General features: G+C 34.0%; 158 protein-coding genes and 1 pseudogene. 63 read left to right on the top strand and 96 right to left on the bottom strand.

The window, feature by feature from the left end; genetic code table 11:
* Positions 1 to 718 precede the first annotated feature (718 nt).
* Positions 719 to 1,399, bottom strand: a complete 681-nt coding sequence (locus EV145_RS18205) for a DUF4294 domain-containing protein (RefSeq protein ID WP_133526617.1) — start codon at positions 1,397 to 1,399, stop codon at positions 719 to 721.
* Between the two features lie 81 nt (positions 1,400 to 1,480).
* Here EV145_RS18205 and EV145_RS18200 point away from each other — a divergent pair, with 81 nt between their 5' ends.
* The 7 genes from EV145_RS18200 (at position 1,481) to EV145_RS18170 (ending at position 10,920) form a co-directional block, all read left to right on the top strand.
* Entirely contained in the window at positions 1,481 to 2,569 is a 1,089-nt protein-coding gene (locus EV145_RS18200) for a M42 family metallopeptidase (RefSeq protein WP_133526616.1), read from the top strand.
* 70 nt (positions 2,570 to 2,639) lie between these two features.
* On the top strand, positions 2,640 to 3,320 hold the full coding sequence (locus tag EV145_RS18195; protein ID WP_133526615.1) for a response regulator transcription factor: 681 nt from the start codon (positions 2,640 to 2,642) through the stop codon (positions 3,318 to 3,320).
* Positions 3,317 to 4,675 carry a sensor histidine kinase gene (locus tag EV145_RS18190; protein WP_133526614.1) on the top strand — a complete coding sequence of 453 codons (1,359 nt, stop codon included), beginning with the start codon at positions 3,317 to 3,319 and terminating at the stop codon, positions 4,673 to 4,675. Before EV145_RS18195 ends, EV145_RS18190 begins: the two co-directional genes overlap by 4 nt.
* An 86-nt stretch (positions 4,676 to 4,761) precedes the next feature.
* On the top strand, positions 4,762 to 6,009 hold the full coding sequence (locus EV145_RS18185) for a TolC family protein (protein ID WP_133526613.1): 1,248 nt from the start codon (positions 4,762 to 4,764) through the stop codon (positions 6,007 to 6,009).
* Positions 6,010 to 6,021: 12 nt separating this feature from the next.
* Entirely contained in the window at positions 6,022 to 7,107 is a 1,086-nt protein-coding gene (locus tag EV145_RS18180; protein ID WP_133526612.1) for an efflux RND transporter periplasmic adaptor subunit, read from the top strand.
* 4 nt (positions 7,108 to 7,111) lie between these two features.
* A complete protein-coding gene (locus EV145_RS18175; protein ID WP_133526611.1) occupies positions 7,112 to 10,210 on the top strand; it encodes an efflux RND transporter permease subunit in 3,099 nt (1,032 codons plus the stop codon).
* Between the two features lie 107 nt (positions 10,211 to 10,317).
* Entirely contained in the window at positions 10,318 to 10,920 is a 603-nt protein-coding gene (locus EV145_RS18170; protein WP_133526610.1) for a DUF2238 domain-containing protein, read from the top strand.
* 82 nt (positions 10,921 to 11,002) lie between these two features.
* On the opposite strand, the gene EV145_RS18165 is transcribed toward EV145_RS18170, so the two are convergent.
* Positions 11,003 to 11,386, bottom strand: a complete 384-nt coding sequence (locus tag EV145_RS18165) for an ankyrin repeat domain-containing protein (RefSeq protein ID WP_133526609.1) — start codon at positions 11,384 to 11,386, stop codon at positions 11,003 to 11,005.
* 371 nt (positions 11,387 to 11,757) lie between these two features.
* On the opposite strand from EV145_RS18165, the gene EV145_RS18160 reads away from it, so the two are divergent.
* Positions 11,758 to 12,294: an SRPBCC family protein gene (locus EV145_RS18160; protein WP_133526608.1), complete on the top strand. Its 537-nt coding sequence runs from the start codon at positions 11,758 to 11,760 to the stop codon at positions 12,292 to 12,294.
* A gap of 126 nt (positions 12,295 to 12,420) precedes the next feature.
* Here the strand turns inward: EV145_RS18160 and EV145_RS18155 are convergent, their stop codons facing one another.
* The 8 genes from EV145_RS18155 to EV145_RS18120 form a co-directional block, all read right to left on the bottom strand.
* A complete protein-coding gene (locus EV145_RS18155) occupies positions 12,421 to 13,554 on the bottom strand; it encodes a glycoside hydrolase family 26 protein (protein ID WP_133526607.1) in 1,134 nt (377 codons plus the stop codon).
* 33 nt (positions 13,555 to 13,587) lie between these two features.
* Entirely contained in the window at positions 13,588 to 14,541 is a 954-nt protein-coding gene (locus EV145_RS18150; protein ID WP_133526606.1) for a phosphoribosylaminoimidazolesuccinocarboxamide synthase, read from the bottom strand.
* 125 nt (positions 14,542 to 14,666) lie between these two features.
* Complete coding sequence (locus EV145_RS18145) at positions 14,667 to 17,015, bottom strand: S9 family peptidase (RefSeq protein ID WP_133526605.1); 2,349 nt, start codon at positions 17,013 to 17,015, stop codon at positions 14,667 to 14,669.
* A gap of 156 nt (positions 17,016 to 17,171) precedes the next feature.
* Complete coding sequence (locus EV145_RS18140; protein ID WP_133526604.1) at positions 17,172 to 17,759, bottom strand: hypothetical protein; 588 nt, start codon at positions 17,757 to 17,759, stop codon at positions 17,172 to 17,174.
* Between the two features lie 119 nt (positions 17,760 to 17,878).
* On the bottom strand, positions 17,879 to 18,709 hold the full coding sequence (locus EV145_RS18135; RefSeq protein ID WP_133526603.1) for a Cof-type HAD-IIB family hydrolase: 831 nt from the start codon (positions 18,707 to 18,709) through the stop codon (positions 17,879 to 17,881).
* A gap of 125 nt (positions 18,710 to 18,834) precedes the next feature.
* Positions 18,835 to 19,197: a DUF1801 domain-containing protein gene (locus EV145_RS18130; RefSeq protein ID WP_133526602.1), complete on the bottom strand. Its 363-nt coding sequence runs from the start codon at positions 19,195 to 19,197 to the stop codon at positions 18,835 to 18,837.
* Positions 19,194 to 19,673 carry a hypothetical protein gene (locus tag EV145_RS18125; RefSeq protein ID WP_133526601.1) on the bottom strand — a complete coding sequence of 160 codons (480 nt, stop codon included), beginning with the start codon at positions 19,671 to 19,673 and terminating at the stop codon, positions 19,194 to 19,196. Before EV145_RS18125 ends, EV145_RS18130 begins: the two co-directional genes overlap by 4 nt.
* 138 nt (positions 19,674 to 19,811) lie before the next feature.
* Complete coding sequence (locus EV145_RS18120) at positions 19,812 to 20,762, bottom strand: PhoH family protein (protein WP_133526600.1); 951 nt, start codon at positions 20,760 to 20,762, stop codon at positions 19,812 to 19,814.
* A gap of 240 nt (positions 20,763 to 21,002) precedes the next feature.
* Here EV145_RS18120 and EV145_RS18115 point away from each other — a divergent pair, with 240 nt between their 5' ends.
* The 8 genes from EV145_RS18115 (at position 21,003) to EV145_RS18080 (ending at position 29,453) form a co-directional block, all read left to right on the top strand.
* The gene (locus EV145_RS18115) at positions 21,003 to 21,830 is read left to right on the top strand and encodes an S-adenosyl-l-methionine hydroxide adenosyltransferase family protein (protein WP_133526625.1); all 828 of its coding nucleotides are present in this window, start codon (positions 21,003 to 21,005) and stop codon (positions 21,828 to 21,830) included.
* Between the two features lie 221 nt (positions 21,831 to 22,051).
* A complete protein-coding gene (locus tag EV145_RS18110) occupies positions 22,052 to 22,348 on the top strand; it encodes a putative quinol monooxygenase (RefSeq protein WP_133526599.1) in 297 nt (98 codons plus the stop codon).
* 178 nt (positions 22,349 to 22,526) lie between these two features.
* Positions 22,527 to 23,252, top strand: a complete 726-nt coding sequence (gene gldF, locus EV145_RS18105; RefSeq protein ID WP_133526598.1) for a gliding motility-associated ABC transporter permease subunit GldF — start codon at positions 22,527 to 22,529, stop codon at positions 23,250 to 23,252.
* Complete coding sequence (gene gldG / locus EV145_RS18100) at positions 23,252 to 24,937, top strand: gliding motility-associated ABC transporter substrate-binding protein GldG (RefSeq protein WP_133526597.1); 1,686 nt, start codon at positions 23,252 to 23,254, stop codon at positions 24,935 to 24,937. Before gldF ends, gldG begins: the two co-directional genes overlap by 1 nt.
* A gap of 106 nt (positions 24,938 to 25,043) precedes the next feature.
* Complete coding sequence (dnaN, locus tag EV145_RS18095) at positions 25,044 to 26,162, top strand: DNA polymerase III subunit beta (protein WP_133526596.1); 1,119 nt, start codon at positions 25,044 to 25,046, stop codon at positions 26,160 to 26,162.
* A gap of 355 nt (positions 26,163 to 26,517) precedes the next feature.
* Positions 26,518 to 27,147: a DsbA family protein gene (locus EV145_RS18090; protein WP_133526595.1), complete on the top strand. Its 630-nt coding sequence runs from the start codon at positions 26,518 to 26,520 to the stop codon at positions 27,145 to 27,147.
* 27 nt (positions 27,148 to 27,174) lie between these two features.
* On the top strand, positions 27,175 to 28,035 hold the full coding sequence (locus EV145_RS18085; protein ID WP_133526594.1) for an AraC family transcriptional regulator: 861 nt from the start codon (positions 27,175 to 27,177) through the stop codon (positions 28,033 to 28,035).
* A 77-nt stretch (positions 28,036 to 28,112) separates the two neighbouring features.
* Positions 28,113 to 29,453 (top strand): amidohydrolase, encoded by a 1,341-nt coding sequence (locus EV145_RS18080; protein ID WP_133526593.1) that lies wholly within the window; start codon positions 28,113 to 28,115, stop codon positions 29,451 to 29,453.
* Positions 29,454 to 29,500: 47 nt separating this feature from the next.
* On the opposite strand, the gene EV145_RS18075 is transcribed toward EV145_RS18080, so the two are convergent.
* Together EV145_RS18075 and EV145_RS18070 are read right to left on the bottom strand one after the other, a co-directional pair.
* Complete coding sequence (locus EV145_RS18075) at positions 29,501 to 31,273, bottom strand: MutS-related protein (protein WP_133526592.1); 1,773 nt, start codon at positions 31,271 to 31,273, stop codon at positions 29,501 to 29,503.
* A 70-nt stretch (positions 31,274 to 31,343) separates the two neighbouring features.
* Entirely contained in the window at positions 31,344 to 32,180 is an 837-nt protein-coding gene (locus tag EV145_RS18070) for a universal stress protein (protein WP_133526591.1), read from the bottom strand.
* 184 nt (positions 32,181 to 32,364) lie between these two features.
* On the opposite strand from EV145_RS18070, the gene mnmE reads away from it, so the two are divergent.
* From mnmE to EV145_RS18055, 3 genes are all read left to right on the top strand, one after another.
* Positions 32,365 to 33,765 (top strand): tRNA uridine-5-carboxymethylaminomethyl(34) synthesis GTPase MnmE, encoded by a 1,401-nt coding sequence (gene mnmE / locus EV145_RS18065; protein ID WP_133526590.1) that lies wholly within the window; start codon positions 32,365 to 32,367, stop codon positions 33,763 to 33,765.
* Between the two features lie 232 nt (positions 33,766 to 33,997).
* Entirely contained in the window at positions 33,998 to 34,561 is a 564-nt protein-coding gene (locus EV145_RS18060) for a helix-turn-helix domain-containing protein (protein ID WP_133526589.1), read from the top strand.
* The gene (locus EV145_RS18055) at positions 34,558 to 35,700 is read left to right on the top strand and encodes a site-specific integrase (RefSeq protein ID WP_133526588.1); all 1,143 of its coding nucleotides are present in this window, start codon (positions 34,558 to 34,560) and stop codon (positions 35,698 to 35,700) included. The genes EV145_RS18060 and EV145_RS18055 overlap by 4 nt, the downstream gene beginning before the upstream one ends.
* A gap of 48 nt (positions 35,701 to 35,748) precedes the next feature.
* Here the strand turns inward: EV145_RS18055 and EV145_RS18050 are convergent, their stop codons facing one another.
* The 3 genes from EV145_RS18050 to EV145_RS18040 form a co-directional block, all read right to left on the bottom strand.
* Entirely contained in the window at positions 35,749 to 36,090 is a 342-nt protein-coding gene (locus tag EV145_RS18050) for a helix-turn-helix domain-containing protein (RefSeq protein ID WP_166638483.1), read from the bottom strand.
* Between the two features lie 406 nt (positions 36,091 to 36,496).
* The gene (locus EV145_RS18045; RefSeq protein ID WP_133526587.1) at positions 36,497 to 36,661 is read right to left on the bottom strand and encodes a PTS sugar transporter subunit IIBC; all 165 of its coding nucleotides are present in this window, start codon (positions 36,659 to 36,661) and stop codon (positions 36,497 to 36,499) included.
* The gene (locus EV145_RS18040) at positions 36,648 to 38,138 is read right to left on the bottom strand and encodes a recombinase family protein (RefSeq protein WP_133526586.1); all 1,491 of its coding nucleotides are present in this window, start codon (positions 38,136 to 38,138) and stop codon (positions 36,648 to 36,650) included. The genes EV145_RS18045 and EV145_RS18040 overlap by 14 nt, the downstream gene beginning before the upstream one ends.
* A gap of 225 nt (positions 38,139 to 38,363) precedes the next feature.
* Here EV145_RS18040 and EV145_RS18035 point away from each other — a divergent pair, with 225 nt between their 5' ends.
* A complete protein-coding gene (locus tag EV145_RS18035) occupies positions 38,364 to 39,485 on the top strand; it encodes a DUF4238 domain-containing protein (RefSeq protein WP_133526585.1) in 1,122 nt (373 codons plus the stop codon).
* 17 nt (positions 39,486 to 39,502) lie between these two features.
* Here EV145_RS18035 and EV145_RS18030 read toward each other — a convergent pair whose 3' ends face one another.
* The 5 genes from EV145_RS18030 to EV145_RS18010 form a co-directional block, all read right to left on the bottom strand.
* On the bottom strand, positions 39,503 to 39,973 hold the full coding sequence (locus EV145_RS18030; protein WP_133526584.1) for a hypothetical protein: 471 nt from the start codon (positions 39,971 to 39,973) through the stop codon (positions 39,503 to 39,505).
* A gap of 3 nt (positions 39,974 to 39,976) precedes the next feature.
* Positions 39,977 to 40,831 (bottom strand): hypothetical protein, encoded by an 855-nt coding sequence (locus EV145_RS18025; RefSeq protein ID WP_133526583.1) that lies wholly within the window; start codon positions 40,829 to 40,831, stop codon positions 39,977 to 39,979.
* Positions 40,832 to 40,876: 45 nt separating this feature from the next.
* Positions 40,877 to 43,066: a CHAT domain-containing protein gene (locus tag EV145_RS18020; protein WP_133526582.1), complete on the bottom strand. Its 2,190-nt coding sequence runs from the start codon at positions 43,064 to 43,066 to the stop codon at positions 40,877 to 40,879.
* A gap of 83 nt (positions 43,067 to 43,149) precedes the next feature.
* Positions 43,150 to 47,070: a DUF3883 domain-containing protein gene (locus EV145_RS18015; RefSeq protein WP_133526581.1), complete on the bottom strand. Its 3,921-nt coding sequence runs from the start codon at positions 47,068 to 47,070 to the stop codon at positions 43,150 to 43,152.
* Positions 47,071 to 47,096: 26 nt separating this feature from the next.
* Positions 47,097 to 47,762, bottom strand: a complete 666-nt coding sequence (locus tag EV145_RS18010) for an IS6 family transposase (RefSeq protein ID WP_133526580.1) — start codon at positions 47,760 to 47,762, stop codon at positions 47,097 to 47,099.
* A 517-nt stretch (positions 47,763 to 48,279) separates the two neighbouring features.
* Here EV145_RS18010 and EV145_RS18005 point away from each other — a divergent pair.
* The gene (locus tag EV145_RS18005) at positions 48,280 to 48,687 is read left to right on the top strand and encodes a hypothetical protein (protein ID WP_133526579.1); all 408 of its coding nucleotides are present in this window, start codon (positions 48,280 to 48,282) and stop codon (positions 48,685 to 48,687) included.
* A gap of 157 nt (positions 48,688 to 48,844) precedes the next feature.
* Here EV145_RS18005 and EV145_RS18000 read toward each other — a convergent pair whose 3' ends face one another.
* Together EV145_RS18000 and EV145_RS17995 are read right to left on the bottom strand one after the other, a co-directional pair.
* The gene (locus EV145_RS18000) at positions 48,845 to 49,267 is read right to left on the bottom strand and encodes a helix-turn-helix domain-containing protein (RefSeq protein ID WP_133526578.1); all 423 of its coding nucleotides are present in this window, start codon (positions 49,265 to 49,267) and stop codon (positions 48,845 to 48,847) included.
* Positions 49,268 to 49,534: 267 nt separating this feature from the next.
* Positions 49,535 to 51,142 carry an arylsulfatase gene (locus EV145_RS17995; protein WP_133526577.1) on the bottom strand — a complete coding sequence of 536 codons (1,608 nt, stop codon included), beginning with the start codon at positions 51,140 to 51,142 and terminating at the stop codon, positions 49,535 to 49,537.
* 487 nt (positions 51,143 to 51,629) lie between these two features.
* Here EV145_RS17995 and EV145_RS17990 point away from each other — a divergent pair, with 487 nt between their 5' ends.
* The 16 genes from EV145_RS17990 (at position 51,630) to nagB (EV145_RS17915) (ending at position 81,705) form a co-directional block, all read left to right on the top strand.
* A complete protein-coding gene (locus EV145_RS17990) occupies positions 51,630 to 52,805 on the top strand; it encodes an IS3 family transposase (protein WP_133526576.1) in 1,176 nt (391 codons plus the stop codon).
* A 112-nt stretch (positions 52,806 to 52,917) separates the two neighbouring features.
* Positions 52,918 to 53,517: an IS3 family transposase gene (locus EV145_RS17985; protein ID WP_133526575.1), complete on the top strand. Its 600-nt coding sequence runs from the start codon at positions 52,918 to 52,920 to the stop codon at positions 53,515 to 53,517.
* A gap of 176 nt (positions 53,518 to 53,693) precedes the next feature.
* Positions 53,694 to 54,227, top strand: a complete 534-nt coding sequence (locus tag EV145_RS17980; protein WP_166638482.1) for a DUF4375 domain-containing protein — start codon at positions 53,694 to 53,696, stop codon at positions 54,225 to 54,227.
* 469 nt (positions 54,228 to 54,696) lie between these two features.
* Positions 54,697 to 55,899: a glycoside hydrolase family 88 protein gene (locus EV145_RS17975; protein ID WP_133526573.1), complete on the top strand. Its 1,203-nt coding sequence runs from the start codon at positions 54,697 to 54,699 to the stop codon at positions 55,897 to 55,899.
* Positions 55,900 to 56,048: 149 nt separating this feature from the next.
* Positions 56,049 to 59,672, top strand: a complete 3,624-nt coding sequence (locus EV145_RS17970; RefSeq protein WP_133526572.1) for a heparin lyase I family protein — start codon at positions 56,049 to 56,051, stop codon at positions 59,670 to 59,672.
* A gap of 113 nt (positions 59,673 to 59,785) precedes the next feature.
* Complete coding sequence (gene hepC / locus EV145_RS17965; RefSeq protein ID WP_133526571.1) at positions 59,786 to 61,765, top strand: heparin-sulfate lyase HepC; 1,980 nt, start codon at positions 59,786 to 59,788, stop codon at positions 61,763 to 61,765.
* Between the two features lie 810 nt (positions 61,766 to 62,575).
* Complete coding sequence (locus EV145_RS17960) at positions 62,576 to 65,731, top strand: SusC/RagA family TonB-linked outer membrane protein (protein ID WP_166638481.1); 3,156 nt, start codon at positions 62,576 to 62,578, stop codon at positions 65,729 to 65,731.
* Between the two features lie 17 nt (positions 65,732 to 65,748).
* A complete protein-coding gene (locus EV145_RS17955; RefSeq protein ID WP_133526570.1) occupies positions 65,749 to 67,635 on the top strand; it encodes a RagB/SusD family nutrient uptake outer membrane protein in 1,887 nt (628 codons plus the stop codon).
* Positions 67,636 to 67,668: 33 nt separating this feature from the next.
* Positions 67,669 to 68,004, top strand: a complete 336-nt coding sequence (locus EV145_RS17950) for a hypothetical protein (RefSeq protein ID WP_133526569.1) — start codon at positions 67,669 to 67,671, stop codon at positions 68,002 to 68,004.
* 138 nt (positions 68,005 to 68,142) lie between these two features.
* A complete protein-coding gene (locus tag EV145_RS17945) occupies positions 68,143 to 69,090 on the top strand; it encodes an ROK family protein (RefSeq protein ID WP_133526568.1) in 948 nt (315 codons plus the stop codon).
* A 224-nt stretch (positions 69,091 to 69,314) separates the two neighbouring features.
* A complete protein-coding gene (locus EV145_RS17940) occupies positions 69,315 to 70,697 on the top strand; it encodes a sulfatase (protein WP_133526567.1) in 1,383 nt (460 codons plus the stop codon).
* Positions 70,669 to 73,404: a DUF4962 domain-containing protein gene (locus EV145_RS17935; RefSeq protein ID WP_243739284.1), complete on the top strand. Its 2,736-nt coding sequence runs from the start codon at positions 70,669 to 70,671 to the stop codon at positions 73,402 to 73,404. Before EV145_RS17940 ends, EV145_RS17935 begins: the two co-directional genes overlap by 29 nt.
* Before the next feature lie 95 nt (positions 73,405 to 73,499).
* Positions 73,500 to 77,543: a two-component regulator propeller domain-containing protein gene (locus EV145_RS17930; protein WP_133526566.1), complete on the top strand. Its 4,044-nt coding sequence runs from the start codon at positions 73,500 to 73,502 to the stop codon at positions 77,541 to 77,543.
* Positions 77,544 to 77,795: 252 nt separating this feature from the next.
* On the top strand, positions 77,796 to 78,926 hold the full coding sequence (locus EV145_RS17925) for a DUF4861 family protein (RefSeq protein ID WP_133526565.1): 1,131 nt from the start codon (positions 77,796 to 77,798) through the stop codon (positions 78,924 to 78,926).
* A 32-nt stretch (positions 78,927 to 78,958) separates the two neighbouring features.
* Entirely contained in the window at positions 78,959 to 79,753 is a 795-nt protein-coding gene (locus tag EV145_RS17920) for a gluconate 5-dehydrogenase (RefSeq protein WP_133526564.1), read from the top strand.
* Positions 79,754 to 79,776: 23 nt separating this feature from the next.
* Positions 79,777 to 81,705 (top strand): glucosamine-6-phosphate deaminase, encoded by a 1,929-nt coding sequence (nagB, locus tag EV145_RS17915; protein ID WP_133526563.1) that lies wholly within the window; start codon positions 79,777 to 79,779, stop codon positions 81,703 to 81,705.
* Between the two features lie 697 nt (positions 81,706 to 82,402).
* On the opposite strand, the gene EV145_RS17910 is transcribed toward nagB (EV145_RS17915), so the two are convergent.
* The 29 genes from EV145_RS17910 to EV145_RS17770 form a co-directional block, all read right to left on the bottom strand.
* Positions 82,403 to 82,852 carry a hypothetical protein gene (locus EV145_RS17910; RefSeq protein WP_133526562.1) on the bottom strand — a complete coding sequence of 150 codons (450 nt, stop codon included), beginning with the start codon at positions 82,850 to 82,852 and terminating at the stop codon, positions 82,403 to 82,405.
* Positions 82,853 to 83,290: 438 nt separating this feature from the next.
* Positions 83,291 to 83,494: a hypothetical protein gene (locus EV145_RS17905; RefSeq protein ID WP_133526561.1), complete on the bottom strand. Its 204-nt coding sequence runs from the start codon at positions 83,492 to 83,494 to the stop codon at positions 83,291 to 83,293.
* 18 nt (positions 83,495 to 83,512) lie between these two features.
* Entirely contained in the window at positions 83,513 to 84,913 is a 1,401-nt protein-coding gene (locus EV145_RS17900; RefSeq protein ID WP_133526560.1) for an exopolysaccharide biosynthesis polyprenyl glycosylphosphotransferase, read from the bottom strand.
* Complete coding sequence (locus EV145_RS17895) at positions 84,883 to 85,314, bottom strand: VanZ family protein (protein WP_133526559.1); 432 nt, start codon at positions 85,312 to 85,314, stop codon at positions 84,883 to 84,885. Before EV145_RS17895 ends, EV145_RS17900 begins: the two co-directional genes overlap by 31 nt.
* Positions 85,315 to 85,381: 67 nt before the next feature.
* On the bottom strand, positions 85,382 to 87,703 hold the full coding sequence (locus tag EV145_RS17890; protein WP_133526558.1) for a GumC family protein: 2,322 nt from the start codon (positions 87,701 to 87,703) through the stop codon (positions 85,382 to 85,384).
* A gap of 83 nt (positions 87,704 to 87,786) precedes the next feature.
* Entirely contained in the window at positions 87,787 to 88,554 is a 768-nt protein-coding gene (locus EV145_RS17885) for a polysaccharide biosynthesis/export family protein (RefSeq protein ID WP_133526557.1), read from the bottom strand.
* Positions 88,555 to 88,732: 178 nt separating this feature from the next.
* The gene (locus tag EV145_RS17880) at positions 88,733 to 89,482 is read right to left on the bottom strand and encodes a glycosyltransferase family 2 protein (protein WP_133526556.1); all 750 of its coding nucleotides are present in this window, start codon (positions 89,480 to 89,482) and stop codon (positions 88,733 to 88,735) included.
* Positions 89,483 to 89,694: 212 nt separating this feature from the next.
* Positions 89,695 to 90,639 (bottom strand): UDP-glucuronic acid decarboxylase family protein, encoded by a 945-nt coding sequence (locus tag EV145_RS17875; RefSeq protein WP_208110916.1) that lies wholly within the window; start codon positions 90,637 to 90,639, stop codon positions 89,695 to 89,697.
* The gene (locus tag EV145_RS17870; RefSeq protein ID WP_133526554.1) at positions 90,636 to 91,466 is read right to left on the bottom strand and encodes a glycosyltransferase family 2 protein; all 831 of its coding nucleotides are present in this window, start codon (positions 91,464 to 91,466) and stop codon (positions 90,636 to 90,638) included. The genes EV145_RS17875 and EV145_RS17870 overlap by 4 nt, the downstream gene beginning before the upstream one ends.
* Before the next feature lie 106 nt (positions 91,467 to 91,572).
* Complete coding sequence (locus tag EV145_RS22685; protein WP_410501078.1) at positions 91,573 to 91,899, bottom strand: DapH/DapD/GlmU-related protein; 327 nt, start codon at positions 91,897 to 91,899, stop codon at positions 91,573 to 91,575.
* 226 nt (positions 91,900 to 92,125) lie between these two features.
* Positions 92,126 to 93,229 carry a glycosyltransferase family 4 protein gene (locus EV145_RS17860; protein WP_133526552.1) on the bottom strand — a complete coding sequence of 368 codons (1,104 nt, stop codon included), beginning with the start codon at positions 93,227 to 93,229 and terminating at the stop codon, positions 92,126 to 92,128.
* Positions 93,230 to 93,232: 3 nt separating this feature from the next.
* The gene (locus EV145_RS17855; protein ID WP_133526551.1) at positions 93,233 to 94,306 is read right to left on the bottom strand and encodes a glycosyltransferase; all 1,074 of its coding nucleotides are present in this window, start codon (positions 94,304 to 94,306) and stop codon (positions 93,233 to 93,235) included.
* A gap of 28 nt (positions 94,307 to 94,334) precedes the next feature.
* On the bottom strand, positions 94,335 to 94,865 hold the full coding sequence (locus tag EV145_RS17850) for an acyltransferase (RefSeq protein ID WP_243739283.1): 531 nt from the start codon (positions 94,863 to 94,865) through the stop codon (positions 94,335 to 94,337).
* A 137-nt stretch (positions 94,866 to 95,002) separates the two neighbouring features.
* Entirely contained in the window at positions 95,003 to 96,142 is a 1,140-nt protein-coding gene (locus EV145_RS17845; RefSeq protein WP_133526549.1) for a glycosyltransferase family 4 protein, read from the bottom strand.
* Positions 96,139 to 97,464 carry a hypothetical protein gene (locus tag EV145_RS17840; RefSeq protein WP_133526548.1) on the bottom strand — a complete coding sequence of 442 codons (1,326 nt, stop codon included), beginning with the start codon at positions 97,462 to 97,464 and terminating at the stop codon, positions 96,139 to 96,141. The genes EV145_RS17845 and EV145_RS17840 overlap by 4 nt, the downstream gene beginning before the upstream one ends.
* A 13-nt stretch (positions 97,465 to 97,477) precedes the next feature.
* Complete coding sequence (locus tag EV145_RS17835) at positions 97,478 to 98,722, bottom strand: glycosyltransferase family 4 protein (protein WP_133526547.1); 1,245 nt, start codon at positions 98,720 to 98,722, stop codon at positions 97,478 to 97,480.
* On the bottom strand, positions 98,719 to 99,801 hold the full coding sequence (locus EV145_RS17830; protein ID WP_133526546.1) for a glycosyltransferase: 1,083 nt from the start codon (positions 99,799 to 99,801) through the stop codon (positions 98,719 to 98,721). Before EV145_RS17830 ends, EV145_RS17835 begins: the two co-directional genes overlap by 4 nt.
* A 44-nt stretch (positions 99,802 to 99,845) precedes the next feature.
* Positions 99,846 to 100,748, bottom strand: a complete 903-nt coding sequence (locus EV145_RS17825; protein ID WP_133526545.1) for a hypothetical protein — start codon at positions 100,746 to 100,748, stop codon at positions 99,846 to 99,848.
* A 24-nt stretch (positions 100,749 to 100,772) separates the two neighbouring features.
* Positions 100,773 to 101,795 (bottom strand): glycosyltransferase, encoded by a 1,023-nt coding sequence (locus EV145_RS17820; RefSeq protein WP_133526544.1) that lies wholly within the window; start codon positions 101,793 to 101,795, stop codon positions 100,773 to 100,775.
* A complete protein-coding gene (locus tag EV145_RS17815) occupies positions 101,792 to 102,442 on the bottom strand; it encodes a DUF1919 domain-containing protein (RefSeq protein ID WP_133526543.1) in 651 nt (216 codons plus the stop codon). Before EV145_RS17815 ends, EV145_RS17820 begins: the two co-directional genes overlap by 4 nt.
* Before the next feature lie 3 nt (positions 102,443 to 102,445).
* Positions 102,446 to 102,880 (bottom strand): acyltransferase, encoded by a 435-nt coding sequence (locus EV145_RS17810; RefSeq protein WP_208110915.1) that lies wholly within the window; start codon positions 102,878 to 102,880, stop codon positions 102,446 to 102,448.
* Between the two features lie 109 nt (positions 102,881 to 102,989).
* The gene (locus EV145_RS17805; RefSeq protein ID WP_133526541.1) at positions 102,990 to 103,844 is read right to left on the bottom strand and encodes a glycosyltransferase family 2 protein; all 855 of its coding nucleotides are present in this window, start codon (positions 103,842 to 103,844) and stop codon (positions 102,990 to 102,992) included.
* Between the two features lie 25 nt (positions 103,845 to 103,869).
* Positions 103,870 to 105,156, bottom strand: a complete 1,287-nt coding sequence (locus EV145_RS17800; protein ID WP_133526540.1) for a polysaccharide biosynthesis protein — start codon at positions 105,154 to 105,156, stop codon at positions 103,870 to 103,872.
* A 44-nt stretch (positions 105,157 to 105,200) separates the two neighbouring features.
* A complete protein-coding gene (locus tag EV145_RS17795; protein WP_133526539.1) occupies positions 105,201 to 106,202 on the bottom strand; it encodes an acyltransferase family protein in 1,002 nt (333 codons plus the stop codon).
* 119 nt (positions 106,203 to 106,321) lie between these two features.
* On the bottom strand, positions 106,322 to 107,734 hold the full coding sequence (locus tag EV145_RS17790; RefSeq protein ID WP_133526538.1) for a nucleotide sugar dehydrogenase: 1,413 nt from the start codon (positions 107,732 to 107,734) through the stop codon (positions 106,322 to 106,324).
* Between the two features lie 55 nt (positions 107,735 to 107,789).
* Positions 107,790 to 108,914 carry a GDP-mannose 4,6-dehydratase gene (gmd, locus tag EV145_RS17785; RefSeq protein WP_133526537.1) on the bottom strand — a complete coding sequence of 375 codons (1,125 nt, stop codon included), beginning with the start codon at positions 108,912 to 108,914 and terminating at the stop codon, positions 107,790 to 107,792.
* A 98-nt stretch (positions 108,915 to 109,012) separates the two neighbouring features.
* Entirely contained in the window at positions 109,013 to 109,966 is a 954-nt protein-coding gene (locus EV145_RS17780) for a GDP-L-fucose synthase family protein (RefSeq protein WP_133526536.1), read from the bottom strand.
* Positions 109,967 to 110,006: 40 nt separating this feature from the next.
* Positions 110,007 to 111,008 (bottom strand): mannose-1-phosphate guanylyltransferase, encoded by a 1,002-nt coding sequence (locus tag EV145_RS17775; protein WP_133526535.1) that lies wholly within the window; start codon positions 111,006 to 111,008, stop codon positions 110,007 to 110,009.
* Positions 110,998 to 111,432, bottom strand: a complete 435-nt coding sequence (locus EV145_RS17770; RefSeq protein ID WP_133526534.1) for an adenylyltransferase/cytidyltransferase family protein — start codon at positions 111,430 to 111,432, stop codon at positions 110,998 to 111,000. Before EV145_RS17770 ends, EV145_RS17775 begins: the two co-directional genes overlap by 11 nt.
* A gap of 583 nt (positions 111,433 to 112,015) precedes the next feature.
* Here EV145_RS17770 and EV145_RS17765 point away from each other — a divergent pair.
* On the top strand, positions 112,016 to 112,483 hold the full coding sequence (locus EV145_RS17765) for a UpxY family transcription antiterminator (protein ID WP_133526533.1): 468 nt from the start codon (positions 112,016 to 112,018) through the stop codon (positions 112,481 to 112,483).
* 88 nt (positions 112,484 to 112,571) lie between these two features.
* On the opposite strand, the gene EV145_RS17760 is transcribed toward EV145_RS17765, so the two are convergent.
* The 5 genes from EV145_RS17760 to EV145_RS17740 all read right to left on the bottom strand — a co-directional run bounded on the left by EV145_RS17760 (position 112,572) and on the right by EV145_RS17740 (position 117,018).
* A complete protein-coding gene (locus EV145_RS17760; protein WP_133526532.1) occupies positions 112,572 to 112,775 on the bottom strand; it encodes a helix-turn-helix domain-containing protein in 204 nt (67 codons plus the stop codon).
* Between the two features lie 36 nt (positions 112,776 to 112,811).
* Positions 112,812 to 113,042 (bottom strand): helix-turn-helix domain-containing protein, encoded by a 231-nt coding sequence (locus EV145_RS17755; protein WP_133526531.1) that lies wholly within the window; start codon positions 113,040 to 113,042, stop codon positions 112,812 to 112,814.
* 607 nt (positions 113,043 to 113,649) lie between these two features.
* Positions 113,650 to 115,851 (bottom strand): hypothetical protein, encoded by a 2,202-nt coding sequence (locus EV145_RS17750; RefSeq protein WP_133526530.1) that lies wholly within the window; start codon positions 115,849 to 115,851, stop codon positions 113,650 to 113,652.
* Positions 115,848 to 116,591: a hypothetical protein gene (locus tag EV145_RS17745; protein ID WP_133526529.1), complete on the bottom strand. Its 744-nt coding sequence runs from the start codon at positions 116,589 to 116,591 to the stop codon at positions 115,848 to 115,850. The genes EV145_RS17750 and EV145_RS17745 overlap by 4 nt, the downstream gene beginning before the upstream one ends.
* A gap of 4 nt (positions 116,592 to 116,595) precedes the next feature.
* Positions 116,596 to 117,018 (bottom strand): T9SS type A sorting domain-containing protein, encoded by a 423-nt coding sequence (locus tag EV145_RS17740; RefSeq protein WP_166638480.1) that lies wholly within the window; start codon positions 117,016 to 117,018, stop codon positions 116,596 to 116,598.
* Positions 117,019 to 118,134: 1,116 nt separating this feature from the next.
* Here EV145_RS17740 and EV145_RS17735 point away from each other — a divergent pair.
* Genes EV145_RS17735 through EV145_RS17720 form a run of 4 tightly spaced genes read left to right on the top strand, consistent with a single transcriptional unit; the run spans position 118,135 to position 130,509 of the window.
* Positions 118,135 to 124,809, top strand: coding sequence for a polyketide synthase (locus tag EV145_RS17735; RefSeq protein WP_208110914.1), 6,675 nt, complete (start codon positions 118,135 to 118,137; stop codon positions 124,807 to 124,809).
* 17 nt (positions 124,810 to 124,826) lie between these two features.
* On the top strand, positions 124,827 to 125,735 hold the full coding sequence (locus EV145_RS17730; RefSeq protein WP_133526527.1) for a cupin-like domain-containing protein: 909 nt from the start codon (positions 124,827 to 124,829) through the stop codon (positions 125,733 to 125,735).
* 33 nt (positions 125,736 to 125,768) lie between these two features.
* The gene (locus EV145_RS17725) at positions 125,769 to 129,734 is read left to right on the top strand and encodes a non-ribosomal peptide synthetase (protein ID WP_133526526.1); all 3,966 of its coding nucleotides are present in this window, start codon (positions 125,769 to 125,771) and stop codon (positions 129,732 to 129,734) included.
* Positions 129,721 to 130,509 carry a 4'-phosphopantetheinyl transferase family protein gene (locus tag EV145_RS17720; RefSeq protein ID WP_133526525.1) on the top strand — a complete coding sequence of 263 codons (789 nt, stop codon included), beginning with the start codon at positions 129,721 to 129,723 and terminating at the stop codon, positions 130,507 to 130,509. Before EV145_RS17725 ends, EV145_RS17720 begins: the two co-directional genes overlap by 14 nt.
* A 172-nt stretch (positions 130,510 to 130,681) precedes the next feature.
* On the opposite strand, the gene EV145_RS17715 is transcribed toward EV145_RS17720, so the two are convergent.
* Positions 130,682 to 132,520, bottom strand: a complete 1,839-nt coding sequence (locus EV145_RS17715; protein ID WP_133526524.1) for a hypothetical protein — start codon at positions 132,518 to 132,520, stop codon at positions 130,682 to 130,684.
* A 799-nt stretch (positions 132,521 to 133,319) separates the two neighbouring features.
* Here EV145_RS17715 and EV145_RS17710 point away from each other — a divergent pair.
* The 3 genes from EV145_RS17710 to EV145_RS17700 all read left to right on the top strand — a co-directional run bounded on the left by EV145_RS17710 (position 133,320) and on the right by EV145_RS17700 (position 136,591).
* A complete protein-coding gene (locus EV145_RS17710) occupies positions 133,320 to 135,461 on the top strand; it encodes a catalase (protein ID WP_133526523.1) in 2,142 nt (713 codons plus the stop codon).
* Positions 135,462 to 135,480: 19 nt separating this feature from the next.
* Positions 135,481 to 136,047: a ferritin-like domain-containing protein gene (locus EV145_RS17705; protein ID WP_133526522.1), complete on the top strand. Its 567-nt coding sequence runs from the start codon at positions 135,481 to 135,483 to the stop codon at positions 136,045 to 136,047.
* Positions 136,048 to 136,144: 97 nt separating this feature from the next.
* Positions 136,145 to 136,591 (top strand): hypothetical protein, encoded by a 447-nt coding sequence (locus tag EV145_RS17700; RefSeq protein ID WP_133526521.1) that lies wholly within the window; start codon positions 136,145 to 136,147, stop codon positions 136,589 to 136,591.
* Positions 136,592 to 136,735: 144 nt separating this feature from the next.
* On the opposite strand, the gene EV145_RS17695 is transcribed toward EV145_RS17700, so the two are convergent.
* The 4 genes from EV145_RS17695 to EV145_RS17680 form a co-directional block, all read right to left on the bottom strand.
* Positions 136,736 to 137,692 (bottom strand): aldo/keto reductase, encoded by a 957-nt coding sequence (locus EV145_RS17695; RefSeq protein ID WP_133526520.1) that lies wholly within the window; start codon positions 137,690 to 137,692, stop codon positions 136,736 to 136,738.
* Positions 137,693 to 137,996: 304 nt separating this feature from the next.
* Complete coding sequence (locus tag EV145_RS17690) at positions 137,997 to 138,545, bottom strand: hypothetical protein (protein ID WP_133526519.1); 549 nt, start codon at positions 138,543 to 138,545, stop codon at positions 137,997 to 137,999.
* 110 nt (positions 138,546 to 138,655) lie between these two features.
* The gene (locus EV145_RS17685) at positions 138,656 to 139,114 is read right to left on the bottom strand and encodes an RNA methyltransferase (protein WP_133526620.1); all 459 of its coding nucleotides are present in this window, start codon (positions 139,112 to 139,114) and stop codon (positions 138,656 to 138,658) included.
* Between the two features lie 174 nt (positions 139,115 to 139,288).
* Entirely contained in the window at positions 139,289 to 139,906 is a 618-nt protein-coding gene (locus EV145_RS17680; protein WP_133526518.1) for a hypothetical protein, read from the bottom strand.
* Positions 139,907 to 140,216: 310 nt separating this feature from the next.
* On the opposite strand from EV145_RS17680, the gene hmpA reads away from it, so the two are divergent.
* Positions 140,217 to 141,428 (top strand): NO-inducible flavohemoprotein, encoded by a 1,212-nt coding sequence (gene hmpA, locus EV145_RS17675; RefSeq protein WP_133526517.1) that lies wholly within the window; start codon positions 140,217 to 140,219, stop codon positions 141,426 to 141,428.
* Positions 141,429 to 141,734: 306 nt separating this feature from the next.
* Here hmpA and EV145_RS17670 read toward each other — a convergent pair whose 3' ends face one another.
* Together EV145_RS17670 and EV145_RS17665 are read right to left on the bottom strand one after the other, a co-directional pair.
* Positions 141,735 to 145,238 carry an N-acetylmuramoyl-L-alanine amidase gene (locus tag EV145_RS17670; protein WP_133526516.1) on the bottom strand — a complete coding sequence of 1,168 codons (3,504 nt, stop codon included), beginning with the start codon at positions 145,236 to 145,238 and terminating at the stop codon, positions 141,735 to 141,737.
* Between the two features lie 128 nt (positions 145,239 to 145,366).
* Entirely contained in the window at positions 145,367 to 149,071 is a 3,705-nt protein-coding gene (locus EV145_RS17665) for a family 10 glycosylhydrolase (protein ID WP_133526515.1), read from the bottom strand.
* A gap of 670 nt (positions 149,072 to 149,741) precedes the next feature.
* Here EV145_RS17665 and EV145_RS17660 point away from each other — a divergent pair.
* From EV145_RS17660 to EV145_RS17650, 3 genes are all read left to right on the top strand, one after another.
* Positions 149,742 to 150,536: a polysaccharide lyase gene (locus EV145_RS17660; RefSeq protein WP_133526514.1), complete on the top strand. Its 795-nt coding sequence runs from the start codon at positions 149,742 to 149,744 to the stop codon at positions 150,534 to 150,536.
* A gap of 783 nt (positions 150,537 to 151,319) precedes the next feature.
* Complete coding sequence (locus EV145_RS17655) at positions 151,320 to 151,697, top strand: hypothetical protein (protein WP_133526513.1); 378 nt, start codon at positions 151,320 to 151,322, stop codon at positions 151,695 to 151,697.
* Between the two features lie 74 nt (positions 151,698 to 151,771).
* Positions 151,772 to 153,052: a hypothetical protein gene (locus tag EV145_RS17650; protein ID WP_133526512.1), complete on the top strand. Its 1,281-nt coding sequence runs from the start codon at positions 151,772 to 151,774 to the stop codon at positions 153,050 to 153,052.
* 177 nt (positions 153,053 to 153,229) lie between these two features.
* Here EV145_RS17650 and EV145_RS17645 read toward each other — a convergent pair whose 3' ends face one another.
* The 3 genes from EV145_RS17645 to EV145_RS17635 form a co-directional block, all read right to left on the bottom strand.
* Positions 153,230 to 154,306 carry an exopolyphosphatase gene (locus tag EV145_RS17645; protein WP_133526511.1) on the bottom strand — a complete coding sequence of 359 codons (1,077 nt, stop codon included), beginning with the start codon at positions 154,304 to 154,306 and terminating at the stop codon, positions 153,230 to 153,232.
* A 90-nt stretch (positions 154,307 to 154,396) separates the two neighbouring features.
* Complete coding sequence (locus EV145_RS17640; RefSeq protein WP_133526510.1) at positions 154,397 to 155,668, bottom strand: MFS transporter; 1,272 nt, start codon at positions 155,666 to 155,668, stop codon at positions 154,397 to 154,399.
* A 190-nt stretch (positions 155,669 to 155,858) separates the two neighbouring features.
* Positions 155,859 to 156,842 carry a BstXI family restriction endonuclease gene (locus EV145_RS17635; protein WP_133526509.1) on the bottom strand — a complete coding sequence of 328 codons (984 nt, stop codon included), beginning with the start codon at positions 156,840 to 156,842 and terminating at the stop codon, positions 155,859 to 155,861.
* A 759-nt stretch (positions 156,843 to 157,601) separates the two neighbouring features.
* Here EV145_RS17635 and EV145_RS17630 point away from each other — a divergent pair.
* Positions 157,602 to 158,504, top strand: coding sequence for an AraC family transcriptional regulator (locus tag EV145_RS17630; RefSeq protein ID WP_133526508.1), 903 nt, complete (start codon positions 157,602 to 157,604; stop codon positions 158,502 to 158,504).
* Positions 158,505 to 159,115: 611 nt separating this feature from the next.
* Positions 159,116 to 160,315, top strand: coding sequence for a porin (locus EV145_RS17625; RefSeq protein ID WP_133526507.1), 1,200 nt, complete (start codon positions 159,116 to 159,118; stop codon positions 160,313 to 160,315).
* A gap of 118 nt (positions 160,316 to 160,433) precedes the next feature.
* Here the strand turns inward: EV145_RS17625 and EV145_RS17620 are convergent, their stop codons facing one another.
* The 22 genes from EV145_RS17620 to EV145_RS17515 all read right to left on the bottom strand — a co-directional run bounded on the left by EV145_RS17620 (position 160,434) and on the right by EV145_RS17515 (position 193,886).
* Positions 160,434 to 160,682, bottom strand: coding sequence for a hypothetical protein (locus EV145_RS17620; protein WP_133526506.1), 249 nt, complete (start codon positions 160,680 to 160,682; stop codon positions 160,434 to 160,436).
* Positions 160,683 to 160,944: 262 nt separating this feature from the next.
* Positions 160,945 to 161,976, bottom strand: a complete 1,032-nt coding sequence (locus tag EV145_RS17615) for an LLM class flavin-dependent oxidoreductase (RefSeq protein ID WP_243739282.1) — start codon at positions 161,974 to 161,976, stop codon at positions 160,945 to 160,947.
* 167 nt (positions 161,977 to 162,143) lie between these two features.
* On the bottom strand, positions 162,144 to 163,193 hold the full coding sequence (locus tag EV145_RS17610; RefSeq protein WP_133526505.1) for a LacI family DNA-binding transcriptional regulator: 1,050 nt from the start codon (positions 163,191 to 163,193) through the stop codon (positions 162,144 to 162,146).
* A gap of 241 nt (positions 163,194 to 163,434) precedes the next feature.
* Positions 163,435 to 165,363, bottom strand: a complete 1,929-nt coding sequence (gene nagB, locus EV145_RS17605; protein WP_133526504.1) for a glucosamine-6-phosphate deaminase — start codon at positions 165,361 to 165,363, stop codon at positions 163,435 to 163,437.
* Positions 165,364 to 165,606: 243 nt separating this feature from the next.
* Positions 165,607 to 166,869: an MFS transporter gene (locus EV145_RS17600; protein WP_133526503.1), complete on the bottom strand. Its 1,263-nt coding sequence runs from the start codon at positions 166,867 to 166,869 to the stop codon at positions 165,607 to 165,609.
* Between the two features lie 45 nt (positions 166,870 to 166,914).
* Complete coding sequence (locus tag EV145_RS17595; RefSeq protein ID WP_133526502.1) at positions 166,915 to 168,300, bottom strand: sugar porter family MFS transporter; 1,386 nt, start codon at positions 168,298 to 168,300, stop codon at positions 166,915 to 166,917.
* 32 nt (positions 168,301 to 168,332) lie between these two features.
* Positions 168,333 to 169,430 carry a DUF4434 domain-containing protein gene (locus EV145_RS17590; protein WP_133526501.1) on the bottom strand — a complete coding sequence of 366 codons (1,098 nt, stop codon included), beginning with the start codon at positions 169,428 to 169,430 and terminating at the stop codon, positions 168,333 to 168,335.
* 165 nt (positions 169,431 to 169,595) lie between these two features.
* On the bottom strand, positions 169,596 to 170,480 hold the full coding sequence (locus EV145_RS17585) for a hypothetical protein (protein ID WP_208110913.1): 885 nt from the start codon (positions 170,478 to 170,480) through the stop codon (positions 169,596 to 169,598).
* 11 nt (positions 170,481 to 170,491) lie between these two features.
* Positions 170,492 to 172,813, bottom strand: a complete 2,322-nt coding sequence (locus EV145_RS17580) for a family 20 glycosylhydrolase (RefSeq protein ID WP_133526500.1) — start codon at positions 172,811 to 172,813, stop codon at positions 170,492 to 170,494.
* Between the two features lie 36 nt (positions 172,814 to 172,849).
* The gene (locus EV145_RS17575; RefSeq protein WP_133526499.1) at positions 172,850 to 175,087 is read right to left on the bottom strand and encodes a GH92 family glycosyl hydrolase; all 2,238 of its coding nucleotides are present in this window, start codon (positions 175,085 to 175,087) and stop codon (positions 172,850 to 172,852) included.
* A 99-nt stretch (positions 175,088 to 175,186) separates the two neighbouring features.
* Positions 175,187 to 176,086: a hypothetical protein gene (locus EV145_RS17570; protein WP_133526498.1), complete on the bottom strand. Its 900-nt coding sequence runs from the start codon at positions 176,084 to 176,086 to the stop codon at positions 175,187 to 175,189.
* A 6-nt stretch (positions 176,087 to 176,092) separates the two neighbouring features.
* Complete coding sequence (locus EV145_RS17565) at positions 176,093 to 177,220, bottom strand: glycoside hydrolase family 10 protein (protein ID WP_133526497.1); 1,128 nt, start codon at positions 177,218 to 177,220, stop codon at positions 176,093 to 176,095.
* A 169-nt stretch (positions 177,221 to 177,389) separates the two neighbouring features.
* Entirely contained in the window at positions 177,390 to 179,240 is a 1,851-nt protein-coding gene (locus EV145_RS17560; protein WP_133526496.1) for a hypothetical protein, read from the bottom strand.
* Between the two features lie 22 nt (positions 179,241 to 179,262).
* The gene (locus tag EV145_RS17555; RefSeq protein ID WP_133526495.1) at positions 179,263 to 181,206 is read right to left on the bottom strand and encodes a family 10 glycosylhydrolase; all 1,944 of its coding nucleotides are present in this window, start codon (positions 181,204 to 181,206) and stop codon (positions 179,263 to 179,265) included.
* Positions 181,196 to 183,040: a RagB/SusD family nutrient uptake outer membrane protein gene (locus EV145_RS17550; protein ID WP_133526494.1), complete on the bottom strand. Its 1,845-nt coding sequence runs from the start codon at positions 183,038 to 183,040 to the stop codon at positions 181,196 to 181,198. The genes EV145_RS17555 and EV145_RS17550 overlap by 11 nt, the downstream gene beginning before the upstream one ends.
* A gap of 4 nt (positions 183,041 to 183,044) precedes the next feature.
* Positions 183,045 to 186,065: a SusC/RagA family TonB-linked outer membrane protein gene (locus tag EV145_RS17545; RefSeq protein WP_133526493.1), complete on the bottom strand. Its 3,021-nt coding sequence runs from the start codon at positions 186,063 to 186,065 to the stop codon at positions 183,045 to 183,047.
* A 35-nt stretch (positions 186,066 to 186,100) separates the two neighbouring features.
* Positions 186,101 to 187,303, bottom strand: a complete 1,203-nt coding sequence (locus EV145_RS17540) for an AGE family epimerase/isomerase (RefSeq protein WP_133526492.1) — start codon at positions 187,301 to 187,303, stop codon at positions 186,101 to 186,103.
* Between the two features lie 35 nt (positions 187,304 to 187,338).
* Positions 187,339 to 187,998, bottom strand: coding sequence for a GDSL-type esterase/lipase family protein (locus EV145_RS17535; protein WP_133526491.1), 660 nt, complete (start codon positions 187,996 to 187,998; stop codon positions 187,339 to 187,341).
* Positions 187,999 to 188,021: 23 nt separating this feature from the next.
* Positions 188,022 to 189,815 carry an FAD-dependent oxidoreductase gene (locus EV145_RS17530; protein ID WP_133526490.1) on the bottom strand — a complete coding sequence of 598 codons (1,794 nt, stop codon included), beginning with the start codon at positions 189,813 to 189,815 and terminating at the stop codon, positions 188,022 to 188,024.
* 34 nt (positions 189,816 to 189,849) lie between these two features.
* Positions 189,850 to 191,256 carry a DUF5009 domain-containing protein gene (locus EV145_RS17525; protein WP_133526489.1) on the bottom strand — a complete coding sequence of 469 codons (1,407 nt, stop codon included), beginning with the start codon at positions 191,254 to 191,256 and terminating at the stop codon, positions 189,850 to 189,852.
* 56 nt (positions 191,257 to 191,312) lie between these two features.
* Complete coding sequence (locus EV145_RS17520) at positions 191,313 to 192,440, bottom strand: glycoside hydrolase family 10 protein (protein WP_133526488.1); 1,128 nt, start codon at positions 192,438 to 192,440, stop codon at positions 191,313 to 191,315.
* 216 nt (positions 192,441 to 192,656) lie between these two features.
* Positions 192,657 to 193,886 carry an ROK family protein gene (locus tag EV145_RS17515; protein WP_133526487.1) on the bottom strand — a complete coding sequence of 410 codons (1,230 nt, stop codon included), beginning with the start codon at positions 193,884 to 193,886 and terminating at the stop codon, positions 192,657 to 192,659.
* A gap of 201 nt (positions 193,887 to 194,087) precedes the next feature.
* Between EV145_RS17515 and EV145_RS17510 the strand changes: the two genes are divergently transcribed.
* Together EV145_RS17510 and ligD are read left to right on the top strand one after the other, a co-directional pair.
* Positions 194,088 to 195,344, top strand: a complete 1,257-nt coding sequence (locus tag EV145_RS17510) for a DUF3370 family protein (protein WP_133526486.1) — start codon at positions 194,088 to 194,090, stop codon at positions 195,342 to 195,344.
* Between the two features lie 235 nt (positions 195,345 to 195,579).
* Positions 195,580 to 198,111, top strand: a complete 2,532-nt coding sequence (gene ligD, locus EV145_RS17505) for a DNA ligase D (protein ID WP_133526485.1) — start codon at positions 195,580 to 195,582, stop codon at positions 198,109 to 198,111.
* Between the two features lie 9 nt (positions 198,112 to 198,120).
* Here ligD and EV145_RS17500 read toward each other — a convergent pair whose 3' ends face one another.
* The 6 genes from EV145_RS17500 to EV145_RS17475 form a co-directional block, all read right to left on the bottom strand.
* Positions 198,121 to 198,900, bottom strand: a complete 780-nt coding sequence (locus tag EV145_RS17500) for a Ku protein (protein ID WP_133526484.1) — start codon at positions 198,898 to 198,900, stop codon at positions 198,121 to 198,123.
* Between the two features lie 246 nt (positions 198,901 to 199,146).
* Positions 199,147 to 201,150: a RagB/SusD family nutrient uptake outer membrane protein gene (locus EV145_RS17495; protein WP_133526483.1), complete on the bottom strand. Its 2,004-nt coding sequence runs from the start codon at positions 201,148 to 201,150 to the stop codon at positions 199,147 to 199,149.
* A 13-nt stretch (positions 201,151 to 201,163) separates the two neighbouring features.
* Positions 201,164 to 204,532, bottom strand: coding sequence for a SusC/RagA family TonB-linked outer membrane protein (locus tag EV145_RS17490; protein WP_133526482.1), 3,369 nt, complete (start codon positions 204,530 to 204,532; stop codon positions 201,164 to 201,166).
* Positions 204,533 to 205,011: 479 nt separating this feature from the next.
* Positions 205,012 to 206,436 carry a SusD/RagB family nutrient-binding outer membrane lipoprotein gene (locus EV145_RS17485; RefSeq protein ID WP_133526481.1) on the bottom strand — a complete coding sequence of 475 codons (1,425 nt, stop codon included), beginning with the start codon at positions 206,434 to 206,436 and terminating at the stop codon, positions 205,012 to 205,014.
* Between the two features lie 11 nt (positions 206,437 to 206,447).
* A complete protein-coding gene (locus EV145_RS17480; protein ID WP_133526480.1) occupies positions 206,448 to 209,627 on the bottom strand; it encodes a SusC/RagA family TonB-linked outer membrane protein in 3,180 nt (1,059 codons plus the stop codon).
* A gap of 762 nt (positions 209,628 to 210,389) precedes the next feature.
* Positions 210,390 to 213,080 carry a glycoside hydrolase family 2 TIM barrel-domain containing protein gene (locus EV145_RS17475; RefSeq protein WP_133526479.1) on the bottom strand — a complete coding sequence of 897 codons (2,691 nt, stop codon included), beginning with the start codon at positions 213,078 to 213,080 and terminating at the stop codon, positions 210,390 to 210,392.
* 535 nt (positions 213,081 to 213,615) lie between these two features.
* On the opposite strand from EV145_RS17475, the gene EV145_RS17470 reads away from it, so the two are divergent.
* On the top strand, positions 213,616 to 214,401 hold the full coding sequence (locus EV145_RS17470; RefSeq protein ID WP_243739281.1) for an alpha/beta fold hydrolase: 786 nt from the start codon (positions 213,616 to 213,618) through the stop codon (positions 214,399 to 214,401).
* Here EV145_RS17470 and EV145_RS17465 read toward each other — a convergent pair whose 3' ends face one another.
* On the bottom strand, positions 214,402 to 216,369 hold the full coding sequence (locus EV145_RS17465) for a sigma 54-interacting transcriptional regulator (RefSeq protein ID WP_243739280.1): 1,968 nt from the start codon (positions 216,367 to 216,369) through the stop codon (positions 214,402 to 214,404).
* Between the two features lie 203 nt (positions 216,370 to 216,572).
* Between EV145_RS17465 and EV145_RS17460 the strand changes: the two genes are divergently transcribed.
* The 9 genes and pseudogenes from EV145_RS17460 (at position 216,573) to EV145_RS17425 (ending at position 223,561) form a co-directional block, all read left to right on the top strand.
* Positions 216,573 to 216,836 (top strand): hypothetical protein, encoded by a 264-nt coding sequence (locus tag EV145_RS17460; protein WP_133526477.1) that lies wholly within the window; start codon positions 216,573 to 216,575, stop codon positions 216,834 to 216,836.
* 177 nt (positions 216,837 to 217,013) lie between these two features.
* Complete coding sequence (locus tag EV145_RS17455; RefSeq protein WP_133526476.1) at positions 217,014 to 219,008, top strand: sensor histidine kinase; 1,995 nt, start codon at positions 217,014 to 217,016, stop codon at positions 219,006 to 219,008.
* Between the two features lie 185 nt (positions 219,009 to 219,193).
* On the top strand, positions 219,194 to 219,937 hold the full coding sequence (locus EV145_RS17450; protein WP_133526475.1) for a hypothetical protein: 744 nt from the start codon (positions 219,194 to 219,196) through the stop codon (positions 219,935 to 219,937).
* Positions 219,938 to 219,958: 21 nt separating this feature from the next.
* A complete protein-coding gene (locus EV145_RS22620) occupies positions 219,959 to 220,399 on the top strand; it encodes an alpha/beta hydrolase (RefSeq protein WP_243739279.1) in 441 nt (146 codons plus the stop codon).
* A gap of 15 nt (positions 220,400 to 220,414) precedes the next feature.
* Positions 220,415 to 220,996 (top strand): annotated as a pseudogene (locus EV145_RS22615) (alpha/beta hydrolase); the annotation flags it as partial.
* A 22-nt stretch (positions 220,997 to 221,018) separates the two neighbouring features.
* Positions 221,019 to 221,633 (top strand): cysteine hydrolase family protein, encoded by a 615-nt coding sequence (locus EV145_RS17440; protein WP_133526474.1) that lies wholly within the window; start codon positions 221,019 to 221,021, stop codon positions 221,631 to 221,633.
* Complete coding sequence (locus EV145_RS17435) at positions 221,630 to 222,160, top strand: hypothetical protein (protein WP_133526473.1); 531 nt, start codon at positions 221,630 to 221,632, stop codon at positions 222,158 to 222,160. The genes EV145_RS17440 and EV145_RS17435 overlap by 4 nt, the downstream gene beginning before the upstream one ends.
* An 83-nt stretch (positions 222,161 to 222,243) precedes the next feature.
* Positions 222,244 to 222,783: a hydrolase gene (locus tag EV145_RS17430; RefSeq protein WP_133526472.1), complete on the top strand. Its 540-nt coding sequence runs from the start codon at positions 222,244 to 222,246 to the stop codon at positions 222,781 to 222,783.
* Between the two features lie 7 nt (positions 222,784 to 222,790).
* Positions 222,791 to 223,561 carry an alpha/beta hydrolase gene (locus tag EV145_RS17425; protein WP_133526471.1) on the top strand — a complete coding sequence of 257 codons (771 nt, stop codon included), beginning with the start codon at positions 222,791 to 222,793 and terminating at the stop codon, positions 223,559 to 223,561.
* 195 nt (positions 223,562 to 223,756) lie between these two features.
* Here the strand turns inward: EV145_RS17425 and EV145_RS22550 are convergent.
* On the bottom strand, positions 223,757 to 223,950 hold a 194-nt coding region (locus EV145_RS22550; RefSeq protein WP_208110912.1), incomplete at its 5' end, for a hypothetical protein.

Here is a 223,950-nt window from a genome sequence, read left to right as displayed (position 1 = left end):
AGCGGGTGCAAAACTAAAACTTCTTTTTGTTTCTCGCAAGAAAAACTTGAAATATTTTGAAACTTTTCTTTCGTCTCATTTTTCTCGTTTTTCTTCCAATCTCTCAAGGAACTTTCCGTGTTTTGCGGGGTGCAAATGTAACATCCGTTTTCAAATCCCACAAGCTTTTTTTGAATTATTTTTCAAAACTTTCGTTTCCCTTAATTCGTTTGCTTGCCAGTGTTTCAGTGAACGTTTGTCGTTGTTGCGGGTGCAAAAGTAGCACCTTTATTTGCATTTCCAAGCCTTTTTATCATATAATTTCAATATTTTTTATAAGTCGCTGGTATGGGGGTTTTTATAACGCAAAGTTTTTTGGCCTTTTCTGGAACTTGGTCTTTTAGGTGGTTTTACCGCAAAGACACAAGAGTGTTTTCTCTTTGGGCCTGTATCCGCAAAGGGAGCAAAACTGGATTTTCCCTTGTTATCTGGGGTTTCTCGCAAAGACGCCAAGGCGCAAAGTCTTCCTTTTTCTTGACGGAAAATGATCATCCCTTATGGAAAAACAATAATTTTCTTCTGGAAGCAGTTCCTTATTAAAAACTCCCGCCCCCGATCAGATGTACTAAATACTTACTTTTATATATTATAAGAATGATCCTCTACTTATATATGTATAAAAAAAACAAACCCGACAGGTATTAATAAACTGTCGGGTTAATACATTATATATGTCCCGTTATTGCTCTTTGGGTTCTTTTGCTTTTTCTTCCCAATGATTCATCAGATCATTATAATTTACGGGGTTTGCTGCTTTCTGATTTACCAATCGGCCAGATTCGAATGCTCTTTGTAGAATTGTTTCTATTAAATAGTCTTCATTGACTTCGTATGGTTTATATTCCTTCTTTAAACTAATATCGAATAAATTGGCTGTAGTATTTGATACGAAAGCTTTGAAACCGCTTTTTAAAGTTCTAATTAATTCATAGGTCGTTATTCCTGTTTGTCTATGAACCAACTTTACTAGAATCTGGCCTTGTTTACGCGAAAGCTTTTTTAGTCTTGCTTCAAATTCATTATTAAGGTAGTCTTCTACAATTTTAAAATACTTCTTTTTTTCACGATTTGAATTTAAACGAGCCATTCCTTTATTTAATGCCGTCAATCTATCTGCTGCTAATTTTGCATAAGGATACACTTTATAAACTCTATTCTGAAGAATCAAAAATTGCTTTTGAGCTTCAGGGTCAAGTTTTTCTTTCGTAATAATAATCTCAGGCAACTCTATAGTATCGCCTAAAATAGAATCTTTTTCTGTTAGTACATAGCCCATTTGCTGATTCTCTTTCGGGGTAACCTGAGCATGGCTTGAAAATGAAAACAATATAAAGAATAAAAGAATACTGGTAAATCTCATCGAGTCATAATTTAAATGTAAAATTATATATTTATATACAACTCTAATACCAAATTTATAATTTAGCAAAAAAATATTTTTATGAGTTCAAATTCTATCTTAAAAGATACTTCAATTGCTTTCTTGGAAAGCTACCTAAATAACGCCTCTCCCACTGGATATGAAAGTGCAGGACAAAAACTTTGGATGCAATATTTAAAACCATATGTTGATACTTTTATAACTGATACTTACGGAACAGCCGTTGGTGTTATTAATCCAGATGCTCCTTTTAAAGTTGTAATTGAAGGACATGCAGATGAAATTTCGTGGTACGTAAACTATATTACGGATGATGGATTAATTTATGTAATAAGAAATGGTGGTTCTGATCATCAAATCGCACCTTCAAAAAGAGTAGATATTCACACTAAAAAAGGAATTGTAAAAGGTGTTTTTGGCTGGCCAGCGATTCATACACGTTTGCGAGACAAAGAAGAAACACCGAAATTAAGCAATATATTTATCGATTTAGGTTGTGAAACTAAAGAACAAGTCGAAGCTCTTGGTGTTCATGTGGGATGTGTGATTACTTATCCTGATGAATTTATGATTTTGAATGAAAATAAATTCGTGTGCCGAGCTATAGACAATAGAATGGGCGGATTTATGATTGCAGAAGTTGCAAGACTGCTTCACGAAAATAAAAAAACACTTCCGTTTGGATTATATATTGTAAACTCAGTTCAAGAAGAAATTGGTTTGCGCGGTGCAGAAATGATTGCTCACTCTATAAAACCAAATGTTGCTATTATCACTGACGTATGCCACGATACAAACACGCCAATGATTGACAAAAAAATTGAGGGTGACTTAAAAATGGGGAAAGGCCCTGTCATTGCTTATTCACCAGCAGTTCAAAATAAACTTCGTGATTTAATTGTTGATACAGCCGAAGAAAATAAGATTCCGTTTCAGCGTAATGCTACTTCAAGCGCTACAGGAACAGATACTGATGCTTTTGCTTACAGCAATGGCGGTGTCGCATCGGCATTGATTTCGTTGCCTTTGCGTTATATGCATACTACTGTTGAAATGGTTCATAAAGAAGATGTTGAAAATGTGATTCAATTGATTTACGAGACGCTTTTGAAAATTGAGAACAATCAAACTTTTTCTTATTTTAAATAAGAAAATAATTTAAATGTTAGTTCGGCTACCTATTATACAATAGTTAGCTGAATTGACTAATAAAAATAACATGAAAATAGTACTACTCGAAGACGATTTTACTTTATCTAAAGAAATCGCAGCATTTTTTACTTCGAAATGCTTCGAGTGCATTCCTTATTATGATGGATCATTATTATTAAAGAAATATGTTCCTGAGGAATACGATTTAATCATTCTTGATATCAACGTTCCGGGTACAAATGGCATTGATGTTTGTAAAGGTATACGAGCAATAGATAAAAAAACACCAATCATTATGCTGACGGCTTTCAGTGAAATTGAAGACAAATTAGCTTCTTTTGATAATGGTGCCGACGATTATTTAGTCAAACCTTTTCACTTTGAAGAATTGTTTGCCCGAATTTCCTCTTTACTAAGAAGAAAAGAAATTCCGCAAAAAATAGAGGAAAAGATTATCATTGAAGATTTGGAAATTTTTGAAGAAGAAATGAAGGTTTTCCGCGCAGGCGAAGAAATCAAACTTACTCCAAAAGAATTTAAATTGATTATGATTTTGGCACATGCCAAAGGAAAAGTCTTGTCTAAACAATTTATTGCCGAAAAACTCTGGGATTATCATATTGAAACCAATCAAAATACGATTGAAGTATATATTAACTTTCTTCGAAAAAAAATCGACAAAGAGCACGAAACAAAATTAATACGAACTAAAGTTGGCTACGGTTATTACTTAAGCAATCAAGAATGACATTAAAAAACAGAATATCACTTTTAGTCAGTTTGCTGTTTACAATCCTTTTTGGGCTGGCTTCTACCGTGATATTTGTTTTGTATTCTAATTTCAGAAAAGAAGAATTTCGAGATCGTCTAGAAATAAAAGCACTTTCAAACATCAAACTTCTTGTTAATGTAAAAGAAGTTGATGACCAGCTTTTAAAAATAATCGATCAAAACTCCATCAATAAATTATATGATGAAAAGACATTAGTTTTCGATTCTCATTATAAATTAATCTATAGCAGTATTGATGATGCAAAAATAAATTGGTCTATTGAAGATTTAAAATATCTTAAAAAACATAAAACCTTTTTTAAACAACAAGGTGATTATGAAGTTTATGGTGTTTTTTATGACACAAAAGATAAAGATTTTTATGCCTTAATATCGGCTACAGATGATTATGGAAAACGAAAATTACTTTTCCTGCGTTACACCTTAATTATATCGTATATCTTTTTCACCTGTATTTGCTGGGTTTTAACTTCGTTCATGGTCAAAAAGGCAATGAATCCGTTAAGTGTTTTTCATCAAAAAATAAAAAATATAAACGAGAATAATCTCGACACGCGCGTAGAATCCAAAAGCAATAAAAATGAAATTGACTTGATTGCAAATGAGTTCAATTTTATGATGGACCGAATTGAGATTTCTTATCAAAAGCAAAAAGAATTCACTGCACATGCGTCGCACGAGCTACGAACTCCGTTATCGCGAATTACTTCGCAGATTGAAAATGTCGTTATTGATCCTTCGACATCAGAAAAAGGCAAATCGTTTTTAAAAGTTATTTTATCTGATGTAAATCAACTAACAGAATTAATTAACTCTTTATTGATTCTTTCGAAAATTGACAATAAAAACCACGAAAATACTGAAGTTCATAGAATCGATGAAATTCTATTTTCGGCTATTGAAAATATAAACAAAAGCTTTCCTGATTTCGTAATTCTTTTTGAAATGGAAGAAAGCGACAATCTAGATACTGTTTTAGAAGTAAAAGGAAACAAAAATCTTCTCGAAATTGCACTTGGCAATGTTTTAAAAAATGCCTGTGTATATTCTGATGACAAGCAAGCTCAAGTAAAAATTAGTGACCAGCAAAATCATCTTGTTATATCTATTTCTAATAACGGAAAAACATTAAGCGAAGAGGAGCAAAAGAATCTTTTTCAACCTTTTATGCGAGGCAAAAATGCAAAAGGAACCACAGGTTTCGGACTAGGATTGCGCATTGTGCAGCGCATACTCTCTTTGCACAACTCCACCATAACTTACAGTGTACCAGAAGAAAATGTAAATTTATTTCTTCTATTTTTTCATTAATATCTTTTTTAAGGTCTTTTTAAGGTCGATTTTAAGGCTTCTTAAAGTCTGTCGATAGCATATTTGTACAACTTAAAATTGATACAATGAAAAATGTCTATGCAATACTTCTGCTTGTGTTCTTGAATCAGGCAGTAATGGCTCAAAAAACAGTCACACTTCAAGATTGTGAGAGTCAGTTTCTGAAAAAAAATCTTTTTTTGCTTGCCTCTCAATATAATATTGATGCTTCAAAAGCACTGACAATTCAAGCAAAAATTTGGGACAATCCGTCGTTAACAGCAGAATTAAATGCTTATAATCCTGAAGCCAATCGCTATTTTGACATTGGAAAAGATGGACAAAAAGCATTTGGCATTGAACAGTTAATTTATTTAGGCGGAAAAAAACGCAATGAAGTTAAACTCGCGCAAACCAATGAACAATTGGCAGAACTACAGTTTAATGATCTTTTAAGAACTTTAAAACTTCAATTACGAAAAAGCTTTTACACAGTTTACTATAATACAAAAAGCTTAGAAACAACAGATCAACAGCTTGCTCATATTGAAGATCTGATCACCTCTTATTCTATTCAGGCACAAAAAGGAAATGTTCCCTTAAAAGATGTCGTTCGTTTACAATCATTGTATCTTAATTTTAAAAATGAACGAATGGAAGTTGTAAATGATAATATTGAAGAACAAGGCAATTTAAGATTACTCCTGAATTCAACAGAAAATATAGTTCCAGAAGTTTCAAAAGAAGAATTCAGCAAATATTTAAAAACACTGCCTTTCGATTTAAAATCTTTAGAAGATCAAGCTATTGCTAACAGACCAGATTATATGGCCAAACAAAAAGAAATTGATGCAAATGAACTTAATGTAAAATGGCAAAAATCACTTTCGGTTCCTGATCTTACTTTAGGAGCAAATTACGATCAGCGAAGCGGTGCTTTTAATAAAGAAGCAAATTTGACATTAGGAATTCCGCTGCCACTTTGGAACAAAAACAAAGGGAATATCAAATATGCCCAAACTATACTAGAACAGTCTAAAATTGAAAAACAAAACTTCGATCTGCAGCTACAGACAGAAATAACATCGGCATGGAATAAATGGGATGAATCACGTAAAAACTATTCAGTAATAAAACCAACTGTAAATGCTGATTTTGAAGCCGTTTACAATGGAATGTTAACCAATTTTCAAAAACGAAACGTGAGCTTATTAGAATTTACTGATTTTATGGAAAGTTATAATCAAGCAACAATATTAGTAAATGAATTAAAGAAAAAACTCGCGCTTTCTGGAGAAGAACTAAACAGTACAATCAATAAAGACTTATTCTAAAAATATACAAAGATGAAACATAAATTAATTATAGGAATTGCAGTCGTAAGTTTATCTCTTGCCAGCTGTAAAAAAGAAGTCGAAAATCCGCAGACCAATTCGTCTTTTGCATTAAGTGATTCAATGCTAAAAACAACTACAACAGCCGTTGCAAAAACACAGCCTGTAACAAATGAATTAAATTTTTACGGAAAAATTACGGCTGACAACAATAAAATGATTGATGTTTATCCGCTTGTTGGCGGCAACGTAATCAAGGTCAATGTTGAACTTGGAGATTATGTTCGTAAAGGGCAAGTTCTAGCCACAATTAGAAGTACAGATATTGCCGATTTTGAAAAACAATCTCTTGATGCGAAAAGCGATTTATTAGTAGCAAAAAATAATTTAAAAGTAGCTCAGGAATTATTTGACGGGAAATTAAATTCTGAAAGTGATGTCCTTCAGGCAAAAGCTGAAGTAAATAAAGCGCAGTCGCAATTAAGCAAAATTCAGGAAACATACAAAATCTATAATATTAAAGCTGGTTCAATATATGAAGTTACGGCGCCAATAAGCGGATTTATTATTCAAAAAAGCATTAATCAAGATATGCTTTTACGAAACGACCGCTCTGAAAACATCTTTGATATAGCAGAAATAAGTGAGGTTTGGGCAATGGCAAACATTAATGAAATGGATATTAATAAAGTAAAACTAGGAATTGATGCCGATGTAACTACGTTAAGTTATCCAGATAAAGTTTTTAAAGGAAAGGTTGATAAAATTTTTAATGTAATTGATCCAGAAACTAAGGCAATGCAGGCCCGTATTAAACTGCAGAATTCTGATTATTTATTGAAACCAGATATGAACGCTAACATAAAATTATTTCTAAAAGAAAATAATTCAATGATTGCAATTCCGAGCGACGCTATTGTTTTTGACAAAAGCAAAAATTTTGTGATGATTTTTAAAGATCGCCACAACATCGAAACCAGACAAGTTGATGTTTTCAGAGTTGTTGGCAAAACCACTTATATCTCAAATGGCTTAAAAGAAAATGAAAAAGTCATTACCAATAATCAGTTATTTATTTACCGCGCCTTAAACGAATAAAAAAATGAACAAATTCATTAGAAATATTATTGCTTTTTCGCTTAAGAATAAAGCTTTCACCTTTTTTTGGGTGGGAATACTGGCTGTTGCAGGATTTATTTCTTTCAAAAATATGCCAATTGATGCATTTCCAGATGTAACAAATACGCAGATTATCATCATTACGCAATGGAATGGCAAAAGTGCCGAAGAAGTTGAACGCTTTGTAACTTCTCCTATTGAGATCTCAATGAACTCCGTTCAGAAAAAAACCAGTGTCCGTAGTATTACGATGTTTGGTTTATCTGTAATCAAAATTATTTTTGATGATGGTGTCGATGATACTTTTGCACGTTTACAGGTAAATAATTTATTAAAAAACGTTTCACTGCCTGATGATGTAGAACCAGATGTTCAGCCTCCATATGGTCCAACTGGCGAAATATTTAGATATATTGTAAAGAGCAACAGCAGAGACAGCCGCGAATTATTGACCTATCAAAACTGGGTAATTGATAAACAATTGCGCGCAGTTCCAGGTGTTGCTGATTTGAATGTTTTTGGAGGTCAGACTAAAACGTACGAAGTTGGAGTTGATCCAATTAAATTAGCTAAATATAACATTACACCTTTACAGGTTTACAATGCAGTAAATGCAGGAAACTTAAATGTTGGTGGTGATATTATTGAGAAAAACGGGCAGGCATTTGTGGTTCGCGGTGTCGGGCTTTTAAAATCGATTCCTGATATTGAAAATATTATTGTCGATGATGCAGGCGGCAATCCAATCTTGGTGAAAAATGTAGCAAATGTTTATGAAAGCGCCATGCCGAGAGTTGGTCAAACCGGAATTGGTAAAAATGATGATGCAGTCGAAGGAATCGTCGTAATGAGAAAAGGCGAAAATGCCCAGGAAACGTTGGCTTTGATTAAAGACAAAATCAAAGATCTAAATGACAATATTCTTCCTAAAGACATAAAAATAGAAACGTTTTACGATCGGGATAATTTAATGAACTTCACGACCGAAACGGTAATGCATAATTTATTTGAAGGAATAATTTTAGTTACTGTTGTCGTTTTCTTATTCATGGCCGATTGGCGAACTACATTTACCGTTTCTATTGTAATTCCGTTGTCCTTACTATTTGCCTTTTTGTGTCTAAAAATGATGGGAATGAGTGCCAACTTACTGAGTTTGGGAGCAGTCGACTTCGGAATTATTATAGACGGTGCAGTAGTTATGGTTGAAGGGTTGTTTGTTGTATTAGACCATCGAGCGCATCAGCTTGGAATGACCGCGTACAATAAAATTGCTAAAGGAAGCTTGATCAAAAAAACAGGAACTGAAATGGGTAAAGCCATCTTCTTTTCTAAATTAATTATCATTACGGCCTTATTACCAATTTTTTCATTCCAAAAAGTAGAAGGAAAAATGTTCTCTCCTCTAGCCTACACATTAGGTTTTGCGTTAATGGGAGCATTGCTTTTTACTTTGACTTTGGTTCCGGTTTTATCTCATATTCTTTTAAATAAAAACGTAAAAGAGAAACATAATCCGTTTGTGAATTTCTGGGATCGAATTGTTGGAAAAGGATTTGCTTGGACATTTAAGCATAAGGTCCAAACTCTAGTTGCTTCTTTAGCAATATTGGTTACTGTTTTCTTTTCGGCTACTTTTTTAGGAACTGAATTTTTGCCACAATTAAACGAAGGTGCTTTATGGGTAACGGCAGAATTACCAATGAGTTCCTCACTTCCAGAAAGTGTTCAGACGGCTGCAATGATCAGAAAAGATCTTGAAAGTTTTCCAGAAGTAAAAAATGTGTTGTCGCAAACGGGTCGAAGCAATGATGGAACTGATCCAAATGGTTTTGGATTTATTCAGCTGCAGGTTGATTTAAAGCCAAAATCGGATTGGAAACGCAAAATTTCTATGGATGATTTGATTAACGAAATGGATAAAAAACTGAAAGTTCATCAAGGTATAACTTATAATTATTCACAGCCGGTAATCGATAACGTAGCCGAATCTGTCGCGGGATTCAAAGCCTCGAATGCAGTAAAAATTTATGGCGATGACTTAGATAAACTTGATGAATTGTCAAATGAAGTATTAGACAAAATCAAAAATATTCCTGGAATTAAAGACGTTGGAATTCTGCGAAATGTTGGACAGCCTGAAATCAGTGTTATTTTAGACCGAGAAAAAATGGCCGCATATGGAGTAACATTAAGTGATGCACAAGCCGTTTTAGAATTAGCTTTTGGAGGAAAAACAGCCACTCAAAAATATGAAGATGAAAAGAAATTTGATGTCAGAGTCCGTTTTTCAAAAGAATATAGAAAAGATGAAGAAGATTTGGCCGAACTTAAGGTTCCGACAATAAGCGGTGTTAAAATCCCACTAAAAGAAATCTGCGACATTAAAACCATAACTGGCCCTGCATTTATTTATAGAGATAATACAAAACGTTTCATTGGCGTAAAATTCTCTGTTCGTGACCGAGATTTGGGAAGCACGATTGCTGAAGCGCAGAAAAAAGTAGCCGAATTAAAAATGCCAAACGGTTATACAACTGGATGGACTGGAGAATTTGAAAATCAGGTTCGTGCAAGTGCGCGTTTGGCTCAAGTGGTGCCAATCAGTTTAATTGGAATATTTGTACTGCTTTTTATTTTGTTTGGAAATATCAAAGATTCACTGCTAGTTTTGGCCAATGTTCCGTTTGCAGTTATTGGTGGAATTATGGCTTTACATATAACTGGAATGAATTTTGGAATCTCGGCTGGTGTTGGTTTCATTGCCTTACTGGGAATATGTATTCAAAATGGAGTGATACTTATATCCGAATTCCATCATAATTTGAAGGCCAAATTTAGTCTTGAAGAATCCATTTTTATGGGAGTAAAAGCAAGGACGAGAGCAGTAGTAATGACAGCGCTTATGGCTTCAATAGGTTTAATGCCGGCGGCAATTTCAACTGGAATTGGTTCTGAATCACAAAAACCTCTTGCAATTGTCATTATTGGCGGTTTAGTAACAGCAACCATCCTGACTTTATTGGTTTTTCCAATTATTTTCTGGGTTTTTAATCGCAAAAAAAATATTCCTATCGAATAATAAAGATTTTTATTTAAAGAGAAAGCATCATTAATTTTAATGGTGCTTTTTTTATTTTTATTAAACTTTACTTTAATATCTTGCATTAGATCTAAAAAAGACGATTTATGAAATACATCCATTTTCTAATAACCATTTTTTCAATTTCTTTAGTAGCTTCAATTATAAATCCTAAAGAAGGCTTTACCTGTTTTCTTGAAATTATTCCGGCAATTATTGGTTTTCTGATTTTAGCATTCACCTTCAAAAAATTTCGTTTTACCAATTTTACTTACACTTTGATTTTAATACATTGTATAATTCTTTTCATTGGCGGTCATTATACTTATGCCGAAGTTCCATTTTTTGATTTTATAAAAGAAATTTTTCATCAAAGCCGAAATAATTACGACAAAGTAGGCCATTTTGCGCAAGGTTTTGTTCCTGCTATGATTATTCGAGAATTATTTATCCGCAAAGAAGTCATCAATAATAAAAGCTTTTTCAATTTTATTATTGTCAGTATTTGTTTGGCTATAAGTGCCACATATGAATTTATAGAATGGTTTGTTTCGCTGGCAACCGGAGATGGCGGTGATGCTTTTTTAGGAACGCAGGGTTATGTTTGGGATACGCAGTCTGATATGCTGTTTGCCACTATTGGTGCAATTACTGCTTTAGTATTATTTTCCAGACTTCAGGATAAGAAAATTCAAGAAATTCATTCTTAAAATTCTTGATAGTTTAAAATAAAAAACGGCCCTCTGCTCAAGGAAGGCCGTTAACTATACTAACTCAAACTAGATTAAACTGTTATTTTACATCTTTCAAAATTGCAATTGCTTCAGTTGCATTTGACAATTGTGCATATTTCAATGCTGTAAAACCCTGTTCGTTTTTGTCTTCAGGACGTGCTCCATTTTCTAATAGAACTTTGATAATCTCAACTTTATTGTATCGTGCTGCGATCATCAAAGGCGTCATATCCTCAGACTGTTCGTTTACATTGGCTCCATAAGCAATAAATTTTTTCACTATTTCTAAATCTCCTTTGCTAACTGCTACGTGCAATGGTGCTGAGAAATTTCTTGAAACTTCAATTTTTGGATTTACTGCTGATGCTGTGTGATTTGCTGCCATTGAAACATTGGCAAAAGCTACTAAAGCTACTCCTAAAATAATTACTGACTTTTTCATGTTGATTGATTGTTAAATTGATTGATTATTGATGATTTTTAATTTCTATGTAAATGTAATTCAATTTTATCTATTATGTATTACAAAGTACCTTGTTTTAACTAATTCTTAACATTCAATTAATATAAGCGCTGATAATCAAACTGAAGGTTAATAATTTGCTTTCTTAATAGACGCTGAAAAACTCAATATGTTACAGTTCAAATCAAAAAAAATGTAAAAAATCTTATGAAAAATTTTCATTTTCACAAAAGGCCCTTTAAACATAGGCCTTTTACTTCGTTCAAAATCAACAGAAAAGGATTATTATTTTATGATTTTATGTATATTTAATAAACCAAAAAGCAATAAAAACTTAAAAACAAAAAACTATGGGAATTATCAAAAAAATTTTGATTGCATTGATTCTAATCATTGCTATAGTATTAATTGCAGCTGCGATTATGCCAAAAGATTATGCTGTAGAAAGAGAAATAACCATTAACAAACCCGTTGATTCTGTATTTAATTATGTACGATCGCTAAAAAACCAAAACGAATTTAGTGTATGGGCAAACCTTGATCCTAAAATGAAATCAACTTACACAGGTACCGATGGAACTGTTGGGTCAATTTCGGCATGGGAAAGTGAAGTCAAAGAGGTGGGTATTGGTGAACAAGAAATTACAAAAATAACGGAAGGAAAACGAATTGACTTCGCGCTTCGTTTTAAAGAGCCAATGAATGACACTGCTGTAGGTTTTATGTCTACTGAAAGTATTTCTGGAAACCAAACAAAAGTAAAATGGGGAATCAGCGGCGTAATGCCATATCCTATGAACATCATGTTGCCTATGATGAAAATGGATCAAATGATTGGAAATGATCTTCAGAAAGGTTTGGAAAATTTAAAAAACAAATTAGAATAATATCTCCTAAATAATAAAGCAAAAGTGCAATTCAAATTAAATCTGAATTGCACTTTTTTTTTGCTTTATAAAAAAAGCGCACTCCAGTTTTATCTGAATTGCGCCTTTAATTATTTAATAAACAAACTAGATTTTAAATTTACTGCTGTAAATATTTTTCAAGTCCTTCTCAAACAAAGTAAATGGATCTTCATAAAATTTGATAAAATCTGGCACACTGACTTGCCCGGGAAATGGCGCATAATAATGAGTTGGGCTAGTAGTGTCGTTTCTCCAAACCAAAACATAAGCCAATTCTATATTTTCAGATTTTAAAGTTTTTAATAAACTTTCTGTCCACCATGTTTTGTTTGGTATAGATTCTAAGCCAGTTTCAGTAAAAGCAGCTAATTTTTGTTTTTTGATTGCCAAATCTGATATTATTTTGAGCCTCTTCACTCCTGCTTCGAGATTATATTTATCGTCACGGCCAAAATCTGCATAGTCATCCATACCAAACATATCTACAAAACCATCTCCGGGATAACGCTCCAAGTATTCTTCTTCAGAATTAAATTTTACATCTGGCGAAAAAGCATATATAAAATTATGAACGCCTAAAAAATCTCTCAAATAAGAAACTGTAAATTGCCAGACCGCTATAAAATCTTCTCGAGAAGTAAATTTTTTCCCCCACCAAAACCAATCACCATCAAATTCATGAAAAGGCCTGAAAATCATTGGTGCCAAAGTCCCATCATTCGCTCTAGCCGAATTTGCAAAATCGGCAATAGTTTTTAAAATTTCTTTGTATTTTTCATGATGGGAACCGCCGGGTTTAATTAATGAAATGGCAGGGGAAGACACAGAATCTTTCCAATAAAATCCATTTTCAGAAACGGGATTATTAAAATGCCAAGAAACAGTCGTAATACCACCACGTTCATAAGTTGCAATAACATTTTTTCTGAGGGTTTCTTTTGCCTTTTCAATTACATCTTTTGGCCGTCCAGAGAAATCACTTAAATCAATTCCAATAACTGCGGGATGCGAGCCTGTAACCGATTTTACATCAGAACGATTGGGTCCATTTTTCCAGCCATGTCCATATTCCAATGCGTGCTGATGTCCAAAAAGAATATGTTTTTTTGAAATTAATTTTAGATTTTGATATAAAGCTTTCGTTTCCTTCGTTGCGTTTTTATCAATTTGAGCAAAAAGAAAATGCCCAGCTGTTAATAAGAGAAACAGATAGGCATTTTTTATTTTTATTAATTTCATGGTTTAAATAATTTAGTTTAAACCTGAAAATTACTATTTAGATGCAAGGTAATCTAATACGTTTTTTTCAATACGTTGATCAATATTGTCAATATCAGCTTTTACGAATTTTTCTCCTAAGATATTCTCGTACAATTCAATATATCTTTCAGAAACAGATTCGATGTAAGTATCTGACATATCTGGAATTTGTTGTCCTTCCTGCCCCTGAAAACCATTTTCAATCAACCAACGACGTACAAATTCTTTTGATAATTGCTTTTGCTCCTCGCCTTTTTCTTGTCTTTCTGCATATCCGTCAGCATAAAAATAACGAGATGAATCTGGTGTATGAATTTCGTCAATTAAAACAATAACACCGTCTTTTGTTTTTCCAAATTCATATTTAGTATCCACTAAAATTAAACCGCGTGAAGCCGCAATTTCAGTTCCTCTTTGAAACAAAGCGCGAGTATATTTTTCTAAAACCAAATAATCTTCTTCAGAAACAATTCCTTTTGACAAAATGTCTTCACGAGAAATATCTTCATCATGTGAACCATTATCTGCTTTTGTAGTTGGCGTAATAATTGGTTCAGGAAATTTGTCGTTTTCTTTTAAGCCTTCAGCCATTGTTACACCGCAAATTTGTCTTTTTCCTGCTGCATATTCACGTGCTGCATGACCCGAAACATAACCACGAATAACCATTTCAACTTTAAAAGGCTCGCATAAATGCCCAACAGCAACGTTTGGATCTGGAGTTGCAATTAACCAGTTTGGAACAATATCCTGAGTCAATTCCATGAATTTTGTTGCAATCTGATTCAAAATCTGTCCTTTGTAGGGAATTCCCTTTGGCAAAACCACATCAAAAGCCGAAAGTCTGTCAGTTGCTACCATTACTAAAAGCTCGTCGTTAATATTATAAACTTCTCTAACTTTTCCGCGGTAAACTGATTTTTGATTCGGAAAATTAAAATTTGTAGTTGTGATTGTATTGCTCATTATTTGTTGTGTTGTTTTTTATGAATGCAAATTTAAAACTAATTAAAAGAGCAAACAAGAAAGTATTCAGTTTTCAGTCGCAGTTTTCAGTTTTCAGTTTTGAGACTGAAAACTGCAACTGCATACTATTTTTTTAGAAGCGTCGAATTAAATAAATTCAGAATTCGGCTGTATTCATCAATCCAAGAATACGTTTCTTTAAATCCGTGTGATTCAACAGGAAAAGAAGCCAAGCTCCAGTTCTTTTTCTCTAATTCAATAAAACGCTGTGACAAACGCACAATATCTTTATACTCAACATTATCATCAACCATTCCGTGCAGCATAACTAAATTTCCTTTTAAATTATCTGCAAAATAAATTGGCGAACTTTTTTTGTATGCTTGGGGATCTGTTTCTGGGAAATTTAAAATATTTCCAGTATATCCATGATTATAATGTGCCCAATCCGTAACCGAACGCAACGCAGCGCCCGAAGCAAACTCGCCCGGAGTTGTAAGCATTCCCATCAAAGTAATGAAACCTCCATAAGAACCTCCATAAATACCCACTCTATCAGCATCGATTCCGTATTTTTCAACCAGTAATTTTTTACCGTCTAAATGATCTGATAAATCTTTTCCGCCCATAAAACGATAAATTCCAGTTCTAAAATCACGTCCATAACCGTCACTTCCTCTATAATCAATATCTAAAACAGTGTAGCCTAAATCTGTCAACATATTATGAAACATATATTCTCTATAATAATTACTCCAGAAATTATGTGCATTTTGCAGGTATCCCGCACCATGAACAAATATTACGGCTGCTTTATTTTTAGTTTCAGCAGTTGGCGTATATAATCTTGCATTTACCGGAGTTCCGTCCTGAGCTTTAAACGTAATTACTTCTGGAGTTCTCCATTGGTATTTTTTGAAATCTTCAGTAACCGAAGAAGAAATTTGCTGTAAAGATGTATTCTTTTTATTTTCAGCAATATAAAAATCCCATGGAATATTTTTATACGAATAACGAACTAAAAGTGATTTTTCGTCTGGCGAAAGAACTACTTCATGTGCTCCATCTTTCGTTAAAATTGGCTGTAAAATTCCATCGGCTGGAACTAATTTATAGAATTCTCTATTTCCTGGATGTGTCGAGTTTGTGCTCAAATAAAGTACTTTTTTATCCTTAGATAAAGTCACATCACGAACTTCCCAATTTCCTTTTGTCAGCTGTGTTTTCTTTTTCGTTTTTACATTATAAGTATATAAATGCGAATATCCTGTAGCTTCAGACTGGAAATAAATGGTTTCATTATCTGCTAAAAATTCTAAATTTCCTGATGCAAATGAATACGATGGAATTCCAGGACCACCAATCCAAGCTTCATCATGCTGGTATTCAATCTCTTCAAAAGTTCCTTTGTCCAGATTTAAATTTACAAGCCATCTGTCTTTATTGTCTTGGCTTCTGATTTCAACAATTGCCAATGATCCATTTTCATTATAAACAGGAGATTGGGCTACAATCAGTTTATCTTCTTTTGGCTTGTTTTTTAGATTATCATATTCTTGGAAATACTTTGGTGTATCTTGAATATGACTTAAAGTCGAAAAATTCACGTAGTAAACAGAATCTTTTGCAACCGAATAAATTCCGAATTTCGTTTTTACAAAATTATTTACTGAAACTTTTTCTTTCGTTTCTGGATTTTGATTATAACCGTCAGAAGTAATAAAAACCTCCATTTTTTCTTGTTTCGCTTCGTTGTCTTCAACTAATCTAAAAGTTGCAAAATTTCCATTTGGATTTACTTTAAGACTTGTAAATCTGTCTTTTCCGTAAAAGTATTCTTTTGCAAAATCAGATTTAACAGCTTTTGATTTAGCAAGGTTCCATTGTTTTTTAGCCTCTTTGTCTCTTATAAACTGAAACAATTCTTTTTGCTGCGTATTTAAAAAAGTTTCTTTTTCTGGTTTTGTTTCTTTTTTAGCACCTTTATTAAAATTGGTAATCTGTAAAACAGTACCTTCTTTCGTATTATACTTGAAAATATTATCGTTTTGAGAAAAAAACAATACGCCTGCTTCAGATCCTAATTGTAGATTAGATATTGAAACCGACTGCTGAATAAGCTTTTTGCTGATTTTTGACTTAATTGAATAAGAGTACAAACTTCCCTTATCAAGATAGTAAACAATATCAGAATCAGGTTTGCTTTTAAAATCCATTTGAGAAAAAACAGCTTCTTTTGGCTGAACAATTTCTGGTTTTGTCATCCCTTTTTGCCAGTAATAAGTACTAGTTCCTAGTTCATCCTTCGGATTCCATTCAAAATAAACCTTTTTTCCGTCTAAAGACCAGCGTCCGTTAGTGGGTTGATTTCCAATGAAAGATTCTCCTTTCATTATTTCTTCTAATTTTAATTTCTGAGAATTTCCTGTTATGGAAAGCAATAGAAAGGCAAGAATAAAACTGTTTTTTATCATGGTAGTAGTATTTGAAAAAACAAAAATACACTTTGAAAACTATTAAAAAAATTGTTTTTATCTAACCAAACATACAGTATTAATTTTCAGTCTATTACAAAAAAAAATCCTCAAAATATTTAATTTTGAGGATTATGAATATCATGAATGAAATAGTTATTTAAAATCTAAAATTCCTTTTCCTAATGATTTTATCGATTCATTCAAGGTTCCTAATGTAGTATCTGGCAATTTTTTAATATTAGATATATTTACAACATAAATTTGTCCATGATCTTTAGAGGGCGCTGCCGGTACAAACACCACAGCCTTTCCATCTGCATTTTCTTCAATTAAATGTGCAGGTTGCCAATATTCTCCAGACTTTAATAAAATTGGTAAATCTGTAATTGGTTTTCCCATTTCTGCTGCTAATTTTTCTTCTGCCAATTTTTTATTTTTTTCATAGCCTGGCAAGAAAACCATTAATTTATTATCAATCCATTCAGTAAATCTTTTCAGGAAAGAGAATTGCATTAAGTAACCACTAAAATAAATCAATACCAATAAAAAGATACCTCCCATAACATCGCTTGCAATTGGTCCGAAGACTTTATCTAAACGCAAGAACTGAGAAAATTTATCTCCATATTTTTGAAAAAATCCCCAAACTTTCTCAAGGATCATAAAAAAAACAACTAAAGGCAATAAAAGGATAATTCCAGAAATACAATTTTTCTGAACCTGAAGTAAAAATTTGTTCATAATACTGACGATTAAGTTACTATTTCATAAATAGACTTTACCTAAATCTGGTAAATTTCCTATAAATTTATAACTTTAGCTTTAATCGGCAATATTTTATATTGGTAAATATATAAAAATTAACCAATTGCAAATTCCTTATCTAATATTTTTGAAGCAATATATCTTGCTACTCCGTCTTCTGCATTTGTTTTAATAACCTCCAAGTCTGGCAAAGTTTCTTTTAATAAGGCTGGTGCATTTCCCATGATTAATCCTTTTCCGGCCACCGCCAACATTTGCACATCATTAAAACCGTCTCCAAAAGAAACCGCTTCAGGTAATGTAAAACCTTCTTTTTCAAGGACTTTCTCAATAGCAACTGCTTTATCTACAGATTTATCCATAAATTCCAGACAAGTTGGCAAACTGAAAGCGTGATGCAAATGTTCTGAAGAATTGGCCAAAATAGCATCTTTTAATTTTACCAATTTTTCATGATCATCGCATGAAAAGAATATTTTGATTGATCCAAAATCTTCCAATGTATTATAATCAACCAATTCTGGGCGGTATTTTAAATCTGCCTGAAAAGAATTCAGTCTTTCATTCCATTTATTGGTCTGCCAAACATTTTCTTTGAATAAAACCACAGTGATTTCAGGATCAATTTCAACATTTAAAGCATTTTTTACAACCTCGCTATCTAAATTGAATGAAAAAAGTTCTTCTTTATTTGGTGAATGAATTCTCGCTCCGTTTGAACTCACTAAATAAACCGGAACTTCAAGCGTATCAATAATAGCCATTGCATCAAGATGATGACGGCCTGTAGCTACAACGATAAGATAATTTTGATTGTGAAGTTCCTGAAAAATGGATTTTGTATATTCTGAAATTCTATGTTGAGGGTTAAGTAAAGTTCCGTCAAGATCACTTACTACAACTTTTATATTTTTAAGTTTTGTCATATTAATTGTCAACTATTTTGATGTGCAAATTTACAGTTTTAAGATGGGAAGACCAAAGTTTAAAAGGTATTGGATAATAAAATACAGCAAGTTTATTATTTTTTTAACTATTTCGTTAAATAAATTCAAAGCTTTACGATTCCCGATTTATATAAATTCAAAGCTTTTATTAAAACCTCTTTTATTTGTTCCAAAGGTAAATCTTCATTAGGATTAAGCAACATAATTTTCATTCTCGAACGCGCTTCCTGAAGCAAAAATGGCTCATCAAAATATTTTCCTTCCACTATAGCTAAATAAGGCTGCTTAAATTTTTTATGAATCCATAAGTAGCAGAACATTTTCCCTTTATAACAAAAAAATGGCATTCCGTATTTTAGAACATGTGTAATGTCTTTGTCTTGTTTTAAGATAATATCACGCAATGCAAGAAATGTTCCTTTAATAGGTTCTTCTTGATTTTCGTAGAAATCATCTAGTTGTTTCATTTTCTTATTTTTTGAGTTCTTGCAAATACTATTTTTAAAGTATCAGGACATTTAGAACTTTTTTTTAATTTATAAACTAAAGAATCATTTTTGACATAAAACCTTTCTTTGTCGAAAATTAAAAAATCACTACGCTGTTCAGGGCTACAATTTGGTATTGTGAGCAAATCTTTCCTTTTTTCAAATGGATTGCAATCAACAAAGGGAAGCATTCTGTAACAAGTATCACTTTTTGTACTATTTAATTCTATAGAGTCTCCAACTATTTTCCATTTTCCTTGCGAAAAACCTTGCCAAGTACAAGCACCACTAATACATGAAAAGGTGCTATCTTTCTTTATTGTTATTCTCGTTAAACTTGGAACTACGTATTCTGTATCATACCATGTTCCAATAAATCTATTTGGAGGACTTTCTGCTTTTTTACATGAAATCAAAGCAAGAAATAATACTAAAATCGATATTTTAATTTTCATTTAAAAGTTCCTAATTTATCTTCAATTCAAAAAAATATTCGTTTTGCACCTTTCAAAAAGAAATTAGTACAAAACGAATATTAATAAATGTTAAAACACATTTTACGATTTACATTTAACATTTCACTAAAATAAAACTTAGTCGTGATTTTCTATTTGTTTGTAAGCGTCGATTACCTTTTTCACTAATCTGTGGCGAACGATATCTTTATCATCAAGATAAATTATTCCGATTCCGTCAATATCTTTCAGAACCAAAATTGCTTCTTTAAGTCCAGAAATAGTTCTGCGTGGCAAATCGACCTGACCAGGATCACCCGTAATCATAAACTTGGCGTTTTTTCCCATACGGGTCAAAAACATCTTCATTTGCGAATGCGTGGTGTTTTGTGCTTCATCCAGAATTACAAAGGCGTTATCAAGCGTTCGTCCGCGCATAAATGCCAAGGGCGCAATCTGAATAATTCCTTTTAAAATGTAATCTTCGAGTTTTTCATTTGGCAGCATATCGCGCAAAGCATCATAAAGAGGCTGCATATAAGGATCCAGTTTTTCTTTCATATCGCCGGGCAAAAATCCGAGGTTCTCCCCTGCTTCTACCGCCGGACGCGTTAATATGATCCTTTTAACTTCCTTATCTTTTAGCGCTTTAACAGCCATTGCAACGCCTGTATAAGTTTTTCCTGTTCCCGCTGGGCCAATGGCAAAAACCATGTCGTTTTTTTTGATAGTATCAACCAGCAATTGCTGATTAGGCGTCATGGCTTTAATAATTTTACCGCCAACTCCGTGAACTAAAATTTTGTCGTGATCGTAAGCTTTTTTATCTTCCTGGCCATCACTCATAATTACACGCTCAATTACATTATCATCAATGTTGTTGTATCTGGTAAAATGAAGCATCAGCCTCTGAAATCTCTTTTCGAATTCATCTAAAACATCTTTTTCGCCAAATGCTTTCAAAGTGGTCCCTCGCGCTACGATTTTAAGCTTTGGGTAGTACTTTTTAATTATTTCAAGATGAGAATCCTGCGCGCCCCAAAAGTCTTTTGGAGCGATGTCTATAAGCTCTATAATTCTTTCGTTCAAATGAGATAAATTTAAATTAAAAATAAATTTGTTTTGTAAATCTATATTGTTGTCGGGTATCTTTTTTTAGTCGCAATCTCAGTGCCAGTTTTTCAGTTACTGCGACTGAGACTGTAAACTTAGACATTTTCATAAATTGTCTTTTCTTTCTTTCAATTTGCAATTACTATTATTAGATTTGCATTTCTCAAATTTAATGAAAATTAGATTTAAATACTACCAATAGTTATAAACAAAATGATGTCAATAATTACCCTTACTACTGATTACGGCTTAAAAGACCACTTTGTTGGTTCGCTGAAGGGTAAAATTCTTTCGGAGATTTCGAATGCAAAAATTATTGACATTTCACACGACATTGATCCATTTAACACTGCCGAAGCGAGTTACGTTGTAGGAGCCTCTTATTTGAGTTTCCCAAAAGGAACTGTACACTTAATTGGAGTCGATATTGAACGCAATAAAGAAAATCAGCATATTGCCATGCAATGGAACGATCATTTTTTTATTTGTGCCGATAACGGAATTTTAAGTATGCTGACGCAGAAAATTGTTCCTCAGAAAATTGTTGCCATTAATATTCACGATCGTTTCCCAGCGGAATATTCTGATTTAGATGTCTTTATTCAAGTTGCCTGCCATATTGCAAAAGGAGGTTTATTAAATGTTATTGGCAAAGAAATCACTGCTGTTAAAGAAGTTACAGAACTTCAGGCGGTTGTTGCTGCTGACGGAAATTCACTAAAAGGGTACGTTATTTATATCGATCATTTTGGAAATGTCGTATCTAATATTTCAAAAAAACAATTTTTAGAAGTTTCCCGCGGGCGTCCGTACGAAATTGTAATGAAGCCAAAGAGCATCAAAACGATTCTTCCTAATTATTCGGCAATTGCTACTTCTGAAAAATATCCAATTAAAACCTATGAGGGAGAAAAACTGGCCATTTTTAATGAAGCCGGCTTTCTCGAAATCGCCATTTTTAGAAGCAATCCTTCTAAAGTTGGTTCTGCTAATAGTTTGTTGGGATTGAATTATCGTGATGTGATTACGGTTCAGTTTTCTTAAAAATTTAAATTTTAGAGTTTATATTTTTGATATGCTGAATTCGTCTTTTTGTCATTTCGAGTCTCCTTCGTCGAAATGACAACATTGTAGAATGCATCATGATATAAGCTTTTTATAATATTTTATTTTTTTTCTAAAACAACAATCAATTTTGGTATTTTTGCGCACCTGTAAGCGATTTTTAATCTAAAATCTAATATCAGAAATCTAAAATTGAATATATGTTCGTAAGAATAGTAAAAATGAGTTTTCACGAAGAAAAAATCCCTGATTTTTTGGAGAATTTTGAATCTGTGAAAGATAAAATACGAAATGCAGACGGAAATCGTTTTTTAGAATTGTATCAGGATAAAAATGACAAATGCATCTTTTTTACTTACAGTTACTGGGAAACTGAGGCTGATTTAGAGAATTACAGACAATCTGACTTGTTTAATTCGGTTTGGGATTTTACAAAAAAGCTTTTTAACGCAAAACCAGAAGCTTGGAGTGTGGATAAATTAGTTTCTTTAGTTTAAAATTGTTTCAAGTTTCAGGTTACACACTGAATTTGAATATTGGAGCGATTTAACCGCAAAGAACGCAAAGATTATATTTTAAGGTTTTAGAAAACACAAAGTTCGCAAAGCTGTGTGAATGTTCAATCTGAAACAAACGATTAAACAAATTAACGATTAAACGAATAAACGTTTTTACATGAAATCAATCATTTTACGAGAAATAAAATCCTTTTTTGGCTCTCCTATTGGCTATTTGGTCATTGCGATTTTCTTAATCAGCAACGGACTATTTTTATGGGTATTTGAAGGAGATTACAATATTCTGAATACAGGTTATGCCGATTTAACTCCGTTTTTCACATTGGCGCCATGGATTTTAATTTTCCTGATTCCGGCCGTTACCATGAGAAGTTTCTCTGACGAAAAAAAACAAGGAACTCTTGAGTTGCTTTTAACAAAACCTCTTTCTGTTTGGGAAATTGTAAACGGAAAATTTTTCGGATCCTTTTTGCTTATTATTTTAGCAATTATTCCAACATTCATTTATGTAAAAGTGGTTTCTAATTTAGGTTTGCCAGAAGGAAATATTGATATGGGAAGTACAATTGGTTCTTACTTCGGATTATTATTTCTGATAGCTTCTTATTCAGCAATTGGCATCTTCACTTCTACTCTATCAGAAAATCAAATCGTTGCCTTTATTCTTGCGGTTTTTCTTTGCTTTATATTTTATTTTGGATTTGAAGGAATTGCGGCATTGATTCCGGGGCAATCAAATATTATTTCGGCATTCGGAATGCAGAATCATTTTAAAAGTATGAGCCGAGGCGTTATTGATACTCGAGATATTATTTATTTTTTGAGCGTTACTGTACTGTTTTTATCTTTTACCGTTTATCAATTAAAATCTTTTAAAGCGTAATGAAAGCATCTAATAAATTAAATTTAAAGACATTATGCATTACAATTTTCGTTTTAATTGTTTTAAATGTTCTTGGAAGCTTGTTTTTCCACCGTTTTGATTTAACAAAAGACAAAAGATATACTTTATCTGAAACTTCTTTGCAAATTATAAAACAAGTTAAGAATCCGTTATCGATAAAAATCTATATGCAGGGCGATCTTCCTGCAGATTTTAGACGTTTACAACAAGAGACCAAACAACTACTAGAAGAATTCCAAGCTTACAACAGTAATATCGTTTTCGAATTCGTTAATCCAATGGAAAACGAAGACGAAAGCATGGAAATGGTAAAATCACTTTACCAAAAAGGACTTACACCAATAAACATTACTGTTGACGACAGAGGAAAACAATCTCAGGCAATGGTTTTTCCTTGGGCAATTGCAGTTTATGACAATAAGGAAGTTAATATTCCGCTTTTGAAAAATATCATGGGAACTTCAACTACTCAAAAAGTAATTGGTTCTATTCAGCACTTAGAATATTCAATTGCCGACGCGATCAATAAAATCACCAAAGCCAAACAAAAGAAAGTTGCTATTATAAAAGGAAATGGTGAATTGCACGAAGTTCATATTGCCAAAATGTTAAAGCAAATTAAAGAAAGCTATTATATTGGGCCCTTTACATTGGATTCTGTTGCCAAAGATCCAAACGGAACTTTAGATGCGCTAAAAAAATATGATTTAGCCATTATTTCAAAACCAACTGAAACTTTTTCTGATGAAGAAAAACAGGTTTTAGATCAGTTTATCATGAATGGCGGCAAAACAATTTGGCTGATTGACCAAGTTGCTGCCGATATGGACAGTTTGTACAATCAGGCTGGAGCGACTTTGGCCTATCCAAGAGATTTAAATTTGAACGATATGTTCTTTAAATACGGATTCAGAATTAATCCTGATTTGGTAAAAGATGAATACGGAAGTCCAATAAAATTAGCAACCGGCGAACAAGGAAGCGCGACACAATATCAAGAGTTTAAATGGAAATATGCACCAGTTGTAAAACCTCAAAGCCAGCATCCAATTGTGAAAAATTTAGGCGAAATTAAATTTGATTTTGCCAACCCAATTGACACTTTGAAAAACGGAATCAAAAAGACAGTTTTATTACAATCGTCTCAATATTCGAAGAAAATCGGAACCCCATCAGAAATCAATCTGAATATTGTAACAGAGCAGACATCTCCTCAGGATTATTTAAATAAAGGAAATTTAAATCTTTCAGTTTTACTAGAAGGAAATTTCCATTCAGCTTTTGAAAATCGTGTTTTGCCTTTCAAAGAAAATGGATTTCAATCAAAAGGAAAACCAACAAAAATGATTGTCATTGCCGATGGTGATTTAGCTCGAAATCAATTAGACAAAAATATGATGCCCGTTGAATTAGGCTACGATCAGCGCACAGGAAACCTTTATGACAACAAAGATTTCATGATGAACTGCATCAATTATTTGCTTGATGATACCGGACTTATTAACATTAGAAGCAAAGATGTAGAATTGCCTATGCTGGACAGAAATAAGGTTTCTGAAAATTATACTGTAACCCAATTCATAACTATCGGACTTCCAATTCTAATTTTATTGATTTTTGGACTTGCATTTACTTTCCTTAGAAAAAGAAAATACAGCAAATAGATGTTAATAAAAAAATTGCGAAACTAAGATAGTTTACGATATATTTGTAATCCGTATCATCAGCGCCTAAATGCTGATAAATACTTCAAAAAATAAAACAAAAGAGATGAAATTTATAGTATCGAGTTCGTACTTATTAAAACAATTACAAGTTTTAGGTAGTGTAATTAACAGTAACAACACGTTGCCTATTTTAGACAACTTTTTATTTGAACTAGACAATGATGCGTTGACAGTTTCGGCTTCAGATCTTGAAACTACGATGTCGGCTACATTATCGATCGATTCTAAAAGTAAAGGAAGTGTAGCTGTGCCTGCAAAACTTTTACTTGAAATTTTAAAAACATTTCCAGAACAGCCTTTAACTTTTACAGTTGAAGACAACAATACAGTTGAAATTAGCTCTAACTCAGGTAAATATGCATTAGCATATGCTGCAGGAGAAGAATTTCCTAAATCTGTTCATCTTGAAGATCCATCTGTGACTCTTGTTCCTGCTGATGTTTTGGCAACTGCTGTCAGCAAAACTATTTTTGCTGCCGGAAATGACGACTTGCGTCCAGTAATGTCTGGAGTGTTTTTCCAGTTTTCGCCAGAAGGATTAACTTTTGTTGCTACAGATGCTCACAAATTGGTAAAATATGCACGTACAGATGTAAAAGCATCTCAAGTTGCTGATTTTATTATGCCAAAGAAACCTTTGAATATCTTAAAAAGTATTTTAGGAAGTTCTGATGCTGAAGTAAAAATTGAATACAACGATTCAAATGCGACTTTCTCATTTGACAATTATATCTTGATGTGTCGTTTGATCGACGGAAAATACCCAAATTATGAAGCGGTTATTCCAAAAGAAAATCCAAACAAATTAATGATTGACCGTTCTTTATTTTTAAGTTCTGTTCGTCGTGTTGCTATTTTCTCAAACAAAACTACACACCAAATTCGTTTAAAAATCGCTGGAGCTGAATTAAATGTTTCTGCTGAAGATATTGACTACTCAAACAAAGCAGAAGAAAGATTGACTTGTGATTATCAAGGAGATGATCTTCAAATTGGTTTCAACTCAAGATTTTTAACTGAGATGCTTACTAACTTGCAATCTGACATGATTATGTTAGAAATGTCATTGCCAAACAGAGCTGGAATCCTTACGCCAGTTGATGGTCTAGAAGAAGGTGAAACTGTAACAATGCTGGTAATGCCTGTAATGTTAAATAGTTAACATCAAAACTTCTTTTTGTTACAGGGATTTTTTTTAGTTTCGAATTAAAGACATATCATTGTAAAAAAAAAATATCGCTATTAACCAACCATTTTTTATACCTAGAAACCGCAATTCTTTTTTTAAGATTTGCGGTTTTTTATTTGAGGTGAATTTTGTTTCAGGTTTCAGGTTTGCGAGTTTAACCGCAAAGGGCGCTAAGGATTACGCAAAGTTCGCAAAGTTTTAGATAAAGCTTTGCGAACTTTGCGTTTGAAGCACAATCTTAATGAAAAAACTTTGCGTGCTTTGCGGTTAAATCTCACCGGAAACCTGAAACTTTAAACCTGAAACAAATTTTCTTTAACTTTGTAATATGAAAATAGAAATTTGGTCGGACATTATGTGTCCGTTTTGTTATATCGGAAAAAGACAATTGGAAACTGCTTTAGCAAAATTTCCAGAAAATCAATTTGAAATCGAATGGAAAAGCTTTCAGCTTGATCCAACAATTACACCACAATCAGGGAAAGATGTTTATACGTTTTTAGCCGAAAGAAAAGGCATGTCGCTTGAACAATCTAAGGAAATGCATAAAGGCGTCGCAGAACGCGCAAAAAGCGTTGGTTTAGACTATAACTTTGACAAAGCTGTTATTTCAAATTCTTTAGAAGCACATCGAATTATTCAATTGGCTAAGACAAAAAAATTAGGCGATGAAATGGAAGAAATTTTCTTCAAAGCTTATTTTACCGAAGGACGTGATTTGAATGACGGCCCAACATTAATAGAATTAGGAGAAAAAGCTGGTTTAGATAAAAATGAAATTTTAGAAGTACTGCAAAACGAGAATTTATTTTTGAAAGATGTGGAGCGCGATATTACAGAAGCACAAGAAATAGGAGTTCAAGGCGTTCCGTTTTTTGTTTTTGACCGAAAATATGCTATCTCTGGCGCTCAACCTGTTGAAGCTTTTGTAAATACTCTAAATGAGGTGCTGAAATAATTTTGAGCCTTGTCCTAAACAAATATAATGTCAGCTAAAAAAACAGATCAAAATATTCCGCTTCTTGGTCTTAGGGAATTCAGAACAAATCAAGACAGAGATTCTGATCAGCTTATATTTAATGAATTGCATGGAGAGCGCCATATTCACAAACCGCATCAGCATGATTTTTTTATTATCGTGCTTTTTGATCAAGCAAAAGGCGTTCATAATATTGACTTTATCGATTACAAAATAAGTAATAAGCAAATTCATTTACTTTTTCCAGGACAAGTTCATAAATGGAATATCGAGCCAGACACGACCGGTTATCAATTAATGATTGACAGAGATTTTTTTGAAAGCTTTTCATCGAGTTTCCGATTTTCATTTGCCCAATACCACAATCATCCCGTTATACCGCTCAATCAGGAATCGTACAACCTTTTGCAGTACGAATTTTTGGCAATTAAAAACGAATTAGAAAGCACAGACTTCCTTCAGAAATTAATTAGCTACCGTACCGCAGTAATCGCTTCAATTATAAGCAAAGAAGCGGCAAAAATATTTGCTGATCATGATATATACCAGTCAGAGCCCCGAATTGCAAAGTTTCAAGAACTGATCGATATTTATTTTAAAGAAGAAAAACTGGTTTCTTTTTATGCTTCAAAACTCCATGTTTCAGCAAATTATCTAAATATCCTCTGTCGAAAATATTTAAAAATTTCGGCCACACAATTAATTCAGCAACGAATTATTCTGGAATCTAAACGACATCTTAAAGCGACAACGCTTTCTGTTAAAGAAATTGCCTTTGAATTAGGTTTTGTAGATCATGCCTATTTTTCGAACTTCTTTAAAAACCAAACCGGAAATACGCCAACTAATTTTCGCGAGCAGTTATAAATCTTTCAAGCCTTGGGATAAATTTTTCACGTTTGTTAAATATGTGAATTCTATTTTTGTACAAACAATTAATCTGTATGAAAAACTCAAATATAACCCGCAAAGATTTTTTAAGAAATTCAGTATTTGGAGTTGCTGGACTGGCAGTTGGTTCAAGTTTCCTAAATACGGCAACAGCTTCTACAAAAACTGAAACCGATTCGGAAATAAAAACTCTAATCGGAAAAAATTATACTTTAAAAAATGTCAGGTTAGAAACTGGTTTTGAATATGACGAAGGAGAAGTTGTTCGCACTAAAACAGAATTGTTTTGCATTGAAATAAGCGACGGAAAAATAAAAGCTATTTCGCCCAACAAACCCAACGCTTCAGTTATTGACGCAAAAGGCTTTTTGATGCTTCCAGCATTTCGCGATATGCATATTCATTTAGATAAAACTTTTTATGACGATTGGCATGCGGTAAAAAAGAGAACAGGCGGCGTAAAAGGAATGATTGCGCTGGAACAGCAAATTTTACCTGAAATGCTGAAAACGTCAACACAAAAAGCCGAAAAATTAATTGCGCTTTTACAATCTCATGGAACTTCATTTGCGCGCAGTCACGTAAACATTGAACCAACTTCAAAACTTCAGTCTTTAAAAAATCTTCAAAAAGCTTTAGAAAACAAGAAAAATACTTTTGGCGCAGAATTAGTTGCTTTTCCTCAGCATGGTGTTTTCTATACCGATTCTGTTCCCTATTTAAAAGAAGCAGCCAAAATGGATATTGATTTTATTGGTGGCCTTGACCCTTTTTCTATTGATGGCGCCATCGAAAAAACGATTGATTTTACGGTACAATTAGCATTAGACAATAATAAAGGAATTGATATTCATTTGCATGAATCTGGAGAATCTGGAGTAAAAACTATAGATTATTTAATTGCAAAAGTAAATGAAAATACTAATTTAAAAGGGAAAACATTTCTAAGTCATTGTTTCGCTCTCGGAAAATTAGATAAAACCAGACAGGAAGAAATGGCAGAAAAACTAAGCAATGCTCAAATAGGAATTGTTTCGACGGTACCTTTTGGAAACTTAATTATGCCAATTCCTACTTTAATGAAATATGGCGTAAATGTCATGACCGGCAACGACAGCATTATAGATCATTGGAATACATTTGGAACAGGAAGTGTTTTGCAGAAAGCAAATCTTGCTGCACAATTATATGGACAAGCTACTGAATTTGGATTATCCAGAATGTTGAAATTAGCAACAGCAGGCCCAATTCCGCTAGACGATAAAGGTACACAGCAATGGCCAAAAACAGGAGACAAAGCCGATTTGGTTTTTATAGACGCAACTTGCTCTGCTGAAGCTGTTTCAAGAATGTCACCTATACGAATGCTTATACATAACGGAAATATTGTTTAGCAAAAAAAAAAGCCTAAAAAAAAATAATATTTCTTTAGGCTTTTTTCTTAAATAACTCCCATTTTCTGCATTAAGAAAGTGGCGCTTTTATTTTTACAAATTCCGTTTCTCAATTTATAATCAAAATGAAGTTCGTTATTTTGAATTTCGACTTCAAAACATTGATTCGTCAAAATATCAGGAAATTCATTTGTTGTAAGGCAGACTTCAATATCATGAGTTGCAATTGCTCCAATCGCATTTTTTCCAATAATCTTTTTTACGACTTCGATAGTTCCATTGCGTTTGTCATCAGAATTTGTCCCTCTTAAAATTTCATCTAATAAAACAAAAGCTGGTTTATCTTCTAATGCATCCATAATTTGTTTTAGACGCTTAATTTCTGCAAAAAAGTAGGATTCGCTATCCGCTAAAGAATCCGATAATCGCATTGAAACTAAAACTGGAAGTGGATGAATATTAGCTTTTGAAGCACAAACAACTGAGCCAATTCCGCCTAAAACCATATTAATTCCTAAACTTCTTAAAAAAGTACTTTTTCCGGACATATTAGAACCCGTTAAAATCATAAAAGATTCTGGATAAAAATGAGTGTCATTCCCTACCCTAGTAGCCGGACTTAACAACGGATGACTTAGATCTGAAAAACCAATTTTATATTCAGAATTGATTTCTGGGAAAACAAAATCAGGATTATTATATGCCAAATTTGCCAAACTATTTAAAGTCTCAAATTCTCCAATAATAGCAATCCATTTTTCCAGCTCTTCAGAGTAATCTTCTTTCCATTTTAAAAGTGCTCTCAAAACGTGAAGATTAAACAAAAAAGTTCCGTTAAAAACTAAAGCAGTAACCAAGTTACTAATGGTATCCATTCGTGAAAATAACTCCGAAAGCTGTTTTAAATGTACGCTTGCAGTTGCATTCTTAAATACAAGCTGTTGCTGCAAATCAGTTAATTTTTTAGAAGTAAAATTCTCGGTTTCAATTTTTTGAACTAATAAACTGTACTGTTTTATTATTTTATCAATATTATCTGCTTTTGCAATTTCTGACTGAATTCTTTTAAATGACTTTCCCAAAACGATCATATTCGCAATAAAAACATAAGTAAGATAAGATAATAAAATCGTCTTTGAAGTAATAAAATAAGCGAGTAACATTCCAAAAAACAAAGAAGGTATTACAAATGAAAGCAAAACTAAAACTTTAGGTAATGAGTTGTTTTTAAATGAATTCCAATGAATTATAGAATCATATGAAGATTTACTGTCAGAACTGACAGTAGCTAATGCTAGGAAATCCTGACGCCAATCTATTTTAGTTTTAAGTTCGTCAATAGCTTTTTGATTTTCTACAATAACATCATTTGGAAAAAGATGCAGCAATTGATTTGCTAATGTTTTTTTGCCTATAAATGTGGCAGTTCGATTTAAATTTTGGAATAACGAATGATCGCCAAAAATATCCAGATCGTATGCATACGGATGATGGAAATCGTTGAATTCTATTCCGTTTTCAAAAGGTGTTTTTTCTCTTTTCAAATACGAAATTTCATTTTCGTTGATTTTTAAAAGTGCTGTAGTAAGCTGTTTTTGAAAAGATAATTTAGTGTGGATTCTCATCAAAAAAATAAAACCAACAAAAGACAAAAAAGCCAGTATAACGTAGAGTGAATCATTGGTTTTGATGTAATAAAACAGCATAAACAAACAAAGAAAAACCGCTAACAAACGTAAAATACTGATACTGTTGTATCTTTTGTTGATTTTATTATAAACACCTGAAAAGTGTGTGACTTTATTTTGATATACTTCCATTTTAAAATTTTATTGAAGTACAAATATAGATTTTACACTTTCAAAACTGCTATTTAAATAAGTTAACTTTTTAATCCTTTTCATGCATGACTAAAACAGGCACAGAAACTTCTTTAGTGATTTTTTTTGAAAAACTTGATTCAAAAATACTTTCAAAGAAAGATCTTTTATGCGTTATAGTAGTCAGAATATCAATGTCTTTATAAAGAATAAAATCAAGAATGGTCTCTTTTACTTCATCACTCGGCAGAACCAAAAATTCAACATTTTCAGCAGCAAATTCTTGCTCCCATTCTTTAATTGTCATTTCTGAAACATCAGAATTTGAAGTTTTTACATATAAACTTTTAACTTTCGCATCAGTCTTTTTTGCAATTTTTAGAATTCTGCGAAGTACACTTTTATCTTTTTCGCGATATCTCGTTGTAAAACCGATGATTTTGACTTTTTTATACTTGGCATCAACAGGAACACATAAAACAGGGACATTAACCTCAGAAATTATCGAATTTGTATTGGATCCAGTAAAAAATTTCGTCCAGTCAGACGCTCCTGTGGTACCCATAATTACAAAATCTATATGATCCTCTTCAACAGCATTTTTCAAATTAAAAACCAAATCACCATCCATCAAACGATGTTTAATGATAATATCTTCTAATTTTCTCTCTGCTGCAATAGCTCTCAATTTCGGAATTTCATCTTTAAACATTTCGAACTTAGCTAATTCAATAGAACTGTAAATCGACGCATAATTTTCTGGGAAAAATTGGCTGTCATACACCGGAATCTCAAAAGTATGAAGTAAAACAAGTTCGGCGTTGACAATTTTAGCAAATTCTAACGCATGAACAAACGCATTTGTAGCTGCTTCAGAAAAATCTGTGGGAAATAATATCTTTTTCATTTTGTATAGGATTAGTGTATTGTTCTCTCAAATTTAATCATTATAAAAACAAAACAACCTGATAATTATCAGTATTTTAACATTTGAAAAAATCTAAAAACAACCAATTTAAACAAGAGAATATTTCAAATTTCGGCTTTAGTTAGGTAACGCAATTTTATTGCATTTTTTATACCTTTGCATTATGATAAATCAAGATTCTATAGTTGCATTAGCTACGCCATCAGGCGCTGGAGCTATTGCTGTCATTCGTATTTCAGGCACTGAAGCAATTACAATTGGAAATTCCGTTTTTAAATCCATTAAAAATAAAGATTTAACGAAACAGAAAACTCATACACTGCACTTAGGGCATATTATAGATAATGAAAAAACACTTGATGAAGTTTTAGTTTCTATTTTTAAAGGACCAAATTCATATACAGGCGAAAATACTATTGAGATTTCTTGTCACGGTTCTACTTATATTCAACAGCAGATTATTCAATTATTATTGAGAAAAGGCTGCAGAATGGCTGATCCTGGTGAATTTACACTACGTGCTTTTCTTAACGGAAAATTAGATTTATCTCAAGCCGAAGCTGTTGCCGATTTGATTTCGTCAGATAATGAAGCATCTCACCAAATTGCGATGCAGCAAATGCGAGGTGGTTTCAGTAATGAAATTGCTAAACTTCGTGAAGAACTTTTAAATTTTGCCTCGTTAATTGAATTAGAATTAGATTTTGCAGAAGAAGACGTAGAATTTGCCGACCGCACACAATTTCATGAATTATTAAACCGAATTGAGTTTGTTTTAAAACGATTAATAGACTCTTTTGCAGTAGGAAACGTAATCAAAAATGGTATTCCAGTTGCTATTGTTGGCGAACCAAATGTTGGAAAATCGACTTTATTAAATGCTTTATTGAATGAAGAACGTGCCATTGTTTCTGACATTGCAGGAACAACACGTGATACAATTGAAGATGAATTGGTAATTGGTGGCATTGGTTTCAGATTTATCGATACTGCAGGAATCCGTGAAACAAAAGATGTTGTAGAAAGCATCGGAATCAAAAAAACTTTCGAAAAAATCGATCAGGCACAAGTTGTCATTTATTTGTTTGATGGCTTAAAGTTTCAAATCTCAAGTTCTGAGTTTGTTTCTGAAATTGAACAAATAAAAAATAAATATCCACTAAAACCTTTATTAATTGTTGTAAACAAAAAAGATATATTGTCTGCTGATGAAGTCTCAAACATTACATCTAAACTTGAAAATCTGAATGCAAAACTGCTTTTAATTTCAGCTAAAGAGAAAATTGGAGTCGATGATTTAAAGAATGAATTACTTTCTTTTGTAAATACAGGAGCTTTGCGTAATAACGAAACAATTGTAACGAATACAAGACATTATGATTCATTATTAAAAGCTTTAGATGAAATACAAAAAGTAAAATTTGGCCTTGAAACCAATCTTTCAAGCGATTTAATGGCACTGGATATCCGCGAAGCTTTATATCAATTCGGGTTGATCACTGGTCAAGTCAGCAATGACGAATTGTTAGGGAATATTTTTGCTAATTTCTGCATCGGAAAATAGCAGGACAAAATAACGCAAAACAACAATAAACAAACGAGTTAAAGTATTAATAAACAATACTTTAACTCGTTTTTTAATTCCTTTTTCTTTTGGATATTATGTGATGTTTTGATTAAATTTGTACCTTATTTGTACCTCGAGAATGTGAGGTACAAATAATATTTTTTTTTGGCCAAATTATGGCACGCGTAGACACACATAGTCACAGTGGGACACTTAAAGTCACATTTCTATGAGTACAAACATTAAGATTACCCGCATCTGTGAATTCTGCCAAAATGAGTTCGTAGCCAAGACAACAAAAACACAGTATTGCTCGCTGAAATGCAGTAGCAGAGCCTACAAAGCAAGGACAAGAAAGTCGAAAATTGATGAAAGCAACCGGCAGACAGAAATTGCACGACAACCACATCTTGAAGCTGTAAAAACAAAAGATTTTCTGAGCGTTAATCAGGCCAGCCTTTTGTTTGGAATTAGCAGAAGGACAATTTACAGAATCATTTCCAGGGGAGAGCTTGATATAGCAAAATTTGGAGCCAGAACAGTTATTCGCAAATGCGATATGGATACTTTCTTTTCCATGCCGCTAGAGCAATCTTTGCTTCGACCGGTACAGGAATTCCCTGGATTAGAGAACTGTTACACTATTACCCAGATACAGCAGAAATTTGGTATATCGCCGGGAGCTCTGTATATGCTTATTCAGCGTCAGGGAATAGCCAAATATTCCGTAGGAAAGTTTAATTATGTTGCGAAGAAAGATATTGATATTATTTTTAATGTAAGAGAAAAATGAAAAAGGGAAATGTAAGATTGAGAAAAAAACTTTTGGCAAATGGAATGATATCACTATATCTAGATTTTTATCCGCCAATACTAAATACAGAAACTAATAAGTACACCAGACGTGAATTCTTAAAGCTGTATTTATATGAACGTCCAAAAAATCAAATTCAAAAAATTTCAAATATTGAAAACCTGCACACAGCTGAGCTTATTCAAATTCGAAGACAAAACGAAATGCGAAAGCACGATGTATATAGTGAGTTTGAAAAAGAACAACTGGAAATTCAGAGAATTGCACGTGGTTCTTTTTTAGATTATTTTAAAAATTTGGCAGATAAAAAAGTGGGGAAGAATCATCAAATTTGGTGTAGCGCTATAATTCATTTTGAAAACTTTCTTTCAGGAGGAGATGTTTGTTTTAAAGATATAACAGTGACTTTGATGGAAGATTACAAAGAATATTTATTAAAGGCCAAAAACAGAAGAGAAACCGGAAATACTCTGGCACGAAATACAGCCCTCTCCTATCACAATAAACTAAAAACTACACTCAAAAGAGCATATAAAGAAGGGAAACTTCGAACTGATATTAATGCTGGAATAGATTCTATCAAAGAGCAGGAGTCACAGCGAAATTTTCTAACTTTAAATGAAGCTAAAAAATTATTTGCAACACCTTGTTCTAAAAATATTGTCTATAAAATTTCAATGTTTTCGACCCTTACAGGAATTAGATATTCAGATATAGCTAAATTAACGTGGTCAGAACTTCAATATAGAGAAGATGATGGACATTATATCAGGTTTAAACAAAAGAAAACTGAAGGCTTGCAGACTATGCCAATATCAGACGAGGCATATGAAGTACTTGGTGAAAGAACAAATGATAATGACCAAGTCTTCGGGGGTCTGAAAAAATGGGATGTCGATAGAGTTTTGCCAGTCTGGGTTGCCCAGGCCGGAATTACAAAACACATAACTTTTCATTGTTTTCGGCACACTTATGCTACATTGCAAATTTTCTCTGGAACAGACATTTTTACCATTTCAAAAATGCTTGGTCATAAAAGTGTGAAAACTACCCAAATTTACACGAAAATAATTGATGAGAAGAAAAGAGAAGCATCGCTGAAAATAAGCTTGAAATAGAATATTGTTAAACAAGAAAGACATCTTTTTGGAAGACGTCTTTCTTGTTTATTTAAATGGTTTACTCGAATTAAATTTCAATTCGGTTTCCTTCTGTATCTCGGAAATAGTTTTAATTCGACCCGATTTTATCCAATTTAGTAGCTCTCCACGATAGAAATAGAGACGCTTGCCCTGTTTATTGGCTGGAATCTCATTTTTACAAACTTTAGTATAAATTGTAGCCACAGACAATTTTAACAATATTGCTGCTTCAGAAATAGTAAGTAATTCATCATTAGCTGCTACCGCATTTAATTTATTTTCTTGTAAAAGTTTTTCAATACTGTCAATTCTTGTAAGTAGCTCACCAATAATATCAGGTAAATCTTCAAATTTATATGGTTTCATAGCGTGCATTTATTTTATAGATGAAAAATTTCTTTTTACATCATATTAATTTCTTAATTTTTGTGAATATCATTTGTTTTATAAATGAAAGTAATAAATTAAGCAGCTACACTTAAAGTACTGTATTCAAATACATTATAATTCGGTGTATTCACACTTAAAATTCGTTTTAAGTCCTCCAAAAATAGGTGGTTTGGAATTTGTATCGTAGCGTCACTTAAGGAGACAACTATATAATAGTTGTCTCTTTTTTTATACACAAATTTGTAGATTTTTCAAGCCTTTACGACCTGATATTTTATGGTTCGAATTTTTTACAAGGAATCTTTAGTCTGTTTGAAATAAACAGTCTAAAAGTGGCTTTATTACAGATTTAATCGAAGCTGAACGATGGTTCGAAGTCCCGTTAAGGATATAGGATTTTTTTCTCTTTTGTTTTATCGTAATTTTTTGATACTAAATATAGTAATTCCAAAATAATTTTGGCCTCCTTCTCATCTACCTGAATACCGTTTTTGGAAAGAATAATAACGGCTTTTTCTACTGAAACATTCTTCTCAATGAAGTTCATTTTTTTTATTGGTTTTTCGGTTACTTTTTTTTGATAGTATTTTTAAAAAAGCTTGATTTACATTTAAAGAAAGTGCACCTGTTTTAAAATCAATATCAGTCGGTGGAATAAGATTTACAAGATGCCTTTTGTCTGAGACATCAAACTCAGAAAATCTTTGAAAGATTTCGACTAACGCTTTCTCTTCTACTTGATTTTTTTTATCAATAGCTTTTAATTTAACAACAATATCACATGCTTCCTTTTTAAGATTTTTGGTACTGACTTGATTCTCTTTTTTTAATTCATTGTAGTCATCAATTTTTAATATTCCGGCTATAAATAATTTTCTGCCTCGAGAAAGGGTCACTCCCTCCTCTTTTATTTTCCTCTCTAATACTTTTTGAGCGTATAAATAACTTGCTTTCTGTGTCTTTATATTCTGGTCTTCTAAAATGTTCTTAAATAATTCAATTGTATTATTTGAGAGTATTAATTGTTGAAGTTTATTTTGATAACAATCATTAAGAAAGACCGCATCTATCCTTGTTTTACAACCATAATGACAATGATAATATGGATATTTTTTTGATCTTCCTTTTGAAACACTACCGCTAAGTTTTCGATCACAAACAGGACATGTTAAAAAACCTCTAAGAAAAAATAATGATTGTAAATCATTTCTTTTAGCAGTAGTTCTTCTCTTTGTATTAATAACAGACTGAACCTGATTAAATAAAGACTCTGCGATTAAAGGTTCGTGTAATCCTTTTACCATCTGCTCTTCACTAGAGTCAAGTTTGACTGGTATAAGCCCACAATAAACTGGGTTGTGCAAAATCCTGAAAAAGTGTGACCTTGAACATATTAAACCTTTATCATTAGCTATTTTGATGATTTCAGTTATTTTATGATCATTTTTTGCAACTTGATAAAAAGCCCATTTTATAATTTCGGCTTCAGGCTCTTTAGGAGCGATACCTTTTTTACCATCCATTGATGTCAAATTGATAAATCCTAATGGTGCCTTACTAGGATATCTACCCATCAACTTCGCTCGACGAATGCCGTTTGAAGTGTTTTGAGCTCTCCGGGTATTTTCTGCTTCCGGTACAGCTAAATATACAGCTAGCATAACTGTACTTTCCGGTACAGAGAAATCGATTGGCTGATCAATAGCCTTCGCTGTTGTTTTATATCTCCGAAGCTTACCAATCATTTCGTACGCATATTCAATATTACGACTGAATCGATCCCATTTAATAAATAGTATATTTTTGTCTTCTCCTGATGATTTCTTTTTGATTTCTGAAAATAATCGGTTCCATTCTGGCCTATTGAAATTCTTTGCAGAGAAATCTTCGCGATAAATTCCCTTAACTTCGATATCGTAATATTTACAATACTTCAATAGTCTGTCCTCCTGTTCTGGCAAGGAGTAACCTTTTCTTTTTTGTTCGTCCGTACTTACACGAACGTATAAATAGGCTGACTTCATATAATAATGTATTGGTTAGATTCACTACTGAATATTTTTAATACATGAACTTATTAATAAAAAAGTACTCATGTTCTTCTAGTAAAACGCTATACATAATAAAAATATATACAACCCATTAAAAATCAATAGCATTTTTTTAATGATATTGTATTCACGGCTTTTAATTACTAAATTTAAGCAAAACATGACAATAGTTATTCTGTTTTATAAAGAGAATGCAAAATGGCACAAAAAAAACAAATTCCGAAAATACAGCACTTCGTACCACAATTTTTCCAGCGTTTCTTCTCCTTTGAAAATAATGGAAAAACCATCGGCATGTTCGAGACTAATAGGAATGTTTTTAAAAGTCATGTAAAAATATCCTCGCATCTAGGCAGAAAACATTTTTATGGGAGCGATGGCGAGCTTGAAGAGTGGCTTGCAAAGCTCGAATCAGATTCTGCCCCAATCTTTAGAGAAATGTGGGAAGGAGAAAAACTGCCTATTCCACAAAGTCTTAATCATTCTAAAATGCTGCATTTCCTGATTATTTTGGATCTACGAAACCCTATTCATTTCAAAATTCTAAAAAAATTTGAGCAAAGACTTCCAAATACTAAGTCTAAAATCAGCGAAGGTAATATCTCTACCGATATGATTCCTGGATTACAGGGACAACAATCAGACAGGGGAAAACTGAATTCGCTAAAATCTGCAGAACTGCTGGTACCTGATCTTTTAAACCTAAAATATAAGCTCATTAAAAATAAAACCTCAAATCCTTTTATTATTTCGGATAATCCGCTTGTCATGTATAATCAGTTTTTAGAAAAAAGAAACTGGAAATTTGGCAGCCAGAGAGATTTTGGATTAAAAGGACTGCAGCTGTTCTTGCCGCTAAATGATTCGTATATGTTAGCTGTATATGATTCCGATATCTATAAACTCGGAAATAAAAAAGAGCATATAGTATTGATAGATGATAAAAAGAGTATTGATCAGCTTAATCTCTTGCAATTTCTCAATTCCGAGTCTACTGTTAATTTCAATCACAAAGCTTCTGAGCATTATATCAGAACTCTTCAAGAAAAATCGAAAAAGTATAAAAAAGCCAATGATGACTTTATCAATGTGCATGAAATCAAAGTTCCGAAAGGTATCGATAACCTTACAGCGCAAATGATTGAAATGGGAGTGTCAGACTTGAATATTAAACTGTCGCTTCAGAAATTAAATTTTATCTCAAAATCTTGTACAGTTAAACTACATACCATTTCAGATCAGTATAGAAAAAATGTAAAATACAAGGCATACACTTATAATATCTATACCGTTACACCGATTGAGAAAAATTTTAAATAAGCATAAAATTAAAAACCTTATTCCAGTTCAACCTTAAAACCACGTAATTCCCAATATTCGATTACCGCATCTTCATGTTCAATCGTTTCGGCACCGTATCTTCCCGAACGGAAATTTAGTACAATAGAATCAGGATTTAAAAACCAAAGTTCACCTCCCTGTAGAGCAGCTCCCCCGCCAGTCATATTACTATGACAAACACATTTTCTTTCCGCAATTGGGTTAGGCGTACTTTCAATGATTATATACAACGTTCCTTCAGTATCTATAATCCACAAATAACGAGTCTCTTTACTTAAATTATCTAAAGTGGCAGTAAAAACTGAAGTAAGTCCTGGACTGTGTACAGGAATCAGTTCTGCTTTAAAGAGTATATCTTCTCCAACTGCAACTGTTTTTGGAATATTGGGGTTATTTTTATTGTATCTTTCAAAGGGTAATACAGCAGGGCCAAGTCTATCTAATAAACTTCTAGTTGGTTCACTCATAGACTAATATTTTCTATCCCCTTTTTCCAAAACCTCTTCGACCATATTAATATCGGCATTATCTAATTCCAGCACTGAAATCAGTGAGATCTTCTCCAGATCATCATTTCGGTATTTAATCCTTTCATTTGACGTTGCAAAAACTTTCCTGTTTTTCGGACTGAAATAAAAGACCTGACCCGAGCGGGTAAATGAATCAACTACAAACCTTTCATTTACTAAATTGTGATTGACTGCCAACTGTTCGGTAAAAAAAATTTCACCTAAGATAACGACCAGTTTCCATAAGTCTTTTTCCTCCTCTAAATAGCGGCTCGGCTGGAAAAGAATCGAAAATTTTGTATCGCTGTAGGGTGATTTAAAATCCAAAAATTTATAAACTAAATCAGATTCCAGTAATATGTTAAGTTTTTTATTACTGATATAAGGAATTCTGGTATTGAGATGGTAGCTGCCTTGCAGGAATATTTCTTCAAACTCTGCATTAACTACGCCCTTTATGCCGACATTTTCATTGTATATTGATTTGGAATATTCAATTAAACTCCTTTTGGGATATACTTTGACAGAAGGTCCCAGCTTCAAAGATCGGGAAACCCTCCCCAGCAGACGATTTTTCGTATCTTTGGCTAATTCACCTTTAATAGGCACGCTGTAACCACTCTTGAATTTTACCTGAATACTTGCCGGACGCTTAACGGTCTTAACCTTTTCCTCATTGCGTTCTACTACCCATATTTTTGAGATATGTACACCTGCAGGCTGTAAATAAACATAGTTTTCCATTAATTCTCCAATCGCCGCAAAACCTTTAGAATTAATCGTTTCGGATTTTATTTTTTCTCTGACGCTCATCATAATTCTTTTTTACTAAGATAATACATTCTTGCTATATTATTAATTTCAACCTGCTGAAAATTTACTGGAAAGAGCCCTTTCGCCTGAGACATTATTTGATTTTTCAAAATCCTCAACATGCTTTTTAAAAAGCACTAGGTCACCTCGTCCTATATTGGTGTAATACAAAAATTCATAGGCTTTAGGTTTTAAAATGTTGGCCTTTCTTGTAGGCAGTGATTTCAATAATCTTTCCGCAGCTTTGAAAACATGTTTTCTTCTAGAAAAGACCAAGATATCCTGTGCCAGCTTAAAATACTCTTTTTTAGTCTCTTTATCAATTTGTTCATCCAACAAAATAGGACCATATATCCTATGCAGAAAAGTCGAACGGTTACTGTAACAGATATATTCAAGCCAGTTTTTAAACCTTCCTTCCCTGGCCACTTTATCTAAATTGTTCAGTATAGCTAAGTAGGCCATTGTGGCATTGTCAGCTTCAACCGGCAGATAGGTGGAAGTAACCGATCTTGAGCCACACTGCAGAAAGGCATTTGCAATAGAATTAAAGGTACCGTATATCGGTGCTGTCCCACAGGCAGACAAAAACACAAGCGGCACCACTATATTATTGGCAGTAATAAACTCATAGGTAAGATCATCACTGCCCATGTGGAGAAAGGTCTCTTTGGTTTCCTTATTTACGCCCCCATGTGTATCTATAATCAAAAAATCAGGATTGTGCTTTCTAAGCACCTCCAAAAACTCATCATTGGATGCGCACGTAACAACAATGAAATTATGTTTTTCTGACATCTCGTACAGTATGGAATGCCACTTTATAAATTCATCGTCATCCGTTCCAAGCACCACCAATGTCTTAGAAATGATGTTTTCAGAAATCTTAAAGTCCATCATCGAATTAACCGCAAAGGATATAATCTGGTTATTAAAACTGGTTTCGGGAATCCGGGTAATGTCATGGGTAAAAGATAAAGGAATATTATCGATCCTAAGCCATTCAAACGGCAGATCGGTCACAGAGATAATCTGCGAGTTCCTGCCGGCTAAATAAGTTCTAAATTCATCGCTTAACACAGATTCTGAAATGCTGTCCCCTATTTTGCCCAAAGTATCACTTATTTTAAGCTTTTCCTTTAAAATTGTAAACTTATCAAAGTGTTTAGGACTTATAAAAGATAAGTCGCTGTACAAAGATTTTCCTTTTATAGGCAGGCGGATATAGGGCATTAAATTGAAGCTGGCCAAAAGAAAACACGTACTGTCCAAAAATATTAGGCGTTCTTGAAGCAATTTACCTCCAGTACCGTAAAACACTTGGTTTTCCTCAATATCATTAACTGTTATAACATAATTAGATGACTGTTCAACCTGAAGAGCCTCCATAATCTTTCCAAATATCGGACTGCTTTTATCTGTGTAAAAGTCTGCAACATCAGGATTATGAAAAGGAAGACAGAAAAAAATTGGATTGAGCTGCCCGCGCTGCTGTTCGAAATTTTCAAATAATTTAAGCTTTGAAAATAGCTTGTCAAACTCCTTGCTCTGATCGATAAATAAATTTAGCCGATTAAATGAATCCCGCTCTTTCGCTGCTTTGATCCTGATGTTGGTCAATTGCTTATCTGTCACTTCATCGGGAGAGCCGAAATTCCCTAAATAATTGTTATACGTAAGGAAGTTGGTTTTGGTCGGAAGGAAATTAGTATGGTATTTTAATTCATTCTCCTGATAAACAGTAGACAAATACAGCCTCGGTTCTTCATGTATTATATTGAAATGCTTGTAAATCTCTTCATCTTGCGTAAGTTCGCTAAGCAAGTCAAAAATGCATGAAGTACCAGAAAAATCCTTATCATGGTCCAAATTTAAAAAATAAACAAATTTAGATCCCAACTCTTTAACAATCTCCTTTAATTGCTGGTCTTCTGCCCTGTTTTCCTCTATCAGGACTACAGCTACCTGCCGGGTTTCCTCTAGTAGTTTTATGACCAACTCCCGATCAGACCTTTTATAAAATGCAACGGTGTAAGGATTATAGTTTAAATAATTAACCTCCGAAACGGCATAAAATATTGGATCATACAACTGATAAAGGTTCTTGGGAAGAAATTTTAAAAAATCAAGCGACTTAAAGTTTACATTGGCTGGCGGTACAAAGGGCAGCTCCATCTCATACTCGTCAATTAATACAATGTAAAGAATGTTGGTACGCTCTATATTTCTTATTCTCATTACTGTAGTGCTTTATTAAAAATATTTCCTAAACAATCCTAGACAAATCCTCTGGAAATGAAATAGATCTGTGGTCAATGATTCTACTGTTGCAATGATACTTCAAGCACTGCGGGCTTTTGGGTCCTGAAGACAATCTTAAATCCGGTCAGTTCCGGGTAGAACTTACTGTTATGGAAAAAATCTTCTCCTGCTTTAAAATCTATAAACATATTTTTTAAATCCATATACTGCCTTTTTTGAATATCAAAGAGATTAGTGATCCAAATCACATGATATTGTGCCCCATATTTTCGAGCCGCCCTGATCTCATTTATTGAAATATGGAATTCAGGCTCTTCTCCAGTACTGGTTTTTACCTCTACATAATGTGTTTGGTTGTGTTCATCTATATACCGCATGTCGTAACCTACAGCTTCCTTGTCCGGTACAAAACCAAGGCAAGGCGCATTCTCCGAAACCCATGTGACATTACTGTTATAAGCGGCCGATAATTTCAAAAATAACAGCTTTTCGCCCTGTTCCCCTATGTAATTAAGGTAATTCTGGTCCACAAGGTTGGTACGACCTTGCCCCCATCCGCCTCTTGATCCCCTATATGTATTGATCTTATACATGGCATGGCTCAGTACATCATACCCGTCCTGTGGTTTTTCTTCAATAATGCAGTCCGCTATTTCCAAATGATCTTCTGCCACAACTGGAAAATGCGGTTTTTTAAAATTCTCTTCTGTCGCACTCTGCTGATGAGGTTTTCCATACAAACCGCCGTAAAAATTCTTTAAGGCCTCGAACTCTTCAAAATAAAGCAAGCTGTTATAATGCTCTTGGGTCATAAACATTTCCAGCTGTGCAAGGCTAAAACCTTCCGCTTTCAGCATGGCTCTCAGCTGCCTCTTTTTACCGGCCAGTGACCCCAAGAGTTCTTTCCAGAGCACACCATGCTGCGCCTCATTCAGCTCTTCAGCGGTCAGGCTCAATTTTGGGTATTTGTGATTAAGTGTACGCAACAGTTCAATGCTCGCTTCAAATTCAAAAATGCCGCCCTCACTGCTCTCAAGTTCTAACTTTTCAGTCTCCATCAGTGCATTACAAAACTTTGATCTGCTTTCAATTCCCTGATTTTTAAAATATTGGAACAGCATCCATTTTAAAGAAGGTAAATTTTTATTCCTGTATGCAGTAAACTCCTGAGATCTTAAATAACCAAAGTTGATTGGTTTTGGAAGTCTCAGGTTAATATCCTCAAAAGAAATCCCCTCAATGCGGATGATTTCTTTAAGCAGTTCAAAATTTTCGGCAGTGTTTAAGTTCAGATAGTTCATCCTTTCAAACCATTTTGAAATAACCTCCGAATCCGCTGAGAGGTTTTCTTCCAAAACGCTGCAATTTTCCGTAGACAGCAGCAGTGACTTTTCATTACATTCTTCCACCCCTTTAGCAAATAATACCGCAGACCAGAATTCCTGTTCAGCTGTTTTTTCATTGTCTTCCAGGATTAGTTCAATTTCATGCACCCGTTCATTATCATATTCAATATCTTCGAGTGCCTCTTCAAATGTTTTGCTCTTTTTGGAATGGAACAGGTCCTTTATGAGCCTGTTAATTCCAAGATCCTTCTCGAGATATTCCGAGAGCACACTGTTCAAAATTTCACCCAAAAGACTTTTATGATCCGCAATGGGCAGGTATTTCTTTGAAATATAAATGGAATTTACATCAGTATCAAAATAGAACTTCATTTCCAGAAAAGTTTTAAATTCTGGTACAGAATTCAGGCCGATTTCTTTGGTTAAATCCTCCTGGCAGATTCGCAGTTTTAAATCTTTGAGCAGTGAAAAGGTCTCATTTTTAAGATGTCCTTCGATCTTGTCTTCCGCCGCAATAATAACATAAGCCGCATTAGGTACTTTTTCAAAAAGGACGCACTCCTGCTGATGCTCCGGTATGTGAACTGATTCGGCTATTTCAGCAGATGTCCTTCTGCCAATTCTGCTGAAAATCCTGCCTATTTCATTTCGGTCGCTTTTGGTAAAATAATATTCTAGCATCTCTTTTGCCTCAATTGGAAGATTATCAAATTTCAGGCGGTCATCAACATGATAAATATTCTCCGGTTTCTGCCAGGAAATCAATTCGCTACCCTCACAAGTCTTCCTGCATAAAAAGCTGGTGCCTTTGAGCTCTCTGAATAAAAGTTCTCTCTGCGAATTATCAATCTGTGTGTACGTATTGAAAAGATATTTTAAAATGACATGGTAAAAACGTTTAAAATCCGCATCCAGAGGCTCGTCTTCCTTTTGCTGGTATTTTGATGCAGTAAGATTTAAAATCGAAATGATACTGCTTCTGCTGTAAGTGTTAAAGTGGTTGATTTCGAGTATTTCAATAAAACTCCTGTATTTGTCAAAATCCCCAACAAGAATATCCAGCCTATTTGCCAGATGTTTTTCATTCAATGCATCAAGCCGGTTGAGTCCCACTATATCTCTAACTAGTAATGGAGCCTGCTGATCCTGGCTCAGAAAAATCCACGACTTTTCCTGAAGAGTCTTTGTAAATGAGGTCAGGGACATAAATTGTTTGACCGAATCCGTACTCGAAGCGAGTGTAGATTGCACTTTAAAATCCAGTACATCTATAGTGGAAATTTTGGCCTCGTAGCGAGACCAGCTGGAATAAATAGAATTGAAAAAGAAAAAATTAGGCTTTGACGGAAAATCCAGCATCCTGTCATTTGAAATGCGAAAACCATAAGCACTCCTGCCTGTCTTCATGTTAATTTTCCTTGTCCTTTTTGAATCCGACGTGGTGTCGATGGCTTCTTTAGAAAAGTAAACGGCCGGTATATCCCAGACACCGCATTCGGCAAAGAAACTCAATAATTTTTCCCCGCTCTGCCCTTGCATTTTCTCCAAACAGTTCTCTATATCGACGTACGAGGCCTCAGGATAGATCTCCATTAGCGATTCAGATTCAAAGTAAACAGGGCTGTAAACCGGCATTACCCATTCCATTTTATTTTTGACCGGAAGATAAATTTTACGGGAGATAGAATCTTTGGTACTCTGCTGAAGCGATTCAAGTCCTATTAAAAACCTGAGAATAGAGTAGTTTTCAACAAGCTCGTTATCAAATAAGGTAAGGGCCTTCTCCACCAGATCGGCACGACTGTATTCCTTAAGCCCAATATAGCGCACGCTTTTAAGCACATCTTCCGTCTTAATCTGTATCTCTGGATGCAGCAAGATCAGCTGACCTGAAATATCCTCAGGAATGTTTATCGCGTTTTTACCCCCCGCACTGAATATGTCATCTTTCTTACTATAAAGTTCGTTGTTACCGCCTAAAAGAATTTTCCTCTCATAACTGTTTATATTGTTGCGGATTAAAAATGAATAAAGCTTTTCAAAAAAAGCAGGATTGTGTACTTCTTTCTGTGCAACATTCTCTATATATTTTAAAACGTCTGCATTGGACAATGTTTTGATATTGAAATTATCTACCAAAAACTTTTTGATTTTTTCTTCACAGGTAAATACATGTCTGCCCTCGATAGTATGACCTTTCAGGAAAACATAAATTTCTTTTGAACAGTAAATAATTTCTTTTGGTTCCACATAATATTGAGCTGCATCAATCCAGATGAATTTCCTTTTTCTGAGTTTAGTAGTGTAGACCCTGTAAAAGTATTCCAGCTTATCACTGCTCCTTTCAAAATACACATAGTCTATCAGTTTGAGCTTATAGTCCTGCTCCAGCAGGTAATCCAGCAGCTGGCCAGTCTGCATGGTTGAGATTTCGTCAAAAATAAACTTGTTTAGCCTTGTGTCTCGTATGGAGGTCCTCTCGGGATTGCAACTGAAATTACTATGGATAATGTAGGGAAAGCCCGTGATAATCTCCAATGGATAAAACAGAAATAGTTTGGAATTCATTCTAGGAACAACCTTCAGGTCTTCACTGCATTCAAATACCGGTTCTGTCGCATCTTTCAGAATCAAATATAACACTTTAAGTAATTTAAAATTTAGGCCGCCAATTTACAGAATGATTTAAACATAGTTTTCCCTGGTTCAATCATCTGATTCTTTCTCAACATATGCACAACTTCAATTCCGCTCAATGTTCGTCTGGCCGATTCAAAACTTTTAAAACCTAATCCATTTTGTATTCGCCACTTGATAAAACGATGATCCTGTTCAATAATATTATTGAGATATTTACACTGTCGGATTTTAATCTTTGAGAACGAACGGTTATTATATACTTTGATCGCTGCGGTATTAGAACCGCTTTTATCAATGTTTATTACTCTTGGCCGGTAGTTATTACTAATGGCTTTAATTAGAAATGACTGGGCACTCATCCTCTGCCTTCTCTTAGTTAATAAGAAATCAACTGTATTGCCTAGTTTATCTACTGCTCTATATAAATAACACCAAATACCTTTTACTTTGATATAGGTCTCATCCAATCTCCAACTTGTACCGACTTTACCTTTTCTTTTCTTCATCTCTGCCTCAAGCAAAGGTGCAAACTTATAAACCCAACGCTGAATCGTGGAATGATCCACAATGACTCCTCTAATCTTCATTATTTCTTCAACATCTCGATAACTTAAAGTAAACCTAAGCTTAAAATATACTGCCTGCAGAATGATAGACTTTGGATAGCAATGACCTTTCGTATTCATTTTTTGATGGGTTTAAAATTATAAAGATAAAAGTTATTCCCAGATGCGACAGAACCAAGCACTCATGTCATACTAAATAAAACGTCATAGACAACAAAAAAGATATACAAACCTTAAAAAATCAATAATATTTTTTTAAAAATGATATTGAAACATAACCCACAATAATTATGTTCTAAATGAAACAATCTTTAAGATTTAAAGTTGCGATAACACTAGCCCCGATAGTAGTGGAAATCCTTTTGTGCCACCGTTCGACACAAAAGATTGGAACGTATAGCGGGAATAACTCCTGAAAAAAACATTAAACCTAAAATAATATAACGTACAAGCCTGGATACCTGATAGCTATTTTATAAATGCAAAGTATTATTCTGTAAAAAAAAGCGTTGCGATTCTTTTTACATTTGATAAAAGACAAAGCACAAACGAAAGACAAGCAATAGAATACCGGCAGCCTTGCTGAAGAACACTCCTTTTAAAAAAACGACACCAATAATTTAATTTAAAAAATAAAATGACAAATTCAGAAACACCACATAATTACGATCAGGAGGACCGTAATTTTCAAAACGCAAACACAGCCCCACAACGCAGCGATGAGAACAGCAACCCTTATGATTCAGAAAATCTTGACCATGAATCCGGCAGCGCGTCCAAAGATATAACCGAGAAGGACATTGAGAAGGATCTTATAGAAAATGATCCCTCCGAAGGGTTTGAAACTGATATTGATACCCACAAGGGCGATGAGGAAGAAAGCGCGTCCTTTCAAACCATTGAACCCGATCAGGACAATCCCGTTAACAGGGAATTCGAAATTGGGGAGCTTGGCAATGAAGAACTTAAAGAAGATGAACTTACCAGAGATGAATCGCGTCATGGTGCACTGTATAATAATAAGCCTTCTCAGCGAAAATTTTAATGCACAGATTTGATACATGTATAAAACCTCTTTGAGCATTACCGCTGAAATAGGCTTTAAAAAAGTCAATAGTGCCCTTATAGTCCTGGCAGGTTCTGTTTCTGTATATTAATTATCGCTTATTTAGCAAAATAAGCCTTTGATGACTTATAATAAATCATTGCTGGGGAACTTTAAAAATAGTTTTTGAATACTTGGGAAGGACATATACCGTCCTGTTTGCTTTTAAATATTCTGACGGGGACAGGCCGACATGTTTGTTAAACGCCCTGTAGCAGGTAGTCTTGCACTTAAAGCCTGAGGCCAGCATCATTTCCTTCACTGATAAATCTTTCCACTGCACATCATTAATTTTTTCTTTAAAATAAGCAATCCTCCTTAAATTGACATAATCAGTAAAACGCGAATTAAGCTGCGAATTGATAATGTAGGAAATAACATGAAGCGAAATTCCTGTCTCCCTTGCAAGGTCCGGCATAGAAAAATCATTTTTTAAAAAAAGCTTTTTAGCCCTCAAAGTCTTTTCTAATTTTGCCAGATACACTTGTTTTTCTTTAGTTGTCAACTTTTCATATCCCATATTATTTGTATAATATCTAATAAAAAATCAATTAATGAATTTACTACTAAAAGTTTTAAGCAGATAAGGACAATACTCTTAAATGAAAAACAGCTTTCCTTACACAGGGTTTGTACAGGTATTTCAATATTTTTCTCTTTGTATTGTTAACTGACTTGATTTTTGATTCTTCATTACGATGAGGAAATAAAAGAAATACTGCAAATAATAAAGAAGAGAATAATCTCTTCTTTATTTGTTTACAGCCAAAAAAACCGCGAAACACCTTTACTTCTTAATATCAGCGGGCAGTTTAATCCCTTTTTGATCCAGTAGTTTCTTGGCTTCCTGGATATTTCTGAATCTTGTAATTCCCATTTCCCCGGTATAGGTTTCTCCCTGTAGTGGTCTTGGAGGATATTGAACATAAGACTGTATCAGCTCCTGAGTCGCTTTATTAAATATTGGCAGTGTCCATGTTTTTTCTGTAAAACTATTCATAAACAAATCATAACGTTCCTGAGGATCCTGCCAAAGATCATATATAGCGGGAACTGTAGCGACATAAGTTTCGTCTCCTCTCCATCCAAGCTGTTGACCTGGAGAATCACTTCCTGCCTGAGCGCCATTATCCCCACGCGTATTAAATACAGCCTTAAAATGTCCAACCCTTACTGCGCCAGGGGACAGCTCAGCTTCTGTAAAGTAAAACCAGCGGTCACGCAGTGGCGTTCCTTTTTGAAAAAGCACATTGGCCATATCCATACTGTCAAAAATTATTGGCTGTCCTTCACGGTCATTTTTAGGGAGCGTAATCCCTGCAAGATTTGCAAAGGTTGCCATTAAATCCAGGCCGCCCACAATATCATTACTATAACTTCCAGCTTCAATTTGTCCAGGCCACCATGCGATTGCAGGAACACGGCTTCCCCCTTCTCTATCAGTTCCTTTAGACCCTCTAAAAGGGGTGTAGCCGGCATCAGGATGGACATCCTGCCATGCGCCATTATCTACTGTGTAAATTACAATAGTATTATCTGCAATACCTAGCTTTTTGATTTCATCCATTACCCGACCAACATTATAGTCCATTTCCATAACGCAGTCAGCATATTTGCTTCCCGCAGGGGATTTTCCCTTAAACTGTTTTGAAGGTACATTAGGCTGATGGTTCTTGGCAAAATTCACGCACATAAAAAATGGTTCGCCTCCCTTTCCATAAGAATCTAGTTGCTTAAGTACATTATCGGTCATCATCATGTCCAGCTCTGCAATATTTTCTTCTGTTACTTTAGACACTTCCCTTGCCTTTCCGCCTGCTTCACCTTCTAATATACCCGTAGTTACTTTTTTGAAAAAAGCAAGCATTTCTGGCGACATATCCGGATTCCATGATTGAAACGCGTACGTATAGGCATTTAAGTGATAAAGCACAACATTTTGCATTTTATCAAATCCGTGCGCTATGGGCATCGCATAATCATCTTCTCCTAAATGCCACTTTCCGGAGAAATAAGTTTTATAATTGGCTTGTTTCAAAACTGATGCAAGTGTCCATTCCGCTTTGGGAAGTCCACCGCCCTGTCCCTGAAAAGCCACAGTGGTCATACCACTTCGGTTAGGATTACGACCTGTAATCATCGCAGCTCTTCCTGGTGTACAGCTCGGCTGTCCGTAAAACTCCCAAAACTGCATTCCTTCTTTTGCCATCTTGTCTAAATTGGGCGTAGGCATACCACGGCTCTTTCCTCCACCATATACCCCTAAATCACCATATCCAGTATCGTCTGAAATCAGCATAATAATGTTTGGTTTCTTCTTTGTCTGCGCATTACTTACAAGGCCCTGCAGGCATAAAAGTACTAGTAGTGCTAATAAAAAATGTTTTTTGTTCATAATAATGGTTTTATAAAATTAACAATGTTGACATTATACTTTCAGGGTAATAATTCTTGCGAAATTATGGCTATAGTTAATTGTGAGTGGGCAGAGAAGAAATGGTGTTACTAAAATCTAACGTAGTGTAAAGTTAAAGAGAGCATTTACCTGATTGGCAAAAATGTGGTTTCATTTTATAAAATGAAACCACAAAACCCAGTACTTTATGTGTAATAAGTAATAAAAAATCATTGGTATGAGTATAAAGACGGGGTACCAATGTAAAGTTCTCCAGTATAAAATAGGGCTCTTCGGCAGCCCCAGGCCCTGATTGCTTCGCCAGTTCGCTGCCGTTTGGGTGCAACGTATAGCGGGAAATGCTCCAAAAAAATAATATTAGATCCAATTAACGCAACGACACGATGGTTGCAAAATATAAAAAAGCACAAAGACACTATCACATTACTTATCAAATAGTTAACTTCGATATTTAGATATTTGGCTTATGGCAGAACAGCGCAAAAAATACGATCGCATTTTTAAAGAGAACGCAGTTAAAGTAAGCTATGAAAAAGACACTATTAAAGAGTGTGCGGATGAACTGGGAATATTGCCCTGCATACTCACCCGGTGGCGAGCGGAATACCAAAAATTTGGATCGGGAAGTTTTCAGGGATCGGGCTATGCAAAATTCCATCCAGATAACAGGAGTACTTTTGAGCTTGAAAAAAAATATAAAGAATCAATACTTAAATTTGATATTTTAAAAAATGCAACGCCGCATCTTTACCAGGGCGACCTAATAATTTATCAGTTCATAAAGGATAACGAAAAAAAATACTCAATAGCGAAAATGTGTAAGGTCCTGGAAGTTGGAATTGGAAGATACCTCAGATGGAAAAAACATGGAATGCCAGAAAAACAAAAATATATGTTTTTATTAAAAAAAGATATTACCTCAATATTTTTCAAATTTAAAAAACACTGCGGAAAAAGACAAATTACCAGTGAACTCCATAATCTTGGTTATAAAATTACAGACAGGCAGGTATCTTTCTACATGAAGCAGTTAGGCCTGAAACGGGTTCTCAAAAGAAAATTTAAGGCAACAACCGATTCCAGTCATAATTATTATACTGCTCCCAATATTCTAAATCAAAATTTCAGTATAGATGCTCCCTCTAAAGTTTGGGTATCAGACATCACCTACATCCAAACCAGCAGAGGCTTTTTATACCTAACCATAATTATGGATTTGTTTGACAGAAAGATAATCGGCTGGAGCTTAGGCTGTAGGCTTTTCACTGCAACAACCACATTACCAGCACTGGAAATGGCGGTAAAAAACCGTAAGGTTTCAAAAGGATTGCTATTTCATTCCGATAGAGGAGTTCAATATGCCAACAAAGCCTTTACCAAAAAACTTACTTCTTTTGAATTTATACCTAGTATGAGCCGCAAAGGCAGTAGTATTGACAATGCTGTTTCTGAAAGCTTTTTTAATTCTTTAAAAAGAGAGCTAATACATCGAAAAAGCACATTGATTTCTCAAAAACTTATGAAGGCCGAAATTATTGATTTTATCGAAAATTGGTACAATAAAAAAAGAATGCATTCTGCATTAGACTATAAAACTATAGAACAGTTCAATGCAAATAATAACTTAAGTATGCCTGAGTAATTTTATAAATATAAATGGTCAATAAAATTAAGTACAATGACAAAACGATAGTATAACTATGACTAACATAGGAATCCAGGTAATGTTAATAAAATAAATTTAAAGCCAATGCATGAAAAGAACCAAAAAAGAATATGATTTTGCATTTAAGGAGAAGGCAGTGCTTTTAAGTTATGAAAGAAGTTGCAGTCTGGCAAAACTTGAAAAAGAACTAGGATTGTACACAGCCGCACTCAGCTCTTGGCGCCGGGAATATGAAAAATTTAATAATGAAGATTTTTCGTCAAATAATTACTTAAAATTAAATATTGAACGACAAATAAATGAGGAACTTGAAAAAAAAATTAAAAAATTAGATTTCAAATTTCAAATTTTAAAAAATGCCGGTAAATATATTTTACAAGAGCGATCCATGATTTTTCGTTTCATGGCAAGCAATGAAAAAACATACTCTATTAGGCTAATGTGTGAAGTTTTAGGTCAAAATAGAGGTACTTACCGGTCCTGGAAAAATCAGGTCGTAACAGAAAAGAAAAAAAGGAAAATCCTAATGCAGAAAAAGATCACTTCCATATTCTTTGCTTATAAACAGCGTTACGGATGCCCCCGAATTACAGTTGAACTCCAAAATGCTGGATATAAAATATCATGTAGTACAGTATATGAATATATGAAAGAATTAGGTTTGTCCAGCAAAGTAAAAAAGAAATAAATGGCTTAATAAATAATTATTGAATTTTAAGTTAAAGAGTAATAAAACAAATTTATTAATTTTATTTTCAGTTAGTTAAACAAACAAAACAGTAATTATACACTCAAATTTTTAATTATATTTGAGTATACAAATGAGAATTTTGCTAAGTATTATTAAAGTATGTAATGCAAACAATGATGAAACCAGATAAAGACACATTTTATAAAAACAAAACAGATAAAAAAACATTACCGCACATTAACATTGAAGAATTAATAAATGATGATACATGGGATTTATTCTTTAAGTTAATTTCTAATTATTATAAACTTTTAGATAACCAATTAGAAGAGCATGATCTTACCGATGCACAGCGTACCTTAATGGCCTTTAATATATTGTATGGTGAAATTACAACTGGCTGTTTTTTAGAACTAATCAAAAATGGCTACTGCAATTACATTTTTGAATTCAGATTCTCTGAAACTTTAAAAAAATGGGAAGCAATAGAATTGGCAGCAATTATTGATCAGGCCAGAAAAATATATTTTCTAAAGAAAACCGAACTTGAAACATTAATAACGACTTACGAAATTTTTGAAATTTATCATCATTATCCCGAATTTAATGTTCTGGACAATGCGTTTTTTAAAATCATAAATTTCCAGGCAGATAAAATTAAACGCTACATTCAACATCATATCGATGAATTTGCTATCGTTGTTTAATTTGACGCCAGAATTATTTGTCCTTACAAAATGGTTACTGTTTTCTAGTCTTTTCTTTTATATGTTCTTGCTAATTTCACTTCCAGAAGTTAACTTTCCATCGTATGCCTATACTAAGTATATTGAAGGTACAAGTAAGATACAATTTTAAGAATTACAATTAGCGCACTAAAATCAGACGATTCCAAGTACACCTATAGTTTACCTTTTATCAATAACTTTGTGAAACGCCCATTGCCAAAGGTATGACATGTGGATTCGGTATGATACTGCTCTATAAATAATGCGAAAAAATTAGTTTTAGAAAATACTTGTGTTCTGAAATTTAACTTATTTCGACTTGTGAAATAGAATCTCTACACAAATTCAAAACATTTATAAATGAATTTGAAATACCGTTTTCAACCTCCCGTTTAACTTCGCTATAAAATATTCACCAAAACTGAATACTGATATAAACGATTAAACTATGAAAAAAACCTTCAGCCTATTTCTAGCTATTTCTACTATTACTTTAAGCTCTTTTGCAAAATCCAATCAAGGAGATCCAACTTATGATTGGTTTAAGAAAACAACAGAAGTAATTCAATTTCAATTAAACAAAGCCGCCCAAACATATAAGCCAGGAAAAAATCCACGTTCTGTAAATCCGAACGGAACGGTAAGGTTAGCTGGTTTAACAGATTGGACAACCGGATTCTTCCCTGGAAGTCTGTGGTACGGATATGAACTCACAGGCGACAAAAAATTAGCAGAGGAAGCTAAAAAATTCACATTGGCCCTTGATTCTATCCGTAATATAAAAAACACACATGATGTTGGTTTTATGTTGTACTGCTCTTATGGAAATGCTTACAGAATTACAAAGGAAGAAATCTATCTACCTGTATTGAAGGATGGAGCAGCAAACCTATACGCCCGATTTAATCCTAAGATTGGAGTAATTCGTTCCTGGGATTTTCCCTGGTGGCATTATCCTGTAATTATTGACAATATGATGAATCTCGAATATTTATATTGGGGAGCAAAACAATTCAACAAACCAGAATATACAAATGCTGCAGATACTCATGCGTTAACAACTATGAAAAATCATTACAGAAAAGACTTCAGTTCTTATCATGTAGTTGATTATGATCCTGCAACTGGAAAAGTTCTGCGTAAAGCTACACACCAGGGATTAACAGATGAATCAGCATGGGCGCGTGGACAAGCTTGGGGGTTATATGGCTATACGGTATGTTATGAAAAAAGCAAAAATCCGAAGTTTTTACAACAGGCTGAAAATATTGCCAAATTCATTATGAACAATCCCAGAACTCCAAAAGATAAAGTACCGGTTTGGGATTACGATGTTCATAACGCATTAGAAACTGATGACCTTGCTCCAAGAGACGCCTCAGCAGCAGCCGTTATTGCTTCTGCTTTATTAGAATTGAGTACACAGGTAAAAGACGGTCAAAAATATGTTGATTATGCAGAGACAATATTAAAATCCTTATCGTCAGATGCTTATTTGGCTAAAGCAGACGAAAATCATTATTTCCTTTTAAAACATAGTGTCGGCGCTTTTTTATACAATTCTGAAATTGATACTCCCCTTGATTATGCCGATTATTATTATCTGGAAGCTTTAAAAAGATATGCCGAGATCAAAAAAATTGAGCTTTAAAAAAGTTGAAACCTGTTAAATTAAATACGAACATTAAAACACATTTATTATAGAAAAAAAACCACAAGCTTTTTTGGCTGGCAAATACAATCCAGCCAAAAAATTGCTGACTCGCTAACTTAACCAAAAACTGTAAATATCCAGTAATTATGAAAAAAAGTTTACTTGCTTTGCTATGTGTACTTACTTTTTTAGAAGCAAAGGCACAAAATTCCAATTGGGTATATGACTTTGGCACTAACCTCGCCGCGCCATACACATCTGCTACTTATAGATCCACTTATTTACCCGCGCCATTGACTGGTGGCGGAAATGCGGGTGTAAGGGCCTCTTCGACTACCGAAGGCTTCGTTGAACTGACCTCTTCCGGTTTAGCCGGCGGCACTGGAGCCGAACTTAAAATGACCAGTGGTACTACTGTATCTGGTGCAAAATTTGGGTTGGCTCCTTTTACAGCTACTACTGTTGCCAGTTTTGAATGCAAGATCAATATCAGCTCAGGAACTAACGGCAGATTCTTATTGTATTTTGGTAACGGCAGCAATTTTACCAGTGCTAGCGGATTAAGTTTACCACAAACATTTGCCGCATTACGGCTATCCCCTTCAGCGACTGCTGTTAGTCTCGAATGGCTTTCATCCGCTACAAGTCCCAACTATACAACAACCGGACTTTCTCAAACTACACTTAATAAAAATCAGGTTTACACACTGAAGTTTTTTATGAACAACAGTTCCAGTACAGCATCCTATATCACTGGAGGTGGCACAACGGCAACAACACATAGCCTTCCCGCAGGAACTTTTGATATTTGGATTGACGATATAAAAGTACTTACCAATGCTGATCCCGGAACAGGTTTGCTACCGCAGGGAACTACAATTAATGGAATGAATTTACTGAATGTGGGAGCAGGTTCATCGGCACCAGTAATTTATATTGATGACATCAGTTATTCCAATTTTTTAATAGCTTCACCTCCGCCACCTCCGCCTACTGTCACTGGTACAATTCTTTATGTTAATTATGAAAACGGAGCTACGAATTCCGGCTTCACAGGTATTGATGTTACACACGCTACCGCACCAGATGCCGCTTTTATGGTGCCCGGGTATACTAGTACCTACGGCATAGGGCATACTGTAAAAATGGGAAACCCTGCCTACGAATCTGACGGTGGTCAACGCAGTGAATCTTCTACCGTTGACGCATATCAATTTTTTCCCGGAGAAGAACGACGCTATGAAGTAAGCTTTAAAATGAAGGACTGGCCTGCCTGGACTTCTACAGATCCGCTTTACGGCGTAGTTCTATTTCAGCTAAAAATGAGCGATGGTGTGGGCGAGCCGTTAAGGGTGATTGCACAGCGAAACGGCATTGAAAGCAAAAGAGATATACGAAATGCCAATGGCGATGCGATAACAACTTCTACTCCATTAGTGGATGATTTCCGTAATTATGCAAATGATTGGATTCACTTACGCATTGATGTAAAGTGGACTACCAATGCTACCGGTTACATCAAGATATATACAAAACTACCGGGAGAGCAGGATTATAGCCTTAAAGACCAGTCTGAAAACATTGTAACTTTTGTGAGCCAATCGGCAGGAAATATTGGCTACTTAAAATGGGGAGTTTATACGCGAGCCGGAAACCCGGGAGAGTCATTAGAAGGTAATACTACACTTACTTTTACAGCCCATCATGACAATATAAAAGTGTTTGAGCTTAACAATACCAGTACTGCTACCGCTCTTTGGAATAACACTATTACAGACAATAATCCGGCTTATCTGCCGGCCCCATATTCTCCTGCTAACGATGTCGTAACAGCCAATGTAGTATCTAACAGCACTTCGCCCAGCTCAGATTTTTCCCGTAACACACTAACGCCCACCGGCGGCACTACCCTTAGTGGCAGATATTTATTGGGTGGATGGGCAACAGGTTCAGCTGCTACGCCCAGCCCGTTTGATCCTACTCAGTATTATGAATTTAAAATCGCTCCAAAACCAGGCCACCAGCTTACCCTTAAAAGCATGACATTTAATTGGAGAACTGCAGGCGCTACAAATTCCAACACTTACGTATTGCGCTCCAGTCTCGACAATTTTACCAGCAATATTTCGGCACCGGTTACTGTAAGCGATGATGCTGCTAATACAAGTAATTTTGGAAATAACTCTATTTATGATCTGGCTAATATTTCGACAAACTCCGAAATAACTTTTAGAATGTATTGGTATGGAGCTACTAATGCTGGCAGTCTTGTAGGGATTGACAATTTCGCTTTTAATGGTAGTGTTTTGGCGGTAGAATCAAACTTGAAAATACAGACAAAAAACAATCTAGCAAAAAATACAGATAATGCCGTTTGTACTTATACTGTACAAGGCAATGAATTTGATGCAACGGCTACCGACAACTGCGACAACATTGCGTACAGTTATGTGTTAAGCGGCGCGACAACAGCTACCGCAACAGGTTCATTAGCAAATAAAATCTTTAATAAAGGGGTTACCACAGTTACCTGTACAGCAACCGATGCATGTGGCAGCAGTTCTACTTCGTATACAGTTACCGTTACTGATATTGAAAAACCAGTCTTTACTGCACCAACTCCAATCACAGTCAGTAATGATAAAAATCAGTGCGGTGCTGCAGTAGTTTTACCTCAACCAATAGTTACTGATAACTGCGCTGTAGCAAGTATTACTAACAATGCTCCTGCTTTATTCCCTAATGGTACAACAACCGTAACCTGGACCGCTACAGATGAAAATGGTAACACAGCTACAACTCCACAAACAGTAACTGTAACTGATACAGAAACTCCAACAATAAACTCAACTGCATCTGTTACTCTTTGTTATGAAGCAAGCGGGAATTATACAATTCCTTTGGCAACAGCCACAGATAATTGCGCTATGACTACTATTGCTTACGTAATTACAGGCGCAACCACAAGAAGCGGAAATGGATTGGATGCAAGCGGAAATTTTAATGTAGGAACGTCTACAATAATATGGACAGTAACTGACAACTCGGGAAATAGTAATACCGCTATAACTACAGTTACCATTAACAATATAATTTCTGTTAGCATTGCCGATGTATATGCCGTAAATCCAGGTGGAAATGCAAATACAATTTATTTAGGTTATGGTCCTTCTTCATTAACACTGAACGCTACACCTTCAAACGGAACAAGCCCCTTTACCTATTTATGGAGCAACGGAGCGACAACAAATACGATTTCAGTAAATCCTTCAACAGCAGGAATTCACGATTACAATGTTGTAATTACAGATGCTTTAGGCTGTTCAGCTTCAATTACAAAACAAATAAAAGTTGTTACTGTTTCTTGTGCTTCTAAAAAAGTAACGATATGCCATAATAATAACAGTCTTTGTATTTCGACTAATGCTGTTTCAGCGCATTTAGCTCATGGTTGTTATTTGGGTGATTGTGAAAGTACTTTAGGCTCAGGCAAGATAAACAATGCTTCAATAACAAAACAAATTGAAGATTTTATAGTACTTGCAGCGCCCAATCCAACGAGAACCGAATTTCAAATAAACATTATGGGAGGAGATAATAGTGAAGATATTCTCATCAATATATTTGATATTTTAGGAAGAAAAATAAATACACTAAAATCAAATTACACATCGTCTATAGCATTAGACGCTAAGCTAAGTCCGGGAATATATCTTGCAGAAATACATAACGGAACCAATACAAAAACAATTAAATTAGTAAAACAGTAATGCAATTTTTACTTTTTTAACGAACACATAAAGACTTAAGAAGCTATTTTTGATATCAAAAATAGCTTCTTGTTTATATAAAAAAACAAATACTATATTTTAATTAACATCTAATGATCAATCTAAAAACAACTTCAGTATTACTTCTTATGCTAATGACGGTTTGTCTGACCAAGGCACAAGAAGCAAAAATAAAAAAAGAAAGTTTTGATGCTATCAATCTTAATTACCCTGGTTTAGAAAAAGTGAACAAACTCTATACGTCCGGTAAATACGATGATGCAGCAAAAACATTATTAGACTATTATCGAAATAGAAAAAACATCAAACATCCTGAATTTAACATAGGTGACGAGGCCAGTTTTAAAGGAAAAGATATTGGAAAAGCCAATCAGGAAAAAGCTGACAATGCCTTATTACATAAATTTCAACCTCAAAAAGGGTATGGTTTTTACGATTATGGTAAAGATATTAACTGGGAATACTGGCCTGTAAAAGACAATGAGGTACGCTGGCAACTTCATCGCGTAACATGGTGGCAGCCAATGGGAATAGCGTATCGCAGTACAGGCGACGAAAAATATGCGAAAGAATGGATTTTTCAATTTAACGATTGGGAAGCCAAAAATCCATTGGGTAAATCGCAAGAAAACGACAGCTATGCCTGGCGTCCGCTAGAAGTTTCTGATCGTATACAGAGCCTGCCGGGTACCTTTAATCTATTTGTGAATTCACCAAATTTTACGCCGTCCTTTTTGCTTGACTTTTTAAACCTGTACAACAAAGAGGTAGCTTATATTACACAATATTATACCAAAGATGGTAATCATTTATTATTTGAAGCACAACGCGTTTTGGGTGCCGGAGCTATTTTCCCTGAGTTTAAACTGGCCGAAAACTGGCGTAAAAGTGGTATCGAAATACTTACTACAGAAATTAAAAAACAAGTTTATCCTGATGGCGTTCAGTTTGAACTTTCGCCAGTATACCATGTAGCGAGTATCGATATTTTTCTAAAAGCCTACAATTCGGCAAAACTCGCTGGCGTTGAAAAAGAATTTCCGGACAGTTATGTTAAAACGATCGAAAATATGATGGTGGCAATAACAAAAATATCTTTTCCTGATTACAACAATCCTATGTTTGGTGATTCCTGGGTGCAGGAAAAATCTTCGAGGTTAAAGCAATTTCAAAGCTGGTCAAATGTGTTTCCAAATAATCAGATTATAAAATATTTTGCTACAGACGGTAGAGAAGGTGCAATTGATTTCTTATCAACAGCATTGCCAGACGCAGGTTTCTATACTTTCCGTAACGGATGGGATGCTAAATCGACTGTATTAATTTTAAAAGCCAGCCCTCCGGGTGAATTTCATGCGCAACCTGATAATGGTACTTTTGAACTGTTTGTGAAAGGCCGCAATTTTACACCAGATACAGGTTGCTACATTTATAGTGGTGATGCCGAAGTAACTAAGATGAGAAATTGGTTCCGTCAGACGAACGGTCACTCGACATTGACATTGGACAATCAGAATATGGTCATTACCAAAGCGGAGCAAAACAAGTGGAAAACCAGTAAAAATCTGGATCTACTTACCTATACAAATCCAAGTTATATGGATTTGAATCACCAGCGTTCTGTTCTTTTTATTGATGAGAAATATTTTGTGATTATTGACAAAGCCATTGGTTCGGCGAAAGGAAATCTAGGTATTCATTTTCAATTAAAAGAAGACAGTAAGCCCGTTTTTGACAAAGCCAATAATAAAGTTTATACGACTTATGCAGACGGTAATAATCTTTTGATTCAATCTTTAAATTCGGATAAAGTAACACTGAATGAAGAAGAAGGAAAAGTATCGTATGCCTATGCAAAAGAAATCGCCAGACCTGCTTTTGTTTTCGAAAAAACAAAAAGCGACCCTACAACACAACAATTCATAACTGTACTATATCCATTTAACGGAAATAAAGCGCCAGAAATAAGTATTAAACCAAATACAGATAATGATTTTGAAAACGGAAATATTAGTTTAAACATTATCATTGATGGCAAAAAAAGTGACATAAAAACGACACTGAAAGAGTAAGTAATTTTTCTTTTACAGTTACTACAGACGCTTAAAAGTTTTCTTTTAGGCGTCTTTTTTTATCATCAAATTCTCTTAACCCGATTTACAGATTGCTTTTCTGTACTTCATTTCAATTAGTTTAAAATCCACTTGGCAATTTCAACTTTAATTTTATCAGTTTTATCTGAAAAAGAAAAAAGGAACAGATCCTTTTCGGACTTGATTTCATCAAAAATTACATCGTTTTCGTTAACAATTTACTGGCTTTAATTTAACTTTTATCAAACACAAAATATTTCAGAACAGCTCAGTAAAAACAACACTTTCTTTATAAAAAACAAACCAACAAAACAGCACAAAAGCCTGATTTCAAAGGGGGTTCTAATAATTATTAAAGCATTATTAATCAAAATCAATAGTTATTTGGACGTTTTCAAAACTCTTCTGCAGAGTCGATTTATATATTTGTTTTTATTAAAATCAAAAAAAACATGACCAATCCAAAAAAAATGAACCGAAATGAACAGAATCTTTTTTTGTTTACGAGACGAAAAATTCCCCAGCCCCTTTTGCAAGTTAATTTATTGTTATAATTTTCTCCGCTAACAAAATTGAACAATTGATAAAATGAAAATGACAAGTACCATTTTATCAATTCTATTTCAAAAATAGTTTTGAAATTTAGCTCATAATCTTGCCGAAATCATTTGATCAATATCATTTGGTAATACAACAAGAAAGCGGACAATTTATTTGACAAGACGAAAACTAAACTTAAATAATATCAATTAGGAATAAGATCGCAATTATTTCAATTTAAAAAAAATTATGAAAAGGACTATATTTTTATTTTTACTGCTTACCGCTTGTACAGTTATGTATGGTCAGGATATTATTACCATAAAGGGTGTAGTAACTGATGCGCAAAACATGCCAATGCCAGGAGCAACAGTTTCTGAAAAAGGAACTAAAAACAGTACTACTACTTCGATAGATGGTGAATATCAAATCAAAGTAAAATCTAATGCTACATTGGTGTTCTCTTACCTGGGAACAAAATCGAAAGAAGAACAGATTAAAGGCCGAACAACTATAGACACAAAATTACTGGACGACACCAATAATCTGGATGAGGTAGTTGTAGTGGGTTACGGTACCAAAACGAGAAAAAACCTTACTGGAGCGATATCTTCTATAAAAGGGGATGAATTAGCAAAAATTCCGGTGCAAAACGTTGCTCAGGCTTTGCAGGGTCGTATCGCCGGTATGCAGGTGACAATGCCTGACGGAACTCCGGGCGCTCAACCTTCATTGAGAATTAGAGGAGGAACTTCAATCACTCAAAGCAACGAACCTTTGTACGTAGTTGACGGTGTAGCACAAACGGGCGGTTTAGCTTTTTTAGATGGAATGGATATTGAGTCTATGGATGTATTAAAAGATGCTTCATCTACCTCTATTTATGGTGCTCAGGGAGCAAATGGAGTTATTTTGGTTACTACTAAAAAACCTAAAGGAGAAAAACTTACTTTAAGTTATGATACGTATGGTGGTATCAAAACCATTGCTAAAGAGATTCCGGTTATGAATCCATATCAATATGTTCAGTTAATGTACGAAGGCGTACTTGATGATCCGGCAAGATTACAGAAATTTGAGAATAATTTTGGGACATTTAATGAACTGGAAGGACTTTATAAAAACAGAGCAGGAGTTAATTGGCAAGATGAAGTTTTTGGAAATGCAGTAGAAAGCCAATATCATAAAATTAGTATTAGTGGTGGAGAGAGCGATACTAAATACAACGCTTTTTATTCTGTTAACAATGATCAGGGGATTATGATAGGAAGTGGTTCTGTAAAAAACATTGCAAAACTAGCTGTAACAAACAATGTAAGCAAAAAATTTACTGTAACTGCCATTGTCAATTATTCAAGTCAAAAAATAACAGGTTTATCTACCCAGGAAGGCGGAAATACCAGATTGAACATGTTGCAGAATTTACTTCAGTACAGACCAACAATTGGAAAAAACGGATCTGATGAAGATCTTAAATATTTAGTGGTAGATCCTTTAGACAATCAATCTTCCCCAACATTTCAAAGTCCGCTTATTACGATTGAAAGTCAAAAAAGAGAAGCTGTTAACCGATCTCTTAATATGAGCATGCAGTTGCAATATAACATTACCCCGGACTTAGTTTACCGTGGTTTAGTTAGTTACACTGACAATAGCGATAAAAGCAAATATTTTAACGATGCTACCGGTATTCAGGCGATCAGAAGCGGGGGACCAAACGGAGGAGTTACACACAATATTTCGACCCGTTTAAATTACAATAACGTTTTAACGTACAGCAAAGCTTTTGGAGCAGACCACAAATTTGATGCAACGGTTGGACAGGAGTATATTTATAATTATGCTGAAGGAATTACAGCGACAGCTTCTGCTTTTCCCGGCGTTAATTTAGGTTGGGACAAATTACAACTGGGAACTATTGCCGGAATTCCGACAACATTTGCTGAAGATGATAAATTGCTGTCATTTTTCGGAAAAGCAAATTATTCCTTTAAAAACAGGTATTTATTCTCTGCCAGTTTAAGAGCTGATGGATCTTCAAAATTCGGAACTGAAAATCAATGGGGATATTTCCCTTCTGCCTCTGCCGCCTGGCGTATAATTGAGGAAAATTTCATGAGAAGTGTACCTGTTTTCTCTGATTTGAAACTTCGTTTGAGTTATGGTGAAGCCGGAAACAACCGAATTGCCAATTATGCTGCATTAGGTATTTTCAATTCAGGATCTTATCCGCTAAACAATCAGGTAAATATTACCGCTTTTCAAAATACCCTACCTAATCCTTACTTGAAATGGGAAGCTACAAAATCGACCAACATTGGTTTTGATTTAGGACTCTTTAAACAAAGAATTTCCCTTACAACAGAATTGTATGACAACCGTTCTAAAGATTTACTTTATAACACGCGTGTTCCGGCAAGTTCAGGTTTCAAAAAACAATTTCAGAATATTGGCTCAACTTCTAACAAAGGAATTGAATTCACTTTAAATACGGTGAATATCAAAAATGATAATTTTATTTGGAATACCACTTTTAATATTGCTTTTAATAAGACAAAAGTACTTAGCTTAAGTGAAGGCGAAACGTCATTAATAACCAATAGCTATACAGATAAAAGCGATTACATTTTACAGGTAGGAAAACCAGTAGGAACTATGTATGGTTATGTTCGTGATGGTTTATATCAGGTAAGCGATTTTGATTATAATTCGACACTTAACACTTATACTTTAAAATCAGGCGTAGTTAGCGACAATCTTGTCGTGCAACCCGGATTTATAAAATTTAAAGATATAAATGGCCCAAATGGAGTGCCTGATGGCGTGATCAATGATTTGGACAGAACAACTATTGGAGATGCAAATCCGAAATACACAGGAGGTTTAAACAATACTTTTAGTTATAAAGGAATAGATCTAAGTGTATTCCTTGATTTTACGGTAGGAAATGATATTTACAATGCCAACACGCTGAACAACTCAAGACTTAATTTTGAAAACCTAAATTCATTATCCATCTATGCTGACAGATGGACTACTATTAATGCAGCCGGACAACGCGTAACAAATCCTGATGAATTGGCAGCTTTAAATGTGGGTAAAACCAATCCGGTTTATAATGGTAATGCAACTGGTCGTTTGTACAGTGATATTATTGAAGACGGTTCATTTTTGAGAATCAATAATATAAGCCTTGGTTATACATTACCGAAAGAATGGCTGAAAAAATCTAAAATCTCAAATTTGAGAATTTATTTTACAGCTTATAATTTATATACGTTTACGAAGTATACTGGTTACGATCCGGAAGTAAGTGTTCTTAATAACGCCATAACAAGAGGAGTTGACTTTAGTGCTTATCCAAGAAGTAAATCTTTTGTTACAGGCTTAAATATTTCACTATAATTTTAAAGTTTCGAAAAATGAAAAAATATATATTTTCCCGCAGAGCCCTTATTGCAGCTGGTATTGCCTGTCTCTTATTGCCTCTTAATTCCTGTGATAAAGAATTAGAAGTTACACCCTACTCGTACTTTACAACAGCCAACTTTTTTTCTAATGCACAAGAAGCTTACATGGCCACTTTAGGAGTATATGAATCAATGTCGTCTCTTGATACTTATGGTTATAACATCCCTTTAATTTTTGATGCTGATACTGATATTAGTCAATTGAGTGGTGTAGGTGCTGATGAATGGCGTTTGATTGCACATTATCAGGGAATTTCTCAAACCGCAATATTTTACAACGTTTGGAGCAAATTATACGAAGGAATCGACAGAGCAAATGTTGTGATTGAAAGAATTCCTCAAATGGAATTGTACAAAAACGGAACCCAAACACAACAAGAGCAATTGAACCGATTTATTGGTGAAGCAAAATTTTTGCGCGGTTTCTATTATTCTGAACTTGTCCGTCTTTGGGGCGATGTTCCATTCAAAACAAAAAGTTCACAATCTGGTGATAATCTGAAAGGTGGTTTAGTAGATCGTCAGGAAATTTACACCCAGATTATAAAAGATATGGAGGAAGCTGCTGTTGTATTACCGGCAGAAACACCTTCGGATGAACGCATTAATAAATGGGCTGCCAAAGCCATGTTAGCCAGAATTGCATTGTTTGCCGGAGGATATTCTTTAAGTCCGGACGGAACTATGAAACGTCCTGCTAATTACAAAGAGTATTACAAATTGGCACAGGAAAAAATCAATGAGGTTATGGCCCAAAATCCATACAAGCTGAATGCGTCCTATGCTAAAGTTTTTAAAAATCAATGTCAACACGTTTTAGAACCTACTGAAAACATCTTTCAGGTAGCTTTTTACAATCCTGCAGGAACATTAGGAAATGCTTCATGGGTCGGTTATTTTAATGGACCGCTTACTGCAGCTGGTGTATATCCAAATTCAATCGGGAGATGTTTAGTTCCAAAACCATTTTATAATACTTTTAATACGGGCGATCAGCGAAGAGATTTTTCTATTGCAACTTATTCTATCAATAATGTTGGAAATAAATTACCACTTGTAACTGCCAGACAGGATGAAGCCTGGACAGCAGCCAAATGGAGTCGTGAATATCAAACTAATTCAACGCTCGAAAGACAATATACGCATATCAATTGGGTAGTAATGCGCTATTCTGATTTGTTATTGATGCGTGCTGAAGTTGAAAATGAGTTAAACGAAGGTCCAAATCCAGTTGCTTATGACGCTGTCAATCAAGTACGAAAAAGAGGTTTTGGAGCAGATATCGCGGGCAGCAGAATTGCTGTTGACATTGTAAATAAAGGTACCGGATACGCCAATGCAGCAAATGTTGTTATACAAATTACCGGCGGTGGTGGTAGCGATGCATCTGCAGCGGTGGTAACGCTTGCAAGTGGTGGTATTAGCGCAATCACGATGTTACGTTCTGGAGATGGTTATACTTCTGTACCAACAGTAACTATTACAACTACAGATGGTAAAGGTTCCGGAGCAACAGCAGTAGCACGAATTTTACCTAAACCTACGGCTGCCGAAATGAATTTGCCAACAGGACTAAGTAAAATTGATTTTCTTAAGGCAATTCAACAAGAAAGAGCCTGGGAACTTTCCGGAGAAGGTATGCGCAGAGCCGATTTAATTCGATGGGGAATTTTATCCGATAAAATAACCGAAACTAATGCGGCTGTAAAACTTATTCGTTCCAATTATTTTTATCCGGCAATTACCAATTTTGTTGCGGGTAAACATGAATTATATCCATTTCCACAAAATGAAACAGATGTAAACAAGTCGATCACACGCCAGAATCCAAAATATTAGCAAATCAATTAACTAAATGTTTTTTACAAAATTATGAAGAAGATAGTATTAGTATTCAGTTTACTATTAATAGCTACCACTACGTTTGCACAGGACAAACCTAAAGACATGAAAGTACTGCGAGATTCAATCTTTACAGTCATGAAACTAAGCAAGGTCAACAGACAAAAAATGCACGACCTGATTGCTGAAAACGGAAAAGGTCAAAAGGCTATTAAAGATGATCCTGCACTATTTTATGATCAAAGACAAGAAAAATTAGCAATCTGGAAAAAAGATATTACTGCAAAAGAAAAAGCAATTTTAACGCCTGCACAATTTCAAACATGGCGTGATTTTGGAAAATCTTTGAGTGATAAAACGAAATAATAATAGTTGTCATTTAAAAGAAACAAAATAAATGATTGAATATTATTTAGAATTGAATAAGTTTATGGACATTAATGCAGAACTATGTTCTGCATTAACTGTTTATAAGAGAAAGAAATAATAAAATAAATTACCATTATGATTACTTTAAACGATACACCAATTTCAAAATCATACGCAATCGGAATAGATATTGGTGGTACTTCACTTAAATGTGGTGTTGTTGATGAACTGGGAGAAATCTTATTTTCCTTTATAGTATCCTTAAAAGATGCCAAAACCGAAGCTGAAATTATAAGCTTAATGGTCAACGCGATAACACAATGTACAGATCAATTAAAAAAACCTATTGTAGGTATCGGAATTGGTTTTCCTGGTCTTATTGAAGAGGATGTTATTATTGGTGGAGGCGTGAATTTGCCTGGTTTTGAACAATTGCCATTGGGTAAAATTCTAAAAGATTTAACCGGGCATAATATTGTAATTGATAACGATGCCAACCTAATGGGACTTGCCGAATTAATTTACGGCGCAGCTAAAGATAGTACTGATGCTGTTTTTCTAACCATTGGTACAGGTATTGGCGGCGCTATTATGATTAATAAAAAACTTTATAGCGGCTATAAAAATCGTGGCGGTGAATTAGGACATACTGTAATTCAGCAAAATGGCATGTTGTGCAATTGTGGTGGACGAGGTTGTCTGGAAACTTATGCATCGGTTACAGCATTAATCAATTATTACAAAACTCAAAATCCTTCATCAGAAGAAAACATTGACGGCAAAACTATCATCAAAAAATATCTGTCAGGAGAAGATCATGCCCTCAACACCATGCAACATCATTTTGATTATTTAGCTGCCGGTATTGTAAACTTTGTAAATATATTTAGTCCTCAAAAAGTAATTATTGGTGGAGGAATTAGTGAAGCGGGTCAGTTTTATATTGATGAACTAACAAAAAGAGTAAAAACCTTTGCTATTCCTGTTGCTTTTGCCCACAGTACTATAGTAGCGGCAGATTTAGGCAACAAAGCCGGATTGTTAGGTGCTTGTGCCATTGCTTTTCAAAAATTTAAAGTTTAGATTTTCAATACAATTAAACTTTGAAAGAATTATTTTATCAATTATAAATCTATTACTTTAAATACTTGAATAATAGCGCTCAAATCAACCGTTATTAAAGGTTTTAGCTAAAATTAATATCATTTTGAACAAATTCAAAACTCTACAAAAATATTGATGATTACATTCGTTTTGAATTTATATCCTTTACCCAACCGAAAACAATTTATTAAAATTAGGTAGCTATGATGTTTCAAAAAAACATATTGATTTTGTGTCTGTTGAGCTTATTTAATACTCCGTTATTAACCAGTGCACAAACCAATTCTCGTCCTAATATCCTTATAATCATGACCGATCAGCAAACTGCTGATGCCATGAGTATTGCCGGTAACAAAGATTTGCATACACCTGCAATGGATAAACTGGCACAAAACGGAGTTCGTTTTACAAAAGCTTATTGTGCGCAGCCATTATGTTCGCCATCGCGTTCTGCCATAATGAGTGGAAAAATGCCTTTTGAAACAGGTTTTATTGGCAATGCACCAGAAAAAGACGGTCAATGGCCGGAAGATCTCCTAATGATGGGGAAAATTTTTCAAAACGGAGGTTACAAAACTGGTTATGTAGGCAAATGGCATTTACCTGTTCCTGCTACCAAAGAAAGCCAACATGGTTTTGAATTCATTGAAAATACCAATTTTCTGGATTATAATGATGCAGCGACGCCTTCTTTTTGCGCTCGATTTATTAAAGAAAATAAAAATACCCCTTTTCTTCTTGTAGCTTCTTTTTTAAATCCGCATGATATTTGCGAATGGGCACGCGATGAAGATTTAAAAATGGATGTTTTAAAAGATGCACCGCCTCCAGATCAATGTCCGGCACTGCCTGCCAATTGGCAGATTCCTGCTAATGAACCTAAAATTGTTCGCGATCAGCAAAAAACAGTTGGCCTGCGCACCTATCCTTCCGTAAATTACAGCCCTGAAAAATGGCGTCAATATCGTTGGGCTTATAACCGATTAGTTGAAAAAGTAGACAGCTATATAGAAATGGTACTGGCATCGCTTAAAAAGTATGGTATCGAAAAAAAAACCATTATCATTTTTACTGCAGATCATGGTGACGGTTATGCAGGGCACAGTTGGAACCAGAAGCAAATTTTATACGAAGAAGCGGCCAGAATACCTTTCATCATTTCGAAAATCGGCGAATGGAAACCAAGAACTGACGATTTGTTAGTTTGCAACGGAACAGATATCATTCCAACTATTTGCGGTTTTACCGGAGTTGCAAAACCAGCTAATTTAAAAGGAATTGACATTAGCAAAAAAATAGAAAATCCCCAAGAAAAACTACGGGATACTTTGGTCATCGAAACTGATTTTGCCGATAACGAAGAACTCTTAAACATAAGTGGACGCGCCGTAATTACAAAAGATTATAAATACATCGTTTACAATAAAGGCGAACTAAAAGAACAGCTTTTCAATTTAACAACAGATCCGGGCGAAATGACAAATCTGGCGGTAAACAGATCTTACAACAAAGAATTAATAGCCATGCGTCGTTATCTAAAACAATGGTGCAAACACAATGGAGACAAATTCAATTCAGGATTATAATCCGATTAAAAGAAAAAATATCATGATCAATAAAAAAATATTTGTCTTATTCTTATCCATTATAACGCTTCATACTTTCGGTCAGCAAACTTCTGCTACAATAAAACTGACTGCAGAAAAGCTACATTCAAGAGTGCGTGAATGGCCTTATCCAGTAAACGGAATTACTGTGCCAACCAATGCTCCTGCCCTGCTTTGGCCAGCAACAAATGGTAAGGAAATGATAAAACCCATGGAAAGTGGTAGTGAAGTTCCTGAAGATCCCAACATTGGCAATGTCCGCTATAAAATAATGTTGGCAAGCGATACAAATTTTACTAAAGATTTGCTTACTAGTTCTGAACAGCGTTGGGCGGTTTATCCGTTGCATCAGGCACTAAAATCTGGAAAATGGTACTGGAAATATGCTTGCGCTTTAAAAGGCAGTAATCAATGGACATGGTCATCCGTTTACGATTTTGTGGTCGATGCAAAATATGCTGATCAAAAAGTATCTCCGCTAATAACTGAAGTTCTCAAAAGAAACGAAGGTTCACATCCTCTTTTATGGGACATGAACCGTATTGGCGAAGACTTTTATCGCAATAATCTGGAAAATCCGGAAGCTAAAAAATTTATCGCTTTCGCGGAAAAGTTAATGCTTGCTCCTCTTCCAACCGAGCAACCACAACGAGTTATTGATACAACAGGAAAAACTAAGCTAGAGAAAAAAATTATAGTCGAAAGAATGTATCATGGTTTTGGTGATGCTGTTGGTAATCCGGTTCGTAATTTATGTATCGCTTATCAATTAACGAAAGACAAACGTTTTATTTTGGATGCCAAACGTAGAGCCTTAAATATTGCCAATATGAATCCGGACGGATTAGCAACTGGCGACGATTTTACAAGCGGCGCTGTACTTGAAGCGCTTGGTTGGTTTTATGATGCAGGATATGAATTTTTAACGCCAGAAGAAAAAGGAATATTCAAAAACATCATTACCATTAGAGCTCGAAGAGTTTATGATCATCTACCGAATCGTTTTGAACTGCATGTAAGTGATAATCACGTTTGGCAAATCACCTTACGCAACTTAGCAATTGCAACAGTAGCTGTAATCAATGATGTTCCCGAAGCCAAAGAATGGCTTACTTATATGTATGAAGTTTGGTCAGCACGCTTTCCTGTATTGGGAACAACAGACGGCGGGTGGCATGAAGGTAATGGCTATTTCAGGGTAAATTTTAAATCGATTATATACTTGTCACAAATGTTTGGTGATTTTAGTGGCGTCGATTATTTCAAATTACCATGGATGGAAAACCTTCCATATTATATGTTATATACCCATCCAAACGGTGCTGCAAGTACTGCTATTGGTGATATGTGGGAAAATATTCCCTACATCGTAAAGGGTGAAGCCTGGTTTGCAGATGCACTTACTTACAAAATGAACAATCCGTATTTAAACTGGTATGTTGAAGGTATAAAAAAAGAATATCCAGCTTATTACCACGGTACCGACGATTTCTTATTTTTCAGATTACTGAACTATAAACCAAATAGAAATTTACCTGCCTCTTCTCCTTCGAACTTACCTAAAACCCGCAAATTTGGAGATGTAGGAGTTGTAGCCATGCACGAAGATTTGGCTAATGCCAATAAAACCTTAAGCAGTTATTTGTTCAGTAGTCCGTTTGGTTCTTCAGGCCATGGTCATGCTTCGCAAAATGCTTTTACTATCAATTATAAAGGAAAAGTAATCTTTGGCGGAACTGGTTATTACAGCAATTTTAGCGACAAACACAATCTTTTGTATTATAGAACATCAAAAGCGTACAATACGATTTTGGCCGATAGCTTAAATCAAAAAATTGGAGAAGAAGGTTATGGCTGGATTCCGAGAGCTATCTCTGGCAAACACATCCAATATGCTTTGGGTGATGCGAGCAATGCTTATGGCGAAATTAAAAGTGATTTCTGGCTGGACAGATTCAAACAAATCAATGTTGTACCAAGCAAAGCAAATGGTTACGGAGATTCAGGAGTGACTTTGTACCGCAGGCATATGCTGCAATTAGAGGGTGGCTATATTGTGCTTTATGATGAATTAGAAGCGAAAACTCCGGTAAAATGGACTACTCAATTCCACTGTCCTTATTATACAATTGAAGCAGAAAATTCGGCGAATGCCAAACAGCAAAATTTCATTGTAAAAACTGATTTAGGAAATGTAACAGCGAGTGTTTTTGCTAATAGTCCACTAAAAATGGTGGTTCACAACAAATTCTTTGAACCTGCAGTAAACTGGAACAAGGTAACGAATGACGAAGGTCAGATCAAAGAATTTAAAGACCAATGGCATGCCGGAATCACCTCTGAAGCAAAACAAAAATTCCGATATTTAACGATTATCCAAATCAAAGATGGCAAAACAGAAGTGATTAAAACGGTTTCGAATAAAAACGGTTTATCTCATTTGCAAGTAGGAAACTGGGAAATAAAAGCGCAATTGGATGGAGAAAAACCTGTCTCATTGCAGGTTTCAGATAAAACAGTTAAATCAGTATTTAGTTATGGCGATTTATCTATTAATTTTCAAGGTAAAAATTATATTCCTAAAATTAAAGGTAGTTCAGTATTATTAGAAATGGATGGTTCAAAAGTAAACGAACAAGAAGCTGTTGATGAACTGCCGGACGTTGCTAAATATGATAAGAATTAAGAAACAAGATGTTTACTTTTTCTCTAAATTAGAGCTGAATTAATCTGATAATAAGAGATTAAACACAAACAAAATAATTTATAATTTAAACTTTCATGAAGAAAACGATTGCTCTTTTGGCGCTTTTGTCCATAATTCTTTTCTCAACGAAGAGTTATGCGCAAGTTCAGGACCGGTATTTTCGTAATATTTCGGTCGATAAAGGCTTGTCGCAAAGTTCTGTCTTCGCAATCCAGCAAGATACTCTGGGTTTTATCTGGATTGGAACTCAGGACGGACTAAATCGTTATGACAGTAAAGGTTTTAAAGTATATCGACCAATCAAAAATATTAAAAACAGCTTACAATCGTATTACATCCGTAGCTTGTTTACAGATCATAAAGGGCAATTATGGGTTGGTGGAAATCAAGGAATTAGTGTTTACAATTATAACACAGACAGTTTTACAAATTACAAACTTCCGCGAAGTATTGGCGAATGGTATATTTCATCTATATCAGAAGATAGTATGCATAAAATCTGGGCTACTTCTATCACTGGTGAAGTTTTTGTTCTTGTTCCGGAAGCCCAAAATTTTACCACAATCAAGTTTAACGCTTCTTCTCATGAAATTAAGAAAATTGCTTACATCGGTCTTTGGCAAAAACAAATTATTTTAGGAACAGATGTTGGCCTTTTTAAATTAAACCCCAATAATCATCAATTGATTAAAATTGATTTGGGTGTGAAAAAGCCTTATATCAATGATGTTTATATAGATAAAAAAACGCTATGGGTTGCAACTGAAGGATATGGTGTAATTCGTTTTGATGCTAAAAATGGTCAAACGACTTCTCTGTTACACAGCTCAGGAACAAATAGTATTGCAGATAATAATATCAGATGTGTGGGCAAAGATACCGACGGAAATATTTGGCTTGGAACTTTTAGAGGCCTTAGTATTTTTAACCCAGATACAAAGTCTTTCAGCAATTATTATCACCAAATATCGCAGCCTTACACGATTAGTCAAAACTCAGTTCGTTGCTTTTTTAAAGACAAACAAAACGGAATTTGGTTAGGAACTTATTATGGCGGTTTAAATTATTATCATAAAAGCGATATTAAATTTAATCTTCTAAGCCAAAACTCAGGAAAACCATCTTTAAATGATGAAGTTATTGGGGTTATCAAGCAAGATTCAAAAGGTAATTTCTGGATTGGAAGCAATGACAAAGGCATAAACTATTGGAATAAAAAAGCGAACACAATTAGTTATTTTTCAAATAGCGAAAATAATCCTAATAGCTTAAGTTCAAATAATATCAAAGCCATTGCATTTGATGATAGCGGAAATGTATTGATTGGAACTCACAATGGGGGGCTTAATTTACTCAATCCAAATACAGGTTCTGTGCAGCATTTTCGTCATGATGAGAATAATCCCAACACCATTGCCGGCGATCTGGTTTATAGCATATTAAAAGATTCTAACGGTCGTATTTGGGTCGGAACCAGATCAGGACTCGATCAGTTCCATCCGGAAACTAAGACCTTTACACATATTCATCTTGATAAAGCAGGCAAGCGTCTGGCTTCTGATGATATTACATTTTTGTTTGAAGATAGCAAACACCGAATCTGGATTGGAACCACAAATGGAGTAACGCTTTTTTATCCGGATACTCTTTTGTTTGGAAACATTGGACATGGCAAACTTAGTGACGATATCGTAAATTGTATTACTGAAGATCAAAAACACAGAATCTGGATTGGAACTAGGGAAGGTTTACGATTATATGATGAAACTCAGGAATCTTTCATAAGTTTTGATGCCAGAAAAGATTTCGTCAAAGAAACCATTTATGGAATTATACCCGATGATGATGGAAGTTTATGGATTTCTACCAACGGTGGTTTAATTAAATTCAACCCTGACAAAGGTTCTGTACAAACATTTGATGAAAGTGATGGTTTGCAAAATAAGCAATTCAACGATTATTCTTTTTATAAAGCAAAAGACGGCATGCTGCTTTTTGGTGGAATTAAAGGTCTTTCTTACTTCTATCCTTCAATGGTAAAACAGCAGCCACTTCCATTGAAACTTAGCTTTACAGCCCTTGAAGTATTAAATAAAACTGTTGCTGTTGGTGATGAAACTGATATTCTGGAAGAACACATCGACCAATCAAATGAGTTAGAAATTGGACCAGAATACAAACAGTTTAGCATCTTTTTTAACACTTTTAATTATATTTCGTCTAATCGAACCTATTATTATTACAAATTAGATGGAATAGATAAAGACTGGCAACGTACTGACGAACTAAAAGTTAGCTATAGTAATTTATCCGCAGGGAAATACAATTTCCAAATCAAAGCCATTGGACCTAATGGTGAAATGAGTGCTGTTCGAACCTTAAAAATTATCATTCTGGCACCCTGGTATAAAACAATCTGGTTCTCATTACTGTTATTAACTATTATTGGCACAGCGGCTTACATCGGTTACAGAATCATAAAAGAAAGAATTAAAGCCGTTCAACAATTAAAATTGGAACGAATTGATAAAGAAAGAGCGAACTACATCAATCAGGTAAAAATGGACTTTTTTACCAATGTTTCTCATGAATTAAGAACTCCTTTAACACTGATTTTAGCTCCTTTAGAAGAGTTATTAAAAATGCCTTTTATCGACAAAACATTTAAAAAGAAACACGAATTAATGTTCATTAACTCCAAAAGACTTTACAACCTAGTGGATCAATTATTTGAGTTTAGAAAAACCGAAATGGGAACTCGACAACTTAAAGTTGGTAAAGGTGATATAGTGAATTTTACACATGAAATTTTCGAGTCCTTTAAACCACTTTCAGAGAAAAACAGTATTCATTATACATATCATGCCGAAGAACCGCACTTGTTATTCTATTTTGATAAAGACGCAATGGAAAAAATTCTGTTTAATCTTTTGTCAAATGCTTTTAAATACACCAAAGCTGGTCAGACAATATATGTTGAGTTGATTAAGAAAAATGATAAAGTACAAATTAAGGTAGCCGACACGGGGGTCGGAATTAGCGAGGAAGATTTGTCTAAGGTTTTCGACCGTTTCTATCAGGTAAACAATCGCGAGATGAATTTGGGTTCCGGTGTTGGATTGGCTTTCACAAAACGTTTGGTCGAATTGCATCATGGTGAAATTACCGCAGAAAGTACAATGCAGAAAGGAAGTATTTTTACGGTAACGATTCCAATGTCTGATCAGGTTTATAAAAACGATCATCATGTTGAGGAATCAGCTTATGATTTATCTATTATATCTGATAATGAACTTGAAACAGACGATGCTTTGTTACCGGAAGAAAATGAAGTAATCGAAAGAGATCAGCCAATCAAGCTTTTAATTGTAGACGATAATAAAGAAATTCTGGATTATCTGCAGGATTATTTCAACAAAATATATGATGTTACGGTGGCTTTTGACGGTCAGATGGCTTTGGATCTCTTAGAAATTAAACCCTTTGATCTTATTATCAGCGACGTGATGATGCCGGAATTGGATGGATTGCATTTTTGTAAAAAAGTAAAGCAAAACATCAATACTTCACATATTCCTTTAATGCTTTTAACAGCGCGAACAGAAACCAGCCAGCAAATAAAAGGATTGGAAATGGGCGCTGACGATTATATTACAAAACCGTTTTCGACTCCTTTGCTGGCAGCGAAAATCACAAATTTGTTGCGTTCCCGTAAACGATTAAAAGAGTATTATTCAGTTGGTAAAGAAATGGTACCTGAAAATATCGCGTTTAACGTGCTTGATGAAGAATTTCTAAAACAAGCGATCCAAATTGTTGAAGAGCATCTGGCAGATTCTGAATTTTCCGTAGACCAGTTTAGTAAAGAGATCGGAATGAGCCGCTCTAATCTTTACTTAAAACTAAAAGCCATTACAGGCGAATCTGCCATGGATTTTATAAAGAGAATCCGATTTAAAAAGGCGGTTGAATTAATGCAGAGTAAACGTTATACAATTGCACAAATAACCTATATGTGCGGATTTAATTCACCATCGTATTTTTCGACAGCATTCAAACAACATTATGGATGTATGCCAAGTGAATATTTAGCCAAACTAGAAGAAGAAAAAGAATAATTGAAACAACAAAAACTAATATACAATGCAAAAAAAAAGAATACTACAATCCCATTTCTATCGAGTTAGAAATCAGCTAAAGCAAGCCTTTTAATCAGCCCTTAAATCAATTACAAATTTCAATTTTGAAAATCATTGTCTTACCCAAATGAAATATTCATTTTGGAGTGAGAAGCCCAAATCATGCCTTAATTGAGCGATTATTTTAAAATAAAAATCAAACAGTACAACACTTACGAATTAAAATACCTTATGAAAAGATTTAAAATCCTTTTTGTACTTGCATTAAGTTTACCATTTTCTACTAATGCGCAAACAAAAGCGACAGTAACTATTCAGAATAATTCGGCTCTCGACCGAAAGGAAACTGTTGTTGCTATAAAATGGGCAACTGTACTTTCCTCCTATTCAAATATAGATACATTGAATTTTGTAGTAATCAACGCCAATACAAAAAAACAAGTTCCGTATCAGTTGGAACATCATGGAAACGCTGCTATTCAAAACTTGTTAGTTCATATAGATATTAAGGCGAAATCCTCTTTAAACCTCATCGTCCAAAAAGGGAAACCGGAAACATTTACTGCGAAAACTTATGCACGTTATGTACCGGAGCGTCTTGACGATTTTGCCTGGGAAAACGATAAAATTGCTTTTAGGGCTTATGGTAAAGCTTTAGAAAAAACAGAAGGTGATGCGTACGGTTTTGATGTATGGGTAAAACGAACCGATAAATTGGTGTTAAATGAACGCTATAAACGTAATGACTATCACTTAGACCATGGCAACGGATTAGATTATTATCATGTTGGTTATACATTGGGTGCCGGAAATATGGCTCCGTTTGTAAAAGATACAATTCGTTATTCTGGCAATTATCATCAATGGAAAGTGTTGGACAATGGTCCGCTGCGTTCTACTTTTGAATTAACATTTGATAGCTGGAATGCAGGTGGCATAAAAGTTACAGCAGTAAAAACAATTTCTATAGATGCTGGTTCTCAACTCAACCGCATTGAAAACGTTTATAGTTTCGACGACAATAACCCTCTGGAGGTTGTTGTTGGAATCATCAGAAGAGAGAAACCTGGAGTGATATTGTTAAATGAACAACAAGGTATTCTAGGTTATTGGGAACCAACTTTTGACAATGACGGTACTACCGCTGTGGGATCAATCTTAACTACCCCTGTAAGCACTATGTGGGCTAATAAAGAACAAATACTAGCCAAAACTACAATTAAAACCAACGAACCTATTGTCTATTATTCAGGTGCCGCCTGGGATAAAGCAGGAAAAATTACCAATGCAAAACAATGGTTTGACTATTTGAATAATTTTCAACAGCAAATAAACAATCCGTTAATCGTAAACATAAAATAATACCAACCAATTATTAACTATAAACTAAAAAAATGTCAATTAATTTATTTGATTTAACAGGGAAAACTGCTCTTATTACAGGAGGAGTTCATGGATTAGGAATGGCAATGGCCAAAGGACTTGGACATGCAGGAGCAAAAATTGTAGTCAACGATCATTCCTCACAGGAAGCAGTAAATAATGCTATTGCAGAATATAAATCGGAAGGAATTGAAGCGTACGGATATCTATTTGATGTAACCGATGAAAGCGCGGTAATTGCAGCAATTAACAAAATAGAAGCTGAAGTTGGCCCAATAGATATTCTGATCAACAATGCCGGAATCATCAAAAGAACACCAATCATAGAAATGGAAGTCGCGGATTTTGAAGCCGTGATAAAAGTAGATTTAACAGGACCTTTTATCGTTTCTAAAAACATTGCCAAAGGAATGATTCAACGTGGTGGTGGAAAAATTATAAACATGTGCTCGATGATGAGTGAATTAGGCAGAGATTCGGTAAGCGCTTATGCAGCAGCAAAAGGCGGATTAAAAATGCTGACCAAAAATATGGCAACCGAATGGGCAAAATTTAATATTCAGACGAATGGAATTGGTCCGGGATATTTTGCTACAAGCCAAACTGCACCAATTAGAGTAAACGGCCATCCGTTCAACGAATTTATTATGGGAAGAACACCAGCTGGACGCTGGGGAGATCCTGATGATTTACAGGGAGCTGCTATCTTTTTAAGTTCAAAAGCAAGTGATTTTGTAAACGGTCATATTGTTTATGTTGATGGCGGAATTTTAGCTACGATCGGAAAACCATCTAATGAAGATTAGTATAAATTTCAAAAGAAATTAAAATGATAAAAAGTATAATTGACAAAGCAACAGGGTTCGAAAAAAGATTTGAAAACATTAATACAGTAGTTTTCGAAAACTCAATTGATGCATCTAAAGCAGTTGCCAAAGAAATCGCAACACTTATCAAATCAAAGCAGGAAAATAACGAATCGTGCATATTAGGGCTAGCCACTGGTTCTTCTCCAAAAGGATTGTACGCTGAACTGGTTCGTTTGCATAAAGAAGAAGGTTTGAGTTTTAAGAACGTTATCAGTTTTAATCTGGATGAATATTATCCGATGGAACCCAATTCAATCAATAGTTATGTTCGTTTTATGAAAGAATTGCTGTTTGATCATGTCGATATTTTACCTGAAAATGCTCACGTTCCCGATGGACTTTTAACAAAACAACAAATAGCAGATTATTGTCATGATTATGAAGCAAAAATTGAAGCTTTGGGCGGAATCGATTTGCAAATTCTGGGAATTGGAGGAAACGGTCATATTGGTTTTAATGAATCGGGTTCGCTACAAAACTCTAAAACACGTTTAGTGGCATTGGATCATATTACAAGGGTTGCAGCAAGCAAAGATTTCTTCGGATTGAGCAATACGCCAAGAACAGCGATTACGCTTGGAGTTAAAAAAATCATGGAAGCAAAACAAGTTATTTTAATGGCTTGGGGAGAAGGAAAATCAAATATTGTAAAGAAATCGGTAGAAGATGAAGTTACCAATCGTGTACCTGCTTCCTTTTTACAGGAACACAATAATGCCGTTTTTATTTTAGATAAAGAAGCCTCTTCAAAATTAACCAGAATCAACAAACCTTGGTTGGTAGAAAAAGTAATTTGGACGGATAAATTAATTAGAAAAGCGGTTTTAGGATTGGCGCTTCAGCTTAAAAAACCAATTTTAATGTTGACTGATGCCGATTATATCGAACACGGAATGAGCGATTTATTGGCAGATTCAGGACCGGCTTATGATATCAACATCAAAATCTTCAATAAACTTCAAAATACAATCACAGGCTGGCCAGGCGGGAAACCAAATGCCGAGGATTCAAACCGTCCAGAAAGAGCAGAACCGGCTAAAAAACGTGTCTTGATTTTCAGTCCGCATCCGGATGATGATATTATCAGTATGGGAGGAACTTTCATGCGTTTGCAGGAGCAGGGACATGAAGTGCATGTGGCGTATCAAACTTCGGGAAATATCGCTGTAGCGGATGACGAAGCGTTGCGTTTTGCAAGATTCGTAATTGATTACAATGAAAAATTCGGAATAAAAAGCCCTGAAGCAGATGATATTTACAAAAAGGCTCAAACTTTCCTTGAGAATAAAAAGAACAGCGAAATTGACATTCCAGAAGTTCGTTACATCAAAGGATTAATCAGAAAAGGAGAAGCAAGGGCAACAAGTCATTTTGTTGGATTGACCGATGATCAGATTCATTTTATGGAATTACCATTTTATGAAACCGGAACTATTGAAAAGAAACCAATCGGACCGGAAGATATTCAATTAACAGTTGATTTAATTGAAAAAATAAAACCACATCAAATCTACGCAGCCGGAGATTTGGCAGATCCACACGGAACACATAAAGTTTGTCTGGATGCTATTTTTGAAGCTGTAAAAGCCCTAAAACCAAAATCGTTTATGGATGATTGCTGGTTATGGTTATACAGAGGAGCATGGCAGGAATGGGGAATTGATGAAGTGGAAATGGCAGTGCCAATGAGCCCGGATCAGGTTTTAGCAAAACGCCACGGAATCTTCAAACACCAATCTCAAAAAGACGGTGTAGTTTTCCAGGGAACCGACGCCAGAGAGTTCTGGCAAAGAGCAGAAGACCGAAATGCAGAAACAGCAGATTTGTACCAACAACTTGGTTTGGCAACTTACGCTGCGATGGAAGCTTTTGTGAGATGGCATTACTAAGTTGCTATCCCGAGGCTTCGGGACTGAGATGATAAGATGCTAAGTTTTTTAGCTCTTAGAATATTCAGCACTAATTTTCACTAATTACAATTCGGGCTAATTCGTGCAATTCGCGGCGAAAAAACACACACAGATTATAAAATCATTTTAATCCTTTTAATCTGTGGCAAAAAATAATTAACATTGTCATTTTAAATTTGCGGCAACATCGTGGCACAATGGTTAAAAAAATTGACAAATGTAGTACAGGCAAGGGCTCCGGGCTTAAGGTTCGAGTCCTTCTCTGAATCTAAATTTAAGACATAAACAAACATCTAAATCACATATTTTTTCTAATTTTGCTTTAACCACTGAATTAATGTGTTCTTAAAAAAAGATGTTATTACGGTTTAACAAAATTCTACATTCTACTAAAAAATAAGGTTTATTTGTTGATTTTTTGCAATGTTATGTTCATATTTTGTACCTCTGTTGTACCTCGACATGTATAAAGGACAGTAAATACTGGTTGCTAATTTCTGCATCGGAAAATAGCAGGACAAAATAAGACAAAACAAACAACTAACAAACGAGTTAAAACACTTATAAACAATATTTTAACTCGTTTTTTAATTCCTTTTTCTTTTGGATGTTATGTAAAAAAAAAGCTTCAGATTTCACTGAAGCTTTTTTTTTTTACTATGTTTAACTAAATAATTTATGTCAAATAAAACAACGCTTTTTGAAGTATATCGAGTTGTTTTTTGGAAATTTTTGATTTTGCAATTTTCTTTCCGTTTAATTTTGGAAGCAAATTTGAAGATTTTTTAAAATACAATTTTAAATCTTCAAAAAGTTCTCCTTTATTTTTTGAAGCATCTATTAAAATTAAGTCTTTTATTTCTTCTATAAGGGATAAACTATTGTAAAGATGCTTGCTAAATAAGCAAATCATAAAATTTGTACTAATGCTCTCTAATTCAAAAAGATCTACTACTTCTGAATAGTCATATACCACAAATACAGAGTAATCAAAACTAGCGTTTACGGTTTTATTTTTCAATAAAAAAGAATCTTCGTAAAATTCAAATTCATCTTTAAACTTTCTCTTAAACATTCTTAGAAAAGTTCCCTTATTGTCTCGAACTAAAATTGTTTTTTTTATCATCTCTTAAGAATTAGTAATTACCATGGAGAAGTATATCCACGCTATGTTGAGCCAGCTAAAGGACAATGAAGCCCAAAAGATAGATCTCTAATAGTGGTGAATTGGTATCTCGGCATAAGACTGAACCTCCCTCTATTAATAATTGTTTACTGGAGAAATCAGTATGAAGTAATGGAAAGACTCTCTTTTAATCCTATTAGCGAATTTGCTAAAAAGTCTTTAAAACAAATTATATAACTCTGAAAAAGTAATCAGACAAAAGTAGGTGGAAAAAAGGAATGAGCTCAATACTGTATTGAGCTCATTAAAATTTAAATTCTTTTAAACTTAGGGATGTAGTTTACATAGGTGATACTCTTGAATTATGTATTTTGGAAAAATAAAGGAAAATCAAATATTGAATTCCTTTTTTAGCAGTAGGTAAATAACAAACAATGCTTAAATACCAACATTCAGATTTGAAGTTTCATTGGAATTCAGGGTTTTTATTTTTTTAATTTTGTCATTCAGTTTCAAAACTCTGTCCAATTGTTTTTGTTGGATCGTGTATTTAGTATAATATTTATACCATTCTTTTCCAAGAAAAAAGGTCGTCACAGAAACTCCTGTAAGCAAACCTATCAAATAATTTGTAAAATCCATAGTCTGTATTTTTTACGTTTAAAAAGCATTTTTATCTCCTTTTAAGGTTACTAAAACCGTTAAAAAACAAATTTTAATATCGGTAATCAAACTCCAGTTTTGTACATATTGTATGTCTGTAGTTACACGTCGTTTCATATCGACAACTCTTTTCGTTTCTCCACGAAGTCCCGAAACCTGAGCTAGACCGGTAATTCCGGGTTTGACAAAATGGCGAACCATAAAATTGTTGATATGATCATTATAATCTGTGGTGTGCTTAAGCATGTGAGGCCGTGGCCCAACAATACTCATTTTTCCCATCAAAACATTAAAAAATTGTGGCATCTCATCCAAACTCGTCCTTCGAAGGAATTTTCCAATAGGTGTAACACGGGAATCTTCTTTTTTTGCTTGCTCGCTTTCATCTCCAACATTTATATACATGCTGCGAAATTTATAGCACCAAAATGGTTCATTTTTTTTACCTGTTCGCATTTGTTTGAACAACACTGGGCCTTTGCTTTGTCTCTTTATCAAAATCGCTACTAATGGATATAACCACGACAAAACAAATACAATGACCAAACTGCTAAAAGCAAGGTCAAAAATTCGTTTCACCAATCGATTGTAGGCATTCTGGAGTGGTTCAAAACGTGGTTTTATAACATGAAAATTATTTAAATGGCTTGAGTTAAAATGCTTTTTTGAAATGGATGAAAAATCAGGAATAAACTTTAAACGCATGCAATATTTGTCTCCCAGCTCGAAAAAATAATTTAAATCTGAAATGAAATCAGGCTTTGATACAATGTATAGTTCATTTATATTTTCTTTGGATGCATTGTGAATGGATTGATAAAGCGCCAAACTGAAATCTTCATTGCTGGTATATTCTTCTGGCGAATTTTCGTTTAGAATTCCTATAAAATGGATAAAAAAGGAATTGGCTTCTAGATGTGATGCGAGTTCAATACTAGTTTTGTTAAATCCCCATATTGCAACGGTATAACGTTTAAAAACCCATCCTTTTATTTGTCCAATCACGAGAGTGAACAAAATTCTGGACATCAGAAAATAGAACAGCAAAAAACTCAATTGAAACAAGTTGGCCTTACTTCCAAAAAAGTACAATACATTATCCTGAAATATGAAAATATAAATGTGCCATAGCACTCTTTGTGTGAAAAAGGCGCGCCAGCTGTTTCGAAAAAAATGCTCTAGATTGAAAAGAACATCAATTTTGTACAATTGAAAATAGGAAACCGAAAACAACCAGCTTAAAATTGTAATGGGAATCATTTTATCTAAAAATAATCCATTCCAACCTGTATTTTCTTGATTTGCAAAATTCAAAAACAACACAGTACCAAGTACCATAGCGATCATATCTGTAATAGCACAGCAAATTATAAAGGTGAATTTATGTCTGTTTCGCATTTTTTATTTTTTTTCAATAAACGGTAACTCAATATTCCTAATATACTGCCTGTAATTCCATAAAAAACATCCATAAAATCTGGACTTCTTCGATTAATAAAAAATTGACCTCCTTCGGCTATACATACAATGATTGCGGCGATTGCAATAAGTTGTATAAAATTCAGACTTCTATTCTCATTTGGCTCATTTGAATTTCTGTCGTTAGTATAGGCTTCCAAAAGAAAACCTACCACTACAAAAGGAACGGCAGTACGTAAATTATAATTTTGGTTGCTCCAGTTCAAAATCCATCTAGGCAAATAACTTTCACTATGAAGACTTGGGTCTGGCAACCATGAAAAATAAAAAACAATACCGATAACTAAAATCAATACCAATCGAACTATTTTATGAAACATTTTTAAATATTTAATTGCAGCAAAAAACCTCTTTTATTACTTAAAATGAATTTGCTTAAAGATGATATTAACTAGCTTTTCTTTGATACCAACGTTTTTTTACTTTTGCTTCGGTGTATTTATAGCCGTAGTTCATACCATAGCCGTATGCGGTTTTCATGTTTACTCCATTAATAAGAACACCTACATTTTTTAATTGCTTTTTTTTAATAAAATTATTTACACCAACTAAATTGTTTTTATCTGTATAATCATATTTTGCAACAAATATTGTCACATCGGCCAAATGACTAAAATTGAGGGTGTCAGATACTACTTGTACAGGAGCTGTATCTAATATTATAAAATCATACTCCTTTTTTGCCTCTTCAATTAATATTTCGAAATTAGAGTTTGTAAGCAATTGAGAAGGATTTGGAGGTGGCAGTCCTGCAAAGAGAACATCGAGATTTTTAGAAAATTTAATGTCTTTGTACACAAATCCTTTCCAGTCGTCACTTTTATTCGCCAAATAAGCCGTAAGGCCTAACTTATTTCTATCGACTCCAAAATAATCATGCAACTGGGGATTTCTTAAATCAATACCAATCAAAAGCACTTTTTTATTCATCGTACTTGCTGTTATTGCACTATGAAAGGCACAAAATGATTTTCCTTCTCCCTGAATAGAAGAAGTAAATAATATGACGCTCCCCTTGCTTTCTTCTTTTTTGGGCAATAAGTATGATATGTTTGAAGCCAAAACTCGTGTTGCCTCTGCAATATTAGATCGCGAGGTTGCCGAGTTGTCTAGCTTATCATTATTATTTATTTTAGGAATATGTCCCAAAATAGGAATATCACCTATTATTTTATGAATATCTTCCTCACTATGGATTTTAGTGTCTAAGAACAAGCGTCCGTATATAATGCCAAAAGGAAGCAGCATTCCAAACATGAAACTGCCCAACATAAATGATTTTGGTTTTGGGTAAATTGCCGAATAATTCGTTTCAGGCAAGTTTAACGTTTTTAAGTTGGATTCGACAATGGCACCACTCATATCAGCTTCTTCTTTTTTCTGCAATAAAGCAACATAAGTCTCTTCTTTCATACTAAGATGACTGTTGATATTCCCTAATACTTTGTCTTTGGTAGGAATACTTCTAACTTTTGAATCGGCAATGCTTTGTTCTGTTTTATTAACCCTGTCAGCTTGATTCAAAAAACTTAAATATCCTTCTAAAGCATTAAGAATTTCTTGCTTCTGAATCTTCAGTTGTGATATTACAGCGATATAAGTAGGATTATTTTTTTGTGCTCTTTCTAGTATCAATTGACTGTCCATGAGCTTTGTGTTATAATTCACAAGCATCTGCTTGATTCCAGGTGCCTCTATATTATAATCCGCCCCCAATGATTCCGTCGGGCCAGATTTCTTTACATCATTAATCGCATAGTTCGCAAGTGCAATCTGCTTTTCATTCAGCATAGAATTTACTTTTTTCTGGCTTCTGTCAGCAGTTTCCTCTACAACATATGTTTGCAATTCAGCTATATCATTATTTTGCATGTATTGCTCTTTTATACTTTCAATCGAATCTTTTTCTTTTGCGAAGTTTTTTATTCTTTGCTTTAAATAAGTAACGGTATTGTTGTATACTTTTTGCTTATTTTGAATAAGACTTTTATCCAGTAAAGAGATAATCTCTGCCAATATTTTTCGGGAACGATCAGGACTCACTCCTGTATGACTTAATTCCAAGGTTCCTTTCGAATTTTCATCAGGTAAAACGACCAGTGCCGCCTTTAAATTTTTTAAAGCTACGCTCGTAGGTTCTAAACTTACTTTATACTCACTTTCAAAATAATCAGTGGGATTTTTCTCCGCTTTCGATGATAATCGAATTCTAAATGGCAAATCGTTTATAACTTGTTTTCCGTCATAACCTTTAACTGTGTAAACGCTTTTAGATTCTGGTTGAGTAATAATAAATCCACCTTTATCTACTTTAATTTCATAAGAAATCACAGGTAAAAGATCATTTGAAACTTTTGGTATTAGTACAAATGGAACTTCATGTACTACGTTATTTTGAATTGAATATTCTTTTTCAAAATAACTGAAACTCAAGTTCATCTTTCTTACTATATTAATCAAAAACTCATTGGATGTCACTAGTCTGATTTCTTCCTCCAAATCATCTTCATCACTTTTTTGACTTGCATTAATCGTAATCATTGGTGATTTATCTTCTTGTTTTTTATCAATAAAGATTAAAGCAGATGACTCATATGTTGGCGGCACTATTTTTATAAAAATAAAAGCGGCTCCCACAAATACAATTAAGCTTAGCAAAAACCATGGCCAGTAATGAAAGTACTTTAAAAACTCTTTTTTTAAATCCATAATAATTTAATTTAGAAATATTGGCATTAATAACATGTAATTTGTGTCAAATACTGAACTACTTAATAGTTTGTCAAATCTTGCTATTTAGTGATAAGCAAGATAATGGCTAAAAGAGAGGCAGCAATTCCTAAAACCTGCAATGGGTCTTTTATTAAGCCACCGCTGTTTGCTTTTAGCTTATTAGGCGTTACTACGATAACATCATTTTGCCTTATTCTTAAATTGGGATTAGACATCCAGTAAGCAGTAGTCAAATCGATATGATAGACTAAGCGTTTCCCATCTTGTTCTCTTATAAGTTTTATGTCTTTTCTTATTGCCGAATAAGTTAAATCTTTTGCCAATCCTATTGCATCCAATACACTGATGGACTCTTCAGTAAAAGGAATTACGCCTGGAGCATTTACCTCGCCTAAAATGGTAAATTTGTTATTTAATACTCGAACCTGCACAGTTGGATTTACTAAATACCCTTCATTTATCAGACGATTTTTGATAACGACTTCAGCTTCTGTTGGTGTTAAACCACCTACTTTAATTTCATTTAAAATTGGCATCATGACAAAACCTTTAGGTGTTACTAAATAACCCGATAATTTCATCATTTCTACTGAAGATTCTGAGCTGGCTGATCCTGAACTAATATTAAAAGGTGCGGCTACCACAGGGTTAAGATCACCAACTTCTATTTTTAAGATATCATTGGTCTGTATTTTAGTGGACACATAATTTAAATTTGCACCGTTATATTTATCAACATCTTGCAAATACAGCATTTCTTTTCTTGTAGTACAAGACTGGAATATCCATATAGGCAACAAAATGATCAGTAATAGATTTTTTTTCATCTTAATCGTAATATTTATTAGTAATCTAGTGGTTTTAAAAGTGTATTAAGCTGGTATTTGAATACTTCAACTTTACTATATAGCTGTTTAAAAATTGCATTACAAAACAGCATTCGAAGGCACTTAAAACTTGTTTCTTTTGATGATTTTTTTTGTGGTTGGGAATTCTTTTTAATTATTAGAAATGAAGCATATACTGTCTTAAAGCACTGGTTTTTTTAAGAAACACAGTAAAAATGGCAGAGAGACCGTGTGATTTATAAACTTTATAATCTTCATATAAAACCTCAAAAGCAGATCTAAGACTTGTGCTCATACCTCCCATTCTCATTTTAACGATATAGTTGTTTATGTAACACAGCTTAATATTGTTTTTGTATAAATAACGAAGCAGAAAGTCAGTATCAGAAGCGATTTTAAAGTCTAAGTTGTAAACACCATTTTTATCGATTACCGATTTTTTTAAATAAACTGTAGGATGTAAAGGCAACCAACCCATCTTGATTTTTTGACGATTGAAAGCTCCTCCAATTCTATTTCGAATCATTTTTTCCTGCTGGTCATTTGACACATAAACACCATCACCGTAAACGCCGTCGATATCTTCATCAAATTCTAAGTGATTTACAATTCGGCTAATAACTCTGTTATCATAAAATTCATCGTCTGAATGCATTAGTCCAATAACTTCTCCTGTTGCTAGTTGAAGTCCTTTGTTTATTGCATCGTACATACCTTTATCAGGTTCTGAAACATACTGGCTTATTTTATCTCTATAAGACTCAATAATATCTTTTGTTCCATCTGTCGAATTGCCATCAATAATAATATATTCAATATCATTATATTGCTGATTCAATACACTTTTTATTGTTTTTTCGATGGTCTCTTTTCGGTTAAAACATACCGTAATAATAGTTACTCTCATAATATTTTTTTTTGGTTAAATGTTAATGTGATTATATAGATCATAACAGGGCTTCCCAAATAATAGAAGACTGAGAAAAACAGTAGGATTAAATTGTTTATGTGTAGATAAGAGGTATTTTATAGGTACAACAGAAGCTTGTCAAAATTGGTGGTAATACTGTGACAAAGCTTTTTATATATAGTAAATTGTTTTATTTGGCTAAAAAAGGTTTAGGAATTAAGTAATAGCTTATCGAAGTAATTGATGGTTGTGACCAAGCCTTCACGAAGCTGGATTTTAGGTTCCCATCCGTCTAGTTTATTATTTGCCAGGGAAATATCTGGCTTTCTTTGTTTCGGATCGTCTTGAGGTAGATCCAGATGAATGATTTTTGATTTAGAACCAATAAGATCAATAATTGCCTCTGCCAGTTCGAGCATCGTAAATTCGTTTGGGTTTCCTAAATTCACAGGACCAAGAAACTCCGGACTTGAAGCCATCATCCTTATCATGCCTTCAATTAAATCGTCAATATATTGAAATGAACGGGTTTGTAAGCCATCTCCAAAAATGGTTATATCTTTTCCTTGCAAGGCTTGTACGATAAAGTTAGAAACCACTCTTCCATCAACCGGATTCATATTAGGTCCGTAAGTATTGAAAATTCGGATGATTTTTATGGCAACCTTATTTTGATTGTGATAATCCATAAACAGCGTTTCTGCACAGCGCTTGCCTTCATCATAACAAGAACGAATTCCAATTGGGTTTACATGCCCCCAATAGCTTTCGGTCTGCGGATGCACAAGCGGATCTCCGTAGACTTCACTGGTACTGGCCTGCAAGACTTTAGCATTAACGCGTTTTGCCAGCCCAAGTACATTAATAGCTCCCATTACAGAAGTTTTTATTGTTTTTATTGGATTGTACTGATAATGCACAGGAGATGCTGGACACGCCAGATTATAAATTTCATCTACCTCAGCATAATAAGACTCCGTTATATCGTGTCTAACCATTTCAAAATACGGATTATCGATGAGTTCAATAATATTGGATTTTGCTCCAGTAAAATAATTATCCAGGCAAATTACTTCATTTCCTTCATTTAATAATCTTTTGCATAAATGCGAACCTACAAATCCAGCCCCGCCAGTTATCAATATTCTTTTCATTTTAATTCGATATTATTTCTTATTGAATCAACTTTAGTTTGAATTTGAAAAAAGTAATGTGACTTAAAACGTGCCAAATAAAATCCTTCTTTCCCGTCTAAAAATCCTAATTTTAAAACGTAAGCGCCCAAGAAATAAACAACTGGAAGCAATCCTGTATTAAGAAGTCCATATTTAATTTTTTGATTGATAGACAAAAGAACATTCTTGGTTTCTTTAAGCTGTAAATATCGTTGTGCTTCCCAAGTACTATAAGCATTGTGTTTTGCTATATAGTGTTCTAAATTTTTAAAATCTTTGTGAGCCACTTTTGCTTTTATAATTCCGATTTTGCCTTCAATAATAGGATGTTCATGTACTTCCATATCCAGATGACTCCACAAATCTTCTTCTATTTTTTCATAAGCGCCTTTAGATTTCCTAAAGAGAGCCGATTTTTTAAACCCATAACCGTATTTTAGTTTTCTGCCCATAAAATAGTTTTGAAAGTGTATGGTAAAACCGTTATAGGAAGGGTCTTGGGTTTTAATTGCTATTTCGCTGACAAACTCATCGGTAACAAATTCATCGGCATCCAAAAACAAAATCCATTCGTGTCGGATGTCAGCATTTTGGAGTGCCCAATTTCGCTTTTTAGGAAATTTGCCATTCCATTGAAATTGCAATACTTCGGCTCCCAGAGCGGTGGCTATAATTATGGTATCATCTGTGCTTCCAGAATCTACTACAATTATTTGGTCAAATCGCTTTAATTTATCCAAACAGGATGGTAAATTCAGCGCTTCATTTTTGACTGATACGATTACAGAAATTGGAATTTTACTCAAAACTTCTAGATTTAAATTTTTACAGAATACATTGCGATGATCGAATTGCCATCAACAATTTTTGGATAATAAAAAACAACTAAGAGGAATAGTCTTTAAATAGAAATTATGCAATAACTCTATGTTTAATAAATTTTGCAGGATTTCCCCCAACTATAGCATTTCGCTCAACATCTTTAGTTACAAGACTTCCAGATCCAATAACAGCATTTTCTTTTACTGTTATTCCTGGCATTATAAAAGCTCTGGCGCCTACAAAAACATTTTTTTCTATAGTAATTTTACTTGTAATCAGATTTAAGGAAGATTTATCAAAAGCATGAGTTCCCGTACATAGATAAGCTTCTTGTGCTATTGTAGCATGTTCAAATATTTCTATTTTTCCCAAGGTATAGGCATTGGCTCTGTCTCCCAGACAAGAATGATCGTGCATTGTAAGATTCCACGGAATTTGAATTCTTGCTCTTTGATGTACAAATGGTTTTCCATAAATGGTACATCCAAATAATTTAAGCCAGAACAATCTCCAAGAATTAGCTGGTTTTGGTGTCCAGCTGCAAAACAGCAACCAAGCATATTCCCAAAGCAACATTTTTAATCGATACGATAATGTCCATGGTGAATCATAAGGCGAATTTTGACTGTGTTCTATAGTGGCGCTATTCATTTAATACTGTTTGAAAGTCGTCAATAAACATTTTTGCAATTTTAGAAGTCGAAAAATCATCAAAAACTTTCCTTCCGTTTAAAGAAATTCTTTCGCGAAGTTCTAAATCAGTCATTAGCCTTATCAATTGTTTAGAAAGTTTTTCGGTTTGATTTTTACTGCTTTGATTAAATTTCAAACAGTTTACTTCGCCAAATGCATATTCATTAAAACAATCGTGATTAGAGAGAACGGTCGCACATCCATAAGACATAGCTTCCCGAGGTGCTACAGGACCGGCATCTCCAGTTCCATCTTGTATTGGGTAACAAAAAATTTTAGATTCGAAATAAAATTTAGATAATGCATCTTGATCGTAAATTGAGCCTACAAAATTTACATTTCCTTTTTTGCTTTTTAAACTTTCATAATAAGCTTCTCCTCCTCCACCTTCTGCTAATTCCCAAGGGCCTACAATATTCAATGTCCAATTTTTGGAAATAGAATCTGGAATCGAATTAAAAGCATCTATTAAAATATGAACTCCTTTTTCTTTGTCCAAACGACCAACAAATAAAATACTATTAGTCTTAGCTGTTTTAAAATCTTTTAATTGAAAAGGAACAGGATTCGGGATATAAGAAATTTTGTTATGATATTTTGGTTTAAGTCTTTCTTTAACTAAATCAAAAATCAGTGGAGAACAAGCTCTAAATTTTCCCACATTGGTGTAAAATTTCATTTGCCATTTTGGTCTTCTCTCTACACTTACATAAATTTTACCTTTTGTTTTATTTCTAAAAAAAATAGGTAGCCAAAAAGTATTAGAAACTACGATATCACTATCAATATGTTTTAATGTTCGTAAAGTATATATTAAATCATAAAATTTTAAAATTAATAAGCTTTTTGGAGTTGAAAAACCTTTAACGCGAATATGTGATACTCCATTTATGGTTTCTTTATTTACAAATGATGGATGAGTTTTGCTAATGTGTGTTACCTCATGTCCTAAATCGACAAACTCCTGTCCTAATTTGAAGTATATTTTTTCTACTGCTCCGCCCAATATTGGGGGAACTGGAAAAAAAGCGCCTTGAACTATTGTTATTTTCATGTTTTAAATAGTATTATATAATTCAACCATTTTCTTTCCCACAACCTGTATATCATACTTTTCTTTGACAAGTTTTTTACCTTCAATTCCCATTTCTTGCAATTTGTCTACTGGCGTATTAAAAACCTTTACTAAAGTCGACTGCAAATTTTCAACTGATAAATCAATCCACCAGCCACAGTTATAAGATTCCAAATCTTGCCATGGTGTTCCTGTTGTTGTAATCACTGGAATTCCAACTGCCAAAGCTTCTGCAACGACAAGGCCAAAATTTTCACTATAAGTAGGCAACACCATGACATCGGCTGAGCGCAAAAAATTCCATTTGGCTTCCTGATAAACAGCACCAACAAAATGTACATTTTGCAAATCGTGGCAACTCTGAATTAGCTTTGCTGTATAAGCCTCCTCTCCGCTGCCGGCAATTTCCAGAGTCCAGCTTTTAGTATCACAATTGCGCCAAGCTTCTAACAAAATTTCAATGCCTTTTTTAGGGTGAATTCGCGAAATGAAAACTACCTTTTTGTTTCCATAACCCACTTTGAAACTTTTACATTCACTCAAATCTATACCGTTTGGTACTATTGTAATTTTATTTTTGAAATCCAATTTTCTGATACTGTCTTTTTCCATTTGAGCAGTTGCATGAATATGATCCACGTTTCTTATGGCTTTATTTTGAAATAACAGGAGTGCTAATTTTTTTTTCAAAGGGTTGTGCTCCAGAATCCATGACTCTAACATACCGTGCGGTGACAAAAGCACTTTTATTTTTAACTCTTGCGCAACTTTTTGAAAACCCCAGTTTTGAGGACTCCAAATTCCGTTAATATGAACAATATCGGGTTTTTCATTTTTAAGGAAAACACGAAATTCTCTAATCAAAGAAAACCATCTAAATATATTATTATCGAAAAAGCTTATTGATACCCCATCAATCTTTATGGGATCTTTAGAAATTCCTGTCGCAATAGTAAGTGAAGTGCCCTCCTTTAATGCGTTACTTAACAAACGCATATATTCTGTAGTTCCTCCACCACTTTTATCTATACTGGCTATGTAATGGATTACTTTCATTGGTTGATAATTTTGTGACGATTACTTATTATATAACAAACCCAACTTCTCTAGTAAAATATTTAAAATCCTTTGGAAGCTCTTTGATTTCCTTAGCTGGATTTCCACCGTATAAACGATATGGAGTTGTAAAAGTTTTGTTTAGTAAAGAGTTTGCACCAAGAACACTGTAAGAAGGTAAATTTGCTCCCCCCAAAACAGTTGATGCAGTTCCTAAAAAACAATAATCGCCTATTGTTATGGGCTGACTGTCTTGAATATTCAATTCAATATTAATAGAATGACTCAAAAATTGACTGGCATAACCTGCAATGGTAACAAAATTCCCAATTTGAATTGTATTAGTGCAATCGATATGGTGATTTTTGGTGATGGCAGAATGATGTCCAATTATTAAATGTGACTTGCGATCAGGCTGATGTGAAAAATGTTGAGAATTGCTATCATCCGGAAATCCTGTAATCCAGTTACCTCTTGCTATAGTGGAATATTGTTCAATTTTTATTAAACCTAAATTTACGCCTACATTAAAATGCCCGATATTGGAATTAGAACTCATGATCAATTTTTTGGGATAAATCCAAGAAAGCCCAATTCTAGCAGACGGATGAATTTCATATTTAAAAAATTGAATCAACATAAACCGTTTCAATCGCCAAGGCAATAAAACAGTGATAAATTTGAGCAATATCATGTTTAATTGTTTATTAATTCAATGTACTTATGGACAGTACTGTCAAAATCAAACCTTTTTGCGTTTTCATAACCCAATTTTATAATTTGATTTCTAAACGCTGTATTTTTAATTTTTAAAAATTGATTTGCAAAAGCTCTTGCATTGTTTGGATCTGCATATAAGGCTGCATTGCCACCTACTTCGCTCATCATAGGCGCTTTGTTGCTCGTTATAACTGGTGCTCCACAAGCTTGTGCCTCAATTATAGGCCAGCCAAAACCTTCAGAATAAGATGGGAAAATCATGGCTTCGCATATGGAATAAAGTGCTATAACTTCTTTATCGTTAGGGTTGTTAATTTGTACAACTCGATCTGAAACATTTAATTTTTTGACTAATTCAAGAAGGCTAACATTTAAGGCTTCACCAGCCAAAACCAATAATCCGTCCCAATCATTTTGTAGTTCATAAATCATCTGAATTAGCAATTTTCTATTTTTGCGTTCCAAATCAGAGCCTACATGCAAAATGAATGCTTTATCTTTTAATCGCTCAAAATCAGAAAGTTCCTCCTTAATTTGATCTTCAGGCAAAGGCACAAATTTTTCAGACAAAGCATTATGAATACAAATCCATTTTTTCTTAATGTCTGGTTTTGTGTCGATTTCGATCAATTGGTTTAATGTAAATTCAGATACCGCCACTAATTTATTAGCTCCTGAAAGTGCTTTCAAAATTATTTTCTGCAAAATCTCACCCGATTTTGTTGCTGAGCAATAGGTACCGGCAAATCCCAAACCTGCTCTTATTGCCAAAACATCGTGACATGTTATTATGGTTTTGTTTTTAGGCAAAAAGTTAAGATAAAAAGCATTTGAATGATCACATATATGATAATTGACTTTTTTAAGTAAAACAAAATTCAAGCTTCTTATAAAAAATAGTTCGATAGGAAATAAGAGAAATTTATCACTATAGGCCAACCATTTTATCAAAATGGGTTTATTAAAACCTAACTTCCTAAATACTTCTCGAGGACGAATAACATTAACCTGAAGTTTGGCCTTTTTATATCCATCGGCCATTAATCCTTCGAAAATCAGCATACTAAATTGCTTGTCAGGCTTATAATTACCAATCAAAATTAGCTTTGAAATCATAAATTCGTTTTTTGTAAAGAAGTATCAGCTTTCGGCAAAGTAGCCAGTACTAGACCTCCCATAATTGTGGCGTAACCAAGGATACTAGGTTGTGCCCATTGTCCCTGAATTATTGTGACAACGGCCGCTCCGCAAAGAATAAAGGGTAGCAATTTTTCTTCCCGTGGCAATCTAAAGGATTGGACGGCCATACTTAGTGCTAAAACTAATCGTAAAATAATTAGTCCCCCGCCAAAAAGAATACCTTGCTCACCACCTAAACGACCAAACTCGGTCTCGGAAATCAGAAAAGTAATTTTTCCATTCAGCATTTGTGCACCGGCATTTGTACCCATTCCTAGATTACCTGCAAACATGGGCTGACTGAATAAATCACTAATTGGTTCTGTTAAATCATTGAAAATTCTTAAAAAAATGGAATCCTTTAAACCACCGCCAGCAGTTGATTTATTTGCAGAATCAACACGATCCATAAATACCTCAATACCCAGCTTAAATGTTGTAGAGTACTCTTGCAAAGCATAAATCACTAAACCAAAAACAATTGTGCTAACAATTAATTTAGCAATCATTTTACTGGAAGTCACTGATGCGATTACAGCAAACAAGGCCACTATAAGAACAGCCATTACGGCACCGCGACTTATAGTCAGCGGCAAAGCAATTATCAAAGTAACAGTACTTATTATTAGTAAGATCTTAGAACAGCGATCTTTAGACAACCAGAAATAAAAAATAAAAACAGACACAGCGGTATAAAAACTAGCCAAACCCGATATAAACGAAAAGGTCCCAGGCGGTCTGCTATATCCCATTGCTCCTGAAAATCCTGCACTTCCTTCACCTCCAATTCCAACATTAATCAAGGCTGTCTGCGGACTACTAAATTGGAAGTATACAATTATTGTCATGAAAATATTCATCACTAATAAAAATCGTCCCATTTTGAGCACATCCTCTTTTGTAAAAACTTTTCCGATGATAAAAATCAGAGGAAAATGAACTAACATAATCCTTGCTCCATAAAGGCCTACAAAAAGATTACCATGACCAAAACATAAAGCAATTGCAAGGCTTACAAGAGTAAAAATATAACTTAAAACTATGTATGGAGATATAAAATTGACTTTTAAATTAAGAGCTCTCAGAATAATATATACCGCAATTGGATCACGAACAACTAATAAAGGTGTCGCCAAACTAGGTAAAATCCATTTGCGTAAAGCACCTTCAAAAATCCAAAGCAAAAAATACAGCCAAATAGCTATTTTTAAAGAATTATATGTTTTTGGTTCCAAAAGCTGTTCTTTAGCTATATCCATTTATTCAAATTGTTTATAAAATCTTTAACGAAGAAAGTGTTTCTGCCATTTCTTGTCCATAAACTGACCACGGCCTGCTCTGAGCTTTAATTTGAGCAGCAAGCCCAAACTGCTCCAATATCTCCGGTCTTTCAAAAATTTTAGTAAATACTTGATTAATTGCTATTGAAGATCCTGCTGGAACAATCCATCCGTCTACGTTATCTGATATTATATCTGGACCCGCTGTTCGCTCGGTCGTGATAACCGGCACTCCTTGTGACATTGCCTCCGTAATTACCAGACCAAAACCTTCAAAAAGAGAAGGAAAAACAAGGACATCATGCTCTCGCATACAATTCAAAACTTGACTATGAGATAATGTTGGAATCCATTGATGTTGCTCTAAAGCTCGATTCAGTGCCTTACAGTCAGCAACTGCTTTATGTCCAACAACAGTTAATTCAACTTTATCTTTTAATCCTTCAACTGCTTCAAATAAGTACGAAATTCCTTTTCTTTGGGAAAGCCCTCCCACAAATAAAACTTTGAGTTTACGATTAACCAAGGGCTGATATTCTTTTTTTTCATTTGCTTCTGGAAAACCGTATGGTATTATTTTTATATCCGGCAAATTTCCTGAATACTCTTCCAGTGTTTTTTTGGTAAAACTACTTGCTACAAAAATTACATCTGCAAGCGCCAATTCTTGATCTTTTCGATTTAACTTATCTACAGAATCATTAAATCCTGTTAGTGTACTTGACCATTCTGGATTGATGTCGAGCTCTTTTTCCAATAGCAGCTGTGCACTTTTCCAGTAACCAATAGGCAAATCATAAACACAATAAAGACCTAATTGCTTCGCTTTTGTAAAAGTGGCCAATGCACCATCTTCATATCCGTACACCGCTGACAAACCCTCTTTTTTTGCTTTAGCCAAACTATTTGCAACCCATTTTTCGTGATTCTCATAAACCTTATCTATACAAAAAAAACCTTTTTCGTGTCTTGTCAAATACCTCAAATGTAATTTTGATGCTAGTAAACGCCCAAACTCAAAAAAAGATTTTGAACATGTATAGGGTTGCCATGACTTGTCTAAATTCCTTCTTCTTAAATCTTTTAATTTTGAATTACTGCCTAACTTATATAATAACTGATCTGGAAATATTGCCACCGAAGTAAATAATTTGTAAAGCAGTTTATTATTTAATAATCCGGCAACCAAATTTTTTGAATTTGCATTTAAAGTTGGATGAGATACCAGTAATTTCATGATATGGAGATTGAATTAACAAATTGACTTGTCATAACTTGCAAATCAAATACTTCATTTTTTTTCGAAATGAGATTTAAATTATCTTTTTCATATTTAATAATTTGCGGTATTTCGTATTTCCCATTAGTTGGCGTCCATTTTCGAGCAACACAAATTGTACTTAATTGGTGCTCTCTGTAGGCTGCATAAACCCCGCTTTTTTCTGTCTGAAAATAAGGTGTTGTAGATATTCCAAAATCACTATCAGCAAGCACTTGCGAAATAACATTTTCAGATTGAATACCCATTACTTTATAAGAGATAGTATGATTTTCAAGTGTAGCCTTATAAGCTTCGAGATCTTCTCCGTTTTTTCCAATAAAAATAAATTTTATTGGTTTGATCAATAGTTTTGAATTACGCATTAAATCATCTACAAAATCCTTAAAAGGCGCTCCAAAATGAATACTGCCAAATAACACAAATTGAGTAAAAGCAGCACTTTCTCTTTTTTCAGCTACTACTGGTATATTACCACAAATAGGTAAAACTTGCGCATCAATGTTGTGTTTCTTCAGAAAAAATTGATACAATTTATTTTGCGTATGAACGCTATTGGGTCTAGTCGAACGAATTATGTTTTTAATTATAACTTGCTGTAATCTCCCGATGCATTTATGCTTAAATGGAGCTTCCTTGTCTATTCCCAGCCATAATTCATGAAACATGATGTGCCATTTGTACTTTCCTTTGAATTTCTTTAGGAACGATGGCAGCAAAAAAGGCAATCCTTTTGAGTTAAAACTGTAGGGAACGAATTGCAAGCTTATCCAATCTGGGCTAAAGTCTTTTATGTATTGCGCCGTTTTATTATAGCGTAGTTTTGATGACACAAAATAGGGTATACGCAATACAGAGATTATGCTTCCTTCACATTGCTGCATTTCAGCACTAACCTCTCTTACATTATTATCACTTAAAGCCACAATTATCGCCTGATGTTTGTTTCTGACAAGTTCTCCTGCCAAACGGCGGGTATAATCACCAACACCATCAGAACCGGGCTCTAAAGAACCACATAAAAAAAGTATTTTCATTTATGTTATTTTTCGTGTAAGCAACTAAATCATTCTTCACTTTATTAGCCCAGCATTCTGCCCATTATAGAAGCAAGTTTAATATCCATTTTTTTTATTTTCAATTGCGATTTAGAATAAATTTCGATTGGATATTGACAGTAATTAAAAAACATTTTTGCCGCAGTACTGGGTTTAAAACCCTTCGATACGAGTTGTTGGGTAAAGTTGTTTTTCCATGGTTTTACAGTTTCAACGGCATGGGCCATCAAGTAAGCCGGATCTGTAAATCCCATTCCCTCACTTCCAATGATGCTAAAAGAAATATCTTGAGATATTGTCATTGCCGCATTCAGCAAATCCTGATCACCTTTGAAGGCGCGATGACCTGCTTTTTCAAATTGGGACAGATCTCCATCAATGTCTTTATACTTTTCAGTTAATGAAATCCATCGGTCCAATAATGCCAAACTATCTTTGTGTATTCCTATAAAACCACTATTTGCGTAATAATTCAATTCACAGGTTGATTGATTATTGGCTAGTTTTTGCCATTCTTTCCTCCATGGATGCGTATGATGCACAAAAGGAAAACAATTATCAAGGCAAACCGATACTCCATTATTTGTCCAGTTTGATATAAAGGACCATGGCGCATTGACCACAATATCAGGATCAAAATAATAGATATTGGTCAAATCTGCATTTGCTTCAGCTACCTTTTTCATAAAAGAAGGTTTATAATAGCCGAAGTGCATCTCAACATCCAATAATTCAAAAACCAACTGAACATCATTTCCAATCTTGAAAGTATTATCTGATTTTTGTAGTTGATTGACCCATACAGGAAGGTTCCCTCTGTATCCAACATAAATTATTCCTTTAAAAGAAGACCGAACTAAAGAATTCACTAAAGCTCCCACGCCTTTTTCGTAATGCCCTTCAAAAAGTGTTGTAACAATCTCCATTTTTAATCTGAATGTCTATAGTTGCTAGTTTAATTTATATAATCTTGTTTTTAAAAAACTGTCTCTAATCCTATTTTTGACTTTAATTGTGGTTTTGAAACTTCCCAAATTTGAATACAATTGTTGCAAAAGATCTAATATCTGATATTCGCTTTTTTGAAGAATATTTCGTTGATAGAAAATTTTTATGGAAATGGATATCATCTTTTTAATATTTCTGGAAGCAATGTATCTGTAATCATTTTTTAAGTTTATGGGGTTTATTTTATCAAGATTATACCCTATCAACATTGGGCTGGAAAGCCCGAAGCCTAAAAATAATTTTTTATAATACTTAATTTCAGTTCTGTTTTTTGGAATGTAATGATAAAACTGTAATTTTTTGTACCATAAGACTTCATAACCAATCATACCGACTGCTAAACACAACTCATGATCTTCACTACTTGCCAATGACGTCCCAATTCTACCGGTAGTTTGAAACTCAAATTCATACTTATCTACTAATTCTGCAAAAGCTTTTTTATTTACAATCATTCCTGCTCCATATACCACTTTTCGGGTATTAGTTATATTGCCCTCTTGTAAATATTGCGAACCGACAGCCAAAGTATGATATTGGTTTTCCCAAAATAAAGGAGGCTCCTTCCCTTCAAATACTGGCAAGCCATACCCTCCAATAATACCAACATTCGGATTGTTGTTTATGATACCCAATGCATCACTTAAATAATTATTTGACAACCAGTTATCATCATCACAAAATAATAAAAAATCAAAAGTGGAATTCTTTATACCACACATTCGGGCTGCAGATAATCCAGGTGTTGCTTCTTTAATTACTGTAAAATTAGGGCTACTTGCTGTTTTGCTGTTTTGCCACAAAGTATTCGCAAATTCAAAAGTATTATCTGTAGAAGCATTATCAATGATCAATATTTCCCATTCACTTACTGCTATATTGATTTGATTTTGCAAGTGTTCAATTGTTGGTTTCAATCTACTAACACTGTTGTAGCAGCAAACTATTACGCTTATACCGTTCATGGTTTCTTGATTTTATATTTTAGTTTGGCAAATAGAAATTGCAAATTGCGTTTGTACGAAATATTTTTTGCCCTCCAGAAAGATCCTTTTGAATCTATCCATTTATCAACATCAAAATAATCCTTTGATAGCGGATACAATGATTTTCCGTCGGTTACATAATTATCGTATGACTCTGTAATTGAAATCAAATAATTGATTCCGGTTCTTTTTTTGGCCGAAAAGAAAACTTTGTTATATAGAATAGAATTCCATAGTGCAATAAATTTGGGCCATTCATTTATTTCTCTGTCACATGCTTTAACAAACCAACTGGATGCATCCTCTGGCATCCTACTCAATCTTCTTTTCCATTTTGATAAAGCTTCATTCTCATCTTTATAATGCAAAAAGTGAATTTCAATATCACCAAGCAATGCAATTGGATATTTCTCTTTCAGATAAAGTTCTTCATATTCTTTAAACTGGGTTTCGTGCTTAAAAACTAATTCCTGTTTAAGATATTCGGGCAAGTTGTTTGCCATTTTAACAAACTGCAGTGGCGGAATAAATAATCCTACAAAGGGTGAGTTATATTCGATTTCACGCTCTATATAGATCTCCGCTCCCCAACAATTATTTGATATAATGCAAAAATCGTTATTCATAATTTATTGAAATAATCTTCTATATCTGGCGCTATAATTAAAATTATTGGTTCTCATTTTGATGAACTTTGCGGGAATTCCAGCCACTACATTACAAGATTCAACATCTTTAGTTATTGTTGCCGAAGCCGCTACCACGGCGCCATATTTAATATGTAAACCTGGTAAAACCATTGCTCTTGTTCCTATCCATACGTAATCTTCTATTACAACTTCTTTATTGCGTTCTTGAGCATGGTCGAATAACTCATCATGATCTGCGGTTAGAATAATTACTTCCTCAGAAATGGAAACATTGTTTCCTATTTTTAAATTGCCTCTGGTGTCAATTCTGCAGCCACTATTAATTACAGAATCAAGACCAATCTCTAATCCTTTTGCAGCATCAAACTTGCAATTCATACAAATTGTACTTCCTTTGCCAATCTTAAAATTCATAATCTTGCGATAGTAAAACAACCTTATCGAATGACTGGGAATATGTGATATTATATGATTGCAGAGGTACAATCTAAACTCTGATATAATTTTTCTCATTTTTATAAAGTCAAATTATTGAAAACCGAAGCATATTAAAAAATAGTTTGTAATTCCATGGACTTTTGCCTTTTACCATTGCCTTAATATAGAACAGCGTTCCCATAATAATACCTTTTCTAAATTTATATCCAAACTTCTTAGAGAGTGTAGAATGCCAAATAGGAAGAACATCATTATAATAACTTTTCAATTCGCCTAACGGAATAGTTGAATTATTGGTTTCATGAATTCTGTAATACCCTATTACTTCGTCACAATAGTATAATTTTCTATTTTCTGCGTATCGCAACATCAACTCAGCATCACAAACCTGAGTGTTTAAAAAGAGCTGGCCATTCAACTTGATTTCATCTAATTTTTTCTTTCTGAAGACGGTAAAAATGATGTGAAAAGGATTCTCAAATGCAATTTTTTCGAATGCATTTTCAACATAACCAGATTTCATAAATTCATTTTTTGAAGTAAATTTCTTTAAACCCGTTTTTTCGAAATACATTTTATATTTAAATGACACGAAATCTATTTGTTGATCTGTGAGTTTTTCTAAACCTTTTTCTATGAAGGTATTGTTGTGAATATCATCTGCATTTGCAATAATAACATATTCGCCTGTGGCCTTCTCATAAGCATTATTCCAGTTAGGCCCAATTCCAAGGTTTTTTTCATTTCTAAATAAACTTACTTTGGGATTCTTGCCAAATAAATCATTCAGAATTTCCCATGTTCCATCTGTCGAAAAATCATCCTGTATAATTATTTCTACATTTTCATACGTTTGCAATAGAAAACAATTTACTGTCTCTTCGATATATTTTGCCGCATTATAAACCGGTATACAAACAGATACTAATCGATTATTCATATAATAAATATTCAAAATGATTAAACTAAACTGACCTTAATTTATAAATTTTAACCAATGTGTATAAGGAATATATTACTGCCTGAATAACTGAAATGAAGATGTTGAAATACAAAACCCCCATTAAAGATGAAATATCAAATAAGAAAATACCAATTACAATTGATAATAAATTAGAGGCAATATACAAGTAAGGATTAATAAGCCACCCTCTGCTGGAACTAAGCGAAAATAGAAATCCTGTTATTAGTCCCAAACAGCTTCCTGTTACATTTAAAACTAACGCTGTGTTCAAGCCTCTATAATTTCCACCCAGTATCCAAAGAAATTGATTTGAGAATAGAAAAACACTAGTAACGATTATTATACATACAATTATTAAAAGGAAAACATTTAATAAAAATTGGTTCAGCAATACTTTGAAGTCACTATTTTGTCTGGCAAAACGAGGAACCAATAAAGTAGAAAATAATGAGGCTAATACTCCTAATAAAACAGATACTCGGCCCAATGCACCAATTTGTGCAACCGATGTGGTATTTCCTGCAATTGAAATCAGCCAAATAGTAATTTGTCCTGATAAGCAGTAATAAATTGCACCCGGCAGTACTCGCTTAACGATAGACATAATCTCTTTTTCAACAACAGGATCAGTGGTCTGCTTGTTATCTACAAAAGTTTCAGCAATTTTTCGAAGCTTTATATTTCCATAAATTCGAGGAATTCCACTTGCTAAAATGGCTATAAACGAATAGGGAAAAATAAAAATTGTCAAGCCCGTCAAAATCAAACGCCAAATTCCTACTGAAACCTGATTCTTTTGTAATGGAAGTATATCCTGGTGAAGTTTAGGGAAAATTTCCAGCAGCGAATCTGATAAAGCGGCAAAAAAAGCAGGAATTAAAGAGGCTACAATTAATATCGTAATTAACCAGTTTGCACCATTACGCAGCAAGAGATACATTAATAATGGCACCGCAAAAATAAGACTTCCTATGGCAAATTTACGACGCATACTAAGTCCTGTTGCCAAAATAACACCTAATTTTTCTCTATCCTGCCAATGCTGTCCTCCTTGCGAAAATACTCCTGTTCCAATACCTCCGTCAGCTAATAGCGTCATGGTTCCAAGCATAGTGTTAGACAAAGTATAAAGCGCATACTCATTTACAGATAATAAGTGTATAATCAAAAGACCGCTTGCAAAGCCTACCACTTGAATAATAATCTGTGCAGAGCCTGTGATACTTATTAACTTTCCCCAATGGAGTGCTCTGTAATAATGCGGATGTTCCTTTATTTTATTTAGCATTATTCGATTTAAAATAAATTAATTGTGCAGATACTTTATACTTATTACATTCTTCTTGAAACCCATTTTTTTCTTAATTTATCTAACGGCATATCATAATATTGATAAATAAATAATGAAAATAAATAAGTGATAAATAAATAGCCCAACATGTAAGGTATCCTATCTATTTTTGAAAGTTCATCTATATAATAGTTATATGGAATTATAAACATCCAATGACTTAAATATAAAACATATGACATACCACCAAGCAACATGTCTCTAGAATCGCTTTTCCTTCGTACACTATTAGAAAGCAACGGTATTAAAAGAAAAGAAACTAAAATATTGAAAAGCTCATTGTAACTGCTGTCAGCCAGTTTAACCAAAGCAAATAAATTAGGAATTGCATAGTGTATCACTAATATTCCTATAAACAAACTGTTGAAAATCCTTTCGATCTTATAATTGAATTCGATCTTGGATTTATAAATTTCTATCCCAACAAGAAAATAAACTAAATATTTAAGTATCGTTTTGCTAAGGAATAAATCTGTCCATAAAAAAGATAAAGCCAGCATAATAAGAAAAGCGATGCCTAAAATTGAGAACCTTACTTTTTGCTGTTTCAGAAAAATCAAAATTAGTGGCAAAAACAAATAAAACTGAAGCTCAATATCCAGAGACCAAGCTGGCACTAAAGGTTGAAAACTAAGCTGATTATAACCTAACATCAATAAATTTGCGACTCCAAAACTGACACCGCTGAGCGATGTAAAATTAATTCTTTCTATCACCTGAGAATCAAATATAAAAAGCATGATAAAAGTTAAAATACTTATCAGGTAATAAACTGGAAGCAAACGAAAAATTCTGCTGCAATAAAATACTAGCAAGGGTTGCTTTGCTTTGCTGTATTTTGTTTCATACATTAAAGTTACCCAATAACCACTTAATATAAAAAAGCAGTAAACAGCCAAATGTCCAATAAAAACAAACTTCGTGATATGAAAAAAGACAACTAAACTTGCTAAAATGAAACGAACTAAACCTGGTTTAATCATATTTTAATTTTATTTATTTCTGCCGTATCAAAAAAGTATTGCAGTCTGCCACTAATTGATGTGACTATTTTTTTAGCTATTTTGAGTTTTGCTTTATCTTTAATTTCAATAATAATGAATCATCCTTTGCCTATTCCTTTCACTTCAAATCCTATAGCAGTTAATTTTTCAACATCAAGAATATTACGTCCATCAAATACGAAAGCGGGCTTATACATATTAATGTAAATTTTTTCCCAATCATAGTCTTTAAATTCGTCCCATTCTGTTAGTACCGCAACGGCATGTGCTTGATCCATTGCCTCAGAAGGAGTATCGTACACAAAAATCTGTTTTAGTTTTAATTCTATTTTATGATCTGAAAGTCCTTTCAATTCCCATAAGTACTTTAGGTCAGCTTTAATTTTTGTTTCAGAAACTTTAGGATCAAAAACATGAATTTCAGCGCCATCTTCAATAAGATGTTCTGCTACGTAAATTGCTGCAGACTCTCGGGTATCATTGGTATCTTTTTTAAATGCCCATCCTAAAAAAGTAATTTTCTTATCACTTACCGTATTAAACAGTGAACTAATTATTTTTTTTGCAAAACGATATTTTTGATAATCGTTTAAAATAATTACCTGTTCCCAATAATCAGCCACTTCAGGCAGGTTAAAATAACGGCACAAATACACTAAATTCAAAATGTCTTTTTGGAAGCAAGATCCTCCAAACCCAACAGAGGCTTTTAGAAACTTAGAACCAATTCTGGTGTCAGTTCCAATAGCAACGGCTACTTCATCAACATCAGCCTCAGTAACTTCGCACAAGGCAGATAAAGCATTAATTGATGAGATTCTTTGTGCCAAAAATGCATTAGCCGTTAATTTTGATAATTCTGAAGACCATACATTTGTGGTTAAAATTTGTTTTGGCGAAAGCCAATGTGCATAAATATCGACCAGTGATTGAATTGCTCTTTGACCGTTTTCTGTTTGTTTTCCACCAATTAAAACACGATCAGCATTCAATAAATCATTGAGAGCAGTTCCTTCGGCCAAAAATTCAGGATTAGAAAGAACTTCAAATTTGAAACCATTACCAGTACGGTCTAAAATAGTCTGTAGCGTTTCGGCAGTTCTTACCGGAAGTGTTGATTTTTCGACTATGATCTTATCACTTTTGGCAACTTTAGCAATTTGTCTGGCGCACAACTCTACAAATTTTAAATCGGCAGCCATTCCCTTGCCTTCTCCATATGTTTTTGTTGGCGTGTTTACGGCTATGAAAATCATATCTGCAGCTTCAATTGCACTATCTGCATCAGTAGAAAAAAACAGATTACGATTTCTTGCTTCCCTCACTACTTCGGCAAGTCCGGGCTCATAAACGGGCAGTTTGTCTAAATCTTCATTATTCCAGGCTGCGATTCGGTTTTCATTTAAATCGACAACAGTTACTTTTATTTCGGGACATTTCAATGCTATAACAGACATTGTTGGCCCCCCTACATATCCAGCGCCTAAGCAACAAATATTTTTAATTTTCATTTACTGCTTTTTTTTATGAAACAAAAAATGCTTTGTTTTTAATTAAGTCAATCAGTTATTCGAAATAATTCAAGATCTTATAACCACATTCTTTTAAATGTTGTTCTTTTTCCATTAACCTTAAATCAGACAGCATCATTTCTTTTACTAATCCTGCCAAATTATATTGACATTCCCAGCCTAACTTAGTTTTTGCTTTTGTTGCGTCGCCAATCAATAATTCTACTTCTGTCGGTCTAAAATAATTTGCATCTACTGCTAATACTTCTTTACCAATCAAAAGTTGATAATCAGGATTGCTGCAATATTTCACATAACCTTTCTCATCAATACCTTCGCCTCTAAACTCTAGCTCAATTCCTACTTCGTCAAAACTCATACGAACAAACTCACGAACTGCAGTAGTAATTCCTGTAGCGATTACCCAGTCTTCTGGTTCTTCAGCTTGCAAAATCATCCACATCATTCTGACATAATCTTTGGCATGCCCCCAATCGCGTTGTGCATCTAGATTTCCTAAGTATAATTTATCTTGCAGTCCGAGAGCAATTCTAGCAGTTGCTCTTGTAATTTTGCGTGTTACAAAAGTTTCTCCTCGAATAGGTGATTCATGATTAAACAAAATTCCGTTGCAGGCATACATTCCATAAGCTTCTCTATAATTTACGGTAATCCAGAAAGCATACATTTTAGCCACCGCGTAAGGCGATCTCGGATAAAACGGTGTTTTTTCTGTTTGAGGAACTTCCTGCACTTTACCATACAATTCTGAAGTAGATGCCTGATAAATACGAGTCTTTTTTTCCAATCCTAATAAACGAACTGCATCCAAGAGCCTTAAGGTTCCCAATCCATCTGCATTTCCGGTATATTCTGGAGTTTCAAATGAAACTGCTACATGGCTCATAGCAGCTAAATTATATATTTCATCAGGTTGGATTTCTTGGATCAAACGAGTCAAATTAGTACTATCCGTCATATCGCCATAATGTAAAATGAAATTCCTATTTTCTATATAAGGATCCTGATACAAATGGTCAATTCGATCTGTATTAAATAAGGACGTACGTCTTTTTACTCCATGCACTATGTAGCCTTTTTCTAGTAAAAATTCACTTAAATAGGCTCCGTCTTGGCCCGTCACTCCTGTAATAAGGGCAATTTTTTTAATTTGATTCATAATGTAACTATAAAGCACAAGGCATTCTGTTGCAAAGTCGCAAATTTGTAAAATCTTAAAAATATTTTGAGGGGGGTAAATTTTAAAAGCGCAAACTATTAAAAAGCTTTTTGCTTAAAGTTTTCAATGTTTTCCAAAAACCAATTGTAGGTTTTTTGTATTCCATCTTCTAATTTCACTTGATGTTTCCATCCGATGTTATGCATTTTAGAAACATCCATTAATTTTCTAGGTGTTCCGTCAGGTTTGGTATCATCCCAGATTATAGCTCCTGTATGGCCGACGATTTTTTGCACTAAGTTGGCTAAATCTCTGATAGTTAAATCCTCTCCCGTGCCAATATTGTACAAATGCTCAGGAAGTTCATTTTCTAAGGCAAAAACAACTGCCTCTGCCATGTCGTCTACAAATAGAAACTCTCGCATTGGTCTGCCAGATCCCCAGAGAGTCACCACGGCATTGTTGTTTTCCTTTGCTTCATGAAATTTTCGAATCATGGCTGGCAATACATGAGAACTATGCAAATCAAAATTATCACCTGTTCCGTATAAATTTGTTGGCATCAAACTCACAAAATCCTTTTCGTATTCATTACGAATAGCTTCACATAATTTTACTCCTGTGATTTTTGCCAAAGCATACCATTCATTTGTGGGTTCTAGAGGAGCAGTAAGCAAATATTCCTCCTTTAAAGGCTGTGGAGCTAATTTTGGATAAATACACGAACTGCCTAAAAAAATGAATTTATCTATACCCAAACGATGCGCTTCATTGATAAGGTTATTTTGAATCTGCATGTTTTCCATCAAGAATTCATATGGAAAATTATTATTGGCTAAAATTCCTCCAACTTTTGCGGCGGCGTCTATAATAACATCAGGTTTTGTTTTTCGGATGTAATCCCGAACTGCTTTTTGTTTTCGCAAATCCAGTTCTTTGCTTGAAGCGCCAATAAGATTATTGTAGCCTTTTGCACTAAGGACTCGCCAAATAGCACTTCCAACCATTCCGTTATGTCCGGCAATATATATTATAGAATTTTTATTAATCATGAGGCAACATTTATTTTAATAAAATAAGCAAAATAGAATTTTAAAGGAGCGGTGAAGCAATAGATTCCAATTGTTGGTAAACTTTTTTTACCTCTTGTGAATTTTCTTTTTGCAATACCATCAATGCGTCTGAAGTATAGATCAAAATGCAATTTTTGACACCTATAAAAGTAGTATGCGTTGACGTTCCTATCACAATATTTTTATTTTCATCGATTGGATGATCTTTCTGAACCAAATAATCATAAACCGACTCAAAAGAGCCAAGATCAGACCAATCAAAATAGGTTGGAACGACTTTGATATCTTTGCTTCGTTCCATTACTGCATAATCAATGCTTATCGAAGGAATGCTTAAAGATAATTCAAAATCTAAAAGGCCATCTTTATTTGATTCCCATGCTTTTTTTGATTTCCAATATACCTCTGGTTCCTGTTTCTCTAGTTCCGTTAAAAACTTCCTGGCTTTAAAACAAAAAAGTCCACTATTCCAAAAATAATTTCCTTCTTTCAAATAACCTGTTGCAGTTTCTAAATCAGGTTTTTCATGAAATGCGATTACATCCTCCTTTTCAAACTCTATATAGCCGTAGCCCGTTTCTGGTTTTGTTGGTTTTATACCGAAAGTTACTAAATAATCTTTTTCAGCAAGTACAATAGCTTCATGCAAAGCAGCCTGATACTTTTCAGTCCCCTCAATTACATGATCTGATGGAGTAATCAACAAAATATCATCAGGTTCTGATGCAAAAGCAGCAAAAGCAATTGCGGCAGCTGTATTACGAGGAACAGCTTCTACAATATGAAGATAAGATTTATTGAATTTACTCATACTCTTATCACTTAATTGATAATTTTCGATATTTCCCACCACTATCGTTTTATTGGAAACCTTTTCATTTCGGGCTACTGTTTTTTCAAAAAGTGACTCGCCATCAAAAAGCTCCAAATACTGTTTTGGCAAATTTTTTCTGGAAAGAGGCCACAACCTGCTTCCGACTCCTCCTGTTAAGATTACATGGGTAATGCTGTTAATTGCCATGGGAGTGCGATAAAACTTCTTTCTGGTAAACTTCATGACGCAGGCTGGAGCTCGAAAAACGGTGATCTCTAGTATTAAAATATAAATGGATTCCCTTTTCTTCACAGTAATTTCTACCGGTAAAATCCCTGTCTTTATATTCATCTCCCACAATACGCACATCTATTGTAAAGGATTTCAAAATATCCTCTAAATCCTGCTCAGTAGCATAAGGAACAATTTCGTCAACAAACTTACACGCTTTTAATTGTATATAACGTTCTACAACTGTCTGTGTTGGTTTATTTTTTGTTGGTCGATCTAATGTCGGGTCAGTCTGTAAACCGACAATTAAATAATCACAATTTAATTTCGCTTCTTCAAGCATTTTAACATGCCCTGCATGTAACAAATCAAATGCACTAAATGTTATTCCAATTTTCATCTGTTCAAAGTATTAAATTAAAAATAAGTTGTTAATGTGATTTTATGAGTAAAAAACATTTTGCCATTTTACTGGCTTTTTTTTGATGTTTTTTTGAGAATTGAAAAAGGGTTCCCCGTAAATAGCTGCATTTTAGCTACTCAAAAAGTAAAAAGGAAATGATGTAAAAAATAAAAAATTATTGCCTTTATATTGGTATGGAAATTTTAAAATTCAGCACAAAAAAAAACTGATTTTGTCATTTTCCTGACGACATTAATTTATGTTAAAATTACAATAATAAGATAGGTGCAAATTCATTTTTTGTTCTTTAATGTCCTGATTTAGGAAAAATTAACATGAAAAAAGCAGAACTGCCCTTATAGTAAAAGTTAAATTACCACTTCATTTATAGCGAAAAAACAGCTTTCATAAATCTTAATAAAAAAGCCGTAAAATCCACGTTTAGATTGATTAATTATTTTTTGAAGAAAAATTAAAAGTGCAATTATTGAACTTTTTAAAGTTTTTTTAAAGAAGAAAATTAAGAAACCAACCAGTCAATTTAAAGTATAATTATTTTAAAACAATAAACTGAAGAATTATGAAATGGTATGTAGTATACACAAAACCGAAATGGGAAAAAAGAGCTGCTGAACAATTAACAAAGTTTAATATCAATTGTTATTGTCCTTTAATTAAAAAAACGCAACAAAGATCAGACAGAAAAATAAAAGTAGAAGTACCTTTATTTAGTCATTATATATTTGTGCAGTTACCTGAAAAAGATAGGAATATGGTTTTTAATTCTCCTGGAGTTGTGAGATATCTATTTTGGCTAGGAAAACATGCCATTGTCAAAGATCATGAAATTGAAACCATTAAGGAATGGTTAAATACTGAAGATACTTCAAAAGAGATTTCGGTTCTTCAATACCAGATTGGAGACAGAATACATTTAAATTCAGGTCCGTTTTGTGATCAAAACGCTGTTGTTAAGGATATAACCAAAACGCATTATGTTTTAATTTTAGAATCTTTAGGATATATTTTAAAAGTGAAACATAAGTAATATAGAAGATATAGGCTTTTTAAGGAATGTCCGATCTTACCTTTTAAAGCTTATCCTTGAGGGAATCAAATATTGTAGTCTTTAAAATTTAGTTTGCTAAACTAAAGATTTCACTTTTTTTGATTCCCAAGATCTTGACTAAACGATCCAGTTTAGACAATTTGAGATCAACAATCCCTATTTCTATATTTTCATACTTTTTTACGCTGATTTCCATTTGAATAGCTACATATTCAGAAGTTAAATTCTTTTGCAATCGAAATTCTTTAATTCTTAAGTGGTAATTTTCCATGATAGTTTAATTTTCTGCATTTAAATTTAATTATCTCTATCTACTTTCACTAAAAAAAATTGAAACGTCGAACTTAAAAACAAACTCTATTGAAACCTCTAAAACTTTTGAAATCTCAATTAATTTTGAAACAGTCAAGTCAACATCACCTCTTTCAATTTTTCCATATCCGCTGGCACTCATATTCAATTCAGCTGCCATATATTCTCTAGTGAAATTTTTTAATTCTCTAATTTTTCTAATATTTTCATATACTGCATATTTCATAGAACAAAAAATTTAGTTTGGGGTGAACTTTATGCTTTTTACTTTTTACTAAATCAATAATAATTATCATTTTAAATTCAATTATCTTTAAAAAAGGCACTTTTAGATTATCAAAAATATTATCAAAAAATCTCAAAAAACGCTAAATCATTGAATTTAATTAATATACTTTATAAATTTTGACTAAAAATATACATTGTTTCTAGTTTTAAATAATAAATCTGTCCAAAGGATTTTTAAATCCGATGAACTACAAATTGTTCCACTTTTTTACTCTAAAAAACGACATTTTGTTTATTATTTTTAAATAAAAATTAAACAAAACAATATTGAATACAATTTGAAGGTCAAATTTCTATATGCCATGTCGGAATAAATGAATGCCTTTCCAAGACTATTCTCACAATATCATTGAAATAATAAAAACCCATTATGAAAGGAAATAATAAATTTAGAGAATCGATAAAAAAACGTACTTGCAGTAAGAACTAAAGAATAAGAAAATAGTAAACTCAAAAAGCAATTTAGATGTATTGGTATCTAAATTGCTTTTTGTAGTTAAAAAAATGCTCTATTATGGACAATCAGTAAATAATTGATAAATCGTTTATTGCGTTACGAGCAGTTGAGGATATGGAGTTGGATTTTTGTCTATTATAGTTGTCGGCACATTTTCCTTTAAGTTCACTAATACTTTGCTGTATTCAGGATGGGATGCAAAACTGCTGTTGATAAAAACACCATGAGTTTTTGTTGTTGCCCCACCAAAGCGTCCATTAACAGTTGAATTTATAATATTGTGGTTTTCTTCATAATAAATAGTATTAGCAAATACGGTAATATTATCAAGCAAATTACAGCCTTCCATTGTTGTACTTTTAGAATTGATTAGAAAAGCTGCGCTGTTATTACTAAAATTGCAGGAGTAATAACTTAAATCACCATTAATAACTGCATTTTCTTTATAAGTATAATCACCTACAGTACCGGTGACAGCTGATCCTTTGTTGTTAGTAAAATTACAGTTGGCAGCAATGGCAAAATTTTGTCCTGACGTATTTAAAGCTGTTTTATTATTGTCAAATTTGCAATCTACCCAAGCATTTAAATTATCTGCCCTGGTAGCTCTCATTGAAACTGCTATACCACAATTTATAAATTGATTTTTATAAAACATGGTTTTGTCAACAAAACTAGAAGTATCACTATCATTTGCCCATGGCATAAGAGGGTCTTGAAAAAATCCAATATTACAATCAACAAAGCCCAAATTTTCAAGAAAATTATTATCAAATCCTTTTATTTTTTTGAGATGTATACCATAGTTTTGATTTCTAAATACTACAAATTTCATTTTTTGCAGTGCCATATGCTGTGTCCCATAATCCTGTGAAGAATAGATTCCTGCGCTTCCGCCCTGCAGGGTTAGATTTGCTAATATAAAATTAGTGTCCTGTCCTCCAGTAAGAGATATTAAAGGAAAATCATCTGTTAAACCAACAATTACCGTTTTTCCAGTTCCCTGACCGATTATACCGTGATTAGAATCAATTGGAAGTTTTAAGGTAGCGCCTATGTAAAAAATTCCTTCTGGTAATTCGGCAATACCGTTCGTATTGATTAAATTTTGAATATAGCTCGTTTGATCAGGCTTCCCTGCTCTTTCTGTTTTCCAATTAGGCCCTAATGGGTCTGGCAATGTTTCCCAATTCGCTCTGTCCCAAGCTTTGTATTGTGGTCCTTGTATTGTATTTGAAAGTGTATTAAAAACGGAAGTATTTGTTATTGCAGCCGTTTGTTCAACTCCATTATAATTTACAGCATTGCTTCCATCCAGATTGCCCAAAAGATCAAATCCTGTAACGGTTCCAGATTTTCTTAAATAATTCCCTAATCCAAATACTAAAAACATATTCGTTTTTGTTGACAATACATCAGTAGAAGTTCGTAGAAACTTATTATAAAAGGATAGATTATTAGCGTCAATATCATAAGACGGAGTTGGATTCGATTCGTAACTACCTCCACCAAAATCAGTTATCTTAAGATTACCCATGTTTTTTGCCGAAAACATAGCTTTTGTACCTTCATTTAAAAGATTCCAACCTTCAGCATCTAAACCTACAAAGGTAGCTGACTGTAATCCGTCAAGTTCTGTAGTATCACCGTGAGGTGTTAAAAAATTAGTATGGACATGTACATTACCATAACTAGGATCAATACTGTTTCCTTTCATTATAAGAAGATTGGAAACTGTCCCTGCTTGATGTTTAATTATCTTAGTGTTTCTAATATATCCTGATACACTACAATCAATTCTGATTGGTCCGCCAAAGTCTATAAACGAATTATCTCTAAGTGCGACATTGGTACCTTGTAAAGTAGCCCATTTGATGCTTTTAAAAATACATCCCGAAATTTCAGCACCACTTTCAAACTTTATAATTTTATCAGAAGGAAGCAGATTCTCTAAACGTACATTTTTACTTCCTGCTGCAATTGTTATATTTGAAACTTTTGTTAAAGATGGATGTCCGTATAATCTCTTGTCACTAGTCATTACAATATCTACACCAGAATAATCACCTTTTTCTAATCGAACAGATCCATATTTATCTAAAGCTGACTGCAGCGTCGCTTTTTGGGCAATTGGCAATAAATAAGCTTTAAAATAATCAATTTCTTCTAACTGATTATTTACACCGGTAGGAGTTTCAGGAGTTTTTACAGGAGCTTGATCAAGTGAATACTGGTAATTTTGCGAAAAAACTGCTGTTGAAAAGAGTAAAAAATAAATTAAATGCTTCATTGTCCTGATATAATATAGGAATTTGTACCTGTTTTTCTAAGAAACCCAAACCTTACATTCCCAGCAGCGCTCGTAAAATTTGCACTACCGTTTGCATTATAATTTATTGTTACACCTGACGCGGCTTGTATAGTCAATATAGCGCCATTATGAGCTTCTAAATTAATTGTATCCCCTACCAACATGCTCGAAAAATTAGCAGTTAGTGTAAATGTAGCTGATGCCGTACATTCAATTGTATTATTTATATCAGTGGAGGCAATACTCCTTGAAGAAGTAAATGAAATGACTGTAGCTCTGACAGCAGGAGCCGTTGTGGTCCCTCCTATCAATCTGTCAGCTGTTTTGGCATGCAAAGCATAAGGTACGCTCAAAAGCTGTGTAACGCCAATAATGTTATAATTGCTGCCACCAGTTGCATCTACTTGTGTTTCTATAAAGTAAGGTCCTTTTTCCCAAGCTATCTGACTAAAATTACCTGTTACAACAGTTCCACTTCCAATTTCCAAAGAAACAAGACCATTGCTATTTGTAGAAGGTGAATGTGTTTCTTGATAAACAGCAGTGCCTGTTGAAGTACCTTGATGCACAATTACTTTAAGACTTATTTTTGAATTAACCACCAAGCTATTATTTTGACCACGAATAATTGCCTGATAGCTCATTTTTTCTGGTGACTGTGCAAATACTTTAGCAGTAAAAGCCACAAATAATAATACAATTGTAAGCGCAATTTTCATTCTTTTAATTTTTTAATATTTTAAATGTTTTCAAAACTTGGTTATCTATATATACTGTTAATATATATAAAGATGAACTAAGATTACTTAAACTAATTTGGGTTTCAGTTTCATTAATTATACGCTGTTGCAGCAGTCTCCCTTGAATGTCATAAAGCTTATAATGTCGTATTCCATTTTCTATTTCCAATCCTTTCAAACTTAAGTTTACATAGTCTGTTGTAGGATTTGGAAAAACAAATAATTCTGTAATTGGTACTTCAATATCGGGTGTGTCCAATGCTTTGTCTTTTTCTTGCTGTTGCACACCTTGGGCTACTTTGTAATCGGATTCTCCTATATACATATAGAATACTTGCCCAATAGAATATGATACTGTTCCAGAGGAGCCAGTAGCAGTACTTCCTGATGGAATAATAGTTTCCATTATATCAGTATCACTCCCTTGTGTATTTTGACTAATCCCTTTAAAAGAGAACAGTAACATAGTGATTATAAGGAAACTAGTATTTCGAAAGCTTAGATACTGCACAGTTTATTAATTCTTTATATTTTTATACTGCAAAAATATTTAATTTCAAAATTAAATCGATATAATAAAATTTATTTCCGATAAAGCACACAAAATGTAGTATTTTAATGACTATTTACTTACATCTAAAAAGCCAATTTTATGATTTTTTTGCACTTTAATTAAAAATTATTAATCCTATCGCTCTGGGAATTATTCGATAAATTAAATACTTGATTTTGTAAAACATCTGCGGGGTATATATAACTAACGCTGATCTGTTTTGATAATTATGTCAGGAGACATTTTTTGCTTAATTTGTAAATTATACTGCATATTTTTTTTTAATTGATAGTTACGGTACGTTAAAATACGAATTTCGCAATTCATCAACTTATAAATACTTAATAAACAACAACTTACATGCAAACTATTAGCCAGGTGCCTTTTAATTTAAAGTCGCTCCTCTTTATCATGTGCTGTTTCAATTACTGTAAGTCATTTTTAGTTTAAAAAAGCAGGAAACATACTAGAGCTTTTATCAATAGGGAATTGGCAAGCAAAAAAAATCATTAATGTCAACAAAAAAGAAAATTACTGAATTTTTCAAACTTGCAAATCCATAGTAGTTGAGATAATAATCTTTAATAAATAGCATATTTGGAAACAAAACTCTGTAATAAATTTTGCTCAAAAGAATCGTGCAATAATTATATAAAATTTGCGTGATATAACCCAAAACATGCTTTTAATCGATAATAACAGCTTTATATAGAAATTACAAGTTTTAATGAAATAATTTTCCTTGATTTGATTAAAAAATGAACGATATTCATTAAAACAGTGAAAACAATGTAACAAAAAAGCCAATAAACTGTTTTTTTTTCAACCTTTTATTATTCTTTATACGGGAAATTGTAAAGACAAAAATGATTTTTATTCCACTAGTTGGCTTGCGATAACCTTGCGTTTTCCTTGCTATATTTTTATCAATAGTATTTTGCAGACTTTTAATTTTTTAAAGAAATTACGATGATAAGACCTAACAATAATAATACTCATAATAAGATGCGAGATACAAAAAACTCTCATCCCATAAACACATTATATGAACTGTTTGCCAAACAAGTAGAAATGCATCCTAATTCCATTGCCCTGGAGTTTGACAAAAAACAGGTAACTTACAGTGAATTAGAGCAAGCCGCTTCAAAAGCTCATCTTTCTCTTTTAAAACAAGCAAAAAACGAAAACATAATCGGACTCTCTACAACACGAGGTGTAGAGCAAATTATCTTTATGTTGGCTATTTTAAAAGCTGGTAAAGCTTATCTCCCAATTGATTTTGGATACCCAAAAAGCCGTATATTAAATATCATTAAAAATTCCAATTTAACCTTCTGTTTATCAAATGATACAGATGAAGCTACTGTGTTATCTCTGGGGCTTAAATCATTGAAAAACAATGACATTCAAAATCAAACCGACTGCAATCAAGACGCAATGTCTCAAAATGCTGCATATATTTTGTATACTTCTGGCTCGACAGGTGAACCAAAAGGTGTATGCATGGGACAGGGAGCACTTATAAATCTTATCAATTGGCAAAACAAAAAATCAACGAGTACAAATGGAACACGTACTTTGCAATTTGCTCCTTTAACTTTTGATGTTTCTTTTCAAGAAATTATGGCAACTTTAAGTACAGGAGGCACCCTTGTTTTGATTGAAGAATATTTAAGACTTGACATGGTTGCCCTTATAAACTTCATTGAAAAGCAACAAATCAATAGACTTTTTTTACCATTTGTAGCATTACAAGCTTTAGCCGAAGCCGCTTTTAGTGCAGACTTATTTCCTAATTCGCTCAAAGAAATAATGACCGCTGGTGAACAACTTAAAATCACGCCTGTAGTACAGGCATTTTTCACGAAGTTGAATACTTGTGTTCTTTATAATCAATATGGGCCTACGGAGTGCCACGTTGTTACTGAATTAAAATTGGACGGTGATCCCGCTTATTGGCCAACATTACCCTCAATTGGCAAACCTATTTACAACACTTCTATACTTATTCTCAATCAAAATCTTGAAATTGTAGACAATGGAGAAATTGGCGAACTCTATATTGCCGGCGAATGTCTAGCAGAAGGCTATTTGAAAAATGAGCAGTTAACCAATGAAAAGTTTCTTGATTGGAAAGCACCCGACGGCAAAAATATTCGCATTTATCGCTCGGGAGATATAGCTAAATATTTGCCCGATGGAAATATTGAATTTCTTGGACGTCAAGATGATCAAGTTAAAATTAGTGGACACCGAATAGAACTGGCTGAAGTTGAATTGGCAATTAATTCTTTAATTGGCATACAGCAAACAGTTGTATTAGCGTCAAATCTTTTAGGGCAAACTCAATTGGCTGCCTATATTCAAACCAGTCAAGAAAATATTGATATCGCTGCTATTCGTGAAAAAACAGCAACCATATTGCCTGATTATATGATTCCCTCCTACTTTACCTTAGTTAAGGAATTTCCCAGGACCTCTAGTGGAAAAATTGATAAGAAAATGCTCCCGCCACCTGAATACAATAGACCAAGCAATGCACCTTTATATAAAAAAGCAACTACTGAAATTCAAAAAAACATTACTAAAGCTTGGTTTGGTTTGTTTCATATACCAAAAATTGGAATTGATGATAATTTTTTTGAAATGGGAGGAACATCTTTGTTGGCTCAAAAATTAGTGGCTGTTTTATTAAAGGAATACAACTATAAACTCCCCGTAACAAAACTATATCAATTTCCGACAATTTCTCAAATAGCTGAATATCTAGAACCTAAAAAAGATACGGAGGCTAAAAACAACATTAAAAAAGATACTAAATTGAATGGTTCAGCTGATGTGGCCATTATTGGTATGGCCGGAAGATTTCCAGGAGCAAATACTATAGACCAGTTGTGGGAAGTATTAAAAGAAGGTAAAGAAACAATTTCTTTTTTCAAACCTGAAGAGCTTGATCCTAGTATTCCAGAATCATTACGCAATGATCCGCTTTATGTAAGTGCCCGTGGCATTTTACCCAATTCAAAGACTTTTGATGCTGCCTTTTTTGGAATAAATTCAAAACTAGCTGAAGTAATGGATCCACAGCAGCGCATATTCTTGGAAATTGCTTGGGAATCTCTTGAGCAAACTGGTTATTTGCCGAAACATTACAAAGGCACAATAGGCGTTTATGCAGGTACTGGCGCCAACACCTATTATAAAAAAAATATATTACCTAATACTGAAATAATAGATCAAATTGGATACCTGCAAGCAGAAACTGTTAACGAAAAAGATTATATTTCTACAAGAACAGCTTATCATTTGAACTTAAAAGGTCCAGCGGTTAGTGTTCATTCTGCCTGCTCAACCTCCTTGCTTGCTATCGCCGAGGCTGTAGAAGCTATCCGAAATGGTCAATGCGACATCGCACTTGCCGGAGGTTCAAGCATTACCGCTCCTATTTTTAGCGGACATCTTTATCAGGAAGGTTCGATGTTGAGTCCTGATGGGCATTGCCGTTCTTTTGATGCTTTAGGAAAAGGAACTGTATTTAGCGATGGAGCTGGAGTTGTGCTTTTAAAAAGTTTAGATACAGCCCAAAAAGATGGTGACAAAATATACGGTATTATAAAAGGCATAGGAGTTACAAATGATGGGGGCAGTAAAGGAAGTTTTACGGCTCCAAGCGTTGAAGGACAAGCTCTTGCTATAACGAAAGCAATTCAAGATGCACGAGTTTCACCCAATTCAATCAGTTATGTTGAAACTCACGGAACCGCAACGCCGCTAGGTGATCCTATAGAAATCGAAGGACTTAAAATGGCTTTTGGAGAACAGGACATAAATAACTTTTGTGCCTTAGGGTCGATAAAAAGTAATATGGGACATCTTACTGCAGCCGCTGGTGTTGCCGGATTAATAAAAACAATTCTGGCAATGAACAACAAGGTTATTCCGCCTTCATTAGGATTCAATAAACCCAATCCAGCAATTAATTTTGAAGATAGTCCGTTTTTTGTAAATGCATCATTACGCAATTGGAATTCAAACGAACCATTACGAGCCGGTGTGAGTTCCTTTGGAGTTGGTGGCACTAATGTCCATATTGTTGTAGAAGAATACCCGACTGAACAGAAAAAATCGAGTCCGAGCCGTCCCTTGCAACTGTTGATGTGGTCCTCCAAATCAGAAAAAAGTGCTAAAGGTTATGAAACGGAATTAGGTAATTTTCTTCAATCAAAACCTGATTTATCATTGGCAGATGTTGCTTTTTCACTAAATAAAACTAGAGAGACTTTTGCGTACAGAAGTTTTCTTCTATCCGAAAGCAATACAGATGCAAGTCGGGAGCTTCTTTCGGATCAAAAAAACAATATCAAAAATGCGGTCTTAAAGATTGCCCCAGGAGAACTAGTTTTTCTTTTCCCTGGTCAAGGCTCTCAATTTTCTCAAATGGGAATTAATCTTTATAAAAATGAGCCCGTTTATAAAGATGCAATCGACAAATGTGCAACAATCTTACTGGATGAGTTGTCATTAGACATTCGTGAAATTCTATATCCAGAAATCGTAACACCAGAGACGGAGACAAGATTGAAAGAAACCCGTTTCACACAACCTGCGTTGTTTGTAACAGAATACGCATTATCACAACTTTGGTTAAGCTGGGGAATAAAGCCAACCGTATACTGTGGCCATAGTATTGGAGAATTTGTAGTGGCTCATTTGGCAGGCATTTTTAGTCTAGAAGATGCGTTGCATTTAATTGCAGTTAGAGGACGTCTAGTCAATGAACTTCCTGCAGGAAGCATGCTTTCCGTAAGACTTCATGAAGACAAATTAAAAGAGCTTCTCCCAAAAACGCTTTCTCTAGCGGCTATTAATTCTGATTTTTTATGTGTCGTTGCTGGAAAAGATAGTCACATAAAAGAGTTTGCCAAATCATTAGATGCGATAGAAATTGCTAATAACTTGCTTTTCACCAGTCATGCATTTCATTCATCAATGATGGATCCAGTATTGGAAGTCTTTGAAAATGAAGTAAAAAAGGCACGTCTTAATAAGCCTACTATGCCCATTGTTTCTACTGTTACAGGATCCTGGCTTAAAGATGAAGAAGCTGTTAGTTCAAAATACTGGTCAGACCATTTGCGCAGTACAGTGAGATTTGCACCTGCAGCAGATGTCTTGCTAAAGTTAGAAGATCCTATTTTTATCGAAATTGGTCCAGGGCACACATTAACTACTTTGACGAAACAGCAGGCAACAGGAAAAATAATCCCTGCATTTACAAGTTTAGCAGCACCTAAAAATAAGATGAATGAATACAATTCTGTTTTGCAGACCTTAGGTGAACTATGGCAGAAAGGAATTGATCCAGACTGGAATGCTTTTTATAGCGGGCAAGACAGGCAAAAAGTTGAATTACCAAGCTACGTGTTCGATCGGAAACGCTGCTGGATCGACCCCCCTTTGGTGCAAATGCAAAATTCAATACCGGTTTCTGTTGCTATAAACGCAAAAAATACAGACATAATACAAAATTCGATTAGTAAACTAAATGGAAACAAACCTATGAGAAAAACTACTATACTTAACAACATTTCTTCAATTGTAAGTCAAACATCTGGTATAGATTACCCAAATGATGCATCTTCTCAAAGTTTTCTTGACCTTGGAATGGATTCATTAACGCTTACTCAGCTTGCCATAAGGTTAAAAAAAGATTTTAAAATTGCCATAACCTTTCGACAACTCAATGAAGAATTTAGTTCACCCTCTCTTTTGGCAGATTATCTTGATCTAAATCTTCCACAAGAGGAGTATAAAAGCATCGAACCAACAAAAATAGTTTCAAACGTAATTGCTGCCCCAACAGCAACTGCCAATCTAGCTTCTCCTACATTCAACAATACGAGCAATACGGCTTTAGGGTTGATCGCGCAGCAACTGCAGCTTTTAGGAAAACAAATGGAACTTCTTCAGGGTAATACTGCAGTGGAGTCTAACGAAATGCATCAGGAAACATTTCAACAATCTGAGACTGATATAAAAATTGGAAATACAGTTGAAGAAGTAAGAACACCTGAAGAAATTTCTGAACATCAAAAACCTTTTGGAGCATCTCCTAGAATTGAGAAACAAACAAAGGAAATGAGTACTTCTCAAAAGGAATTTCTAAATGAATTAATAGCTACTTACACTGCAAAAACCGGAAAAAGTAAATCCTATGCTCAAAAAAATAGAAGTTTTATGGCAGATCCAAGAGTTGTTTCTGGATTTAAACCTTTAACTAAAGAAATAGTTTATCCGATTGTCATCGAAAAATCCAGTGGAAATCGTTTATGGGATTTAGATGGAAACGTCTACATTGACACACTTAATGGATTTGGATCTTGCTTTTTTGGCTATCAGCCCGATTTTATCAAAGAAGTGCTTCATCAACAAATCGAAGACGGATTTGAAGTAGGACCGCAACACCCATTAGCTGGAGAAGTTTGTGAATTGCTGTGTGAGTTTACAAAACAAGATCGCGCTGCACTGTGTAATACCGGTTCTGAAGCTGTTTTAGGTGCAATTCGAATAGCCCGAACTGTTACTGGACGCTCATTGATAGTTGCGTTTTCTGGCTCTTATCATGGTATAATAGATGAAGTTTTGGTTCGTGGCTCAAAAAAATTAATTTCTTTTCCTGCAGCTCCTGGAATTATGCCTGAATCTGTTCAAAACATACTCATTTTAGAATATGGAACAGAGGAAAGTCTTCGTATTATACGAGAACGAGCAGATGAACTGGCTGCTGTTTTAGTGGAACCGGTTCAAAGCAGAAGACCAGAATTTCAGCCAATAGCATTTTTAAATAAGCTGAGAGAACTAACTGCCGAGACTGACGTACCACTAATTTTTGATGAGGTTATTACAGGATTCCGTATGCATCCAGGAGGCATCCAGGCCCTTTTTAATATTCAGGCCGATATCGCAACTTATGGAAAAGTAATTGGTGGCGGACTTTCAATTGGTGCTATTGCCGGAAAACGAAAATATATGGATGCACTTGATGGCGGCCATTGGCAATATGGTGATGATTCTATTCCAGAAATTGGCGTTACATACTTCGCAGGTACTTTTGTAAGGCATCCGTTGGCACTTGCTGCATCAAAAGCAGTCCTAACTCATCTTAAAAAACAAGGACCAGATTTACAAGAAAGACTAAATAATATGACTAGTCGCTTAGCAGCCGCATTAAATACAGAAATCAAAGCAAAAGAACTGCCAATGACAATTAATCATTTTGGTTCTCTATGGCGACTTAAGTTTAATGACGATGTACTTTACGGCGAATTGCTATTCACTTTACTTCGTGAAAACGGAATTCATATCTGGGATGGCTTCCCTTGCTTTTTGACTGAAGCTTATAAAGAAGAAGACATTAACCAAATAATTCAAACTTTCAAAAAATGCCTTAATAAAATGGTTTCAGCTGGATTCTTCACTACTAATAAATCGGAATCTATTTCATCGAAAACACCAAATAATTCAGTTGTTATCAATAAACCACCAGTAAACGGAGCAAAACTAGGAAGAGACAAAGATGGTAATCCGGCTTGGTTTATCGCAGATTCGAATAAAAAAGGCGAATATGTTAAACTTGATTTATAAACCCCTAATACTAAATTATGACTGCTAAAACAATTGAATTAATTCGTGTAGGAGATTATGTTGTTGAAAAAAAACATGGTATGACATATGATGAATTCTCTAAAAATCATTTATTTGCTAATTATCCTGTGGTAATTGGCGATGCTTGTGAAGGCTGGAACGCAAAGGAAAAATTTTCTTTAGAATTCTTCAGATCTACTTATGGAGACAGAGAAGTTAACGTAGAAGGGAAAAAATTCAAACTGAAAGATTACATCGACTTGATGGAAACTTCGACAGTAGAAAATCCTGCGCCTTATCCTTGCAAGCTTCAAATGGACGCCGACTATCCAGAACTAATACCTGATGTGTCGCCACGATTTAAATATTCTTTGCCAGACTGGACGCACAGCAAATTAATATCAAAAAGATTTACAGGTACTGCTCAAACATTAGAAATATTTTTTGGCAGTCCAGGAGGCGTATTTCCTTATGTGCATTACGATTATTTATGTCTTCATGCTTTTATAACCCAATTGCAGGGAGTAAAAGAATTCACCGTTATTCCTCCTAGTCAAACGCCCTATATTTATCAAAAAAAAGATAATCTATGGGTTTCAGAAATACCAGATTTAAAAAATATCGATTTTGAAAAATATCCACTTTCAACAAATTTAACGCCAATTACTTTTACTGTAGGACCGGGAGAAACATTATTTATTCCTTGTGGCTGGTGGCATACGGCACACTCTTTAACCGAAACAATTTCGATTGCTCAGGATTGTTTGAATACCTCTAATCTAGGTAAATTCAAAAAAGAGGTTTTTATTAATTTAACGAAGAAGAAAAGCATAAAATCTGAATTAGCAAAAGTTTATTTATCAACCATGATATCGACAATAAGGGTATTAGATTTCTTTGGAATTAAGAAGAATTTTAAAGCATAAAATAGCTTCTATAATTTATTCCTAAAAAATTGATTGTACAATATTAATAGAAAAAATAAAGTGGAAGTTCTAAAAAACAATGCAACTTTTAATCCATTTTCTGGACCAGAGTTAGAAAAAGTCATACCTACTACAAAAACACAAGCTGAAATTTGGACAGGTTGTTATTTTGGAGGCGATGATGCAGCTAGTGCTTATAATGAATCACTATCAGTAGAATTTAACGGCCCATTAGACACTGGTGTTATGGATCTGGCTATTCAAAAATTGATAGAACGTCATGAGGCATTGCGCGCTACATTTAGCACAAACGGTATTTATATGTCTATCTATAAACAACTTTCAATAAATATTGCCCAACTCAACCTATCTCATCTCGATCCATCTTCCCAGAATACTATCTTACAGGAATACCTTCATAAAGACGCCCATTTTCTTTTTGATCTGATTAACGGACCATTAATCAAAGTAGGTTTATTGAAGTTTTCTGAAACGAATCATAGATTAATCCTTACTGTACACCATATAATTTGTGATGGATGGTCACTTGGAATTATTCTTCAAGATCTGGGAGCACTTTATTCAGCTTATGTTGAAGGCAAAATACCTAATTTGCCAGAACCTATTCCCTTTAGCGCTTATGCAGATGAAGAACAATTATTTTTACAAAGTGAAAAAAATAAAAAAGGAGAACAGTTTTGGAATGAAATATATAAAAAATCTGTACCGATTATAAATTTGCCTACAGATAATCCAAGACCACCACTTCGAACGTACAAAAGTCAACGTTTAGATTTTGCTTTAGATACAAATTTATTATCAAAGCTAAAGCAAACGGGTTTAAATGCTGGTTCAAGTTTAGTAACTACTCTCTTGGTAAGTTTTGAGTTATTTTTATATCAAATAACAGGTCAGGATGATATCGTAGTAGGTTTGCCTTCTGCTGGTCAAGCTACAACAGGAATGAATCATTTGGTGGGACACTGCGTTAATTTACTTCCATTAAGAAGCAGGCCAGACTTAAATAAGAGTTTTAACGATTACTTAAAACAACGAAAATCAGAACTTTTTGATTGTTATGATTATTCACAACTAAGTTTTGGACAGCTCTTACAAACAATAAATATTGCCCGCGATCCTTCACGAATCCCTTTAGTGCCCATTACATTCAACATAGATATAGGCATGACTGATGGTGTTCATTTTACAAATTTAACCTATAAATTAACGAGTAATCCGAGGGCTTTCGAAACTTTCGAAATTTTTCTTAATGCAAGCGGTACCGAAAAAAATCTCGTTTTTGAATGGTCTTTTAACACGGCTCTGTTCCTACCAGAAACCATTAAAAAAATGATGGCCTCTCTAGAAAAAATAATAGAAAAAGTTACCGATGATCCAACAAAAACTTTAGAACAAATTACGAATCAAGATTTTATAAGTGAATACAACGAAATAAATGCAACAAATGCCAGCTATCCTAATAGCGTACTGCATGATTTAATTGATTTACAAGCAAAACAAACACCAGAAAATGTAGCATTAGAATTTCTCGATACTGTTATTTTATATAAAGACCTACAAGTTCAAATCAATCAAATGGCCCATTATCTACAAGATAAAGGTATTTTACCCGGCGATTTTATTGCTGTTTCAATGCCTCGTTGTTCAGAACTGGTAATTTCATTATTAGCCATAACGCAGTGCGGTGCGGCTTATCTTCCTTTAGATCCTGAATATCCTATTTCTAGACTACAATTCATGATGGATGATTCTGAAGCTAAATTTTTACTAACAAATAAAGATGTATCACAATCATTATTAGAACTGGCTGATATTATTTTAATAGAAGATGCCATGGCAATATTGAGCCAATTTCCAGTAACCAAATTAGAAAGAAAAGTTGATTTTGAAACTGTAGCTTATTTACTCTACACTTCTGGTTCTACAGGTAAACCAAAAGGAGTTCCTATTACTCATAAAAACTTAGTTAACTTTCTTTTTAGTATGGCTAAGGAACCGGGTATTAATCCAAATGACAGGTTGCTTTCTATCACTACTATTTCTTTTGATATTGCTGGTTTAGAGCTATACTTGCCACTTATTAAAGGAGCTACACTAATAGTGGCTGACAATGAAACTGCTAAAGACGGCAGATTATTACTAGACGTGCTTAAAAAACAAAAAATCAGTTTTTTACAGGCAACTCCCACAACTTGGTCAATGCTATTAGATTCTGGTTGGTCAGCACCGTTGCCAATAAAGGCGCTTTGTGGCGGAGAAGCCATGTCTGCCGATCTTGCGAAAGAGCTAATAAACAAATGCGATACCATTTGGAACGTATATGGCCCGACAGAAACCACAATTTGGTCCTCTGTAAAACAAATAACTAGTGACGATTCATTAATTACAATTGGTAAACCTATTGCAAATACGCAGCTTTATATAATTAACGAGCATGGCAAACTTTTGCCACCTGGAAAAATTGGAGAAATTGCTATTGGCGGAGATGGATTAGCGGCAGGATACTGGAAGAGGCCGGAACTTACAGATGAAAAATTTATAATTAATGAGTTTTCAAATTCAAAAATAAGTGTCGTATATCGCACTGGAGATTTAGGCAAACTTTTACCTAACAATGAAATTGTTTGCTTAGGACGCTTAGATCAGCAAGTCAAAATTAGGGGCCATCGTATTGAACCAGGCGAAGTTGAACAAGCTTTGATGGAACTTGAAGGCATAAAATATGCTGTAGTACTAGCTGATAAAAATTTTCTTATTGGCCATATTGTTCCAGAAGGATCTATTGAAAATGCTGTACAGCAAATTCCTTTATGGCGCGAAAAATTGTCTTCTCAATTACCATCCCATTTAGTTCCTCATGATTTTAATCTATTAGAAAAGTTCCCAACAACGTTAAATGGAAAAATAGACCGTAAATCTCTTTTGGAATATAAAACCGATACAAACATTGGATATACACAGCCTCGGACAGAAGAAGAAGAAATAGTAGCTGCTATCTGGAAAGAGAGCTTGAATTTGGAGAATGTTGATATTTTCAGCAATTTCTTCGAGATGGGTGGCCATTCGCTCGTTGCGGTTAGGGTCATGAGTAAAATTGAAGAAAAAACGGGAAAAAAATTACCCCTTTCTACTCTATTTGAACATTCAACAATAGAGAAGTTTGCAAAATTAATAGCTGGTAAAGAAATTTATTCTGATTGCTTAGTAGCAATAAAATCTAGTGGCACTAAAATTCCCCTTTTTATTGTGCATGGTGCAGGACTCAATGTTCTAAATTTTGTCAACCTCAGTAAATATTTTGATGATGATCAGCCTGTTTACGGTATTCAAGGCACTGCAAAAGAATACAATGACTGGTACGAATCAATTGAAGATATGGCCGCTCATTATGTAGATGCCATCATTAAAAAAAATCCTAACGGGCCTTACGCTTTAGCAGGCTATTCTTTTGGCGGTATTATTGCCTTTGAAATGACCCGCCAATTAAATGAACTAGGCAAAGAGGTTAGCTTGACCGCATTACTTGATTCATCAATTGATTCTTCTTTTTATTATAGAACTTATTGGCAAAAAAAAATAGTCCGATACAAAGAAATGATTTTTAGCTGGAGGGCTTTTAAGATTCGTATTAATGAAAATAAATACATCTTAAAAAGTTTTTTTGGTAAAAACAACAATACGATGGAGCAAAAAGTTATGACAATTGAGCAACTTATCGAGGCTGACGGCATGATAAAAAAAATCATAGACCGATATCAACTTAAACCACAGCATTTTAAAGTAGATTTATTTCGATCAAAAGATGATATTGACCATAAAGTTGACCCAAATAATCTGGGATGGAAAAAGGCTGCCTTGAAAGGAGTCGCAATTCATAATATCTCGGGTAATCATTATGATATTTTAGCGCCACCAAATGACAAGGAATTGGCCAGACTACTTCAAGAAATTCTAGATAAAAAACATGAAAAAATCTAAACTATTTGTTTCTTTTTTAACTATCAAAAGTAGTCAGTTATTTCCTGATAAGGAATACTATTTGAATGCAAATGATATTATCATTTACAATATATATTTGCCCGATTTTCTCAATTTGCAATCTGATTTATATCTATTTCTCAATTCTATTGAAATTAAAAAAGCACAGCGGTTCTACAAGGAAATAGACAGAAACAGGTTTATCATATACAGAGCAATTTTAAAACTTCTTTTAGGCGCTTATACTAAATTAGATGTTAAAAATATTTATCTTGATTATGATTTTAATAAAAAACCTTATTTAGCTTCTCATCCTTGGCTGCATTTCAATATCTCACATTCTGAAAACTTTGCTACTATTGCGATTTCACGCAAAAAAGTGGGCATTGATATTGAATATTTATCAGATGACTTTAAATATTCAAGTCTTCTGCCAGATATTTTTGATGATATTGAAAGAGTTACCATTCAAAATTCCAACGACAAAAAAAAAACATTTTATATGTTATGGACACGCAAAGAGTCTTTTGTTAAAGCGCTAGGAAAAGGAATTGACGAAGATTTTAAATATATACCTTGCTCAGACGGACAGCATTATGTCGATTTCAGCTTAATAAAAAATAGCCAAAACTGGCAGGTATATACATTTGATCTTACGGATTATTATTTGGGCACCGTAGCATTTGAGGGTTTAGCGTCAAATTCGAACAACATTGAAATGTATAGTATGCCAAATAATATGAAAGATTTACTGAAGATGAAACCAATGCAATGATGAATTACAGTCGGTCTTTCAAAATATAAAGAAATAAGATATCGAATGATTTAAATGATATTTTTTTTTAATATAGCAGTCTAAAATATTAAACTTTAGTAGGCAAGTGCAATAATCATACAATAATCCTCAACAAAGTGGTTAGATAATTGAATGCTCCCTACACTTGATTTTATACTTTAAAACGGACACACACACTGTTTACCTCTATACTATGAATTTTTCCATCAGGCGCAAGAATCGATGATCTAAAATCTCCATTTACATCTAGTTGCTTATCTGCGATTTGCTTGTTTATTCCAACACGCCCTATTTGATAAATATTGTCAGTGTTTAGTGTTGCTTGATTTGTAGTTCCCTGAACAAACCAAGGTTCAATAGCTAACGCCGCTTTATCAGCAAAAAGAGCTCCATCAGTTCCTGCTATTATCGCATTATTTACGTCAGTTGAAACTAAATTTATTGGTGCATTCGTAGTATTCTCATTAGCGTATGACAAAGTACCTCCTGAAAGTCCTAATGTTGTGACAGTTTCATGTTGCGCAATTAATGATGCAATATTCAAAATAGTTGAAGCGCCATCTTCATCAACATAAGTTATGGTTCCAGCTGTAACATCTTGCGAAATTGAAGTCAATGTCTCGAAATTCGGAATCATTAAACCTAAGTTAAGGGTGTTTGCAGTTCCGGCTTCGTCGTTGTAAGTTAAAATACCTGTTGCGGCATCAAAACTGGCAGAAGTCAGTGTTTCATTCTGTTTGATCAGCGTTAAAATATCCAAAACAGTTGAAACTCCTTTTTCGTCAACATAAGTAATTGTCCCAGCCGTAACATCTTGCGAAATTGAAGTCAATGTTTCGAAATTCGGAATCATCAAACCTAAGTTAAGGGTATTTGCAGTTCCGGCTTCGTCATTGTAAGTCAAAATACCCGTTGTAGCATCAAAACTGGCAGAAGTCAGCGTTTCATGCTGTTTGATTAGGGCTGCAATATCCAAAATAGTCGGAACTCCTTTTTCATCAACATAAGTAATGGTTCCAGCCGTAACATCTTGGGAAATTGAAGTCAATGTTTCGAAATTCGGAATCATTAAACCTAAGTTAAGGGTATTTGCAGTTCCGGCTTCGTCATTGTAAGTCAAAATACCCGTTGTAGCATCAAAACTGGCAGATGTCAGCGTTTCATGCTGTTTGATTAGGGCTGCTATATCCAAAACTGTTGAAACTCCTTTTTCGTCAACATAAGTAATTGTGCCAGCAGTTACATCTTGGGAAATAGAAGTCAATGTTTCGAAATTCGGAATCATAGTAGACAGATTCAGTGTTGTTGAAACATTATGTTCATCAATATAGGTCAAGACCCCTGTAGTATTATCAAAAGTTGCAGATGTCAGCGTTTCATGCTGTTTGATTAGGGTTGCAATATCCAAAACTGTTGAAGCTCCTTTTTCATCAACATAAGTAATGGTGCCAGCAGTAACATCTTGGGAAATAGAAGTCAATGTTTCAAAATTCGGAATCATGGTAGACAGATTCAAAGTTGTTGAAACATTATGTTCATCAATGTATGTCAAAATTCCGGTTACAGAATTAAATGTAGCCGAGGTTAAAGTTTCATAAGTTTTAACAATTTGGGCAATATTGACTGTTTCCCTAATATTTAATTCATTGATATAAGTAATAGTTCCGTCGCCATTATCTATCAAATTGGTTACACTTCCAGAGCTTCCCAACCGAATCCATTTGTTGATATACCAATAATAATAGCCGGGAGTGATATCTGAAACCGTCTGCGTGTTAAATACCAAAAGACTGTTTTGATTTCCATTAGATATCGTTGTCGCGTCGGTAGTGCTTGTCAATGTTACTCTGGGAATCAATATTCCTTTATTAGTAGCAACGACTTCTAATTGAGAGGATGCATTTGGAGTCGAAGTTCCAATTCCGACTTGTCCATTTGCTTGGAGAAAACATAGAAAAAAAAGGCTAAATACGAGTAATTGTCTTTTCATAATCAATCAATATTTAATTAAACATGATTTATAACAAGTTGTCAAAAGTCACTTTTAAGTGGTTTTGCTAAATTACGTTGTTTGAAAAGGGGTATATTTTTTTTATTATGTAATTGAATGGGGAGTCAATATTCAATAAAAATTCTTGGTATTGATTAAATTCCAGAATAAATGCTTATAGAAGGTATATTTTTTAGAATAGATACAAAGTAACGACTATTTTTCTTACGTAAAAAAACTTTAACACTAATATTATTTCATTTAAAAAAACACAAACAACTGTTTTACAGGATTTTAACACCATATCGAATTTATGAAAGCTGAAATGATATCGCTGATAAAAGTTGTTTTAACCCGGTTGTAGTTTCTGGTATTACCGGAGGTAAACTTAAATAAACGTTGGATACTAGGTAAAAAACAGATCTAAAAGTTACTAACCCCAACACCGGTCTGAAATCGTAATCAAAGCGGCAGAAGTACTGAATGAAAACGAATACAATTATTAAATAAAGTTTCTATACAACTTACGATTAAACAGTACAACATCAACTTAAATTAATTATATTATTAATTGATTTTCCTTCAATTATAAACAAAAAAACATCATTTTATTTCCATAACCAACTGAATTACTGAAAATTGTATAACTAAGCAATTGCAATAGTATAACGGCAACGGTAACTGTTAAGACTACATTTGAAAACCCTGACAACTATATAAGAATTTCATTTTCAATGAATGAACTTATAAGGAACTTCTGGCTCAGGTTTTTATTTGTAACCATTAATACTAAACAATTATGGAAAATTTTCAGGATGAAAAACAGAGAGAACTGTCGTTCAACAAATCCGACGGCACCAATAAGTTCTTAACCACAGATCAAGGTGTCAAGATTAATGATGATAATAATTCTTTAAAAGCAGGCGAACGAGGTCCTTCCCTATTAGAGGATTTTATCTTAAGGGAAAAAATTACGCATTTTGACCACGAAAGAATTCCTGAACGTATTGTTCACGCAAGAGGTTCTGGAGCGCATGGTTTTTTTGAAGTAACCAATCCAATCCCCGAATTAACTAAAGCTGGTTTTCTGCAAGAAGCGGGGCTTAAAACTCCGGTTTTTACAAGATTCTCAACTGTTGCAGGTTCACGTGGTTCTACTGATTTAGCACGCGATGTACGTGGGTTTTCGGTTAAATTTTATACGCAGGAAGGAATTTATGATTTGGTTGGAAATAATATTCCAGTTTTCTTTATTCAGGATGCGGCTAAATTTCCAGATCTTATTCATGCCGTAAAACCAGAACCTCATAATGAAATGCCTCAAGCTGCTTCGGCACATGATACTTTTTGGGATTTTATTTCACTGATGCCAGAATCAATGCACATGATTATGTGGGTTATGTCTGATCGCGCCATTCCGAGAAGTTATCGTATGATGGAAGGTTTTGGAGTACATACTTTCAGATTAATTAATGAGGCTGGAAAATCTTCTTTTGTGAAATTTCACTGGAAACCAAAATTAGGAACTCACGCTGTTGCCTGGGACGAAGCACAAAAAATTTCGGGAAAAAATCCTGATTTTCACAGACAAGATCTTTGGGAAGCAATTGATACGGGTAATTTCCCTGAATGGGAATTAGGCGTACAAATCATTCCTTCAGAAGATGAAGAAAAATATGAATTTGATTTATTGGATCCAACAAAACTGGTTCCTGAAGAATTAGTACCTGTAACGATTGTTGGAAGAATGGTGCTGAATAAAAACCCCGATAATTTCTTTGCAGAAACGGAGCAAATTGCTTTTCATCCCGGACATGTTGTTCCTGGAATTGATTTCTCAAATGATCCGTTATTGCAAGGACGTTTATTCTCCTATACCGATACACAATTGTCAAGATTAGGAAGCCCAAATTTTCATGAAATTCCAATTAATCGCAGCGTTGCACCTGTACATAATAATCAACGTGACGGGCATATGCGTCAAGAAATTAATGTAGGTCGCGTAAGCTATCATCCCAATTCACTCGGAGGAGGATGTCCTTATCAGGCAAAGATTGCTGAAGGCGGTTTTTCAAGTTTTGAAGAGCGTGTAGATGCGCATAAAATAAGAGGAAGAAGCGAAAGTTTTGCAGATCATTTTGGTCAGGCCAAATTATTCTTTAACAGTCAAACTTCAACCGAAAAAAGCCACATTATTAAAGCGTTGCGTTTTGAGCTTGGAAAGGTAGAGACTGCAGCAATACGACTGAGAATGCTTGGACTATTGTCTCAGGTAGATAGAGATCTTGCCGAAAAAGTAGCCGTTGGTCTTGGAATGAAAGTTCCCTCAATATTAGAAACACCATTAAATCACGGAGTTTCTCCTGAGAACGAAAATGGTAATCAAGAATCAAAAACAGTAGCATCTTCTGTTGCTTCATCTGATGCCTTGACTATGCTTAAAAACCCAACAAACACTCCCACAATTGCTTCAAGAAAAGTAGCTATTATAGTTGCTGATGGAGTTTCTGAGGCAGCAGTCACGAATATCAAAAAAGCATTATTGAAAGAAGATGCAAAAGGATGTATTATAGCAAAAAATCTTGGAACTGTTGTTACTGATACCGATGGAGAAATACATGTGGATTTCAGTTTCCTTACTGCCTCTTCTGTATTATTTGATGCTGTATACATTCCAGACGGTTTAGGTATTAACACGCTAATTGAAAATGATGATCTAAATGAATTTTTAAATGATGCCTACAAACACTGCAAAGTTATAGCAGCTGACGGAGCCGCTTCTGCTGTACTAAGTATAGCGCCATTTGCATCAAAAATCACCAATCAGGATGATGGGATGATTATAAATAGTGAAGTTGCAAGCGAATCATTTGCACAAAAATTTATTGCTGCAATGGGCAAACACAGGTTCTGGGAACGTGAACCAAACTTATACAATTAAAACCTTAAAAAATATTCTTATGAAAAATTCAGATAAACCAAATGATATTAAAACTCCTAACAGTACGAAAGATACTATTGTCAAACCTGTAAACGGTGCGGCAACATCATTAAGAGAAGTTTTTATTGATAGTCTTAAAGATATCTACTGGGCAGAAAATGCCCTAGTAAACGCATTGCCAAAGATGGTCGGAAATGCAACTTCTCCAGCACTTGCTTCAGCAATAAAGGAGCATCATGCTGTAACACAAAATCAAGTTGCTCGCCTAGAAAAAGTTTTTGAACTCCTTGGAGAAAATGCTGAAGGAAAAAAATGTGAGGCAATGGCCGGTCTTTTAAAAGAAGGTGACTCTATTTTGGAAGAAACAGAACCTGGAGCAGTGAGAGACGCAGGTATTATTGCTGCATCGCAAAAAATCGAACATTATGAAATCGCAACTTATGGAACTCTTGTCGCTTTTGCGAAAACATTAGGAGAAAATGATTCGGCTAAACTATTAACACAGACCCTTGCTGAAGAAAAAGAAGCTAATTGTCTGTTAAGTGATGTTGCACTAAACGCGGTCAATATTGTAGCCGCAGAATAATATTTCTTTTAATCAATTTTAAAAATAAAAAAATCCTAAATACATAATTTCTCAAGTATTTAGGATTTGTTTTTATATCCATTTATTTTAAAAAAAAATGACTTTATCTACCCTACTTCAAATTCTAATATCTTCAATTGCTGCAACATCTGTAATGACACTCTTTAGTTATGCCGTTTCGGCAAGCGCCAGAGAAGTATATAAGGAACCTGTATTATTGACTTATATTCTAACGGCTCTGCATTTAGAAATATCCCCTAATTTTAAAACTATTTTGGGATGGTTTTTACATTATTTAATAGGTCTTTTTTTTGTTGTTGGATATCATATTTTATGGTTGAATGAATTTCTGGAAATATCTTGGTTAGCCAGTATTCTGCTTGGTGTAATTAGCGGTATTATTGGAATAATAAGCTGGATCATTTTATTTGAAATTATTCCTCAAAAACCAAATATTGATTTTAAAGGTTATTATTTACAACTTTTTATTGCACATATAATATTTGCCATAACAGTATTTATCGTTTATAAATTATTCTTGTAGCTACCCATTTATTGTCTCGTCCTGAAATTGGAATTCATACCGAAAAGTGGACAGAAACATATAAATATTTAATAGTACATTATATTCACTAACAAAAATTATCAAGATTCATTAAAGCAAAATATTCGTCATAATTGCCATGCTCTAACTCCATTCTGGAAACTGCGTTTTATTTAAGTCGAGCTTTTCAATTGCACTCATATCTTCCTGATTGAGTTTGAAATCAAATATATTTAGATTTTCTATAATATGTGCTTTTTGTGAAGATCTTGGAATGGCAACAATTCCACGCTGATAATGCCATCTCAGATTTACTTGAGCCACAGTCTTGCCATACTTTTGGGCAATCTGAGCAAATACTTCATTTGTAAAAAGCCCATTACGACCTTCCGCAAAAGGCGCCCATGCTTCCATCTGGACCTTATGCTGCTTTAGCACATTATATGCATTACTCTGCTGATAAAAAGCATGGGTCTCAATCTGATTCACAGCCGGTTTTACCTGAGCATATGACAAAAGAGCAGCCAACTGGTCTGAATCGAAGTTGCTTATACCAATAGCTCTGATTTTTCCAGCCTTGTAAAGTTCTTCCATTGCTTTCCAAGATCCTTTCACATCACCTCTTGGACGATGTATAAGGTACAGATCAAGATAATCAAGTTCCAATTTTCTTAGTGTTTCTTCAAAACCTTTTTTAGCATTTTCATAACCAGCATCATCAACCCATAGTTTCGAGGTAACAAAAAGTTCCTTTCTATTGACTCCACTCTGTTTTATTCCTTTTCCTACCGATTCTTCATTTCCATACACTTTTGCGGTATCAATAAGACGGTAACCTACTGATAGTGCATCGGCTACAGATTGCTGGCATACTTCTCCTTTAAGCCCGTAGGTTCCAAACCCGAGCATAGGCATTTTTACGCCGTTATTCAACTTAACATTCGTAATCTCTGCAGCCTCTTTATCCATATCCATTATGGTATTGCCAAATAATTTAGGCATACCAAACATGCTCATGTAAATTCCGGCAGCCGCTAATTTTGCGCTGTTTTGTAAAAATCTGCGTCGGTTTATTTCGTTTTTTTGGTTTTGAGAATCCATATTGTTTGTGTGTTAATCCATTCGTATCAAGTAATAAAAGTAAATATTATATTTTAAACAAAATGTTTAATTTTCTAATACAAGCAATTATGTAAGAGATTAAGAAAGAAGTAACATATTCTGAAGAGAAGAACAATATCTTATAATTATATTTGAAAAAGTCAATTACCTCAACGTTCTCGCGCTTGGCGAGGTTGGGGAATAAAGATGCGAGATTTTTCGGTCAAACACAAATTTCCCATATACAAAACCATCTTTAAATTCAAAACCCCAATCTCGCCAAACGGCTGTTATCACTCGTTTTTTATTCAGTTAGTATTTTATTTATAATCTTTTCTATGCCTTTTTTTCCAGTTTCACTTAAACCGCCGTATTTCATATTCGGCGAAAAAGGAATTGATTTTGTCATTCCACAACCTTCCAAGCACAACCAAATTTTACCGATTTCCTTATCTTCCTTATTGTAAAATCTCAAAATATATTCTGACTCAGTAACTTCCCAAGTTGTTTCTCCCCAATCGAAATTAACAGGATTATTAAAAAAAGTAATTACTTCTGATTTACTTGATTTAGATAACGTTTTTGAAGTCAAACGACTTAACAAAAATCTGTTTCTAAATAGTTTCACTTCTGCAACTTGTTCCCTTGGAAAACTATATTTTTCATTCCCAAAATTCTTTTCAAAGGCTTTTTCTTGTTCTTCAGTTGTTTTATGCATATAAAATTCAATCATTTCTTCTTTCGGTGTGAAAGTCGAATAATATTGTCCTCTATCCAAAACATCAGAAACAATGACAAATACAATAATTATGATAATAAAAACAACAAGTAATATTTTCCAAATAGTTTTCAAATTGCAGTTTGGTTATAAAATGAGTGATAACTTACAAGTATATTTGAAAGAAGTCAATTACCTCAACTCCTGTATAAAATGATTTGTAAATTAATGTAGCTTGTTTAAATTTAAGAACGAGGTTTAGACAAATTTCTGTCGTACATAATAATGCTTCCTGCCACAGCCACATTTAAACTTTTTACTGATTTAAATTTCACTAAATGATGGCATTTATCCATTGCTTTTTTTGATAAACCATGATCCTCTGCACCCAATAAATAAACACAACGTCTTGGATGTTCAAAAGTTTCTAAATCGGACGCGTTTTCATCTAATTCAACTCCAACCAGTCTTGCTCCCTTTGGTAAATTTTCAAAAAAAGCTTCAAAAGTATCATAATGGAAGTACGGAATTGCTTTTACGACATTATGAGTATCGCAAGCTTGTTTGGCATATCTATTTCCTATTGTAAATATAAAAGTAGCGCCTAAATTTTGAGCGGATCTCCATAAAACTCCCAAGTTTTCAGGTGTTTTACCATTTTGTATTCCTATGCCAAAATACTCATTTATAAAATTATCATTCATAAATGCAAAAGTACAAACTGCAATTACATAAATCAATTTTTTATTTAGATGTATACGATATTCTATAATGGCTTGGTTTAAATTTAAACTGCCTAAACATCATTTGAAACAATTTTGATACATATAAGCAGAAATTACTTCAGCCGAATCATAATAGCTTCAAAAGCTTTGAAATTATCGCAACAAATCGTTCAGTTTCGTTTTTAAAATTTCCTGATTTTGATGACCAAAGTACTGTCCCAAGATAGTATAACTGTCATCGAAAATAATAAATGATGGAGTACCTCTTAATTGATTAATAGTAAATGTTTCAGCTATTAAAGGGATTTGAGAATAATGCGATCTTATTTTTTGAAATATTGCCTCTTTTTCTTTTTCAGAAAAACTATCGAAATTAGGAATGACATCACAAAGGATTTCAATCTTATCTGAATTGATGAATTGTTCGGAAGAAATAATAGTATCAAAAGCTACAGGAAAATTTAGAGTCTCAGAATACTTAGAAAGGCCATAATTTGTATTGTAATATTTTTGAGTTTCTCCAACTAATGTACCGCTATCTAGCAGTAATTTTAAACTTGCTTCGTTATTATATTCGAAATCTTCAAAAGCAGTAGCGACTCCAATAAAACCAACTTCACTATTATACGTCCTATAAAGTTCATTCATAATAGGAATTCCGTATATAAAACAACCTGGACAATTTACTTGAAATACAAATGCGACATTTATTTTCTGTTTTTTGAATTCTCCTTGAACTAAATCTTTAATATTGAGATGGAATTTTGACATGGCTCATTTTTTTTTGATAAACATTTATGCGATTTGATGAATTGCAGTTCAAAAGTAATTATGATTATTAACTTACTGATAGTCCAGTTCTTGTAATAATTAATTAATTCTGGTTTTCTATTTTTCGCTGAATAATAAACTTTCTTCAAATAGACAAAAAGCTTTTCTTTTTCTAAAATTATCATATTTCTGTTTCAATTATGATTTCAATCATAAACTTGAGCTTTGACTGCCATCTAAATTTGCAATAATGAAATAATAAAACAAGATTATTTCAGCAAATCAAATATTTAATCCAAATATCATAAGAATGAATGCAGATCAAAAAGAGCTTATAAAAGCGACAATTCCAATTTTAAGATCAAGTGGCGAAGACCTCACAAATTACTTTTATGCCCGAATGTTTAAACATCATCCTGAGCTTCGCAATATGTTTAACATGGGTAATCAGGCCAATGGAAGACAAAAATCAGCTTTAGCAAATGCAGTGCTTGCTTATGCCGAAAATATCGATAATCCAAGTATTCTTTTGGGAGTGCTTAAAGGAATAGGAACCAAACACAGAAGTCTTAATATCCAGCCTGAGCAATACAAAATTGTGGGAACACATTTAATCGCTTCTATCGGAGAAGTTGTTGGTGAGGCGGCAACACCCGAAATCCTCGAAGCATGGACGGTCGCCTTTTACCAGCTTGCTCAAATTATGATTGATGTTGAAAAAGAATTGTATAGAGAAAATCTAACGAAGCCGGGGAGCTGGAATGGCTGGAGAAAATTCGTAATTAAAAAAATAGTCGAAGAATCAGCTGAGATAAAATCATTTTATTTATACCCTGAAGATGGACAGGAAATTGCCGATTTTCATCCCGGTCAATTTATAAGCGTACAAGTCTTTGTAGAAGAATTAAATCTATTACAGCCAAGACAATATAGTTTATCAAGTGCTTTCAACCCTGAATATTACAGAATTTCTGTAAAAAGAGAAAATGGTATCGCTTCAAATCCGTCGGGAATGGTTTCTAATACGCTTCATTCTAAATCGGAAGGAGCTGTTGTTTCTATTTCTTCCCCTGCAGGACTATTTCATTTAGAAAAAAATTCCAAAAACCCATTAGTCTTAATAAGTGGCGGTGTTGGCTTTACACCAATGTTGAGTATGCTTGAAACCAATTTAAATGCTCTTCTAAATAAAAAAACGGTTTGGATTCATGGCTGCAGAAATGAATCTGTCCATGCATTTAAAAATCAGATTTCAAGTTTAAAACAAGAAGCAAAATGGCTCGAAACTTTTACGTTTTATGATTCCCATGAAAGTCTGAATGATTCATCAGATCAAATTTTTAAAGGTCGTGTGGATCTTCATAAATGTAAAGAAGCAATATTATTGGATGAGGCTAAATTTTATATTTGCGGTCCTGAAATGTTTATTAAATCACAATACGAGACATTGCTTAATTTGAATGTTAAAACAGAGAACATTTTCTACGAAGAATTTGGCCCTCAATTAATCAATTTAAATTAAGGTGAAAACAAGCATATTCTTTATTAAGAAATCTTGGCTATTAGTTTTTAGAAATTTAATCACAACTTTGTTTATAACGTTGACTCTTGCTTATTTAAACTGCGCAGACCGATCGAATTTTCTCTTTTTTTGGATGCGTTCTTGGATTGTTGCAGGTTTAATTTCTAATTTCTTTTCCTTTTTTATATTTTCCAATAGAAAATAATTAAGATGAAAAAGGCTGTCCCACAACTGAGACAGCCCTTTTATCATAAAAAATACAAGTGTTCAAACATCGTTTAACGAGTTTGAGTAATGCTAAAAATTTTATTTATTTAAAATAATTTTCTTGGTTGTCATTTTACCGTCCGTTATGACCTGAAGAAGATAAATTCCTTGTCCAAAATTATTTAAATCGAGTTGTTGTTCAGATCCTTCAAAACTGGTGTTCAACAATTGCTGGCCTAAAGTATTGTACAAACTAACATCAGATTTTGTGTTGTTTTCTAAACTCAGATTCAAAATTCCGTTTGTTGGGTTTGGATACACTACCAATCCATCGGCAATTTTTAGATTTTCAACATCGGCAACATCCAACATTTTTCTAGTTCCAGAGCATCCAGAAATATAATTATGCTGAATATCATCAATCCAAACAGTCATTGTAGAGGCTGTATTATTTTGTTTAATAACAATTGCATCTAAAGTTACAGATGCTCCGCCAACGATTCCGTTTCCAGTAGTAATCGTTGTTCCTACTGCTGTTGGTAAAAACCACTCATAGTAATTCCAAGTTCCATTATTGATGATTGCAATTGGAGGCAATTCTTCCAGGCCATCAGCGTCATCAATCCATGCCGTTACAGTAGCTCCAGCATTTGCCGTACTTGTTTTAAGCCAGAAACCAAAAGAACCTTGATTACCCACAAATGCTTGATTATTTGCTGGAGTTCCTCCACCGGAAAGCAGACGTACTAGCCAGTCTGTAGCAACCGAAGTATTATCGTTCAAAACAGCCTTTAAACTTGCAGTACCGTTTTTAAAGCCATCTGTCGCTCTTGCTAAAGTTGAAGTTGCTGCGATACCAACTGTAGAACCCGAAGTAGTTGGACTTTGGGTAAATCTTCCAGCAGAAGCTTCAAAAGTTTCTAATGTAGTATTAGTCTTTGTACCCACACAAATTGTCATTGTGTATGTATTACTTCCGCAGGCGTTTGAAGCTACCAAAGTAATCATTTTTGAACCTGCAGTTGTAAAACTCACTGATGGGTTTGCAGCTGTACTAGTGGCAGGAGATCCATTTGGGAAAGTCCAAGCATAGGTTGTAGCTCCTGTAGAAGTATTTGTTAATGTCATACTCTCTCCTATTGCTAATTCTGTCAAAGGAGCTGTAAAACTTGCTGCAACAGTCGCCACAGGATTTACGGTTACCAATCCTGTTACTGTTTTAGTATCAGAACCTATGGCATTTGTAGCCGTTAAACTTCCATCGTAAGTTCCTGCTGTGTTGTACGTAATTACCGGACTTGCAATAGTACTTGTGCTTGGTGTTCCTCCCGGAAATGACCAGCTATAAGAAGATGCATTTGTAGAAGTACTAGTATACGTTACTGTCTGTCCTGCACAAACTGTGGCAGTTGCTGGTGTAAAATTAGCTATTGGAGCTACATTTTCTGGCAAACAATCGATAAAATTAAATTTGATGGCATCTGCGATAACAACTCCTGTCGTCCCAGTTGTACGAATCACAACTTTGTTGATAGAACCTGCACTGAAATCATATCTTCCTAATGAAACCCAAGTAGCATTATTGATTTGTTGATTTACTGTAACAGTAGTTGTTCCATTTTCATGAATGATATCCACAGGTACGTTTGTCGGACGGTTTGAACCCGCAGTAAAGTTGATAAATACTTCGTATTTGCCTCTTTGAGCAATTGATGGCGTAAAAGTCGCCGATTTAGTTCCTTTTCCTGTATCACCATCATGAATATAATCTGTTCCTATATATCCTGCTGTTGCGGCAGTAGAAGTCCAAGCCCCAACCAAAGTTGCGGCTAAGTTATCGACCGTAATCGAAGTTGAACCTGGCAAAGTGCAACCCGCGCTTTTTGGCGTAAAACTTACCGGAGTTGAATATTTTGAAGTTCCTGTTGCTGCACTATAACTTCTAATTGTATAGTAGTATACGGTTCCGCCTATTGGAGATTCTGCAACTGTTCCACTTGTAGCATTCCAAAAATAGGTTTTTACAGTATTTACAACATCATTTACTATTACTGTACTATTTGGCGAAGTTGAAGTTGTAAAACCGTCTGTATCATTCCAGCCTGTATTCGATTTAGAAACCTGAATACGGTAATCTGCTGTTGCAATTGTAGAATCCCAGGTAAAGTTTACTGGCGTACTCACATATACCTGACCAGCTGTTGGTGCTGTAGGAGTTGGAACATTTGTTGCACTTCCAGCTGTTATTTTCCCTAATAAAACATTCCAACGAGCGGTTGTAAGATTAGGACAATCTGTTCCTGAGTTTACGTCATTATGGCCGTAAATTCCTCGATTTCCATTAGTTACACGTCTTATTTTAGGTACACCATTTCTATCACAAACATTAATTGCCAAATCGGCTGCTGCATTCAACATTGGCTGGCTATCCCACATAGATAAATTCGTGGCCAATACTTCATGTTCTGTACTTACCCCTGCTCCATTCCACTGTGGGTATCCAGAAACTCCCTGAGAATACGAGCGATCCGCTTCACGAACTACTTGTGAAATCTGGCCGTCAGAGTTACGAATACAATAGTGCGCAGAAGTTGGAGTTGTTCTGCTGCAATCATTAAAATAAGAAATAGCACCTTCATAAGTACCTGTGGCCATATAGTGAACGAAGTAGTAATCAATACCATATCCATTACGCCCTACTCCATAATTACAAGCGGTAATTCTTGATAAAGCACCTGGATAATCAACTGCCATGACTGCTTCAGTTGCGCTTCCTTTTGCGGTAGCTTTTGAACTTTTAGCTGATGAAATTGTTACTCCATTTCCTTTAATATCAATAATTTCTTTCCAAAGTGTAATCGTTTTTGAGCCCTCTTTAATTACTTTAAAAAAACGTTCTGCCAATGAAGTTTTCATTGCTTCATCTTTCAAACCAGTCAACTCACGAGTCGCATCAAACCAATCTTGCAAACCTTTTGGATTTACATTAGTTTGGTAACTTTTAAGCAAAGCTGCTGCAGCTCTAATATTAGTTTTTGCATCAGTTTTAATAGCTTCTGGAGTAACTTTGATTAATTTTGCAGCTATGGCAATTTGATTATTATAGTCACTTTCAATCAATCCCATTACTCCCCAAGAACCGTAGAAAGAAGAAGATACTTGTGCCCAGTTGCTTTGTACCTGTCCTACAGCCATCAAAATTTCTACAGGAACACCAAATTCCTTGCTTGCATCGGCAAAATATTTAGCCATTGTTGCAACAGAAGGATGCGGTCTGTTTAAATACTCCTTCAAAAGTTCTCCATTGTGATCACACTCTAATTCATCGTGCTTTTGCGCAGCATTTGGCTTTTGAGTCGAAACATTTTTTTTACTAGTCAAAGCCAAATAATCATCCATATTCCTTTGCAGAAATACTTCTCCATTTGGTTTAACTTCTTTTTTGATAGAAGATTTCAAATACTTGTCGGCTAAAGAATACAGTTGTGTATCACTTGCTTTTTTAGAGTCTGGCGTTGTCTGTGCCAAACCAATTGCAACACTAAACAAAACCATAATTGAGGCAATTTGGTTTCGTAAATTAATAGGTTTGTTTTTCTTCATGCTTTTGTCTTTTGTTAATAAATAGTTTAAATTGGATATGTTAATAGTAAGAAATTACATGGAAAAGTGAATTTTTAAGCATAAAAGAACCGCCAGCTTAGTGGCGGTCTTCAATCCAAAAACAAAATTTACTTATTTAAAATGATTTTTTTAGTAGTGATTTTTCCATCGGTTGCAACCTGAAGAAGGTAAATTCCTTGTCCTAAATTATTCAGATCCAGTTGTTGTTCGGTGCCTTCAAAAGTGGTATTCAGCAATTGTTGGCCAGCGACATTAAACAATCGAACATCAGATTTTATATTGCTGTCCAATTTCAGATTCAATATTCCGTTGGTTGGGTTTGGATATACGATTAATTCATCAGAAACCTTAATATCTTCAATCTCTTGAATTTCTTCGGTATTCAACATTTTTCTAGTTCCGGAACAAGCCGAAATATAATTGTGCTGAATATCATCTATCCAAACCGTCATTGTCGTTGCGGTATTATTTTGTTTGATTACGATAGCATCTAATGTTACGGAAGTCCCACTAACAATTCCATTTCCTGTTGTAATGGTAGTTCCTACTGCGGTTGGTAAAAACCATTCGTAGTAATTCCAAGCTCCGTTGTTGATAATGGCTAGTGGAGGTAATTCTTCCAAGCCATCAGAATCATCAATCCATGCCGTTACAGTTGCTCCAGCATTTGCAGTACTTGTTTTCAGCCAAAATCCAAAAGATCCCTGATTCCCTACAAAAGCCTGATTATTTGCAGGGGTTCCTCCGCCAGAAAGCAAACGTACTAACCAGTTTGTAGTGACCGCTGTATTATCATTCAAAACGGCTTTTAAACTTGCTGTTCCGTTTTTGAAACTGTCTGTAGCTCTCGCCAATGTCGATGTTGTCGCAATTCCTGCAGTCGAACCCGATGCCGTAGGAATACTTGTGAATCTTCCTGCCGAACTTTCAAATGTTTCCAGAGTCGTTTTGGTATTTGTTCCAACGCAAATTGTCATCGTATAAGTATTACTTCCGCAAGCATTTGAAGCCACCAAAGTAATGGTTTTAGTACCTGTTGTTGTAAAATTTACTGTCGGATTTGCCGCTGTACTTGTTGCAGGAGAACCATTAGGAAAAGTCCACGCATAAGTTGTAGCTCCTGTAGAAGTATTGGTTAAAGTCATATTTTCACCCGTTGCCACTTCTGAATAAGGAGCGGTAAATCCAGCGGTAACTGCTACTGACGGATTCACAGTAATTACATTCGTTAATGTTTTCGTATTTGAACCCGCTCCGTTAGTAGCTGTGAGAGCAACATTGTAAATTCCTGCAGTATTATAAGTTACAACCGGATTTGCAGCAGTACTTGTACTCGGAGTTCCTCCTGGAAATGACCAGCTATATGAAGTCGCATTAGTAGAAGCATTTGTATAAGTAACCGTTTGTCCTGCACATATTGTGGCCGAAGCTGGTGTAAAATTGGCTACCGGTGGCGTAACATCTGGTAGACAATCTATAAAATAGAATCGCACGGCATCGGCAATAACTACGCCCGAAGTGCCTGTTGTACGAATTACAACTTTATTAGCAGTACCTGCGCTTAAATTATAAGTTCCTAGCGAAACCCATGTTCCATTATTAATTTGCTGATTTACAGGAACAGTTGTTGTGCCACTTTCATGAATGACATCCACAGGGACATTATTGGCGCGATTGCTACCAGCGGTATGATTAATGAAAACTTCATATCTTCCTCTTTGTGCAATTGTTGGCGTAAAAGTAGCTGTTTTTGTTCCTTTCGCAGTATCTCCGTCATGTACATAATTTGACCCGACATAACCTGAAGTTGCAGCTGTTGCGGTCCAAGCTCCTACCAGTGTTGCATCAAGATTATCAACGGTAATAACCGTTGTACCCGGCACAGTGCAATTGGCACTTTTTGGAGTAAAACTTATAGGAGCAGCATATTTTGAAGTTCCCGTTGCAGCACTATAACTTCTTATAGTGTAATAATAAGTGGTTCCTCCTACTGGAGCTTCATACACCGCCGCATTGGGCTGATTCCAAATATAACTCATCGTTGTATTCACCACATCATTCACAACAACGGTTGCATTTGGTGTTGAAGCGCTTGTAAATCCGTTTGTTTCTGTCCATCCTGTTGCAGATTTTGAAACCTGAATACGATAATCTCCGTTGCTAACGTTAGAACTCCAAGAAAAATTTACTGGAGAACTCACATATAATTGTCCTTCTGTTGGACTTAAAGCTACTGGAGCAGCAGGTAGTGTACTGTACGGAACGCCTGTAATATTAGCACTTTCATTGTTGTTTTTATCTAAAGCTGTTACCAAGAAATAATTATTTGGAGCAGTTAATTGAGCTGTAGTCAACGTAATTTGAGTTGCATTTACAATATCCAAAACTTTGGTTCCGTCTTGTTTAAAATTTGGAATATCCGCCTGCGTGGCAAATGCATATACTACATATTTAATAGCCAAATCACCATCACTAGCCACAACTGGAACATCCCATTTCAGAATATTTCCTTCAAATCGAATGTTTGTTGGTTCCAATGGACATACATTATCTTTCCATGGCATCGATGGCGGAAAAGATTTATACCTATATTGATTATTTTGCAAAGTAGTTGCAATTCCTTTTTCGTTACTCATTATAAATTGAGTCGAATAAGAAGTCTGACCAAAAGTATTGGTCATTCCTGGAATTCGGTTTTGATCAATTTGATTTTGAATTTCCGAAGCAGGCCAATTCTGAGATGAGGTACTCGGCAAACGATCATAACCTTGACTTACATATAAATGTCGGCCATAAGTCGCTACCTGATCATTCCACCATTGCGAAAGTTTGATATAATCTTGAGAACCGCCAATTTTCCAATATAATTGAGGCGAAATAAAATCTACTTTACCATTTTGCAGCCAATTTATTGGATCACAATATAAGGCACTATAGGAAGGATTTCCAACAATTCCAGGAGGAACACCACTTTTCCAGATACCAAACGGAGCCACACCAAAAACAATGTTTTTATTATTATTGGCATTAATAACTTGCAAAGCATCATAAACACCAGCAATCATTTTATTAACGTTATCACGACGCCAATCATCAATATTACTGATTCCAGTTGGATTATTATTGGCGTATGTGGCCGCATCCTGATTGTTTGCCATTCCTTGATCGGGATAAAAATAATCGTCAAAAACAATTCCGTCAATATCATATCGCGAAGCAATATCTTGTACAATACTTATAATATAATTTTTTACAGCAGGCAAACCCGGATTCAAAATTTTAAGATTCGCATTGTTAGAAGCTGTAAAAACCCATGAAGGATTCAATTTAGAAACGTGATTATTTGCCAGAGTGTAACCTCCAACACTTGCACGATAAGGATTTAGCCACGCATGCAAATCCAATCCTCGTTTTCTACATTCTGTAATAGCAAAACTCAAAGGGTCCCATAAAGGATTTGGTGCCACACCTTGAGTCCCCGTCAACCAGTATGACCAAGGTTCTATTGATGAATTATAAAGCGCATCACATTCTGGTCGAACTTGAAAATATACCGTATTGATTCCCGTAAGAACCAATTTATCCAGAATTGTAATCAACTCGGCTTGTTGAACTGCAGGAGTTGCAGTTCTATTGCTTGGCCAATCCAAATTATAAACTGATGTTAAATAAGTACCTCTTAAATCGACTTTAGGACTTGCGCTTACTTCAGCACCACTATTGGAACAGCCCGGTGAAATGTTGGTTCCTTGGCCTAACATAAGACCATTAACAACTAATAAAAAGAATAAATTAAGTAATTTTTGCTTCATAGATTTGGTTGTTTTAAGTTTAATAGAAGTAAATATATTACAAAAAACACGCACAAAAACTAACTTAAATTTACTTTTTTAAGTTAAAACATGCAAAATAATGCAAATATTAACTTAAATAACGCATAAAACCTGATAAATACTAGGATTGATTTCTTCTAATATTATCCACAATTGTTAATAAAATATTTTAAAAAATCGAAGAATTTTAAATTTTAAAGAAAAATAGTACAATTAAGAAAACTTTTGACCGAAAAAAGGAAGTAATATTTTGATTTTTAGACTATCATGCTTTTTTAATCTAAAATTCAATTTTCGATAAAATACAATTTCTATTGAATATGAAAACTGTTACCCTATTTTTTAAAATTGTTCTACAAACAGTATATACTTTGCACTAAATTGTTAATTATTTAGGTCAAACTCTTTCAGCATTATTTCTAATAATACCTTTTAAAAGTTCAAAGAAAAAATAAACAAAATTCACAAGCGGATTTTTGTGTACCTAAAATCGTACTTTTTTGCTCCACACGTAAGTTGTTATTAATCAACTTTGTAGTAACAATTACTAATTGCATTGAAACCACTTTTGAGAAATAGAAAAAGCTTTCTATCTCATTATCAATGAAGTAATTACTATCTATTATTTACTAACCTTAAAGTTTTAAAAATGAAAAACCTATTAAAAGTAACAAGTTTGCTATTTATTACAGCATTAGTGTTCAATTCGTGCGACAAGGAACAAGACTTAAATGTTCCGCAAAGCACTAACAAAGATGTTTCGCAAAACGTTAACAAAGACGTACCGCAAAACACTAAAAAAGAAGCAGTCGCAGCGGCGGCGGCATTAGCAGGAAGCGCTGGTGCGAGAACAATTACTTTGCAAACCAATACATTGTCTTGTCCTGGTGGTTTGTGCACCTCTTACGGCGTTTGGTCAACTGGTGTTTACACGGTTTGGTTCCAGATGAAATTTAACTCTGGGTTTTATTGGAGCAGAGGTGGCAAATGTGGCTATGGCATCTTAATTGGTGATCAAAATACCGGTGGCGATCCTGGATGGGATGGAAATGGCGGTAGCGCACGCTTTATGTGGTATTGCCCAAATGGATCAAACACTGCTAAAGGAAGCGGTGCTTATCTCCAACCTTATGTGTATTATAGAGATCAGCCTGGACAATTTGGTAATGATTTTGGAAAGAAATATTACATACAAGAAGGCGTTACCTATAACTGTCAAATATCTGTTAAGTTAAATACGGGGTCTAATACCGATGGATACGTAAAATATTATGTAAATGGCACGGAAATATTGAATCAAAAGATTCGTTGGGTGACTAACGATTCTAAACGAAATGTAAATGCTGTAAGTCTACATACCTTCCGTGGCGGTAGTCAAGAGTACTGGAAAGCTCCGGTAACAAGTTCTATTTATTACCCTAGTGCATCTTGGGATGCTCTTTAAAACGTTTCCAAAATAAATAAAAATCACAACTCCGATTTTACTTATTATAACTAATAAGAAAATCGGAGTTTTTTATTGGTACAAAAACTAACTTCAAGATTTTTCTTAAACAGGATAACCATCGAAAATTATTTTAGAAAATAGTAACCTCGCCAATCTTAGAATTCAAATCAAATAAATTAAAAACCGACAAACATTAAACATTTTTACAGCAAGTTTCTGATCGTAAATTTTAGATTTTTTCTTCGGATTTCAAAAAACGAGTAAAAACCAATAATAGGCCCACACCTTCCCTTACGTAGAAATACTTGTTTAGCAAACGTATTTTTTAATTCTTCCTACAATTTCAATTATTATTTTTTTTATTAAATAAATCCAACACCACGTAAAGGCTAAAAATAGAAGTTAAAAATCGTAATAAACACAAAAACAAAAACTTACAAAAATCACAATCAACAAAATAGAAATTTTACCACCATCTGATGGTATAAAAAACAAAACGCAAACACCTCATTAACAGGTTATTAAACCCAAAAACTAACTAATTTCAATATTTTAAAAAACCAACCACTAAATGGTAGCAAAAAAATAAAACATAAGTCACTGATTGTCAGTATTTCTTTTCAAAAAAGATTAAAAAAAAAGATCTAAGTCAAAAAAAAGTAAGAAAAAAGAAGAAATCAATTTACAGAAAAAAGTGGGCTGGATATTTTTAAAAATATATTTGTGAAGTCAACAATGAAGTTGAAAAACCAATTATAAACTAATTAAATATACCAAATTATGTCAGACTTTTTAAAACAATTCGGAGACGATTTAGAAAAAAATGTTCCAGGTTTCATTGCAGTTTCAATTGCAGAAATTCAAACAGGAATGTCCTACTTTTCACTTTCAGTAATTGCCGATTTTGATCCGGAATTAGCATCAGCTTTTAACCTTGAAGTAGTAAAAGCAAAAATGAATGCCGTTAGTGCTTTAGGACTAAAAAATCAAGTGGTTTCAGATATCATGATTAATTTAACCTCCCAAATTCACATTATCGATATTTCTGAGAATAACTTATATATGATCTATCTCGCAGTTGACTCAACAAAAGCAAACTTAGGAATGACAAAAGCAATTCTTAACAAATACAAAAAAGAGATTGCTTCTAAATTATAATGACTTGAAATTGTGAAATGGCTGACTTTTTAAAGGTTGGCCTTTTTTTTAAAATAATTTTAAAAAAAGTAGTTATGAAAAAGAAATTAATTTTGCTCGTATTTTTTACTTTCACAACCCTAATTAAAGCACAAAACACTAAAGGTATTAACGGCGATACCAATTGGTTGAATATGTGGACGAATTTTAATCCCAAAACCACCAATTATAATGAAGCCTCCATAATACTAAACGGTGTGATTAGTGCGGATATGACTTTAAAAAAAGAAAATGTCTATATATTAGTCGGTACCGTTTATGTTGCTTCAAATGCAACTTTAACAATTCAAGCAGGTACGCTGATAAGGTGTGATACAGGTACTTTGACCACATTAGTAATTACAAAAGGTGCCAAAATTATTGCTGAAGGTACCGAAACCGACCCTATCATTTTTACCTCTAACAAGAACTCAGGAGACAGGAATCCGGGTGATTGGGGAGGCATTATTGTTTTAGGAGATGCGCCAATAAACAAAAGCGGAGGAGTTGGTACTTTAGATTTCGATCTTGATCCACAAAAAGCAATGTATGGCGGAGATAACAAAGACAGTGATTCCGGAATTTTAAAATATGTCCGAATTGAGTTTTCTGGAAAAAAAACATCTGCTAATAGACCAATAAATGGCCTATCGCTAGCGGGGGTTGGGAGTAAAACAAAATTAGAATATATCCAGGTTACGTCATCAGATGAGGATTCTTTTCAATTCTATGGTGGATATGTAAATGCCAATAATCTAGTATCTATGCGTTCCGCAGATGATGACTTTGATTTTACCCAGGGCGTTCAATGCAATCTCTCAAACAGTATCGCCATTAGAAGTCCGTTCTTATCCGATAGTTACGGCTCTCGATGTTTTGAAATGGAAACGGTCGACACCAGAAAAGGCGAAGTTTTAGACAGCAAAAAAGAAATGACCCGAGTAAATGCTACAAACATCACGATGATGCATACCGAGGATATTGGCTCTGAAACTGAAGGGCTTAAACACGAAGCAATATTAATCAGGGAAAATACTTTTTTAACATTGACCAATTCAGTAATTTCAGGATTTAGCCACCTCATTATCTTTTCTGATACAGTTACAATTTCTAATGAATATTTAGAGAAAATAATTTTGAAAGATCTGCTTATTAATGATACCAAGATTATTGGAACAACTCAAAATACCGCAACGAATTCTTTCATCAGTAATTGGTATCAAGGAAAACAATTCGGAATTGAGTTTATAAAACTTAAAAATGATGAATTATTTGCCAGTTCATCCATGAAAAAGAAACCCGACTTTAGAGTTAAAAGCCAAAATTTCAACAACTAAAAATCAATAAAAAAAACCAGTAATCATTTAGATTACTGGTTTTTTTTATATCATTTCATTTTCTCTTCACATACATAAAACTAATTTTTGGCACTTGAATTATATCAGAATGTCAAAAAAAAAAGCCTAAACTTTTTCTTTTTCTAATACTTATATAAAATCATTATTAGGTCTTTCTTAATTAATATTTTTTGCTCTTTTTGCAGAATCAGCAATATAAGAAAGAAGCCATGCCATTTGTCCCTGTTTTGTAAAATAGATATTTTTAGATTTGACATCAGGAATTTTCTCTAATAAAGTAAGCAATATTGAATTTGCTGCAATTAAATATTTTTGAGAATAGGTTTTCAATACTTTCTCGACATCTTTATTTTGCAATGCTAATGTTTCAAATTTTGCGTAATCTGTTTTTATCATTTTATCGTAATCTGCAACGTCCTTAATTTCAAACGGATTAAAATTTTCTATTGCACCTTTTCCTTTATACAACGTGTAAAATGCCCAAACTGCACCTCCAGACATGTACACATTTTTTTTATTAGAAACTTTTGGACTTTGTTGATACAAATGATCTGTCTGTTCTCTTAATTCTGGTAATGCATCAACTAGCAATCCATTAAATTCATCGACAGAATTGTTTTTGGCGTTCTTGTTTATTTTCTCAGTAAAGGTTACTGTTCCTAAATCTAATGTCAGGGGATAAAACAACAAAATATCATCTTCAGTAAATTCCTCCACATAGCCGCCTTTCGTATTTCCTCCCCCAATATCCAAAATCAAAGAATTCTCATACTCTTTTGGCGGAATACATCCTTTTAATAATAATTTTGCTTCTATTTCTGCAGAAATTATTCCAACATTAATATTGGTAAAAACATATAATTTTTGAAGCAGAATATCGACATTTTTGGCCATTCCTACCCCAGATGACACAACTATAAAAATATTTTTCTCTGCAATTTTGTTTTCCTTAATTAGTTTGGTGTAATTTTTCACGGCTACATTAAAAGCATTTTCGATATCATTATCGGCTAATTTTCCGTCAATAGCGATCCCTTTTGCGATAGCTACATTTTCTGTCCAAAAATCAACTACTTCATATTTTCCTCTTTTAATGTTTTGGACATTTATTATCGACATTTTTACTCCCTTGCTTCCTATTTCAATTCCGGCATAGAGTTCTTGTGAAATCAAACTCGACGGAATTAAAAAAATAAAAATGATTATGACTATGAACGCAATATTTTTTTTCATCTTAAATGGGTGTTTTTTAATAATAGCAACTCATTTTTATTCAAACATTGAAAAGGAATTATAATTCCATTTTTCATCTCAAAAAGCAGCTCATAGTTTCTTGTTTTTGTCAACAAAAATAGATTGTACTATTTTTATTTTAGTTTCAATCGATTCTTTCTCAACAGTTTTTACAAGCCAATAACAAAGTGAAATAGCCAACAAACCGATTAGACTCATAAATATGAAGTCGGCTCTATAACTTGCATACGCGACAATTTCCATACCTGTTTTAGCACTTAATATATGCGCTAGACTGAAACTCATTGTAAAAACAGACATGTACTTTCCCTCTTGATTATTATGCGATCTAGTCATGGCAAATGAATTAGCGAAAGGAAAAGTTAACATTACCCCAAGCGTCATAAAAAACATCATTATGTACAATATTCCGTACCATTTGTCATTTACCAAAAGAAGAATATAACTAAGCACCATAAAGCCCAAACCTACCATTATAACGTTCAGCTTATTAATTCTGTTTTTCTCTACATAATTAACAATCGGCAGTTCAAACAGCAATGTTAATATACCGCTAAAGCTTAAAATCAAACCGCTGTTTACTTCTGACAAATTAAATTGCTCTCTATGGTATAGGGTCAGAGTGGTAAATACTTGAAAATACATTATCCCTGTTATCAGCGAAATAAACATATGCGTTAAAAAAGCCTTATCTTTTAATATGGCATATTTGTCTACACCAATATTGTTTTTTTTGAGTTTAAAAGGCAGTTTTCTTTCTTTCACTAAAACAACAAAAACTAAAACTGCTAGTATACAAGTAGCTGCATCTACATAAAATAGATATTTGTAGCCTATTAGCATAATTATGACACCACCTAAAGGAGGCCCAAATAGAAACCCCAAACTCGTGGCCGCTCTTACCAAAGCCAGTGCCCTAGTTTTATTTTCTTTTCTAGTATACGTATTTAAGGATACTAACATTGCCGGCCTGAACATATCAGCAACAGTTGTTAAAAGCAGAATTGAAAAGCAAAACCCTTCAAATGATGATGTATATTGCAGCATAAAGAAGATTAGACCACTTCCAAAAAGACTGCCTATCATCACTTTGTAAAACCCAATTTTATCAGACAATACGCCACTTAGCCAAGTGCCTATAAAAGATCCAACACCAAAACAAACCATTACCCATCCTATCTGATTATATTCAAAATGCAGGTTCTCTCGCATGTATTTTGAGAGAAACGGAATTACCATTGTTCCCGTTCTGTTGATAAAGGTTATTAGTGTCAAAATCCAAATTTCTCTTGGGAAACCACTATAATTTTCTATGTATTTTTTTCTTAAACCGCTGATCATTTTTTCTTATTTTTTTGATGAAGTATTTTTTCTTTTTTGACACCATGGCAAATGAGAAAACTTGCTTTTAAATACAAGTCTCTTCTATTTAAATTGTGGATTTCTTGTTTTTAAGGATATGTACTGCGTTTAGAGTGGATTATTTTTATTAAAATATCCATCTAAAAAAACATCTCCCTTTTTTGGAATCTTAATTCGAGGAATCTTTATTAAAAATAATGGTATTCACTACCACTTCTTTCATCCATTTGATCGTTTCGATTACCCCTGTTTCTTTACAAATCATGTTGCAGTTTTGATGCCCCCACGCTAAATTATATGGCGAATGATTGAATTCTCCTATTTTTAGCTGATTAATGTAAAAAAGGTTTATCTGGCTAATATCTTTGTCGACATCTGACTTCTCAGCAGATTCAAAGAAATTAATTAGAAAAGCCCCTGCACTTAATTTTTTCAAACAGAGTGGACAAATAGTGTTTTTAGCATTATCAATAATTCGAGTCTTGTAAAGTCGGTCTGTATTAGCTAATTTTTGATTGTTACAAGCTGTAGTAATAGCTGTCATGCGCTGTTCGATCTCAGTTTCTGTCATACCAGCACCGAGTGCTACTTCTTTGGAATCGTAGCAGAGCCAGAATAAATATTCTAATTGTAAGTGACAGGATTTTATCGTGAAAAGAGGAGCATATTCGGCTACTCTGATTCCGGCGCCTTTGCAACTGCTGGTATTAAAACCAAGAATAATTTTCTCTTCGCCTTTTGAACCTGACGATAATATTCTTGCAACAAAATGACCATCAATAGGAACCGTTCTTTTTTCGGCTACTGACAGCTTATTTTTATAAGGATTAAATTTGTTCCATTGTTCCCTTGTCTCATAAAGCAAAATAGCGTTAACGCCAAGTTTTAGTTTCTTGGATTTCATTGTAATTAATGCTTCAGGATTTGTGTAATAATCCTCAGGACTCATCACAACTATAAATCCGCTTTCAAATTTGTGAGACGTTAAAATGGAAATATCGAATAAATCAATGGATTCAAAAGGGATCAAAACGGTGCCATTTCTGTTGGCCCTATTTTGAAAAATCACATCATCATTCGCACTTCTTGTTTGTCCGGTTTTGTAGATTTTACTTTGCAGTAAAGGAGGTAGTTTAGGTAGTCTTTTTGCCATAGGTTAAGTTAGTTGGTTGTTTAGTTATTATAGATTTGGCAGCGATATCTTCTTTACATTCTTCAATCTAATTTTAAATATTCATAGTAAATATTGGGCTTTTTTTGATTAACTTTTAATAATATTTTTTAAATCTTGAGATCTTTTTAAATATCTAAAACGATAATTTAGTAATTTTATAAAAAACTAAATATCAATCAATTAAATTTAAATTAATTTTTAAAACGTAATAAATTTCAATCAAACACCTAAAATTTGGTCAATTATTTAAACTTAAACATTTGTTAAATAAAACAAATCTATTTTATTCGCTTCTTAAAATAAATGGACAATATTATTATTATGATGGACTATTTGATTATTATATCAATTTAACATTTTAACAAAATACTTTTATAAGACTATAAAATTAACAGGGAGAGTTTATTAAGTCATAATGATGGATTATCTCATTATTCGGCCAATTCAAAAAAAAGAAATCATAATTGTTTCATATAAAATTTATTGTCTAAAAACTTGAAAAAAAACTCTTTTTATTTTTTATTTAATTATCATATTACAATTTTAACATTTAATGCAATTACCTAACTTACAGTATAGTTACACCCTAAAAACATTTAAAATGATTACGATTTAAAAATAACCACGACGTTAAAATTCTAATTTACAGATCATTCAAAAATCATTTTAAAATTAGAACAAAAGAAAAATAAAAGTGTATTTTAGCAACAAATGCTTTTTTGATTACAATAAATTATTATGGAAAGTTTTATACAACGCGATGGGTTTCGGAAGGAAAAATTAATATCGCTGCCTAATAATATTTGGCAAAAAGCAATTAAAGAAAATCCTGTATTAAGTCATTTATATATTACTCATATTGGATATTTTCCTAAGGCTACTTATTATTACTGGGAGCGAAAAAAAGGATGCGCAGATAATATTTTAATATACTGCGTACGTGGAAAAGGCTGGCATAGCATAAATGGTACCCGCTTTGAAATTAGGCCCAATCAATTTTTTATAATTCCTGCAACTAATGAACATATAAGTTACGGAGCAGATGAAAATGATCCCTGGACAATATATTGGGTTCATTTTAGCGGTCGTGATATAAACACTTTCAATAAAAGCTTCAATATTGGCTTATTTGATGGTCCCAAACAAATCACTTATAATGAGAAAGGAATAGAACTTTGGCATTCAATGTACCAAAACCTTGAAATGGGCTATGGAAAAGAGAACATTACAAAGGCCAATTTATGCTTATATCATTTTATTTCTTCTTTTTTATATCCTGATGTAAGTGTCAATGAAAAAAAACAGGAAGAAAAAGATTCGATAAGCAGTACTATTGTCTACATGAGAAACAACCTTGGCGGAAAACTCACCTTAGAAGATTTGGCTCTAATGAACAATCTCTCGCCCTCACATTTTTCGCTGCTATTCAAAAAAAGCACCAGTATGGCTCCATTAGATTATTTCATCCATTTAAAACTACAAAAGGCGTGTTTATTATTAATAACCTCAGAAGTTAAAGTAAAAATTATTGCAGCTGATTTGGGATATGATGATCCATACTATTTTTCACGTCTCTTTAAAAAACATATGAAACTATCGCCACTGCAATACCGTTTTTCTCCTCAATCAAAGTCATCTTAGAATTGTCTTGAAAAATAAGTATTTGTTCTTCTTAAATTTTTCACCCCATTTCTATTTCTGAATATGCAAATTCACTACGAACTTCTTACAGTATATTTCTTTACATCTAGCAAACACCTATTTGCACCAAAAACACAACTCACTACTATAGAGTAAATTATATTTAATTTCATAAGTAAAATATTAAAAAAATTAATACTTTTATAGTGTTAAAAATAAATGCCTCAAATTAAAATTTTTCTTTGGTAATAGCTTTTCGGTAATTATTCTGTTTTATTAAACTTGATAATATGGTTATAACTATACTTTACAGGCATTCTAATCAAGCTGTTTTTTTATCATCTCCTTTGATAAATGCATTAGCATGTATTGAAATTATCGCAGTTCTAGTCCTAATTTACACTTACGGACAAATTTGTTTTCTCTATTTCTTTTTTAGTCTTTTCTGTATCATTCAGTATAAGGAATTCATCTTAAAAAAAACATTTACAAACAACTTCACTTTTGCAGGAGAAACAAAACTCATTAATCAGGAGAGATGGAATTAAAATTTCAAAATAAACCCTCAAAATAAAATCGTATTTATTTTAATCAAAAAAAAAAATGTAACCATGAAAAAATTTTACCTCTATTTAATACTGCTGGCTTCTCCAATTATAGCATTGGGACAAGCAAATCTTATGGAAAAACAGACCAATGAAGGAAATCATCTTTCTGATTCCATTGAACCTATCATTCCTATCTCAAAACAATCTCTATTACGCGATATTGATGTGATTTTTAATTCCAGAATGGCTTACAACAGTTACTTTACTGATGGAAACCACGATATATCGCATTTTAACGTTGATCAGCTAAGATTTGAAGTCAAAGGAAAGATTCATGATAAAGTCTATTTCAGATTTCGAAACCGTTACACCAGAGAGCCAGTTCCAGGAAATCTTGATAATATAAGCCGTGCAGTCGACCTTGCATTTTTACGAATTGATTTATCAAAAAGAACCAATATTTCGTTTGGAAAACTATGTGCAGACTGGGGTGGATACGAGTTTGATTTTAACCCAATCGATATCTTGACTTATAATGATGTTATCGAATATGCAGACAATTTCTTAGTAGGTGCGGGAGTATCGCATACTTTAGAAAACGGAAATCATTCCTTTTCATTTCAGGTACTCAATTCACGAACCAAAACTTATGAGGAACAATATGGAACGACTGCTCCTCCAAATATTAACCCTTCCGAGTTTCCTTTGGCTGCAGTAGCAAACTGGCGAGGGAAATTTTTTGGTGGAAAATTTGAGACGACTTACAGTTATAGTTTTTTTAATGAAGCCCAAGGAGCACATATGAACTACATTGCACTGGGGAATAAATTTACAGCGAATAGATTAGTTGTTTATTATGATTTTCAATATCGCAACGAAGGCCTTGACCGTTTAGGGATTGTGTCCAGTATCATAAGCAGTCAATATCCTTATGCAGCACAAAAAGTAACGTATCTTGAAAACTGGATTAGGGCAGAATATTTGGTGACACCTAAAATTAATTTGTTATTAACCGCAATGAACAGCAATCATTCTTGGAGAGATAATCCTGACCCAAATGCAAATGAGAAACTATCTACCAGTTGGGGATTAATACCAACTATACAATATATGCCTTTTAAAGACTTAAATTTAAAATTTTATCTGGCTTATACTGCCCGAAAATACGACTATACCAGTTATGCTGAATCAGCATTTGGCGTAAAAGACTATACAACAGGTCTTTTGGCGGTTGGATTCATTGCTCCATTATTAGTATTATAACCTATTTTAAAAAGAAAAAAAACCACTCTGCTTAAAAATCAGAGTGGTTTTTTTTCATAAAAATCGAAGAAAGAAAGTATTCAACGGATAGATTAATGCAGCAAAATATTACTATTCATTACTTTAAAAAGCTTACTGCGTCAACCAAATTCTCTTTACTGATAAATGATGCTATATAATCTTGAACCTCATTTTTTATTTCATCTCGAGTTGCAAAAGAGTTTATGTGAAACTCGTCGTCCTGATCTAGAATATGAATTATTTCAGTATAACCTTTAGATATCAAACTACCTTTTAATTTAATAATGTTGAATTGCTGACTTCCGTTTACATCCTTCCTGATTTTTAGTTTAATAGCTCGTTCCATGGTAATATTTTTATTTCATAATTACTATAGCTTGGGTTCCCTAAATATAATATTTTTATCAATAGAACATAACCTTAGTAACACAAAATATAAATCATTAACACCTATTTATCAATAAAACAATTTTTAAACTTTTGCGGGAAGGTTTTATTTATAATTACTAAAATTTTAATATAATTATCGTAGATATTCTTTTGGCAAGATCTAAGAACTTGAGAAAATCTATAGGAGCGACTTCATTATTTATACTATTTCGGAAAATTTAACGCCATCCCAGCTCTGGGGCAATGTATTTTAGTATAGAAGAAAGTATATGTACATTATAATCAACACCTAATGTGTTAGGTATTGTAAGCAACAATGTATCAGCTTCTTGAATAGCTTCATCCTCTGCTAACTCCTTAATTAGTTTTTCTGGCTCTGCAGCATAACTCTTTCCGAAGATGGCTCGTTTATCACTTTCAATATTACCAAAACTATCCGATCCTTTCCCTTGATCACCAAAATAGTATTTGTCCTGATCTGATACCAGTGCAAAAATAGAACGGCTAACTGAAACTCTTGGTTCTCGTGTATGTCCTGCTTTTTTCCAAGCTTCCTTATATAATCTGATTTGTTCTGCTTGCTGAATATGAAAAGGTTTGCCATTTTCGTCATACTTCAGCGTAGAACTTTGCAAATGCATTCCGTTTTCGGCTGCCCAGACTGCAGTAGCATTAGATGCAGCTCCCCACCAAATCCTTTCTCGTAATCCTTCGGAATATGGTTCAAGACGCAACAAACCAGGCGGATTTGGAAACATTGGATACGGATTTGGCTCAGCAAATCCCTCTCCCTTAAGCTTATCCAAAAATTCTAAAGCTTTTTTACGTCCCATATCAGCATCCGTTTCTCCTTCTAAGGGTTCATAACCAAAAGAGCGCCAACCGTCAATAACCTGTTCCGGCGATCCTCTGCTTATTCCTAATTGTAAACGTCCTTCCGAAATTAAATCAGCAGAACTGGCATCTTCTACCATGTATAATGGGTTCTCATATCGCATATCGATTACTCCTGTCCCAATTTCAATTTTGCTCGTTTTAGCACCGATAGCGGCAAGTAACGGAAATGGTGATGCGAGCTGTCGTGCAAAATGATGAACCCGAAAATAAGCGCCATCCACACCTATTTCCTCTGCGGCAACAGCCAAATCGATAGACTGAAGAAGTGTATCACTTGCTGTACGAGCTTTATAGGAAGGATGATTGGCCCAATGCCCAAATGATAAAAATCCAATTTTTTTCATAAATCGCATTATTAATATTACACTATCAAATATAAGAATGATTATTGAAGGAATGCATAATCCCAATATAGAAAGTGTTTAACTTCCTTGTCTTTTGATCGAAAATAGATGAAAAAAAATCCCTAAACAAAGGGAAAACAAGGAAATACTTTTTGCTTCAGAATGCTGGAATCTGATTAATTTAAGACTGCCTCGGCATCATTTATTAATCTATTGGAAGAAGATTCACGAATAATAAGCTCTGATTTTAATATACATTTACTCGTTGATTCCAATACATCTTTGTGCTTTAAAAGCTGGAGCATAATTTCCATCAATTTAGAGCAGATTTTTTCCAAAGGTTGCGAAACACAGCTGATGGAGACAGGTAATAATTTAAACATTTCATGATCGTCAAAAGAAATAATTCCAATTCTATCAATTAAGTTATTGTTATATTCTTTAAAAGCCTCTAATCCGATTTGTGCTAAATAATTTGTAGCAAAAAAAACTGCATCAACTTCTGGATTTTCAATTAAAAATTGTTTTATGTATTGTTTTCCGTTTTCCATCTCATGATAGGAAATAAACTGCGTATTTGCTTTCAAGCCAAAATCGGAAACTGCTTTTTTATATCCTGACAAACGATCCATCATCTGAGTTTGATTGGACAATGTAGTTATAAAACCAATATTTTTAAACTGATTCTTTATTAAATGAAGTGTGGCATCATAAGCTGCCTGTTTATTATTTGTGGTAACGGCATTGCATTCTAAATCATCAAAAAAACGATCTAGCAAAACAACTGGAATATTCTGTTTTATGAGGTTTTCAATGGTATCTTGTATTCCTGGAGAAGGAACAATAATAAATCCGTCAACCTGACGATGATTAAATAACTCTATTAGTTCACGTGACTTTTGATCATTATTATCATTACTGCAAAATAGCACTCTATATCCCTCTTTGGCTATCATATCTTCAAAAATCCGAGTCAATTTACAAAAGAAGCTATTCGAGATATCTTCAACCATGAAAACAAGGATCTTAGATTTTCCTGTTCTCAAACTTTGGGCAATTTGATTGGGTTTATAATTCACTAACTCGGCATAATCTAAAACCTTTTTTGTCAGTTCCTTAGAAATATGTTTTTCCTTTGACTTGCCATTGAGTACAAATGAAACTGTAGTAATTGAAATTTTCAGTTCATTGGCAATATTTCTAATTGTAACGGTCTTTTTTTTCATCTGAAAATTATATTAAAAAATCATGCTTTTCTAAAACCAATGCACTATCTAGTCAGCAATTATGTCTTTCTGGATACACATTGGTCTCTGAAAACTACAAAATAAAATTACCAAAAACATAAAAACTGGCGGCTGTAGATCTTACAGCCGCAGCTTTAAGTATCATGATTAAAACCTAGGTTTTAATTGAATTATTTAAAAAAATTACACTAAGGTTTCAATATAAATAAGAGAAACCTTTTTAGTAATCAAAACGTTTAAAAGCTTCGATTGCTTCATATTCTGCAAGACCTAATTCATCATACAGAATGGCTGTGTTTTTATTTCGGTCTTCTGCCCTAACCCAGAATTCTCTTGAATCATTTCCTTGGAACATAACTCGGTCTTTTTGAGACTGGTGATACAAGATTGCATGGCGTTTCAGCAATACTTCTGACGGAGAAAGCGGAACGGCCATATCAATTTCGTGGATATCCCATTCGTGCCAAGCGCCTCGGTAAAGCCACAACCAGCAGTCATTCATGTATTTTTCTGGCTTCAATTCTTTCATTGCTGCAAAAATCGCGTTCAGACATACTTCATGCGTTCCATGCGGATCTGCCAGATCTCCGGCCGCAAAAACCTGATGCGGTTTTATTTTGGCAATAATATCTTTTACAATCGCAATATCTTCTGGTCCTAGCGGATTCTTTTTGACCTGTCCTGTTTCATAAAACGGAAGATCCAAAAAGTGGGTATTCTCATCTTTCAGTCCGATGTATCTTGTTGCGGCATACGATTCTCTTCTTCTGATCAATCCTTTCAGTTTTCTCACTTCCAAAGAATCGATCTGATTTTCAGACTTGCTGTTCAAAAACTCGATAACCGATTTGAAGTTGATGTCTTTTGGAAGATTATCTCCAACAAAATCGTTGCACACTTCAGCAAATTTCAGTGCTTCATCGTCTGTAACGGCAATATTTCCAGAGGTTTGATATACAACATGTACATCATGTCCTTGTTTGATCAATTTTGAAAAAGTTCCTCCCATCGAAATCACGTCATCATCTGGATGCGGACTGAAAAGGATCACTCGTTTTTTAGCCGGATTGGCTCTTTCCGGACGATGCGAATCATCTGTATTCGGTTTTCCTCCAGGCCATCCCGTAATGGTATGCTGCAGAACGTTGAACATATTGATGTTCAAATCGTAGGCAGAACCTTCCTGCGCCAAAAGATCTGACATTCCGTTGTTGTTGTAGTCACGGTCTGTCAATTTCAATATCGACTGTTTCGTTTTTTGGCACAGCCAAACAATCGCTTTGCTTTTTAATTCCTGAGTCCAGATGCATTCCCCCACCAGCCAAGGCGTTTTGAAACGCGTCAACTCTGATGCTGCAGACTGGTCCAATACAAAAGTTGCATTTGGATGATTCTGCAGAAATGTAGCAGGAACTTCAGAGCTGATATCGCCTTGAATCGTTCTTTTGATGATATCGGCTTTGTTTTGTCCCCAAGCCATCAATACGATTCGCTTTGATCTCATAATGGTCGAAACTCCCATTGTAATCGCACGCTTCGGCACATTGTCAATACCATTGAAATCAGATGAAGCATCGACTCTGGTGATATGATCCAACGTGATGATTCGAGTTCCAGAATTGATGTGCGATCCAGGTTCGTTGAAACCAACGTGTCCCGTACGCCCGATTCCTAACAACTGAAAATCAAGTCCGCCGGCTTGCTTAATTTTCAATTCATAATCAATACAGTATTGATTTAAATCTTCCAAAACAATTGTTCCGTCAGGGATATTTACATTTTCAGGCTTAATATCAATATGGTTAAAAAGATGCTGGTGCATGAAGTAATGATAGCTTTGACGACTTTCTTTAGTCATTGGATAATATTCGTCCAAGTTGAAAGTGATTACGTTGGTAAAGCTCAATCCATCTTCTTTATGCATTCTCACTAGTTCCTCATATACTTTAATAGGAGAAGAACCTGTTGCCAAACCCAACACACAAGATTTGTTTTTTTCTTGCTTAGATCTAATTAGCTGCGCGATTTCCTGCGCTACAATTACTGATGCTTCGGCAGAACTTTTGAAGATTTCGTTATGGATTTTTTCAAATCTGGTTTCTTCAAATTGCCCAGGACTTTTGTAAGCGATATTTAAGATGTTTTTCATCTGAATTTTATTAAAAGTTAGTCTCTTACTTTTCTTTTTTTTTTAAAACTCGAAGATTATTTCTAGTCAAAAAAAGAACTCTTAAAAGAGAAATATTTAAAGCAAATATAAAAATATTTTATTAACATAAATCATATTATTAAAATATTTTAATAAATAAAATAATAAAAAATGGTACTGTATTTTTTCAGTTTTACTGTACCATTAATTAAGTTTATTGCAGTTTAGATTAACTGCAAAATGTTATGCTTTTTCTGAATAATCAAGATCGGTAAAAAAGGTTTCTTTTAATCTTGAAAGGGCAAACAGCGAAATGATTGATAAAACTGCACCAACTAGCATTCCTGATTTTAAAATATCTCCCATAAAAACAGAATCCCTTACATAGGAATAAGCCAAAATTATTAACGGAAGCGAACCGCGTACAAAATTTGGTGCTGTCGTTGTTACTGTAGCACGAATATTGGTCCCGAATTGTTCTGCTGCTATGGTTACAAATAATACCCAATATCCAACCGAAACTCCCATCAATAAACACAAGAAATAGAATAAATTCGTAGAGATATTAGATGTATTTAAATAAACAAAAACCATTACAAGATTGAATGCTAAAAACCAGTACATCACTTTTTTTCTACTCTTCAGCCACTGGCTTAATAATCCGCTTGCAATATCTCCTACAACTAAACCAGAATAACAAAAAGCAATTGCTTTTCCAGCTTCGATTGTTTCTGCCTGCTGAATTCCCAATGCTTTGGCAAATTCAGGAGAAAATGTGATTAAAACACCTACCAAAAACCAAAGTGGCATGCCAATTAAGATACAATTTAGGTATTTCAAGAATCTCTTTTTATTGGTAAACAAAGATAAAAAATCGCCTTTTTTCTCGTTATTTTCCTGTACCTTTTTAAAGATTCCAGACTCAGTTATACTGATTCTTAAAAACAATAATAAGATTCCTAAAATTCCCCCAGCATAATAACACAAACGCCAATCCTGAAAAATTTCATAAACTAAATACGCAGCTACTGCTCCAGAAACTCCTACAGAAGCCACAATCATAGTTCCATAACCGCGCTTTTCTTTTGGTAGCGATTCGGCAACTAATGTAATTCCGGCTCCGAGTTCTCCAGCTAGACCAATTCCTGCAATTAATCTCCAAAAAGCATATCCATCAACAGTTGTTACCATTCCGTTTGCAATATTTGCCACAGAATAAATTAAGATCGATCCGAATAAAACAGATATTCTTCCTTTTTTATCTCCCAAAATTCCCCATAAAATACCGCCAAAGAGCATTCCGAACATCTGCATGCTAATCAAATATTCGCCCTGATCCCTGATAGCATCACCAATAATTCCTAAATCTTTTAAACTATCGGTTCGGACAATTCCGAATAATAAAAGGTCGTATATATCTACAAAATACCCCAATGCAGCAACAATAACGGCTGCATTTAGGATTGATTTTGAGTCTTTTGTTTTTAATGCTGAAAAAAGTTTCATAAAATAATAATTGTGGTTTTGTTGATAGCTAGTTTAAATAAATTATTAATGCGCAATCCAGATATCTTCGATTTCTTCCAGCGATTTTCCAGTGGTTTCTGGAACAAAAAAATACGTAATTAAAAGATAGGGAATGCACATTACTGCAAAAATCCAGAAAGAAATTGCCGGACTCAAAGATTCTAAAAGTACAGGCGTTAACTGGCCTATTAAATAAGAGCCTATCCAAAGTGAAAAACCAGCCATAGACATTGCCAGACCACGCACTTTTACTGGATACATTTCTGAAATCAAAACCCAGATTACCACGCATATTGAAATGGCACAAAAGAATATATATCCGATGATCAAATACAATAAAATTGATGGATTATTTACCGCCAAAGAGAAGTAAAATCCAATAGCAATGAGCATTACAAACATTCCTGTTACGCCAATATAAACCAATTTTTTTCGTCCGATTTTGTCTACCAGATACATTCCCAAAATCGTAGAAAGCACATTTACAACACCAATCACAATTTGAAAATCTAAAGATCCCTGTGATGCCATTCCTGCTTCTTTAAAAATAATTGGGCCGTAGTAGAAGATAACATTTACCCCCATAAACTGCCCTAAAATAGCAAGACTCATTCCGATAAACAAAGCTGTTCGATACCCTTTTTGAAAAAGAATTCTCCAATCTGATTTTTCTTTATTCAGCAATGATGTTTTTATATTTTCAATCTGAATCAAAGCTTCACTTTCGCCAAATAACCGTGTTAATGTTTTTTCTGCAGCAATGATATTGTTTTTAGAGATCTGCCATCTTGGACTTTCTGGAATAAAAAAGATGATAATAAAGAAAAGAAAAGAGGGAACAGCGCACAATCCTAACATTCCTCTCCAATGTTCATCCTGAAAAATAAATTGCAGCAATTGAGAGTCAAAATGACCTGTATTTGCCCACTGCAAAACTTGTGCGTTAGCAAAGTACGAAGCAACAATTCCAACGGTAATTGCTAATTGATAAAGCGTTACTAAAGTTCCTCTAAAGCGGGCCGGCGACACTTCTGAAATATATAATGGAGACACAATTGAAGCTACTCCAATACCCATTCCCCCAAGAATTCTGCACCAAATCAAGACTTCAAAACTCGTTACAAACATGCATCCCAAAGCTGAAATAGTAAAAAGTGTCGCGGCTAAAAGCATGGTCCATTTACGACCTAAAATATCTGATATTTTACCTGCAAAAGCGACTCCAACTATAGAGCCAATTAATGCACAGCCAACATACCAGCCTGTTGCTATATTATTTAAAGCAAACTGTTTGGATACCTGCTCAATAGTACCAGATATGACGGCAACATCATATCCGAAAAGAAATCCTCCTATTGCGCCGATAACCGACAGAAAAATTACATATTTTATATTTTCTTTTTGATTCATTAGTTTTTTGGTTAATTAGTTAAAATGCTTTTTTATTTGATATCAAAATACTCTTTGTATCTGTCATACAAATGTCCCGCTTGCAAATAAGCAGATTGCGGACTCATAAAGTGCGAAAACTCGAACGTAATTCCTTTTTGGAAACCGGCTCTTTTTGCCGCTTCAAGTTTAAGACGCAGTTTCTCAAATTTGATTGGGAAAAATTTGATTGGCATGTCTCTGTCAAAAGTTTCTGCATTTGTCCAGCATTCTAAACCGTATTTATCTCCTAATTTTTTGTTTACCGAAAAGAAAGCATCTAATTCATCATAATCAATATGTCCGTCTTGAAAAGCACAGGCATCTACCGCACCTTTGATTCCGTCAAAAATTTCACCCCATTCTTTCTCATGTTCCTGAACAGAAACGGCATCGGCTTTAGAAAGTGTTCCTGAAGCTGCCATAACTGCTTTTTTTCCGTCAATCCAAGGTGACATAAAAGTTGGCAAACCACCCGAAACATCTTTACACAATTGGCCTAAAGTTCTAAAAGACTCTATAGCGCCTTTTGTTTTTCGGCTTATTTCTCCACTTAAGTACCAACCGGCAAAGCTTTTATAGTGTCCGTATTTTTTCCAAACTTCCTCGATTACAAATTTGTTTGACTCTATTTCGACCGTCATATCTCCCGTATCCCAATAAACACCAGAATCATACAATCCGAAATAAAACTTCATTTTATATTTATCTGCCAATCTTAAATACATATCTAACAAATCGACACCTGGTTTATAGCAGCCTTTTTTTATTAAATAATCTGAGGGATATGTAATGAATTTTCGGTATCCACAACGAATCATAATTACAGTATCAATTCCAATCGCTTTCATGTGAGCAAAATCCTGATCCCATTCTTTTTCTCCCCAGTTTTGATGCGGAATATCATGTGATATTTCATCTAAAAAAGTACCTGTTATTTTTAGTGCATTCCCTTTCGGAACCAATAAATCTGGTTTTATATCTGTTATTATTTGTGGTCGTTCATTAATTTCAATTGATTTGCTACTTTCAAAAGAACTCAATAAAGGAATGCTCATTGCAGATGCAGCACCCAACCCTAATTTGTTCAAAAAATCTCTTCTACTTTTCATGTTTTATTATATTCGGTTTGTTTTTAGCGTTGTTTGTTTTTTTTACCATTAAGACATTAAAAAATTAAGCATTGGCAACTTAATCTAACTTGAAAAGAAAATTAAGAAAGATTAAGATTGGTTACTTAATAAACTTAATGCCTTAATGGTTTAAAGAAATAGAAACTATTTTGATCCAAATATATCAATAGCTTCTTTACTGTCATCACTTCCAGTTATTTTAAAATTACTTTTTTCCGGACATTCCATTGAAGTAAATCTTTTTGAATGCATTGGCACTTTAGTTATTTGTGAATTAATCTTTCGAAACAAATAAGCATCAAGCCATTTTGCACCAATTACTTTTGCTGAAGTTGGCTGCACTGGTTTTCCTTCATTCGAAACCTGATCAATTGCATTTACTCGTTTGTACACGGCCATAAATTGTTCTTGATACCCATCTGCCTCAAAAATCTCTTCATATTTTTTACCCGCTCCTTCAACAGTAAATTTTAGTTTTTTATCCGCAATTAATTCAAGACTGATCGAAATTGTTTCTCCAGGATACCAATAATATTCTTTGCTCGCTGGCGCATTTTTGTATGCTGAAGTTTGTCCTGATTTATGATCTGTACGTCGCAAAAAAGGACGAAAAGCTTTGTGTTCCTTACTAACAGTGCCGTCTTCCTCGCGAATAACTTCCCAAGTCATTCCGATATCTGTTTCCTGACCGTCTGATGTTCCTCCCAAATACACCGAAGCATTATCTAAATAAGCGCCTGGTTTTTTAGGATTTGTACGTGTCTGATCGTATATTATAGTTGGCAAAACTACCGTTCCTCCTATCCCAAGCCAATAATCTTTACTTGAAACTGCTTTTCTGTAATAAGCACCAGCAAAACAATCTGCTGTTGCAGGCGGTAAAATTTCGCCCTCTAATCTAGTTTTAATTTCTTTTTCAGAAACCTTTTTTGATGCTGTTTTTGACTGAGAAAATCCATCTTGGCTTCCTGTAATAAAAAGAAGGAAGAAAAAACCAAACAGATGAATTGAACTATTCTTTTTTTTCATTTTATATTTTATTAATTAATGCTTATTTCATCTACAAACAAAAAAGTCGGCTGACCTGCAGAGTAATGCCACTCTGGGATTTTCTCAAAAATTGGCGCGTTGATTTTTACATATCTAGCATCTTGTGTGGCAAAAACAGCTTTTAAATTTATAATTTTTGGGCCATCGTCTTTTTGGGCAATTTTTAAATCTTCGGTATGAACCTGTGTAAAATTTATTCCGTCTTTTGAAATAAAAACTTGAAATTGTCTTGGACCAAAAATCCAGTCGTTTGGAGAGGTAAATGTATTCAAGCTGACTTCTTTTATTTGCTGTACCGATTTTAAATCTATAATTGCTTCAAAATCTTCTTTGTAAAGGGCTATCCAGTCTCCAGTACTAAAGGCAATTGTACCCGTTCTTCCATCAACCAATGTTTTCCCACCATTAAAACGATAACGGTCAACAGGCTCATTTTTTAATACAATTGGTTTTGAAGTTGCTTTGTTGAAATCAAACTTTTTAGTAAAAACTTTACTCTTATAATTTTCTGAAATAACTGCCGCTTTTACCGTTACAGAACCTGTGATAATTATACTTTCTTTATATTTCTCACTTTTCAATGTTGGTTCTGAACCATCTAGAGTATAATAAATTGGCGATTTACTTGAAGTTTTTAAGTTTAAAATCAATTTACCATTTTCGGTATCTACTTTATATTCTGGAGAAACCTCTAGAATATGTTTCGCATAATTGTACTTTAGTTTATCGTAAATAGTCAAAAAACTAGATAATCGATTCAAAAAATCACCATAACTCTTTTTATTAGCATTTGTCCATACGACTTCGCTTAAAGCTGCAAGTCTAGGCAAAACCATATATTCTGTCTGCTCATCGGTATCAATATATTCTCTCCAAAGATTTGCCTGTGCACCTATAACAAGTTTTCTTTCATTTTCAGTCAATCCGTCTGGAACTGGCTCGAAGGAATAAACACGTTCAATATTTGTAAAACCGCCAATTGCTAATGGCTCTGCAACAGCATCTGTACTTTGGTAATAGTCAAAATAAACATGCGAACTTGGTGTCATAATGGCTTTATGTCCTTGTTTAACAGCTTCTAATCCTGCCTGAGAACTTCTCCAAGACATAATAGTTGCATTTGGGGCAATACCGCCTTCCAGTATTTCGTCCCAACCTATAACTTGTTTTCCTTTTTCATTCAAGAATTTTTCTATTCTAGACATACAATAGCTCTGCAGCTTTTCTTCAGCACTGTGATGACTGTCTTTCTGCAAACCTAATGCAGCAATTTTCGCTTGGCATTTGGGACATTTTTCCCATCTTTTTTTAGGACATTCATCACCTCCAATATGGAAATATTTTGAAGGAAAGAGCGGTATTAATTCACTAAAAACGCCTTCTAAAAAAGTAAACGTCTTTTCATTTCCAAGACAAAGAACATCGTCTGAAACTCCCCATTTTTTGTACACTTCATACCCTTCTCCAATACAGCCCAGTTCTGGATAAGATGCGAGTGCAGCGACCATGTGGCCCGGCAAGTCAATTTCAGGAATAATCGTTATAAAACGTTTCTGTGCATAAGCTACAACTTCTTTAATCTGTTCTTGGGTGTAAAATCCGCCATGTGGTTTTCCGTCATAAACTCCAGCCTGTTTTCCTACTTGAGTTTCAGTTCTTACAGCTCCTACTTGAGTTAATTTTGGGTATTTTTTAATTTCGACACGCCATCCTTGATCGTCAGTCAAATGCCAATGAAAGGTATTTATATTATGAAGAGCCAATAAATCAATATATTTTTTTACAAATTCTACTGATGCAAAATGACGGGCAACATCTAAATGCATTCCACGATAAGCGAATCTTGGGTAATCTGTAATTTCGACAGCTGGAAGTTCAATTTCTGGCTTAGTTTCATTTTCCATCAAAACTTTGCGTAAAAGCTGAATACCATAAAAAGTTCCTGCCCCTGATGCTCCGTTTATAAAGATTTTATTCTGATTTACATTAAAAGCATAAGCTTCAGTATTATTGTTTTTTAGATTGTTTTCTAAAACAATAACATTTTCTTTTACCAAAGAGTTTGTAACCTGAACTTTTATTCCTTTAGCTATTTCAATATATTCTGAAAGAAAAACAGCAATTTGATTTAAGTCGGTATTGTTTTTTGGACAATAAATCTTTGTTTTTGACGAAAGGACAAATGGTTTTCCTGAAGCTGAATTTATATTTTGCGCTAATGGAATTGTTCTGTAAAAATCATCTTTTGAGTTTTGCCCCAAAACTGATAAACATAAAAACAAAAAGACTAAGCAAATTATATGTTTTTTCATGATTTGATTTTTGAAGTTACTTTTCGAATTATACACTTATTTCTTAGCCTTGTCTGTCATTTTAAAAACTAATTCTCCTCCATAAGCAATTTGATTATGACTGAAGAAAAGCGAATCCAATTTTTTCCCATTCAAAGAAACCGATTCAATATATTTATTTGACGCGCTGTTATTTATCGTTTTGATAATTAAATTTTTACCATTTTCAAGTTCAATGGTCGCTTTATCAAAAAGTGGTCTTGACAGCGTATAAGTTGGATTTCCTGGAGCAACCTGATAAAAACCAAGTGAACTTAATATATACCACGCCGACATTTGGCCGCAGTCTTCATTACCGCTTAAACCATCAGGTGCATTTCGATATTGTTCGCGCATAATTTTGTCTGCGAGCTCCTGCGTTTTATATCCTTTATCCAAAAAATTATAAAAATAAATAATGTGATGGCTAGGTTCGTTGCCATGCGCGTATTGACCAATTAATCCCGAAATATCTGCAGATGCTTCTGTACCTTCTACTTTTGCAGTAGTATTAAAAAGAGCATCTAGATTTTTCTCAAAAGCTTGTTTTCCGCCCATCAAATCTATTAATCCTGGAACATCTTGAGGCACAAACCATGTCCATTGCCAAGCATTTCCTTCGCAATAAGGACTATTCATGTGGTCTGAAAAAGAAGGATTAAATGGTCCAATAAATTTTCCGTTGCTGTCTAAAGCTCTCATGAAACCCGTTTCTTTATCAAAATATTTTTTATATCTCAAACCTCTTTCTGTAAGGAAATTATAGTCTTCTGTTTTTCCCATGTCTTTGGCAACCTGCGCCAACGCCCAATCGTTATAAGCATATTCTAAACCTCTAGATGTAGCAAAAATTACATCTTTATCAGCTGGAATAAAACCCATTTCCTGATTGTATTTTTTGCCTTTTGTCATCAGCCATTCCCAAATTGCAGGATGATTTACTTTGATTCCGGTTGTATCATATGGAACTGACCTCATCATTGCTTTGTAAGCCAACTCTGTGTCATACCCTCTAATATTCTTGGTATAAGCATCTGCAATTAAAGAGGTAGCGTGCGCGCCAATCATGGTGCCTGTATAGTTGGCCGCCAAATCCCACATTGGCAATAAACCTCCTTGTTGATATTTAAGCAAAAGCGAATTGATAAATTCATTTGTTTTTGATGGAAAAACCAAATCTACTAATGGCATTTGAGCCCTGTAAGTATCCCAAAGTGAAAATACCGTATAATAAGTTCCTGATTTTAAAGTGTGAATTTTTAAGTCCTGTCCACGATATCTTTTATCAACATCTGAATACGTTGAGGGATGGATAAAAGCATGATATAAACCCGTATAGAAAATTACTTTTTCGTTTTGAGAACCTCCTTCAACTTTTATTTTCTCTAATTGTTTTTCCCAAGCGTTTTCAGCTGCTTTTTTTACTTTTCCGAAATTCCAATCTGAGATTTCTGCATTTAAATTTTGAACTGCTCCTTTGTCATCTACAGGTGAAATCCCAACTTTCACCTTTACTGTTTTTGGGTTTTCAAAATAAAGCACTGCTTTTACGTTTTCATCTTTTAATAGTTTTCCGTCAACTGCCTGATTATTTTTATACAATTGCACGGTAAAAGGTTTATCGAATTTGGCATAGAAGTAAACATAATCTCTTTTAGACCAACCTTCGGTTAAACGCATACCTCTTATTTCGGTATTGCTTAGAATTTCAATAGAAGATTCAAGTACTTTTTGATTGTTTAAATTATGATGAAGATCAATTATAATTCCTGATTCCTTAGACGGAAACTCATACTGATGAAATCCAGCACGCGTTGTAGCCGTTAAAGAAGCTTTAATTCCGTTATCAAAAAGAATACTATAAAAACCGGCTGAAGCATTTTCATTTTTATGCGAAAAATTAAGTGGATAATATTCTTGAAGATTATTGTTCCCCATTTTTAATTTTCCTGAAAAAGGCGTAAAAAGAACATCGGCAAAATCAGTCATTCCTGTTCCGCTTAAATGACGATGCGAAAATCCAAGAATACTGTTATCAGCTGTATAATAACCTCCGCATGCATCCCAGCCTTGCGTTCTAGTGTCCGGACTCAGCTGCACCATTCCAAAAGGAAGAACTGCACCTGGAAAAGTATGACCGTGACCGCCTGTTCCAATAAATGGGTTAATATACTGTGACAATTTTTGATTAGCATTTTGCGAGGCAATTCCAAATGAAAATGCAATAAAAAAAATCAATAAAAATATTCTTCTCATTAGTTATCGTTAAAACAAAATTAAAATGACTGTATTTTAGACAAAATCAGAATTAGTACAAAGTCTAACTCCTTACTCAATTACTATTATAAAAAATTATTATGGAGTTCCCATAATATCGATTGACTCCGAATCATCTGTTTCAATTTTTGCGACAGAAAAATTAGCAGCACTTGGACATCTCATATCTGTATAACGTTTAGTGTTCATAGGAACTTCATAAATTTTTCCTTCAACTTTTCTAAACAAAACTACTTTATTCCATTTTGCGCCTATCACCTTTGCTTTTGTGGCCTGAACAGGTTTTCCTTCATTCGCAACCTGATCAATGGCATTAACGCGTTTAAAAACCGCTTTGAAACTAGGTTGATATCCAGCAGCATCAAATTCTTCCTCATAATGTTTACCAGCTCCATCAACTATAAAAAGAATTTTTTTAGGATTAATGACTTGGACACTCATTGTTACTGTTTCACCAGGATACCAATAATATCTTTTTTCAGCAGGTGCATTTTTATATAAAGCAGCTTCCTCAGACTTATAAGCAGTTCTTCTCAAAAATGGTCTGAAGGCTTTTCTGTCTGGACTCACAACACCATTATCATCTTTAATTACTTCCCATGTAAGTCCGATATCAGTTTCCTGTCCGTCTGAAGTACCTCCAAGATAAATAGATGCATTATCTAAATATTGAGCTGGTTTTGCTGGATTAACTCTGTTAGGATCATCTATAAGCGTAGGAACAACAAATGTACCTTTAATTCCAAGCCAGTAATCTTGGCTTGACATTGCTTTTCGATAAAATGCTCCCTGAAAACAAGGACTTGTTGCAGCAGGCAGTACTTCGTCAATAAATCCCGTTTGAATCTGCTCCTCTAAAGTTTTTTTCTTTACTGGCTGAACTGGTTCTGAATTTTCACTTGAGCAGGATATATAAGCAATACTCGACAATATAACTGCAGCAGTAAAAAACGACTTTAAAATATAATTTCTTTTCATATCATTCTATTTTTTTGGATATGTTTTAGTAAAATATTCTGAGTTGAACTTTAATCCTTCAAAAAAGAAGAATACTTCACCGCTTACACCATTATTTCGGTTCTCATTTACCATCTGTTCTACAAATTGATTTGTGGCATTGTAAGTTCCAGATTGAATTAAAACTCCCGCATATAACTTTGAAAGATCTGCAGTGTTCTTAACATATCGCACTTGATCTTTTAACGTCTGTGTATATGCTGTTAAATCGTAACGGTAAATCTGCGGAATTACATAATCACAATATTTTTTATCCAACCATGTTGGCCAGTCCTGAAGATAATTTTCCTTAGCCCAAGGATGCACACTTGGAGCCATTGAAACTGTTACATTCGGTTTAACCGCTTTTACCGCTTTGTATAAATCTCCTAAAAAATCTGTTAGTTTATTTGTTCTCCAATCTATCCAGACAGCATCCTTTTCATTAACTGGAGGCGCTGTTCCTTTTTCTGTTTTGTACAATTTAGCGGTGTAGTCATCATACCCTCCTCCAATTGGCATCGCCGGCAATCTGTCATCACCCTGAATTCCGTCTACATCATATTTTTTAACAACCTCCAAAATAAGAGATTTCATGAAATTCTGTACTTCAGGATTGATACCATTCATCCATTCAAATCCATTACTTGAAGTTAAAAGAGCACCATTTTTATCTTTGGCTGCCCACGAAGGATATTTTGCGATGATGTCTCCTCCTTGCTTACTATTGGAAGCAGCAAATCCGTATTCAAACCACGCATGTACTTTAATCCCTTCTTTATGAGCTTCAGTAATCATTTCTAATAAAGGATCACGACCTTCATAACCTTCCATAATTGGTTTTCCAAACTCAGTATTCATAACTGCGCTCGGATATAATGTTCTTCCCTTATTCCAAACCACCGTAAAAATATCAGTAATGCCAGATAGTTTACAAATTCTAACGGTTTCTTTAATGTTTGCAACTGAGCTAAGTGCTGGAGAAGCAACATTTGTTACCCAAACACCTTTTATTCCTTTTCCAATAGTAGGTTTTGTTATGGGTTGTACTGGCGCATAATCATTACTTGAACAAGCGACAACTAATGCACTTAAAAAAATTAAAAATTTTCTCATAATATATTTCAAAATATTTAATGATTGCTCACTCGAATAACAAATACTTTATATCTCTTGTAAAGAAAAATGAGAGATGAAATTATTGATGCTCAAGATCCTTATCAAACATTATAAATATTAAAAAGAGGCTGTTATTGATATACAGCCTCTTTAAAATAAATGATTTTTAGAAACCTAAATTATATACTGCCAGCTTATAGTTGGTAGCAAGGAAAGCAACGTGAAGCTTACCGTTAATTACCGCAAAATCAGCATCCAAAGTTTTATTACCATTAGCAAATGCAGTAGGCGCAACAATATTAACAATTGGATTATCTAATGCATATTGTGAAGAATCGGTAATGTCGAATATTCTGAATATTGCTTTATTGTCTCCAGGAACAATAACTACAGCCAAATACTTACGCCCTTTGTAAGTGAAAACTCTACCATCTGAAGTTGGCATTCCATTTACTTTTGCGCTTTCTACCATTGAACTGCTCAACAAGTTTATTCCGTTAAAGTTAGTTCCAACTGTGATACCAACAAATCCAGCATCGTTTGGCTCTATACTATAATAATTACCAGTTCCAGTATAATTATAAGCTTTGACTGCAGGTGTTGGATTTAAAACACCTCCGGTTACAGTCCATACAAGTACATCCGTTTTTCCAGACATACCTACAGTAATTACCGCATCTCCATCTAAAGATCCTGAGATATTAATTCCGGCCGCTCTTGGTCCGTAAGTCAGTCCAAGTGAAGCACCCGTATAGTTGATATAGGCTTGTGGAGCAGTATCATCTTTAGAATTCCATTTTAAAATTTTCAGAGCAGTAGCAGTCGTAGCACCAGCTCCTAATTGGACACCAAGAATTTTTCCGTTTGCATCAGTAGCTATTTTACGAATACCAGTTACTGCACCATTGTCAAAATTTGTTCCTGTTTTAGATAACCCATTTAAATAAGTACCATTTAAATCATAGGCATTAATACCATAAACCAAAGGTCCAGTAGCCATAGAATGCGAAGCTACCAATACAGATCCATTTGAAAAGCCAACAGAAGAACCAGCATCAGCTGCCAATTGCAATTGCGCTTGTGTTTTTTCGAAAACTAATGTTGGATCAATAAGCGCATTTTTTACTGTAAACTCGGTTTCAACACCATTTGTTCCTGTAATTTTTACTTTAAATCCTTTTAACATATCAATATTTGTTCCTGTAAAGGCAGGATCAATTATGCATCCAAAACCAGCATTAATCTGTACAGTTGCAGCAGTTAAATTTGTCAATGAAGGCAAAACAGGCTGCACAATATTTTTGGCAGCATCAACAATAATCATTTGAGTGGTGAATATATTATTGATAACCATTGATTGAATTGTAGCAGGCCCCACAGGATCTGATGTAAAAATCACATCGTAATAGTACTTAGTTACACCATCAGCACCTAAGACTTCCATTTTAAAAGGTGGTTTGTTTGGCAAAGAAATTGTATAATCTTTTTTGCTTCCATTTGTGTAATTAGTCATAGTTCCGTTTACCCAAGTGTAGTTGACAGCCAAGTTTGAAACATTTGTACCAACTGGAACTTCTACAATAATTGTCGTTTTTCCAAAATGCACTTTCTCTTGAGGAATTGTCATACCAACCACTTCAAGATAATTCAATTTTGGTGGTGACTGCACAATTAATTTCCATTTTGATACATTTCCATCCTCACCTTTAACAGTAACTTCTACTGGTTTTGTAAAATCATGGGGTGCATTATTTGCAAAATCAGTTAATGATCCATTTGCAACTAAAACTTCGGTTTTAATAGCATTAAGGGGAAGTCCTGGTTGCAAAACCACTTTCACTTCATTTGAGCCATTATTTGTATTTGTGTACAATGTCCCATCTAATTTAATAGCGACAATTTTTGCACCTTCAAAAGCACGATCATCCACTTTATCTGCTTCACATGACGAAAAAAGCAGTAATCCTACAAACAAGCATAATAATATGCTTATTCTATTTTTTATTTTTAAAATCATAATTAATTAATTTTATTATTATTTATAATCCTTTGATTTGATCTAAAAATTCAGGCCATTTAATATAACATAAATCAAAAATCATAAGACCCGAAGAATTTTTAAATGCTGACTTAATTGCAATTCTTCTTTCAGTATCATTCAAATCTGGCAAACTTAATGAAGCAGATACTGGAATTTTACCATCTACTAAAATGTTTCCTAACGTAACATATTTTGCTATTTCCTTATCTGTCTTATAGTAAGTGCCAATCATTATAAAATCTAAATTATCCAAATAGCTTGTTTTTGAATATTCAGCAGAATAGAATTTTGACTCAGGAAATCCCAATATTGGATTATAATTAAACGTACTGCTAGCCCAGTTTACACCATTTTGATAATAGGTTTCATACCAAGAACCAACATACGCTGCCAACTGAAGATTTGGTTTTGTAGAAGCTTTATATTCATTAACCATCTTTCTTACTTTGAAAGCAAATTCTTTGATAACGGTACTTCTAAAAGTGATCCAATCTATAAAATATTTGCCCTCTACCATCTTCCCTTCGCTATCGATACTAAAGGCATCTTTTGGGAAATTATCAAGCTGTTTGCCTTTTTGTTTAAGATATTCCGCAAATTTATTTTTTGACAATTCACTAAAATCAGCATAAAAATTATCAAAACGAGTTCTGTCTAAAACAATGCCGTCTATTGCATAATTTTCTAAAACTTCCTTTACACGCAAAAGCTGAAAATCAACCACTTGAGGATTTGCTGGATTAACGAAAGCCAATGCTAATCGTTTCCCTTCTTTTGCTTCCTGACCTACTTTAGATTCTGAGATTTTTAAAATTTGACCTTTATCCTCTGGACGTTGAACCATTTCCTCCCATTCAGGATGTTGCTTTAAAACAGCATAATCTTGTGTTGTTACATTTCCTTCAGTAAAAAAATTGAAACTCACAAAAATCTTAAATCCGCCTTTCTTAGCTCCATCGGTCAATTCGCCAAGCAAATCAAAACCATCCTCTGCAATCTTTTTATCCGGATTTGAAGTACTTGTAAAATAAGGAGTATGCGACAAATTGTTTTTTCTGTATGAGACATAACCTTCTGGCCCTTTTACATCTAAAACCAAATGTGTGAATCCAGCAATTTTAGCATTTTTCAACATCGAATCAACAGCTGTACGATTAGTCAGCACTTTTGCATTAGGGAATTGTTCAATCCATAATACTTTAATTTTTGACTCGGCTACTTCTTTTTCTTTACAAAAAACAACTAAATGTTCCTCACTTATTTTTTTCGAATTATCCAAAAGAGCAATATTGATGTAATTAACTCCTTTTTTCAGTTTGCAATTTAGAGCCAACTTATTTTGAATACTCTTTTGTACATTCTGATCAGAAATAACAATCTCGTAATTATGACCTGGACTCTTATTAATAAGTTCACAATTCACAAGAAATTGTTTTTCAAAAACAGTTGTAAACTTATCGCGATCAATTTTGAGCACTGCAGCCTGAAGATTTAAAATTTCTTTTAGAGTCGAAATATTACCATTTTTTCTAAGTTTGACAACATCGTTCTTTTTAAAATTACTTTTGAAAAATGCCTCTGCTGCTGCATTTTTTGATGCTTGGACAGCGACCAAATAATTACCGTCTGTTATTTTAGAGTAATCTATTTGTTGATTAGAAAAAACATCAATCACGAGATTGTTTTTGCTAATTAAAACTCCCGTTATAGGAGATTCTAATTTTGAATTTGTCGTTTTAATGAAAACTTTATCATTAAACTGATTTATGCTTTCCACACCCAATTCATTCCCTCGTACAACCAACGTAGGATCAGCGCTTGCAGCCTCAAGAGTAATTTTATCAGATTGAGCTAAAAGCCCAACCTGATAAAGTAGAAAAAATAAATAAATCAAAAATTTACTATTCTTTACTATGCTTCTTGTTTTATAATTATTGTCCATATCCATCATTTTGATTTAGCCACGGAGCTTTATTTCTTTCAACCTGTGGTATTGGCCATAAATAATATCTGTCTTTCCAGTTATTTGGTCTGTCAGCATCTCTTTGACGCAATTTTGAACCGTATGCTGCATACAAAGCCAAATCGTTTAAATCTCTGGCAGAACCAGCCGCTCCATAAGAAGGAACCATATCTGGTGTTACTTGAGTATAACCGTCAGGATACGTATTAGTTGCGGCATTTACACCCGTTGCTATTGGGAATCCGTATGTTTTTTCGGCATTCTCTAAAGCTCCGGTTCTCCAACGTCTCATATCAAAAAAGTGCAAACCGGTTTCTCTTGCAAATTCTACTTTACGCTCTCTGCGCACCAATTGTCTAAGTTTAGCAGGATCTACTGATGTTGTTCCTGGCATATTTACTCTGCTTCTTACTTCATTGATAGCACTAAGAACGGAGCCATCTATCTGGTTTAACTCGATTTTTGCTTCGGCATATATTAATAAAATTTCAGCATAACGCATCATCAATATATTATAAGAAGGTTCCGATACAATTTCATCATTAAAATAATTGTATTTTCTCCACAAGTATCCTACACCACTTTGAATGTAACCATATTGCGCTACAGATCCAGTATAATCAAGATTTGAAATTGATGTTGAATTACCCGCAGCATCAAATGACAAAGTTGTCGGTTTATACAATTCCATCACAATATTAAGTTTCACACCACCATTATTAGCAATAATTCTGTCTTTGTGTGTGTATATTGTAAGTTTTAAACGAGGATCTCTATTTGCAAATGGGTTTTTAGGATCGTATCCTGAACCTGGCTCGTCAATTCTTTTTCCGTTAGCCATTTCATAAGTATCAACTAATAACTGAGTTGGGAATCTTCCTGATTGTCCGCCAACAGTTCTAGCCATTTCTCCGAATGATTGATAATGTGTCTTTTTAGATGACTGATCTGAGTAGGCAAGAGCAAATATGTTTTCCTTTTTTGCTGCACCAGTAAGTTGCCCGGCTCTTGTAAATAAATCATCAAAATTTGGATCCAATGCTCTGCCCGATTCTGCCATAATACGTTTTGCTGTTTGCGCGGCAATATCAAAATAAACAGCTGCTTTGGCTGGATCTTTTACTCCTTTCTCACCATAACCTTCTTTACACCAAGATCCTGCATACAATGCCATTCTTGCTTTTAGACCTAAAGCGTATGATCTGTCAATTCTTCCAAATTCTGTTGCTTGCCATGGCAATTGTTTACTAGCATCTTCTAAATCATTCAATAAATAATCAACAATTTCTGTCCAAGGTGTTCTGGCAATTGCCTTCTGTTCTTCCGCAGTTACCGATTTGGTAAAAAACGGTACATCTCCGTACAAAGCTGTCAAATAATGATAGTGCGTCGCTCTAATGACCTTAATCTCTGCAAGATATTGTTTTCCTTTATCGCTTAATTCACTCAAGTAAGGTTGTGAACCTTCTAAAACAGTGTTGGCTCTTGCAACTCCTTTATAAAAATTTGCCCATTGTGCTTCGACCATAAAATTATTTTCGAGCGCAACATTGTTCACTCCAATAGCATTATTATCGGCACGTTCAATACCCATTGGGGTGTACATATCATATAAAGTAAAAAAAGGCAACTGGCTTGTCTCCATGTACAAACTCTGGTAAGCACCATTGGTTCCTTGTTTTATAGCGGCTTCATTGTTGTAAAAGTTAGATGATAAATAATCACTTAAAGGTTCTTTGTCAATATAATCATCACAAGATCCAAACCCTATAACAAGGGCTAATCCTAATATTGTTTTTTTGATTAAATTCATTTTGTTAAAATTTTAAATTAGCACCAAATGTTATAGTCTGCATAATTGGATAGAATTCACCACCCAAACTTCCTCCATAATTTACCTCAGGATCATATCCAGCGTAAAAATGACTTAATGTCCATAAATTTTGTCCACTTACATAAAAACGAACATTATCAATTTTTGTCTTAGTCAAAAATGATTTTGGCAAGCTATATCCAATCACAATATTTTTTAATCTTAGATATGCTCCATTTTTCACCCATTTGTCAGATGTAACAAAGTTATCTGCAGAGTTAGCTTCTGGAACTAAAATAGGATATTCTGCATCTTGGTTATCCGGTGTCCAAGAATCCAATTGGTGTGTAAATAAGTTAGATCCGTTAAAAAATGGTCTAACTCCAATACCACTCATAACAACCTTTCTTTCTCCAACTCCCTGCCAAAAGCAAGTAAAATCAAAATTTTTGTAGCTTGCAGTCAAGTTTACGCTATACTCATAATGTGGAAAAGGATCTCCTAAGTATACTTTATCATTCTCTGTAATTTGATTTGGATTCAAACCACTCGGATCCATTTTTACATATTTAACGTATCCAGGTTTTGCTGCACTTGACAATTTTGGTGAATTGGCGACGTCAGCTGCATCAACATAATATCCATCTGTTTTGTAACCCCAGATTCCACCATTTGGATATCCAACCGTTACTGATCTATCTGAGTTTGGACCATATAGTTTAGTAATCTCATTTTCGTTATTACTAAGTGCTGCTGTAATGCTGTAGTTAAATTCTCCTACATTGCTTTTATATGAAATAGTTGTTTCCCAACCTTTGTTTTGCATGTCTCCTGCATTACTGTATGTTGCGTTAAGTCCAACATAATAAGGTACTGGATAAACCATAAGCATATCATAAATATCTTTTATGTAATAATCAAAAGTTGCTGAAAGTTTTCTTTTGAAGAAAGTCGCATCTAAACCAAAATTGGTTTGTCTTGATTTTTCCCAAGTTATATTTGGATTCGATAGTGCTGTTTGTGCAACACCTTGTGCCAATTGTTTGTCAATCCAGTAGCTATAACCAGCCTGAATCGTTGATGCATAAGGATAATTTCCAATGTCCTGATTTCCTAAAGTTCCTACAGAAGCTCTTAATTTAAAATCACTTACATAATCTAAAATAGGTTCCATGAATTTTTCTTTACTTATAATCCATCCCGCTGAAAAAGACGGGAAGAAACCCCATTTTTTGCCTTCTACAAAACGAGAAGAACCATCATAACGTCCGCTGACTTCGAATAAATATTTGCTATTATAATTGTAGTTAAATCTTCCATAGAAAGATGACATTGCCCATTCTGATGCTCCTCCCGTTGCTGATGCCGTAGCACCGTCTCCGTTTACTAAATAATATCTTTCAAGATCAAAACCATTTTTGCTTGCGCTAAAATCCCTTGCTTCGTTATTTTCGCTTTGCGTACCCACCATTAATTTAGTTTCGTGCTCACCAAAATTTTTAGCATACGAAGCCTGAGCTCTAAAATAGTTTCTGAAGTTCTCATTGTATAGTTCTGTTACTCCGTCTCTACCTGGATAATAACCTTGCACGACACCTTTCAAAGAAGTTAAATATGGTGTAGTAATATAAGTTGCTCTAGCCTCTGTTTTTCTATAGCTGTATTGGCCTAAAATTTCTAAGTCTTTTACTGGTGTTGCAATCAAAGTTGCATTCAATAATATTTCTGGTCTTTCTACTGTGTTTCGTCCAGAAGCTTCGGCATTAGCTACCGGATTATCACCATTTTTTCCATATCCCCAATTACCATCTAACTCTCTAACTGCCGAAAGCGTTGGCAACATATATAATGATTTATTGATAATCCCTTTTGGTGATGAAATCCCAGGAGTTACCTGCGTTGAAGTTCTATATGAAATCTCATTGTTTAATTTTAACCAGCTATTAATATTAGCATCAGTATTTAATCTAACATTGATACGTTTATAATTGTTATTCTCGATTAAACCGCCTTGATTAAGAGATGTTAAAGCTCCAAAATATTTTATATCCTTAGCACCGCCAGATAAAGTAACGTTGTTGTTTGTCATCAAGGCACTGTTTTTTACAGTAGCCTCTTTCCAATCTGTATCATATCTGTTCCAATTGTCTGGTTTATAAGCTCTTTGATCTGCAATCATTTGTTCTCTTGCCGCTCTTTGATCTGCAGGAATTACAATACCTGCATTGTCAAAAGAATTTAATTCAGACTGAAGATAATCTGCTGCTTTTACAACCTTTGGCATATTAGTAGGTGTCTGAATCGTTGTGTACGAATCAAGAAGTACTTTCATTTTTCCTTCTTTACCTCTTTTTGTAGTAATAAGAATAACTCCATTTGAAGCTCTTGAACCGTAGATAGAAGCTGAAGCCGCATCTTTTAATACCGAAACAGATTCAACTGTGTTCATATCAACTTGATTCATATCCATTTCAATACCATCTACTAAAACTAGCGGATACGTATTTGAATTTACAGAACCAATACCTCTAATACGAATGTTAGCTCCATCTGAACCGGGTTCTCCTGAAGTTTGTTGTACTGTTACCCCAGCAATTTGCCCCTGCAAAGCTGTAGACATAGATGCAACAGCTCTTTTATTAAGGTCAGCACCTTTAACAATTCCAAGGGCACCTGTTATGGTTTCTTTTTTCTGAGTACCATAACCAACAACTACAACCTCCTGCATTTGATTTGCAATTGCCTGCATTTTTACCTTTACAGTTGTTTTTCCTGTTATATCAACAGTAATATCTTTGTGCCCCATGTAGCTGACAATGATCGCATTTTTGCCCGAAGGCACTGTAATTTGAAAATTTCCGTCAAAATCTGTAGAAGTTGCTTCTTTCGATCCTTCGACAACAATGTTAGCCCCAATTAATGGCATACCGTCTGGGTCAACAACTGATCCTTTTAATTGTTTTGATTGCGCCTGTATCGCTACTGAGGACAAACAAAACAGTAAAAAAAATATCATTTTTTTCATAGTTAAAATTATTTAGAATTGGTTAGTTAATTAGTTTATTTAAGTGTTTTCCATAATTCGTATAATCCTCGAGGCACATGGAAACACCCTTTCCATTTACCGCCTTTTGCTTCTAGCAATGGCTTGCCTTCTCTGGTAAGATAGCCAAACCACTCCCCTTGAAACTCAGTGTCTCTAAAGTGATTCCAAGTATAATCGTGAAGTTTTAAAAACCATTCTTTTGATTTTTCGTTTCCAGTCAATTTATAAGCTTTGGCAAAAGAAATCATTGTTTCAATATGTACCCACCAAAGCTTTTGGTTCCATTGTAATTCCTGAGTTGGATGTCCCTGAATGTCTAGAAAATAGTAAATACCCCCGAATTCTTTATCCCATCCAAACTCTGTTGTACGAGTTAGTATTTCTTCGCATTGTTTAATTAAATCCTGTTTGTTGTAACGAACAGCAATATCCATTAAAAACCACATGGACTCATTTCCGTGACCAGGATTTACAACTCTTCCTTCAAAACTGTCGCTAAATTCTCCTGTTGTATAAACATTTTCCATAATAATACCATGCTCCTTGTTCAAAAAGTTTGTCATGATATCCTCAATTAATGGCGGTACCATTTGATCTACAACTTCTTTACCAATTACTTCTTCAAGCAGTAATGAAAGATTACATAAAATCATAGGAAGTGAGAAGCTTTTTAATTCTCTAGTACCTTCATGAATTTTATTCCATTTGCCTTTAGGATTATTTTGTCTCGCCAAAATATTATTGTAAGTAGTAACGGCAATTTCCTTGTGTTCTGGATTCTTAGTTGCTTTATACAATTCGCCAAAAGCCATTGCAGCAAAACAATCTGAAAAAATATTGTACGGCTCAACAAGGGCTTCTCCTTTTTGGTTCAAAGAAAAATACCAGTTTCCTTCTTTATCACGTCCATTTTTTATAAGAAAATCGGCACCATGAAGCGACGTATCCAGCCATTCCTGCTTTTTTTCGACATTGTTGTAAAGCATTGCATAAGTCCAGACTTGTCTCCCCTGAAGCCAGATAAATTTATCTGTATCATAAACTTTTCCTTGTCGATCTAAACAAGTAAAATAACCACCAAATTCACTGTCAATAGAGTTTTTATCCCAAAATGGAATAATTTGTTCTAATAATTCTTTCTGGTAAAGCGTAGCGTATGCTGTCAAATCAACATCCTGAAGATGCTCTAGATTTTCTATATTTTTTGTTTTTAACATTAATCGTCGTTATTTAAGTTTAAGTTTATATGTTGTTAAATGTATTTTTTAAGAATAGAAGCCCATCGCAGATATCCATTTCCCAAAAGGTGCAAACCATCATTTGTATATTCTTTGCTTAACTTTCCCTGATCATCTAAAAACTCAGGGAAAATATTCAGAAAGAATACTTTGTTTTGTTTAGCCAAATTATCCAAATCTAAATTCACTTCTTTTACCACATTCATTTTTCCCTGATGATTTTTGAACGTACTGAACTCGTCATTAGTAGGCAAAATGCTTTGAATATAGATTAACGTTTTAGGACTATCACGTTTTATTTTTGATATTATTTTTTGATAATTGCTTAGTATTATTTCCTTATCCAGATTCAATGCTATATCATTTATTCCGATCAAGATGAAAATTTTCTTAGGCTGTCGTTTCACTATTTCATCCATTCGGTCTAAAACGCCTAATGTTATGTCGCCGGAAATTCCTCTGTTCCTAACATTCTGTCCTGAAAATATTTCATCCCAGTTGGCACAATTTGTAATACTATCGCCTAACAAAATGACTTCATTTTTGCCAGTAGGCATTGATTCAAAGAAAGAGCGTCTTTGATCATAAAAATAATTATGAAAATTTTGCTTTACTTCCTGAGCAAATACACCGCAGAAAAGAGTCGAAAAATAAATGGTAATTAACTTTAACATGCTGAAAATCTAATTTTTACTTTTTATTTATTGTTACCTGAAAAATCAATCTCTTTTGAAAATGGATTTAAACTTTCATTGATAAGAATTGCCAGCTCTTTCTTTGTAATTAATTTAGTTGAATACTTTTCTTTGTTTTTGAAATTTCCTCCAGCCTTTGTTAAAATCTCAACTGCTTTTGCTTCCGTCAGTTTCTCTTGATTTTTAACAATCTTGTTTTTTTTATCAAATTGATTTAATCCTTCTGTAAATTCCTGAATGCTGATTGTTGCATCTGGATAAAACCAGGTTCTGTTTGCCCATTGATAGCTTTCACCTTTAGTTTTTAAAATTCCGGTAGCCGAAATTTTTTGTATTGTTTCAAAAGCAGGATCAGTTGGTTTTACATCAAAAATTGGCATGATATACGCTTTTTGATCTAATAAAGATTGTTGCACGCTTCTAACCGAAACATTGCGAACTTCCTGATTTTTATTTGCTGCAAGAGCTGCAAGAGTTCCTGCCGCTTGACCAGTTAAAAGTACAACTGGCTGTAAACGAGTTGCACCATTAATAAGATTTGAAACTGAAATCGCTTTATCTGAAACAATAAAACCATCAACTTTTTCAGGAATCAATGATCCTAAAGGAATATTATAAGACGGCACAGGAGGGAAACCTACATGTGGGGCATCTGGATTTTGGTTATGATGATGATCTACTGGATAATCGCCAACAGAAATTCCGGTTTTATATAAAGCTTCTTTTTGATTGTAAGGCTCTGCAACATGATTATAACTTAAAAAAGAAACTCCTTTTAATCTTCGGCCTTCTCTATGGTATGGTGCATAAGCTAATAAATCTGATGTGTTAAATTCGTCGTCAGCCAAGCCTAAATTTTTATAACCCAAATCTTTCTGAATGTAATAAACAAACTGCAAAGTGTAATTTCTTGCTTTTAACAATTCTTTATTTCTATCTTCTCTAGACATTTCAATAACATTCAAGTAAACGTCATTCCCTTTTTTAGGCCAGTTGATCATGTATTTATTGTTAGGCAACTTTCCGTAGCTCAACATTTTATCGCAATCAATTTGCTTATTGTCAACTGTTTCAGTACATGAACCTGCAAAATGATTTGCATCATAGTTTTCTGGTTTAGCTATTGTCTTATCAGTACCAACTCCGTAGTCTTTTAATATCGCAACCCATGTCAAATCCTGGACAATATTATTCGCTTTCAAAGGAGCATTTACTTCTTTAGTTTCCGTCTTCGAATCCATACCTAGTCTGTAAGCTGCTCCGGCAATTTTCAGGCTATCGCCAATATCAGTTGCATCAATAGTAACTTTTGCAGTAACCTCTAATACATCATTCTTATCATTTTTGAAAGTAGCGCCAATAACTTTATTTCCGGATTTTTTAATCGTTACAACATAAAAACCATGAATAATTTCTAATTTCTTTTCCTTTGAAGCCATTTTATTAAAAATCATATTTCCAACAGAAGGCTCAAACAAAGTATTGCTTACCCAGCCTGTTTCTAAAGCGGCTGCGCCTCCATAATGCGTTCTTAAAGCATCTCTAAACTCATACCAGATTCCCGAATCAAGATTATGATTTCCGTCGCAGGCACCTACACCTTGAGAGGTGAACATACCACCAATCCAAGGAGACTCTTCTACAATAAGCGTTTGTGCTCCTAATCTGGCAGACGAAATACCTGCAGAAGTTCCGCTAGTGGTTCCTCCTATTACTAAAACGTCAATATTTTTTTTAGTTACATTTTGCGAATGCGCTACAAAAAACACAAGAAATGCAAGAATATTTATTTTCATACTGTTTAATTAATTATCGTAATTATGGCTATAGTTAAGTTCTCCAAAAACATTTTATTTTTGAAAAAAACATGGTTACTGAAATTGCTAAAAGGGTAAATAAAATACCTCTCATTAAGCCTGTAAAGGCATTTTGATTAAAAATATCGAAGTAATCTGTGACCGAAAGCAAGGTTAAAACTGGTGTCGTAAACAATGATGTTGTTGCATATGCCAACATCGGATTCTGGCCCGTCATTACTAAAATTTTTGTTGCTTTTATATATTTAAAATAATCGCACAAAACGGAAAAGAAGATTATTCCAAAGAAAGCCAATCCTGAAGTCACAAAATAGTAACTATATGTCGAATCATCTTTACGGATACCGCCCTGAAAAGCTTCTAAAAACAAGCCCAGCAATAAACAATACGCTCCAACTGAAAAAAGTTTTTTCCAAAGAATACCAAAACTGGTTTCATCATTTTTTATGACAAAATGAATCACGAGCAGCAACGCGACAGTACTAACAAAATTCAGTTCTAATTGACGGGTAAAAAGCAAATAGACATTACTAATTATTAAAGCTAAAGAACTAAATGCTAATAAATAAGGCTGTTTTTTCACATCATTTGAATCATCATCGGTATCCGAATTAATCCATTGATTGATATATTCTCCTGCTAAGCTTCCTAGTATTACGATAAAGAGGTATTTTAAATAATAAAATTTATATGCCCAAGGAATTGGTGTGTAATCATATAAATCTTTTACCCATCCAGCATTTGTGGAAGAAAGAAATATAGCCATTATGAAAGGCAATACCAATAATCTTTGGTAAGGCTTTTTAAAAGTAAAAATGTAAATAACACTTGCAAAAAAAGCCATATTGGCCAAAACAATGATGATGATATCACTAAAATAAATATCAAACGAACTGCTGTTTTTTCCTTGATAACTTAGATTGTACATTAATGCAAAAGCAAGTAATTTAATAGGTGAAATTTTTATCGACTTATAGGTGATTTTAGTGCTTTCTGGAACTATGTTATCTGCAAACATAAAAAACATCAATGCAAAACCACTTATCGAAATCAGACAGGAAGCAATTGTCACCGGACTGCTGATTACAGATGTTTTCATATGCTGAAAAAAGAGGGCAAAAAAGACCAATTGTGCAGCTCTTAAAAAAGATTGACCGCATAATTTCCATTTATTTTCGCCATTTGCTAATTTGTTCCCTAAAGAGAAAGGAAAAGAAGCTCCCATTGTAAATAAGAAAAATGGAAAAACTAAATCAACCCATGTAATTCCGTAGATCGATGGATCAAATGAAGAATTTGGCGGAACTTGCGCATGAGCCATCCAAGCTGGCAAATGAGTCAAAACTATTTGACCAGACAATATCATGGCTATAATGGCGAAACCGCGTAATGCATCAATTGATAAAGCTCTTTTTTTCATAATTAAAATGGGCAACAAATCATTTATAAATATTTTAAACGGTTTATGTTCTTGATTTACTTCTTGATGTATTCTTTTGTAAAATAATCGGGAAAAGCTTTCAGTCCTTCATAAAAAAAGAATGATTCTCCGTTGACACCTGCTTTACGATTAGCATCAATCATTTCTTTCAAAAACTCTGGTGAAGGATTAATACCGCTCACTTGAAGCAAAACTCCTGAGAAAAATTTCTTCTTTTGGTCACCTTTCAAAAACGAAACCTGAGCTTCTAATGTATTGGTATAACTTTCGATTGTTTTTCTGTAGATTTGAGGAATAACATAATCGCAATAACCTTTATCTAACCAAGTTGGCCAATCCTGCAAGTATTCTTCTTTTGCCCAAGGATGTATGCTTGGCGCCATACTTACAATCATTTTAGGTTTGATTGCTTTTACTTCCTTGTATAATTGACCTAAAAAAACCGTCAATTTATCAGCTCTCCAAGTAAGCCAAGCCGGGTCTTTATAATCATTTGGCGGAAGCTGTCCGTTATTTTCTTTTTTATATAATGCTATAGTATATGGATCATAACCGCCTAATGATGGCATTGCCGGCAAACGGTCATCTCCTTGTATGCCATCTACATTATATTTCTTAACCACTTCAAGAACTAGCGATTTTACAAAGTTTTGAACTTCTGGATCCATTGCGTTCATCCATTCAAAACCATTTTTTAAAACTAAATTTCCATGATTATCAATTGCTTTCCAGTTTGGGAATTTTTTCAGAATCTCTCCTCCATTTTCTCCGTAAGAAGAAGCAAAACCAAATTCAAACCAAGCATGAACTCTAATATTTTCTTTATGGCCTGCATCAATCATTTCCTGCAAAGGATCTCTTTGTCCAAAACGCTCCATTATAGAAACTCCAAATAAATCCTTCATAATTTTACTTGGATATAAAGTTCTGCCACGATTCCAGACTACCACATAAATATCTGTAATACCTGATTTTTTGCAGATTTGAACTGTTTCTTTAATCTTGTCATTTGAAGTAAGAGCATCCGAAGCTACATTAGTAACCCAAACTCCTTTTATATAGGAAGAAGAATCTATTTTATTTTTAACAGTTTTTTGTGCGCTGCATGATAAAACAGAAATTACAACGATTGAAATTGTTAATAGTTTGGTAATCTTGATCATTTGTTTTTACTTTATAAAAACAAATATATAAAATTTTAGTAATTACAAGTTAATTATTAAATATTTTTATTAATTAAATTATAATTAATAAAAAATAACATTTAAAAAGGGTTCTATAGCAGGAAAATAAGTATTAAATCTGAGCACACGAAATTATCTTTGCCTAGAATTTAAGGCAAAGATTAAAGTGTTTGATCTGAATAAGAGTAAATTATATTATTGCTTAAATAATGGAGAGAGCATTTTTTCTTTAACAATACAACAAGCTCCAATAACACCCACGCGATGTCCTAAAGTTGATTTTTTAAGCTTCATATCTCTATTAACCAAGCCAAGAGAATGTTTTTTTAATGCAGATTGAATTGGCAGAAGCGCATATTCTCCTAATTGAGAAAAATCACCGCCAATTACTAATAAATCAGGATTGAAGATATTAAGTAAAATAGACAGGTATCGGCCCATTTTTTCACTTTGTTTTGTTACTAATTCCACACATAAACCATCCTCAAGGTTTACTGCCCCTGCGATAATGTCTAAATGCTGTAAATCAGAATTCTCACTAAGAACAACTTTAGATTGTTTACCTTGCTCTAACGCCGCTTTAAATTGATTCACCAAAGACCAGCCAGAAATTTCGGTTTCTAGACAACCTAATTTACCGCATTGACACATGATTTCGTTGTCAAAAATAGTACTATGACCAAACTCACCCGAATAACCAGACTTGCCATAATACAATTTACCATCTGTAATCATTCCTATCGCAACACCCCAGCTGTAATTTAAAAATATAATGTTTTGTTCATCATCTACAACTCCTTCACAATATTCTCCAAAAGCCATTGCTCTCGAGTCGTTTTCTAAATGAACAGGAAGATTTAATTGCTCTGAAATAATCTCTGTTAAAGGCCTGTTTTCACTAAAGAAATAGTTATAACTAAAACCTTCCATAGAGTTAATGCGGCCCGAAAAGTTAATACAGATACCCACAATCAATTCTTTTTCAACAGAACTTTCTTCAATATAATTATTGATTAGATTGCAAAATTCCAAAAGAGATTCCTGAGAGTTTTTTAAAGCAAAAGGAATTCTCAGATCAATACTTATAAATTCATTTTTTATATTTTGCAGACCAATAGACATATTAGTTCGGCTAACCTCAACTCCTAAAAAGAAAGCACAAGTAGGATTAATACTGTACAGCGACGGTCGTCGGCCACCGCTATTGCTGATTTTTCCCATATCAACAACATTTCCTTCTACTAGTAATTCATTAACAGCTTTAGTAATAGTAGGGACACTAGATTGCAATTCTGAACTAATCTCAGCAATTGTTGCATTGCCTGCAGAAAGCAAATGTTTAACAATAGATTGTCTTAACATATGCCATTTTTGTCCCGAAAGAGTATTGTCTTTACTGTTACCTAATAAATCTTTTAAATTCATCTTTTATCTTTTAATAAATCTATACACAAACTTAATCTAATTTTTTAAATAGTTTTCTACATTTTAGTATTTAATAAAAAAAGATTTACAAAATACTTTAGTTATTAAAAAAAATTAATATGAAAAGCTTTAATAATAAAATTTATACTATTTTTAAACAATTAAAAACCACAGTATTAACCAAAATCTATTTTATTAACTATGCAAACAAAAAAAATCTTGTTATCAGGCTTATTTTCTCTATTACTGTTCTCTTGTTCAAATGAAGAAGCGTCAGTAGCAACCAATAGTGCCGCAACCAGTAAAACCACTGCTAAAATGCAGGCTCAAAATTTGGCCCTCACAGCAACAGATTGGACTTCTGGGAGTCTTTCTACAGCAATCGTTCCTGTTAATAATCTAAAACATCTTGAAGGAGATTTATCAGGAACTCCAATTTGGAAAAGTAATAATCCCGAAGTCATTAAAGGAAATGGATGGCTCATGCAGAATGCGAGAACGGACTCCACAAGAGGCGGATCTTCAAATCCTTTATCTGGTACTTTTGGAATTTATCTGTTTCATATAAATAAATCTAATGCTACAAAATATTTGCATGTATTAATATCAAATCCACAGAGTACTGCTGTTACAGTGAGTGGAAAGGGTTCTATCTATACCAATAATGAAAAACCTTTAAACGGCATTGGCACTGGACAAAGTTATTTTGTTTCAAAAGACCGACTGCTTAATACACCGAGAACTACTTTTAATAATGTGTCGATAAATTCATTTAAAGTTTACGAAGTCTATAAAACACAATTATTAGACGGCAATATGGTTGATGGATCATATGAAGTAACGGCTTCTCAAGGTGTTTATGTTTACACCGTTGTCACTTCGAGCGGGTCACTTACAGATGCTGTAAATGCAACTCAGACACCCGCTTCAGGAGACATTTATACTGAAAGCACGAATGCTTACGGCAGAGAAGCTGGAATATATAGTGCATCTGGCTGGATGGGATCGACGCCTATTACTTTACCTACAGGTCCAGCTTATATGGGATTATGCCTGAATACAAGTTCGAAGTTTGCAACAAACGGAATTTATCTTCAAAATCAAAATGCACCCTATTTATATAAATTAAATGGCGCTTCGCAAAATACTTATGGAAATTACGGTCATAAATATTCCATTACTTTACAGCTTACTAACCCTAACAGCAGTGCAAAAACGGTATCATTGTCATTTGCGTCAAATTTTACATCGACAACCAATTCTCCATCATTTACTTATAACGGACCGATTTATTTAAACGGAACTTTAAAAAACATTTATACTACTCCTACGCAACCTAAGCAAACGCTATCAACATGGAATATTCCAGCAAATTCTAATTTTAATGCTACAATTAGTTTTTATGTTCCTGGACTAATTACTACAGGGCAACAATTAATTTTAGAACAGTCGAATTAATAATACATCTACCTATTTTAATTAAACACTTGTAATTTTTTACAGGTGTTTTTTTTATATGGCTCTCATCTTCTTCTTTATTAACCTCAACAATCAAGCAATAAAAGCCAACTATAATTAGTATTCAAAAAAACAGCACTACCCTGACTTACAATTATGTAAGCTATACTTCTAATCTTATAATTAAAAAAATATTTCTAAAGTTAACTTTGAGTGATAGATAAAATTACACGTTATGTCACTATCTAAATACAACCAAAAAAGAGATTTTAAACAAACCCGTGAACCTAAAGGAAAAATTGAAAAATCGGTGAGCGAGTTAATTTTTGTTGTTCAAAAACATGCTGCATCACATTTGCATTATGATTTTAGATTAGAAATGAATGGAGTCCTTAAAAGTTGGGCGGTTCCAAAAGGCCCGTCAATGGATCCTGAAATAAAGCGTCTTGCCATGATGGTCGAAGATCATCCTTATAGTTATAAAGATTTTGAAGGAACAATTCCGACCGGAAACTATGGTGCTGGAAATGTAATTGTTTGGGATAACGGAACCTATGCCTCTGATGAAAAAGCAACTAATGATGAAAAACAATTACTTGCCGATCTTAAAAAAGGACGTTTGAGCTTTATTCTAAAAGGGAAAAAACTTAAAGGCGAATTTTCATTGGTAAAGCTCCACGGAAAACAGGAAAATGCTTGGCTATTGATTAAAAAACAAGATAAATACGCAACCGACCTAGATATTTTAGAGAAAAATAAATCTGTTCTTTCTAAAAGAAGTCTCGAAGAATTAGAATCAAATTCAGAAAAAATAATTTCGAAAACAGCCGATGAAAAATCAGCAAGAAAAAAGACCAATACAATTCTTAAAGCTGCATTTATAAAACCAATGCTTGCCAGTACTGTCGAAAAACCTTTTGATGATGAAGAATGGGTTTTCGAAAATAAATACGATGGTTATCGCACAATTGCGGTAATTAATCCTCCTAAAGTGGAATTATTTAGCCGCAATCAAATTTCTTTTAACAACAGTTTTAAAGCCATTGCAGACGAATTGAAAAAAATAGATCATACCGTTGTTCTGGATGGTGAAGTTGTGGTTGAGAATGATGCTGGCCGTGCCGATTTTCAAATGCTTCAAAATTATCTCAAAACAGGAATTGGCAATTTAAAGTATTATGTTTTTGATTTATTAAATTTAGACGGTAATAATTTGACAGAATTGTCTCTATTAGAACGAAAAGAACTTCTTAAAATCTTATTCAATAAGTATTCTTTTTCAAATATTCAGTATTCGGAACACAGCATTGGAGATGGAAGTAAACAATTTGAAAACGCCAGAAAAAATAATAGCGAAGGAATTATTGCTAAAAAAGCAAACAGCTCTTATACAGTTGCAAACAGAAGCAATAATTGGCTTAAAATTAAATTTTCTAATGAGGAAGAAGCAATTATTATTGGAATTACCGAACCTAAAAATTCTAGAAAGCATTTCGGCGCCATTCTTCTTGGTCAATATCAAGATGACGAATTGAAATATATTGGTAAATGCGGCACTGGATTTACAGAAGCTGTTTTAAAAGAACTTTACACCAAATTAGAACCTGATTTTATTGAAAAACCACCACTTAAGGAAAAAGTTTCGCTACGAGATAAAATTCAATGGGTTAAGCCAAAATTAATTTGTCAGGTAAAATACTCCGAATGGACTCAGGACAAGCATTTACGTCATCCTGTATATTTAGGATTACGAGTGGATAAAAAAGCAAACGAAGTACTTTTCAATGGTAATAAAAATGATAATCTAAATAAAATGGAAGATCTCAAAGTTCATAAAACCGAAAATGATTACGATTTAAAAATTGGCAAAACGACACTGCATTTAACGAATCAGAATAAAATTTATTTTCCAAAAGATGGAATTACAAAAGGCGATGTAATTCAATATTATGATGAAGTTTCTTCGTTGATTCTTCCTTATTTAAAAGATCGTCCAGAATCGATGAATCGTTTTCCTAACGGAATTGATTCTCCAAGTTTTTATCAAAAAGATATTGATGCTGATAAAACTCCGAAATGGCTTAAAACACAAAAAATATTCTCAGAATCAAATGATTCCGATGTCAATTATTTGATTTGCAACAATAAAGAAACATTGCTTTATATGGCAAATTTAGGATGTATTGAGATCAATCCGTGGAATTCGACTATTAAGCAAATTGAAAATCCAGATTGGCTGGTGATTGATTTAGATCCTGCTAAAGAAAATGATTTTCCTATAGTGGTAGAAACAGCTTTAGTAGTGAAAGAAGTTTTAGACGAATTAGAAACAGAATGCCTCTGCAAAACTTCAGGCGCTTCTGGACTACATATATATATTCCGCTTGGAGCTAAATACGATTATGATTCTATTAAAATTTTAGCTGAACTAATTGCTAAAGAAGTACAAGCAAGACTTCCTAAAACTACTTCGGTTGAACGAAGCATTAAAAAAAGAAACAACAAATTGTATATCGATTTTCTTCAAAATCGACGAGGGCAAACCCTTGCTGCGCCCTATTCCGTACGTCCAAAACCAGGAGCAACAGTTTCAACACCATTAGAATGGAGCGAAGTAAACGATAAATTACATCCTTCGCAGTTTACCATCAAAAATGTTCTGCAACGCTTTGAAAAAAAGGGAGATCTCTGGAAACCTGTACTTTCAAAAGGAGCCAATATCAAAAGCATTATCAAGAAACTGGAAGAAAAACAACAGGAAAATTAAACAAAAAAACTAAGAAGATTTTTTCTTCTTAGTCTCTAAACTTGCTTTTAACATCGACATTAAATCGTCATTTTGTTTGTGAACCACTTTCATTTCAGGAGAAGCTTTTTGAACTTTTCCTTTGGCTTTCTTTTTAATAATATCCAAAAGCTTGGCTGTATATTCGTCTTTAAAACCCGTGATATCGAATTTCTCTGTAAGCTGATCAATTAGCTTTTCGGCCATATCCATTTCTTTTGTAGCAGTTTTAGAAATTGGGGGCAGTTTTAATTCATCTGTAGCTCTTATTTCCTGTTCAAATCTGATTCGGTTTAAAACAATCACATTTTTATCCGGTTTTAAAATCGCGAGACTTTCTTTATTTCGTAAAACAAAACGCGTTACACCTACTTTGCCTGAACCTTCGAGCGCATCGCGAAGCAAACCGTAAGCATTCATTGCACCTTTATCAGGTTCCAAGTAATAGGGTTGTTCATAATAAATACTTGGAATTTCTTTTTCGAGAACAAAACTTTCAATATCGATTGTTTTGGTTTTGATTGCATCGGCTGCTTCAAAATCTGAATCGTCTAGAATGACATATTTATCATCGATTTTATACCCTTTTACGATATCAGCAAAATCAACTTCTTTGCCTGTATCTTCATTGACCCGCTTAAATTTAATATTGGCATTATCTTTTTTATCCAGCATATCCATATCGAGACTGCTCTCCTGAACCGCCGAAAACATTTTAATTGGAATATTTATCAATCCAAAACTCACTGAACCTGTCCATATCGCTCTCATAATTTTCTTGCTTAATATTGTTTCTAAAATTAAAGCACAATTACGATTTTTATCTTACAGCATCATTTCAATGTTTTATAAAATAACAATATGTTCTAACTTAAATTACGATCCAATTATTTCAATAAAAAAAACGAGTTAAAATAAATTAACTCGTTTTTGCTTTAGCTTCCTTAAAAATATGTGAAGCTATTTATTCTATTGCTTTATTTCTTAAACTTTAATTTAGGGGCAAAATAAAACATATTAAATTTTACTTTCATCATCAACAGCATCCTGCCATTTATCCCAAACTTTAGTTGCCTCGTTGTAGCCATCATAACCATAGTTTTGGCTTAATTGACCTTTGATGTTAGGTTCAATAGCAAGTCTGTACGGAATTGGCCAGTAATTATTACGCTTGTCCATAGTATAAAACTTTACACCTGGCTTAAGAGCAATACCATTTGGATATTTGTTGTAAAGCGTGTAATGAACAATACGCTGCCACCAATAACTTCCTCCAGTAGCATCCTTCCCAGATTGTTTATCCCAATTGGTTTTGCTGTACGTATTACCCCATTCATCTGGTTTTCCGCTCATTGCAAGACAGTGTGAAATACGTTTTAACTCGACATTTCTCCATTCTTCCATATAAAGTTCTCTTCCTCTTTCTGCACAAATATCACCAATAGTTACTGTTGAATACATTTGTGTTGCTTTTGCTCTTGTTCTTACCACATTCACATCCTGAGCCGCCCCAGTAGCATTACCTTGATAAAAACGAGCTTCAGCACGTAGTAGATAGGTTTCAGCTAAACGGTAGATGTACATATGTGCACTTGCTCCAGCAGTAGCTCCTTGAAAATCATTTGCTGCTGGATTAGCTTCAGCTACAACATCATGATAAAAGATTTTATAATGAGGGAAATCAAACCAATCACGAATTGAATCTTGCGCTAACAATTTACCTGCGGCATCTTTCATTCTGAAACTTTGTCCCGCCCATGCAGCACTTCCACCAGCTCCAGGAGCATATTTAAGATCTTCCATATTTACCCAGTTACCAACAGTACTGTTATGTCTAAGATCTTGTTTGTCTTCAATACCGTTTACAACCCACATAGGATGTTGTGAATAGTAAGAACCACTGATCGTACCAATACCACGCCCTATTGCTCTTTGATAATCGTATTTTGCATTGTAATTCGTTTTGTCCGTCAATGGAAAACGAGGCGCTGCTGTTTTACCATCAGGAGTAATCAAGTTAGCATCGTTCCAGTTAGGTCCAAAAATTCTCATCGAAGAAAATGCTAAAAATGACTGTGCTCCTCCGTTTGGTGCAACTAATATAGCTTCAGTATTAGCAGAAATTACTTTGTTCTCAGGTCTGTGCAAATCCCAAATCACATTTCTAGTAATTGGCCATGCCGTAGGATTTCCTCCCGGATCAAAAATCCCTAAAGTATTTTGTACTAAAGAGTATCCTGATTGATTAATAAGAATATTTGCTTGCGCTTCAGCTTCTGCGAATTTGCCAGATGCTAAATAACATTTAATTAATAACTGACGGCAAGCACCTTTGCTAACCATACCTATATATCCAATTTTTGCCTGCTCTGGTACCCATTGTACAGCTTTTTCCATATCTGCTGTAATCATTTCGATGATGGCTTCTTTTTTAGTAGAATAATAACTCTGCTTTGGCACCTCCAAAATTTTAGTAATCAATGGAATGTCGCCAAATTGATACACTAGATTAAGATAACGGTATGATCTATGAAAATAAGCTTGTCCGATATATTTATTTTTCACCTCTTCAGATAAACTTTTCACATTACCAATATAGCTTAATACAGTATTAGCATTTTTGATACCGGTATATGCTTCAGTCCAAAGAAAACCTAGATAAAGCGATTCTCCACTTGGATCTCTTCTAAAATCTCCAGTCGGAACGATAGTAGCAGCATAATCAGCAATATTACTTCCTGTATCTGTTTTTCCATATTGCGCCATGTCAGAGAAAAGATACTCTGTACCGATTGGCACACTAACACCAGAATAACCATAGTGAATGTAATTATTACGCAACTGTTTATCGCACAATGCTAAAGTTGCCTGCAAGCCAGCTTCGGTAGAAAATGTCGTTTCAGGTTCGTAAAACGAAAGCGGGTCAGATTCGAGAAAATCTTTTGAACAAGAACTAGCCAACACTGCCAATACTGCAAAAGGCACTAGTCTTGTAATTTTATTTTTTATATATTTTTTCATTGTTGAATAATTTTTAAAGTTGGAAATTAAAACCTAAATTAAATTGTCTTGTAGCCAATCCTCCTGTTTCTGGATCTCCAAAATATTTCCATTCTTTAGAAGCCGCCCATGTTGCTACGTTTTGAACTGAAGCATAAATTTTTATGTTTTTAATATGAGCGCGATCTAAAAGATCTCTAGGAAGCGTATATGCTAACGAAATGTTGTCTAAACGAATAAAACTGCGATCATACAATCTTCCTGGTGCAACTGGAGTTCCAGCAGGCCCTTTAGCATCAAGACGTGCCCAGTCATTAGTTGGATTGTCAAGTGTCCAATACGGATTCACATATGGATTGAAATTGAATTTATACAAACTGGCATCGTTGAAAGTGTTCATATAAATTGAACTAAGTGATTTGCCTCCCACATTTGAATACATGCTAATACCCAAGTCCCAATTTTTATAAATCTTAAAGTCATTACGCAACGACCATTGTACCGGAGGATTTGAATTCCCTATAAACTGCTTGTCTTTTTCGTTATAAACTGCTTTTTTATAAGCAGCACCATTTGCATCTACCGCATCTACATCATCTGCTGTATAGCTATTTTGAACTTTTGGATCTCCAGGACGTTGCCCGAATTTTTGAGCTTCTTTCCACTCATCCTTTTGCCAAATTCCTGTTACTTTATAATCCCAGATTTGAGAAATCGGTCTGCCTATAAACCATCCATTAGCTGAATCATCACCCTCTTTTTTTCCAATAACATTACCACTCGCATCTTTAATATCTACCATATTTCCATATAACGACACAATTTTATTTTCGTTATACGATATTCCAAATGTAGTACGCCATTCAAAGTTTGGTTTTTTCATATTAAGACTGTTAATACTCAATTCAAAACCTTGATTTTGAACCTCTCCAAGATTGGTTGCAATTGATGAAAATCCAGTGAAACCAGGCAATGATTGACTCATAATCATATCATGAGTAGATGCCTTGTAAAAATCTATAGTAGCAGTAATACGATCATTTAAAAAACCTAAATCAAGACCAATATTTGTTGATGTAGTTTTTTCCCATTCTAAATTTGGATTTGCCATACGGTCAAGTGCTAAATATTTCATCTCAAGCGCTTTTCCTGAAGGATCTAAATATCCCATCGTTCCAGTATTTACTAGGTTTGCTAGAGAAATGTATGGATCTGCAAGCGATCTGTTTCCATTTCTACCCCAAGACAAACGTAATTTACCTGTGCTCATCGCGTCCCAATTAAACCAGCTTTCATTTTTAAAGGTCCATGCCACACCAAAAGAAGGGAAAACTGCATAAGGATTTGAAGCTCCAAATGCCGAATATCCATCACGACGTACAGTTGCTGTCAACATGTAACGATTATCATACGAGTAGAAAAGTCTTCCCATCAAACCATCTGCAGTTTCATGCGAGTCGTATGATCTAATCGCACTATTCGCCATTGTTGCAGTATTTACAAGGTGAAATCCTAATGCATCTGAAGGCTGAATATTATAGGCATCCATTCCATCAGACCAATAACGACGTTCTTCAGCTTCTTGAACAAAAGTAGCAACGATGTGATGTTTTTCAGCAATTGTATAATCCCATGCTAATGTATTATTCAAGTTATATTCAAATCTTGTAGCATTATTTCTATTTGCTCCAGTAGTAGCTGCAGGCCAGTTTGGATTCTGCGTTGACCTGAAATAACGATCGTGATAAAATTGATAACGAGGAGAAATATTAAATGAATACGTGATCCCCAAAGGCAATGTTACTTTTGTATTGAAAATAGCATTCAATGTTGTAAATCCTGTCTCTTTCTCAATATATTGACGCTCGTAGTAATAGTTATAATTCTGTCCTGAAACATTTTTTCCCATTGGCTGTCTCTCATAATTGCCATTTGCATCTATAAAAGTTCCAAACGGGCTGGTTCTCATCATATTATTATCTCCAGCATTTGTACCTAAAGAAGGCGTAACATCTCCATCAGATCGATCTTGGAAATTAATGTTTGCTCCAAAGTCAAGCCAATCTGTAATCTTAGCATCAACTTTCATATTAGAACGAGCTGATTTATAATCATTTCCAACAATAGCTCCTTCTGAAGTCAAATAACCAAAAGACATGTAGTAGTTTACCTTGTCGCCTGCTCCAGAAATACTTAAATTATTGTCATGATTAATACCTGTTCTAAAAGAACTGTCACTCCAATCATGCGTTTTATCAGCTAGGAAATTTGCCATCAGTGAAGGATCAAAATTCAATCCCAAACGTGCTCCCCACACTTCTTTAGAACTTTTTCCTACTGTTTGAGTAGCTGGTTGATAAGCTAACCATTGCGCTTCAGTAATTCCCCATTTGCCTAAATCATTAGGATTTGAAAAATACCCAGGCTTTCCAGGAGCAACTGTTCCTGCTATCCATGCTTCATATTGTTGCGTGGCTGTGTTAACACCATAAGTTTGAGCAGTTTCCCAATCTTCACGATATTTTAAGTATCCCTGTGGAGAATACACACCACGATAAGCACTCTTGTTGCTAATTGTTGTGTTTGTAGTAAAACTAACGATAGGCTTACCAGCTTTACCTTTTTTGGTTGAAATAAGAATAACCCCTGCTGCCGCTTTTGCTCCATATACAGATGCTGCCGACGCATCTTTTAAAATATCAAGTTGCTGAATATCATCAGGATTGATTTCTGAAAGTTCACCATAAAACTGCATTCCATCTAAAATAATAAGCGGTGAATTATGACCTCCTCCAGTATATACAGAAGTCTGCCCACGAACTTGGATGCTTCCTCCTCCTTTTGCAGAAGGGTCGTAACCTACTCTTACACCTGGAGTACCTCTTAATACATCCTGAACTGTTTGTGGATTTTGATTCGCAAGCTTATCAGGAGTTACCTGAACGATTGCACCCGTTAAATCCTTTTTCTTCATTTTACCGTAACCTACGACAACAACTTCATCTAATGAAGTAGTAGCTTTTTGTAGTTTAACATTGATTGAAGCTTCACCCTTCACTGAAACTTCCATTGTTTTGTAACCTAGAAAAGTGATTACCAAAACGGCATTATCATTATCTACTTTTAAAGTAAATTTTCCGTCAAAATCTGTTAAGGTGGCATTCTTGCTTCCTTTTTCTAAAACAGTTACACCCGGCAGTGGCATACCATTTTCATCATTAACTTGTCCTTTAATGTTTTTTTGAAAGTTTGCATTTTGATGATCTTTTACACTTTTTGCACTAATAGCGTATCCATCAATCTGAGTTAAAGAAAGCAATGCACAGAGCATTATCATTTTCTTTTTCAAACTAAATACCGATACACAATCAGGACCATTTTTAATCCTAATAAAATTTGTCATTTTTGGTTCTACGTTTTGGTTAATTAATTAGTTAGTGTGAATCACTGCGACTAAGGTGGAATCGATTAGTGATCTGTTGTGCAAAATTGGATAATAATGGTTCTGATGAGGGGTAATAAAATACATTTTTGGGGATACTATAGTCTTGCGAAGACATTTCAGTCCTTTTTTTACCGTAAAAAAATGGCATCAATAAAAAAAAGCAGAAAAAATTACAGAATATTCAAACAAAATAAAAGCAACGCAAAAAAGGGTTCAAAATCAGGCTTCTTTTCAAAAAGAAAATGAATTACTTCACGAGTGGATTCTGTTTAAAATATAAATCATGAAAAGTGGCAGAAATAGCACCCTTAAAACAACAACACTGTGTAACTATCACACTTATAATTAAGGCTATGTAGATTACAAAGAGTCTAAAAACAAAAAAAGCTAAATCTTTCGATTTAGCTTTTTCAAATATTTTTGGGGGCAAAAATTTATTATTTCACATCAAACCAAAGTTTGGTGGTAAGAAGATCCTTTCCTTGAGCAGCGATCGCTGCCTGATAACTAACTCCGTTTAAAGATTGTTCTGTACCCGGATAGAAGAAACGCGAAGGAAGCTGTCCGTCTAAAACGGTAGCCGGTCCTGCCTTCAATACCGGATAATCAAGTCTTCTCCACTCTGTAAAGGCATCAAGACCTTGTCCGTAGAATGCAATCCATTTTTGAGTACCAATAGATTTTGCATAGTTTGCAGCATCATATTTTACAGTTGGCTGATTTAAATAATTAGCTATAACTGTTGCATCGGTAATTCCGAATTGATTGAAAGACGCTGTAATAGCACTTTTATAAAGCTGTTCTGCATTTCCAGAAATATAACCTCGGGCAACAGCCTCAGAAAGATTAAACAACGTTTCTGAATAAGAAGCAATTACAGCCGGTGATGACGAAGTCAAGAAATAAGTTCCCGGTTTTGACGTTTTAGCAAAACCTTGGCTATTTGCATCACTATTTGATAATCCATTTGCACCTCCAACATATTTACCAACGCTTGCATCTGATGGCAATTGTGCATATACAGGTAAACGTGGGTCAACTAACTCATTTAACTTGTCAACCATAGTTTTTGAAATACGAAAATCATCACGGGTTTCAAACCAAGCCGAAGCAGGATTTTGCTGAGGTGAAGTAATATAAGTAAATTTAAAAGTATCGTTATTACTGCTAAGTACTCCAGCTGCGTCACTCGTTGCATCAATTGCTGCCTGTTTGGCTAAAGCAGGTTCTCTGTCTGAAATTCGCAAAGCAATACGCAAACGAAGCGAATTTACCAGTTTCTTCCATTTAGAAATATCACCTTTGTAAACCAAATCACCTGTTACAGTGCCGTTTGTTGTATTTAATAAAGACTGCGCTTGTTTCAAATCTTCAAGTAATCCTGTATATACTTCTTTTTGAGTATTATATGCTGGTGTTACTTTTTGACCTGCTTCTTTATAAGGAATACTTCCGTAAGCATCTGTCAACAATAAAAATGTCCACGAACGCAATGTTAATGCAATGCCTTTATAATTTGAATTTGCCTGTTCAGCAGGGAAATTAATAATCGTATTCAAATCTGTAACCAAAGTTGCATATCCTGTATTCCATAAAGATGTGAAAGAAGTATTAGATACATCATATCGATCTGGCTCAGTATATTGGATTTTAGCCCAATGCTGCACAAATAATAAAGACGAGTTAAAGTTATTGCTGTCGCCCCAATATAAGTCGGCGCCTTGTTTTAAAGTTCCAGTTAACAGATAAGGTGCCAACGGTGTTTCAGTTGCATTCGGATTTTTATTAATGTCATCCAAGGTATCGCTGCAAGACACAAGCGTCAATGCAAACAATGTTATATATGATAGTTTTTTAAGCATGATTCTTTTTTTTAAAATTTAAGATTAACATTAAGACTGAAATTTCTCGTAGTTGGCAAAGCCAAACTCTCTAAACCTTGAGCATTTCCAGTATTGAAGGCTGTTTCAGGATCAATATTTGGCGCATCTTTATAGATAAAGAATAAGTTACGGCCTACAGCAGTAATACTTCCTCCCACCAATCCTAGCTTTTTAGCAAATGACTTATTTAAATTGTATGCTAGTTTTATCTCTCTCATTTTTACAAAAGTTGAGCTGTAAATATAAGCCTCGCTAATATTGTATGACGCTTTGTAATATTCCTGAGCGCTAAGCACTGATGTATTTTTTGTTCCATCAGCATAAACGCCATTAAAAATCATTCCGTCATCATATACAGTTGCACCGCCTGGCGCAGTTGCACCCGCTGGCAATAAAGTTTTTGTTGAACCAGACACATAGTAATTCAATCCACCATTTGCTGCATCACGTCCTGGAAGTGTTTGAGCTAAAACTCCTGTATAATTACCTGTTCTGTTCGTTCCAGAAAAAAGTTCTCCACCTACACTTGCATCAACAAGAAATGACAATTCAATATTTTTATACGTCAATGTATTGGTTACACCTGCTAAATAATCAGGCGTGTAATGTCCTAATACTTTCTTTGCCGGATCCGCTTTTGGCAATCCATTTGCTCCAACTACAATATTTCCATTTGTATCACGCTGATAAGCTGTTCCATAAAGTGCGCCGTAAGCTTGACCTACAGATGCTAATACATCAACTCCTCCTGAAGAACCAATGGTGTAATTCTGGATCTGTTTATCATAATCAAGAATTTTTACTTCGCTTATATTCTTAGAATAATTTACGCCAATATTCCATTTGAAGTTTTCAGTTTGAACTGGATTTCCATCTAATTGAACTTCTATACCATGGTTGTTAATTTTACCAGCATTAATCAACTGTGAATTATAACCGCTTGAAGCAGTAGTTTTTATTTCTAAAATTTGATCAAAACTATCCGTATTATAGTACGCAGCATCAAAATGCAATCTGTTTTTCCAGAAAGAAGCTTCTAAACCAACTTCAGAAGAACGAGTTGTTTCTGGTTTCAAGTTTTCATTAAGTTTCTTTTGTGAAGAAGTTTGAATCGGATTTCCGTCAAATGCTGTCTGAAAATTATAAACTGTTGATAATTGGTACGGATCAGCATCATTTCCTACTTCAGACCATCCGCCACGAAGCTTCAAGAAATCAAGTGTATTACTTTTAATATTCAAAGCATCAGTTAACACTAAACTTCCATTAATAGAAGGATAAAAATAAGAACGGTTGCTGCTTGGCAATGTTGACGACCAGTCATTACGAGCAGTTACGTTTAAAAACGCATAATTTCTAAAGCCCAATTGCGCTGAAGCATATGCACTGTAAACTCTCAGTCTTGATAATGAATTTGATGAGGTTAACGGATCTCTTGAATTTGTCAACGTATATAAATCTGGTACAGCCAAACGTGGCGCTTTTTGATAATTGTTTGCATCACTGTGATTACGAATATTGAATCCGCCAAGAGCATCTAAACTAAAATCGTTATTCAGTTTTTTAGTGTATTGCAAGATTCCTTCTGTATTTTGTTCATTTACAGTGTAAGCATCTTCCGCATAAGACCCAAACGGAGTTCCGTTTGTACCATACTTAATTGTATACTTTCTGCGGTCATTATAATAATCAACTCCTGTACGGAATCTAAAATTAAGTCCGTCGATAATTTTTACATCCAAATGGACATCACCAATTATACGATTTCGTTGCTGACTTGTAGTATTATAATAGGCATTCCAATACGGATTGCTATAATAGCTGTTATTCCAGTTTTGATTCCAATTTTTATCTAATTGGTCGATATCAACCTGACGTCCGAACCAAAGAAACTGAAGCATTACTCCTGCAGCACGTCCACCCGATGGACCACCTGGCAATGCTGGAGCATTAGTAGTAATATAATTTGCTGTTACACCAACTTTTATATTTGGAGATATTTGGTAATTAGTGTTAACACTAAAATTTGTTTTATTTACTTCACTATTAGGTACTGTTCCTAATTGTTTTTGATTATTTACCCCTAAGCGAAAATCTGATTTGTCATCTGACTTAGCCACAGAAACACTATTATCATAAGTAAGACCTGTATTAAAAAAGTCTTTTACATTATTAGGATGCGCCACAAACGGTACTGCAACTCCATTTGAGTAAAATTGAGGAATCAAGCGCCCGTCCATTTTAGGACCCCAGCTTTCATCAACTCCATCATTAACTCCGCCTCCTTTACCGTCAACATAGCTGAACTTTCCATTTGATCCTTGTCCAAATGTATTTTGAAAGCTAGGCAAAGTAGTAACTTGAGAAACCGTTATACCTGAGTTAACAGTAATTCCAAGTCCTTTTTGGCCTTTTCCAGATTTTGTTGTGATAAGAACAACACCATGCGCCGCACGTGATCCATAAAGAGCTGCCGCATTTGGACCTTTCAATACCGTTAAAGTTTCAATATCCTGCGGATTTAAATCAGAAATCGCATTTTTGAAATCTCGGGTTGCTCCTCCAGAATTCAGCTGCGAGTTATCTACTGGAATTCCGTCAACAACAAATAATGGCTGATTATTTCCTGCAATAGAAGTTTCTCCACGAATAATAATACGTGAAGATCCCATATCTCCTTGTGAATTTGTGATACGTACACCTGCTAATTTACCACTAAGACTATTTAAAAAGTTCGTCTCTTTTGTATCTGACAATTCCTTTCCTTTAAGTGCTTGGGTAGTATATCCTAACGATTTCTTTTCTTTTGTAATACCTAATGCGGTAACTACAACTTCTGATAAAACATTCTGTTCTGCAGCAAGATCAATAACAACTGCATTTTGAGTAACTACAACTTCGGTTTTTTTATACCCAAGATAACTTACTATCAGCGTATAAGGAAATTTTTGTCCTGTCTGGAAAAAAAACTTCCCGTCTAAATCTGTTACCACTCCGTGCGTGGTTCCTTTAATGTTTACTGAAGCGCCAATAACAGGCTCCTTTGTGACAGCATCTATTACAGTTCCTTCTAGTTTCGATTGGATTAAAGGTTTAGTCTCTTGAGCTCTAAGACCTATGGAAATCAATAAAATGCATAACCATGCATATGTATTTAATTTTTTTTTCATTACTTTGTTTTGGTTTAATAAATAAGGTCAGCCGAAAATGGATATTCCATTCTCGCTACCCTTATAGAGATGAACAATTTCTTTTAAGCTTCACCATTTCTGCTGCAACAGAAATGGTTTTTTATTTACTGCACATTCGTTTTTTCATTTTTATTTTTATTTTGATTATTACTATTTGACTTGGATTTTTTGCAAGATTTCAATCCTATAATCGCGAATTCCTTTTTTATATTTTTTATGATTTTGAGATGCAAGATTTTTTAAAACATCACTTTCAAAGTGCAACTATTTTAAATTTCTTCTCTTCTGCTCAAAAATAAAATGCGTTGTAATGCCTATTTTATTAGATTATTTTAAAACTCTACTAATTTGATAGAACAAAAGTAAATTAAAAATTCTAATTCAAAAATTTTAAAGGTTTTTTTTGAAAAAAAATTGTTAACTATATTGATTTCGGAATTTTAATCAACTAAAAACAAGGTATTTAGTAATTTACCTCTTTTTTAACATTTTATAAGAATTTTACTAATTTAACAGAATGGAATTGAAATTGATGCCATTTGTAGAAAACCTTGTAACAGCAGAAAATATTAAATTTTACGTGCTTCAAAAACAAAAAGAGCCCAGAATTTAGCAAAATTCTGGACTCTTTTTGTTTAATTTAAAGTATTTCTTTTGTCAATTTAACTTTGTCAAAGTTTCAAACTTTGACAAAGTCATCAACATAATCTATGTTTAATAAACTAGTTTTTTTAAGCTTCTTTAAAAAATTCTCTTTAATTCTATTCCGTTTAAAATTGTTTTGCCTGTTTTGGCTTTAAAATCAACACGAATTCCTTTTCCAACTCTAACAAAAATGGTCGTTTTCATCTCAACTGCTTTTTCAGGTTCTAGATAATTTTGATTTCCGAAATTTTCTAAAAGCAATTCACCGTTTACCAAAACATCAAAAACTCTAAAAGCTTTTTCTTCCTTCACACTTTTCTCAGCCAAATTATAAGCCAAAGCTTCTCTGGTATTACCCGAAACAAGCTCAGCAAAATACAGTGTCATTTCATATTTTCCATCCGGAACATCAAAATTAAAAGCTTCAATTCCTTCTCTTTGTGTCTGATAAATTGGATCATTTTCAGTTCCCTTTATCAATTTATTTGTTCCGTACGGAATCTGCGGATTTCCAGGCATTTTATAAACCTGACCACCAACATAGCCCCAACTTCCATTTTTATACTCCTGTTCCGGAAGCCAGTTTTGATTCATCAATTCATCTGTATATTGTCGTTTATCGCCTAAACTAATTCTGATGTTTTCAAATGGGTATTTTTTGCTGTTTAAATTCGGAGCATAAAGTGTATAATTAATTGAAACAAAATCCTTCACGTTTTCGTTTGATGTCGAAAAAGCTTCAACCAAATTAATTCCATTTTTAAAAGGAACTTTAAATATAGTCGAACCTTCTTTTGTTTTCTGACTTCCTAAATTTTGCCCGTTTACTTTTAAAGTAATTTCATTTTCATTAGAGAAAACTTCTAAATTCTCATAATAAAACTCCTCATTTTCAGAAGCTAAAACTCCTGAACGATGTGTCCAGTTTTTAGAACCAATGCTTACAATTGGCTTTTTAGATAGTCTTGCTTGATAAAAATAATACGCATCTTTCGGGATTCTGTCCCAAGAAATAATTCCTTTGTTATTCATATGAGGCCAGCTTTCAGCTCTTCCTTCCGAATTAAATTCTACCAAATTCCAAATTGTTCCTCCGGCAACATAATCGAGATTTTCAATCGCATTCAAGTAATGTTTATGATACAACATGGCATAATCCATTGTTTTATCAAATTTCTGCGGATTTTGTGATCGCATTCTTCTGTCAGCGTCGGCACCAAATTCTGTAATTACCACAGGTTTGTCAGGTAAAACTTGATGATGCTTTTCCAAATATTTTTCTAAACCGCCAAACTCACCACTGTACCAGCCCTGATACAAATTCCATCCTACCACCATTGGAATTTTAGTTAATCCCACCGAATTGTACAAATCAAAAGCGCCGTGATTAGGCAACATGGTGTAGCGTGAAGGATCTTCTTCTCTTGTCAAATTTTCAAGTTTTTGTGCCAATGCTGCAACGTTTTTATAATACGTTTGTCTTTCAGCCGATTTTTCATCGTATCTCGGACGAAGCAAAATTTCATTCATATAAGCCCAGACAATTACACTCGGGTGATTAAAACTCTGGCGAATCATTTCCCTCTGCATTTCAAGACTGTTGTCTTCAAACTCCTTCGTTTCAGTAATTCTATTGACTAAGGGAGTTTCTACCATTGCTAAAAGTCCAATTCTGTCACAAGTTTCTAAAACAGTCGGATCTTGCGGATAATGCGCCACACGAACAAAATTTCCGCCCATGTCTTTTATCAACTGCATGTCTTTTTCTGCTAAAGCATCTGGCAAGGCATTTGCCAAGTCTTTATAATCCTGATGACGGTTAGCGCCAATTAATTTCGTTGGTTTTCCATTCAGAAAAAATCCTTTATCTGCAGTAAATTCAAACCATCTGAAACCAAGCGGAGCAGAAAATAAATCCAATTGTTGTTTTGTTTTTTTATCTAAAATAACCGACACAACTTTATACAAATTAGGCTGATCTGGCGACCACAATTTCGGATTCTGAATTGCTTTTGAAAGCTGTTTAAACTCCGTTTTTGTATTGGGTTTTAATTTTAAATCTGAAGTAATATTGGCAATTTCAACATTATTTTCGTCGAATAATTTTGTAGTAATTTTTATTTCTTTTGAAGAATTAGATGCATTTTCAACAATTCCTTTCAATTGAAAATTTGCCGAAGAAGCAGAAACCAAAGGTGTTGTTACAAAAACTCCATTAGAAGCTTTGTTGCTCATATCAAAATGAACTTCATTTGTGGCAACCAAATAAACATCACGATAAATGCCACCATAGAAAGTAAAATCGGCATCAAGAGGCGGAATATTTTCGTTGTAACTATTATCAACTTTCACCACAATCTGATTTCCTTTTTCAGGATTATCAAACTGAAGAAAATCATTTATTGGAAAACTGAAAAAGTTATAACCGCCAATATGCGAACCCAATTTTTTTCCATTAATATAAACTTCTGTCGTTTGACTTGCACCTTCAAAATAAAGATAAACTGATTTGTTCTTCCAACTCGGATTTACGAAAACTGTTTTCTTGTACCAGCCTTCACCACGATAATATCCCCATTGATCGTCCATGACATCAGACTTATTCCAGCTGTGTGGTAGGTTGACATCTTCCCAATCTACATTTTTTCCATTTTCTATATCGGTGGTTTGGGCTTTTCCTTTATAAAATTGCCAATTTGAATTGATGGATTGTTTAATTTTTTCCTGACTGAATACTGTCACAAAAGCAAACAGTATACATAGGAGTATAATTTTTCTTTGAGTCATCTTAATTTAATTTTCTGGGTTGACCACTTTCCAGAAAAACAAACCACCTTTTTGTATTTTCTGAACTGGCTAAAAATTGATTGTAATTTTGGTGTTCTTCGTTAATAAATTAACTGTAATCGTATAATTTTCATTTTAAAATGAATTTGGCTATTTAGTTTTAAAGCCTTTTTGCGATCACTAATACCGACTGCCAAGATACTAAAAGATCTTATTCCATAATCACTTCCCTAACAAATACGTATCAAAATAGCTATTAAATCTTTTTTTTTCCACTATAAAAGCTTCAATTTTCATGAGTAAATAATAATCCGAACCTCTAACTTTCTCATTGACAACCTGTTTATTATTGAAAATTATGATATTTCAATAATTGAAACTCTGTTTTAACGATATATAATAAGTTTAAATCGGTATAATATAAAAATGCTTTTATAATCAATGCTTTACAAAAAAGGCATTCCTTTTGTTTTTGTATCTAGATTATATAACAAAAAATATTGCGTTTCTGAAAATAATCACAAACAAAAGCAACATGTATTTATCTGATAAAAAAACCATAATGTTTATTACAGGCGCATTTATCAGCCATTCATGCTGGGACGCGTGGATTGTTTTTTTTGAAAATAAAGGATATAAAACAGTTGCGCCTCCATGGCCATACAAAAATGCATCGGCTGAAATTTTACGAAGAGAACATCCTGAATCAAAAATCGCGACAGTTTCACTGGAAAATTTGTTGGATTATTACATTGAAATTATCGAAAAACTTCCAGAAAAACCTATCTTGATTGGACATTCGTACGGCGGGCTTCTGATGCAATTATTGATGGAAAAAGAATTAGTTTACGCGGGAGTTTGCATAAATTCATTTCCGCCAAAAAATGGAATGACACTTAGTTTTTCATTTTACAATGCAATCTTAAAACCATTAGGTTTTTTAACTTCTTCAAAAAAAACGTATTTAATGTCTTTTAAAGACTGGCAACAGTATTTTACAAATAAAATGTCATTTGAGGAACAAAAAGACACCTATGAAAAACTCATCATTCCTGAGTCTAAAATTCTTATAAGGAATATTTTTTCTGGATCAGCAAAAATTAATTTTAAAAAGAAACACAATCCACTTTTATTTTTGTCTAGTACTGCAGATCATTTTACGCCTTCTTCAATTCAATATTCAAATTTTAAAAAATATCATAATCTGCATTCTATAACTTGTTTTAAAGAATTTGAAAATCAGAATCATTATGCGCTAGGGCAACAAAATTGGGAAGATATCGCTCTATATATTGCAGACTGGTTCGAAAAAATCACTTAACTAATTTCTCGTTTTATTTCCAGTTTTTTTATTTTGGAATTTAAAGTCGAAGGATGAATATCTAAAATCTCGGCAGCACCGCCAACACCTGAAATTTTTCCGTTGCATTTTTTTAGAATATAGAGAATATAATCTTTCATTTTCTAAAATAGTTTTGATAGAAAACGGTTCAGACGTCTGTTCTGGATGCATTTTTGAAGACGTAGAAAGTTCAATTTCTTTAATCGTATTTCCGTCAGTCAGCAAAATGGCACGCTGTATAGCATGTTCAAGTTCTCTGATATTTCCCGGCCAATTGTAATTCATAATCTGCTGCAATGCAAAATCAGAAAGATTGAGTGTTTTTCGGCCCATTTTTTCACTGTAAATCTTTATAAAATGATTTGCTAGATTAGGAATATCTTCTTTTCTCTTTTTTAGCGGAGGCACAGTAATAGGAAAAACATGCAAACGATAATACAAATCCATTCTAAATCTTCCGGCTGCAACTTCTTCTTCGAGATTTTTATTTGTTGCAGCAATAATTCTGACATCAATTTTTATTGACGAAGTGCCACCAACACGCTCGATTTCTTTTTCCTGTAAAACACGAAGCAATTTAAGCTGTAGTTCTAAAGACATTTCTCCTATTTCATCTAAAAAAACAGTACCGCCATCAGCAAGTTCAAATTTGCCTATACGTCTTTCCAATGCACCTGTAAAAGCACCTTTTTCATGACCAAAAAGCAGTGATTCAGCTAAATTTTCAGGAATAGCTCCACAATTAATTACAACAAGAGGTTCTTCTTTTCTAGGTGAAAGCGCATGAATACTTTTTGCGATTTTTTCTTTTCCGGTACCACTTTCTCCTAAAACCAAAACCGAAGTATCTGACGGAGCCACTTTTCGAATATAATTAAAAACCGAAATCATTTGGGAACTATTGCCTATAATACCCTCAAATCCTTCTGTATCAATTGTCTTTTTTTCGTTTTTTGTTTCCGCTTTTTTAATAGTCAAATTAAAATTTTCTTCCGAATAAATTTTTGCGACAAACTGAGATAATGCATTTTCAAGAGAATTTAAAAGTTTTAAATTTTCTTGTGAATAAATATTTAGATTTCTGCTGTAAAATGTAAAATGATAATTTTGAACCGAAGTTGTCAAAACAGGAAATACCAAATATGATTTTATCCCAAAATTATGTGCAATCAAAGCTTTAATCGGAGCTGCCTGAAAATTATTTATCAACGCTTCTTCACTATAAATAATAGGCTCCAAATCTATTTTTGATTTTTTATATGTCTCATTTATTTCCTTAGTTGATACTGCTGCGATCCGAGAAAGTTTTTGCAGATCAATGATTTGATAATCGTCTAAATTTTTACGGATAATTCCGAGATTATCATATTGTGATGTTGTTACAAATCCAGCTTCTAAATAATCAAATGGAATAAAAGTCTGAATCACTTTTCCAAAAGCCAGCAATGCATCTTCTCTTTTTAAATTTGAATTTATAATTTCTGTAATCTCCTTCTGAAGCTGAAATTGCTGTTTTAATTGTGATTCTAAACTATATTCCTGACGATAAAATGCAATTTCGAGAGTCGTTAAAACATCTTGATCCCTAAAAGGTTTTACAATAAAGCCATAAGGCTGTGTTGTTTTCGCCTGGTCTAAAATGCTTTTGCTTGAATTGGCCGAAATAAATATAAACCCAATATATTTTTCTTTAAGCAGATGTGCCAATTCGATACCATTTCGACTTCCTTTCAGCATAATATCCAAGAAAACTAAATCTGGTTTTTCATGTTCAATGTGCTCCAAAGCCTGCTCTACAGAACGTGCAATTCCGGTAACGCCATAACCAGCTTTTTCCAATATTAACTGCAAATCATGTGCTTCAATAAACTGATCTTCCACGATTAAAATTCGCTTCTGGGACGTTGAAGAAACAACTCCGTGTTCAATAGCTGCAGTCTTTTTCATAAAAAGAAAATTTTGTCTTAAATTGCACTTAAATTATTAATACAAAAATAGTTAATTACCACAATTAAAACATTGATTTTTCTAAATTCAATGAATAAAAATCATATTTAATATGAATTTTCAGAATATTATTCCAATACAATACAGCAATTAGTTAATAGTTATTTATCAAAAAGTAATCAGAATTTAATTAAAAAACCCGTATGAGGCCAATCTATTTTTTTAGTCTGTTATTCCTAATTATATTCAATTCTGCCGCACAAAAAACATCACCTACGGCCAATTATGACCTTAAAAAAAAGCGTCTGCTTATACAAAGTTGTTCGGCCTATTTATACAATTCAAATCAAGGTGCAATTGATGCTGACAGTTCTGTAGTATTGGCATGCAAAGCTTATAAATTGCCTATTTCATTAGCCTATGATGAAGGGTTTAATGATGGCTCGTATTTAATTGGAAATGATTGAATTGAAAGAGAAGATATTACCGGTGCAAAACAGCTTTTAGCCAAATCTAAAAACACAGACAAAATCAAATTAGCACTGCAGCTGGGAAATTACTATTTATTTAAGCCGTTTACAAAACCTGATGATATTGCAAATGCAAATCAATATATAGCTGAGGCTGTAAAAATCAGTAATCAGTTGAAGATTCAAAAATGGCAACATCAGAGTTTAATGTTACTTGGTAAATATTATTTTCAAATTGGTAATTTTCCTGAAAGCAAAAAATGCTTTCAGCAGGTTGTAAATGAATGCCGAAAACAAAAAAACAAAGCCATACTCGCTGACGCACTCAACAACCAGGCAACGTATCTTTTTGAATTAGATCCCGAAAAAGAAAAAATCCTAAAGGAAGCACAATCGTTATACGAGGAATTAGGTTTTGAAGAAAAAATAATTGAAGCAAAAATGAAATTATGCACCATTTATTTTTGGAGCGGAAAACTTAATGTGGCTAAAAAAATCTTGTATCAAAATATTGCTGCCATGCGCAAAATTGGTTTTAGGCAACAGCAATTTGGAGAAACGACAATTGCATATATTGAAAGTGTTCAGTTTAATTTAAAAAATGCCTTGTATTATGCTTTAAAAAGTGTAAAAACAATGGAGAATACAAACGATTACACTTTTGCTGATATTTTTTATATGCGCCTTGGAATTATGTATTTGATGCTTGGTCACTATGATGATGCAAAAAATGCAGCTGAAAAAAGCATGCAATACGGACAGCATATTTTTAATAGTGGCAGCTGGTATAAAAGCTTTATAACGGCGACTGCTTCGATATCAATGAGAGGTAAAAATAAGGAAGCAATTGATTACATGAATTCGGTAACTAAAAATTATCCTCCTACAAACAATTTTGACAAAATGCTTGTTGCATATTCCTACGCAAATTGCTACTGGAGACTTTATAACTATACTTTGGCAGAAAAATATTTTAAGGAAACTGCTGCTTATTGTGCGCTTTTAGACTCACCACAAACCGTAAGAGATGTATCTAACAGCTACTCGACTATTGCTTTGTTCTATGCTAATCGCGGTGATTTGAAAAAAACACAATTTTATACAGACAAAATTTTTGAGCTCTCAAAAAAATATAACAAACCGTATAATTCAGAATCCCTTCAAGTATCATTATACAAAATCGATTCACTAAAAGGTGACTTTAAATCAGCTTTGGCGCATCATAAAATGTATAAAATATTAAGTGATTCGGTTTTAGATTACGCAAAAAACAGACAAATCGAAGAACTCAAAATTGAATATGAAACAGTAAATAAAGAACAAAAAATAAAACTGCTTAGCAAAGAATCTAATCTGAAGGAAACAGCCTTAAAAAAATCAAAATTATTAAACACTGTATCCATTTGGAGTTTAGTTCTTCTTTTACTGACTATTGGCCTTTTATACAGCCGCTATCGTCTTAAACAGCAAACGAATACTGCATTAGAAATTAAAGAAAAAGAAATCAATCAGAAAAATATCAATTTAAGGCATTTGCTTGATGAAAAAGAATGGCTTTTAAAAGAAATTCATCATCGTGTAAAAAACAATCTTCAAACAGTGATTAGCTTGCTTAATTCACAATCCGCTTATCTTGAAAATGATATGGCGCTATCTGCTATTAAAAATAGTCAACATCGCATTCATTCCATGTCTTTAATTCATCAGAAATTATATAATTCGGAGAATATTTCGACGATAAACATGCCTAATTATATTAAAGAATTGGTTGAATATTTAAAAGAATCTTTCTCCCTAGGACAGCGAATCCGATTTGATTTAAAAATTGATCCATTGGAATTAGATGTTGCTCAGGCAGTACCACTTGGACTTATTTTAAACGAATCAATTACAAATTCAATTAAATATGCTTTCCCAACTGACCGAACAGGAATGATTCATATTACGCTTGAAGGTACTTCTGAAAACAGATATCTGCTTACTATTTCTGATAACGGAATTGGTTTTGACACAAATATGAATGCCAAGAAAATCAACTCATTTGGATTGAGTTTGATAAAAGGTTTAAGTGATGATTTAGATGCTGCATTTTCTTTAGAGAATCAAAACGGGACAATTCTTAAAATCGAATTTTCAAAAGATTTCCCCATAAACCAAAAGGTGAAGTAATTATAAAACAGCGTTTTAGTTTATTTTATTTAATGATAGCGAAATCTCACGAATCGAAATTTGTTTAGCGAAATATAGTACTTTTTAAACAATAATAAGTTGCTAGAAGGACTGTAAACAGGCTTTTTCTGGCATGGCATATAAATTGGTTTCTTAAGAATAATTAATCCTTAAAACCACTTATCATGAAAAAGCCAATAATACTATTATTAATTCTATTTCTAAATTATGGTACTGCAAAAGCTTGCGACAAATGCAGTACTTATAACAACAGTGATTTTAAAATAAAGTCGGCAACAATTAAGCATAAAGCAGATTTAGGTCTTACAGTTTGGGACATCAAAGTGGAAGGAACTGCTGGAAAAACGATGCCTAAACCCGTTGGACAATTAAATGGCGCTCCAGTTTTAGCCTATGTTTTTCCAACTACTTTAAAATCATCTGATATAGGTTTCGGTCAAGCCGAAGGAATTGTGGCACTTGCCCTAACGTCACACCCCGATTTTGAAGACACACCGCTTTGGGATGAAAATCTCGACGGAAATTATTTAAATGATGGTTTAATCTGGCATGCACATTGGGTTTTATTGGTTGAAGACAAACGCGTTGGCGGAGGTCTTTCTGTGAAAGAATTTACAAAAGGAGATCCAAATGTGATTTTGCCTCCAACAAATCCAGGAATGGCAATGTATATGGACAGCCCAGGCTTTAATATCATTGCAAAAGGAAACGCTATAAAAGTCATTGTCCCCGATTTTAGAATTAGCAACAAAACGAATTTCAAATTTGATGCAGTAAGCTGCTATATGGAAGTCAGCACTGGAGCCGGAGGTTCGCATGAAGGCGAAGGAACAAAACCAATGCTTGGTGTTTACAAAGTTTATACTGTTGCAAGCGATAATCTTACATTACCATATTCTGTCAAATAAAATCTCTCAAAATTAACAATCATGAAAAATCTAAATATAACAAACAAAGTATTAATCTCATTTCTAATTTTAATAACTATGACAACAAATAGCTACGCCCAAATAGATTACGCCTCAGACCCGCATTTGACACCAGCAGTCAAAGAATTTTTGAAACCTCTAAATTCTGGAGGAGCGCCTTTAGAATCGCTTCCAGTTCCAGACGCTCGAAACGTACTTGTTGGCGCACAAAATGCTTTTAAAGTCGATTTATCAGGAATTGAAGAATCAGAAAAAGAAATTACTTCTGATGGGTATAAAATCAAACTAAACATTGTACGTCCAACTGGAGCAAAAGGAAAACTGTCTGTTTTTATGTTTATTCATGGTGGAGGCTGGGTTTTAGGAGATTATCCAACTCATAAACGAATGGTTCGTGATTTGAGCGTTCTAACAGGTTATGTCGGTGTTTTTATTAATTAATCTTTAGCTCCCGAAACTAAATATCCACAACCTGTAAACGAGGTTTATGCAGCGGCAAAATGGATTGCTGAGCACGGAAACGAGATAAATGTTGATGGAAGCAAGCTTGGAATCGTTGGCAACAGTGCTGGCGGAAATCTAGCCACTGCAAGTGCTCTAATGGCAAAAGAAAAAGGGACACCCTTGTATAAAGTACAGATCTTATTCTGGCCTGTAACAGATGCAAATTTTGAAACCGAATCTTATAAAAAATACGGAAAACAACGCTTTTTAACAGACACTTTAATGCAATGGATGTGGGATCAATATGTTGATCCTTCTAAAAGAAAAGAGATTTACGCATCTCCATTGCAAGCAACTTTAGCACAATTAAAAGGACTTCCGCCAACGTTGATTCAAGTCGCAGAAAATGATATTTTAAGAGACGAAGGAGAAGCTTACGGACGCAAATTAAGTGATGCCGGAGTTGTAGTTACAACGGTTCGCTATAATGATGTAATTCATGATTTTGGATTATTAAATGGTCTTGCTGAAATTCCTCAAACCAAAGCTTTATTTCTTCAGGCCGCTGCTGAATTAAAAAAGTATTTAAAATAATTAATCTTTAAATCTAATTCTGATGAAAACAAATCAATTTGGCAAAACGGCTTTAATTTTAATAGATCCTTACAATGATTTTCTTTCTGAAGGGGGCAAATTATGGGATGCAGTAAAACAGACCGTTATAGAAAATAATGTTATCTCAAATTTAATAAAGCTGGTTGATGAATGCAGGAAAAATAAAATTCAGATTATTTATGCTCCACACCGAAAAACTCAGAAAGGAGATTATTTAAATTGGAATTTCTTATCTCCCTCGCATATGGGAAGCTTAAAACTAACATTATTTGAAAAAGGAAGCTGGGGTGGCGAATTTCATCCTGATTTACAACCACAACCAGAAGACCTGATTGCACAAAATCACTGGACAGCCAGTGGATTCGCAAACACTGATCTCGATTTTCTTTTAAAACAACACAGCATAACACACATTGTTTTAGCTGGAATGAGAGCCAATACATGTATTGATTCTACTGCAAGATATGGTGTCGAGTTAGGTTATCATGTAACTTTAATAAAAGACGGAATCGGCGCTTTTAATTGGGATGAAATTAAAGCAACTGTCGAAACCAATTTTCCTAACTATGGGCACAGTCTGTTGACTACTGACGAATTTATTACCAATTTGAAATGAAATTATTAGCCGAAAGTACATGCAAAGCAATTATAAATACTCCATTACAAAGCATTGATATCACAGAATGGCTCTTTACTTTAAACGATTCTGAATATAAGGCCTGCTCAGTAGATCATTTGGCGGCGGGAAACTCAATAACTAATGAAGGAAAGAGAATGTCTATAAATGTAGAACAAATAGCAGGAAATCTCCTCATTCAGCATTATATAGAAAATATAAGCTTTAGAGATCATTGTCGCGTACAATCCATTTCGGATTCCATTTCGCCATTAGGAAAAACAAAACTTCACATTATTTGGGAATTAAGAATTAAAAAAACTGATGCATCGAGCTGTGAACTTTTCAATCATGTTGTTGTAAACTCAACTCCAGATTTTATAACTTTACTAGAGTCTTTAAAAATAACTGATTATAAATTAGTTACAGATGAAATACACCAGAATTTAATAAAACATAATAATGAAGAAACACCACTTTTTGCCAAAGATATTGAAGCAAAAGCAACCAAAGGGATATGGAATTAAAGTTGCAGAGATAAAAATAGTGTTTAAGTAAAATCCGTAACGAAGAAAATTTGATGCTTTAATTTAACAAATAATCAAGACTCATGCTGGCAAACGAAAACACAGGATTAATTCTAATAGACGTTCAAGGTAAACTTGCCCGTATTGTCAACGAAAGTGAAAAATTAGTATCGAACCTTGAAAAACTTATCCTTGGTTGCAAAATACTCTCGATTCCGATAATTTGGGCAGAACAAAATCCGAAAGGACTTGGTCCAACTATACCAGAACTAGAAAAATTATTACCAAATCAAAAAGCAATAGAAAAATATACTTTCAATGCTTTTGAAAATGAAGAATTTAAGCAGTCAATTATAAATTCTAATAAAAAACAGTGGCTAATCTGTGGCATTGAAACGCATATTTGTGTTTATCAAACTGCTATAGGATTATTATCACATGATTTTGAAGTTGAAATCGTAACAGACTGTGTTTCGTCAAGATCAAAAGAAAGTATTGATTTGGCTTTGAAAAAACTACAAAGCAAAGGAGCAAGTTTGACAAATATTGAAATGTGTCTTTATGAACTTGTTAAAGACTCTAAAAAAGAAATTTTCAAAGAAATTCTAACATTAATCAAATAAAATAATCATGTCAAAATCAAAAACTATTGTACTCATTCACGGGAATTTCGTAAACGACAACACTTGGACAGAATGGAAACAGTACTACGAACAAAAAGGATATAAAGTTTATGCGACGGCAAATCCTGGGCACGATGGAAATCCAACAGAATTACGAGCAAAAATTCATCCAGATTTAGTAGAAACTGGTTTTATAGACGTTGTAAACAATATTATAAAGTTAATAAATACTTTACCTGAAAAACCTTTAGTCATAGGTCATTCAATGGCTGGTATGGCAGCACTGAAATTAGTTGAACTAGGAAAAGCAGCAGCGGGAGTAAGTATCGACGGAGCTCCACCCAAAAATGTTTTCCCACCATTTCAAACATTAAAAACAGTATTGCCTGCCTTTGGATTCTTTTCTTCAGGCAAATATTTCATGGGAAGCAGAGAATGGTATGATTATGCTTTTTTTAATACAATTCCGCAAGCAGAAAAACAAAAAGCATTTGAGAAATTTGCTGTGCCAGAAAGCTATAAAGTCAGTCGCGAATTAGTATTAAACTCTTTTTCGAATATCGATTTCAAAAAAAATCATGAACCAATTTTATTTATTGGTGGTGGCAGTGATCATATCTTCCCACCAGCTTTGACTGAAACAATCGCACGGAAATACAAAAGCAACACGGGTCGTGTAGATATCAAAATATTTGATGGTAAAAGTCACTTCATTTGCGGAGAACCAGGCTGGGAAAGTGTAGCTGATTATATTTTAAATTGGTACGAAGCACTTTAATATCATTAACAAGCTAAAATAGCTCTAATCTTTTTTGGGCGTTTCCCTCCGGGCCGGGCTGTCCGCTGTATCTTTTGCGATTGGGGGTTTTAGGATGGGGAAGATGTCCAGGGTATCGCAAAAGGATGCCGCTCCCATCCCTAACGCAGTTTTTTGGCAAACAACAAGTACTCTTTCATAAGAAAGCTGATGCTTTTATTGCTGTCTAACCGCAAACGCAAAGATCTGCGCAAAGTCCTCCAAGAAAAGCCTTTGCGGACTTGATAAAGGCATCGTTAATCGCACAGAAAAGAGACTTTGCGTCCTTTGCGGCCAAAAAACACAAAGAGCCATAAAACAAAAAATCCCTCCCGATAAATCGGGAAGGATTCTTAAAAGAAAGGCGACGA

It is taken from the genome of Flavobacterium sp. 245, from assembly GCF_004362055.1.
Taxonomy (GTDB): domain Bacteria; phylum Bacteroidota; class Bacteroidia; order Flavobacteriales; family Flavobacteriaceae; genus Flavobacterium.
The sequence above is the reverse complement of the archived record's forward strand: the minus strand, read 5'-3'. Positions and strand labels throughout refer to the sequence as shown.

Excerpts from the sequence above, each read along its gene's own strand:
- EV145_RS18205 (WP_133526617.1), bottom strand. The coding sequence starts at position 1,399 with ATGAGATTTACCAGTATTCTTTTATTCTTTATATTGTTTTCATTTTCA.
- EV145_RS18200 (WP_133526616.1), top strand. The coding sequence starts at position 1,481 with ATGAGTTCAAATTCTATCTTAAAAGATACTTCAATTGCTTTCTTGGAA.
- EV145_RS18195 (WP_133526615.1), top strand. The coding sequence starts at position 2,640 with ATGAAAATAGTACTACTCGAAGACGATTTTACTTTATCTAAAGAAATC.
- EV145_RS18190 (WP_133526614.1), top strand. The coding sequence starts at position 3,317 with ATGACATTAAAAAACAGAATATCACTTTTAGTCAGTTTGCTGTTTACA.
- EV145_RS18185 (WP_133526613.1), top strand. The coding sequence starts at position 4,762 with ATGAAAAATGTCTATGCAATACTTCTGCTTGTGTTCTTGAATCAGGCA.
- EV145_RS18180 (WP_133526612.1), top strand. The coding sequence starts at position 6,022 with ATGAAACATAAATTAATTATAGGAATTGCAGTCGTAAGTTTATCTCTT.
- EV145_RS18175 (WP_133526611.1), top strand. The coding sequence starts at position 7,112 with ATGAACAAATTCATTAGAAATATTATTGCTTTTTCGCTTAAGAATAAA.
- EV145_RS18170 (WP_133526610.1), top strand. The coding sequence starts at position 10,318 with ATGAAATACATCCATTTTCTAATAACCATTTTTTCAATTTCTTTAGTA.
- EV145_RS18165 (WP_133526609.1), bottom strand. The coding sequence starts at position 11,386 with ATGAAAAAGTCAGTAATTATTTTAGGAGTAGCTTTAGTAGCTTTTGCC.
- EV145_RS18160 (WP_133526608.1), top strand. The coding sequence starts at position 11,758 with ATGGGAATTATCAAAAAAATTTTGATTGCATTGATTCTAATCATTGCT.
- EV145_RS18155 (WP_133526607.1), bottom strand. The coding sequence starts at position 13,554 with ATGAAATTAATAAAAATAAAAAATGCCTATCTGTTTCTCTTATTAACA.
- EV145_RS18150 (WP_133526606.1), bottom strand. The coding sequence starts at position 14,541 with ATGAGCAATACAATCACAACTACAAATTTTAATTTTCCGAATCAAAAA.
- EV145_RS18145 (WP_133526605.1), bottom strand. The coding sequence starts at position 17,015 with ATGATAAAAAACAGTTTTATTCTTGCCTTTCTATTGCTTTCCATAACA.
- EV145_RS18140 (WP_133526604.1), bottom strand. The coding sequence starts at position 17,759 with ATGAACAAATTTTTACTTCAGGTTCAGAAAAATTGTATTTCTGGAATT.
- EV145_RS18135 (WP_133526603.1), bottom strand. The coding sequence starts at position 18,709 with ATGACAAAACTTAAAAATATAAAAGTTGTAGTAAGTGATCTTGACGGA.
- EV145_RS18130 (WP_133526602.1), bottom strand. The coding sequence starts at position 19,197 with ATGAAACAACTAGATGATTTCTACGAAAATCAAGAAGAACCTATTAAA.
- EV145_RS18125 (WP_133526601.1), bottom strand. The coding sequence starts at position 19,673 with ATGAAAATTAAAATATCGATTTTAGTATTATTTCTTGCTTTGATTTCA.
- EV145_RS18115 (WP_133526625.1), top strand. The coding sequence starts at position 21,003 with ATGTCAATAATTACCCTTACTACTGATTACGGCTTAAAAGACCACTTT.
- EV145_RS18110 (WP_133526599.1), top strand. The coding sequence starts at position 22,052 with ATGTTCGTAAGAATAGTAAAAATGAGTTTTCACGAAGAAAAAATCCCT.
- gldF (WP_133526598.1), top strand. The coding sequence starts at position 22,527 with ATGAAATCAATCATTTTACGAGAAATAAAATCCTTTTTTGGCTCTCCT.
- gldG (WP_133526597.1), top strand. The coding sequence starts at position 23,252 with ATGAAAGCATCTAATAAATTAAATTTAAAGACATTATGCATTACAATT.
- dnaN (WP_133526596.1), top strand. The coding sequence starts at position 25,044 with ATGAAATTTATAGTATCGAGTTCGTACTTATTAAAACAATTACAAGTT.
- EV145_RS18090 (WP_133526595.1), top strand. The coding sequence starts at position 26,518 with ATGAAAATAGAAATTTGGTCGGACATTATGTGTCCGTTTTGTTATATC.
- EV145_RS18085 (WP_133526594.1), top strand. The coding sequence starts at position 27,175 with ATGTCAGCTAAAAAAACAGATCAAAATATTCCGCTTCTTGGTCTTAGG.
- EV145_RS18080 (WP_133526593.1), top strand. The coding sequence starts at position 28,113 with ATGAAAAACTCAAATATAACCCGCAAAGATTTTTTAAGAAATTCAGTA.
- EV145_RS18075 (WP_133526592.1), bottom strand. The coding sequence starts at position 31,273 with ATGGAAGTATATCAAAATAAAGTCACACACTTTTCAGGTGTTTATAAT.
- EV145_RS18070 (WP_133526591.1), bottom strand. The coding sequence starts at position 32,180 with ATGAAAAAGATATTATTTCCCACAGATTTTTCTGAAGCAGCTACAAAT.
- mnmE (WP_133526590.1), top strand. The coding sequence starts at position 32,365 with ATGATAAATCAAGATTCTATAGTTGCATTAGCTACGCCATCAGGCGCT.
- EV145_RS18060 (WP_133526589.1), top strand. The coding sequence starts at position 33,998 with ATGAGTACAAACATTAAGATTACCCGCATCTGTGAATTCTGCCAAAAT.
- EV145_RS18055 (WP_133526588.1), top strand. The coding sequence starts at position 34,558 with ATGAAAAAGGGAAATGTAAGATTGAGAAAAAAACTTTTGGCAAATGGA.
- EV145_RS18050 (WP_166638483.1), bottom strand. The coding sequence starts at position 36,090 with ATGAAACCATATAAATTTGAAGATTTACCTGATATTATTGGTGAGCTA.
- EV145_RS18045 (WP_133526587.1), bottom strand. The coding sequence starts at position 36,661 with ATGAACTTCATTGAGAAGAATGTTTCAGTAGAAAAAGCCGTTATTATT.
- EV145_RS18040 (WP_133526586.1), bottom strand. The coding sequence starts at position 38,138 with ATGAAGTCAGCCTATTTATACGTTCGTGTAAGTACGGACGAACAAAAA.
- EV145_RS18035 (WP_133526585.1), top strand. The coding sequence starts at position 38,364 with ATGGCACAAAAAAAACAAATTCCGAAAATACAGCACTTCGTACCACAA.
- EV145_RS18030 (WP_133526584.1), bottom strand. The coding sequence starts at position 39,973 with ATGAGTGAACCAACTAGAAGTTTATTAGATAGACTTGGCCCTGCTGTA.
- EV145_RS18025 (WP_133526583.1), bottom strand. The coding sequence starts at position 40,831 with ATGATGAGCGTCAGAGAAAAAATAAAATCCGAAACGATTAATTCTAAA.
- EV145_RS18020 (WP_133526582.1), bottom strand. The coding sequence starts at position 43,066 with ATGAGAATAAGAAATATAGAGCGTACCAACATTCTTTACATTGTATTA.
- EV145_RS18010 (WP_133526580.1), bottom strand. The coding sequence starts at position 47,762 with ATGAATACGAAAGGTCATTGCTATCCAAAGTCTATCATTCTGCAGGCA.
- EV145_RS18005 (WP_133526579.1), top strand. The coding sequence starts at position 48,280 with ATGACAAATTCAGAAACACCACATAATTACGATCAGGAGGACCGTAAT.
- EV145_RS18000 (WP_133526578.1), bottom strand. The coding sequence starts at position 49,267 with ATGGGATATGAAAAGTTGACAACTAAAGAAAAACAAGTGTATCTGGCA.
- EV145_RS17995 (WP_133526577.1), bottom strand. The coding sequence starts at position 51,142 with ATGAACAAAAAACATTTTTTATTAGCACTACTAGTACTTTTATGCCTG.
- EV145_RS17990 (WP_133526576.1), top strand. The coding sequence starts at position 51,630 with ATGGCAGAACAGCGCAAAAAATACGATCGCATTTTTAAAGAGAACGCA.
- EV145_RS17985 (WP_133526575.1), top strand. The coding sequence starts at position 52,918 with ATGAAAAGAACCAAAAAAGAATATGATTTTGCATTTAAGGAGAAGGCA.
- EV145_RS17980 (WP_166638482.1), top strand. The coding sequence starts at position 53,694 with ATGATGAAACCAGATAAAGACACATTTTATAAAAACAAAACAGATAAA.
- EV145_RS17975 (WP_133526573.1), top strand. The coding sequence starts at position 54,697 with ATGAAAAAAACCTTCAGCCTATTTCTAGCTATTTCTACTATTACTTTA.
- EV145_RS17970 (WP_133526572.1), top strand. The coding sequence starts at position 56,049 with ATGAAAAAAAGTTTACTTGCTTTGCTATGTGTACTTACTTTTTTAGAA.
- hepC (WP_133526571.1), top strand. The coding sequence starts at position 59,786 with ATGATCAATCTAAAAACAACTTCAGTATTACTTCTTATGCTAATGACG.
- EV145_RS17960 (WP_166638481.1), top strand. The coding sequence starts at position 62,576 with ATGAAAAGGACTATATTTTTATTTTTACTGCTTACCGCTTGTACAGTT.
- EV145_RS17955 (WP_133526570.1), top strand. The coding sequence starts at position 65,749 with ATGAAAAAATATATATTTTCCCGCAGAGCCCTTATTGCAGCTGGTATT.
- EV145_RS17950 (WP_133526569.1), top strand. The coding sequence starts at position 67,669 with ATGAAGAAGATAGTATTAGTATTCAGTTTACTATTAATAGCTACCACT.
- EV145_RS17945 (WP_133526568.1), top strand. The coding sequence starts at position 68,143 with ATGATTACTTTAAACGATACACCAATTTCAAAATCATACGCAATCGGA.
- EV145_RS17940 (WP_133526567.1), top strand. The coding sequence starts at position 69,315 with ATGATGTTTCAAAAAAACATATTGATTTTGTGTCTGTTGAGCTTATTT.
- EV145_RS17935 (WP_243739284.1), top strand. The coding sequence starts at position 70,669 with ATGGAGACAAATTCAATTCAGGATTATAATCCGATTAAAAGAAAAAAT.
- EV145_RS17930 (WP_133526566.1), top strand. The coding sequence starts at position 73,500 with ATGAAGAAAACGATTGCTCTTTTGGCGCTTTTGTCCATAATTCTTTTC.
- EV145_RS17925 (WP_133526565.1), top strand. The coding sequence starts at position 77,796 with ATGAAAAGATTTAAAATCCTTTTTGTACTTGCATTAAGTTTACCATTT.
- EV145_RS17920 (WP_133526564.1), top strand. The coding sequence starts at position 78,959 with ATGTCAATTAATTTATTTGATTTAACAGGGAAAACTGCTCTTATTACA.
- nagB (WP_133526563.1), top strand. The coding sequence starts at position 79,777 with ATGATAAAAAGTATAATTGACAAAGCAACAGGGTTCGAAAAAAGATTT.
- EV145_RS17910 (WP_133526562.1), bottom strand. The coding sequence starts at position 82,852 with ATGATAAAAAAAACAATTTTAGTTCGAGACAATAAGGGAACTTTTCTA.
- EV145_RS17905 (WP_133526561.1), bottom strand. The coding sequence starts at position 83,494 with ATGGATTTTACAAATTATTTGATAGGTTTGCTTACAGGAGTTTCTGTG.
- EV145_RS17900 (WP_133526560.1), bottom strand. The coding sequence starts at position 84,913 with ATGCGAAACAGACATAAATTCACCTTTATAATTTGCTGTGCTATTACA.
- EV145_RS17895 (WP_133526559.1), bottom strand. The coding sequence starts at position 85,314 with ATGTTTCATAAAATAGTTCGATTGGTATTGATTTTAGTTATCGGTATT.
- EV145_RS17890 (WP_133526558.1), bottom strand. The coding sequence starts at position 87,703 with ATGGATTTAAAAAAAGAGTTTTTAAAGTACTTTCATTACTGGCCATGG.
- EV145_RS17885 (WP_133526557.1), bottom strand. The coding sequence starts at position 88,554 with ATGAAAAAAAATCTATTACTGATCATTTTGTTGCCTATATGGATATTC.
- EV145_RS17880 (WP_133526556.1), bottom strand. The coding sequence starts at position 89,482 with ATGAGAGTAACTATTATTACGGTATGTTTTAACCGAAAAGAGACCATC.
- EV145_RS17875 (WP_208110916.1), bottom strand. The coding sequence starts at position 90,639 with ATGAAAAGAATATTGATAACTGGCGGGGCTGGATTTGTAGGTTCGCAT.
- EV145_RS22685 (WP_410501078.1), bottom strand. The coding sequence starts at position 91,899 with ATGCACGATCATTCTTGTCTGGGAGACAGAGCCAATGCCTATACCTTG.
- EV145_RS17860 (WP_133526552.1), bottom strand. The coding sequence starts at position 93,229 with ATGAAAATAACAATAGTTCAAGGCGCTTTTTTTCCAGTTCCCCCAATA.
- EV145_RS17855 (WP_133526551.1), bottom strand. The coding sequence starts at position 94,306 with ATGAAAGTAATCCATTACATAGCCAGTATAGATAAAAGTGGTGGAGGA.
- EV145_RS17850 (WP_243739283.1), bottom strand. The coding sequence starts at position 94,865 with ATGAGTTCTAATTCCAATATCGGGCATTTTAATGTAGGCGTAAATTTA.
- EV145_RS17845 (WP_133526549.1), bottom strand. The coding sequence starts at position 96,142 with ATGATTTCAAAGCTAATTTTGATTGGTAATTATAAGCCTGACAAGCAA.
- EV145_RS17840 (WP_133526548.1), bottom strand. The coding sequence starts at position 97,464 with ATGGATATAGCTAAAGAACAGCTTTTGGAACCAAAAACATATAATTCT.
- EV145_RS17835 (WP_133526547.1), bottom strand. The coding sequence starts at position 98,722 with ATGAAATTACTGGTATCTCATCCAACTTTAAATGCAAATTCAAAAAAT.
- EV145_RS17830 (WP_133526546.1), bottom strand. The coding sequence starts at position 99,801 with ATGAAAATACTTTTTTTATGTGGTTCTTTAGAGCCCGGTTCTGATGGT.
- EV145_RS17825 (WP_133526545.1), bottom strand. The coding sequence starts at position 100,748 with ATGGAGATTGTTACAACACTTTTTGAAGGGCATTACGAAAAAGGCGTG.
- EV145_RS17820 (WP_133526544.1), bottom strand. The coding sequence starts at position 101,795 with ATGAACGGTATAAGCGTAATAGTTTGCTGCTACAACAGTGTTAGTAGA.
- EV145_RS17815 (WP_133526543.1), bottom strand. The coding sequence starts at position 102,442 with ATGAATAACGATTTTTGCATTATATCAAATAATTGTTGGGGAGCGGAG.
- EV145_RS17810 (WP_208110915.1), bottom strand. The coding sequence starts at position 102,880 with ATGAATTTTAAGATTGGCAAAGGAAGTACAATTTGTATGAATTGCAAG.
- EV145_RS17805 (WP_133526541.1), bottom strand. The coding sequence starts at position 103,844 with ATGAATAATCGATTAGTATCTGTTTGTATACCGGTTTATAATGCGGCA.
- EV145_RS17800 (WP_133526540.1), bottom strand. The coding sequence starts at position 105,156 with ATGCTAAATAAAATAAAGGAACATCCGCATTATTACAGAGCACTCCAT.
- EV145_RS17795 (WP_133526539.1), bottom strand. The coding sequence starts at position 106,202 with ATGATTAAACCAGGTTTAGTTCGTTTCATTTTAGCAAGTTTAGTTGTC.
- EV145_RS17790 (WP_133526538.1), bottom strand. The coding sequence starts at position 107,734 with ATGAAAATTAAAAATATTTGTTGCTTAGGCGCTGGATATGTAGGGGGG.
- gmd (WP_133526537.1), bottom strand. The coding sequence starts at position 108,914 with ATGAATCAAATTAAAAAAATTGCCCTTATTACAGGAGTGACGGGCCAA.
- EV145_RS17780 (WP_133526536.1), bottom strand. The coding sequence starts at position 109,966 with ATGATTAATAAAAATTCTATAATATATATTGCCGGACATAACGGAATG.
- EV145_RS17775 (WP_133526535.1), bottom strand. The coding sequence starts at position 111,008 with ATGGCAATTAACAGCATTACCCATGTAATCTTAACAGGAGGAGTCGGA.
- EV145_RS17770 (WP_133526534.1), bottom strand. The coding sequence starts at position 111,432 with ATGAAAATTGGAATAACATTTAGTGCATTTGATTTGTTACATGCAGGG.
- EV145_RS17765 (WP_133526533.1), top strand. The coding sequence starts at position 112,016 with ATGAAATGGTATGTAGTATACACAAAACCGAAATGGGAAAAAAGAGCT.
- EV145_RS17760 (WP_133526532.1), bottom strand. The coding sequence starts at position 112,775 with ATGGAAAATTACCACTTAAGAATTAAAGAATTTCGATTGCAAAAGAAT.
- EV145_RS17755 (WP_133526531.1), bottom strand. The coding sequence starts at position 113,042 with ATGAAATATGCAGTATATGAAAATATTAGAAAAATTAGAGAATTAAAA.
- EV145_RS17750 (WP_133526530.1), bottom strand. The coding sequence starts at position 115,851 with ATGAAGCATTTAATTTATTTTTTACTCTTTTCAACAGCAGTTTTTTCG.
- EV145_RS17745 (WP_133526529.1), bottom strand. The coding sequence starts at position 116,591 with ATGAAAATTGCGCTTACAATTGTATTATTATTTGTGGCTTTTACTGCT.
- EV145_RS17740 (WP_166638480.1), bottom strand. The coding sequence starts at position 117,018 with ATGGAAACTATTATTCCATCAGGAAGTACTGCTACTGGCTCCTCTGGA.
- EV145_RS17735 (WP_208110914.1), top strand. The coding sequence starts at position 118,135 with ATGATAAGACCTAACAATAATAATACTCATAATAAGATGCGAGATACA.
- EV145_RS17730 (WP_133526527.1), top strand. The coding sequence starts at position 124,827 with ATGACTGCTAAAACAATTGAATTAATTCGTGTAGGAGATTATGTTGTT.
- EV145_RS17720 (WP_133526525.1), top strand. The coding sequence starts at position 129,721 with ATGAAAAAATCTAAACTATTTGTTTCTTTTTTAACTATCAAAAGTAGT.
- EV145_RS17715 (WP_133526524.1), bottom strand. The coding sequence starts at position 132,520 with ATGAAAAGACAATTACTCGTATTTAGCCTTTTTTTTCTATGTTTTCTC.
- EV145_RS17710 (WP_133526523.1), top strand. The coding sequence starts at position 133,320 with ATGGAAAATTTTCAGGATGAAAAACAGAGAGAACTGTCGTTCAACAAA.
- EV145_RS17705 (WP_133526522.1), top strand. The coding sequence starts at position 135,481 with ATGAAAAATTCAGATAAACCAAATGATATTAAAACTCCTAACAGTACG.
- EV145_RS17700 (WP_133526521.1), top strand. The coding sequence starts at position 136,145 with ATGACTTTATCTACCCTACTTCAAATTCTAATATCTTCAATTGCTGCA.
- EV145_RS17695 (WP_133526520.1), bottom strand. The coding sequence starts at position 137,692 with ATGGATTCTCAAAACCAAAAAAACGAAATAAACCGACGCAGATTTTTA.
- EV145_RS17685 (WP_133526620.1), bottom strand. The coding sequence starts at position 139,114 with ATGAATGATAATTTTATAAATGAGTATTTTGGCATAGGAATACAAAAT.
- EV145_RS17680 (WP_133526518.1), bottom strand. The coding sequence starts at position 139,906 with ATGTCAAAATTCCATCTCAATATTAAAGATTTAGTTCAAGGAGAATTC.
- hmpA (WP_133526517.1), top strand. The coding sequence starts at position 140,217 with ATGAATGCAGATCAAAAAGAGCTTATAAAAGCGACAATTCCAATTTTA.
- EV145_RS17670 (WP_133526516.1), bottom strand. The coding sequence starts at position 145,238 with ATGAAGAAAAACAAACCTATTAATTTACGAAACCAAATTGCCTCAATT.
- EV145_RS17665 (WP_133526515.1), bottom strand. The coding sequence starts at position 149,071 with ATGAAGCAAAAATTACTTAATTTATTCTTTTTATTAGTTGTTAATGGT.
- EV145_RS17660 (WP_133526514.1), top strand. The coding sequence starts at position 149,742 with ATGAAAAACCTATTAAAAGTAACAAGTTTGCTATTTATTACAGCATTA.
- EV145_RS17655 (WP_133526513.1), top strand. The coding sequence starts at position 151,320 with ATGTCAGACTTTTTAAAACAATTCGGAGACGATTTAGAAAAAAATGTT.
- EV145_RS17650 (WP_133526512.1), top strand. The coding sequence starts at position 151,772 with ATGAAAAAGAAATTAATTTTGCTCGTATTTTTTACTTTCACAACCCTA.
- EV145_RS17645 (WP_133526511.1), bottom strand. The coding sequence starts at position 154,306 with ATGAAAAAAAATATTGCGTTCATAGTCATAATCATTTTTATTTTTTTA.
- EV145_RS17640 (WP_133526510.1), bottom strand. The coding sequence starts at position 155,668 with ATGATCAGCGGTTTAAGAAAAAAATACATAGAAAATTATAGTGGTTTC.
- EV145_RS17635 (WP_133526509.1), bottom strand. The coding sequence starts at position 156,842 with ATGGCAAAAAGACTACCTAAACTACCTCCTTTACTGCAAAGTAAAATC.
- EV145_RS17630 (WP_133526508.1), top strand. The coding sequence starts at position 157,602 with ATGGAAAGTTTTATACAACGCGATGGGTTTCGGAAGGAAAAATTAATA.
- EV145_RS17625 (WP_133526507.1), top strand. The coding sequence starts at position 159,116 with ATGAAAAAATTTTACCTCTATTTAATACTGCTGGCTTCTCCAATTATA.
- EV145_RS17620 (WP_133526506.1), bottom strand. The coding sequence starts at position 160,682 with ATGGAACGAGCTATTAAACTAAAAATCAGGAAGGATGTAAACGGAAGT.
- EV145_RS17615 (WP_243739282.1), bottom strand. The coding sequence starts at position 161,976 with ATGCGATTTATGAAAAAAATTGGATTTTTATCATTTGGGCATTGGGCC.
- EV145_RS17610 (WP_133526505.1), bottom strand. The coding sequence starts at position 163,193 with ATGAAAAAAAAGACCGTTACAATTAGAAATATTGCCAATGAACTGAAA.
- nagB (WP_133526504.1), bottom strand. The coding sequence starts at position 165,363 with ATGAAAAACATCTTAAATATCGCTTACAAAAGTCCTGGGCAATTTGAA.
- EV145_RS17600 (WP_133526503.1), bottom strand. The coding sequence starts at position 166,869 with ATGAAACTTTTTTCAGCATTAAAAACAAAAGACTCAAAATCAATCCTA.
- EV145_RS17595 (WP_133526502.1), bottom strand. The coding sequence starts at position 168,300 with ATGAATCAAAAAGAAAATATAAAATATGTAATTTTTCTGTCGGTTATC.
- EV145_RS17590 (WP_133526501.1), bottom strand. The coding sequence starts at position 169,430 with ATGAAAAGTAGAAGAGATTTTTTGAACAAATTAGGGTTGGGTGCTGCA.
- EV145_RS17585 (WP_208110913.1), bottom strand. The coding sequence starts at position 170,480 with ATGAAAAAAAAGAATAGTTCAATTCATCTGTTTGGTTTTTTCTTCCTT.
- EV145_RS17580 (WP_133526500.1), bottom strand. The coding sequence starts at position 172,813 with ATGAAAAAACATATAATTTGCTTAGTCTTTTTGTTTTTATGTTTATCA.
- EV145_RS17575 (WP_133526499.1), bottom strand. The coding sequence starts at position 175,087 with ATGAGAAGAATATTTTTATTGATTTTTTTTATTGCATTTTCATTTGGA.
- EV145_RS17570 (WP_133526498.1), bottom strand. The coding sequence starts at position 176,086 with ATGAAAAGAAATTATATTTTAAAGTCGTTTTTTACTGCTGCAGTTATA.
- EV145_RS17565 (WP_133526497.1), bottom strand. The coding sequence starts at position 177,220 with ATGAGAAAATTTTTAATTTTTTTAAGTGCATTAGTTGTCGCTTGTTCA.
- EV145_RS17560 (WP_133526496.1), bottom strand. The coding sequence starts at position 179,240 with ATGATTTTAAAAATAAAAAATAGAATAAGCATATTATTATGCTTGTTT.
- EV145_RS17555 (WP_133526495.1), bottom strand. The coding sequence starts at position 181,206 with ATGGACAATAATTATAAAACAAGAAGCATAGTAAAGAATAGTAAATTT.
- EV145_RS17550 (WP_133526494.1), bottom strand. The coding sequence starts at position 183,040 with ATGAATTTAATCAAAAAAACAATATTAGGATTAGCCCTTGTTATAGGG.
- EV145_RS17545 (WP_133526493.1), bottom strand. The coding sequence starts at position 186,065 with ATGAAAAAAATGATATTTTTTTTACTGTTTTGTTTGTCCTCAGTAGCG.
- EV145_RS17540 (WP_133526492.1), bottom strand. The coding sequence starts at position 187,303 with ATGTTAAAAACAAAAAATATAGAAAATCTAGAGCATCTTCAGGATGTT.
- EV145_RS17535 (WP_133526491.1), bottom strand. The coding sequence starts at position 187,998 with ATGTTAAAGTTAATTACCATTTATTTTTCGACTCTTTTCTGCGGTGTA.
- EV145_RS17530 (WP_133526490.1), bottom strand. The coding sequence starts at position 189,815 with ATGAAAATAAATATTCTTGCATTTCTTGTGTTTTTTGTAGCGCATTCG.
- EV145_RS17525 (WP_133526489.1), bottom strand. The coding sequence starts at position 191,256 with ATGAAAAAAAGAGCTTTATCAATTGATGCATTACGCGGTTTCGCCATT.
- EV145_RS17520 (WP_133526488.1), bottom strand. The coding sequence starts at position 192,440 with ATGATCAAGATTACCAAACTATTAACAATTTCAATCGTTGTAATTTCT.
- EV145_RS17515 (WP_133526487.1), bottom strand. The coding sequence starts at position 193,886 with ATGAATTTAAAAGATTTATTAGGTAACAGTAAAGACAATACTCTTTCG.
- EV145_RS17510 (WP_133526486.1), top strand. The coding sequence starts at position 194,088 with ATGCAAACAAAAAAAATCTTGTTATCAGGCTTATTTTCTCTATTACTG.
- ligD (WP_133526485.1), top strand. The coding sequence starts at position 195,580 with ATGTCACTATCTAAATACAACCAAAAAAGAGATTTTAAACAAACCCGT.
- EV145_RS17500 (WP_133526484.1), bottom strand. The coding sequence starts at position 198,900 with ATGAGAGCGATATGGACAGGTTCAGTGAGTTTTGGATTGATAAATATT.
- EV145_RS17495 (WP_133526483.1), bottom strand. The coding sequence starts at position 201,150 with ATGAAAAAATATATAAAAAATAAAATTACAAGACTAGTGCCTTTTGCA.
- EV145_RS17490 (WP_133526482.1), bottom strand. The coding sequence starts at position 204,532 with ATGACAAATTTTATTAGGATTAAAAATGGTCCTGATTGTGTATCGGTA.
- EV145_RS17485 (WP_133526481.1), bottom strand. The coding sequence starts at position 206,436 with ATGCTTAAAAAACTATCATATATAACATTGTTTGCATTGACGCTTGTG.
- EV145_RS17480 (WP_133526480.1), bottom strand. The coding sequence starts at position 209,627 with ATGAAAAAAAAATTAAATACATATGCATGGTTATGCATTTTATTGATT.
- EV145_RS17475 (WP_133526479.1), bottom strand. The coding sequence starts at position 213,080 with ATGACTCAAAGAAAAATTATACTCCTATGTATACTGTTTGCTTTTGTG.
- EV145_RS17470 (WP_243739281.1), top strand. The coding sequence starts at position 213,616 with ATGTATTTATCTGATAAAAAAACCATAATGTTTATTACAGGCGCATTT.
- EV145_RS17465 (WP_243739280.1), bottom strand. The coding sequence starts at position 216,369 with ATGAAAAAGACTGCAGCTATTGAACACGGAGTTGTTTCTTCAACGTCC.
- EV145_RS17460 (WP_133526477.1), top strand. The coding sequence starts at position 216,573 with ATGAGGCCAATCTATTTTTTTAGTCTGTTATTCCTAATTATATTCAAT.
- EV145_RS17450 (WP_133526475.1), top strand. The coding sequence starts at position 219,194 with ATGAAAAAGCCAATAATACTATTATTAATTCTATTTCTAAATTATGGT.
- EV145_RS22620 (WP_243739279.1), top strand. The coding sequence starts at position 219,959 with ATGAAAAATCTAAATATAACAAACAAAGTATTAATCTCATTTCTAATT.
- EV145_RS17440 (WP_133526474.1), top strand. The coding sequence starts at position 221,019 with ATGAAAACAAATCAATTTGGCAAAACGGCTTTAATTTTAATAGATCCT.
- EV145_RS17435 (WP_133526473.1), top strand. The coding sequence starts at position 221,630 with ATGAAATTATTAGCCGAAAGTACATGCAAAGCAATTATAAATACTCCA.
- EV145_RS17430 (WP_133526472.1), top strand. The coding sequence starts at position 222,244 with ATGCTGGCAAACGAAAACACAGGATTAATTCTAATAGACGTTCAAGGT.
- EV145_RS17425 (WP_133526471.1), top strand. The coding sequence starts at position 222,791 with ATGTCAAAATCAAAAACTATTGTACTCATTCACGGGAATTTCGTAAAC.